This is a genomic window from Bradyrhizobium sp. A11 (assembly GCF_042077125.1).
In the GTDB taxonomy this organism is placed as follows: domain Bacteria; phylum Pseudomonadota; class Alphaproteobacteria; order Rhizobiales; family Xanthobacteraceae; genus Bradyrhizobium; species Bradyrhizobium japonicum_B.
This window is the reverse complement of the sequence record NZ_CP149509.1, coordinates 402,239-627,379: the sequence shown is the minus strand read 5'-3', so window position 1 is coordinate 627,379 and position 225,141 is coordinate 402,239. Positions and strand designations below refer to the sequence as shown.

The 225,141-nt window shown below is 65.7% G+C and carries 217 protein-coding genes, 2 tRNA genes, 1 other RNA gene, 5 pseudogenes and 1 riboswitch (1 of these 226 running past the window's edge); of the genes and pseudogenes, 98 read left to right on the top strand and 127 right to left on the bottom strand.

Annotated features, from left to right (window positions below):
- Positions 1-88: 88 nt before the first annotated feature.
- Positions 89-817, top strand: a complete 729-nt coding sequence (gene phnF / locus WI560_RS02890; RefSeq protein WP_375306823.1) for a phosphonate metabolism transcriptional regulator PhnF — start codon at positions 89-91, stop codon at positions 815-817.
- 131 nt (positions 818-948) lie between these two features.
- Here phnF and phnE (WI560_RS02885) read toward each other — a convergent pair whose 3' ends face one another.
- From phnE (WI560_RS02885) to phnC, 4 genes are all read right to left on the bottom strand, one after another.
- Entirely contained in the window at positions 949-1,794 is an 846-nt protein-coding gene (gene phnE / locus WI560_RS02885; RefSeq protein WP_375306822.1) for a phosphonate ABC transporter, permease protein PhnE, read from the bottom strand.
- Positions 1,791-2,675, bottom strand: coding sequence for a phosphonate ABC transporter, permease protein PhnE (phnE, locus tag WI560_RS02880; RefSeq protein ID WP_375306821.1), 885 nt, complete (start codon positions 2,673-2,675; stop codon positions 1,791-1,793). The genes phnE (WI560_RS02885) and phnE (WI560_RS02880) overlap by 4 nt, the downstream gene beginning before the upstream one ends.
- A gap of 73 nt (positions 2,676-2,748) precedes the next feature.
- On the bottom strand, positions 2,749-3,684 hold the full coding sequence (gene phnD, locus WI560_RS02875) for a phosphonate ABC transporter substrate-binding protein (protein ID WP_375306820.1): 936 nt from the start codon (positions 3,682-3,684) through the stop codon (positions 2,749-2,751).
- A 73-nt stretch (positions 3,685-3,757) separates the two neighbouring features.
- The gene (gene phnC, locus WI560_RS02870; RefSeq protein ID WP_375306819.1) at positions 3,758-4,567 is read right to left on the bottom strand and encodes a phosphonate ABC transporter ATP-binding protein; all 810 of its coding nucleotides are present in this window, start codon (positions 4,565-4,567) and stop codon (positions 3,758-3,760) included.
- Between the two features lie 173 nt (positions 4,568-4,740).
- On the opposite strand from phnC, the pseudogene WI560_RS02865 reads away from it, so the two are divergent.
- The 3 genes and pseudogenes from WI560_RS02865 (at position 4,741) to WI560_RS02855 (ending at position 7,333) form a co-directional block, all read left to right on the top strand.
- A pseudogene (locus WI560_RS02865) lies at positions 4,741-5,399 on the top strand (chloramphenicol acetyltransferase).
- On the top strand, positions 5,396-6,589 hold the full coding sequence (locus tag WI560_RS02860) for an alpha-D-ribose 1-methylphosphonate 5-triphosphate diphosphatase (RefSeq protein WP_375306818.1): 1,194 nt from the start codon (positions 5,396-5,398) through the stop codon (positions 6,587-6,589). Before WI560_RS02865 ends, WI560_RS02860 begins: the two are co-directional and overlap by 4 nt.
- Positions 6,590-6,607: 18 nt before the next feature.
- On the top strand, positions 6,608-7,333 hold the full coding sequence (locus WI560_RS02855) for a DUF1045 domain-containing protein (protein WP_375306817.1): 726 nt from the start codon (positions 6,608-6,610) through the stop codon (positions 7,331-7,333).
- Here WI560_RS02855 and WI560_RS02850 read toward each other — a convergent pair.
- From WI560_RS02850 to WI560_RS02795, 12 genes and pseudogenes are all read right to left on the bottom strand, one after another.
- Positions 7,311-7,904, bottom strand: coding sequence for a hypothetical protein (locus tag WI560_RS02850; RefSeq protein WP_375306816.1), 594 nt, complete (start codon positions 7,902-7,904; stop codon positions 7,311-7,313). The genes WI560_RS02855 and WI560_RS02850 overlap by 23 nt on opposite strands.
- 83 nt (positions 7,905-7,987) lie before the next feature.
- Entirely contained in the window at positions 7,988-9,388 is a 1,401-nt protein-coding gene (locus WI560_RS02845; protein ID WP_375306815.1) for a selenium-binding protein SBP56-related protein, read from the bottom strand.
- A 300-nt stretch (positions 9,389-9,688) separates the two neighbouring features.
- Positions 9,689-10,627: a dihydrodipicolinate synthase family protein gene (locus WI560_RS02840; RefSeq protein ID WP_375306814.1), complete on the bottom strand. Its 939-nt coding sequence runs from the start codon at positions 10,625-10,627 to the stop codon at positions 9,689-9,691.
- Between the two features lie 131 nt (positions 10,628-10,758).
- On the bottom strand, positions 10,759-12,840 hold the full coding sequence (locus tag WI560_RS02835; RefSeq protein WP_375306813.1) for a methyl-accepting chemotaxis protein: 2,082 nt from the start codon (positions 12,838-12,840) through the stop codon (positions 10,759-10,761).
- Between the two features lie 124 nt (positions 12,841-12,964).
- Positions 12,965-13,735 carry an enoyl-CoA hydratase gene (locus WI560_RS02830; RefSeq protein WP_375306812.1) on the bottom strand — a complete coding sequence of 257 codons (771 nt, stop codon included), beginning with the start codon at positions 13,733-13,735 and terminating at the stop codon, positions 12,965-12,967.
- A complete protein-coding gene (locus WI560_RS02825; protein ID WP_375306811.1) occupies positions 13,732-14,214 on the bottom strand; it encodes a MarR family winged helix-turn-helix transcriptional regulator in 483 nt (160 codons plus the stop codon). The genes WI560_RS02830 and WI560_RS02825 overlap by 4 nt, the downstream gene beginning before the upstream one ends.
- Positions 14,215-14,262: 48 nt before the next feature.
- The gene (locus WI560_RS02820; protein WP_375306810.1) at positions 14,263-15,924 is read right to left on the bottom strand and encodes a tannase/feruloyl esterase family alpha/beta hydrolase; all 1,662 of its coding nucleotides are present in this window, start codon (positions 15,922-15,924) and stop codon (positions 14,263-14,265) included.
- 82 nt (positions 15,925-16,006) lie between these two features.
- Positions 16,007-17,251: a phosphoglycerate dehydrogenase gene (gene serA / locus WI560_RS02815; RefSeq protein ID WP_375306809.1), complete on the bottom strand. Its 1,245-nt coding sequence runs from the start codon at positions 17,249-17,251 to the stop codon at positions 16,007-16,009.
- A 148-nt stretch (positions 17,252-17,399) separates the two neighbouring features.
- Entirely contained in the window at positions 17,400-18,632 is a 1,233-nt protein-coding gene (locus WI560_RS02810; RefSeq protein WP_375306808.1) for a rhodanese-like domain-containing protein, read from the bottom strand.
- 71 nt (positions 18,633-18,703) lie between these two features.
- On the bottom strand, positions 18,704-19,879 hold the full coding sequence (locus WI560_RS02805; RefSeq protein ID WP_375306807.1) for a PepSY-associated TM helix domain-containing protein: 1,176 nt from the start codon (positions 19,877-19,879) through the stop codon (positions 18,704-18,706).
- Positions 19,880-19,881: 2 nt separating this feature from the next.
- A pseudogene (locus WI560_RS02800) lies at positions 19,882-22,205 on the bottom strand (TonB-dependent siderophore receptor).
- 212 nt (positions 22,206-22,417) lie between these two features.
- On the bottom strand, positions 22,418-23,302 hold the full coding sequence (locus WI560_RS02795) for a dihydrodipicolinate synthase family protein (protein ID WP_375306806.1): 885 nt from the start codon (positions 23,300-23,302) through the stop codon (positions 22,418-22,420).
- Between the two features lie 177 nt (positions 23,303-23,479).
- Between WI560_RS02795 and WI560_RS02790 the strand changes: the two are divergent.
- The 3 genes and pseudogenes from WI560_RS02790 (at position 23,480) to WI560_RS02780 (ending at position 27,940) form a co-directional block, all read left to right on the top strand.
- A pseudogene (locus tag WI560_RS02790) lies at positions 23,480-24,891 on the top strand (FAD-binding oxidoreductase).
- 4 nt (positions 24,892-24,895) lie between these two features.
- The gene (locus WI560_RS02785; protein ID WP_375306805.1) at positions 24,896-25,576 is read left to right on the top strand and encodes a GntR family transcriptional regulator; all 681 of its coding nucleotides are present in this window, start codon (positions 24,896-24,898) and stop codon (positions 25,574-25,576) included.
- A gap of 342 nt (positions 25,577-25,918) precedes the next feature.
- Complete coding sequence (locus tag WI560_RS02780) at positions 25,919-27,940, top strand: YgiQ family radical SAM protein (RefSeq protein WP_375306804.1); 2,022 nt, start codon at positions 25,919-25,921, stop codon at positions 27,938-27,940.
- A 113-nt stretch (positions 27,941-28,053) separates the two neighbouring features.
- On the opposite strand, the gene WI560_RS02775 is transcribed toward WI560_RS02780, so the two are convergent.
- On the bottom strand, positions 28,054-28,347 hold the full coding sequence (locus WI560_RS02775) for a DUF718 domain-containing protein (RefSeq protein WP_375306803.1): 294 nt from the start codon (positions 28,345-28,347) through the stop codon (positions 28,054-28,056).
- A 350-nt stretch (positions 28,348-28,697) separates the two neighbouring features.
- On the opposite strand from WI560_RS02775, the gene WI560_RS02770 reads away from it, so the two are divergent.
- From WI560_RS02770 to WI560_RS02755, 4 genes are all read left to right on the top strand, one after another.
- A complete protein-coding gene (locus WI560_RS02770) occupies positions 28,698-29,156 on the top strand; it encodes an Rrf2 family transcriptional regulator (RefSeq protein ID WP_375306802.1) in 459 nt (152 codons plus the stop codon).
- A 25-nt stretch (positions 29,157-29,181) separates the two neighbouring features.
- Positions 29,182-29,865: a class I SAM-dependent methyltransferase gene (locus WI560_RS02765; RefSeq protein ID WP_375306801.1), complete on the top strand. Its 684-nt coding sequence runs from the start codon at positions 29,182-29,184 to the stop codon at positions 29,863-29,865.
- Between the two features lie 204 nt (positions 29,866-30,069).
- Complete coding sequence (locus WI560_RS02760; protein WP_375306800.1) at positions 30,070-30,708, top strand: cation transporter; 639 nt, start codon at positions 30,070-30,072, stop codon at positions 30,706-30,708.
- A 908-nt stretch (positions 30,709-31,616) separates the two neighbouring features.
- Positions 31,617-31,928: a hypothetical protein gene (locus WI560_RS02755; protein ID WP_375306799.1), complete on the top strand. Its 312-nt coding sequence runs from the start codon at positions 31,617-31,619 to the stop codon at positions 31,926-31,928.
- A 698-nt stretch (positions 31,929-32,626) separates the two neighbouring features.
- Here the strand turns inward: WI560_RS02755 and WI560_RS02750 are convergent.
- Positions 32,627-33,811 (bottom strand): HWE histidine kinase domain-containing protein, encoded by a 1,185-nt coding sequence (locus WI560_RS02750; RefSeq protein ID WP_375306798.1) that lies wholly within the window; start codon positions 33,809-33,811, stop codon positions 32,627-32,629.
- A 230-nt stretch (positions 33,812-34,041) separates the two neighbouring features.
- Positions 34,042-34,293, bottom strand: coding sequence for a hypothetical protein (locus WI560_RS02745; RefSeq protein WP_375306797.1), 252 nt, complete (start codon positions 34,291-34,293; stop codon positions 34,042-34,044).
- Positions 34,294-34,472: 179 nt separating this feature from the next.
- Here WI560_RS02745 and WI560_RS02740 point away from each other — a divergent pair, with 179 nt between their 5' ends.
- The 7 genes from WI560_RS02740 to WI560_RS02710 all read left to right on the top strand — a co-directional run bounded on the left by WI560_RS02740 (position 34,473) and on the right by WI560_RS02710 (position 39,126).
- On the top strand, positions 34,473-34,670 hold the full coding sequence (locus tag WI560_RS02740; RefSeq protein WP_375306796.1) for a hypothetical protein: 198 nt from the start codon (positions 34,473-34,475) through the stop codon (positions 34,668-34,670).
- 577 nt (positions 34,671-35,247) lie between these two features.
- Positions 35,248-35,373, top strand: a complete 126-nt coding sequence (locus WI560_RS02735; RefSeq protein ID WP_375306795.1) for a hypothetical protein — start codon at positions 35,248-35,250, stop codon at positions 35,371-35,373.
- A 184-nt stretch (positions 35,374-35,557) separates the two neighbouring features.
- Positions 35,558-36,580 carry an LLM class flavin-dependent oxidoreductase gene (locus WI560_RS02730; protein ID WP_375306794.1) on the top strand — a complete coding sequence of 341 codons (1,023 nt, stop codon included), beginning with the start codon at positions 35,558-35,560 and terminating at the stop codon, positions 36,578-36,580.
- A gap of 100 nt (positions 36,581-36,680) precedes the next feature.
- Positions 36,681-37,142, top strand: coding sequence for a DUF2846 domain-containing protein (locus tag WI560_RS02725; RefSeq protein ID WP_028138805.1), 462 nt, complete (start codon positions 36,681-36,683; stop codon positions 37,140-37,142).
- 28 nt (positions 37,143-37,170) lie between these two features.
- Positions 37,171-38,238 carry a M48 family metalloprotease gene (locus WI560_RS02720; protein ID WP_375306793.1) on the top strand — a complete coding sequence of 356 codons (1,068 nt, stop codon included), beginning with the start codon at positions 37,171-37,173 and terminating at the stop codon, positions 38,236-38,238.
- Positions 38,239-38,428: 190 nt separating this feature from the next.
- Positions 38,429-38,719, top strand: coding sequence for a type II toxin-antitoxin system RelE/ParE family toxin (locus tag WI560_RS02715; RefSeq protein WP_375306792.1), 291 nt, complete (start codon positions 38,429-38,431; stop codon positions 38,717-38,719).
- 65 nt (positions 38,720-38,784) lie between these two features.
- The gene (locus WI560_RS02710) at positions 38,785-39,126 is read left to right on the top strand and encodes a helix-turn-helix domain-containing protein (RefSeq protein ID WP_375306791.1); all 342 of its coding nucleotides are present in this window, start codon (positions 38,785-38,787) and stop codon (positions 39,124-39,126) included.
- Here the strand turns inward: WI560_RS02710 and WI560_RS02705 are convergent.
- Entirely contained in the window at positions 39,102-39,329 is a 228-nt protein-coding gene (locus tag WI560_RS02705; protein ID WP_375306790.1) for a hypothetical protein, read from the bottom strand. The two genes, WI560_RS02710 and WI560_RS02705, sit on opposite strands and share 25 nt — an antisense overlap.
- Here WI560_RS02705 and WI560_RS02700 point away from each other — a divergent pair.
- From WI560_RS02700 to WI560_RS02680, 5 genes are all read left to right on the top strand, one after another.
- Positions 39,316-39,660 carry a DUF1236 domain-containing protein gene (locus WI560_RS02700; RefSeq protein ID WP_375158462.1) on the top strand — a complete coding sequence of 115 codons (345 nt, stop codon included), beginning with the start codon at positions 39,316-39,318 and terminating at the stop codon, positions 39,658-39,660. The two genes, WI560_RS02705 and WI560_RS02700, sit on opposite strands and share 14 nt — an antisense overlap.
- 72 nt (positions 39,661-39,732) lie before the next feature.
- Complete coding sequence (locus WI560_RS02695; RefSeq protein ID WP_375306789.1) at positions 39,733-40,119, top strand: hypothetical protein; 387 nt, start codon at positions 39,733-39,735, stop codon at positions 40,117-40,119.
- Between the two features lie 217 nt (positions 40,120-40,336).
- Positions 40,337-40,840 (top strand): hypothetical protein, encoded by a 504-nt coding sequence (locus tag WI560_RS02690; RefSeq protein ID WP_375306788.1) that lies wholly within the window; start codon positions 40,337-40,339, stop codon positions 40,838-40,840.
- Positions 40,841-40,898: 58 nt separating this feature from the next.
- Positions 40,899-41,252, top strand: a complete 354-nt coding sequence (locus tag WI560_RS02685) for a hypothetical protein (RefSeq protein ID WP_375306787.1) — start codon at positions 40,899-40,901, stop codon at positions 41,250-41,252.
- Positions 41,253-41,274: 22 nt separating this feature from the next.
- Positions 41,275-41,703: a hypothetical protein gene (locus WI560_RS02680; protein WP_375306786.1), complete on the top strand. Its 429-nt coding sequence runs from the start codon at positions 41,275-41,277 to the stop codon at positions 41,701-41,703.
- Between the two features lie 53 nt (positions 41,704-41,756).
- On the opposite strand, the gene WI560_RS02675 is transcribed toward WI560_RS02680, so the two are convergent.
- From WI560_RS02675 to WI560_RS02640, 8 genes are all read right to left on the bottom strand, one after another.
- Complete coding sequence (locus WI560_RS02675) at positions 41,757-42,215, bottom strand: hypothetical protein (RefSeq protein ID WP_375306785.1); 459 nt, start codon at positions 42,213-42,215, stop codon at positions 41,757-41,759.
- Between the two features lie 10 nt (positions 42,216-42,225).
- Positions 42,226-42,444 carry a hypothetical protein gene (locus WI560_RS02670; RefSeq protein ID WP_375308753.1) on the bottom strand — a complete coding sequence of 73 codons (219 nt, stop codon included), beginning with the start codon at positions 42,442-42,444 and terminating at the stop codon, positions 42,226-42,228.
- A 107-nt stretch (positions 42,445-42,551) separates the two neighbouring features.
- Entirely contained in the window at positions 42,552-44,111 is a 1,560-nt protein-coding gene (locus tag WI560_RS02665) for a hypothetical protein (RefSeq protein ID WP_375306784.1), read from the bottom strand.
- Between the two features lie 81 nt (positions 44,112-44,192).
- Complete coding sequence (locus WI560_RS02660; RefSeq protein WP_375306783.1) at positions 44,193-45,338, bottom strand: glycoside hydrolase family 5 protein; 1,146 nt, start codon at positions 45,336-45,338, stop codon at positions 44,193-44,195.
- A gap of 2 nt (positions 45,339-45,340) precedes the next feature.
- Positions 45,341-47,500 carry a GumC family protein gene (locus WI560_RS02655; RefSeq protein WP_375306782.1) on the bottom strand — a complete coding sequence of 720 codons (2,160 nt, stop codon included), beginning with the start codon at positions 47,498-47,500 and terminating at the stop codon, positions 45,341-45,343.
- A gap of 215 nt (positions 47,501-47,715) precedes the next feature.
- Positions 47,716-48,495, bottom strand: coding sequence for a sulfite exporter TauE/SafE family protein (locus WI560_RS02650; protein WP_375306781.1), 780 nt, complete (start codon positions 48,493-48,495; stop codon positions 47,716-47,718).
- 149 nt (positions 48,496-48,644) lie between these two features.
- Complete coding sequence (locus tag WI560_RS02645; RefSeq protein WP_257196740.1) at positions 48,645-48,971, bottom strand: rhodanese-like domain-containing protein; 327 nt, start codon at positions 48,969-48,971, stop codon at positions 48,645-48,647.
- A gap of 20 nt (positions 48,972-48,991) precedes the next feature.
- Complete coding sequence (locus WI560_RS02640) at positions 48,992-49,324, bottom strand: ArsR/SmtB family transcription factor (RefSeq protein ID WP_375306780.1); 333 nt, start codon at positions 49,322-49,324, stop codon at positions 48,992-48,994.
- 94 nt (positions 49,325-49,418) lie between these two features.
- On the opposite strand from WI560_RS02640, the gene WI560_RS02635 reads away from it, so the two are divergent.
- Positions 49,419-50,303, top strand: a complete 885-nt coding sequence (locus WI560_RS02635) for an MBL fold metallo-hydrolase (protein ID WP_375306779.1) — start codon at positions 49,419-49,421, stop codon at positions 50,301-50,303.
- A gap of 107 nt (positions 50,304-50,410) precedes the next feature.
- Here WI560_RS02635 and WI560_RS02630 read toward each other — a convergent pair whose 3' ends face one another.
- Together WI560_RS02630 and WI560_RS02625 are read right to left on the bottom strand one after the other, a co-directional pair.
- On the bottom strand, positions 50,411-51,454 hold the full coding sequence (locus WI560_RS02630; protein ID WP_028138821.1) for a zinc-binding dehydrogenase: 1,044 nt from the start codon (positions 51,452-51,454) through the stop codon (positions 50,411-50,413).
- A gap of 13 nt (positions 51,455-51,467) precedes the next feature.
- Positions 51,468-52,133, bottom strand: a complete 666-nt coding sequence (locus WI560_RS02625) for a class I SAM-dependent methyltransferase (protein ID WP_028138822.1) — start codon at positions 52,131-52,133, stop codon at positions 51,468-51,470.
- Between the two features lie 233 nt (positions 52,134-52,366).
- Between WI560_RS02625 and WI560_RS02620 the strand changes: the two genes are divergently transcribed.
- The 3 genes from WI560_RS02620 (at position 52,367) to WI560_RS02610 (ending at position 53,675) form a co-directional block, all read left to right on the top strand.
- Entirely contained in the window at positions 52,367-52,693 is a 327-nt protein-coding gene (locus tag WI560_RS02620) for a hypothetical protein (protein WP_257178487.1), read from the top strand.
- Positions 52,694-52,921: 228 nt separating this feature from the next.
- Complete coding sequence (locus WI560_RS02615; RefSeq protein ID WP_375306778.1) at positions 52,922-53,185, top strand: hypothetical protein; 264 nt, start codon at positions 52,922-52,924, stop codon at positions 53,183-53,185.
- Positions 53,186-53,309: 124 nt separating this feature from the next.
- Positions 53,310-53,675 carry a BA14K family protein gene (locus tag WI560_RS02610; RefSeq protein ID WP_375306777.1) on the top strand — a complete coding sequence of 122 codons (366 nt, stop codon included), beginning with the start codon at positions 53,310-53,312 and terminating at the stop codon, positions 53,673-53,675.
- Between the two features lie 104 nt (positions 53,676-53,779).
- Here WI560_RS02610 and WI560_RS02605 read toward each other — a convergent pair whose 3' ends face one another.
- From WI560_RS02605 to WI560_RS02595, 3 genes are read right to left on the bottom strand one after another with little or no spacing between them, the layout of a single operon-like run.
- Positions 53,780-54,805 carry a tripartite tricarboxylate transporter substrate binding protein gene (locus WI560_RS02605; protein ID WP_375306776.1) on the bottom strand — a complete coding sequence of 342 codons (1,026 nt, stop codon included), beginning with the start codon at positions 54,803-54,805 and terminating at the stop codon, positions 53,780-53,782.
- A 22-nt stretch (positions 54,806-54,827) separates the two neighbouring features.
- On the bottom strand, positions 54,828-56,915 hold the full coding sequence (locus WI560_RS02600; RefSeq protein WP_375306775.1) for an acetate--CoA ligase family protein: 2,088 nt from the start codon (positions 56,913-56,915) through the stop codon (positions 54,828-54,830).
- Positions 56,916-56,918: 3 nt separating this feature from the next.
- The gene (locus WI560_RS02595) at positions 56,919-57,710 is read right to left on the bottom strand and encodes an enoyl-CoA hydratase/isomerase family protein (protein ID WP_375306774.1); all 792 of its coding nucleotides are present in this window, start codon (positions 57,708-57,710) and stop codon (positions 56,919-56,921) included.
- A gap of 118 nt (positions 57,711-57,828) precedes the next feature.
- On the opposite strand from WI560_RS02595, the gene WI560_RS02590 reads away from it, so the two are divergent.
- Complete coding sequence (locus tag WI560_RS02590; protein ID WP_375308752.1) at positions 57,829-58,602, top strand: IclR family transcriptional regulator; 774 nt, start codon at positions 57,829-57,831, stop codon at positions 58,600-58,602.
- Between the two features lie 11 nt (positions 58,603-58,613).
- Here the strand turns inward: WI560_RS02590 and WI560_RS02585 are convergent, their stop codons facing one another.
- From WI560_RS02585 to WI560_RS02565, 5 genes are all read right to left on the bottom strand, one after another.
- Positions 58,614-59,516: a hypothetical protein gene (locus WI560_RS02585; protein ID WP_375306773.1), complete on the bottom strand. Its 903-nt coding sequence runs from the start codon at positions 59,514-59,516 to the stop codon at positions 58,614-58,616.
- A gap of 66 nt (positions 59,517-59,582) precedes the next feature.
- Positions 59,583-61,448, bottom strand: coding sequence for an adenylate/guanylate cyclase domain-containing protein (locus WI560_RS02580; protein ID WP_375306772.1), 1,866 nt, complete (start codon positions 61,446-61,448; stop codon positions 59,583-59,585).
- A gap of 362 nt (positions 61,449-61,810) precedes the next feature.
- Positions 61,811-62,167: a 6-carboxytetrahydropterin synthase QueD gene (queD, locus tag WI560_RS02575; protein WP_375306771.1), complete on the bottom strand. Its 357-nt coding sequence runs from the start codon at positions 62,165-62,167 to the stop codon at positions 61,811-61,813.
- A gap of 82 nt (positions 62,168-62,249) precedes the next feature.
- Positions 62,250-62,326: transfer RNA gene (locus WI560_RS02570), tRNA-Arg, on the bottom strand.
- Between the two features lie 286 nt (positions 62,327-62,612).
- Positions 62,613-64,106, bottom strand: a complete 1,494-nt coding sequence (locus WI560_RS02565; protein ID WP_375306770.1) for a sensor histidine kinase — start codon at positions 64,104-64,106, stop codon at positions 62,613-62,615.
- A gap of 363 nt (positions 64,107-64,469) precedes the next feature.
- Here WI560_RS02565 and rpmH point away from each other — a divergent pair, with 363 nt between their 5' ends.
- From rpmH to dapE, 10 genes are all read left to right on the top strand, one after another.
- Complete coding sequence (rpmH, locus tag WI560_RS02560) at positions 64,470-64,604, top strand: 50S ribosomal protein L34 (RefSeq protein ID WP_008542748.1); 135 nt, start codon at positions 64,470-64,472, stop codon at positions 64,602-64,604.
- 27 nt (positions 64,605-64,631) lie between these two features.
- On the top strand, positions 64,632-65,033 hold the full coding sequence (rnpA, locus tag WI560_RS02555; RefSeq protein ID WP_375306769.1) for a ribonuclease P protein component: 402 nt from the start codon (positions 64,632-64,634) through the stop codon (positions 65,031-65,033).
- 16 nt (positions 65,034-65,049) lie between these two features.
- Positions 65,050-66,924, top strand: a complete 1,875-nt coding sequence (gene yidC, locus WI560_RS02550; protein WP_375306768.1) for a membrane protein insertase YidC — start codon at positions 65,050-65,052, stop codon at positions 66,922-66,924.
- A gap of 160 nt (positions 66,925-67,084) precedes the next feature.
- Positions 67,085-67,738 carry a ribosome biogenesis GTP-binding protein YihA/YsxC gene (gene yihA, locus WI560_RS02545; protein ID WP_257178503.1) on the top strand — a complete coding sequence of 218 codons (654 nt, stop codon included), beginning with the start codon at positions 67,085-67,087 and terminating at the stop codon, positions 67,736-67,738.
- Positions 67,738-68,103, top strand: coding sequence for a DUF423 domain-containing protein (locus tag WI560_RS02540; RefSeq protein ID WP_375306767.1), 366 nt, complete (start codon positions 67,738-67,740; stop codon positions 68,101-68,103). The genes yihA and WI560_RS02540 overlap by 1 nt, the downstream gene beginning before the upstream one ends.
- 204 nt (positions 68,104-68,307) lie before the next feature.
- Entirely contained in the window at positions 68,308-69,195 is an 888-nt protein-coding gene (gene argB, locus WI560_RS02535) for an acetylglutamate kinase (protein ID WP_028138885.1), read from the top strand.
- Between the two features lie 158 nt (positions 69,196-69,353).
- Positions 69,354-70,340, top strand: coding sequence for a DUF1036 domain-containing protein (locus WI560_RS02530; protein ID WP_375308751.1), 987 nt, complete (start codon positions 69,354-69,356; stop codon positions 70,338-70,340).
- Between the two features lie 214 nt (positions 70,341-70,554).
- Positions 70,555-71,250, top strand: a complete 696-nt coding sequence (locus WI560_RS02525; protein ID WP_375306766.1) for a pyrimidine 5'-nucleotidase — start codon at positions 70,555-70,557, stop codon at positions 71,248-71,250.
- Between the two features lie 186 nt (positions 71,251-71,436).
- The gene (dapD, locus tag WI560_RS02520; RefSeq protein ID WP_257178507.1) at positions 71,437-72,282 is read left to right on the top strand and encodes a 2,3,4,5-tetrahydropyridine-2,6-dicarboxylate N-succinyltransferase; all 846 of its coding nucleotides are present in this window, start codon (positions 71,437-71,439) and stop codon (positions 72,280-72,282) included.
- 10 nt (positions 72,283-72,292) lie between these two features.
- The gene (dapE, locus tag WI560_RS02515) at positions 72,293-73,459 is read left to right on the top strand and encodes a succinyl-diaminopimelate desuccinylase (protein ID WP_375306765.1); all 1,167 of its coding nucleotides are present in this window, start codon (positions 72,293-72,295) and stop codon (positions 73,457-73,459) included.
- A gap of 160 nt (positions 73,460-73,619) precedes the next feature.
- Here dapE and truA read toward each other — a convergent pair whose 3' ends face one another.
- The 3 genes from truA to def form a co-directional block, all read right to left on the bottom strand.
- Positions 73,620-74,357: a tRNA pseudouridine(38-40) synthase TruA gene (gene truA, locus WI560_RS02510; protein ID WP_375308750.1), complete on the bottom strand. Its 738-nt coding sequence runs from the start codon at positions 74,355-74,357 to the stop codon at positions 73,620-73,622.
- A 119-nt stretch (positions 74,358-74,476) separates the two neighbouring features.
- Positions 74,477-75,400 (bottom strand): methionyl-tRNA formyltransferase, encoded by a 924-nt coding sequence (fmt, locus tag WI560_RS02505; protein ID WP_375306764.1) that lies wholly within the window; start codon positions 75,398-75,400, stop codon positions 74,477-74,479.
- Between the two features lie 140 nt (positions 75,401-75,540).
- Complete coding sequence (gene def, locus WI560_RS02500) at positions 75,541-76,068, bottom strand: peptide deformylase (protein ID WP_375306763.1); 528 nt, start codon at positions 76,066-76,068, stop codon at positions 75,541-75,543.
- 171 nt (positions 76,069-76,239) lie between these two features.
- Between def and WI560_RS02495 the strand changes: the two genes are divergently transcribed.
- Complete coding sequence (locus tag WI560_RS02495) at positions 76,240-77,439, top strand: DNA recombination protein RmuC (protein ID WP_375306762.1); 1,200 nt, start codon at positions 76,240-76,242, stop codon at positions 77,437-77,439.
- A 139-nt stretch (positions 77,440-77,578) separates the two neighbouring features.
- On the top strand, positions 77,579-78,934 hold the full coding sequence (locus tag WI560_RS02490) for an MFS transporter (protein ID WP_375306761.1): 1,356 nt from the start codon (positions 77,579-77,581) through the stop codon (positions 78,932-78,934).
- Between the two features lie 133 nt (positions 78,935-79,067).
- Here the strand turns inward: WI560_RS02490 and WI560_RS02485 are convergent, their stop codons facing one another.
- From WI560_RS02485 to ffs, 5 genes are all read right to left on the bottom strand, one after another.
- Positions 79,068-79,502: a hypothetical protein gene (locus WI560_RS02485; RefSeq protein WP_028138897.1), complete on the bottom strand. Its 435-nt coding sequence runs from the start codon at positions 79,500-79,502 to the stop codon at positions 79,068-79,070.
- Between the two features lie 27 nt (positions 79,503-79,529).
- Complete coding sequence (gene recR / locus WI560_RS02480) at positions 79,530-80,132, bottom strand: recombination mediator RecR (RefSeq protein ID WP_028138898.1); 603 nt, start codon at positions 80,130-80,132, stop codon at positions 79,530-79,532.
- Between the two features lies 1 nt (position 80,133).
- On the bottom strand, positions 80,134-80,454 hold the full coding sequence (locus WI560_RS02475) for a YbaB/EbfC family nucleoid-associated protein (RefSeq protein ID WP_375306760.1): 321 nt from the start codon (positions 80,452-80,454) through the stop codon (positions 80,134-80,136).
- A 26-nt stretch (positions 80,455-80,480) separates the two neighbouring features.
- Positions 80,481-82,304, bottom strand: coding sequence for a DNA polymerase III subunit gamma/tau (locus WI560_RS02470; protein ID WP_375306759.1), 1,824 nt, complete (start codon positions 82,302-82,304; stop codon positions 80,481-80,483).
- A gap of 96 nt (positions 82,305-82,400) precedes the next feature.
- Positions 82,401-82,497: signal recognition particle sRNA small type (gene ffs / locus WI560_RS02465), an RNA gene on the bottom strand.
- Positions 82,498-82,707: 210 nt separating this feature from the next.
- Between ffs and WI560_RS02460 the strand changes: the two genes are divergently transcribed.
- From WI560_RS02460 to WI560_RS02445, 4 genes are all read left to right on the top strand, one after another.
- A complete protein-coding gene (locus tag WI560_RS02460; protein WP_375306758.1) occupies positions 82,708-83,127 on the top strand; it encodes an HIT domain-containing protein in 420 nt (139 codons plus the stop codon).
- A 10-nt stretch (positions 83,128-83,137) separates the two neighbouring features.
- On the top strand, positions 83,138-84,076 hold the full coding sequence (gene nudC, locus WI560_RS02455) for an NAD(+) diphosphatase (protein WP_375306757.1): 939 nt from the start codon (positions 83,138-83,140) through the stop codon (positions 84,074-84,076).
- A 6-nt stretch (positions 84,077-84,082) separates the two neighbouring features.
- Positions 84,083-85,033, top strand: coding sequence for a sugar kinase (locus WI560_RS02450; RefSeq protein ID WP_375306756.1), 951 nt, complete (start codon positions 84,083-84,085; stop codon positions 85,031-85,033).
- Positions 85,034-85,103: 70 nt separating this feature from the next.
- Entirely contained in the window at positions 85,104-85,613 is a 510-nt protein-coding gene (locus tag WI560_RS02445; RefSeq protein ID WP_375306755.1) for an Lrp/AsnC family transcriptional regulator, read from the top strand.
- A 64-nt stretch (positions 85,614-85,677) separates the two neighbouring features.
- Here the strand turns inward: WI560_RS02445 and WI560_RS02440 are convergent, their stop codons facing one another.
- Both WI560_RS02440 and WI560_RS02435 read right to left on the bottom strand, forming a co-directional pair.
- Positions 85,678-87,027, bottom strand: coding sequence for a sensor histidine kinase (locus tag WI560_RS02440; RefSeq protein ID WP_375306754.1), 1,350 nt, complete (start codon positions 87,025-87,027; stop codon positions 85,678-85,680).
- On the bottom strand, positions 87,027-87,749 hold the full coding sequence (locus tag WI560_RS02435; RefSeq protein ID WP_375306753.1) for a response regulator: 723 nt from the start codon (positions 87,747-87,749) through the stop codon (positions 87,027-87,029). The genes WI560_RS02440 and WI560_RS02435 overlap by 1 nt, the downstream gene beginning before the upstream one ends.
- Positions 87,750-87,932: 183 nt before the next feature.
- On the opposite strand from WI560_RS02435, the gene WI560_RS02430 reads away from it, so the two are divergent.
- The 3 genes from WI560_RS02430 (at position 87,933) to WI560_RS02420 (ending at position 89,399) form a co-directional block, all read left to right on the top strand.
- The gene (locus WI560_RS02430; RefSeq protein WP_028138907.1) at positions 87,933-88,154 is read left to right on the top strand and encodes a hypothetical protein; all 222 of its coding nucleotides are present in this window, start codon (positions 87,933-87,935) and stop codon (positions 88,152-88,154) included.
- A 74-nt stretch (positions 88,155-88,228) separates the two neighbouring features.
- Positions 88,229-88,549 (top strand): cysteine rich repeat-containing protein, encoded by a 321-nt coding sequence (locus WI560_RS02425; protein WP_375306752.1) that lies wholly within the window; start codon positions 88,229-88,231, stop codon positions 88,547-88,549.
- A gap of 10 nt (positions 88,550-88,559) precedes the next feature.
- Positions 88,560-89,399 carry a sterol desaturase family protein gene (locus WI560_RS02420; RefSeq protein WP_375306751.1) on the top strand — a complete coding sequence of 280 codons (840 nt, stop codon included), beginning with the start codon at positions 88,560-88,562 and terminating at the stop codon, positions 89,397-89,399.
- A gap of 14 nt (positions 89,400-89,413) precedes the next feature.
- Here WI560_RS02420 and WI560_RS02415 read toward each other — a convergent pair whose 3' ends face one another.
- The 6 genes from WI560_RS02415 to WI560_RS02390 form a co-directional block, all read right to left on the bottom strand.
- Positions 89,414-90,913, bottom strand: a complete 1,500-nt coding sequence (locus tag WI560_RS02415; protein ID WP_375306750.1) for a phosphomannomutase/phosphoglucomutase — start codon at positions 90,911-90,913, stop codon at positions 89,414-89,416.
- Positions 90,914-91,071: 158 nt separating this feature from the next.
- Positions 91,072-91,419, bottom strand: a complete 348-nt coding sequence (locus WI560_RS02410) for a DUF86 domain-containing protein (protein WP_375306749.1) — start codon at positions 91,417-91,419, stop codon at positions 91,072-91,074.
- The gene (locus WI560_RS02405) at positions 91,409-91,705 is read right to left on the bottom strand and encodes a nucleotidyltransferase family protein (protein ID WP_375306748.1); all 297 of its coding nucleotides are present in this window, start codon (positions 91,703-91,705) and stop codon (positions 91,409-91,411) included. The genes WI560_RS02410 and WI560_RS02405 overlap by 11 nt, the downstream gene beginning before the upstream one ends.
- Positions 91,706-91,766: 61 nt before the next feature.
- A complete protein-coding gene (locus WI560_RS02400; protein ID WP_257178522.1) occupies positions 91,767-92,279 on the bottom strand; it encodes a TIGR02281 family clan AA aspartic protease in 513 nt (170 codons plus the stop codon).
- 252 nt (positions 92,280-92,531) lie between these two features.
- The gene (gene hrpB / locus WI560_RS02395; protein ID WP_375306747.1) at positions 92,532-95,006 is read right to left on the bottom strand and encodes an ATP-dependent helicase HrpB; all 2,475 of its coding nucleotides are present in this window, start codon (positions 95,004-95,006) and stop codon (positions 92,532-92,534) included.
- A gap of 156 nt (positions 95,007-95,162) precedes the next feature.
- Complete coding sequence (locus WI560_RS02390; RefSeq protein ID WP_375306746.1) at positions 95,163-96,479, bottom strand: UDP-glucose dehydrogenase family protein; 1,317 nt, start codon at positions 96,477-96,479, stop codon at positions 95,163-95,165.
- 202 nt (positions 96,480-96,681) lie between these two features.
- Between WI560_RS02390 and WI560_RS02385 the strand changes: the two genes are divergently transcribed.
- From WI560_RS02385 to WI560_RS02375, 3 genes are all read left to right on the top strand, one after another.
- On the top strand, positions 96,682-97,749 hold the full coding sequence (locus WI560_RS02385) for an acyltransferase family protein (RefSeq protein WP_375306745.1): 1,068 nt from the start codon (positions 96,682-96,684) through the stop codon (positions 97,747-97,749).
- A gap of 223 nt (positions 97,750-97,972) precedes the next feature.
- Positions 97,973-101,062, top strand: a complete 3,090-nt coding sequence (gene polA, locus WI560_RS02380) for a DNA polymerase I (protein ID WP_375306744.1) — start codon at positions 97,973-97,975, stop codon at positions 101,060-101,062.
- 203 nt (positions 101,063-101,265) lie between these two features.
- Positions 101,266-101,901 carry a LysE family translocator gene (locus WI560_RS02375; protein ID WP_375306743.1) on the top strand — a complete coding sequence of 212 codons (636 nt, stop codon included), beginning with the start codon at positions 101,266-101,268 and terminating at the stop codon, positions 101,899-101,901.
- Between the two features lie 180 nt (positions 101,902-102,081).
- Here the strand turns inward: WI560_RS02375 and WI560_RS02370 are convergent, their stop codons facing one another.
- Complete coding sequence (locus tag WI560_RS02370) at positions 102,082-102,708, bottom strand: glutathione S-transferase family protein (protein ID WP_375306742.1); 627 nt, start codon at positions 102,706-102,708, stop codon at positions 102,082-102,084.
- Positions 102,709-102,892: 184 nt separating this feature from the next.
- Between WI560_RS02370 and pyrE the strand changes: the two genes are divergently transcribed.
- Positions 102,893-103,456 (top strand): orotate phosphoribosyltransferase, encoded by a 564-nt coding sequence (gene pyrE, locus WI560_RS02365; RefSeq protein WP_028138917.1) that lies wholly within the window; start codon positions 102,893-102,895, stop codon positions 103,454-103,456.
- Positions 103,457-103,702: 246 nt separating this feature from the next.
- Complete coding sequence (locus tag WI560_RS02360) at positions 103,703-104,458, top strand: DUF2865 domain-containing protein (protein ID WP_375306741.1); 756 nt, start codon at positions 103,703-103,705, stop codon at positions 104,456-104,458.
- 117 nt (positions 104,459-104,575) lie between these two features.
- Here WI560_RS02360 and WI560_RS02355 read toward each other — a convergent pair whose 3' ends face one another.
- From WI560_RS02355 to WI560_RS02330, 6 genes are all read right to left on the bottom strand, one after another.
- On the bottom strand, positions 104,576-105,007 hold the full coding sequence (locus WI560_RS02355) for a hypothetical protein (protein ID WP_028138919.1): 432 nt from the start codon (positions 105,005-105,007) through the stop codon (positions 104,576-104,578).
- 118 nt (positions 105,008-105,125) lie between these two features.
- Positions 105,126-105,797 (bottom strand): ligase-associated DNA damage response endonuclease PdeM, encoded by a 672-nt coding sequence (gene pdeM, locus WI560_RS02350; protein ID WP_375306740.1) that lies wholly within the window; start codon positions 105,795-105,797, stop codon positions 105,126-105,128.
- A gap of 52 nt (positions 105,798-105,849) precedes the next feature.
- Positions 105,850-108,426, bottom strand: a complete 2,577-nt coding sequence (locus tag WI560_RS02345) for a ligase-associated DNA damage response DEXH box helicase (RefSeq protein WP_375306739.1) — start codon at positions 108,424-108,426, stop codon at positions 105,850-105,852.
- A gap of 207 nt (positions 108,427-108,633) precedes the next feature.
- Positions 108,634-108,999 carry a nuclear transport factor 2 family protein gene (locus tag WI560_RS02340; protein ID WP_375306738.1) on the bottom strand — a complete coding sequence of 122 codons (366 nt, stop codon included), beginning with the start codon at positions 108,997-108,999 and terminating at the stop codon, positions 108,634-108,636.
- A gap of 110 nt (positions 109,000-109,109) precedes the next feature.
- On the bottom strand, positions 109,110-109,460 hold the full coding sequence (locus WI560_RS02335) for a RidA family protein (RefSeq protein WP_027575148.1): 351 nt from the start codon (positions 109,458-109,460) through the stop codon (positions 109,110-109,112).
- 168 nt (positions 109,461-109,628) lie between these two features.
- Positions 109,629-111,287: an FAD-binding dehydrogenase gene (locus tag WI560_RS02330; RefSeq protein ID WP_375306737.1), complete on the bottom strand. Its 1,659-nt coding sequence runs from the start codon at positions 111,285-111,287 to the stop codon at positions 109,629-109,631.
- A 264-nt stretch (positions 111,288-111,551) separates the two neighbouring features.
- On the opposite strand from WI560_RS02330, the gene WI560_RS02325 reads away from it, so the two are divergent.
- From WI560_RS02325 to WI560_RS02305, 5 genes are all read left to right on the top strand, one after another.
- On the top strand, positions 111,552-112,070 hold the full coding sequence (locus tag WI560_RS02325; protein ID WP_375306736.1) for a hypothetical protein: 519 nt from the start codon (positions 111,552-111,554) through the stop codon (positions 112,068-112,070).
- Positions 112,071-112,180: 110 nt separating this feature from the next.
- Entirely contained in the window at positions 112,181-112,375 is a 195-nt protein-coding gene (locus WI560_RS02320; RefSeq protein ID WP_375158403.1) for a hypothetical protein, read from the top strand.
- A 24-nt stretch (positions 112,376-112,399) separates the two neighbouring features.
- Positions 112,400-112,990, top strand: a complete 591-nt coding sequence (locus WI560_RS02315; RefSeq protein WP_375306735.1) for an SCO family protein — start codon at positions 112,400-112,402, stop codon at positions 112,988-112,990.
- A 218-nt stretch (positions 112,991-113,208) separates the two neighbouring features.
- The gene (locus WI560_RS02310) at positions 113,209-114,144 is read left to right on the top strand and encodes a transporter substrate-binding domain-containing protein (RefSeq protein ID WP_375306734.1); all 936 of its coding nucleotides are present in this window, start codon (positions 113,209-113,211) and stop codon (positions 114,142-114,144) included.
- Between the two features lie 202 nt (positions 114,145-114,346).
- Entirely contained in the window at positions 114,347-115,990 is a 1,644-nt protein-coding gene (locus WI560_RS02305; RefSeq protein WP_375308974.1) for a lysine--tRNA ligase, read from the top strand.
- A gap of 241 nt (positions 115,991-116,231) precedes the next feature.
- Here the strand turns inward: WI560_RS02305 and WI560_RS02300 are convergent.
- Positions 116,232-116,306 (bottom strand): annotated as a pseudogene (locus WI560_RS02300) (carbonate dehydratase); the annotation flags it as partial.
- A 30-nt stretch (positions 116,307-116,336) separates the two neighbouring features.
- Complete coding sequence (locus WI560_RS02295) at positions 116,337-116,948, bottom strand: TetR/AcrR family transcriptional regulator (RefSeq protein WP_375306733.1); 612 nt, start codon at positions 116,946-116,948, stop codon at positions 116,337-116,339.
- A gap of 93 nt (positions 116,949-117,041) precedes the next feature.
- Between WI560_RS02295 and WI560_RS02290 the strand changes: the two genes are divergently transcribed.
- Genes WI560_RS02290 through WI560_RS02280 form a run of 3 tightly spaced genes read left to right on the top strand, consistent with a single transcriptional unit; the run spans position 117,042 to position 118,746 of the window.
- Positions 117,042-117,500: an ester cyclase gene (locus WI560_RS02290; RefSeq protein WP_375306732.1), complete on the top strand. Its 459-nt coding sequence runs from the start codon at positions 117,042-117,044 to the stop codon at positions 117,498-117,500.
- Positions 117,501-117,541: 41 nt separating this feature from the next.
- Complete coding sequence (locus WI560_RS02285) at positions 117,542-118,033, top strand: DUF3237 domain-containing protein (protein ID WP_375306731.1); 492 nt, start codon at positions 117,542-117,544, stop codon at positions 118,031-118,033.
- A gap of 8 nt (positions 118,034-118,041) precedes the next feature.
- Positions 118,042-118,746 carry an aquaporin gene (locus WI560_RS02280; protein WP_375306730.1) on the top strand — a complete coding sequence of 235 codons (705 nt, stop codon included), beginning with the start codon at positions 118,042-118,044 and terminating at the stop codon, positions 118,744-118,746.
- A 12-nt stretch (positions 118,747-118,758) separates the two neighbouring features.
- On the opposite strand, the gene WI560_RS02275 is transcribed toward WI560_RS02280, so the two are convergent.
- Positions 118,759-119,412, bottom strand: coding sequence for a helix-turn-helix transcriptional regulator (locus WI560_RS02275; RefSeq protein WP_375306729.1), 654 nt, complete (start codon positions 119,410-119,412; stop codon positions 118,759-118,761).
- 213 nt (positions 119,413-119,625) lie between these two features.
- Here WI560_RS02275 and WI560_RS02270 point away from each other — a divergent pair, with 213 nt between their 5' ends.
- Both WI560_RS02270 and WI560_RS02265 read left to right on the top strand, forming a co-directional pair.
- Positions 119,626-119,970, top strand: a complete 345-nt coding sequence (locus tag WI560_RS02270; RefSeq protein WP_375306728.1) for a DUF952 domain-containing protein — start codon at positions 119,626-119,628, stop codon at positions 119,968-119,970.
- A complete protein-coding gene (locus tag WI560_RS02265; RefSeq protein ID WP_375306727.1) occupies positions 119,967-121,064 on the top strand; it encodes a quinone-dependent dihydroorotate dehydrogenase in 1,098 nt (365 codons plus the stop codon). The genes WI560_RS02270 and WI560_RS02265 overlap by 4 nt, the downstream gene beginning before the upstream one ends.
- Before the next feature lie 91 nt (positions 121,065-121,155).
- Here WI560_RS02265 and WI560_RS02260 read toward each other — a convergent pair whose 3' ends face one another.
- From WI560_RS02260 to WI560_RS02240, 5 genes are all read right to left on the bottom strand, one after another.
- Positions 121,156-122,535 carry an MATE family efflux transporter gene (locus tag WI560_RS02260; protein ID WP_375306726.1) on the bottom strand — a complete coding sequence of 460 codons (1,380 nt, stop codon included), beginning with the start codon at positions 122,533-122,535 and terminating at the stop codon, positions 121,156-121,158.
- Positions 122,536-122,537: 2 nt separating this feature from the next.
- Positions 122,538-123,272, bottom strand: coding sequence for an MBL fold metallo-hydrolase (locus WI560_RS02255; RefSeq protein ID WP_375306725.1), 735 nt, complete (start codon positions 123,270-123,272; stop codon positions 122,538-122,540).
- 18 nt (positions 123,273-123,290) lie between these two features.
- Positions 123,291-123,596: a DUF6460 domain-containing protein gene (locus WI560_RS02250; protein ID WP_018644944.1), complete on the bottom strand. Its 306-nt coding sequence runs from the start codon at positions 123,594-123,596 to the stop codon at positions 123,291-123,293.
- Positions 123,597-123,919: 323 nt separating this feature from the next.
- Positions 123,920-125,581 (bottom strand): ATP-dependent DNA ligase, encoded by a 1,662-nt coding sequence (locus tag WI560_RS02245; protein WP_375306724.1) that lies wholly within the window; start codon positions 125,579-125,581, stop codon positions 123,920-123,922.
- A complete protein-coding gene (locus WI560_RS02240; protein ID WP_375308973.1) occupies positions 125,578-126,615 on the bottom strand; it encodes a ligase-associated DNA damage response exonuclease in 1,038 nt (345 codons plus the stop codon). Before WI560_RS02240 ends, WI560_RS02245 begins: the two co-directional genes overlap by 4 nt.
- A gap of 63 nt (positions 126,616-126,678) precedes the next feature.
- Between WI560_RS02240 and WI560_RS02235 the strand changes: the two genes are divergently transcribed.
- On the top strand, positions 126,679-127,605 hold the full coding sequence (locus tag WI560_RS02235; protein WP_375306723.1) for a methyltransferase domain-containing protein: 927 nt from the start codon (positions 126,679-126,681) through the stop codon (positions 127,603-127,605).
- A 116-nt stretch (positions 127,606-127,721) separates the two neighbouring features.
- Positions 127,722-128,951, top strand: coding sequence for an ABC transporter substrate-binding protein (locus WI560_RS02230; RefSeq protein WP_257197618.1), 1,230 nt, complete (start codon positions 127,722-127,724; stop codon positions 128,949-128,951).
- A 226-nt stretch (positions 128,952-129,177) separates the two neighbouring features.
- Here the strand turns inward: WI560_RS02230 and WI560_RS02225 are convergent, their stop codons facing one another.
- From WI560_RS02225 to WI560_RS02180, 10 genes are all read right to left on the bottom strand, one after another.
- Positions 129,178-130,029, bottom strand: coding sequence for an amidohydrolase family protein (locus tag WI560_RS02225; protein WP_375306722.1), 852 nt, complete (start codon positions 130,027-130,029; stop codon positions 129,178-129,180).
- Between the two features lie 3 nt (positions 130,030-130,032).
- Positions 130,033-131,010: an aldo/keto reductase gene (locus WI560_RS02220; protein WP_375308972.1), complete on the bottom strand. Its 978-nt coding sequence runs from the start codon at positions 131,008-131,010 to the stop codon at positions 130,033-130,035.
- A 102-nt stretch (positions 131,011-131,112) separates the two neighbouring features.
- On the bottom strand, positions 131,113-132,045 hold the full coding sequence (locus WI560_RS02215; RefSeq protein WP_257178546.1) for a sugar-binding protein: 933 nt from the start codon (positions 132,043-132,045) through the stop codon (positions 131,113-131,115).
- Positions 132,046-132,141: 96 nt separating this feature from the next.
- Positions 132,142-133,224, bottom strand: a complete 1,083-nt coding sequence (locus WI560_RS02210; RefSeq protein ID WP_375306721.1) for an ABC transporter permease — start codon at positions 133,222-133,224, stop codon at positions 132,142-132,144.
- Entirely contained in the window at positions 133,224-133,982 is a 759-nt protein-coding gene (locus tag WI560_RS02205; RefSeq protein WP_375306720.1) for an ATP-binding cassette domain-containing protein, read from the bottom strand. Before WI560_RS02205 ends, WI560_RS02210 begins: the two co-directional genes overlap by 1 nt.
- Positions 133,983-133,995: 13 nt before the next feature.
- Positions 133,996-135,318 carry a xylose isomerase gene (gene xylA, locus WI560_RS02200; RefSeq protein ID WP_257178549.1) on the bottom strand — a complete coding sequence of 441 codons (1,323 nt, stop codon included), beginning with the start codon at positions 135,316-135,318 and terminating at the stop codon, positions 133,996-133,998.
- Positions 135,315-136,772, bottom strand: coding sequence for a xylulokinase (xylB, locus tag WI560_RS02195; protein ID WP_375306719.1), 1,458 nt, complete (start codon positions 136,770-136,772; stop codon positions 135,315-135,317). Before xylB ends, xylA begins: the two co-directional genes overlap by 4 nt.
- Before the next feature lie 71 nt (positions 136,773-136,843).
- A complete protein-coding gene (locus WI560_RS02190; RefSeq protein WP_375306718.1) occupies positions 136,844-137,899 on the bottom strand; it encodes a LacI family DNA-binding transcriptional regulator in 1,056 nt (351 codons plus the stop codon).
- 97 nt (positions 137,900-137,996) lie between these two features.
- Positions 137,997-138,461 (bottom strand): GNAT family N-acetyltransferase, encoded by a 465-nt coding sequence (locus WI560_RS02185; RefSeq protein WP_375306717.1) that lies wholly within the window; start codon positions 138,459-138,461, stop codon positions 137,997-137,999.
- Positions 138,462-138,485: 24 nt separating this feature from the next.
- Positions 138,486-139,067, bottom strand: a complete 582-nt coding sequence (locus tag WI560_RS02180; RefSeq protein WP_375306716.1) for a helix-turn-helix domain-containing protein — start codon at positions 139,065-139,067, stop codon at positions 138,486-138,488.
- 170 nt (positions 139,068-139,237) lie between these two features.
- Between WI560_RS02180 and WI560_RS02175 the strand changes: the two genes are divergently transcribed.
- A complete protein-coding gene (locus WI560_RS02175; RefSeq protein ID WP_375306715.1) occupies positions 139,238-140,227 on the top strand; it encodes an alpha/beta fold hydrolase in 990 nt (329 codons plus the stop codon).
- A gap of 4 nt (positions 140,228-140,231) precedes the next feature.
- Here the strand turns inward: WI560_RS02175 and WI560_RS02170 are convergent.
- Positions 140,232-140,305 (bottom strand) — tRNA-Gly (locus WI560_RS02170).
- A 174-nt stretch (positions 140,306-140,479) separates the two neighbouring features.
- On the opposite strand from WI560_RS02170, the gene WI560_RS02165 reads away from it, so the two are divergent.
- From WI560_RS02165 to WI560_RS02145, 5 genes are all read left to right on the top strand, one after another.
- Positions 140,480-141,058 (top strand): methylated-DNA--[protein]-cysteine S-methyltransferase, encoded by a 579-nt coding sequence (locus WI560_RS02165; protein ID WP_257178556.1) that lies wholly within the window; start codon positions 140,480-140,482, stop codon positions 141,056-141,058.
- 10 nt (positions 141,059-141,068) lie between these two features.
- Positions 141,069-141,908, top strand: a complete 840-nt coding sequence (locus tag WI560_RS02160) for a helix-turn-helix transcriptional regulator (RefSeq protein WP_375306714.1) — start codon at positions 141,069-141,071, stop codon at positions 141,906-141,908.
- Positions 141,909-141,964: 56 nt separating this feature from the next.
- On the top strand, positions 141,965-142,324 hold the full coding sequence (locus WI560_RS02155) for a VOC family protein (RefSeq protein ID WP_028138955.1): 360 nt from the start codon (positions 141,965-141,967) through the stop codon (positions 142,322-142,324).
- A gap of 147 nt (positions 142,325-142,471) precedes the next feature.
- The gene (locus WI560_RS02150) at positions 142,472-142,873 is read left to right on the top strand and encodes an SRPBCC family protein (RefSeq protein ID WP_375306713.1); all 402 of its coding nucleotides are present in this window, start codon (positions 142,472-142,474) and stop codon (positions 142,871-142,873) included.
- A 113-nt stretch (positions 142,874-142,986) separates the two neighbouring features.
- Positions 142,987-143,454, top strand: coding sequence for a hypothetical protein (locus WI560_RS02145; RefSeq protein ID WP_375306712.1), 468 nt, complete (start codon positions 142,987-142,989; stop codon positions 143,452-143,454).
- Here the strand turns inward: WI560_RS02145 and WI560_RS02140 are convergent.
- The 4 genes from WI560_RS02140 to WI560_RS02125 all read right to left on the bottom strand — a co-directional run bounded on the left by WI560_RS02140 (position 143,451) and on the right by WI560_RS02125 (position 147,891).
- The gene (locus WI560_RS02140) at positions 143,451-144,890 is read right to left on the bottom strand and encodes an MATE family efflux transporter (protein WP_375306711.1); all 1,440 of its coding nucleotides are present in this window, start codon (positions 144,888-144,890) and stop codon (positions 143,451-143,453) included. The two genes, WI560_RS02145 and WI560_RS02140, sit on opposite strands and share 4 nt — an antisense overlap.
- A 215-nt stretch (positions 144,891-145,105) precedes the next feature.
- A complete protein-coding gene (locus tag WI560_RS02135; protein ID WP_375306710.1) occupies positions 145,106-146,158 on the bottom strand; it encodes a hypothetical protein in 1,053 nt (350 codons plus the stop codon).
- A 104-nt stretch (positions 146,159-146,262) separates the two neighbouring features.
- Positions 146,263-146,679, bottom strand: coding sequence for a PAS domain S-box protein (locus WI560_RS02130; protein WP_257197594.1), 417 nt, complete (start codon positions 146,677-146,679; stop codon positions 146,263-146,265).
- A gap of 105 nt (positions 146,680-146,784) precedes the next feature.
- The gene (locus WI560_RS02125; protein ID WP_028138961.1) at positions 146,785-147,891 is read right to left on the bottom strand and encodes a 2'-deoxycytidine 5'-triphosphate deaminase; all 1,107 of its coding nucleotides are present in this window, start codon (positions 147,889-147,891) and stop codon (positions 146,785-146,787) included.
- Between the two features lie 109 nt (positions 147,892-148,000).
- A riboswitch (SAM riboswitch) is annotated at positions 148,001-148,080 on the top strand.
- 75 nt (positions 148,081-148,155) lie between these two features.
- On the opposite strand from WI560_RS02125, the gene WI560_RS02120 reads away from it, so the two are divergent.
- Positions 148,156-149,343: an O-succinylhomoserine sulfhydrylase gene (locus WI560_RS02120; protein ID WP_375306709.1), complete on the top strand. Its 1,188-nt coding sequence runs from the start codon at positions 148,156-148,158 to the stop codon at positions 149,341-149,343.
- 176 nt (positions 149,344-149,519) lie between these two features.
- On the opposite strand, the gene WI560_RS02115 is transcribed toward WI560_RS02120, so the two are convergent.
- Genes WI560_RS02115 through WI560_RS02105 form a run of 3 tightly spaced genes read right to left on the bottom strand, consistent with a single transcriptional unit; the run spans position 149,520 to position 152,557 of the window.
- Complete coding sequence (locus WI560_RS02115) at positions 149,520-150,512, bottom strand: SGNH/GDSL hydrolase family protein (RefSeq protein ID WP_375306708.1); 993 nt, start codon at positions 150,510-150,512, stop codon at positions 149,520-149,522.
- A 12-nt stretch (positions 150,513-150,524) separates the two neighbouring features.
- The gene (locus tag WI560_RS02110) at positions 150,525-151,307 is read right to left on the bottom strand and encodes an SGNH/GDSL hydrolase family protein (RefSeq protein ID WP_375306707.1); all 783 of its coding nucleotides are present in this window, start codon (positions 151,305-151,307) and stop codon (positions 150,525-150,527) included.
- Entirely contained in the window at positions 151,307-152,557 is a 1,251-nt protein-coding gene (locus WI560_RS02105) for an OpgC domain-containing protein (protein ID WP_257178566.1), read from the bottom strand. Before WI560_RS02105 ends, WI560_RS02110 begins: the two co-directional genes overlap by 1 nt.
- Before the next feature lie 202 nt (positions 152,558-152,759).
- Here WI560_RS02105 and apaG point away from each other — a divergent pair, with 202 nt between their 5' ends.
- A complete protein-coding gene (apaG, locus tag WI560_RS02100; protein WP_028138966.1) occupies positions 152,760-153,152 on the top strand; it encodes a Co2+/Mg2+ efflux protein ApaG in 393 nt (130 codons plus the stop codon).
- 1,027 nt (positions 153,153-154,179) lie between these two features.
- Here the strand turns inward: apaG and WI560_RS02095 are convergent.
- The 3 genes from WI560_RS02095 to WI560_RS02085 form a co-directional block, all read right to left on the bottom strand.
- The gene (locus tag WI560_RS02095) at positions 154,180-155,199 is read right to left on the bottom strand and encodes an Hsp33 family molecular chaperone (protein WP_375306706.1); all 1,020 of its coding nucleotides are present in this window, start codon (positions 155,197-155,199) and stop codon (positions 154,180-154,182) included.
- Positions 155,200-155,488: 289 nt separating this feature from the next.
- A complete protein-coding gene (argF, locus tag WI560_RS02090; protein WP_375306705.1) occupies positions 155,489-156,424 on the bottom strand; it encodes an ornithine carbamoyltransferase in 936 nt (311 codons plus the stop codon).
- Positions 156,424-157,632 carry an aspartate aminotransferase family protein gene (locus WI560_RS02085; protein WP_257197580.1) on the bottom strand — a complete coding sequence of 403 codons (1,209 nt, stop codon included), beginning with the start codon at positions 157,630-157,632 and terminating at the stop codon, positions 156,424-156,426. The genes argF and WI560_RS02085 overlap by 1 nt, the downstream gene beginning before the upstream one ends.
- A gap of 469 nt (positions 157,633-158,101) precedes the next feature.
- Between WI560_RS02085 and WI560_RS02080 the strand changes: the two genes are divergently transcribed.
- Positions 158,102-158,611 (top strand): GcrA family cell cycle regulator, encoded by a 510-nt coding sequence (locus WI560_RS02080; RefSeq protein WP_257179407.1) that lies wholly within the window; start codon positions 158,102-158,104, stop codon positions 158,609-158,611.
- A 261-nt stretch (positions 158,612-158,872) separates the two neighbouring features.
- Here WI560_RS02080 and phoB read toward each other — a convergent pair whose 3' ends face one another.
- From phoB to WI560_RS02030, 10 genes are all read right to left on the bottom strand, one after another.
- Positions 158,873-159,580: a phosphate regulon transcriptional regulator PhoB gene (phoB, locus tag WI560_RS02075; RefSeq protein ID WP_008143479.1), complete on the bottom strand. Its 708-nt coding sequence runs from the start codon at positions 159,578-159,580 to the stop codon at positions 158,873-158,875.
- A gap of 23 nt (positions 159,581-159,603) precedes the next feature.
- Positions 159,604-160,320: a phosphate signaling complex protein PhoU gene (gene phoU, locus WI560_RS02070; RefSeq protein ID WP_094892504.1), complete on the bottom strand. Its 717-nt coding sequence runs from the start codon at positions 160,318-160,320 to the stop codon at positions 159,604-159,606.
- Between the two features lie 11 nt (positions 160,321-160,331).
- The gene (pstB, locus tag WI560_RS02065; protein ID WP_375306704.1) at positions 160,332-161,153 is read right to left on the bottom strand and encodes a phosphate ABC transporter ATP-binding protein PstB; all 822 of its coding nucleotides are present in this window, start codon (positions 161,151-161,153) and stop codon (positions 160,332-160,334) included.
- On the bottom strand, positions 161,150-161,995 hold the full coding sequence (pstA, locus tag WI560_RS02060) for a phosphate ABC transporter permease PstA (protein WP_375306703.1): 846 nt from the start codon (positions 161,993-161,995) through the stop codon (positions 161,150-161,152). Before pstA ends, pstB begins: the two co-directional genes overlap by 4 nt.
- A gap of 4 nt (positions 161,996-161,999) precedes the next feature.
- The gene (pstC, locus tag WI560_RS02055; protein WP_375161988.1) at positions 162,000-162,989 is read right to left on the bottom strand and encodes a phosphate ABC transporter permease subunit PstC; all 990 of its coding nucleotides are present in this window, start codon (positions 162,987-162,989) and stop codon (positions 162,000-162,002) included.
- A gap of 197 nt (positions 162,990-163,186) precedes the next feature.
- Positions 163,187-164,200, bottom strand: coding sequence for a phosphate ABC transporter substrate-binding protein PstS (pstS, locus tag WI560_RS02050; RefSeq protein WP_257179405.1), 1,014 nt, complete (start codon positions 164,198-164,200; stop codon positions 163,187-163,189).
- Between the two features lie 143 nt (positions 164,201-164,343).
- On the bottom strand, positions 164,344-165,642 hold the full coding sequence (locus tag WI560_RS02045) for an ATP-binding protein (RefSeq protein ID WP_375306702.1): 1,299 nt from the start codon (positions 165,640-165,642) through the stop codon (positions 164,344-164,346).
- 44 nt (positions 165,643-165,686) lie between these two features.
- Positions 165,687-166,742 carry a lysylphosphatidylglycerol synthase domain-containing protein gene (locus tag WI560_RS02040; protein ID WP_257179403.1) on the bottom strand — a complete coding sequence of 352 codons (1,056 nt, stop codon included), beginning with the start codon at positions 166,740-166,742 and terminating at the stop codon, positions 165,687-165,689.
- 484 nt (positions 166,743-167,226) lie between these two features.
- Positions 167,227-167,523, bottom strand: a complete 297-nt coding sequence (locus WI560_RS02035) for a hypothetical protein (protein WP_375306701.1) — start codon at positions 167,521-167,523, stop codon at positions 167,227-167,229.
- Between the two features lie 2 nt (positions 167,524-167,525).
- Positions 167,526-168,920: an OmpA family protein gene (locus tag WI560_RS02030; RefSeq protein ID WP_375306700.1), complete on the bottom strand. Its 1,395-nt coding sequence runs from the start codon at positions 168,918-168,920 to the stop codon at positions 167,526-167,528.
- Positions 168,921-169,084: 164 nt separating this feature from the next.
- Between WI560_RS02030 and WI560_RS02025 the strand changes: the two genes are divergently transcribed.
- Both WI560_RS02025 and WI560_RS02020 read left to right on the top strand, forming a co-directional pair.
- Complete coding sequence (locus tag WI560_RS02025) at positions 169,085-170,143, top strand: polysaccharide deacetylase family protein (protein WP_375306699.1); 1,059 nt, start codon at positions 169,085-169,087, stop codon at positions 170,141-170,143.
- A 273-nt stretch (positions 170,144-170,416) separates the two neighbouring features.
- Entirely contained in the window at positions 170,417-171,217 is an 801-nt protein-coding gene (locus WI560_RS02020) for an SDR family oxidoreductase (protein ID WP_028138980.1), read from the top strand.
- A gap of 194 nt (positions 171,218-171,411) precedes the next feature.
- Here WI560_RS02020 and boxB read toward each other — a convergent pair whose 3' ends face one another.
- The 4 genes from boxB to WI560_RS02000 form a co-directional block, all read right to left on the bottom strand.
- Complete coding sequence (gene boxB / locus WI560_RS02015) at positions 171,412-172,863, bottom strand: benzoyl-CoA 2,3-epoxidase subunit BoxB (protein ID WP_375306698.1); 1,452 nt, start codon at positions 172,861-172,863, stop codon at positions 171,412-171,414.
- Positions 172,864-173,011: 148 nt separating this feature from the next.
- Positions 173,012-174,700, bottom strand: coding sequence for a 2,3-epoxybenzoyl-CoA dihydrolase (boxC, locus tag WI560_RS02010; RefSeq protein WP_375306697.1), 1,689 nt, complete (start codon positions 174,698-174,700; stop codon positions 173,012-173,014).
- 133 nt (positions 174,701-174,833) lie between these two features.
- Positions 174,834-175,652: an alpha/beta fold hydrolase gene (locus tag WI560_RS02005; protein ID WP_375306696.1), complete on the bottom strand. Its 819-nt coding sequence runs from the start codon at positions 175,650-175,652 to the stop codon at positions 174,834-174,836.
- A gap of 89 nt (positions 175,653-175,741) precedes the next feature.
- Positions 175,742-177,283 (bottom strand): benzoate-CoA ligase family protein, encoded by a 1,542-nt coding sequence (locus tag WI560_RS02000; protein WP_375306695.1) that lies wholly within the window; start codon positions 177,281-177,283, stop codon positions 175,742-175,744.
- A 121-nt stretch (positions 177,284-177,404) separates the two neighbouring features.
- On the opposite strand from WI560_RS02000, the gene WI560_RS01995 reads away from it, so the two are divergent.
- The 5 genes from WI560_RS01995 (at position 177,405) to WI560_RS01975 (ending at position 181,148) form a co-directional block, all read left to right on the top strand.
- Positions 177,405-178,313: a helix-turn-helix transcriptional regulator gene (locus tag WI560_RS01995; RefSeq protein WP_257197552.1), complete on the top strand. Its 909-nt coding sequence runs from the start codon at positions 177,405-177,407 to the stop codon at positions 178,311-178,313.
- 278 nt (positions 178,314-178,591) lie between these two features.
- On the top strand, positions 178,592-178,987 hold the full coding sequence (locus WI560_RS01990; RefSeq protein WP_375306694.1) for a group II truncated hemoglobin: 396 nt from the start codon (positions 178,592-178,594) through the stop codon (positions 178,985-178,987).
- Positions 178,988-179,081: 94 nt separating this feature from the next.
- On the top strand, positions 179,082-179,762 hold the full coding sequence (locus tag WI560_RS01985) for a transglutaminase family protein (RefSeq protein ID WP_375306693.1): 681 nt from the start codon (positions 179,082-179,084) through the stop codon (positions 179,760-179,762).
- A gap of 6 nt (positions 179,763-179,768) precedes the next feature.
- Positions 179,769-180,596 (top strand): helix-turn-helix domain-containing protein, encoded by an 828-nt coding sequence (locus tag WI560_RS01980; protein ID WP_375306692.1) that lies wholly within the window; start codon positions 179,769-179,771, stop codon positions 180,594-180,596.
- Between the two features lie 117 nt (positions 180,597-180,713).
- Entirely contained in the window at positions 180,714-181,148 is a 435-nt protein-coding gene (locus WI560_RS01975) for a VOC family protein (RefSeq protein WP_375306691.1), read from the top strand.
- Positions 181,149-181,186: 38 nt separating this feature from the next.
- Here the strand turns inward: WI560_RS01975 and WI560_RS01970 are convergent, their stop codons facing one another.
- Positions 181,187-181,972: an IclR family transcriptional regulator C-terminal domain-containing protein gene (locus WI560_RS01970; RefSeq protein WP_375306690.1), complete on the bottom strand. Its 786-nt coding sequence runs from the start codon at positions 181,970-181,972 to the stop codon at positions 181,187-181,189.
- A 112-nt stretch (positions 181,973-182,084) separates the two neighbouring features.
- Here WI560_RS01970 and WI560_RS01965 point away from each other — a divergent pair, with 112 nt between their 5' ends.
- Positions 182,085-183,443, top strand: coding sequence for a Rieske 2Fe-2S domain-containing protein (locus tag WI560_RS01965; protein ID WP_375306689.1), 1,359 nt, complete (start codon positions 182,085-182,087; stop codon positions 183,441-183,443).
- A 127-nt stretch (positions 183,444-183,570) separates the two neighbouring features.
- Entirely contained in the window at positions 183,571-185,007 is a 1,437-nt protein-coding gene (locus tag WI560_RS01960) for a glutamine synthetase family protein (protein WP_375306688.1), read from the top strand.
- A gap of 114 nt (positions 185,008-185,121) precedes the next feature.
- Here WI560_RS01960 and WI560_RS01955 read toward each other — a convergent pair whose 3' ends face one another.
- From WI560_RS01955 to WI560_RS01925, 7 genes are all read right to left on the bottom strand, one after another.
- Positions 185,122-185,835 (bottom strand): ABC transporter ATP-binding protein, encoded by a 714-nt coding sequence (locus WI560_RS01955; RefSeq protein WP_375306687.1) that lies wholly within the window; start codon positions 185,833-185,835, stop codon positions 185,122-185,124.
- Positions 185,828-186,595, bottom strand: a complete 768-nt coding sequence (locus tag WI560_RS01950; RefSeq protein ID WP_375306686.1) for an ABC transporter ATP-binding protein — start codon at positions 186,593-186,595, stop codon at positions 185,828-185,830. Before WI560_RS01950 ends, WI560_RS01955 begins: the two co-directional genes overlap by 8 nt.
- Positions 186,588-187,532, bottom strand: coding sequence for a branched-chain amino acid ABC transporter permease (locus WI560_RS01945; protein ID WP_375306685.1), 945 nt, complete (start codon positions 187,530-187,532; stop codon positions 186,588-186,590). The genes WI560_RS01950 and WI560_RS01945 overlap by 8 nt, the downstream gene beginning before the upstream one ends.
- Positions 187,533-187,545: 13 nt before the next feature.
- Positions 187,546-188,463 (bottom strand): branched-chain amino acid ABC transporter permease, encoded by a 918-nt coding sequence (locus WI560_RS01940; RefSeq protein ID WP_126257231.1) that lies wholly within the window; start codon positions 188,461-188,463, stop codon positions 187,546-187,548.
- Between the two features lie 522 nt (positions 188,464-188,985).
- Entirely contained in the window at positions 188,986-189,204 is a 219-nt protein-coding gene (locus WI560_RS01935) for a hypothetical protein (RefSeq protein WP_375306684.1), read from the bottom strand.
- A 1-nt stretch (position 189,205) separates the two neighbouring features.
- A complete protein-coding gene (locus WI560_RS01930; RefSeq protein WP_375306683.1) occupies positions 189,206-189,865 on the bottom strand; it encodes an acyl-homoserine-lactone synthase in 660 nt (219 codons plus the stop codon).
- A gap of 85 nt (positions 189,866-189,950) precedes the next feature.
- Positions 189,951-190,688 carry an autoinducer binding domain-containing protein gene (locus WI560_RS01925; protein WP_375306682.1) on the bottom strand — a complete coding sequence of 246 codons (738 nt, stop codon included), beginning with the start codon at positions 190,686-190,688 and terminating at the stop codon, positions 189,951-189,953.
- Positions 190,689-190,856: 168 nt separating this feature from the next.
- On the opposite strand from WI560_RS01925, the gene WI560_RS01920 reads away from it, so the two are divergent.
- From WI560_RS01920 to WI560_RS01875, 10 genes are all read left to right on the top strand, one after another.
- Positions 190,857-191,033 carry a hypothetical protein gene (locus WI560_RS01920; RefSeq protein WP_375306681.1) on the top strand — a complete coding sequence of 59 codons (177 nt, stop codon included), beginning with the start codon at positions 190,857-190,859 and terminating at the stop codon, positions 191,031-191,033.
- A gap of 367 nt (positions 191,034-191,400) precedes the next feature.
- Positions 191,401-192,339 (top strand): LysR family transcriptional regulator, encoded by a 939-nt coding sequence (locus tag WI560_RS01915; protein WP_375306680.1) that lies wholly within the window; start codon positions 191,401-191,403, stop codon positions 192,337-192,339.
- Between the two features lie 145 nt (positions 192,340-192,484).
- Positions 192,485-193,384, top strand: a complete 900-nt coding sequence (locus WI560_RS01910) for a shikimate dehydrogenase (protein WP_375306679.1) — start codon at positions 192,485-192,487, stop codon at positions 193,382-193,384.
- Positions 193,385-193,441: 57 nt separating this feature from the next.
- On the top strand, positions 193,442-194,572 hold the full coding sequence (locus WI560_RS01905) for an ABC transporter substrate-binding protein (protein WP_375306678.1): 1,131 nt from the start codon (positions 193,442-193,444) through the stop codon (positions 194,570-194,572).
- Between the two features lie 135 nt (positions 194,573-194,707).
- Complete coding sequence (locus tag WI560_RS01900; RefSeq protein ID WP_375306677.1) at positions 194,708-195,583, top strand: branched-chain amino acid ABC transporter permease; 876 nt, start codon at positions 194,708-194,710, stop codon at positions 195,581-195,583.
- Positions 195,580-196,578 carry a branched-chain amino acid ABC transporter permease gene (locus tag WI560_RS01895; protein ID WP_375306676.1) on the top strand — a complete coding sequence of 333 codons (999 nt, stop codon included), beginning with the start codon at positions 195,580-195,582 and terminating at the stop codon, positions 196,576-196,578. Before WI560_RS01900 ends, WI560_RS01895 begins: the two co-directional genes overlap by 4 nt.
- On the top strand, positions 196,575-197,318 hold the full coding sequence (locus tag WI560_RS01890) for an ABC transporter ATP-binding protein (protein ID WP_375306675.1): 744 nt from the start codon (positions 196,575-196,577) through the stop codon (positions 197,316-197,318). Before WI560_RS01895 ends, WI560_RS01890 begins: the two co-directional genes overlap by 4 nt.
- 12 nt (positions 197,319-197,330) lie before the next feature.
- Positions 197,331-198,068: an ABC transporter ATP-binding protein gene (locus WI560_RS01885; RefSeq protein ID WP_375306674.1), complete on the top strand. Its 738-nt coding sequence runs from the start codon at positions 197,331-197,333 to the stop codon at positions 198,066-198,068.
- Positions 198,065-199,123: a Gfo/Idh/MocA family protein gene (locus tag WI560_RS01880; protein WP_375306673.1), complete on the top strand. Its 1,059-nt coding sequence runs from the start codon at positions 198,065-198,067 to the stop codon at positions 199,121-199,123. The genes WI560_RS01885 and WI560_RS01880 overlap by 4 nt, the downstream gene beginning before the upstream one ends.
- Positions 199,120-200,991: a bifunctional sugar phosphate isomerase/epimerase/4-hydroxyphenylpyruvate dioxygenase family protein gene (locus WI560_RS01875; protein WP_375306672.1), complete on the top strand. Its 1,872-nt coding sequence runs from the start codon at positions 199,120-199,122 to the stop codon at positions 200,989-200,991. The genes WI560_RS01880 and WI560_RS01875 overlap by 4 nt, the downstream gene beginning before the upstream one ends.
- Positions 200,992-201,184: 193 nt before the next feature.
- On the opposite strand, the gene WI560_RS01870 is transcribed toward WI560_RS01875, so the two are convergent.
- A complete protein-coding gene (locus WI560_RS01870) occupies positions 201,185-202,357 on the bottom strand; it encodes an ABC transporter substrate-binding protein (RefSeq protein ID WP_375306671.1) in 1,173 nt (390 codons plus the stop codon).
- 307 nt (positions 202,358-202,664) lie between these two features.
- Between WI560_RS01870 and WI560_RS01865 the strand changes: the two genes are divergently transcribed.
- A complete protein-coding gene (locus WI560_RS01865) occupies positions 202,665-203,927 on the top strand; it encodes an NAD(P)/FAD-dependent oxidoreductase (protein WP_375306670.1) in 1,263 nt (420 codons plus the stop codon).
- Between the two features lie 215 nt (positions 203,928-204,142).
- On the opposite strand, the gene WI560_RS01860 is transcribed toward WI560_RS01865, so the two are convergent.
- From WI560_RS01860 to WI560_RS01850, 3 genes are all read right to left on the bottom strand, one after another.
- Positions 204,143-205,354, bottom strand: coding sequence for an ABC transporter substrate-binding protein (locus WI560_RS01860; RefSeq protein ID WP_375306669.1), 1,212 nt, complete (start codon positions 205,352-205,354; stop codon positions 204,143-204,145).
- A gap of 75 nt (positions 205,355-205,429) precedes the next feature.
- Positions 205,430-205,753 carry a 2Fe-2S iron-sulfur cluster-binding protein gene (locus WI560_RS01855; protein WP_375306668.1) on the bottom strand — a complete coding sequence of 108 codons (324 nt, stop codon included), beginning with the start codon at positions 205,751-205,753 and terminating at the stop codon, positions 205,430-205,432.
- An 11-nt stretch (positions 205,754-205,764) separates the two neighbouring features.
- Positions 205,765-206,985 carry a cytochrome P450 gene (locus WI560_RS01850; RefSeq protein ID WP_375306667.1) on the bottom strand — a complete coding sequence of 407 codons (1,221 nt, stop codon included), beginning with the start codon at positions 206,983-206,985 and terminating at the stop codon, positions 205,765-205,767.
- Between the two features lie 83 nt (positions 206,986-207,068).
- On the opposite strand from WI560_RS01850, the gene WI560_RS01845 reads away from it, so the two are divergent.
- On the top strand, positions 207,069-207,575 hold the full coding sequence (locus tag WI560_RS01845; RefSeq protein ID WP_375306666.1) for a MarR family winged helix-turn-helix transcriptional regulator: 507 nt from the start codon (positions 207,069-207,071) through the stop codon (positions 207,573-207,575).
- 398 nt (positions 207,576-207,973) lie between these two features.
- Here the strand turns inward: WI560_RS01845 and WI560_RS01840 are convergent, their stop codons facing one another.
- Complete coding sequence (locus tag WI560_RS01840; RefSeq protein ID WP_375306665.1) at positions 207,974-209,830, bottom strand: feruloyl-CoA synthase; 1,857 nt, start codon at positions 209,828-209,830, stop codon at positions 207,974-207,976.
- Positions 209,831-209,979: 149 nt separating this feature from the next.
- Between WI560_RS01840 and WI560_RS01835 the strand changes: the two genes are divergently transcribed.
- Entirely contained in the window at positions 209,980-210,474 is a 495-nt protein-coding gene (locus WI560_RS01835; RefSeq protein WP_375306664.1) for a MarR family winged helix-turn-helix transcriptional regulator, read from the top strand.
- A gap of 195 nt (positions 210,475-210,669) precedes the next feature.
- Entirely contained in the window at positions 210,670-212,487 is a 1,818-nt protein-coding gene (atzF, locus tag WI560_RS01830; RefSeq protein ID WP_375306663.1) for an allophanate hydrolase, read from the top strand.
- 100 nt (positions 212,488-212,587) lie between these two features.
- Here the strand turns inward: atzF and WI560_RS01825 are convergent, their stop codons facing one another.
- From WI560_RS01825 to ugpB, 10 genes and pseudogenes are all read right to left on the bottom strand, one after another.
- Positions 212,588-213,310: a GntR family transcriptional regulator gene (locus WI560_RS01825; RefSeq protein WP_375306662.1), complete on the bottom strand. Its 723-nt coding sequence runs from the start codon at positions 213,308-213,310 to the stop codon at positions 212,588-212,590.
- A complete protein-coding gene (hpxZ, locus tag WI560_RS01820) occupies positions 213,307-213,702 on the bottom strand; it encodes an oxalurate catabolism protein HpxZ (protein ID WP_257179351.1) in 396 nt (131 codons plus the stop codon). The genes WI560_RS01825 and hpxZ overlap by 4 nt, the downstream gene beginning before the upstream one ends.
- A 1-nt stretch (position 213,703) precedes the next feature.
- Positions 213,704-215,098 carry an AtzE family amidohydrolase gene (locus tag WI560_RS01815; protein ID WP_375306661.1) on the bottom strand — a complete coding sequence of 465 codons (1,395 nt, stop codon included), beginning with the start codon at positions 215,096-215,098 and terminating at the stop codon, positions 213,704-213,706.
- A gap of 7 nt (positions 215,099-215,105) precedes the next feature.
- Positions 215,106-215,285 (bottom strand): DUF4089 domain-containing protein, encoded by a 180-nt coding sequence (locus WI560_RS01810; protein ID WP_194404923.1) that lies wholly within the window; start codon positions 215,283-215,285, stop codon positions 215,106-215,108.
- Between the two features lie 19 nt (positions 215,286-215,304).
- On the bottom strand, positions 215,305-217,113 hold the full coding sequence (locus WI560_RS01805) for a dipeptide ABC transporter ATP-binding protein (protein ID WP_375306660.1): 1,809 nt from the start codon (positions 217,111-217,113) through the stop codon (positions 215,305-215,307).
- Positions 217,114-217,207: 94 nt separating this feature from the next.
- The gene (locus tag WI560_RS01800; protein WP_257197518.1) at positions 217,208-218,107 is read right to left on the bottom strand and encodes an ABC transporter permease; all 900 of its coding nucleotides are present in this window, start codon (positions 218,105-218,107) and stop codon (positions 217,208-217,210) included.
- Between the two features lie 3 nt (positions 218,108-218,110).
- Positions 218,111-219,124, bottom strand: coding sequence for an ABC transporter permease (locus WI560_RS01795; RefSeq protein ID WP_375306659.1), 1,014 nt, complete (start codon positions 219,122-219,124; stop codon positions 218,111-218,113).
- Between the two features lie 218 nt (positions 219,125-219,342).
- Positions 219,343-220,965, bottom strand: a complete 1,623-nt coding sequence (locus WI560_RS01790) for an ABC transporter substrate-binding protein (RefSeq protein ID WP_375306658.1) — start codon at positions 220,963-220,965, stop codon at positions 219,343-219,345.
- A gap of 404 nt (positions 220,966-221,369) precedes the next feature.
- Positions 221,370-222,312: pseudogene (locus tag WI560_RS01785) on the bottom strand (aminoglycoside phosphotransferase family protein).
- 136 nt (positions 222,313-222,448) lie between these two features.
- The gene (gene ugpB / locus WI560_RS01780) at positions 222,449-223,771 is read right to left on the bottom strand and encodes a sn-glycerol-3-phosphate ABC transporter substrate-binding protein UgpB (RefSeq protein WP_375306657.1); all 1,323 of its coding nucleotides are present in this window, start codon (positions 223,769-223,771) and stop codon (positions 222,449-222,451) included.
- Positions 223,772-223,975: 204 nt separating this feature from the next.
- Between ugpB and WI560_RS01775 the strand changes: the two genes are divergently transcribed.
- Both WI560_RS01775 and WI560_RS01770 read left to right on the top strand, forming a co-directional pair.
- Positions 223,976-224,971 carry a TRAP transporter substrate-binding protein gene (locus WI560_RS01775; RefSeq protein ID WP_375306656.1) on the top strand — a complete coding sequence of 332 codons (996 nt, stop codon included), beginning with the start codon at positions 223,976-223,978 and terminating at the stop codon, positions 224,969-224,971.
- 63 nt (positions 224,972-225,034) lie between these two features.
- Positions 225,035-225,141, top strand: partial view of an ATP-binding protein gene (locus WI560_RS01770; RefSeq protein WP_375308971.1) — the 5' end (the start) only. 1,915 nt of this gene lie beyond the right edge of the window; the window shows 107 of its 2,022 coding nt (coding positions 1-107); the start codon lies at positions 225,035-225,037; its stop codon lies off the right edge, out of view.

Genomic DNA, 225,141 nt, shown 5'->3' with positions numbered 1-225,141 from the left:
TTGTCTATGATAATAGACAACTTCATACGGACGCGCCATGACTGTTTCGTGACAAGTGCGTGATTTCTGGGCTAGGCTGACCGGCGATATGAGCATGCAAGACACTGCATCGTCCGGCGTCGCGCTGTGGCGCCTCGTTGCCGACGGCATCGAGCGCGGCATCGCCGACGGCCGCTTCGCGGCCGGCGACAAATTGCCGGGCGAGATGGAGATCGCCGAAACCTATCGCGTCAACCGCCACACCGTGCGGCGCGCGCTGGCAGCCCTCGCCGAGCGCGGCCTGGTGCGCGCCGAACGCGGCAGCGGCACTTATGTCGAGGCGCAAAAGCTCGCTTATCCCCTGCGCTCGCGCACGCGGTTCTCCGAGATCGTCGGTGCGGGCGGCCGCGAGCCGCGCGGCCAGCTGATCGAGGCCTCCGACGACGTCGCCACCCGCGAGTTGGCGCGCGAGCTGAGCCTGAAAGCCGGCGCGCCCCTGGTGCGGATCGAGGCGATCCGCCTCGCCGACCGCACCCCGATCTGCGTCTCCACCACCTGGCTGTCGGCCGAGCTGTTCCCGAATGCGGGGGCCGTGTTCGCGGCGACGCGCTCGATGACGAAACTGCTCGCGCATTACGGCGTGCGCGACTATCGCCGCGGCGCGACCCGGATCACCGCCGGCATCGTGGACGCCACCGACGCGGCCCGGCTGGATCTCGCACTGGGACGCCCGATCCTGGTGGTCGACGCCACCGACCACGATCTCCAGGGCAAGCCGCTGATGACCAAGCATTCGCGTTTCGCGGCGGAGCGGGTGGAGTTTTTGGTGGAGTCGTAGCTCCTCTGCCAATTGAAGTGAGAGGCGCCGTAGGGTGGGCAAAGCGGAGCGTGCCCACGACCTTGATCATGTCGGAGAAAATTCGTGGGCACGGCGCAAGTGCGCCTTTGCCCACCCTACGGCACCTGTGCTCACGCCACCGCCGGTCGCCCAATAATCGCAAAGCGCAGCTTGCCCGAGATGAAATCGATCGCGGCGACCGCGACCAGGATCATCAGGATCAGGAATGACACTTTCTGCCATTCCAGCACGCGGATCTGCTCGGCGAGTTGCAGGCCAATGCCGCCGGCGCCGACGATGCCGATGATGGTCGCCGAGCGGGTGTTGGATTCGATGTAGTAGAGCACCTGGCCGGCGATGACGGGCAGCACCTGCGGCATCAGGCCGAAGCGGATCTCGTGCAGAGCACTGCCGCCGGAGGCGCGGATGCCCTCGACCTGCTTCTGGTCGGCACCCTCGATCGCCTCCGAGAACAACTTGCCGAACGCACCGAAATCCGACACGGCGATCGCCAGCACCCCGGCAAACGGCCCGAGGCCCACGACATTGATCCACACCAGCGCCCAGATCAGGGTGTCGACGCCGCGGATCGAATCCAGCACGCGGCGAACCGGAAAGCGGAGAATGCTCGACGGCACCACGTTGCGTGCTGCAAGCAGGCTGACGGGGAGCGCGAACACGGCGGCCAGCGTGGTGCCGAGCAGCGCAATCGACAGCGTCTCGCCGAGCGCCTTGAGATAGACCGGCAGCGAGGAGCCGGGATCCGGCGGGATCATCATCAAAGTGATCCAGCCGAGCTGGCTGAGGCCGGCGAAGAACCGCGACGGCGAGAAGTCGAGATCGACCAGGCCGTAGATCAGGATCGCGAACGCCGCGACGATCATGGCCGGCATCGCGAGCCGCGCCGAAGCGGGACGGTCGAACACGTCGGGGTAGCGGGCGCGAAGCTCTCGCGGATCGACCTCGTGCGGCGTCACGTCCGCGCCTCCTTGCCGAACAGGCGGCCGCGCAGCCACCCGGTGCTGATGTCGATGAGGAAGACGGTGACGATGATGGTGAGCAGGATGGCGCTGACGTCGGAGTAGTAGAACTTGCGAATGGCGACGACGAGCTCCTGACCGATGCCGCCGGCGCCGACGAACCCCATGACGGAAGCCTCGCGGACGTTGATCTCGAAACGCAGCAGCGCGTAGCTGGCATAGCCCGCGGTCACCTGCGGCACCACGGCGAAGCGCATGCAGGACAGCCAGCTCGCGCCGGTCGAGCGGATGCCCTCGACCGGCTTCATGTCGGCGTTCTCGACGATCTCCGAGAACAGCTTGCCGAGCGCACCGGTGGAGTGGATCGCGATCGCGAGCACGCCGGCCATCGGCCCGAGTCCGAAGGCGATCACGAACACCAGCGCGAACACGATGCCTGGAACGGTGCGCGCGAATTCCAGCAGGCGCCGGACGACGAAGCGAAGCCAGGGTGCGGGCGAGGTGTTATCGGCGGCGAGGAAGTTCAGGCCGAATGCGAGGGTCGCGCCAATCAGCGTGCCGACGTAGGAGATCAGCAGGGTCTCGCCCAGCATCTTCAGCCATTTGCGCCAGCCCCACAGCCATTCGCCGACATCGGTCCAGACCCGCTGGCCGCTGTCGAGCGTGAAAATGCGGTCGAAATAGCTGACGAAGTTGCCGAAATAGCTGAACAGCGTGCGCAGATTCACTTCGGCGCCGACCGCGGCGAGCACCAGCGCCGCGGCGAAGATCGCGGCCCCGAACAGGAGGCGGAGCCGCCTGCGTGCCACCGCCTCGCGATAGGCGGCGTTGAGCACGGCGAGCTGCTGCTCGGGAAGGATCGAAACCGCTGTTGTCATGGGCTTGAGATGACGTCCCGTCAAAGAAAGAGCCGGGTCGATGGACCCGGCTCCAGTGGCATCGTCCCGATACTCAGGACGCCTTCTTCTTACGCAGGGCGTCGACGAACTTGATCAGCTCGATCGTGCCATCCCAATCCTTGGTGGTGGCGGGATGGAAGCCTTTCTTCTGGCCGTCGGAAAGGCGATCGAACGCGGCCTTGTCCTTGGTCGGCGCGTCGAAGAACGCCTTCGCAATGGCGGCCTTGGCGTCTTCCGGCAGCTCGGAATTGTAGGCATAGGGGCCGTTGATGATCGGCGCCGACTTATGGACGATGCGGAAGTCGCCCTTCTTCATCGCCGAGCCGTCGGCATTCTTCAGCATGCCCTTGGTCAGCATTTGCGCCAGCGTAGAATCGTCATCGCTGGTCCACTGGTTGGCGGCAACCTCGACCGTGCCTTGCGCCAGCGCCAGCATCGCGTTCTCGTGGCTGCCGGTGAAGACGACCTTGCCGAAATAGCTGTCGGCGTCATGGATACCCAACTTGTCGAGCTCGAAGCGGGGCACGTTGTTGCCGGAGGTCGAGTTCGGGTCGACCAGGCCGAGATTCTTGCCCTTGAGCTGATCGAGGGTCTTGTAGGCGCTGTTCGCCTTGACGAAGAACACCGAATAATAGCCGGTCGAGCCGTCGGCGTTGACGTCATTGGCGAAGGCGTCGGTCTTGACGCCGGTCAGGCGGGCGCGGGCGAACGAAGCCGAGCCGTAGCTCGCGATGTGGATGTTGCCTGCGCGCTGGCCTTCGATCACGGCGGCGTAGTCGTTGGCGATGCGCAGCGTGACCTTCACGCCCAGCTCCTTGGAGAGATAGCTCACGAACGGCGCCCAGCGCTCGGTGACGCCGGAGGCGTTCTCGGCCGGGACGACCGCGAAGGTCAGCTCGGGATATTTGGCCTTCCAGTCGGCGGCGAGGGCCGAAGTCGTGAATGCGAGCGCGGCGGCGCCGGCAAGGACCAGTCTGCGAGTGATCATGATACCCTCTTCATCGGTTGGGGTCGGTTGACGCAAAAACTTGCAAGGAAGACTTGCAACGAAACAGATCTGCTCAGGCGGCGGCCGCCGTTCCGAGTGCGGGGACGCCCGCGGGCGCCGGCGCAGGCATGGCGCCCATGACATCGGCGGCTTCGAGATCGTAGAGCTCGCGTGCGACGTGATCGGTCAGCGCGGCCGGCGCGCCGTCAAACACCACGCGGCCCTGCGCCATGCCGATCAAGCGATCGCAATAGCTGCGGGCGAGATCGAGCGAATGCAGGTTGCAGAGCACGGTGATGCCGAAATGCTTGTTGATGCGCAGAAGCGCATCCATCACGATCTTGGTGTTGCGCGGGTCGAGCGAAGCGATCGGCTCGTCGGCGAGGATGATGTCGGGCTGCTGCACCAGGGCGCGCGCGATCGCGACGCGCTGCTGCTGACCGCCGGAGAGCTGGTCGGCGCGCTGGGCGGCGAGCGAGGCGATGTCGAACTGCTCGAGCGCGGACATCGCCAGCGCCTTGTCCTGCTCCGGCCACATTTGCGACAGCGAGCGCCAGGCCGGCATCGTCGCAAGCCGTCCCATCAGCACGTTGGTGAGGACATCGAGCCGGCCGACCAGGTTGAACTGCTGGAAGATCATGGCCGAGCGCGCCCGCCATTGCCGCAGTTCCTTGCCGCGCAGCGCGGTGACGTCGACCCCGTCGAACAGGATGCGTCCCTCGGTTGGGTTCACCAGGCGGTTGATACTCCGCAGCAGGGTGGATTTGCCGGCGCCGGACCGTCCGATCACACCGACGAAGCCGCCGGGAGAAATTTGAAACGAGGCACCGTCCACCGCGGCTTTCGCGCCGAAGCGACACGTCAGACCATCCACCACCAGCATGCAGGGCTCCAGATTAGCTGGGGCCAATCGCTAACGCCAGCGCTTGACACTTGTGTGACAGCGACGTTGCGGTGCGGCGATCCTGCACAGCTCATTCCCTGTCATCGCCGTGTCATGACATCGTCATCAAGCCGTTTGAAGAGGTACGCCCGCCTTCGCACTCCGGATTCGACATGGCCGCCAAAGCTCTTTCAGTTCAGCCGACCATCGATCCCTCGGCCAAGCTGCACGAGGCCCGGCTCGGCGCCTATACCGAGGTCGGCGCCCGCACCATCCTGCACGAAGTGGCGATGGGCGATTACTCCTATGTCGTGAACGATTCGCAGATCACCTACAGCACGATCGGAAAGTTTTGCTCGATCGCGGCGATGACGCGCATCAACCCCGGCAACCATCCGATGCATCGCGCGACGCAGGCGCATTTCACCTATCGTTCGAGCGCCTATTTCGACGGCGAGAGCGACGATGCCGATTTCTTCGACTGGCGGCGCCAGCATCACGTCCAGATCGGCCACGACGTCTGGATCGGCCACGGCGCGATCGTGCTGCCGGGCCGCAACATCGGCACCGGCGCGGTGATCGCGGCCGGCGCCATCGTCACCAAGGACGTGCCGGACTACACCATCGTCGCCGGCAATCCGGCCCGAATCGTGCGGCGACGGTTCTCCGAGGAGATCGCCGGGCGTCTCGCGCGGCTTGCCTGGTGGGACTGGGATCACGACAAATTGCGCGAGGCCCTGCCCGATTTCCGCAAGCTCGGGATTGAAGATTTTCTGGCGGCATACGAAGCACGGGCAACTCTCCTGCCAGCAAACGAAGCGCGGTCGCGTGACAGACATCTTGCTTGAAGGCGGCCGGACCCTGATCGGCGCCGAACTCGTCGAAACGTCATTGGCGGTGTCCGGGCAGGACATCACTGCGATAGACGCCTCCCGCGGCCGGGGGCGGCTGGCGATCGACGCACGGGGCCTGCTGGTTCTGCCCGGCATCGTCGATCTTCACGGCGATGCCTTCGAGCGGCAGATGATGCCGCGCGCCGGTGTCGACTTCCCGATCGACGTCGCGCTCGCCGACAGCGACCGCCAGGCCATCAGCAACGGCATCACCACGGTGTTCCACGCCACCACCTGCTCCTGGGAGCCGGGCCTGCGCAGCGCGGACAATGCGCGCGGACTGATGGAGGCGATCGAGCGGCAGCGTCCGCAGTTCGCCGCCGACACGCGCTTCCATCTGCGGCATGAAACCTACAATCTCGACGCCGAGGCCGAGATCGCGCAGTGGCTCATGGAAGGCCGCGTCGACCTGTTCGCTTTCAACGACCACATGGACGGCACGGTCGCCGACATGGCCAAGCCGCGCAAGCGCAACCGCATGGTGGAGCGCACCGGCTTGTCGGGCGAGGAATTCGACCGCCTGGTCGAGCGTGTGGTCTCGCGCGCCGACGAGGTACCGGCTTCCGTTGCGCGTCTGGCCGCCGCGGCCCGAGCGGCCGAGGTGCGAATGCTCTCGCACGATGACGCGACGCCGGCGATGCGCCGCGAGTTTCGCGAGCTCGGCGCTTTGATCGCCGAGTTTCCGATCAACGAGGAGACCGCGCAGGCGGCGGCAAGCCACGGCGATGCCATCGTCTACGGTGCGCCGAACGTCGTGCGCGGCGGCAGCCACACCGGCTGGACCAAGGCCTCCGACATGATCGCCAAGGGGCTCTGCTCGGTGCTGGCGTCGGATTACTATTATCCCGCCCAGCTGCTCGCCGCGTTCCGCCTCGCCGCCGACGGCGTGCTGCCGCTGACGGAGGCCTGGAATCTGGTCTCTGCCGGCCCTGCGCGCGCGACCGGCCTGACCGATCGCGGCGTGCTCGCGGAAGGCCGCCGCGCCGACATTCTGCTGGTCGACGACGACGTGCCGCTGCGGCCGCGGCTGATCGCGGTGATATCGGGCGGCAAGCTGGTCCATCTCACCGACGCGACGCGGCTCCTGAGTACGGCGGCGATGCCGCGCGAAGCTGTCGCCGCGGCCTAAACCGGCTATGCTCGTGCGATGACAGGCTTTCCCCGCTACGCGATCTATTTTGCCGCAGGCAACGACAGCCCCCTCTCCCGCTTCGGCGCCGAGCTGCTCGGCTACGATGCCTATACCAGCAGCGAACCGCCGTTTCCGCGCGAGGCGCTGGAGGTCGCGCCCGATTGGCACGACATCAGCGCCGATCCGCGCAAATACGGCTTTCATGCCACGCTGAAAGCGCCGCTGGCGCTGGCATCTGGCAGGACCGAAGCCGGGCTGATGACCGCCTGCGCGACCTTCGCCGGCAAGACGCGGCCGCGTCCCGTGATCCGGCCAGTCGTCGATGCCATCAGCGGCTTCATCGCCGTCATTCCAGCCGAGCCGGTGGAGGCGCTACAGCAGCTCGCCGCCGATTGCGTCCGCGAATTCGACGCTTTCCGTGCGGCGCTGACCGCGGAGGATCGCGCGCGGCGCAAGCCGGAGAAGCTGAGCGAACGGCAGCGCGACTATCTCGACCGCTGGGGCTATCCCTACGTGATGGAGGAATTCCGCTTCCACATGACGCTGACCGGACGGCTCGATGCGGAGCGGCGCGGGCCGATCCTGGAGATGCTGCGCGCGCGGTTTGCGACGCTGAGGATCGAAACGCTCGAGATCGACCGCATCGCGCTGTTCAGGCAGGATGACGCAAGGGCCCGGTTTCGCATCATCGGCGAGTGGGGATTGGCGCCGGCGAACCTCAGCGCCAGCTCACGAGATTGAAGGCGAGCGCCACCGCGCCAACCAGGACGAGGCTGGTCGCCCAGACTGCGTCAAGATTGAACCAGCTTCGCGAGACGAACTTCAACCCCAGATAACGGTAGACCAGCCACGCCAGACACCCGCCGGCGCTGACCATGGCGGCAACGTGCACCACGGACACCAGCACCGCCATCCCGAGACTTGCCTTCATCAACTCGCCCGCCGCCTCGTGGCCGGCATCGAGCTCGAAGGCCCGGCAGAGCCCGAGATAGATCGGCACGAGCATCAGGGCGGCGCCGTGGGCAATGGCGACGGCAAATGACCAGAGCGCCAATTGCGTCGGCGGAATTCGTGCCAGCGCGCGCGGATGGCGCCGGTCGATCAGCCGATAGACCCCGAAGCCGATGACGAGAAGGCTCGCACCGATCTGGATCGGACGCTGCCACTCGGCCAGCACGAGCAGGAACGCGAATGGCAGCAGCACGAGAAATGTTGCCAGGAGATGCCCGGCCGCCAAGGCCCACAATGCGCGGAAGAGCGCGCGCGGGCTCTTGTCCATGAGCCCGGCAGACACGGCGAGCGGCCATCCCATTCCCGGATTGATCCCATGGTAGAGTCCGCTCGCCGCAAGCGCGAGCCACAGCCAGCCGAGCGCCGGGTTCGCATGGGTCCCATCTAGACCGACGGGTAGCAAAAGGAGTCGGTCGAACAGTCGCCGCCCTCGAGCCTGATCTGGTGCGCACGATATCCGTCGGGGAAGCTCACGAAGTAATCCTTGTCGAGCTCGAGGCCGCCGTTGCGACCGACATTGGCCATGACTTCCACGCCCGGAACCCCATCGGGATAGAACTGGTCGTCCCAGGTGGAATAGAGCGAATTGGTCCAATAGACGCGCCTGCCGTCACGGCTGATCTCGACCATTTGGGGGCCCGCCGCAAAGGCCTTGCCATTCGGATGGGGGGTGCGGCGCGCGATACCGCCGATATGGACGGAGCCCGCAAGCTTCGGTTTGCGCGGATCACTGACGTCGTACTGGCGCATTTCGCCCGTACCCCAGCACGAGACATAGAGAAACCGGTCGTCCATCGACAGATCGATGTCGGTCACCAGCGGCGGCACGGCGCCAAACCCCTGAAGCAACGGCGGGAGCTGCTCCTTTGGCGCGGGCTCGGGTGGGATCGTCGCCGTCTTCTCCGCATGGAATTGCCCGCCTTCTCGCCACCAGGTCCAGATCGATGCTTCGAGATTCGTGGTGTCGACCACGACGCCGACGAAGCCGTATTCGCGAACCGGATCGTGCGCCGGCCGCACCTCCAGGGCCATCTGATGATTGGCACCGAGGTCGATGGTCTGGACGTTGCGACGGGCGCGAAGATCCCAGAAGTGCAGACGATGGCCATATTTGTTCGCAAGCAGATCTTCCGGGACGATCCCGTTCTCGAACTGCGGCGGCAAGGCCCATTCGCTCGTCACCATGTAGTCGCGCGGCAGATTCCACCAGAAATCATAGTGCAGCGTCTGCGGACCGCGGTCGATCTCCCATCGTCCGAGGACCTCGAAGGTCTCGCAATCCATGATGAAGACACCGGGAGGACCGTTGGTGCCGTCCTTGCCGCCGCCGCCCAGCGTGCTGACGTAAATGCCGTCCGGTCCGCAATGGATCGTGTGTGGCCGCGAGTAGCCGGTCTTCTTGAAGACTTCCTCTGGCTCGATGATCTTGTGGATCTTGGCTTGGGTCGGATCTGGCTTGGTATCGATGATGTAGATGCGCGACGAGCGTAGCCCGGGAATGATGAGATAGCGCCGCTCGATGAAGGCGTGTCCGGCGAGCGGCGACAGAGCGGAGGAGCACGCATTCCAGCCGAAATGATGAAACTCATCGCCCTTGTTGGGCATCGTCACGGTGTGGACGATCCGGCTATAGGTCGGCGATCCCGGCTTGACGTCGATGACCGCGAGAGCATCCGGTTTCGAGAAGTCCGGACTGAGCAGCAACGTGTAGGCAAAGTTCTCCGCAGGTGCTTCCATCGCAAGCTTGGGCGATGCGTGAAAGGTGGGATCGGGCCTCATCGTCATGGCACTGCCTCCCTGTTCTGTCGGTTTGCGCCAACCTGACTCGGGATAACGGCATAATGAAGAGGTGTTACGCTATGTCTTGAGATGCTCCAGGCCGGTTGGCGAACGTACAATATGTCATCGCCGTGCCGGGGGAAACTGGTCGAACCGCGCTAATTCGACGCCCTCGGCCGAAATGCGGATCAGCGCTCCGCTTCGCGGAGCTTGTCCGGGACGACGGTTGAGCATATCCGCGCAACTTCCCCCACCCGCGGTGGGCACGCTTCGCTTTGCCCACCTACGGCAGTGGAGCCTTGGGCGCTACTTCCCCCACCGCAGCGCCAACGCATCGCGCTCTTTTGCCAGCTCCAGCAGCCCCGCCCGGGTCGCCGGATGCAGCGGCTGTAGCGGATGGCGCACCGCGCCCGACTTGATGACGCCGCCGGCCTGCATCATCACCTTGCAGGCGATCAGGCCGCATTGGCGGTTCTCGTAATTGATCAGCGGCAGCCAGCGTTCGTAAGCGGCCTTTGCCTTCTCGCGGTCGCCGGCGAAATAGGGATCGATGATCTGGCGGATGCCGTCGGGATAGCCGCCGCCGGTCATCGCGCCGGTGGCACCGGCGTCGAGATCGGCGAGCAGCGTGATCGCCTCCTCGCCGTCCCACGGGCCTTCGATGTCCTTGCCGCCCGCCTCGATCAGCCCGCGCAGCTTTGAGGCCGCGCCCGCCACCTCGATCTTGAAATAGCGGATGTTGGAGAAATCACGCGCCAGCCGTGCGAGCAACTCGACCGAGAGCGGCGTGCCGGCCACCGGCGCATCCTGGATCATGATCGGAATGTCGATCGCGCCCGAGAGCACCCTGAAGAATTCGACGATGCCCTTCTCGGGAACCCGGAAGGTCGCGCCGTGATAGGGCGGCATCACCATCACCATGGCCGCGCCGGCAGCTTCCGCCTGCTTGCTGCGCGCCGCGCACACGGCCGAGCTGAAATGGGTGGTGGTGACGATCACGGGAACCCGTCCCGCGACATGCTCCAGCACCGCATGCATCACGCTCTCGCGCTCGGCATCGGTGAGCACGAACTGCTCGGAGAAATTGGCGAGGATACAGATGCCGTGCGAGCCGGCATCGATCATGAAATCGATGCAGCGGCGCTGGCCCTCGAGGTCGAGCTCACCGCGCTCGTCGAAAATGGTGGGCGCGACCGGGAACACGCCGCGATAGGGGCGCTGGGCCTTGTGGGGGGTGACCGGCATCGAACTCTCCATCCCTGATGCGTCTTGCGTCCGGCGCTGCGCTCTGGGCGCGAGGCGGCACAGATGTAGCCGCCGCGCGGACCGGCGGCAATGCCGAACGCACGATCTCAGAATGGAAGAATGAGGCGAAACTAGGCGGTCTTCACCGCGCCCAGGAAGCCCTCGACCGCGACGCGGAGACGATCGGCGTCGGCCGACATCTTCTTGACGGATTCCGACAGAACCGTGCCGGCATTGCCGGTCTCCTGGTTGAGCCTGGCGACGCTGCCGATGGTGTCGGTGACCTCGCGAGTGCCTTGCGCGGCCTGCTGGAAGTTGCGCGAGATCTCGGTGGTGGCGGCGCGCTGCTGCTCGACGGCGGCGGCAATCGCCGTCATCTTCTCGTCGATGCCGCTGATGGCGCCGCCGATCGAACGGATGGCGGCAACCGCCTGGCCGGTCGCGGCCTGGATCTCCTCGACCTGGCGCGAGATCTCTTCCGTCGCGGTCGCGGTCTGGGAGGCGAGACTCTTGACCTCGCCGGCGACCACGGCGAAACCGCGGCCGGCCTCGCCCGCACGCGCGGCTTCGATGGTGGCGTTCAAGGCCAGAAGGTTGGTCTGGCCGGCGATAGCGTTGATCATCTTGACGACTTCGCCGATGCGGCTGGCGGTCTGGTCGAGGATCTCGACCGTCGCATTGGTCTGCTCGGCCTGCGCAACGGCCTCGCGGGCCTCGCGGGCGCTGGACTGCACCTGCGCCGAGATCTCGCCGACGGATGCAGAGAGCTCCTCGGTCGCGGCGGCGATGGTCTCGAGATTGTTGGTGGCCTGCTCGGCGGCGGAGGAGACCGCCGCGGTCTGGCTGCTCGACTGCGACACCAGCGAGCGCACGCCGGTGGCGGTGGCATCGAGCTCCCGCGTCGAGGCCGCAACGCTCTGGATGACCGCCTGCACCGTGTCGTCGAAGCTACGGCAGGCGGAATCGACGGTGCCGGAGCGCGCGAGCTGCAGCGCCTGCTGCGATTCACGTTCCCGGCCCAGCCGTTCCGCGGTGGCCGCGCTCTCGCGCAGGCTTTCGAGCGCGGCGGCCATGGTGCCGAACTCGTCGGGATGCCGGGATTGCGGCACCGGCGTCGCATAATCGCGCGCACTGATGCGGGCGATGGCATCGAGGATGGCGCGCACCGGCCGCATCAGGCGATTGCGCACCACGAACACGCCGGCCAGAGTCACGGCCAGCGCGAGCAGGAACGCGAACGACTGCACGATGAGATTGGTGAGGGCTTTGGCCTGGACGGCTTCCGCACGCGCGATCGACTGGTCGAGCGCCGTGTTGGCGACCGCGACGATCGGCGCGAAGGGCGACTGGCACAGCGCGTTCCATTCCGAGGCCGGCATTGCCGGCTTGCCGCTGCCGTCGAGATTTTTGGTGAGATCGCCGATCTGCTTGAGCACGCCGTCGGTCTTGGCCCTGGCCTGCTTCGCGGTATTGACGAGGTCTGACGTCACGTCGGGCGCGGCCAGCAATTCCTCCAGGCCGGTCCAGCCGGCGGTGACGATGCCGTTCCAGCCGGCCACGGTCTGCTTCTGGGTCTCGTCGAGCGGCTTCGAGGTGTTGACGTTGGGACGCAGGGTCGAGCACTGGATGCCGTAACGGTCGCGCACCTGCCAGGCCAGGCGTCGGGCCTGGATCATGCGGGCGATGAAGGGATCGTTGGTCCAGGCGCGGTTCGACACCGCGGTGGACGCCAGATTCGCGGTCTCGATCACCTTGGTGATGCCATCATACCACGGCGCGGTGCGCTCGACCTTGCGCTCGGCACGCGGCAGCTTGGCCTCGTCGTAGAAAAGCTGGAACTTCGGCGCGGCCTCGCTCCAGCGCTGCTTCAGCGTGCTGGCGAGCTCGTCGCGGCGGGCGAACTCGACGGTGGAGAGCGCCGCGACGATGGCATCATAGCCGGCCAGTTCGGCCTTCTCGGCGGCGCCGAGCTTGGCACGCGGATCGTCCTCGCCGAGCAGCGCGCTCTGCGCATCGCCGCGATTGTTGCGCAATGCAAGCACGCCCTGGAAGATCGCCTTGTCGGCAGCCGCAAGCCGCTCGGTCTCCAGGCTGTCGCTGTAGCGGCCGAACGCCCCGAGCATCTGGAACGCAGTGCTGGCCAGCGCGCCGGCGGCCAAAAGCGCCATCAGGACAAGAAGTAGCTTGCTTACCGATTTCTTAGAAAATGACATGGCGAAAGGGACCTGCTCTCCACGAGCGGGGCACCTTGCACCGTGACATGCCAAGGTTTGGTTAAGACTTTAATCAAAGGCCTTCAGTTGTACCCCGCCGTCCCTCCCGGCAGGCTGTGTCGGCTCACGCGACCTTGGTGAAATCAGGCGGGCGGCGCTCGGCAAAAGCCGTGAATGCTTCGCGCGCCTCGGCGGTGCGCAGGCGCTGGGCGAACTGCTCGCCTTCGGCCTGCATCTGCGCGACCAGCGCCTCGCCGTTGCGCATCAGGCGCTTGGTGGCGGTGAGGGCGCCGGCCGGTTGCCGAGCAAGGCGCTGCGCGAGTGCGAGCGCCTCGGCATCCAGCTTGTCGAGCGGCACCACGCGGTTGGCGATGCCCCATTGCAGCGCCGTCTGCGCCGGCACCGCCTCACCCAGCGCGAACATCTCGTAGGCGCGGGCATGGCCGATGCGCGCCGGCATCAGCAGGCTGGAGGCCGCTTCAGGCACCAGCGCGAGGCTGACGAAAGGCGTCGACAATTGCGCGTTGTCGGCGAGCACCACGAGGTCGCAATGCAGCAGCATCGTGGTGCCGACGCCGACGGCGCGGCCCTGCACCGCCGCGACCAGCGGCCGGGTGCAGCGCGCCAGCGACTGGATGAAGCGGATGACGTTGCGGCTGCCTTCGGACTTGCCGGTTGCGACCGCGGCGAATTCGCCGACGTCGTTGCCGGCGGTGAACATGTCGCCCTCGCCGCGGATCAGGATCACGCGAGCCGAGGCATCGCGCTCGGCGGCTTCGATCGCGTCGGCGAGCTTGCCGTACATCGCATCGGTCAACGCGTTCTTCTTGTCGGGACGCGCCAGCGTGAGAGTGAGAATGCCGCCATTGGTCTCGATGCGGACGTGCTCGGTCATGGGTTCGCTCCTTCTATTCGTCTGAAGGCCTTGTCGTCCGAAGGCCTTGGAAACTTGTCCTGAATGCTGGTCAGCCAGCGCGCGACGATGTCGATCTCGGCGGCCGTGAACCCGTCCGTCAGTGCCGCGTTGATCTCGGCCGCGCCAGCTTTCGCCTGCGCCAGCGCGCTGCGTCCCTTCGGCGTCAGAAAGATGCGCCAGGCGCGTCCGTCCTCGCGGTCGGCCCGCCGCTCGATCAACCTCGCAGCCTCGGTGCGGTCGACGAGGCCGGAAATTCCGGCCGGCCCCATGTCGAGCGCCGCGCCCGCCTCGCCCATCAGGACGCCGTCCTGCTTGCCGAGGATGAACAACAATCCCGCCTGCGCCGGCGTCACCTCGCTCGAAGGCCGCGCCGCCATCCAGCGCTGCAAGCGGCGCTGCGCGACGCTGAGCAGGTAGATCAGCCGATGATGCCGCGCGTCGGCGCCATTACTTCGCATGCGAAATATCTAGCGGAGCGCGCGGTCGTTGTCAAACGAGCCGTTTGGCTACGGCGCGCAGGCGAAGCTCGCCGCTTCCGTCACCGGTCCCGATTTGTAGTGCGGCCAGGCGGGCCAGCGGCACAGCGGCAGCGCACGCAGCGTCGGGAACGAGGGCGCCTCGACCTTCTGCTCGGCCACTTCGAGATCGCCCGGCGCCTTGCCCTTCTCGACCCAGTCGACCAGCACGCTGAGCATGTCGACATTGGCCGGTGCGCCGGAGCCGACATGGTCGACGCCGGGTGCGGTGTAGAGCCGCGCGAACTCGGCCGTTTCGGCCTTGCCGAGCTTGCGCTCGACGCTCTCGAAATAGCGGATGCCGGCATAGGGGCTCTGGGCGTAGTCGGCCATGTGCTCGAGCATGATCAGACGGCCGCCGCGCGCGCGGAAACGGCTGAGATCGGGATCGGTCGAATCCATCAGCTTCGACACTTCGAGCAGCCGCGCCTTGTGCTCATCCACCTTGTAGGTGGTGACGTCGAGCTTGGGATCGCGCGCGAACACATATTGGATGCCGCCGGCGCCGTAGATCCAGGCGATGCCGTTGTTGGGCGCGGGCGGTTGCGCCGGCGGCGCGGTGCCGAGCCACCACGCGGTCCAGCCGCCGGTCGGGCCGATCGCCGGAATATCCTCGCCCGAGACACCCCAGCCCGGATAATCGTCGAGGCCGTTTTCGAGCGGGAACGGGAATTTGTAGGTCGCATGCAGCGTCTCGACCGCCTTGATCTGCGCATCGGTGAGACACTGATCGCCGCTTTGCCCGGTCGCGCAGCGCAGCGTCTCGACCTTGAAGGCGGCCTTGCAGGCAACGGGGTTCTGCACCAGCGCATCGTCGGAACCATCGGCCTTGTCGCAGGCCGCCCGCACCGCCTCGCCGACGAGCTTCACCTGCGCCGGATTGATCCAACCCGGCCCCATGGTGACGAGACCCGACCGCGTGCCGGCGTGCTGCAGGCCGACCCAGTTGATGACGGGAACGCGGGCGAAGATGCCATCGAAGTCATCGGGATAGCGCTGCGCCATGGTGAGGCCTTCGCGGCCGCCCTCGGACGAGCCCATGAAGTACATCTTGTCGGGCTTCCTGCCGTAGGCGCGCTCCATCAGCGCCACCGCAACGTCGCGCACTCTCTTGTAGGCGCGGTGGGCGAAATTCTCGAAGGCCTCATCGTTCAGCGCAAAGACCTGCGGCGGCTCGCCTGGCTTGGTCTCGTGGCCGGAGTCAGTGCCGTAGGTGACGAAGCCGCGTGCCAGCGGCGACGGCTTGTCGAAGGGATGGGCCGGCGGCAGCGCAAGCCCGGTGATCAGCACGCCGTTGAACCCGCCGCCGCCATATTGCAGCGAGCGTCCGTTCCATTCGACGGGAAGGTTGACCTGGAATCTGATCGGTGGCGCCTTGGGATCCGTGGGGTCGATATGGCCGAGCACCTTGCAGAAGGCCGGGTTGGCCGGCGTGATACGCGCCGACGGCGTCGGCCCGCGTTCGGCGACAATGAGCTGTGAGGGCGCCTGCAGCGTTGCGGAATCGATCTTCACGGCATCGGCGCCGCCAACGAGGCCCTTGCAGACCGTCTCTGCATCCGCTGTCAGGGTCGCGGCCGATGCGACGTTCGCGCTCAGGGCCGCCGCCGTACCCACCAGCCATGCGCACAGCTTCGCTCTTGTCAGCGTCATCGTTTCCACCCGGTTTGTAGTTGTTATTCAATCCACCAGAGGCCGCATTCAATGCGACCTCCGGCTCACCGTCAATGACGCTTTAGTGCTCGAACACCAGCCGCGCGCCGATCGTGCCGTCGAGGCTGCGGATCTGCTGCAGCAGCGCCGCGGAATCCTGCCCCGCGAGATCGGCGTCGAGCACGACGTAGCCGAGATCGCCCGATGTCTCCAGATATTGCGCGGCGATGTTGATGTCGCGCTGCAGGAAGACCTCGTTGAGCCGCCGCAGCATGCCGGGCACGTTGCGATGGACATGGCTGAAGCGCGCCCCGGAAGGACGCAAATGCAGCTGCACTTCCGGAAAATTCACCGCGCCCATGGTCGAGCCCGTGATGAAATAGTCGACCAGCTTGCGCGCGACCTCGCCGCCGATGCGCTCCTGCGCCTCCTCGGTGGAGCCGCCGATATGCGGGGTGAGGATGACGTTCTCGAGGCCCTGCACCGGGCTCTCGAAGCGGTCCGCGTTCGACGACGGCTCCACCGGAAACACGTCGATGGCGGCGCCGGCGAGGTGGCCGTCGCGCAAAGAGCGCGCGAGCGCATCGAGATCGACCACGGTGCCGCGGCTGTTGTTGATCAGGAACGAGCCCGGCTTCATCGCCCGCAGCTCTTTCTCGCCGATCATGCCCGCAGTCTCCGGCGTCTCCGGCACGTGGAGGCTGACGACGTCGCTCTGCGCCAGCAGCTCGTCCAGCCGCTCGACCGGCTCGGTGTTGCCGTGGCGCAGCTTGTCGGTGCGGTCGAAATAGATCACGCGCATGCCCATGGCTTCGGCGAGCGTCGAGAGCTGCGAGCCGATATTGCCGTAGCCGACGATGCCGAGCGTGCGGCCGCGCACCTCGCGGCTGCCGGTCGCCGACTTGTCCCAGCCGCCGGCATGGGCCGACACCGAGCGCGGGAAGATCCGCCGCAGCAGCATCACGATCTCGCCGATCACGAGCTCGGCGACGCTGCGCGTGTTGGAGAACGGCGCGTTGAACACGGGAATGCCGCGCTTGCGCGCCGCCGCGAGATCGACCTGGTTGGTGCCGACGCTGAAGCAGCCGACCGCGAGCAGCTGGTCGGCGGCGGCGAGCACCTCATCGGTGATCTGCGTGCGCGAACGGATCCCGAGCAACGACACGCCGTCGAGCGCCCGGCGCAGATCCGCGCCGTCGAGCGCCTTGGTCAGCCGCTCCACATTGGTGAAGCCCGCGCTCGTGAAAAGGTCGACAGCGCTATCATTGACGCCTTCGAGCAGCAGCGCCTTGGCGTTCCGCTCGGGGCCTTGGCCTGGGGCTGACATGGTGTCTCCGTAGATGATGAGCTTTGCCTGAGCACATAGACCGCTGAGGATGCGCAGCACAATAGGGCGCGGATACGGGAGAAGATGGCGGTGCTTGAGATACCTGGCATCCCACCAACTCCGTCATCTGCACGCGACGGCAGCAGAATCAAATCACGTAGAACCCGTGCGTGCCGTCGCGGCGGAGCTGCTCTACGAGGCCATATTCCCAATCGAGATAGGCCTGCATCGCGGCTTGCGCGACATCGGTGCCTTCATAGGGACGGCGGTAGCGATGGGCCGGATCGGGCCTGGGTAGCACCCGCGGCGGGCCGATCTCGAGCGCACCGTCATAGCCGCCTTCCAGCACATAGACCTCCCAGCCCATCTGCGCCAGCCACGACGCCGTCATGTCGGCGCGGACGCTCCTGTCGTCGGTGAGCAGAATGCGCGCCCCGCGCACCGGAGCAGCCATGTCGGTTTCCTGCACGAGCTGGCCGCCCGGATAATGCCGGAAGCCCGGGAGATGGCCGTCCGCGTATTCCTCGGCCTCGCGTACGTCGAAACGATAGAGCGTGCGATCCGTCTGCGCGACCAGCGCCGCCATCTCGCGCGCCCCGATGTGGCGAACGCCGGCACGATAGGCGACATCGCGCGCATTGGCAGGGCCGCCCGCGAACGGCCCGATCTCGCCGCGCCTGTCGGCACCGTGGTCGAGCCTGTGCCGCGCCAGCGTCCAGCCGATGGTGCCGTTGCGCAGCGCGCGCACCTTGTTGGGCACGCCGGCATTGATCAGCGACTGAGTGCCGATGATGGAGCGCGTTCGGCCGGCACAATTGACGATGATGGTGGTGTCAGGATCCGGCGCGGCCTGCCCTGCCCGCAGCACCAGCTCGGCACCGGGCACGCTGACCGAGCCCGGAATGTTCATGGTCGCATATTCGTCGAAGCGGCGAACGTCGAGGATGGCGATGTTGGCCTCGTCGGCGATCAGCTTGGCGACCTCGTCGGCGCTAAGCGAGGGCGTGTGCCTGCGCGATTCGACCAGCTCGCCGAACGCTTTCGAATAGGAATTGACGTCCGCAAAGACCTCGTAGCCCGCCGCGCGCCACGCCTTCAGCCCGCCGTCGAGCGCGCTGATATGGGTATAGCCGAGCGCGGCAAGACGCTCGGCCCCGCTCGCGACCAGCCCCTCTCCGTCATCATAGAGCACGATCGGCACGTCCTTGCGCGGCAGCCTGGTCTCGGCCTCGATCGCGATCCGGTCGACGGCCATGTTGGCCGCGAACAGCGGATGCCCGGTCGCGAAGCCTGCCTCGTATCTGAGATCGAGCAGCGCGATCTCCTCGCGCAGCAGCAGCGCGCGGCGGATGTCGGCGGGAGTGACGGTCGGGAGCTTCATGGCACGGACCCTAGCGAAGACAGGCCATGGGCTTTTGACCGATTGCAAGCGCGTTGGCTAGCCTTGTCGGCTCACTCGCCGGGAACGAGCCGCCCGAGCGGTGGCGGCGCCGAACGGCGCAGCCTGCGGCGCGACAGGTAGAGCAGGATTCCGGTGACCGAGAACAACGGCATCAGGATCGCGGCGATCATGAACGCGAGCTTGCCCGGCCAGCCCAGGATTTCGCCGCGATGGATGTCGTAGATGGCCGCGATGATCTTCTCGCCGAACGTCTTGTCGGTAAAGCGCTCCGCGGAGACCAGCTGGCCGGTGACGGCGTCGATGCGGAATTCGTCGCGCGTGGTCTCGAGCAACGAGGCCTTCCCCCAAGAGCGGATGCGTATCGTGGTGCCCGCCCCCGCCGGCAGCGTCAGCAAGGCCCGGGAGAACCGGGGCCCCTCTTCGCGCTGGAATGTCGTCCAGGCCCGATCAAATCCGATCGCGACAGGCCCGGCGCGACCGTCCGGCCGCGGCGGCTTTGTCGCCATCTTCGCCGCGGCGGCGTGCGGACGCGCCAGCAGCCAGGTCACGCCGTCCTTGTACCATTCGAAGGAGAAGTACAGCCCGGTGAGCGCCATCGTCAGATAAACCGGCAGGACCCAGGTCCCGATCACGGTGTGCAGCGAGCGATGCAATCCGCGGCCGCTGAGTCCAAGGTTCGGCTTCAACCACATCTTCACGCTGCCTGCCCGGCGCGGCCAGCGTAGCACCAGGCCCGACACCAGCATGACGATCAGGCCGAGCGCGATGGTGCCGGTGATCGGCCGCCCCCAGCCCTTGCCGTCGCCGGGGATGAGGAGCCAGCGATGCAGCCGGCGCACCGTCGCGAAGAACGCCTCGCCGCGGGGTGAGCCCAGCACGCGCGCGTCATAGGGATCGACATAGAGCGAGGTCGGCCGGTCGCCCCGTTCGTCACGCGCAAAGCGGACATGGAGCGCCGTCGACGGATCGCTCGACAGCGTGACCGCCGAGACCTTGCCGAGATCCTGTCCTGCCGTCAGCCGCGCCACCAGCTCGTCCGGCATCAGCGCCGGACGCGGCGCGACCTGCATGATGCCGGAATTGAGATGATCGACGATCTCGTCCTCGAAGCTCATGATCGCGCCGGTCAGCGCAATCACGGACAGCAGCAACGCGAGGATCAGGCCCGCAATGGAATGGACCTGGAACAGGACCGCCTTGATGCTGTGTCCAGTCCGTGCCGCCATGGCTAGAACTTCACCGTCGCCACAGCGACACGCGCCGCGCGTCGCCGATGGCGACGTTCAAGGCATTTCCGGTGCTGGACGTATAGTAGAGCTTGTCGAACAGGTTCTTGACGTTGAACTGATAGGTCACGGGCAGATTATCGATCTTCGTGTCGTACGTCGCAAAAATGTCCGCCACGGTATAGGCCGGCATGAAGAAGGTGTTGGCCGAGTCGCCCGCCCGATCGCCGACATAATGCGCACCGCCGCCCAGCCGCAGGCGCCCGGGGAGCCTGTCGCCGAAATCGTAGACGAGATAGAGCGAGGCCGTGTTCGTCGGAACATTGAACAGCCTGGCATTGCCGACAACGGGATCATCGATCAGCCGTGCGTCGGTATAGCCGTAGCTTCCGATCATGCTCCATTCGTCGGTCAGTCTGCCCGTCACGTCCAGCTCCACGCCGCGCGACCTGGCCGCACCGGTTGTGCGCGCCGCAGACTTGCCGCCGCCGATATCGTCCAGCACCAGCACGTTCTTCTTCTGGATGTCGTAGACCGCCAGAGTGCCCGACAGCCGCTTGTTGACATCGAATTTCAGGCCGGTCTCCCACTGCGTTCCTTCTTCAGGCGCGATGGTGGAATCGACAACGAAGCCGGCCGTGAACGGCGGAATGACCGATGTCGGCTTCAGCGACTGCGTATAGCTCACGTAATAGGAGAGCTGGTCGTTCAGCTTGAAGATGACGCCGCCGAGCGGCAGAACCTTGTCGCCAGAAAGATCGGTAGCGGTGACGAAACGGGGTCGCCCTTTTCCCGCGAGTTGCTCATATTCCATCCAGCGCACACCGCCGATCACGGACAGCCAATTCGTCAGGTGAAACGTGTCCTGGGCAAAGAAGCTGCGGGTACCGAGTTTGTCGGTCTGCTCGCTGTCGGTCGCCGAGACGGTCGTGCCCGGCACGACCAGTCCATAAACCGGGTTGTAGAAATTGAAGCTCGGTGTCGCCTGGCGGATCAAATCGTGGCGATCGATCGTGCGGTACAGCGCCTCGCCGCCGAACAGGATCTCGTGGCGGAAACCGCCGAGCCAGACGTCGCCTTGCAGATAGGAGGTGCCGTAGCTGGCGTTGCTCAGCGAGTTGCGCGTCCCGTCGTTGCTGCGGGTTTCAACACCGGTCGTGGCGTTGACGCCGGTGATGCGAAGCTGGTTCGCGCTGAAAGTCTCGGTGTTGTAGCTGTAGGCCGCCGTGACCTTCCAATTGTCGTCGAGCTTCTGCTCGACGGAAGCCTGCACTAGGTCGGACCTGCCCCACATGTTGTTGAAGGGTTCGTCGAGCCGGCGCGTCTTCGGGATCGCCAGTGGAGCGCCCTTGACGAAGGCCGTGCCGCGGTCGAACGGAGTGATGAACTCGCGGTGCTCATAGGTGAGCTGCACCGTCGTGGTCTCGCCGTACCAGGCCAGCGACGGGTTCACCAGCATTTCGCGGTGGCGGCCGAAATTGCGCCAATAGTCCTCGCTGACGCCATAGCCGATGAAGCGATAGGCAAGACCGCCGTCGCCGATAGGACCGGTGATGTCGAGCGTGCCGTCGGCGCCGCTGCGGTTGTTCGCATAGGTCGAACCGAGCAGCGTGACCGAACCGTGCTGATAGAGCTCCGGACGCTTGCTGATCGTGTTGACGATGCCGCCGGGATCCATGATGCCGTAGAGCAGCGAGGCCGGCCCTTTCAGCACCTCGACGCTTTCGACCGCGGCATTGAGGCTGCGGCCCTGCACCAGCGGCATGCCGTTGCGCATGATCGAGCCGTCGCGATTGTCGCCGAAGCCGCGGCGGATCACCGCGTCCTGCGTGCCTGCAAGCGTGTTGGTCTGCGTGATCCCGCTGATGTTGACCAGCGCATCGTCGATGTTGCGCGGCAGCTGGTCCTTCAGCACCTGCGCGGGCACGACGTTGACGGTCTGCGAGGTATCGAGCGGCGATGCGCCGCTGCGCAGCGTCGTCGCGCTCGGCATTGCGCGGTAACCGAGCTTGGCAGCCTGCTGTGCGACGGCGTCCGCTGCGGCGCGCTCGGATAGCGTCGGCGCGGCGGGTGCCGGGCTGCGATCGCGCCGGCGGGCGGCGCTCTGGGTGCGGCGTGAGGATTGCTCTGCGGCGCGCGCCGGTTTCGACCGCGGTGTCGGAGCCTCCACCGTCACGGGCGGCAGGGCCGATTGCGCCTGTGCGGTCGTCGTGCTGGAGTGGCATTCGGCGAGCAGCACGGCTGCTCCAATGAGAAGACCTGCACGGCGCTTGCCGGCACGGTAACGATGGCTGCTGACGCGTTGGCCATCCGGATGAGCACGCACGTTCGATTCACTTCCAGGTCAGACACGGCATTGAAGCTCGCGCGTCTAACAGCCACCGTGCGCGAAGAGAACCGCAGGCGGAATTGAATCGCTCTAGTATTGAATCGTTCTAAGAAACGAGCGCCAGTGAACGGCAATCTCCAATTGGCGTCGGGCGGCCCGCGACACGTCGCACGCGAACTCGCGGCGACGTATCAGGATTTCGTGCGGTCTCACGCGATAGCAGGCGCCATCAGCTCGTCGAGCTTGCGCTTCAACGCAGCGCCGTCGGATGATGCGCGCAGCGGCGGCCGCACCCGCAGCCAGGCTGCATCGCCGGTCTGTGCCGCAAGGATTGCTTTCAGCGCGGCGGTGGACGACGGCGTCTTCAGCACGACATCGATCGCGGCCTGCATGCGCGCTTCGACGTCCTTGCCGTCGACCATGGCCTTGACCAGCTCGGGCACGACATTGGCCATGCCGCAGATGGTGCCGGCCCCGCCGGCGGCGATCGCGCGGGCGATATCGGCCTCGTTGCCGACGGTGATGGCGAGCTCAGGGGCTGCGGCACGGAAGGCCTGGAATTGCTTGAAGTCGCCGCTGGAATCTTTCAGGCCGGCGATCACCTTGCCGTAGCGCATGCGCAAGCTGGCAGCGACGCCGGTCGGAATCGCGACGCCCGACACCTGCGGAATGTGGTAGAGATAGGCGCGCAGCCTTTCGTCGGCGACGCCGTCGATGATCGCGGCGAAGGCATCCTCGATGCCGTCAGGCGTGACGTTGCGATCGAAGTAAGGCGGCAGCACCAGCACATGACGCAGGCCAAGCTTGAGCGCCGCGCGTGAGAGAGCGATGCTGTCCGAGAAGGCGGGAAAGCCGCCGCCGATCCCGATACGGTCGGCGGCAACGCCGGCCTTGAGCATCGCCTCCACGGTCGCGATGCGCTCGGCGACGCTGAAGGTGGTGCCCTCTCCGGTGGTGCCGAACAACACGACGCCATCGACGCCTTTGCTGAAGAGCTGTTTGGCGTGAGCTGCAAGCTTTGCCGAATCCACGCTGCCGTCGGCCGCCAGCGGCGTCGCCGATGCCACCCAGAATCCGCGAATTGCCTCGGTCATCACACTGCCCTTTGCTTCGATCCCGACTAAGCCGCTGATCTTCAACGATCTTCCGAGGCTTTATCGGGCCTTGTTTTTACTTTACTTTTCGTCTTGTACCTTACATACAAGACATACGCAAACCCTTTCACCGCGAAGGCGCGCCTGTGGCGCGGCCGACTTCCGAGGAGGTCTCGCATGAACATGGTGAGTCCCGTCGGGCGACCTGAGCAGTTGCTCGGCGCGCTGCGCGACAAGCTCGGCGCGGCTGCGGTGTTGACCGGCACCGACGTGCCGGCGCGCAATTGCAACGACTGGAGCGCGAGCCTGCCGCAGACGCCGCTCGCGGTGATCCGCCCCGTCGATGCGCAAGGCGTGGCCGACGCGATTGCCACCTGCCGTCAGGCCCATCTGCCGTTCGTGCCGCAGGGCGGACTGACCGGACTGTGCCGGGGCGCCTCGCCCGAAGCCGGCTGGGTTGCGATCTCGCTGGAGCGCATGACCGGCATCGAGGAGATCGATGCGGCCTCCGCGACGATGACGGTGAAAGCGGGCACGCCGCTGGAGACGATCCAGAAGGCCGCGGATGAAGCCGGCTTCTTCTTTCCGCTCGACCTCGGCTCGCGCGGCTCCTGCGCGATCGGCGGCAATCTCTCCACCAACGCCGGCGGCAACCGCGTGATCCGCTACGGCATGACGCGCGAGCTGGTGCTCGGGCTCGAGGTCGTGCTGCCCGACGGCACCATCATCACCGGTCTCAACAAGCTGATGAAGAACAACGCCGGCTACGACCTCAAGCACCTCTTCGTCGGCTCCGAAGGCACGCTCGGCATCATCACCCGCGTGGTGCTAAGACTGTTCCCGAAGCCGCGCTCGACCATGGCGGCGCTCTGCGCGCTGAAGGACTATGCCGCGGTGGTCGCGCTGCTCGGCGCGGCGCGCAGCGGGCTCGGCCCGCTGCTGTCGGCCTTCGAGGTGATGTGGCCGGACTATTGGGACGTGATCACGAATCGCGCCGGCGTGAAGCCGCCGGTCGCCGCCGGCCACGGCCTCTACGTGCTGGTCGAGGCGCAGGGCACCGACGAGAGCGTCGACGCGCCGCGCTTCCAGGCCTGGCTCGAGGAGCTGATGGAGCGCGGGCTGCTGGCCGATGCCGCCGTGGCGCAATCGCTGGCGCAGACGCAGGCGTTCTGGCGCGTGCGCGACATCTGCGCCGAGTTCGGCCAGGTGCTGGGGCCGCACATCTCCTACGATATCGGCCTTGCGGTGGCGCGGATGGACGAGTTCGTCACGCGCTGCAAGGCGGCGCTCGCTGATGGCATCACGGGCTGCGAGAGCGTCTATTACGGCCATATCGGCGATGGCAATCTGCATCTGTCTCGTGGGTTACCGGCCTGTCGGTCGCGCAGCAGCCGAAGGACGAGATGGACGCGATCATCTATGGCCTCGTCCGCGAGATGGGCGGCAGCGTCTCCGCCGAGCACGGCATCGGCACGCTGAAGAAGCAATGGTTGGGCCATGCCCGGAGCGAGGCCGAGATCGCGCTGATGCGGACGCTGAAAGCGGCACTCGATCCCGATCAGCTGCTCAATCCCGGCAAGGTGGTCTGAACAGATGCGCTCGCTCAAGCTCGATGCGCCGAAATCGCTGTCGCAGCGGGTGATGCAGCGGCTGCGCCAGGCGATCATCGACGGCGAGTTCGCGTTGGGCGCCGCCATCTCCGAGGAGATGGTGGCCAATTCCTTCGGCGTCAGCCGCACGCCGGTGCGTGAGGCGATGGGCCAGCTGCAGGCGCAAGGCCTCGTCATGATCCGGCCGCAGGTCGGCAGTTTCGTGTTCACCCCGAGCGCGGACGACATCAACGCGCTCTGCACCTTCCGTATCGCGCTCGAGCCCAAGGCCGCCGAGCTGGCCTATCGTCACGACCGCGACGGTGCAATCGCGGCGATGAGCCAGGCGATCGCGGCGATGGAGCCGGCGGTCGCGGCGAAGGACAACATCGCCTATGGGCGCGCGGATACCGCCTTTCACGAGGCGCTGTTCGCCCATTGCGGCAACCGCTATCTCGCCGAATCCTATCAGCTGGTCTCCGGCCGCGTCGCCGCGCTCCGCACCAACCTGACCTCGCCGATCGACGTGCGGACCCGCACCTCGTTCGACGAGCATCGCAAGCTGCTCGATCTGTTCGCGCGCGGCGAGCTCGCCGCCTTCGAGGACTTGATGACGACGCACATCACCAATTCGGGCGTGGTCTATGCCAGGGCCTTGAAGGTGGAGACGCCGAAAGCGGATTGATCGCGATTATTTCGCGTCCCTCGAGCCCGACCTGTCCAGGAAATCCAGCGCGGTGTTGATCTGCTCGAGCTGGTGCTCGATCTTGTCGCGATCCTCGACCGACGGCGCCTTTTCGAGCTGTTCCACGAGCTTCTGCTTCCGCAACAGCAAGTTCTCTATGACCGTGCTCACAGCTCCCCCATCGCCACAGGCGGACCTTCGCGGGCGCGCGCGAGCCGGGCTGCCGCAACCCTCCATCAGAATGTCCATCAGGACCGATGGTTCCTGGCGACCCCGGAACCTGCGATCTTTCGCGCGTCCGTCGGTTGTATTCGGGAGCCCGGGGTCCTATGCGTATCCGCCATGGACACCCAGATCGCCACCGCCGCAAAGCCGCTGATGGCCCAGGCCCAGCCGCGCAAGCCGGCGCCGTTCCTCCCTATGAGCCGCGCCGAGATGGATGCGCTCGGCTGGGACGCCTGCGACATCGTGCTGGTGACGGGGGACGCCTATGTCGACCATCCGAGCTTCGGCATGGCGATCATCGGCCGCCTGCTGGAGGCGCAAGGCTTTCGCGTCGGCATCATCTCGCAGCCCGACTGGCACTCGGCCGAGCCGTTCAAGGTGCTGGGCAAGCCAAAGGTGTTCTTCGGCGTCACCGGCGGCAACATGGATTCCATGGTCAACCGCTACACCGCCGACCGCCGCATCCGTAGCGACGACGCCTATACGGCGGGCGGTGAGGGCGGCAAGCGGCCGGACCGCTGCACCGTTGTCTACGCCCAGCGCTGCCGCGAGGCGTTCAAGGACGTCCCGATCGTGCTCGGCGGCATCGAGGCCTCGCTGCGCCGGATCGCGCATTACGATTATTGGTCCGACAAGGTGCGCCGTTCGGTGCTGGCCGACGCCAAGGCAGATCTGCTGCTCTACGGCAATGCCGAGCGCGCCGTCGTCGAGGTGGCGCATCGGCTCGCCGCCGGCGAAGCGCCGCGTTCGCTCGACGACATCAGGGGTGTCGCGCTGTTCCGAAAAGTCCCGGAGGACTACACCGAGCTGCACGCTGACGATCTCGATTCCGCCGACGAAGGCGCGACGCGCCAGAAGGGCGCGACCGTCATTCGGCTGCCGGCGCTGGAGCAGGTCGAGCAGGACAAGGAAGCCTATGCGCGTGCCTCGCGCGTGCTGCACCGGGAGAGTAACCCCGGCAATGCGCGACCGCTGGTGCAGCGTCATGGCGACCGCGACCTCTGGCTCAACCCGCCGCCGATCCCGCTCACCAGCGAGGAGATGGACGCGGTGTACGACCTGCCCTACGCGCGCGCGCCGCATCCGTCCTATGGCGAGGCCAGGATCCCGGCCTGGGACATGATCAAGTTCTCGGTCACGATCATGCGCGGCTGCTTCGGCGGCTGCACTTTCTGCTCGATCACCGAGCACGAGGGCCGCATCATCCAGAACCGCTCCGAAGGTTCTATTCTCCGCGAGATCGAGAAGATCCGCGACAAGACGCCGGGCTTCACCGGCGTGATCTCCGACATCGGCGGCCCCACCGCCAACATGTACCGGATGGCGTGCAAGGACCCCAAGGTCGAGGCGGCGTGCCGGCGGCCGTCCTGCGTCTTCCCGGAGATCTGCCCGAACCTCAACACCTCGCATGACGACCTCATCCGCCTCTATCGCAAGGTGCGCGAGACCCGTGGCATCAAGAAGGTGATGGTTGCCTCCGGCGTGCGCTACGACCTCGCCGTCGAAAGCCCCGAATACATCAAGGAGCTCGTCACCCATCACGTCGGCGGCTATCTCAAGATCGCACCTGAGCACACCGAGCGCGGTCCGCTCGACAAGATGATGAAGCCGGGCATCGGCGCCTACGACAAGTTCAAGCGCATGTTCGACGAAGCGGCCGAGCGCGCCGGCAAGAAATATTACCTGATTCCCTATTTCATCGCGGCGCATCCGGGCACGACCGACGAGGACATGATGAACCTCGCGCTCTGGCTGAAGAAGAACCGCTACCGCGCCGACCAGGTGCAGACCTTCCTGCCCTCGCCGATGGCGACGGCGACCGCGATGTACCACACCGGCGTCAATCCCCTGCGCGGCGTGCGCCACGGCGGCAGCGACAAGGTCGAGGCCATCAAGGGCCTGCGCCAGCGCCGCCTGCACAAGGCCTTCCTGCGCTACCACGATCCCGACAATTGGCCGGTGCTGCGCGAGGCCCTGATCGAGATGGGCCGCCGCGACCTGATCGGCTCACAGCCGCACCAGCTCGTGCCGGCACACCAACCGCCCGGCACCGGCAAGGCCGCGGGCACGCGGCGACCGGTGCGCCCCGGCGGCAGGACGCAGAAGTTCACGACCAAGGGCCTGCGGGTGATGAAGTAGCGGCTGGCTCGCGTACTAAAGCGCGATGCGATGAGGATGAATCGTCATCGCGCTTTAGGTTGTGTAAGCATGATCTTCTCGGAAAACCGCTGCGCACCTTTCCGGATCATGCTTTATAGAGCCAGCACGACCTCGCCCGACACGGCGTCGGTCACGCCGCGTCCGTTGCCCTGGTCTTCGAGCACCGACCTGAAGCTGTCGAGGGTCTTGATCATCGCAGGACGCGCCGCGGCCATCGCATCCTGGCTGGCCCAGGTGCCGATCAGACAGAAGGTCTGCTCGCCGGTCTTGACGATGACGCCTTGCTCGAGGCCGGGCCATTTGGCCTTGCCGTTGCGATGCGCGTCGAGGAAGGCGGCCTCCTCGCCCTGCTTCACCTTGAACTTCACCACGTTGTAAACCTGCATGACGCGCCTCCGAAAAATGGATGGATGAAAACGGGCGCCGTGTGAGGGACAGGACGAAAAGTCCATGACGTCGCCCCGATCGAATGTTGCCTCTCGCGCATGGGGGCCGTCACCGTGACAAATCAGCATGCCGGGCCGCCTGCGATGGTTCAGGCCAGCCAAGACAAAAAATGTCGAAAACAACCCCATGCACAGTAGGCCGGGCCAGCAGGATCAATGGCTTACGGCTCGTCCAAACGCGGCCGATGTGCCGAGCAAGATCCTGTTGCGTCGTCGGGCAAAACAGGGGGCGCCGCGCCCACCTCCGCATCTGGTTGACTTCCTCCCCGTCATGTAACATATAAAGTTACATGAAGCGAGACAGCCGATTATCCGGCGTGCTGCACGTCCTCTTGCACATGGCCCAGCAGCCGGGGCCGTTCACGTCCGAGACGCTGGCGAAAGCCATGGACACCAACCCCGTGGTGATCCGACGCATCATGGCGGGCCTGCGGGAGATTGGTTACGTGCGCTCGGAGAAAGGGCACGGCGGCGGCTGGACGCTCGCCTGCGATCTGTCGAAGGTCACGCTGCGCGATATCTATGCCGCGCTCGGCAGTCCCTCGCTGCTGGCGATGGGCAACCGCACCGAAGCACCCGGCTGCCTGGTCGAGCAGGCCGTCAATGCCGCGCTCGATCAGGCCTTTGGTGATGCGGAGGCGCTGCTGCTGGCGCGCCTCGGCGAGGTGACGCTGGCGATGCTGAGCGAGGACCTGCGCAAGCGGCTCGGCTCTCGAAAGATTCACGACATCGGCGCGCATCGCGCGTGAACGGCTCCAATCACGGGACCACATCATGACCGACATTCAAGCCGCATTCTCGGATCCGCAATTCGTGGCCCGATACACCGAAGGGCCGCGGCGGTTCGTGCCGGGCTATGACGCCATGCAGTCCATGGCGTCCATTCTGCTGGCCGAGAGCGTCCCCAACGACGGGCAGGTGCTGGTCCTCGGCGCCGGCGGCGGCCTGGAACTCAAGGCCTTTGCACAGGCGCATCCCGGTTGGCGCTTCGACGGCGTCGACCCGTCGGGACCGATGCTCGCGCTGGCCGGGCAGACTCTGGGAGAGCTCGCATCACGCGCGCGCTTTCACCAGGGCTATATCGATGATGCCCCGGAGGGACCGTTCGACGGCGCCACCTGCCTGCTCACTCTGCACTTCGTCGATATCGCGGAGCGGCGCCGCATTGCTTCGGAGGTCCGCCGCAGGCTCAAACCACGCGCGCCCTTCGTGGTTGCGCATCTGAGCGCGCCCGACGGCTTCGAGGAACGCCCGCGATGGCTGTCGCGATACTCCGCGTTCCTGGCCTTCTCCGGCGTCGAGCCCGACAAGGCGGCAGCCGCGCGAGACGCCGTCACCAACCATCTGGAGATCCTCACGCCGGCCCAGGACGAGGCGATCCTGCGCGAGGCCGGCTTCTCCGATCCGGCCCTGTTCTATACCGGCTTCGCCTTCCGCGGCTGGGTGGCCTACGCGTGAGGCGGCACGGCTTCGCCAACCGGGCCGGGCATCCTGCAATGCCGGGTAACAGGCCCGCATCACGATTCATTCGCCGGCGCCACGGGCCGCGTCCGTTCCGCGTTCCGAACCGAACACCGCTTCAACGGCAGGGCCAGTAGCAGCCCTTGGCCGATTGCACGTTGCGGCAAATCCTCCCATATTCCCCCAAAGCGGAGGCGCCAGATGTCTGGTTGCGGCGGTTGCTGCGGCAGTGAAGCAAGGTTCGAGGGTCTTTCCGCAGATTACCGGCGACGGCGCTGGCTGGTCATCGGAATCAATGCTGGGATGTTCATCGTTGAAACCGGCGGTGGCCATCTGGCCGGCTCGAAGGCGCTGCAAGCGGACGCGCTGGATTTCCTGGGCGACGCGCTGACCTACGGCATCACCCTTGCCGCTATCGGCACCTCGGCGACAACCCGTGCCAAGGCAGCCTTGTTCAAGGGGCTATCCCTGTTCCTGATGGGCTTGTGGGTGTTTGGATCGACGGCCTATCACGTGCTGATCCTTGGCATTCCGCAAGCGGAGATCATGGGCGCCGTCGGCTTCCTGGCCTTGGCGGCAAACGTCACGAGTGTCCTCCTGCTCATGAAGTACAAGGATGGTGACGCCAACGTCAGGTCGGTCTGGCTGTGCTCGCGGAACGATGCCATCGGCAACGTCGCCGTTATGATCGCGGCGGGAGCCGTTTGGCTCACGGCCTCGAAATGGCCCGACCTGATTGTCGCGGCCCTGATGGCGGGCCTGTTCCTTTCCTCTGCGATGCAGATTCTCCGTCAGTCGCTGGAAGAGATGCGCCGACCGTCGGCTGCGCCCGCCGAGTAGCCTCCTGCCGGAGGTGCGTAAGCCAGCCATGGGCCTTCACATCTGGCGACTTCATCTGACGAGACTTCTGGGGAAGCTGCTGAGATCAACCCCGCAGCTTCCCCTTCTTCAATCATAAGGCGACGATCTTGTTACCGCCGGGTCGGATCGTTGGACCCGCCGGGACGGGTGGTCTGGGGGCCGCCCATGCCGGCGTTACCCGCGCCATTTCCGCCGGTCGCAGCGCTGGATCCGCCGCCCCCGGCACCAATACCGCCCGGCCCTGGTCCGGCTGCACCGGTCGTTCCGCTCGCCGAGCCGGCGCCGGTTCCTCCAGCTCCCGCGCTGGCACCAGCGCCGCCCGCTCCACCAGCGCCCCCACCCGCGCCGCCTCCACCGCCTGCCTGCGCATGGGCGAAACCGATCGAAGCGCCGGCAAGCAACGCACACATGGCGACTGAGAAGATTGTCTTTCGCATTGTTCAAACTCCGGTTGACAATGACATGCCAATCAAGGCCGCATGCAAACGTTCCTATGAGATTCGTCGCAGGATTCCGCGGTCGTAGAAGCGATCATGCGCTGCGTCGAACATGATCCAATTCCTGCGGTCACGACGTCCCCTTGCCGCCACTCCCGCGGCAAGCGCAGCCAGGCCTGAGCACCTTTCTCGCGGAGTAACCAGGCCGGGGAAGAACACGTAGGCCATGAAATGCAAATCAGAATGCATTGCTCGATCTGATGCAGCTGGTGAAGTGACGCGGCGAGAGCTCAGGTCGGGCATGAACCGATTGCGCGCCTGCTGCGGCGGGAGGCAGCCGGGCGTGGCGAACAGATTCATTCCGCGGAAGAGTTTCTTCCTGCACTCCTGGAACCATCGTTCCCCGAGTCTATTGGCTCACTGACACAAACTTCTTTCGGGAGATACTTCATGAGAATTCTCACAGTCTTAGCAGCCGCGGCCAGTACACTTATCGTGACCGCCGCTTCGGCAGCCCCGCTTTCCCTCGGCGCATCGCCGACGCCGGAGAGCAACCTTCAAAACGTTCGCATGGTCTGCAACGAGGATGGACGGTGCTGGCGCCAACGTAGCGAAAAGCGCGTCATCATCCGCGAAGGGCGCGATGCCTACGGATATGCACCACGTGAGCGCTACATCGAGCGGCGCGGCTATGGCTATGAAGACCGCGGCGGCGTCGGCATCCGCGCTCCCGGCGTGAGCGTCGGGATCGGCACCTACTGAGCGACAAGCGAGCCAATGCAAGAGGTCGCGGAGCAATCCGCGGCCTTTTTTGTGTCTCTCAGGCGACCGCGCAGCGTGTGGCTACGCGGAGGAAAGCTGATGCGCAAACAAGCATCGATCACCTAAATTGTCACGCTGCTCTGGCTATTCCGGGCGTGGAACGCCATATCACTGATATCACCGCACGCCCCTCGGCTATCATCGGTGACTGAGAGCATCACGCTCCCGCCGCGACCAAGAGGCGGTCACATGTCACGAATCTCCCCGTCCATCATTTGCGAGTGGCTTGTTCCGCCCGTGCTGCTACCGATCTTTTTCGTGCTGCCGATCGCTTTTGCGATGCTGCTTCAATGGTAGATCACTTCACGGGACCCGCACCATCTGCTCAGGCCTGCATACGGCTCCGCCAGGCGGCGCCGGCGCAGCCATCCCTCGTTTGCAAGCTGGACGTCAAGGCATCGGACGCTCGCGACAGAGCCCGGAATATGCCGCTGGGCGAGGAGCGCGCAGCGGCGATGCAAGAGGCTATGATCCTCCAGAACGCCGTTGAAATGCTCAGACATTTCGGCACGCGCGCCAGCTGACGCCCGTCCACGGCCGGCAAGACCCGGCAGACCGCGTCTTGCACCGCTGGCACGATTTGCCGTCCATCCCGGGCTACCGGGACGTCGATCTCTCACGGCTTAAGCAAAACCGGCTCAAGCGACCGCGGCGACCGAGCCGAGTGGCACGTCCAGTGCGTAAACGAATCCGCCCCGTTCATATGCAAGGCTCACCTGCCCGGTCAATTGCTGGCCCAGAGATCCCATCATCCGGGTGCCGAAACTCCGCCGCGTTGGCGGCTCGACCGGCGGCCCGCCCCTTTCGGTCCAGACCAGGCGAAGCCGCTGCTTCACCTCGTCGATCGCCCAGGAAATCTCAACGCGGCCTGTCGGGACGGACAGGGCGCCGAACTTGGTCGTGTTGGTGCACAGCTCGTTGAACGTCATCGCAAGCGCAATGACGGCGACGGAGCTAATCCTGATATCCGGTCCATTGAAGTGGAAACGTCTGTCGCCCTGACTGTCGTAGGGCTCCGTTGCGCTGCTCAGCGTGTGGGTAAGGCTCGCATCGGCCCAACTCACCTGCATCAGCAGATCATGGGCACGCCCCAATGCAAGCAGCCTGCCCTCCATCGCCTTCTGTCCGTGCTCGATGCTCGGCGCTCCGCGGAAGCTCTGGGACGCGATCGCACTCACCATGGCAAGCGTATTCTTGACGCGATGATGAAGCTCGCCGAGGATCAGCTTCTGCAATTTGTCGGCGGCACTTCGCTGCTCGGCGTCGATGCCGGCCTGAATGATCAGCGCCCGCGCGTCGATCTCGGCCTGTTCCAGCAGCAAGCGAAGACTGTCGTTCTCGGCGGACAGGGAAGCCTCCTGCTCCGACCGGGAGGGGGAGGCGCGCGCGTCGTCAAATGCGCCACCGAGCGTCCAGTCGCCTGCCGTCGGAACGATCTGCAAAGCACCGGCGCCCACCATCGCCTTGAGCTCGGTGATCATTTGCTCGACACCGAGCGGTTTACCGAAAAACCTGCTGTTCGCCGGCCGTTCCGCCTCGGACGGCTTGACCTGGCCGGACACCAGAATGATCTTGATCGAGGGCCAGCGCTCGTGCACCGCATGGGCGAGCTTGAGGCCATCGATACTTCCCGGCATTTGAATGTCGGTCAGCAGCAGCGAGATGTCCGATCGGGACTCCAGAACCGAGATTGCCTCGTCGGCATTGATCGCCTCGATGGGACAGAACCCGGCATCCTCCACAATGTCGACCGCACGCATCCGCAGGATCATCTCGTCCTCCACGATGAGAACGTTCGGCACCTGAACTGGATCTGTCGACATGGTGATCTCGCTCTCTCTCGGCGGGCCGAGGTAGTCTCGGCGCCCGCGAATGCTCGTAAGCCGATGGCGTGGACCGAGTCCGCGCCCATTGCTGCGCTTTTCGAGAGGAGAAGGCCAGCCAATTCGCCGCGCCCGGCTGTCTCGTCTCAGCGCGCCGGTCTGATCGGCTGGTTCAGACAGGAAGAACTGGAGCCTGATCCCTCAGGAGAACTGCTCGAACGAGGACCGAACTATCGGCGGGCAGTCACGAGGCGAGCTTCCTGGATCTTCGTTCCAGAGCCGGCATGCCGCAAACAGGACGTGGTAAAGTCCGGCCAGATCTGTGCCGAGCAATCTGGGAAGGCGGCCCGGATTTCGAGCCGGTCGCCTTTGGCCAGCGCCACGAGCTCATCCGCCTGCACTTTTGGAGCAAAAGGCGGCAAAGCGATCACTGCCGCTCCGAGGAGCATGAAAATCGCGAGGGACGACAGGGATTTCACCATTTAGTTCTGCTGACTTCTGGTCTTCGATCCCGCCACGTTCGAGGATCCGTCAGGACAACAACCATCACGAGCTATCGTTCCCCCTCCTCAACTCGCTTGCTTGGCTGGTTCGTTCCGATGCCAGATGGCCTTGTGCAGTCGAGCGGAGCGCCGCGCCTTGGCACGATGGATCTGAACCATTGGCCCTGCCAATCGTCTTCCTCACTGGAGAAAAACAAATGATGGAAGACCAACTCGCCCGCCAAGAGCAGGTCGCTTTTCGTTTAGAGCAATCCAAGCGCCTGCTGCGAGGCGCGAAAGATCCCAAGACCACGCAGCGCATCGGGAAGCTGATCGGCGACCTGGAGCGAGAGCAAGCGGAAGCAAGCGAAAAGTAAGTCGCCGCTGGCGCGATCGCGCCCCCAGGTCGCGCCAGCGGCGGCATGGAGCGGGCACCGCGCCGATGGCAGCGACAGGTCGTAGCCGCCATTCGACGACGTGAAAGAGGCCCGCCGCCTGACATCAGATCGCCAGCGTTAACCCTGTCGGCAAATGATTCGCCGCAGGTCGGCCCGCCGCCGGCAAAGTTGCCTTATTGGCGCGGAGAATTCTCAGCTGCACTAACCGAGGTTAGAGGCGCGTATGCTGAGAATGGCGTTGTTGGGCCTCCTAATCCTGCTGAGCGTGGGAATGCTGTCAGCAATGGAGCTCAGGGCTCCATCGCGGCGCGCGATCGTTCCGCCGCCTGCCGAGCAGAGCGCCGGCATCTCTGCGTCGCAAGAAACGTTGGCAAAGGCCGATCGCCTCGAAACTGCCGCCGCGGGAAGCGTGACGCCGGCAGAGGCAGCGTCAGGCGAAAACCCCGTTGCTCCCCGGGACGTCCATGTCGGCGCGTCCGCGCCGGCACCGACTGTCCGGCCTCGGCACGATGCGAAAACGAGGGCGACCGCCGAACGTCCCAAGGCCAAGCCAAAGGTGACCGTCGTCAAGCGAGCTGCCAATGCTCAACGTGCAAAATCCGCCGGCGAGACCGAGCCCTGCCGGCTCAAGGCGTTCGGCGGCTTGCTCAAGGCGTTGAATTTGACCGGTTGCGAGATCTGAGGACACCACAAGCAGTCCAAGCCTGTGCCTGCTTTCACGAGGCGACTAGCATGATCCGGAGAAGTGCGCAGCGGTTCTCCGAAAAGATCATGCTCAAACAATAACCTGGAGCATGCACCTGATCGCCGATCTTTCCCTCAACCGGCGTCTCGCAAATTCTGCCGATCATCCCTAGATTGCCCGCATGAAAAAGATCGGATTCCTCTCCTTCGGGCACTGGACGCCCTCGCCGCAATCGCAGACGCGCTCCGCCGGCGACACGCTGCTGCAATCGATCGAGCTGGCGGTCGCGGCCGAGCAGTTGGGCGCCGACGGCGCCTATTTCCGCGTGCACCACTTTGCGCGGCAGCTCGCCTCGCCCTTCCCGCTGCTCGCCGCCGTCGGCGCCAAGACGAGCCGCATCGAGATCGGCACGGCTGTCATCGACATGCGCTACGAGAACCCGCTCTACATGGTGGAGGACGCCGGAAGCGCCGACCTCATCGCCGGCGGCCGGCTGCAGCTCGGCATCAGCCGCGGCTCGCCCGAGCAGGTGATCGACGGCTGGCGTTATTTCGGCTATCGCCCGGCCGAAGGCCAGAGCGATGCCGACATGGGACGGCGCCATGCCGAGGTCTTCCTCGACCTCTTGCGCGGCGAAGGATTTGCCGAGCCCAATCCGCACCCGATGTTTCCGAACCCGCCGGGCCTGTTGCGCCTGGAGCCGCATGCGCAGGGCCTGCGCGAGCGGATCTGGTGGGGTGCCGGCTCGAACGCCACCGCGGTGTGGGCGGCCAAGCTCGGCATGAACCTGCAGAGCTCGACGCTGAAGAACGACGAGACCGGCGAAGCCTTCCACGTGCAGCAGGCGGCGCAAATCCGCAGCTTCCGCGCGGCTTGGAAGGAAGCCGGCCATGCCCGCGAGCCGCGCGTGTCCGTCAGCCGCAGCATCTTCGCGCTGATGAACGATCGCGACCGCGCCTATTTCGGCGGAGAGCGCGGCGGCGAGGACCAGATCGGCTTCATCGATCCGCAGACCCGCGCGATCTTCGGCCGGAGCTATGCGGCGGAGCCGGACGCGCTGGTCGAGCAGCTCAAGCAGGACGAGGCGATCGCCGAGGCGGACACCTTGCTGCTGACGATTCCGAACCAGCTCGGCGTCGATTATTGCGCGCACGCGATCGAGGCGATCCTGAAGCACGTCGCGCCGGCGTTGGGGTGGCGCTGACATGAGCTGGCGCGGCACGACCAGAAGTCGCGATTGACTTCGCGCACCACCCCCGCCAATGATCCCCCCGGGGACTGTTGGACTGAATCAGGGGGTTGGAATGGGCTTGCGTCCGGGGATCTTCGTTGCGGCTTTCTTGCTTGCGGGGTGTGCGTCAGGGCCGATGGGCAGCACGGCTCTGACAGATAACGTGAAGGCAAATACTGCAAGGCTGGTGGTCTATCGCTCATCCGCCCTGGGTTTCGCGATCCAGCCAAGCTATTCGGTCGACGGACGCTCCGTTGGAGGCAGTCAGGCTGCGGGTTTCCTGGCCTGCGACCTGCCTCCGGGCCGGCACGAGGTTGCCGTCAATAATCTTCCGCTGAGCAGCAATCTGTTCGGGCAGGGAAGCGAGAAGGTGAGCGTCGATCTGCGCGCCGGCAGCACCACCTATCTCTCCGCCCAGCCGCAGATGGGAATCATCACGCCCGGTGCAATCACGTTGATTCAGGTCACGGAAAGCCAGGGCCGCGCAGACGTCGCCAGCTTGCATCAGAGCAACAGCTCATGTGGCAAGGCATGATCTGAGGCGCTCCGCTGCCGACACGCGGATGAAACGCCTCGTCCTGCAAATCATCCTGCGCCTTGGGCGCTATGCGGTCCTTCCCGTCGTCGCGCTGGCCTGCACGATCCTCGCCAGCTGGCTGATGATCATGGACCGGTACACGATTGCGGCGCTGGCCACGGCACCGATCGTGTTCACAACCTTCATGGCCGCGATGGCTCTCGCCATCGGGCTCCTGTTCCTGCCTTCGCGCAAGCATCGCAGCTTCGAGGCCGACGAGGAGACTGCCCCGGGGCTCTGGGCCGTATGGAAGGAGCTCGATCGCAGCTTCGTCCGATCGAACCGCACTCTGTTGATCGACACCGATTTCAACGCTTCGATCTCGGAAGCGAGCCGGTATGCCGGATTGTTCGGGCAGTACGTCACGATGACCGTTGGTCTGCCATTGTTGATGATCCTGGACCAGCGGGCGGTTCGTGCCGTTATCGCTCATGAAGTGGCGCACGCCCGGCTTCGGCACACCTCGGGCGGGACCAACCTTGCGGATTTCATGGCAGCCGCGGAGAACGTTTTCTTCTACGCCGATCCCGACCACACCGTTACCGGACATATTGTCCACATCCTCCTCCGTTCCCTGCTCGAAAGGCTCGAGAAGGAATACCGCGCATTGTCACGGGAGAACGAGCTTGCCGCCGATCTCGAAGCAGCCGAGCAGGTTGGACGGGAGGAGATGGCACGCGCGCTGGTGATGATGGAGGTTTGTGGAGCACGTCTGACCGATCTCGTATTCGCTCCGCTGCAGAAGGAGGTGCTCGGCGCAATCAAGGCGCCATCACCGCCGTTCGCGCGTATCTTAGATCAGATCGCAGCCATAAGAGCGCCCGGACCGATGACCGCCGCCAGTCTGAGCCGCGAGCACGATCCCGATTCGACACATCCGCCTTTTGGCCAGCGGCTGGCGAGCCTCGGGTACACCGACATACCTGACGTCGGCGAGGTCCAAGCGTCCGCAGTTGACCAGCTTCTCTCACCGGATGCAGCCAAAGAACTTACCTTACGATTCGATGATGAATGGCGAAAGAAGATCCAGGAGTGGGTCAGCGTCGGCAGATGAACGTGCGGGCCGCGGATGAGCGGCCCGTCGTGCATTTCCAGTTGCTTCTGGGATGGCGTCGCGGCACTGCTGTGCGCGTCCAACCCGTTCGCGCGAGCCGCAACCCAACTCACGCTTGGCGCCTCTTGCCATCTCAAAATTGAGATAACGTCAGGCCGTGCCCTGACAAGTCACGATCCTCAACGAAACCGTGGTCGCGGAGATCGCTGCGCTTCCGGCCGACATGCAGGCGCGCTTTCTGCGGCTTGCCGAGCGCATTGCCTCGGTTGGCCTGGAAAGCCTCGGCGAGCCTCACGTCAAGCACCTCGAAGGGAAGCTTTGGGAGTTGCGGTTGACGGGACGTGACGGAATTGCCCGCGCCCTCTACGTCACCGCGATCGGTCGAAGAGTCGTCGTCGTGCGGGCATTCATAAAGAAGACGCAAAAGACCTCACGTACCGAGATTGAACTGGCGTTACGGAGAGCCAATGAGATCACATGAAAATCTCGCTCGAATAGAAGGTTAGTTTTGTCATAGGCAATCGTGCCAAATGGAAAGAAGGTCACATGACAATCCCGTTCGACAAGCTCAAGGCTCGCCTTCTGGCCAACCCAAAGGTCAAGGCCGAGTATGACGCGCTCGCTCCGGAATTCGAGATTGCCGCTGAACTGCTCCGGGCTCGCCTGCGAGCTGGCTTCTCACAGGCCGAATTAGCCACCCGCATGGGCACCAGCCAGTCGACGATTGCCCGACTTGAGAGCGGGCAAACGCTGCCGAGCACGAAGACACTCTTGCGGATGCCGAGGCTACCGGCAGCAAGTTCCGGGTACGTCTATCAGCAGCCTGATCTGCCACCCGGCCACTCACCTCGGCGCCTTCGCGTTCACTGCATGGTGCTTATGAGATAGATGCCGCCGCCGACGACCAGGATGGCGGGCACGGCCCAGAGAATCAGTACGGGCATTTTCCCCTCTCTTCCGATCAGCTGCTCTCGAGGAGGAAACGGGAAAAAATGGCAAACGTTCCGCCGCGAACGGAACAGGCAGGTGGATGGCGAGTTCATCGCAGCGCCGCATGCAGCGGCGAGGGAGAATGCGATGAAGAGATTCATGCTGATATCGGCCGCCGCCCTGCTCGTGTCGACCAGCGCGATGGCGCAGACCACCGTGACGACGACGACCGGCGCCGGGCACGGCGCAACCGTGCAGATCGAGCCGGAATATCGCACCAAGATCCGGTCCTACGTCACCGAGCGCAAGATCCGCCCGGTCGAAACGCGCGAGAAGATCGTGGTCGGCTCGCCCGTGCCGCGCGACGTCGAGCTCGCGACCGTTCCGAGCGACTGGGGCCCGTCGCTCACCAAATATCGCTACGTCTATTCGGGCAGCCACGTGATGCTGGTCGATCCCGAGACGCGCATGGTCGTCCAGCAGGTCGACTAACGCCACCGCGGCGGGTCGTGGAGGAGCGGCCCGCCGCGCATTTTCCATTTTATCATTGCCCGGTGGCGCCTGATGCCGATCGTCCGATATTTCTTGTTTGCAAGCTGCTTCAGCCTCGCGTTGCTGTTCGCACTCGATCGCTCCCTGCCACCGCTCGCCGAGCTTTCTGCAGGGCCGGAGGTCGAACGAACCAATATTCGTATCAGGTCCGCGCGGCCCTGGCCTGAGAAGATCATCTTCGACACGTCCACTCAGATCGCCACCACGGCCTCCTCGCCTCTGCTTGCGGCGGAGCCGCCGGCCCATGCTGCCGGCAACGCGCTGGCGATGGTCGAACCGCGAACGCCGGCGACAAACACCAACCCGACGGCTCGGAACAGCGGGGCGCAAGCAGCCGCTTTCGATGCAGATCCTGCGGGCCGCGCGACCTCCCCGCATCTTCTGTCCATCGTCAGGTGACGATCGGAAAAGTCCAAGCTGCAGGAACCCACGATGGCGCTGCGCGCCAGGTGCGGATGAACGATGGATGAATGAGAGCGATGGCTTGCGCATCGCCGAGTCCGCCAATCAGCATCAACGCGTCAAGGTGTCCGACAGAAGGAACGTTTGCCCGATTGCCAGTTTATCCCGAGCCTGATTTGGCGATTTGTTTTTGAAAACCCTGGAGGAGACTGACATGAGAATCCTGAAGCTTTCCGCGGCCGCGGCCGCGCTGCTCGCCGGCACGGCGCTCGCCGTGGCACAATCGAGCTCGACGGTCGGCACCGGCGGTTCGTCGGCGGGCGGCGGCACCAGCAGCTCGACGGTCGGTACCGGCGGCTCTTCCGCCGGCGGCAGCGGGTCGGGCTCTGCCTCGACGCTCGGCACCGGCGGCTCGTCGGCCGGCGGCGGCACCAGCAGCTCGACCGTGGGCACGGGCGGTTCGGCCGCGGGTAGCGGCACGGGCAGCGGCTCGGCCTCGACGCTCGGCACCGGAGGCTCATCGGCCGGCGGCGGCAAGAGCTCGTCCAGCGTCGGCACCGGCGGCTCGGCCGCAGGCAGTGGCTCGACCGTTGGTCAGTCGGGCGCGTCGAAGTCGCCCGGCATGGGCGACGGCAAGTCCGGCAGCCATGCCAGCGACATGGGCATGGAAAAGGGCAAGGGCCACAACAAGGACGAGTGGAAGAAGGACAAGAACTAGTCCGATCCCGGGAGCGGCCACGTGCCGCTCCCTTTGTCCATGTTGAGGAGGAGCCGCAATGAACAAGTCAATCGTTGCGATCATGGCGCTGGCCCTGATGGGTAGCGCTGCATCGGCGGAAACTATGGAAAAAACCGGCAAGACGGCATCGGGCGAGACCTGCAAGGTCACGGTGGTGAAGCACGCAGACGGCAGCATCAGCGCGGCCGGCTCGTCGGGTTCGAGCACCACGGGATCAACGGCGTCGAGCAGCTCGCTGTCGAGCTCGAGCTCGGCCGGCGGATCGTCCGTGAATGTGCAGGCGGGCGGTGGCCATGTCTCGAGCTCCTCGTCGACGTCGGGCGGTCCTGGCACCACCAGCGCCAGCACCATCACCGTCAACGGCTGCACGATCTCGACCTCGTCACCTTGAGATTCATCGAAAGGATTGAAACATGAGGACTTTGCTTACGACCTCGGCGGTTGCACTGCTGCTCGCCGCCGCTTCACCGGCGCTCGCCCAGAAAAGCATCACCGGCGGAAGCGCCGGATCGGCCGCCGCGGGCGGCACCTCGGCCTCGACGGTCGGCACCGGTGGTACGTCCACCTCGGCAACGGGCAGCACCGGCTCGTCGATCGCGGCCGGTGGCAGCGCTGCGGCGGTGAACGGCAAGTCGCAGACCGGCGTCAGCATGAACAAGGGCAACGGCCCGGTGATGAATTCCAACGCCCGCGCGCAAGCCCATGAGGGCGGCACGTTCAGCCGCTCGCATACGCGGACCAAGGTCAAGGCCGGACAGGAGGTGGGCTCGACCACAAAGACCATGTCGCACGTGCCGGGCTCGAAGCCGACCATGTCGACGACGTCGACGACCTCGCGCTAAACCTCACCACCTGCCGCCCGAGCCTGCTCGGGCGGCTGTTTGCTGGATCCTGTTCAGTTGGCGCTCAGGCTGTGGCTGATCCGCGTGACGATGCGGTCCCATTGCCGCTTCTCGGCCGCGGGATAATTGATCAGCACGCAGTGCACGTAGCCGCGCGAGAAATTGCAGCGGTTGTACCAGATCTTGTCGCGCTTGATACTGGAGACCACGAAGAATCTCGGCGTGATCCGTTGATAGATGATGCCGGACGGCGGATCCTTGCTGGCCAGGAACTTTGTCGGCGAAAGGCCCTGCCGGTTGGAAACGGCCTGGATAGTGAGATCGGCTCTGCCGTCTGAGCTGCGAAATTGCTGGCCGTAACCATCGGGCTTGCCGGCCAATTCCGTGAAGACCGAGACGGGAACGTCGACCGAGGTCCCCGACTCGGCAATCCGGTAGCTTGTCCAGCTCTCTGCTTTCGCGCCGGAGAGCGTGACAGATAGCGCCATGGCGGCAGCAAGCATCGTCTTCATGTCGGCCTCATCATTTGCGCGGCGCCAGTTGCAGCTCCAGCAGAGCGATGCGCTGCAAATTCCCGACGTTGCGCTCGCCCGCCCCCGCCGTGCGCAGGATGGATTCCGCGAGCGCGTTGACGTGCGAGGCGTGCACGGGCTCCGGCAATGTGGCAACCGCGGCTTCCAGGGCGGCCGTCATCACCTCGATCATCTCCGGAGAAAATTCGGCGTTGGAAAAGTTCTTCATCGCGCATCGGCCCTTGGTGCGGGCCTCGGTCAACGCCGGGAAAAAACGGAAGTTCCTGAGATCTGCGCGCGCCCGAGAAGGCAGGTCCGGCCGGCGTGCCGCCGCCGCTACGTCGCGGGCTGGTAGCGCGTGAGGCGCTCGAATTCCACGTCTTCGCGCGCGACGTTCTGCATTCTCACATGGCTGCCGATGACGAGCCCGGCGAGCGAGAGCATGAGTCCGAGCGCGAGCGGCGCGAACAAGGCCTCTTCCTGGAACAATCCGTTGATCAGCACGACCATGACGCCGAAGCCGGCGAGACCCTGCGTCAGATAGCCCGACGAGGCGTAGAGCCGCCAGGCCTTGAGCGCCACCGCGACATAGAAGCCTAGCGGCACGAAGGCGGCGATACCCATCTGGTACAGCAGCACGCCGATCGCGCTTTCGACCGCGCCGTCGATCGTTCCGGCCGCCTGCGCGGCACTCCAGTCGATGGAGAAATAGCTGTCCGACAAATTGCCGCCGATGCCGAGACCGCGGCCGAAGGGTCTCTGCACGAATCCATCCAATCCACCCATCAGCCCGATGACGTGATAATCGCCGATCTGCAGGCCGACGCGGATCGCCAGAACCGCAAAGGCGATCAGGCCAAGGAAGCCGAGCAGCAACGTCACCACGGCGCCGAGCAGCCGGGTCGCGATCCACGCCGCGACCACGAAGATCACCACGATGAGCGCGCCCTTCACGCTGCAAAAGACCAGCAGCGGCAACGCCGCGAGCGCCAGCAATGGACGCCCGACCGAGAACAGGAACAGGGCGCAAAAGCCGACTCCATAGGCGAAGCTGATCGGGTGCATGTTCGGACCGTTGATGCGCAGCATCTTCGACAGGCCGAACCCTTCGAGCAGGGGCGTGTTCAGGAAGTCGAAACTGAAGCGATCCTGGAGAGTGACCGGCACGTTTCCGGTCTGGCGCATCTGGGCTTCCCAGACGCCCGAATGGGTCGCCTTGAGCTCGTCGAAACCCCAGAACGTGTAACCGTTGGTGATGGCCAGCCAGACATCGCGGAAGACGAGCTCGACATAGCCGCACAACATGAGGATGACCGCGAGCGTCACCAGGAACGGCGTGATGCGCACCTCATAGGTCGCCGCCGTCAGCAGCGACAGCTGGAACAGGAACAGCGGCAGCACGATGTTGCGCAGATAGACCGCCGCCGGCTGTCCGTCCTGGATGAAGCCGATCGCGAAATACAGTGACACCACGGCGAGGGTGACGACACCCCAGCGCATGATCCGGTTCACCTCGGCCGATTGATCCCTCTGGCCCAACACGTAGAGGCCGAACGTCGCCAGCCACATCACGGAGCAGATGAGGAAATTGTAGCCCTTGATGAAGTCGAGATCGGACGGTAGCGGCACCAGCGGCGACAGGATCGAGACGAACAGGTTCTGGAAGAACAGGACGAAGATCGCGATGGCCGGCGCATAGCTCGGGACCACCACGACGATGGCGATGCCGACGAGCACCTCGACGGCAATGGCGAGGATCGGATTGGCGAGGTGCAGGATCGGCGCGGAGCCGATCGTTGCCGCGGCCAGGCCGAAGATCAGGGCCAGCTCGCGCCAGGCCGGCGGCGATGGGCCGGCCTGCGCCGTCTCGACCTGCGGTGAATCCCCGGCGCTCATCGATCGTTCCTTGGCATCGCGCGGCCGGCACGATAGCGGGGCGATGTGTAAGGATGCGTTAACGATAGCGGAGCCGCGCCGTCAGCGGCGGCCGGCCCGGGTCGCGCCGAGCAAGGCCCGCATCACGTCGGGATCGGGCCTGCCGGTGTTGCGATCGACGAGGCCGAAGCCCTGCGCCAGCTCCCAATGCGCCCAGCCCCAGCAATGATCGCGGGCGTAGGCGGTGACCTCCGCCAGCCAGCGCAACCGGCTCTCTCTGGGCGCGCCGGCCTTCAGCACGCCGAATTCGTTGACGATGATCGGCCGTGCGAATTGCCGCTGCCATTGCAGCGCGGGCGCAAGCCAGCGATGGGCCGTCGGCTTGTCCCTGGCGGCGGCGATCGCGACGTCGAGCATGCCCAGCGCCTTGGTCGCGCCCCTCAGCTCAAGATCCTTGCGCAGGGCCTGAACCTTGGGATCGCCGGGATTGATCGGATAAGGCAGATCGATGATGTCGTGCAGCGGATCCTGTGCGTCCCAATGGGCCTGATGGGTGAACACCATCGGATCATAGAAGTGGATGGCATAGACGACATCAGGGTCGGGCAGCGGGCGGAATCGCGGCAGCGAGTCCGCGCGCTGCCAGTTGACCGGACCGACGACGAGGGTATTGGCTGGAAGCAATTTGCGCACGAAGGCGGCGAGCGCCTCGACCTCGGTCTGCCATCTGTCGGCGTCGATATCGGGCTCGTTGAGCAGCTCGGCGAAGACGCGATCGGCCGGATAGGATCGGATGACCCCGGCAAGGCCGCTCCAGGCTTGCTGCATTTGCTGCAACGCCGCGTCCGGATCTTCCTTGTGCAGGCGGTTGAAGCGCTCGCCGGGGTGAAGATCGACGGAGATGGCGTAGCCGAGCGCGGTGAGCTGCTTCAGCGCCTTGTCGAGCACGCGCAGCGTCGCCTCGCGCTCGTCCTTCGCGGCGAAACGAGGCATCACGCGCTCTGCCGGCACCGGCAGCCGGACATGGCTCATTCCCGCCCTGCGCAGCTGCTGCAGCAATTCAGCGCTCGGGGCTGCACCGTTGATCCAGCCGTCGGCATTGAAGCCGCGAGACAATGCGGCGAGCCTGCCAGGTGCGACTGTCTGCGGCACGGGCACGCAATCGCCGGCGAAGACCGGCGGGCCTGACGAGATCGACAGCAGCAGCAGCATCGCTCTGGCCAGCAGGCGACCACGCCAGCCTGCCATCGTCACACCGCAAGTCCCAATGCGCCGCCCTCGGGGTGCGGCGCCTGCGAGCCGGCAGGCGCATGATTGACGACGAGCCCCGTCGGCACGGCCTCGTACCGCGACAGCGCCGCGGTCACGCGGCGCATCGCCGCCGAACCGAGCTCGCCGGCGCGCGCCACCAGGATGATCAGGTCCGCATGCGCCGCCAGCGCGATGGCATCGGGCTGCAAGGCGAGATTGCCGGCATGGACGATGATCAGATCGAACTCCGAACGAATATCGTCCTCAGGCCGTGCATCGGCCTTGCGGCCGGCGCTCAGGAGTTCGTCGATCGACTGCAGTCCCGCCGTGGTCGACCCATCATTCCATTCCGTCACCGGAGGCTGGTGACCTGCGAATTCCCCCTGCAACCGGATCAGGACACTCATCATGCCGCGTGTCACGGCGGCGCGATTCAGCGAGCGCGCAACGGTGTTGCCGCCGGCGCTCTTGCCGACCGACAACACCAGGGCGACTTTGCAGCCGCGCACCGGCACGCGATCGATTCGCTCGAGCAGCGGCCGCAGATGGGCACCGAGATCGAGCTCGCCGGGGGAAGCAATCGGCTTTTGCCAGACGGTACTGGTCGCGGTCGTGGACGACAGATCGGGGATGCGGGCCCAGACGGGAAGCCGCGGCATCGCGTCCGGCCGGGCCGCAGCCGCAGGCTGGGCTTGCGGCTGGAGCTGCGGCTGAATCTGCCGCGCCTGCGTCTCCGCGACGGCCGCCTGCATGGGAGCCTCGGTCGGCGCAGACTGATCGGACATGCTCGTCGTCACCGCGACGGCAGCGGTCGACGTCAGCAGCGAGCCGATCGCCAGCGCCGCCAGCAGCAGCGCGAGCGGCGGGCGCGTCGAGCGCAGCGGCGGAATGGCCGCCGAGGCGATCTTGGTCTGCGAGGCCTGCAGCTGACGCTGCTCGTCGGTGGTCTTGAACCGCGACAGGAACTGCTCGTAGATGTTCCGGTTGGCATCGGCGTCGCGCTGCAGCTCCTGCAGCTTCACCAGCGCCTGCCCGTCGACCAGCATCTTGGTCTCGACCTCTTTCAGCTGTTTTTCCAGCGCCTTCTGCTGCTCCAGCTGCGCTTCATATTCGGACTTCGCCGTCTCGATGTTCTTCTTCCGCTCAACCTCGATCTGCCGGTTGATATCGGCGAGCTGGCTGTAGGAGATCGCGAGATCGGGATGGCGGTCGCCAAACACCGCCTTTTTCTGCGCGATCTGGTCATTCAGGGCCGAGCGCTGCGCCCGCAGCATGCTCAGCAGGTCCTGTTTCACCGGCCCTTCGACATTGGCCTTGAGATCGCGTTGCACCTGATCGTAGCGCGCCTTGGCTTCCTCGGTGCGCAGACGCGCGGCGGAGACCTGCTGATTGAGATCGGTCACCCGCAGTTGCTGCGTGGTGGAATCCTTGCCGGCATTGAGGATCTTGTGCTCGAGCCGGAAGGCGGCGACGGCGTCTTCCGACGCGCGCAGGCGCTCGTTCAGCGTCTTCAGCCGGTCCTTGAGCCAGTCGGCGGCCTCGTCCGTGGCCGCGGTGCGGACGCGGCCCTGGCCGGCGACGAACGCCTCGGCGATGGCGTTGGCGTAGGAGGCAGCGCGTTCCGGGCGGTTCGAGGTGAAGGAAATCGCAATGACGTAGGTGAGCCCGCGGCGCGTGATCTCGAGGCGGCTGCGGAATTTTTCGAGCAGGCGCGTCATGTCGGTATGGCCGCCCGCGATGTCATCGTCGTCGGCGATCTTGAGCTGCTCGATCAGGGGACGGAGAAAGCCGTCCGATTTGGCGATCTCGATCTGGCTCTGAAGCGCCGCGGCGTCCTGGCCGATGCCCGGCAGGACGTCCTGCTCCGTGGTGATGCGCAGCTCCCGGGGATCGAGCACGACCAGGGCCGTCGCGGCATAGCGGACCGGCAGGATCATGAGAACGATGACGCCGAGGGCGAACAGTGCCAACGCCAGCGTCAGAATGCGCCGGCCGTTCTCGCGCAGGAAAGAGAGTGCTCCGGAGACGGTCAGCGATCCCTTGATCAGCGCCGGCGCGGCGCCGTCAGTCCTCGTCCGCGCAGCCTGCGGCGCTTCCCACGAAGCCGCTGGCTCCGTCGGGGCGATGCTTCGCGGAGATGGGCGGCTACCGAACGCCATGGGGTTGGACTCGAAATCAACTGACTGTCATAGCTCAGAGGCTTGCGACACCGTAAATATCCATGGTTAACCGCCGGTTACGGCCGGCGGCGAGAAGCCGTCAGGAGGCGCGGCTCGGCCATGCCGGCGGCGACGGCGCCGGAACCCCCGGCGGTGCAGGTCCGATTTTGGCGCGCCCCGCGCCGAGGCGGCCCTGAAGAATCACCAACGATGGATCAAATCCAGCGCAGGCTACGGAGCAGCATGTAGACAGCGACTGCGAATATGAGCGCCGCAAATACGGTGTTCAACGCACCCTTGCGGCCAGCAAGGGAGGTTGCGGAGCGGGCGCCGAGAAGCCCTCCAACAACGCCGCCGACGATGAACAGCCCCGCGAGAGACCAATCCACAAGGCCGGACAGGGCGTAATTCGCCGCAGTTGTCAGCCCGAACGCGGTGACCGCCAGGAGCGAGGAGCCAACCGCGTACAAGATCGGCATGCCGGTGGCGGCGATCAGCGCGGGCACGATCAGGAAGCCACCGCCGATCCCGAAGAAGCCGGACAAGGCGCCTGTGGCGAGGCCCAGGCCCACGAGCTTCGGAAGATTTTCTCGATTGAGTCTCACCGACGGCTCCCCCTCGCCGGAACGGCCCCTCAACATCAGCGCGGCGACGATCATCATGACGATGGCGAACAAGGCGAGAAGATTCTGACCATCGATGATCTTGCCGAGAGTGGAGCCAAGAAAGGCACCGGCTATACCAGCGAGCGCGAACACCGAGGCGCAGCGCCACTTCACGTTGCCGGCGCGGACGTGGCTCGCCAGACTGGCGGCGGCGTTCGCCGCCACCGCGATGGCGCTGGTCCCGATCGCGACATGAGGATCCGCCACCCCGACCAGATAGATCAGGAGGGGGACGGCCAAAACCGAGCCGCCGCCTCCGACCAGCCCGAGCGAGAAGCCGACCAGCGAGCCGGAGGCGACGCCAAGCGCGCCTTGGGTCAGGGATAGCATCGTGCGTTCCTCAATTGCCATCAGGCAGCGATGGCACGTGGTAGTCCGGCAATGCCGGGGCGCTCACAGCAAGACGGCCATGCAGCGGGGAGGCGACCGCCGCGACGATCGGTCCGGCACCGGCCTGCATTTGGCGTTGAGCCCGCGGCTCAACGGCGCCCGCCTTCAACCGGGAGCCCCGCCTTGCGCCATGCGTCGAGCCCGCCTGCCACGATGAAAGCTTCGCAGCTTCGGTCCAGCTTCGACGCGAGCCGCGACGCGTTGATCTGTGTACGGGCGCCGCTCTTGCAGTGGAAAATGACCTGCTTGCCCTGATGCGCCGCAAGGTCGGCCTGATCGAGCTTCGACAGAGGCAAGTTTCGAGCGCCCACGATCCGTTCGCGGGCATGTTCATCGGCTTCACGGATGTCAATGAGGATCGCGCCTTTCTCGACGAGATTGCGCGCTTGTGCGGGATTGATCGAGGGTAGCGACATTCCTGGCTCCTTTTGTTGATTTATCGGCGTTTCGCTCTGACAGGCGCGCAAAACAGCCTGTAGAACGTGGCGAAGAGTTGCTCGATGCGCGGATCGGCAATGCGATACCAGAGCGTTTGGCTCTCCCTTCGGAACGCGACGAGCCCCTCCTCGCGCATTTTCGCAAGGTGCTGGGACAGGGCCGATTGCGACAGGCCGACGGCTTCAGCGAGGGAACTGACGTTGTCCTCGCCGAATTCAACCAGTCTGCACAGAATCATCAACCGGCGCTCATTGGCGAGCGCCCGCAAGATGCCGGCAACCTCGACGGCCTGTTTCTCGAAAGTTTCCGGATCAAACGTTGGGGACGCCATCGGACCTTCTCTCTTGCTTTAGATATTGCTTATTTAGGATCTGCTAATATATCCGTCAAGACCAACCGGCCGCCGACATCAGGAGGTTCCAGACATGCCACGACCCATCATCCAATCATTCTTCGACGAACCGACCAACACGGTGAGCTACCTGGTCGCCGATCCCGCAACAAAGAAGGCCGCCATCATCGACCCGGTGCTCGACTATGACCACAGTTCGGGCGAGGCGGATACGCGATCCGTCGAGGCGATGCTGAAGGCCGCCGAAAATGCCGGCAACACCATCGAATGGGTGCTGGAGACGCACGCGCACGCCGACCATCTCTCAGGCGCGCCGTTCATCAAGGCGAAGACCGGCGCGAAGATCGGCATCGGGGAGCACATCAAGGACGTCCAACGCATCTTCCGGCCGATCTTCAACGCCACCGACCTAAAGACCGACGGCAGCGACTTCGATCATCTGTTCCGCGACGGCGAGCGCTTCAGGATCGGCGAACTCGAGGTCGAGGTTCTCTATACGCCGGGGCACACCCCGGCGGACATCTCCTACAAGATCGAGGACGCCGTTTTCGTCGGCGACACTCTGTTCATGCCGGACTACGGCACCGCGCGCGCCGACTTCCCCGGCGGCGACGCTCACAAGCTTTACCGTTCGATCAAGCGGCTGCTGGCGCTGTCGCCGGAAACACGGCTGTTCATGTGTCACGATTACAAGGCCCCCGGCCGTGATGCGTTCGCGTGGGAGACCACGGTACGCGAGCAGCGCGAGAACAACGTCCACGTCAAAGACGGTGTATCCGAAGACGAATTCGTAGCGATGCGGCAGGCGCGCGACACCAAACTGTCGGCACCGAAGCTGCTGCTGCCTTCCATTCAGGTCAACATCCGCGCCGGCAAATTCCCGCCTGCCGAAGCCAATGGGGTGCGCTATCTCACGATCCCCGTGAAGCTGAAGGGCGGCGCGCAGACCTGCGTGTAGGTCCAACGCGATCGCACATGACGCCGCCTCTCGACAAGCGAGAGGCGAAGGCCGGACGCGCAACAATTCGGACGCCTACGTGAAAGCGTGCGTCCCCGCGGCCGCGCTCAGCTGATGTTCAGCAGGATTCGCCCCGACGTGCCGCTGCGCATCAGGTCCAGCGCGTCGTTGACGTCGTCGAGCGCGAACTGGTGGGTCACGATGCCGCGGTAGTTCACCTTGCCGGCGTCGCTGAGGCGGACGAGGCGCGGGATATCGCGCGCCGGCTGGCATTGCCCGCCTTCCGAGCCCTTCAGCACTTTCTCGAAGTGGAGCGGCAGCGTGTAGATCTCGGCCTTCTCGCGCGGCACGCCGACCAGGATGCAGCGGCCCTTCTTCGCGGTGATCTCGTAGGCGAGTTCGATCAGATTCTTGACGCCTGTGGTCTCGACCACCTTGTCGGGTCCCTCAGTGCCGGTGATCGACCGGATTTCGGCGGCGACATCCTTGACCGCCTCGGAGTTGATGGTGTGGGTGGCGCCGAACTGCTTCGCCATTTCGAGCTTGTTGTCGAGGCGGTCGATCGCGATGACGGGATAGGCGCCGACCATCGCGGCAAACTGCACGATGTTCAATCCGACCCCGCCGACGCCGAACACCACCACGGCTTCGCCGATGGCGATCTGCGCATCGTTGTTGACGACGCCGAGCGCGGTCGTCACGGCGCAGCCGAGCAGCGGCGCGCTGGTGCGGTCGATCGTATCAGGAACCGGCGTGACGCGATTCTCCGACACCACGGCATATTCGTTGAAGGTGGTGACCCAGCCGGCGTTGAGGCGCTTGCCGCGCCAGGAATAGACCGGCGTGTTGGACTGGACGCCCTTGCCCGGCCGCCAATGCATGACGACGGTGTCGCCCTGCTTGCAGGAAACCACGCCCGGTCCGGTCTCGACGATCGTCGCCAGCGCCTCGTGTCCCAACAAGTGCGGCAGGAACTTGTCGACGCCCTTGACCGCGTCGATCTCGTTGATCTGCGCGCCGCAGATGCTCGACGTATGCACGTGCGCGAGCACCTGGCCGTGTTCGAGCCTGTCCGGCAAGCTGAACTCGTCGACGATCAGCGGCTTGCCCGACTCGACGAGGATGGCCGCCTTGGCGGTCTTGATGTCCATGAGGAGCGCCCGATCACTCGAAATAGATGAATTCGTAGTCGCCGGTGTAACCGAGCTTGCCGTACAGCCAGATCCATTCCGAGGTGTGCAGAATGGACTCCGCCGTCAGCGCCCAGCATTCGAGGTTGTGCAGTTCGGCGACGGTCCGATAGCCCTCGACCATGACGTACTTGTTCTTGCCGACCCGCTCGATCTCCTTGAGCGCCGCCTCGAGCTCGTACAGCCGCAGATTGTGCAGGGTACCGAGCGAGATGACGAGGTCGAAACTGTCGTCGCCGTACGGATAGATGTCCTGGGCGCGATAGTTGAAAAGGTAGGGCTTCACCTGCTCATGCGCATTGGCAAGACCGTGCTTGGAGATATCGAAGCCGACGACCTTCAAGCCCGGCAGGATCTTCTGCATCTCGTAGAGCAGGAAGCCCTTGCCGCAGCCGACGTCGAGCACGCTGGATCCGTCCTTCAGACCATAGGTCTCGATCAGCGCCTTGGCGACCGGCGCCCAGCGCCCCTCGATGAAGCGGTATCCGCCGTAGCCGAAGCGGCGGTCGCCGTCCCAATAATCGGCCTCGTATTCCCGCGCCTTCAGCGAGCAGCCGATCTTGTCGTCGTTCATGCGGGCCATGTAGTCGCGCTTGGTCGCCGTATGCAGTGGCGTCACGATATTCAGGAGTCGTCCCATTGAGTCCTCTGATTCCAGGCGCGTTGCGATTGTCGCGATTGGCCGGAAAGGCTCGGATCGCAACTTGCGAATCGCTGTAGCATCTAGGGACGCGATCATCATTGCTTCAGATCAATGACGTGGACTCCGGCGCCCGCGGCGCCGGCAGCCGGCCGCGGTTTCTGCCGCTGCGGCGATACGAAGGCGGATGGAACAGAATGCGGGGCGCGGCGTTCGCCGCAAGGGAGCCTGTCATGCCGACCAAACCGACCATCGCCCGCATCTGGCGCGGCCGTACCCGCCGCGAGCTCGCCGACGCCTACCAGGCCTATCTTCAGGCCGAGGGCATTCCGCCGCTTCGCAAGACCGCGCTCGGCGTGCAGCAATTGCGCGAGGACCGCGACGAGGAGACGTGGTTCACGACCATTTCCTATTGGGCGGACATCGCAGCCATGACGGCTTTCACCAAGGGCGAGCCCACCAAGGTCCATCATCTCGCGCGCGATGCGGAGTTCCTGATCGAGCTGCCGCAGCGCATCGAGATCCACCGCATTCTGATCGACGAACAGGGCCTACGATAAGGACTGAGCCAGGGAAGCCGAAGCGCGCACCGCCGCCAAAATTGCAGCTGGTCGCAAAAAGCCAATCGCTCGCGGCTGTTTGTTGCAGGACAACAAGTTCCCTTTCAGGGCCGGCTAGCGTGTCCCGGCAGGGGAGCTCACAACGACAGCCTGGAGATCGGTGCCGTTACGGGAACGCCTCGTCGCCCGCCGCAATTGACCCTCGTCAGGCACGACAAGGAAACAGCCATGAAGAACATCAGTGCCGGTCAGATCGCCCTGCTGGTTGCCCTCGGAGCCATGTTGATCCTCACGGGCGTCTGGGGATTTTCGGTCTGGGAATCCAGCAGCGGCGTCGAGATGGGAAAGCACGGCTGGATCGCGCTTGGCCTCGGAGCCTTCTTCTCACTGCTGATCGGATGCGGGCTGATGGCGCTGATGTTCTTCAGCAGCCGCAGCGGTCACGATGATGTCGCCGATCCCTTCCGCCGGCGGAACGGCGAGGACAGCTAGCCGCATCGCATGCATTCTTACCAACAGTTCATTTTCCGCGACGCTCTGACGCTCGCCCGGCATGAGAGGAACGGAGCAGGCATGCGGCCGTTGCTCCGGCATCCTCGACAACATGGAGTCCGACATGACAATGCGTAAGACTTTCGTCGTCCTTGCGGCCGCTGGAGCGATGCTCTCGACGGCGGCATCACCGGGGCTCGCGGCGCCTTTGCCGATCGCAAATCCCGGCGCTGATTCAGGCGTGCAGCAGGTGCAGTACCGGCATTGGCACGGACATGGGCATCGGCATGGCTATCACGGGCATCATCACGGTGGGAACGGCGCGGCCGTGCTTGGCGGCCTCGCGGCCGGTGCAATCATCGGCGGCGCAATCGCCAGCAGCCAGGCTCAAGCCAACGCCACGTCCTACTGTGCGCAGCGCTATCGCTCCTACGATCCCGGCTCAGGGACCTATCTGGGCCGTGACGGCCTGCGTCACCCCTGCCCGTGACGCGGGCATGAGTTTTCGGCAGCCTCCTCGCTCTGAGAGAGGCTGCCGACATTCGGCAAGGGCTTGCAATTCATTACAAGGCGAAACAAGCGCAGCCCGCACGTCTATTGCACCTCGATGTTCGCGTCCTTGATCAGCCTGCGCCAGCGTTCCTCCTCCTGGGCGACATAGCGATCGAGCTGTTCCGGGGCGCTGCCGACCATGATGAGGCCTTCGTTCGCCTCCAGCTTCTTGAAGGCACCGGACTGAACTGCCTTTGCGATGGCTTGATTGAGACGCGCTATCACCGGAGCGGGCGTCCTGGCCGGAGCATACAATCCGTACCAGGATTCGGCGGCGTAGCCGGGCACCCCGGCCTCGGCGACGGTGGGCAATTGCGGAAACGCCGCTGAACGCTCGGCGGATGTGACGGCCAGCGCCCGGAGCTGACCTGCAGCCACCAGCGAGGCCGCGCTTGCCACCGTGGTGAACATCACGTCGATCTGCCCGCCCAGGAGATCGCTGATCGCCGGCGCCGCGCCCTTGTAGGGCACCGCCGTCATCTTGACCTTCGCCATCGCATTGAACAGCTCGCCGGCGAGATGCGCCGAGGTGCCGGTGCCGAAGGTTCCGAAATTGAGCTTGCCGGGATTGGCCTTGGCCTCCGCGATCAAATCCGAGATCGAGTTGATCTTCGATGCCGGGTTGACCACGACGATGTTGAAGGAGCGCGCGATCAGCGAGATCGCCGCGAAATCCTTGTGCGGATCGAACGGCAGCTTGTTGTAGAGGCTCGGATTGACCGCGTGGGCGAAAGTCGCCATCAGCAGCGAATAGCCGTCAGGCTCGCTGCTCGCCACCGTCTGGGTTCCGATAATGGTCCCGGCGCCCGGCTTGTTCTCGATGATGACAGACTTGCCGAGATCCGCCTGGATCTCCTGCGCAGTGGTTCGCGCCATGATGTCGGTGCCGCCGCCGGCTGCGAAGGGCACCACGATCTTGACGATCTTGTCGGGATATTCCGCGCGCGCCGGCGTCAGTCCGAGCCCTGCGAGGAACGCACAGGCAAGAATGGCGAGACCTCGCCAGTGCCGCACGGCGGGAGCCTTCCCGCCAGCTTCGTCGTGCTTGATGATATCGCCAATGGCCATCTGGAGATCCCTCCGGTTTTGCTCAGACATTGAGAACAACCAATCCGTCCGCGGCCTTCACGCCCTGGCCCGCCGGCAGCACGAACACCGGATTGATCTCCGCTTCGGAAAGCCGATCACCGAGCTGCGCAACCATGCGCGAGAACGCAACGACCGCTGCCGCGAGCGCTTCGACATCGCATGCCGGCCGGCCGCGGAAGCCGTCCAGCAAGGGCCATGTGACGAGATCGCGCGCCATCGCCCGCGCCTCGGACAGATCGAGGCCTCCGTTCGGCGGAAGCAGACGCATCGTGGTGTCCTTGAACAATTCGGCAGCGACGCCGCCCATGCCGAGCAGGATCGCGGTTCCCAGCGAATCGCGATGCATTCCGAGAATGATTTCGACGCCACCTGAAATCATCTCCTGAACCAGGAATTGATCGGCCCGCTTCCCGGTCCTGGCCTCGACCTCATCGGCCATCGCCGCCAGGCGGCCGCCGATCGCGTCAGTGGTCAGATTGACCGCGACGCCGCCGACATCGCTCTTGTGCGCGATCTCGCGCGAGAGGATCTTGAGCACGACCCGGTCGCCGAGGCAGCGCGCCGCCTGTTCCGCTTCGCGCGCGGTTGCGACCACTTTCTCCGCTACGACGGGAATCCCAAAGCGGGCGAACAGCGCCTTGGCCTGTGCTTCATCCAGCGATCCAGCCGGGAAATCGCCGACATCAACCGTCGTCAGGGACGAGGCGGGTGTCTGGACCTGCTCCGGCCTTGCGGCCCGCAACAGCCCATCGAGCGCGGCGGTGCAACTCTCCGCGGAGGTATAGGCTGGGACACCGCGCCGCGTGAGGACGGATACGACCTCGGGCGCATAGGGACTGACATAGGCAATGACCGGCTTGTTGCTGAGCGGCAGGCAGTCGTGGATGGCGTCGGCCAGCAGGGCCGGCGATCCCACGGCCGACGAGCCGGCAATGACCACCAGCGCGTCATAGGATGGACTTGCGAGCAGGATGCGGATGGCGCCGCGCAGCAGCTCCGGCTGCAGGCCGGCCAGGGTCACGTCGATCGGGTTGCGATCGAGATTGGCGTGCGAGCCCGACTGCAAGGCTCGCAATTGCGCCGCCGTCTCCGCATCGGGTGCGGGTGTCGTAAAGCCGGCGACGCCGAGACTGTCGGACACGATCGTGCCGGCACCGCCGGTCGAGGTGAGGATCGCAACGCGCCGGCCGGAAAGCTTGCGTCCCGCGCCAAGGGCTGCGGGAATGTCGAGCAGGTCTTCGAACGTCCTGACGCGGATCACGCCGAGTTGCCGGAACAAGGCGTCGTACATGCGGTCGGAGCCGGCCAGCGCGCCGGTGTGCGAGACGGCCGCCTGTGCGCCGGCCTCCGACCGACCGATCTTGAAGGCGACAACGGGCTTGCCGGCGCGGCGCGCCCTGAGGACCGCTTCCCGAAAGCGAAGCGGATTGCGGATCGCCTCGATGTAAAGCGCAATGACTCTGGTCGCATCGTCTTCAGCGAGGACGTCGATGAAGTCGGCAAGTTCGAGATCGGCCTCGTTGCTGGTCGACACCAGCTTGGACAACCCAATTCCGCGTGCGGCGGCGCGCGACAACACCGCACCGAGAATCCCCCCGCTTTGCGAGATCAGCCCGATGGCCCCCGCCGGGAAGTGATCCATCGCCAGCGCGCCCGACGCCGACAGCACGATATTGTCGGTGAGATTGACGAGGCCGATCGTGTTCGGCCCGAGGATCCGCATGGACCCCGCGGCCTGCATGAGCTGCTGCTGGCGCGCGGCCCCTTCCGGTCCGGTCTCGGTAAAGCCGCTGGCAAGAACGATTGCCGCGGCAGCCCCCCGCTCGGACAATTCGCGCACCGCGATATGCGCGCGCTCGGCGCCGAGCAGGACAAGGCCGACGTCAGGCACATCAGGCAGCGAGGCGACGTCCGCATAGCATTTGAGGCCGCCGATCTCTCCAACCTTCGGATTGACGGGATAGATCTCACCCGAAAAGCCGTGCTTCTGGAGATAGGACACCGGTCGGCCCGACGTCTTCGTCGGATCCGCGGATGCACCGATGATTGCGATGCTGCGCGGCCGGATCAGGCGTTCGATTGCGCTCATCGCTCACTCCTTCGCGGAGGATTGCGCGAGGAACGCTATCACGGCGTCGCGGTGTTCCGCGCTGCTGTAGCAGATGGCCTGCGCCTGACTGCCGAGATTGAAGATATCGTGCGCGGAATGCTCGAAGGTCTCGTTCAAGATCTTCTTGCTCAGCGCCAGCGCGGTGGGAGACCCCTGAGCCAGCTCGGTCGCCCAGGCCTGCGCGGCCGGCAGCAGCTCGGCCGAGGCCACCTTGCGATCGACGATGCCGAGCGCGAGCGCCTCGTCGGCCTCGACGATTCGGCCGGTGAAGATCAACTCCTTGGCCTTCGCGAGCCCGACCCGGCGCGGCAGGAAATACAGCCCGCCGCCATCGGGGATCAAACCGCGCTTGATGTAGGACCAGGTGAATTTCGAGCGTTCCGTGGCCATGACGAAGTCGCAGGCCAGCGCGGTATCCGCACCTAAGCCCGCAGCGGCGCCGTTGACGGCGGCAATGGTCGGCTTCGGCAGGCCGAGCAGCAACGACTGCACGTGGTGCACGCCCTGCTGGCGGCTCCAGCCGTTGAAGGCGACCTCGCCCTGCGGCGCCTCGAGCCGGCGTTTCATGCCGCTGATGTCGCCGCCGGCACAGAAGGCGTTGCCGCGTCCGGTCAGCACCAGAGCTTTGACCGACCTGTCGCGCGCCACGGTGTCGAGCGCGCTGAGAAACTCGGCGCGCATCTCGTCGCTCATGGCGTTGCGCCGTTCCGGGCGGTTGAAGGCGATGGTCGCGACGGCGGCTTCGACGGAAAATTCGATGAGCTGATAGGACATGGCGTTTCCTCGTCAAGCCCGCGCGGCCGGGCATTCTTCTTCCCCCAGCTGATAGCGGCTTGCCCCCGCCGGAGCATCCGCTTAATTCCACTGAGTGGAAATGTTGGCGGAGCTGGGCATGATGCAGGCGCGCAGATATGCGGGCGGGGTTGACGGCAACCGGTCGCTCGAACGAGGGATCGAGATCCTCCGGGCGTTCCGGCCGGGGGTCGACACGCTGGGCAACGGCGAGATTGCGGAGCGATGCGGCTTGCCGCGATCGACGGTCAGCCGGCTGACACGAACGCTCGTCAATTCCGGCATGCTCGACGAAGTCCGTAGCGAGCGGGCCTACCGCCTGGCCGCGTCGGTCGTCAGCATCGGCCACGCGATGCGGACGGGATCACCGGTGCTCAACGCGATCGGACCGATGATGCGGGCCGAATCGGCGAGGCGCCGGCTCAACGTCGGGCTAGCGACCGCGGATCGCATCATGATGGTCTATCTGGAATCGATCCGCTACAGCCCGCGCGCGGCGCTGCGCAACGTGGTCGCCGGCCAGCAGGTCCCGATGGAGCTGACGTCGCTGGGCCGCGCTTACCTCGCCGGCATTGCAGAGGCCGAGCGCGAGCGGTTGCTGAAGCAGTTCAGGCGGCGCAGCACGGCCGCCACGAGGGCGCTGCTCGCGGACGTCAGGAAATCAATCGGCTCCGTCGAACGCGACGGCTATTGCGCCGTGTCCTGGCAGCCCGCCGTGCTCGCCGTCGCAACGCCCATCGTGCTGCCGGGGCTTCCGGTCTACGCCCTCAACATGAGTCTGCAGAATGTCGACCGGTCCGATGCGCTGGCGAGCGAACTCGGCGCGTACCTCAACGCCTTTGCAGCGAAGTGCAAGGAGGTGCTGGCGGACTGAAGCGACGCCCCCTACAGCTTTCCATAGACTCGCGCCGCGACCGCCTTGAGGCGCTCGACCGAGCCGGACTCCGGATGCGGCTTGACCGGCGCGAACAGGATCGAAGCCTGCCTGCCGTTCTTCCAGACGTAGATATTGACGGCGTTGCCGTTGCCCTTGGTGCAGGAATGCTCGCCGAACGCTTCAGCGCCGAGCTCGGGTATCGCCACGTGCTTGCAGGGACCCGCGCGCTTCATCATGCCGATGGCGGTGTCGCGCGAGGTCGCGATCACCGCGACGGTCATGGTGTTGGCCTCGCGATCGAACATCATGCAGCTGCCCACGCCGGTGCGCTGCACCGTCAGCGTGCTCGCGTCGAGAAAGCCGTCGGCATCGGCGGCCTTGAGCCACTCGCAATTGCCGAAGCGCTCGCTGCTCCTGCTCACGCTGCCGACGGCAATGCGCGCGGCTTCGCTGAGCGGTCCGAGCAGCGCATCGTCGGCACGCCGGCCGATCGGATGGACGGTCAGCTGGAGAATGTAGTCGCCGGACAAGGCGACGACCGAAGCCTCCTGGCGCTCCGCGCCGGCGGCGCTCGTTCCGCGCTGGCCTTCATCGCCGATCCCCGTCACTGCGCTCAGCTTCATGCGCTCGGCCAGCGTCTTGACGAAGGTGGCGTACAATTCCCTGGCGCGGTCCTTGTCGGGATTGCGGAACACGGAGAGCATCATCGTGTCGCCGCGCCCGGCCTGGTAGATGCAACCGCGGCCATCCTGATTGGAGATCAGCGACCATTTGAGCGCCGGCATCGCGCGCGCGAGCTCCTGGGCGCTGATGAACGGGCAGGTTTCCGCCGCGCGCGCGGGGAGCAGCGAGGCGGCTGCGATTCCAAGGAACAAGACGAGGCGGGAGAATAGATGATGGATAGTGCGCATCGGACGAACTTACTATCGAAACGGCGCGCCCGACGAGATGAAACTGAGAAGCTACACAAAATCCTATTACGCAGCCCCCGGTGCCTTCGCCACCGTCAGGTCCATTAGGAACTGCTCCATGAGCGGCTTGTTGCCAAAACGGCGATAAGAACGCTCTGTCTCCAACGAGAATGTCGGTTGGGCCGCTACCAGGTTTGCCATCGTCAGCTGCGCCGCTTCGATGTCGCCGCGCCGCCCTAGTAGCGCAGCCTGGATTAGCAGGCAGTTGGCATCGCGCGGCGCCCTTACAAGGCATTCGGAGATCACGGCGGCCGACTCGTCGCGACGATCAGCGGCGTAAAGGGCCTGGCCATGCACATAGGCGTAATATTCAGGCGCCATGGGATGAAGGCGACGTGCCCGCTCGGCATTGGCAACGGCGTCCGCGTAGTCCCCGAAACGGACTTGCGCTTTTGCCAATGCCATCATGCTATCCGGGTCATTGGGATTCAGTTCGACGGCGCGCTTGGCGGCCTGCAAGCCGCCCGCATAGTCGCCCTGCACCGCCAGCCCGAAGCTGATCACCTGATAGCCGAGCGAGAGATTGGGATCGAGGCGCACAGCCTGGCGCGCTTCGCTGAGACCTAGTTCCAGCTCATGCGCTGTCGCCCGGCCGTTCGACCTCCTGGCCACATCCGCGATGTAAGTGAGAGCCAAGCCCGCACGGGCGGTGGCATAGGCCGGGTCCATTTCCAGCGCACGCTGATACATGCCGCGTGCCTCCATAAGTGCTTCCGCATCCTGGACGCCATGCCGGTATCGATGACGCGCCCGCAGGAGAAGATCGTAAGCCTGAAGGTTGTCGGTCGGACGTTGCGCGGCAGCAATGGCTTCACTTCGGCCGATATACGGCGCGAGCTGGGCGACGATTTCCGTGGTCAGCTCGCTTTGTACCGTGAAGACGTCGGCAACCTGCCTGTCGAAGCTGCGCGACCAAAGGTGCGCGCCCGATTTCACGTCGATCAGCTGCGCCGAGACGCGAAGCCGGTCCCCCTCGCGGCGCGCGCTGCCTTCTACCACGTAGGAAACGCCCAGCTTTGCTCCGAGCTTGCGCATATCGCTTTCTTGCCCGCGCACGGCATATGTGGAGTCGCGCGCGATGATCTGAAGCTCGGAATTCCTTGCAAGCGCCGTGGTCACATCCTCGGTCAGCCCGTCTGCAAAGTACGACTGGTCGCCGCCCATGGCCGCAAAGGGCATGACCGCAACTGACGGCCGCGGGTCGGCGCGGGTCTGGTCGAACAACAGCGCGGCCGGGAGCCGGCTGACCATCGCAGCCAGGGAAAGCGGTTGGATTTGGGTGCCGATGAGGACAAGGGCTATTGCGGCGACGCCATACGACCAGCGCGCAGCGGTACCATGTAGAACGCGCGGGATTTTTCGCCAGCGAGACCACGAGGATTGCGCGCGCCGTACCCGGTAGACATTAAGACGCTCGGGAATGTTTTTGGCGCGCCTGCGGCCCACACGCGCGAACACCTCGCCGCGATTGCGGTCTGCGGCCATGACGACAGCGCCGCTGACAAAGATGCTACCGGGATCGGCCATTGCCTCAAGCCGTGTGGCGACATTAACGCCGTCGCCGTACATATCGCCATTATCCTCGATGACATCACCGAGGTTGATGCCTATGCGCAGCTCAAACGGGGCGTTGTCGAACCCTTGCTGGATAGCAGTGCCCGCATCAACGGCTTCGTTGACGCTGGGAAACATCGCCAGAAAGCCGTCCCCGGTCATCTTGAAGATGCGTCCGCCATGCTGCGCGACCGTGGGCTCGATCAGATTGTCGAAGACGGTGCGCAGCTCTTTATAGGTGGAGGCCTCGTTTTCGGCCATCATCAGGCTGTAGCTGACGATGTCGGCGGCCATGATCGCGGCGAGCTTGCGTTCCATCAACGGTTTCCCTGTGCAGGGCCAAGCACGAACTGGCATTGCGGACATTCGACGCCAGCTTGAAACTAAACCGTCCGACCCGCATGCGGGTATCAACACAGCTCATATGTGCGTGAGTGACGAGCCCCCTCCCGACGGCGTGCAGGCAGCGGCACTCCGCGCATACGGCTGATCCTGAGTTTCCCTGCGGGTTCCCAGGGAGGAGAAACGGCGGCTGCTAACTTCGCAGCTCCATACCGACGCGGCGCGCAGGGAACGCTTCGAACGTCCCCCGCCGATTCGCAGGCTGATGCTCCATCCACACGATGAGCGGCTGCACCTCAAGGTGGTGAGGCCGGCGCCGGGTCAGCGCCGGGCCGACGTCACCGCCCCTGATATTCGGCCCAGCAATCCGCCGTTTCATAGACGCGGACCGCCGAAAGCTGCGAGTGGCTCGGCTGCAACCGGTCCCAGATCCAGATCGCGATATTCTCGGCGGTCGGGTTCTCCAGCCCTTTGACCTCGTTCAGGCAGTGGTGGTCCAGCGCGTCCAGGATGCCGGCGAAGCTTTTTTCGATATCGAAGAAATCGGCGACGAAGCCGGTGTGCGGGTCGACCGGCCCGTCCAGCTGGACCTCGACCCGGTAGGAATGTCCATGCAGCCGGCGGCATCGGTGAGTCTCGGGCACGTTCGGCAGCCGATGCGCCGCCTCGAACTTGAACGCCTGCGATATCTTCATTCCGCTCCTCACACGGCGAAGCCATCCGGTCTCGGCCCGTCTGGCGACCAGATGCTGCTTTGTCCTGACCTTCGTCGAAGAATGGCGCGCCCGGAACGATTCGAACGTCCGACCCTCAGATTCGTAGTCTGATGCTCTATCCAGCTGAGCTACGGGCGCGTGTTTCGCAAACAGCGCGGGCATAGCCCGCGACGCAGCCCCCGGCGGAGCCGGAGGGGGTGCGAAAGAGCGCTCTGACTAACCGCTCTTGTCCCGATTGGCAAGGTCCGGGATGGGGAGATTTTTGCAGATCTTCACTCATCTCTCCGTCATTCCGGGGCGACGCGAAGCGGCGAGCCCGGAATCCATAACCACCAGCCGGGGTTATGGATTCCGGGCCTGGCCCTTCGGGCCATCCCGGAATGACGGAAGCAGTGAAATTGCCGCCCACTCGGCCGCTGGCCGACTAGGCCCTCTGCCGCTCGTTGCGGATGGAGAGCAGCTCCACGGGGCGGTCGGGGATGACGATGCGGAAGGTGGCGCCGATGGTGCCTTCGACCAGGTGGATCTCGCCGCCATGGGCGCGAACCAGCTCGGCGGCGATGGCAAGGCCAAGGCCGCTGCCGCCGGGACGGCCCGAGGTCTGGAAGGCCTCGAACAGGCGCTCCCGCGTCTTCGGGGGCACGCCGGGACCGGTGTCGGAGACCTCGAGAATCGCCACCGCGCCTTCGCGCTTTCCGGTGATCCGGATCTGCTGCGGACCGCCGTCGCCGGAGGAATGACTCTCCAGCGCCTGGGCGGCGTTGCGGACGAGGTTGAGCAGCACCCGGAACAGCTGGTCGGGATCGGCATCGACCGCCAGCCCGCGCTCGATTGCGGCAACCCAGGCGATCGAGGCGTCGGAGGCAAGGCCTGCGGTCTCGCGCACCTCCAGCACGACCGGCTCGATCAGGATCATGCGGCGGTCAGGCGCGGCCTCCTGGGCACGGCCGTAGGACAGCGTGGACTGGCAGAAGGCGATGGCACGCTCGAGCGAGCGCACCAGCTTGGGCGCAAAGCGCTGCACCCGCGGATCCGGCACGCTGGCGAGCTGGTCCGACAGCAGTTGGGCCGAAGCCAGCAGATTGCGCAGATCGTGGTTGATCTTGGACACGGCAAGACCGAGGGCGGCGAGCCGGCTCTTCTGATGCAGCATCGACATCAGATCGCGCTGCATGTCCGACAATTCACGCTCGGCGACCCCGATCTCGTCGCTGCGTTGGCTCGGCACGATGATTCCCGCCGAGCTTTCGGGATTCTCGTGGAAGCCGACCAGGCTCGCGGTCAGCCGCCGCATCGGACGCACGAAGAGATAATGAAGCGCGAGGTAGACGAGGCCGGCGGTCAGCGCCGCGATGATCAGCGCGACCACCACGAGGTTGCGGGAGAAACGGTACATCTGCTGCCGCAGCGGCAGCTCGTCGGTGACGACCTCCATGAACTGGGCCGTGCCGACGCCGGGACCGACGATCCGGATGGCCTGGTTGCCGGTCTCCAGCATCATCCGGAACGAGCCGGTGATCGCCTCCCATGCCGTCATGTCGCGCAGGTCGATGTCATGCTCGATGGTGGCGGGAAGGTTGTCGCTGGCGAGCAGCCGGCGCTGCTGGCCCATCTTGATGGCAACCGCGCGGGCATTGATGCTCTTGAGGATCTGGCGCGACAGCGAATCGGGAACCATGCCGAGCGGCGCGGCATCCAGCACCAGCGCCGCCGTGTTCGCCGCCGCGACGCGGTCGTTCAGCCGGTTGACCCAGAAATTGGCAATGGCGGGCACATAGAGCAGGACCGCCGCGATCATCACCAGGGGAACGGTCAGCAGCAGCAGCTTGCCCGACAGCCCGAGGCCGCCGCGGGAGCGCATCACCGGCTGCTCCGGCTGATCCTGATCCTGGATCGGCTGGCGGTCTGTCGCTGCCACGAAATTCGCCCTCGCTGCCTGGCGGGTGAAGGATTGGCGGTAGAAGGATGCGACCCGGGCCCGGTTCGGTCAAATTACAGATCGCTAATCTGCCTAGGTGGGATGTAGGCGCTGATATCGCTACTCGCCACCTCAAGGGTTAAAAACCCCGCACAAACAGCGATATTCACGAAAATCGCGCGCTTGTGCGGCGTTGACGAAAACAAGGCGCTCGCTTATAAGCCGCGCAAATTGTCCGCGATGACCCGGTGCGACGCCGGGAGCGGCTCTCTTGGGGCCGGAAAAGGGCCCGTTTTGGGCCGCATCTTCCGGACTTTACCATCAATTCTACAGGCAAATTGCCCGGTCAGCGGAGAAAAACCCGTGAAGCGGACTTATCAACCCAGCAAACTGGTGCGCAAGCGCCGTCACGGTTTCCGTGCCCGTCTCGCCACTGCCGGCGGCCGCAAGGTTCTCGCCGCCCGCCGCGCGCGCGGTCGCAAGCGTCTGAGCGCCTGAGCCAGACCCCCCTTTTGGGATTTCATCATGGATCGGCTGAGGCAGCGGGCGGATTTCCTCGCCGTTGCCAATGGCGCGCGGGTGAACAGTCCTGCGTTCGTCCTGCAAAGCCTTGACCGTCGAAGTCTTGCCCGCGATGACGACGGCCCGGTCCGGATCGGCTTCACCGTCACCAAAAAGAACGGCAACGCCCCCGAGCGCAATCGCATCCGGCGCCGGCTTCGCGAATTGGTGAAGCGGCTCGATCCGGTGTCGATGCAACCCCATCATGATTATGTGCTGGTCGGCCGAAGGGACGCGCTCTCGCGCCCCTTCGCCACCATGCTCGACGATCTGCGCATAGCGTTCACGAAGCCCGCGCGGCATACGGCCAAAGCGCGCGGCCACAGGCCGGGTCCCGCCGCAGCGACCAGCCGCAAACCAGATTGATGACGAGACAATCGAGATGACCGACAATCGTAACACCATCCTCGCCGTCATTCTGTCCGGCCTGGTGCTGATCGCGTGGCAGTATTTCTACAACGTGCCGCAGATGGAGAAGCAGCGCGCCCAGCAGCAGACGCAGGCGGAGCTGCAGAAGGGCAGCACGCCCCAGCCGAGCGCGTCCGCGACGCCAGGCGGCGCGCCGGCGACGCCCGGCAGCGCGCCGCAGCCCGGCGCGGCCCAGCCGTCGACGCCGGCGGTGAACCAGGTCCAGCCGGTCGTCGCCCGCGAGACCGCCATTGCAGCCAGCCCGCGCGTGAAGATCGAGACGCCGCGGATCGTCGGCAGCATCTCGCTGAAGGGCGGCCGCATCGACGACATCGCGCTGGTGCAATATCGCGAGACGGTCGATCCGAAATCGCCGCCGATCGTCCTCTATTCGCCCTCGGGCACGGCGGAGCCCTATTACGCCGAATTCGGCTGGGTTGCGGCGACGGGCGTGACGGCAAAGATGCCGGATGCGCAGACCGTCTGGCAGCAGGAGGGCAGCGGCAGCCTGACGCCGTCGACGCCCGTGGTGCTGAAATGGGACAATGGCGACGGCCTGACCTTCCGCCGCACCATCGCCGTCGACGACCATTATCTTTTCACGGTCAAGGACGAGGTGAACAACGTCGGCAATGCGCCTGTCACGCTCTATCCGTTCGCGCTGATCTCGCGCCACGGCGCGCCGCAAGTTTCCGGCTATTACATCCTGCATGAAGGCCTGATCGGCTATCTCGGCGACGAGAAGCTGAAGGAATATGCCTACAAGCAGGTCGACGAAGCCAAGCAGGTGAATTTCAACAACGTCACCAATGGCTGGCTCGGCATCACCGACAAGTACTGGGCCTCGGCGCTGCTGCCCGACACCAATGCGCGGCTGCAGGCGCGGTTCTCGTCGAACCCCGTCGGCAAGGTTCACACCTATCAGACCGACTATCTGCTCGACCCCGTCACGGTCGCGATCGGCGGCACCGCGACGGCGAACGCGCGGCTGTTCGCCGGCGCCAAGGAAGCCGGCGTGGTCGGCATCAACTTCCCGCTCGCCGGCCATGGCGGCTACAACAAGGAGCTCGGCCTCAACCATTTCGATCTGCTGATCGACTGGGGCTGGTTTCACTTCCTGACCAAGCCGATGTTCCTCGGTCTCGACTTCTTCTTCCGCTTCTTCGGCAATTTCGGCATCTCGATCCTGCTCGTCACCGTGATCGTGAAGCTGTTGTTCTTCCCGCTGGCGAACAAGTCCTACGCCTCGATGGCGAAGATGAAGTCGGTCCAGCCGCAGCTGCTGGCGCTGAAGGAGCGCTACCCCGACGACAAGGTGAAGCAGCAGCAGGAGATGATGGAGATCTACCGCAAGGAGAAGATCAATCCGGTCGCCGGCTGTCTGCCCGTGCTGATCCAGATCCCGGTGTTCTTCGCGCTCTACAAGGTGCTGTTCGTCACCATCGAGATGCGGCACGCGCCGTTCTACGGCTGGATCAAGGACCTCTCGGCGCCGGATCCGACCAACCTGTTCAACCTGTTCGGACTGATCCCGTTCGATCCGACCACGATTCCGGTGTTCGGCCATTACCTCGCGCTCGGCATCTGGCCGATCATCATGGGCATCACGATGTGGTTCCAGATGAAGCTGAACCCGACGCCGCCGGATCCGACGCAGCAGATCATCTTCAACTGGATGCCGCTGATCTTCACCTTCATGCTGGCGGGCTTCCCCGCGGGCCTCGTGATCTACTGGGCCTGGAACAATCTGCTCTCGGTGGTCCAGCAGAGCTACATCATGCGCCGCAACGGCGTGAAGGTGGAGCTGTTCGACAATCTCAAGGCGACGTTCGCGCGGAAGGCGACGTAGGTCTCCGTCAGCAGGTGTCCGCTCACGTCATGCGGGCACCATGCCTCCACATCGTCATGCCCGGGCTCGTCCCGGGCATCCACGTTTTGGAAGCGCGCCCAGTCACAAGACGTGGATGGCCGGGACGAGCCCGGCCATGACGAAAGGATAGAGTCTTCGCATGACCGATGACAAAGATGCGAAGCTGATCGAGGCCGGGCGCAAGCTGTTCGCGCGCGACTGGCAGTTCATCTGGGCCTCGCCCTCGATCCAGACGCTGCCGCCGATGGCGGGGCTGGAGGTCGCCTTTGCCGGCCGCTCCAATGTCGGCAAGTCGAGCCTGATCAACGCGCTCACGGGGCGCAACGCGCTGGCGCGCACCTCGCACACGCCGGGCCGCACCCAGGAGCTGATCTTCTTCGAGGTCCCCGGCAAGACCGACCTGCGTCTCGTCGACATGCCCGGCTACGGCTATGCCAAGGCGCCGAAGAGCCAGGTCGCGTCCTGGACCGAGCTGATCCACAAATTCCTGCTCGGACGCGCCAGCCTCGCCCGCGTTTACGTGCTGATCGACGCGCGCCATGGACTGAAGGACGTCGATCTCGAAGTGCTGGACACGCTCGATCGCTCCGCCGTCAGCTACCAGATCGTTCTGACCAAGGCCGATCAGGTGAAGGCGTCCGAGCTGCAGGCGCGCATCGCCGAGACCGAGGCCGCGCTGGCCAAGCATCCGGCCGCGTTCCCGAACGTGCTCGCGACATCGTCGCGCAGCTCGACCGGCATGGAGAGCCTGCGCGCCGCGATGGCGAAGCTCTTGGAAGAGCGGAGCAAGTAATGCCGGCCCATCGCCTCCTGATCGGGCTTGCCGGATTGATGGGCGGCGCCGGCGTCGCGCTGGCCGCGGCCTCCTCGCACGGCGCGGATGCGAGCCGGCTTGCCACGGCGAGCGCCATGCTGCTGTTTCACGCAACGGCCATCCTTGCGACCACAGCCCTGCTCGCGCGCGGCCTTCTGCATGACGGAATTGGCCTCGTCGCCGCGTTCGGCCTCGCGAGCGGCGCCGCGTTGTTCGCCGGCGACCTCACCTTGCGGCAATATGCCGGACACGCGCTGTTTCCCTATGCGGCGCCGACCGGCGGAACGGTGATGATCGCGGGCTGGCTGGCGCTGACGCTGGCGGCGGTGGCGACGAGGAAGTAGCGCTCGTGCCCCGGACGCAGCGCAGCGCGTGAGCGGTGCGCTGCTGAGCCGGGGCTCATGCGGCTTTTTGGGTCCCGGCTCTGCGGCGCGTCACTGCGTGCCGCACCGCGTCCGGGACACGCGATCGCATGCCAGCCACACTTTGCGCCGCGCCCGCCAATCGGATAGAACGCGCACCGACCGTCCCGCCAGCGAGACCGCGACATGACCGACATCTCCCCGCTCGACCAGGCCCGCATCCTGTCCGAAGCGCTGCCGCACATGCAGCAATATGACGAGGAAACCATCGTCATCAAATATGGCGGCCATGCCATGGGCGACGAGGAGACCGCGAAGAACTTCGCCCGCGACATCGTGCTGCTGGAGCAGACCGCGATCAATCCCGTCGTGGTGCATGGCGGCGGACCGCAGATCGCGACCATGCTGAAGCGCCTCGGCATTCAGTCGGAATTCGCGGCCGGCCTGCGCATCACCGATGCCGCGACCATCGAGATCGTCGAGATGGTGCTCGCCGGCTCCGTCAACAAGCAGATCGTCGGCTACATCAACGAGGCCGGCGGCAAGGCCGTCGGGCTGTCGGGCAAGGACGGCAACATGGTGAAGGCGTCGAAGACGACGCGCACCATCGTCGACCCGGGCTCGAACATCGAGAAGGCGATCGACCTCGGCTTCGTCGGCGACCCCGAGAAGGTCGATCTCACGCTGCTCAACCAGCTGATCGGCTACGAGCTGATCCCGGTGCTGGCACCGCTCGCGACCTCCAAGGACGGCCAGACGCTGAACGTCAACGCCGACACCTTTGCCGGTGCGGTCGCCGGCGCGCTGAAGGCCAAGCGCCTGTTGCTGCTCACCGACGTGCCGGGCGTGCTCGACAAGTCGAAGAAGCTGATCCCGCAATTGTCCGTCAAGGATGCGCGCAAGCTGATCGCCGACGGCACCATTTCCGGCGGCATGATCCCGAAGGTGGAGACCTGCATCTACGCGCTGGAGCAGGGCGTCGAAGGCGTCGTCATCATCGACGGCAAGATGCAGCACGCGGTGCTGCTCGAGCTGTTCACCAACCAGGGCACGGGAACGCTGATCCACAAGTGATGCGGGAGACGCCACGCACGAGCGCCGTCATGCCCGGGCTTGTCCCGGGCATCCACGACCTTTCTTCTCGTGGCAAAGACGTGGATGGCCGGGTCAAGCCCGGCCATGACGACGCGAGAGAGCGTCATCCACATCGCTCCCGCCTCACCCGCTTCCTGATGACGCTGCCGGCCGCGGCCGTCTCGTTCTTCTTCTCCTCCGCCCCCGCCTTCGCCGATCTCAAGATCTGCAACCGCATGTCCTATGTGGTCGAGGCCGCGATCGGCATCGACGACAAGGCGGCGACCGCGACGCGCGGCTGGTTCAGGATCGATCCCGCTACCTGCCGCGTCGTTGTGCAGGGCACGCTGACCGCCGACCGCATCCTGCTCAACGCCCGCGCGCTCGGCGTCTATGGCGCCTCCCCGATCCCGCAGAGCGGCCGCGACATGCTCTGCGTCGCCCAGGACAATTTCGTCATCGCGGCGGCCCGGCAATGCCGCACCGGCCAGGCCCAGGCCGCGTTCACGCAAGTGACGCCGACGCAAGGCGCGGACGGCCACCTCGTCGCCTACCTCGCCGAGGATTCCGAATATGACGACGAGCAGGCGCGGCTTGCCGGCATCCAACGGCTGCTGGTGATCGCAGGCTATGACGCCGCGCCGATCGACGGCGTCGACGGGCCGAAGACCCAAGCGGCGCTGGCCGCGTTCCTGAAGAGCCGCGGCCTGTCGTCGGACATCGTGGGCTCGCCGAGCTTCTTCAAGACCATGGTCGATGCGGTGCAGACGCCGTCTGCGGCCGGCCTCACTTGGTGCAACGACACGCCGCACAAGGTGATGGCGGCGATCGCGACCGACGACGGCAAGTCCGTGACCAGCCGCGGCTGGTATCGCATCGATCCCAAGACCTGCCTGCACCCCGACGTATCAGGCCAGCCGAAACAGATCTTCAGCTTCGCGGAAGCCGTCGACGCCGACAACCGCACCGTCAAGCTGAAGGACAGGCCGCTGAACTGGGGCGGCGACCGGCAGCTGTGCACGCGCGAGACCAAGTTCGAGACCAATGAGCAGACCGATTGCGGCGCGCGCGGATTTTCGGCAACGGGCTTTGGTGCGGTCGACATGTCCAGCGGCGGCAAGACGCTGCGCTTCGCGGTGCCGTGATGGTGATGATGATGAGGGTAGCGCGACAAACTCCGCTGTCGTCCCCGCGAACGCGGGGACCCATAACCACATGGAGAAGTCGTGGCCCGAAGTGGCAACTCCGGGTCTTCGCCAAACCACTCCCTGGGGTTATGGGTCCCGGATCTGCGCTTCGCTTGTCCGGGGTGACAGCGGAGAGCGGGACAGCGCGCGCGTCAACGGATACAGACCTGCAATGACCTCCCCCCGCACCTTCGACCACGTCGACACCTGGGTGTTCGACCTCGACAACACGCTCTATCCGCATCACGTCAATCTGTGGCAGCAGGTCGATGCGCGGATCGGGGAGTTCGTGTGCAACTGGCTGAATGTCGGCCCGGAGGAAGCACGCAACATCCAGAAAGACTATTACCGGCGCTTCGGCACCACCATGCGCGGCATGATGACCCTGCATGGCGTTTCCGCCGACGACTATCTCGCCTACGTCCACAAGATCGACCACTCGCCGCTGGAGCCGAACCCCGCGCTCGGCGAAGCCATCGCAAGATTGTCCGGGCGCAAGCTGATCCTGACCAACGGCTCGGTCGACCATGTCGATGCGGTGCTGGCGCGACTCGGCTTCGCCGGCCATTTCGACGGCGTGTTCGACATCATCGCCGCCGAGTTCGAGCCGAAGCCGGCGGCGCAGACATATCGGAAATTCCTCTCCGACCATTCGGTCGATCCGACCCGCGCCGCCATGTTCGAGGACCTCGCCCGCAACCTCACCGTCCCGCACGCACTCGGCATGACCACGGTGCTGGTGGTGCCGGACGGCACGAAAGAGGTGGTGCGCGAGGACTGGGAACTGGAGGGGCGGGACGCCGTCCATGTCGACTACGTCACGGATGATCTGGCGGAGTTCTTGGGCGGACTGTCCCACCCCAAGTAGCCGTCATACCCCGCGAAGGCGGGGTATCCAGTAGTCACCGCCATCTCGATTCATCACGACGGCCACGGCGTACTGGATCACCCGCTTTCGCGGGTGATGACACCGAACCAAGCTTGACTCCGCCCCGCCAAATCCCGAAAAAGCGCCTCAATCCATCAAAATTCCCGTTTCCCAGAGGAAATCCCGATGTCCCTGTCCGCCCTCGAATCCACCATCAACAGCGCCTTCGACGCGCGTGACGGCATTTCGACCTCGACCAAGGGCGAGGTGCGCGAGGCCGTGGATCAGGCGCTGGAGACCTTGGACAAGGGTGAGGCGCGCGTTGCCGAGCGCGGCGCCGACGGCAAGTGGAAGGTCAATCAATGGCTGAAGAAGGCGGTGCTGCTCTCGTTCCGCCTCAACGACATGGGCGTCATCAATGGCGGCCCGGGCAAGGCGACCTGGTGGGACAAGGTGCCCTCGAAGTTCGAGGGCTGGGGCGAGAACCGTTTTCGCGATGCCGGCTTCCGCGCGGTGCCGGGCGCCGTGGTGCGCCGCTCGGCCTTCATCGCCAAGAACGTCGTCCTGATGCCGTCCTTCGTCAATCTCGGCGCCTATGTCGATGAGAGCACCATGGTCGACACTTGGGCCACCGTCGGCTCCTGCGCGCAGATCGGCAAGCGCGTGCACATCTCCGGCGGCGCCGGCATCGGCGGCGTGCTCGAGCCGCTGCAGGCCGAGCCCGTGATCATCGAGGACGATTGCTTCATCGGCGCGCGTAGCGAGGTCGCCGAGGGCGTGATCGTGCGCAAGGGCGCGGTGCTGTCGATGGGCGTGTTCCTGGGCGCCTCGACCAAGATCGTCGACCGCGAGACCGGCGAGGTCTTCATGGGCGAAGTCCCCGAATATTCGGTGGTGGTGCCCGGCGCCCTGCCCGGCAAGCCGATGAAGAACGGCCAGATCGGCCCCAGCACCGCCTGCGCCGTGATCGTCAAGCGCGTCGACGAGCGCACGCGCTCCAAGACCAGCATCAACGAGCTGCTGCGGGATTGATCCGACGCGCATGACCGATGCTCTCTCCATCGCCCGCGATCTCATCCGCTGCCCCTCGGTAACGCCGGCCGACGCCGGTGCACTCGGAGTGCTCGAAAGAGCCCTCGGCGCCGCCGGCTTCACCTGCCATCGGGTGACCTTCAGCGAGGAAGGCACCGCCGACGTCGACAATCTCTATGCACGGATCGGCACCGAAGCTCCGCACATCACCTTTGCCGGCCACACCGACGTGGTGCCGCCGGGCGACGAGAGCGCCTGGAGTGTCGGTGCGTTCTCCGGCGAGGTGAAGGACGGCGTCCTGCACGGCCGCGGTGCGGTCGACATGAAGGGCGGCATCGCCTGCTCGGTCGCGGCGGTGCTGGAGCATCTCGCCGCCAACGGCGGCAAGCCGCGTGCCGACGGCAAGGGCTCGATCTCGTTCCTGATCACCGGCGACGAGGAAGACGTCTCCATCAACGGCACCATCAAGCTGCTCAAATGGGCCGCCGAACGCGGCGAGACGTTCGACCATTGCGTGCTCGGCGAGCCCTCCAATGTCGAGACGCTCGGCGACACCATCAAGGTCGGCCGCCGCGGCTCGCAATCCGGCACGCTCGTCGTCGACGGCGTGCAGGGCCACGTCGCCTACCCGCATCGCGCCTCCAATCCGGTGCCGGACATTTCGCGGCTGATCGTGGCGATCTCCGACGAGCCGCTCGACCATGGCAGTGCACAGTTCCAGGCCTCCAATCTCGAATTCGTCTCGGTCGACGTCGGCAACAAGGCCTTCAACGTCATCCCCGGCGAGGCCCGCGCCAGGTTCAACATCCGCTATAACGACAACCACACCCAGGCGAGCTTGCGCGAGCTGGTGGAGACGCGCCTCGCCAAGGCCTGCGGCAACCGCATCAAGGCCCGCATCGTCTGGGAGCCCTCGAACTCCAACGTGTTCGTGACCAAGCCAGGGCCGTTCACCGATCTCGCCGTCGCCGCGATCGCGGAGGTGACCGGGCGCAAGCCGGAGCTGTCGACGTCGGGCGGCACGTCGGACGCGCGCTTCATCTCGAGCTATTGCCCGGTGATCGAGTTCGGGCTGGTGGGGCAGACCATGCACCAGATCGACGAGCGCGTGCCGGTTGCCGATCTGGAGAAGCTGACGAAGGTGTATCGCGGAATCCTGACAAGGTATTTTGGGTAGGGCTCTTCTCCCTCGCCCCGTTCTTACGGGGAGAGGGTTGGGGTGAGGGGCCGCCTCCGCAAGGACGGTGATAGTTGGACTCGCGGAGAGTCCCCCTCACCCGGAATTTGCTTCGCAAATTCCGGCCTCTCCCCGCAGGCGGGGAGAGGCGAAGAAGAGATCAATAATCCACCTTCATCAAATACAGCCCCTCCGGCGGCGCGACGATGCCGCAGGCGGCGCGGTTGCGGGCGGCGAGGGCGGCAGACAGATCGTCCGCGCTCCAGCGGCCCTCGCCGACCCAGACCAAAGACCCCACCATCGAGCGGACCTGGCTGTGCAGGAACGAGCGCGCCGAGGTGACGATGGTGATCTCGCGGCCACAGCGCGTGACGTCGAGCTGGTCGAGTGTCTTCTCCGGCGATTTGGCCTGGCACTCGGTATCGCGGAAGGTGGTGAAATCGTGCTTGCCGAGCAGGCGCTGGGCTGCCGCGTGCATCGCCTCGGCATCGAGCTTGCGCGGCACGCGCCAGGCGTGGCCGGCGTCGAGCGCGAGATTGGCGCGGGTGTTGATGACGCGATAGCGGTAGTGCCGCTTCACCGCCGAGAAGCGCGCCTCGAAGCTGTCGGGCACGATCTCGGCCTCCAACACCGCAATCGGATGCGGGCGCAGATGCGCGTTGAGCCCGTCGCGAAAACGGCCCGGCGGAAACTGCTTGTCGACGTCGACATGCGCGACCTGGCCGCGCGCGTGCACGCCGGCATCGGTGCGGCCGGCGCCATGCACCCGCAGATCCGACCCCGTCATCGCCTTCACGGCCGCTTCCAGCGCACCCTGCACCGAGGGCAGCGTGTCCTGCACCTGCCAGCCGAAGAACGGCGCGCCGTCATATTCGATGGTGAGCTTGTAGCGGGGCATCTTATCCAGTTTCACTGTCATTGCCCGCGAAGGCAGGCAATCCAGTACTCCGCAGCCTATCCGTTCAGCCGAGAAGCCTCGGCGTACTGGATACCCCGCCTTAGCGGGGTATGACAGTGTCAGGTGAATTTGGCTCCCGCCTTCAACGGCGCGCCGCGCAGGAAGTCCGCGGCCTGCATCCGGCCCTTGCCCTCGCGCTGGAGCTCGACGATGCGGATCGCGCCCTCGCCGCAGGCGATGGTGAGTTGATCGTCGAGCACCGCGCCCGGCTCGCCCGCGCCTTGCGCCAGCTGACAGCGCAGGATCTTGATCCGTGCGTTCTCCAGCTCGGCCCAGGCGCCGGGAAACGGCGACAGGCCGTGAATGTGGCGCAGCACCTCGCGCGCCGGCTTGCGCCAGTCGATCCGCGCCTCGGCCTTGTCGATCTTGGCGGCATAGGTGACGCCGTCCTCGCTCTGCTTCCTGAGCTGGAGCCCGCCGCGATCGAGCGCGGCCATCGCCCGCACCATCAGATCGGCACCGAGACGCGAGAGCCGATCGTGCAGCTCCGCCGCCGTCATGTTGTCCGTGATCGCGAGCCGCTCGGCCATGGCGACGTCGCCGGTATCGAGACCGACATCCATCTTCATCACCATCACGCCGCTCTCGGCATCGCCGGCCATGATCGCGCGGTTGATCGGCGCCGCGCCGCGCCAGCGCGGCAGCAGCGAGGCATGCAGATTGTAGCAGCCGAGCTTCGGCGCATCGAGGATCGCCTGCGGCAGGATCATGCCGTAGGCGACAACGACGGCGGCATCCGCCTCGAACGCACTGAACTCATCGAGCGCCTCCTGGGTCTTCAGCGTCTTCGGCGTCAGCACGGGCACGCCGAGCTTTCGCGCGGCCTCCTCGACCGGGGTCGGCTGCAATTGCAGCCCGCGCCGCCCGCCCGGCTTCGGCGCACGGGTGTAGACCGCCACGATCTCGTGGCCATGCGCGACCAGCTCGAGCAGCGTCGGCACGGAGAAATCGGGCGTGCCCATGAAGATCAGGCGGAGGGGCATGTGACGAGACAATCCTCGAACAACGAGCAAGGTACTCGTCATGGCCGGGCTTGTCCCGGCCATCCACGTTCTTCCTGCTCGGAGCGGCAAAGAACGTGGATGCCCGGCACAAAGCCGGGCATGACGGCGGAGGACGTGGCCTACTCGCCGGCCCGCTTGGCGGCCTTCTCGAACTTCTTCATGACGCGGTCGCGCTTGAGCTTGGAGAGATAATCGACGAACAGCACGCCGTTGAGATGGTCGATCTCGTGCTGGATGCAGGTGGCGTAGAGGCCCTCGGCGTCCTCCTCGTGCACCTTGCCGTCGAGATCGGTGAAGCGCACGCGCACCTTCGCCGGGCGCTCGACCTCCTCGTAATATTCGGGGATCGAGAGGCAGCCTTCCTCGTAAGTCGACAGCTCCTCGGAGGCGGCGATGATCTCGGGGTTGATGAAGACGCGGGGCAGCGGCTTGGTCTCGCCGTTCTCGTCGCGCTTGGCGAGGTCCATGGTGATCAGCCGGAGCGGCTGCGCGACCTGGATCGCGGCGAGGCCGATGCCGGGCGCGTCGTACATGGTCTCGAACATGTCGTCGGCAAGCTTGCGGATCTCGGCCGTGACCTTTTCGATCGGCTTGGAGACCAGGCGCAGCTGCTTGTCGGGCAGGATGATGATTTCTCTGAGGGCCATGGCCGCGATTTAAGCCCCATGCCCGATGCGGTCAATGCAGCCAGGAACCGTGTTAACCCCTCGCTAACCATAAAACTTCAGGTTTCGTTAACCATAAAAATTAACGGAGCATTCACCATAGATGTTCGCTATTCGTTCGTATGCCCGGGCGAATCGGCTAGAAGGGTCGGCATGAACGACATCATTTTCATGCTCGGCGACTGGCCGGTGCGCGTCGTGGACGCGCTGATCGGCTTCGGCGCCCTGGTTCTCATCCTGCTGGTGGTGATTGCGGTCGTGATCGCGCGGTCCGGGCGGCGCGGCGCGGAACTCGCCATGGCGCACGCGATCCGGGCCGACGAGCTCGAGGAGCGTCTGAGCGAGGTGCTGCGGGCCCAGAGCGAATCCTCCGGCCGGGTCGACGCCATGACCCAGGCGCTGGCCGGCCGCCAGGCCGAGATGGCACGCGCGGTCAACGAGCGGCTGGATTCGGTGACGCATCGTGTCGGCCAGTCCATGGAACATTCGACCCGCAACACCATGGAGAGCCTGCGCGCGCTGCACGAGCGGCTCGGCATCATCGACAGCGCGCACAAGAATCTCACCGACCTCACCACCCAAGTGACCACCTTGCGCGACGTGCTCTCCAACAAGCAGTCGCGCGGCGCCTTCGGTCAGGCGCGGATGGAGGCGATCGTCCAGGACGGTCTCCCCAAAGGCTCCTACGAGTTCCAGTTCACGCTCTCGACCGGCAAGAGGCCGGACTGCGTCGTGTTCCTGCCCGACCAGCGCCCGCTCTGCATCGACGCCAAATTTCCGCTGGAGGCGATGACGGCACTGCACGATGCCCGCACCGACGAGGAGAAGCGCCTCGCCACGCAGCGGCTGCGCGGCGACGTGATGAAGCATGTCAGCGACATCGCCGAAAAATATCTCGTCGCCGGCGAGACCCAGGAGATGGCGCTGATGTTCGTGCCGTCGGAATCGGTCTACGCCGAAATCCATGACGGTTTCGACGACGTGATTCAGAAGGCCTATCGCGCCCGCGTCGTGCTGGTCTCGCCCTCGCTTCTGATGCTTGCGATCCAGGTGATGCAGCAGATCATGAAGGATGCGCGCATGCGCGATGCCGCCGACCAGATCCGCACCGAGGTGATCAAGCTCGGCGACGATCTCGGCCGGCTGCGCGACCGCGTGCTGAAGCTGCAGAAGCATTTCGCCGACGTGAACGAGGACGTCCGCCAGGTGCTGATCTCCGCCGACAAGATCGAGAAGCGCGCGGGACGCATCGAGGAGCTCGATTTCAGCAAGAGCGACGCCCCGGAGGGACCGCGGCTGGTGGCGACGGCCGCAGGCGAGCTGTTTCCGCGCAAGCTCCAGGCGGGGGAGTGAGATTATGTCGTCATGGCCGGGTTTGTCCCGGCCATCCACGGCTTTCCGGCGACACTAGAACGTGGATGCCCGGGACAAGCCCGGGCATGACGAGCTTTGTGGCAGAGGCAGCGCCCCCAGAATCTGCTAACACCACCCCATGACTGCACCCGACGCGACTTCGCCCGCTGCCGCTCCTGCAACCTCCTGGCGCGACAGCCTTGCCGTTTACCTGCAGCCGCGGGTGCTGATCGTGCTGTTTCTCGGCTTCTCCTCAGGGCTGCCGCTGGCGCTGTCGGGCTCGACGCTGCTGGTGTGGATGGCCGAGGCGGGGGTCGATCTCGGAACGATCGGGCTGTTTGCACTGGTTGGAACGCCGTACACGCTCAAGTTCCTCTGGGCGCCTCTGGTCGATGCCCTGCATGTCCCGTTCTTCACGCGCAGCTTCGGCCGCCGGCGTGGATGGCTGGTGTTCTCGCAATTGCTGCTGATCGGCGCGATCCTGCTGCTGGCACTGACCGATCCGGCGCGCTCGCCGCTGTTCGTCGCGCTTGGTGCGCTCTTGGTTGCGACGATGTCCGCGACGCAGGACATCGTGGTCGACGCCTTCCGCGTCGAGAGCCTGCCCGAAAGCGAGCAGGCCGCCGGCATGGCGGCCTATGTCGCCGCCTATCGCATCGGCATGCTGATATCGACCGCGGGCGCCTTGTTCATCGTCACCGGCTTCGAAGCGATCGTCCCCCGTGGCGCCGCCTGGATGTGGGGCTATGTGGTGATGGCGGCGCTGGTGCTGATCGGCACGGCGACGGCCCTGGCCGCCACCGAGCCCGCACAATCCGGACGCGCCGAAGCCGCCACGCGGGACGAGGACGCGCTCACGCGGGTGTTCCATGCGGCGCTGGGCGCGTTCTCGGAATTCCTGCGACGCAAGGAAGCATGGGTCGTGCTCGCCTTCGTCGTGCTGTTCAAGTTCACCGACGCGTTTTCCGGCAACATGACCGTGCCGTTCGTGATCGACATCGGCTTCACGCGGAACGACTATGCCGTGATCGTCAAGGGCGTCGGCATCGTGGCGACCTTGGCCGGCGGCTTTGCCGGCGGCTTCGTGGCCCGGCGCTATTCGCTGGCCACGAGCCTGTGGATCGGCGGCATCGTCCAGGCGATGTCCAACCTGTCATTCTCATGGCTGGCGCTGGTCGGCGTCAATGAATGGGCGCTGACCCTCGCCATCACCTCGGATAATTTCTGCAACGCCATCGGCACCGTGATCTTCGTCGCCTATCTGTCGGCGCTGTGCCAGAACCCGCTGCATACCGCGACCCAGTATGCGCTGCTGACGGCGCTCGCCGCCGTGGGACGCACCTATTTATCGTCGGGTGCGGGCTATCTGGCGAAGGCGACGGGCTGGCCGATGTTCTTCGCGATCTCCGTCCTCGTCGCCATTCCGAGCCTGATGCTGCTGGCGTGGCTGCAGAAGCGTGGGCATTTCGAAACGTTGGAGCAGGTGCGGGTGTAACCCTCACGTCTCTCTTTCGTCATTGCGAGCGAAGCGAAGCAATCCAGACTGTCACCGCAGAGGCAGTCTGGATTGCTTCGTCACAAGAGTTCCTCGCAATGACGGCAGAGAGAGCGCGGTGCGCATCGCCGCCCTACTGCTTCTTGATGATGCTCCACTTCGTGATCACGGCTTCGCTCATCTGGCCGGCATCGCTGGCGCAGGCGATCTCGTCGACCTTGACCGAGATTTCCTTGCCGACGAACGATTTCAGCTGCGTGGCCTGCGCGTCGCTGGAGGTGACGAGCTGGAAGGTCTCGGGGCCGGTCTCGAGATTGCACAGCCCGTTCGGCGCCGGCAGGCGACGCGGCTCGGAGGTGATCTGATACATCGGGACCCGCTTGCCGTTCTTGCCGTCGCGCACCTTCATGGCGTTCAGCTCGCCCGACAGCACGTCGCCATTGTTGATCGGCTTGCCGGGCTTCGACGGCGGCGGGGCCTCGTCACCCGGCTGCGCGGAGATGGCCGGGGTCACCAGCATCGCCATCGTCGCAACCAAAGCCAATCGTGTGGCGAAAAGTTTCGTCATGTCGTCCGTTCCGTGATCTGTGAATGACTAGAACAGGGTGCGCTGCCGCATCGCTGCCGATAGCGTACCTTCGTCGAGATAATCAAGCTCGCCGCCGACGGGAACTCCATGGGCGAGCCGCGTCACCTTCACATTGGCGTCCTGAAGCAGGTCGGTGATGTAGTGCGCCGTGGTCTGACCGTCGACCGTCGCATTCAGCGCCAGGATGATCTCGTGCACCTGCGAATCATGGGCGCGCGCGACCAGCGCGTCGATGGTCAGATCCTGCGGGCCGACGCCGTCGAGCGGCGACAATGTCGCGCCCAGCACATGATAGCGCCCTTGAGTCGCATTGGCCCGCTCCAGCGCCCAGAGATCGGCGACGTCGGCGACGACGACGATGATGGCGGGATCGCGCTTCGGATCGGTGCAGACGGTGCAGGGATTTTGCGTGTCGATGTTGCCGCAGGTCTTGCAGACCTGGACCTTGTCCAGCGCCACCTGCATGGCCGAGGCCAGCGGCATCATCAACGCTTCGCGCTTCTTGATCAGATGCAGCGCCGCGCGCCGCGCCGAGCGCGGACCGAGGCCCGGCAGCCGTGCGAGCAGCTGGACCAGCCGCTCGATCTCGGGACCTGCAACAGCGCCCATATTACTGGCCGAACAACCCCGGCGGCAGGCCGAGCCCGCCGGTGAGAGCCTGCATCTTCTCCTGCATGGCGGCCTCCGCCTTGCGGCGCGCATCGCCCATGGCGGTGACGAGCAGGTCTTCCAGCACTTCGCGCTCTTCCGGCTTCATCAGCGAGGGATCGATCCTGACGCCCTTCACGTCCATCTTCGCGGTCATGCGCACGGCGACGAGACCGCCGCCGGAGATGCCCTCGACTTCCACGTTGGCGAGCTGCTCCTGCATCTCCTGCATCTTGGATTGCAGCTGCGCCGCCTGCTTCATCATGCCGAGAAAATCAGCCATCGGTGTCTGTCCTTGAAAAGCTCGGCTCAGAGATCGTCGCCGTCGGAACCGTCGGGCGGATCGTCACTGCCGTAGTCGGTGTTTATATCGGATTCCGGCGTCTCGGGGGCAAGTCTGCGGACCTCGACGACCTTGGCGCCGGGGAAACGCGACAGCACCTCCTGCACGCGCGGATCGGCCTCGGCGGTCCGCGCATGCTGCTGCTTGGCGGCCTGGTTCACCGAGCGCAGCGTCGGCTGGCCGGGCTCGTTGGAGACGACGATGGTCCAGCGCCGGCCGGTCCACAGCTCGAATTTCTTCGCAAGCTCCGAGATCATGGTCTTGGAGGCGTTCGGCTCGAGCGCGACTTCGAGCCGGCCCTCCTCGAAACGGACGAGGCGCATATCGCCTTCGAGCGCGCCCTTGGTGATGAGATCGCGCTTCTGCCCGGCCAGCGCAACGAGCTGGGTAAAGCTCGTGATGCGCAGTTGCGGTGCCGCCGCTTGCGGATCCGGTGCCGGCGCCGCCATCTGCGGCCGCGCTCCACCGCCCCCGAACGAAGGCGGCGACGAGGTCGGCATGCGAACCGGCGCCGCGGACGCCACCGGCGCGGCCGGCGCGCTGCTGCGCGCAGCACTGCCACCGCTCACGACCGGCGAGCCGCCGCCGTTCTGCTCCAGCATCCTGATGGCTTCATCGGGCGTCGGCAGGTCGGCGACATAGGCGATACGCACCAGCACCATCTCCGCGGCCGCCGCCGGCCGGGTCGCGGCCTGCACCTCGGTGATGCCCTTGAGCAGCATCTGCCACATCCGCGACAGCACGCGCATCGAGATCTTGGAGGCGAAATCCTTGGCGCGCACGCGCTCGGTCTCGCCGTAAGCGACGTTGTCGGCGGTCGCCGGCACGATCTTCACGCGGGTGACGAAATTGACGAATTCGGCGAGATCCGACAACACGACGATCGGATCGGCGCCGACGTCGTACTGGTCGCGGAACTCCTTGAAGGCAGCCGCGATGTCGCCGCGCGCCAGCGACTCGAACAGGTCGATGACGCGGGTGCGGTCGGCGAGCCCCAGCATTTGCCTGACCGCATCGGCCTTCACGGTGCCCGCCGCATGCGCGATCGCCTGGTCGAGCAGAGACAGCGAATCGCGCACGGAGCCCTCGGCAGCGCGGGCGATGATGCCGAGCGCCTCCGGCTCGATCTCGACGTTTTCCTTCGCGGCGATGTTGGCGAGGTGCTTCATCAGCACGTCGGCGTCGACGCGGCGCAGGTCGAAGCGCTGGCAGCGCGACAGCACGGTGACCGGAACCTTGCGGATCTCCGTCGTCGCAAACACGAATTTGGCGTGCTCCGGCGGCTCTTCCAGCGTCTTCAGGAAGGCGTTGAACGCCGCCGTCGACAGCATGTGGACTTCGTCGATGATGTAGACCTTGTAGCGGGCGCTGGCCGGGGCGTAGCGCACGCTGTCGTTGATCTGGCGGACGTCGTCGACGCCGGTGTGCGAGGCCGCGTCCATCTCCAGCACGTCCATGTGCCGGCTTTCCATGATCGCCTGGCAATGCACGCCCAGCGTCGGCATGTGGATGGTCGGGCCCTTCACCGAGCCATCCGGCATCTCGTAGTTGAGTGCGCGGGCCAAGATGCGCGCGGTGGTGGTCTTGCCGACACCGCGGACGCCGGTGAGGATCCAGGCCTGCGGAATCCGTCCGGTCTCGAACGCGTTGGAGACGGTGCGGACTACCGCCTCCTGGCCGATCAGATCGTCGAATGAGGACGGACGGTATTTGCGCGCCAGCACCCGGTAAGGCGCGTTGCCGGCCGGTCCGGCGCTATCGGGATTGGAAGGGGCGCCAGCGTCGGTCATCGGTCGATCCGCAATGATATGTCTCTTGGCCGGCTTTTGCGGAAAGGAGCGCGCTGGCGGCTGCTGCCGCCGGCGCTGGTTCGCTCGGAAAAACAGGTAGGAGACTGACGAGCGACCCGATCCGGACCTCGTTAGGGCTGCTTCCTTCCGGACCTGACCCGGTTGGCGAGTGGCTCGTCCACCGCCAATCTCCCGATCCCTATTTGGGGCCAAAGGGAGCGGAAAGCAAGCGGGGTCTACGGATGTTCCGGCGACCGTTCGGGGACTTTCAGGCCCGAACCGCGCCGTTCCGCCCTCGAACGACCCGCCCCTCCCGGTCCGGCGCATAAGGACCACGGCGCATACGCATGTTGTCTGGGGACCTGGTCTCTGCGACGGTAAGAATCAATCCCGAGAAGCCTTCATGCCCGAACCCGCCTGGTCGCTGCACTCCCGCCTGAAAGAAGACACCATCGACATCGGCGATTTGCCCCTGTCGAAAGTGCTGGTCATCAAGGACGCGCATTATCCCTGGCTGCTGCTGGTGCCGCGGCGGCCCGATGCGGTCGAGATCATCGATCTCGACGAGGTGCAGCAGGCGCAGTTGATGACGGAGATCTCCCGCGTCTCGCGCGCGCTGAAGGAGGTCACCAAATGCGACAAGCTCAATGTCGCGGCGCTCGGCAATCTGGTGCCGCAGCTTCATGTCCACATCATCGCGCGTCGCACCAGTGACGCGGCCTGGCCGCGGCCGGTCTGGGGCGTGATGCCGCCCTTGGCGCACGACGCCGCGGAGGTTCAGAATTTCATCAGTGTGCTTCGCCGCAAGATCTGGTTGGGTTGAAAGATCGATAATGTCAGCATTCGACGCATTTCCGCTGGGGCAGCCGGCCTTCGTCACCAACATCCTCGACCGCGCCGCGCATCTGCGCCGCGACGAGGAGAAGCTGTTCGCGATGGAGCAGAAGCCGAGCTCGCGCGCCTATATCGTCTACCGCGACTCGCTGCTGGTGAGGCGCGAGGGCGACAAGGTCCGCGCGCTGCTTACGATCGACGAGGCGCTGAAATGCGGCGCCAATCCCGGCACGATCTTCCTTGGGCTTCGCGACGGCGCCGCGATGTTCGGCATGGGCCTGTCGCAGGCCGCCGCCGAGAAGCTGGTGGGACGCGAGGACTACACGTTGACCGAGCTGCGCGGCATGGCGATGCAGGGCGCGATCCCGCCCGGCGAGCTCTCGGCGATCGCGATGGCGAAGTCGATGGTAAGCTGGCACCAGCGACACGGCTATTGCGCCAATTGCGGCGCGCGCAGCGCGATGAAGGAAGGCGGCTGGAAGCGCGACTGTCCGGCTTGCAAGGCCGAGCATTTTCCGCGCACCGACCCGGTCGTGATCATGCTGGTGGCGTCCGGCGACAAGTGCCTGCTCGGCCGCCAGAAGCAGTTTCCGCCCGGCATGTATTCATGCCTCGCCGGCTTCGTCGAGGCCGCCGAGACCATCGAAGATGCGGTGCGCCGCGAGATCCTGGAGGAATCCGGCATTCGCTGCACCGACGTGCAATATTACATGACCCAGCCCTGGCCCTATCCGTCGTCGCTGATGATCGGCTGCAGCGCGCGGGCCGTGAGCGAGGATATCGTGGTCGATCGCATGGAGCTGGAGGACGCGCGCTGGTTCACGCGCGAGGAGGCCGCCCTGATGCTGACGCGGACGCATCCGGACGGGCTCGCCGGCCCGCATCCCTTCGCCATCGCCCACCACCTGCTCGGCCGCTGGGTCCACGACAAGAGCTGACCGCCGATGGCGCAACTTAAGGCCGCGCCGCGCATCCTCTGCATCGGCATTCCCGTGCGCGACCTCACCTTTCGGGTCGAGGCCGTGCCCGCGCGCGGCAGCAAGGCCAATGCCACGCATCTCGCCGAGATCTGCGGCGGCAATGCGCTCAACGCCGCCATCGCGATCACGCGACTTGGCGGCCGCGTCGCATTCGCAGGACCGATGGGTGACGTTCGCGAGACGTCGAGCGGCTTCATCCTCGCGCAGATGGCGCAGGAGGGCATCGACACCACGCACGTCGTACGCATGCCCGATGTGACCACGCCTGTCTCCGCGATCATGATCGAGCCTTCGGGCGAGCGGACGCTCACGATCTATCGGGATCCCCGTCTATGGACCGTGAAGCTGCCCGACGCCGAGAAATTGCTCGCCGATTGCCGGGCCCTGCTGGTCGAAAGCCGCTGCGCCGCGTTCGCGATCTCCCTCTGCACCGAGGCACGCCGGCGCGGCATTCCCGTCATCGTCGGCGTCGACCGCGCGATATCGTTGCAGGACGGCCTGCTCACGGCGGCCTCGCATCTGCTGTTCGCCAGCGAGCAGGTGCAGGAGACCGCCGGCATCGCCGACGACGGCGGGGCCTTGAGGCTCCTGGCCGGGCTGACGCCCGCTTTCCTCGCCGCGACCCGCGGTCCGGATGGCACGATCTGGCTGAACGAGACAGGCGCGCTCGAGGAGACGCCGGCCTTCGCGGTCCAGGCGGTCGATACGCTTGGCGCCGGCGACGTCTTCCATGGCGCCTTCACGCTCCGCTTGGCCGAGGGTGAGGGCGTGCGGGAGGCGCTGCGATTCGCCGCGGCCGCCGCAGCGCTGAAATGCACCCGCCACGGCGGCGGCCTGGCTGCCCCGCAACGTATTGAAGTTGAAGAGCTTTTGCACCGCGCCCGAATGCTGGGGGCCGATGGGGCGTCGCGATAATGGGCTTGCTCTAGAATTATTTTCTCTGTATCAGGGAAATGTACCCCTGAAATGGAACAAAGTTCTTCAAATGACCGATGTTGCCGTCCATATCCCCGAGACCAGCCGCCGCCTCGACGCCATCGACCGCAAGATCCTGATGGTCCTCCAGGAGGATGCCTCGCTGTCCGTCGCCGAGATCGGCGACCGCGTCGGCCTGTCCTCGACCCCCTGCTGGAAGCGCATCCAGCGGCTGGAGGCCGACGGCGTGATCATCAAGCGCGTCGCCCTCGTCGACCAGAACAAGATCGGCCTCGGCATCTCCGTGTTCGTGTCGGTCGAAAGCTCCGACCATTCCGACGCCTGGCTGAAAAAATTCGCCGAAGCCGTCAGCGCCATGCCCGAGGTGATGGAGTTCTATCGCATGGCCGGCGACGTCGATTACATGCTGCGCGTCGTGGTCGCGGACATGCAGGCCTATGACGTGTTTTACAAGAAGCTGATCAGCGCCGTGCCGCTGAAGAACGTCACCTCGCGCTTCGCGATGGAAAAGATCAAGTCCGTCACCGCATTGCCGATTCCCGCGGTGGTGGCGGCCTGACGCCGATTCTCATTCTGACGCGTTTTCTTCCCGCGAACCGGTATCCACTTCGCTCGAAAACGCTTCAAGCCGGCTGAAATACCGGCAGGGTGACGCTGACGCGCGTGCCTCCGCCCGGCGACGCGCCGATCTCGATCGTTCCGCCATGGGCCTCGACCAAATTGCGGACGACCGCGAGGCCGAGGCCGGCACCGCCGGTCGCGCGATTGCGCGACTTCTCCATCCGGTGGAACGGCTCCAGCACGGTCTGGCGTTGATCGGCGGGAATGCCCGGCCCCTCGTCGTCGATCGAGACGACGACGGCACCGTCCTTCAGGGCCGCGCGCACATGCGCGGCATGGCCGTAGGCGAGGGCGTTGTCGATGATGTTGGCGAAGACCCGCCGCAAGGCGAGCCGGTCGCCGAGCACGACGACGTTGCGCGCACGCTCGTCCGCGACCAGATCGACGACTGCGCCCTGGACGCGGCGGTCGTGAACGTCGCCCGCCACCAGCGCGGCGAGCTCGATCATTTCCTGCGACAATCCGCCGGCGCCCGCCCGCGTCGACAGCAGCGCGTCGTCGAGCAGCCGGATCATGTCGTCGATATCAGCCACCGCCCGCTGCCGCTCGGCATCATCAGGGATATTCTCGACGCGCAGCCGCAGCCGTGTCGCAAACGTCCTGACGTCGTGGGCGATGCCGCCAACCAGCGTCATGCGTGCACGCAGCATCTCGGCGAGCCGGCCCTGCAGGCGGTTGAATGCGGCGATGACGGCGCGGATCTCCGGCGCGCTGCGTCGCGCATCCGGCAATGGCGGCGGATCGGCCGACAGGTTGACGCGATCGACCGCGGCGGCGAGTTGCGCCAGCGGCCGCGTCTCGCGTTGCATGACGAGCAGGGCCAGCAGCGCCACGACCGACCCGAACAGGCCTGCCCCGAAGCCGACGGGCAGGCCGAACGGGGTGACCGGCAGGCGGGTATAGGCATCGATGATCAGCAACTCGCCGCTGCGCAGACCAATGCGGAATTCGACCGCATTTGCCATCAACCGTGCGAGGCGGGGAAACCATCGACTGCCGCGATGGTTCGGCGGCGACACGATCTCGACCGGACGGCCCGCAAGGCCGGCCGCATAGGTGTCGCGCAGTTCCTGCTGCTGCGGCGGGGTCTCGCCGCCGACCGGCGCACCCGACGGTACGATGCGCACCGTGAACTGCGGCGAAGTCACCGCATCGAGCACCTCCTGCCGTGAGCCGGCCGCCGTCCGCTCCAGGAGCGTGGCCAGTGCGTCGAGACGCGCCGGCGAGGGCCGCGTCAGCTCGTTCTCGCGCAGGGTGGTCCGGTAGAAGATCGCGACGACCACGGTACTCACCAGGATGAATCCCACCAGCCCGATCAGGGCGAGCCGCGCCGCGAGTGTCACGCGCAGCATCACGACACCTGCTTGACGGACGCGGTGAACAGATAGCCGCCATTGCGCACCGTCGTGATCAGGTTGGAGCCGGGGCTGGCGCCATCGAGCTTGCGGCGCAGCCGCGAGATCAGCATGTCGACGGTGCGATCAAACGGCTCGGCCGAACGTCCCCGCGTCCAGTCGAGGATCTGGTCGCGCGTGAGCACCCGGCGCGGCCGCTGCACGAAGCAACCGAGCAGGTCGAACTCGGCGCTGGTCAATTGCAGCTCCGGCGATTCGGCCTCGACCGTCTCGACACTGCGCGCATCGAGATCGATCACGAAGCGGTCGAAGGCAAAACGCCTGACCAGCGGCTTTGCCGGAGCCCCGTTGGCACGGCGCAGGATGGCGCGAACCCGCGCCAGCAGCTCGCGCGGGCCGAACGGCTTGGTGAGATAGTCGTCCGCGCCCATTTCGAGGCCGACCACGCGATCGATCTCGTCGCTCTTGGCGGTGAGCATCAGGATCGGGAGGGAATCGTCGGCGCGCAAGCGGCGGCAGATCGAAAGCCCGTCCTCGCCCGGCAGCATCAAGTCGAGGATGACGAGGTCGGGCCGCAGGCGCTGGAGCATCTGGTCCATCGCCTTGCCGTCGGCGACGCAGGCGACCTCGAACCCCTCGCGCCGCATGAAGTCGGCGACGAGGCGACTGATCTCGGGATCGTCCTCCACCATGAGGATCGTGGCCGAATGCGCGTTCATCAGCCGCATTTTGGACGATCACGCGTTCCGCGCAAGGGCAGCGGCGCCGTTGTTACATAGTGTTACACGGTGTCGACAAAGCCCTAACAATCGTTTCGTCCGAGCAATGCGGCGCAGACGCCGCGGCTCCAGTCTCCGCTCTACGGCTCCCGTTCACGGCAGCCCCCAGAAGGAGACGACGACATGACCAAGCTTTTCCTCACCTCCCTCGTCATCGGCACCCTGTCGGTCGCCGCGGCGGCCGACGCCAACGCCTGGACGAGGTCGGCGACAGCAACCGGACCGCGCGGCACCTCCCACGTCACCGCGACGGGAAGCTGCGCCTACGGCAGCTGCACGCGCAGCGTGACGCGCACCGGTCCTGCCGGCAACACCTACACCCGCACCGGCACGATCTCGCGCTGACGCAGCGCCGCCGTCGCCGCGCCAGCCCCGCGCGGCGACGGCGAGCCTTGTCCCGATCAGAAAGGACCATCACCGTGTCATCGATCTTCCATCCCATCGCACTGTCGCGACTTGCAGTCATCGTTGCCCTCGGCGTCGCGACCGCGACCGCGACCTTCGCGCTTGCCCAGACCCAGCTGCAAACCCAGATGACCCCGCAGATGCGCAGCGAAGCGAGGAGCCTGATGCAGGCCTGCCGCACCGACTTCGACAAGCTTTGCAGCAACGTCACGCCGGGCGGCGGACGCGTCCTCGCCTGCCTGCAATCCCATGCCGGCCAGCTCTCCTCGTCCTGCGCCCAAACGTTGCCCCGTGCCCAGGCGCTGCGCAACAGTGCCGGCGCGGCGCCGAAGTAGGAGGGATGCCGTGGGCTACGCTTCACTCCTGCTCGATCCGGGGCTCAGGCGCATGATCCTCGCAACCGCGCTCGGTCTGATGCTGCTCGAGTACGGCATCGGCCGCCTCGCGCATCGCGATACCCACGACTGGCGCGAGAGTGTCGCCTCGTTCGGCGTGGCCCTCGGACAGAATCTGCTGCGCGCGGTCGAGGCAGGCATTCTCGCGATGCCGTTCGCGTTCCTGTACGAGCACCGCCTGTTCGACTTCGCGCAGTCCGCTCCGCTTGCACTCGCAGGGTTATTCCTGGGCAGCGAGTTCCTGTATTATTGGCAGCATCGCGCCTCGCATCGCATTCGCTGGATGTGGGCGACGCATTCGGTGCATCATTCGACGACGCGGCTGAATTTGACCGCGGCGATCCGGCTCGGCTGGACCGGAAACGTCTCGGGCAATTTCCTGTTCTTCCTGCCACTGGCGCTGATCGGATTTCATCCGCTCGCGATCGTGGCCATGCTCGGCATCAACCTGCTGTATCAATTCTTCATCCACAGCCAGTTCGGACCGAAGCTCGGGGTCCTGGAATGGGTGCTCAACACGCCGAGCCACCATCGCGTGCATCATGCCTGCAACGAGCCGTGCCTCGACAAGAATTATGGCGGCATCCTGATCGTGTTCGACCGCCTGTTCGGGACCTTTGCCGAACGGCCCTCCGACCAGCCGCTCCGCTTCGGTCTCGTCGGCGGCATACCATCCTTCAACCCGATCCGGATCGCGCTCGGCGAATGGATTGCAATGCTGGGCGACGCCCGGAAGGCGCAGGGCGCGGCCGCGAAGCTCCGCACCCTGTTCGGCCCGCCCGGAGGCTGAGCGCGCGCAGGCGCTCAAATCTTCTGATTGTACTCGCCGACTTCGGGATGCGTGCGCAGCACGCTGTTCACCATCTCGAACATGTCGTGCATGCGCTGCTCGGAGACCGGGCTTTCGACCACCACGACGAGCTCGGGCTTGTTGGAGGAGGCGCGCACCAGGCCCCAGCTGCCGTCCTCCACCGTGACGCGCACGCCGTTGACGGTGACGAGATCGCGGATCGCCTGGCCGCCGATCTTCGCGCCCTTGGCCTGCAGGCCTTCGAAATGCTTCACGACCTTGTCGATCACGCCGTATTTGGTCTCGTCGGCGCAGTGCGGCGACATGGTCGGCGACGACCAGGTCTTCGGCAGCGCGTCCTTCAGATCCGCCATCGACTTACCCGGCGCGCGGTCGAGCATGTCGCAGATCGCGATCGCCGAGACCAGGCCATCGTCATAGCCGCGGCCGAACGGCTTGTTGAAGAAGAAGTGGCCCGACTTCTCGAAGCCCGCGAGCGCTCCCATCTCGTTGGTGCGGCGCTTCATGTAGGAATGGCCGGTCTTCCAATAGGCGACCTTTGCGCCCTGCTTCTGCAGCACCGGATCGGTGACGAACAGGCCGGTCGACTTCACGTCGACGACGAACTGCGCGTCCTTGTGGATCGCCGACATGTCGCGCGCCAGCATCACGCCGACCTTGTCGGCGAAGATCTCCTCGCCGGTATTGTCGACGACGCCGCAGCGGTCGCCGTCGCCATCAAAGCCGAGGCCGACATCGGCCTTGTGGTGCAGCACCGCATCGCGGATCGCGTGCAGCATCTCCATGTCTTCCGGATTCGGATTGTATTTCGGGAAGGTGTGATCGAGCTCGGTATCGAGCGGGATCACCTCGCAGCCGATTGCCTCCAGCACCTGCGGCGCGAAGGCACCGGCGGTGCCGTTGCCGCAGGCCGCGACCACCTTCAGCTTGCGCGTCAGCTTCGGACGAGAGGTGAGATCGGCGATGTAGCGCGCCGGGTAATTCTCGTGGAATTGGTAGGAGCCGCCCGCCTTGTTCTTGAATTCGGCATTGAGCACGATCTCCTTCAGCCGCGTCATCTCGTCGGGACCGAAAGTGAGCGGGCGGTCGGCGCCCATCTTCACGCCGGTCCAGCCATTGTCGTTGTGCGAGGCCGTGACCATGGCGACAGCGGGCACGTCGAGATCGAATTGCGCGAAATAGGCCATCGGCGTCACCGCAAGACCGATGTCGTGCACCTTGCAGCCCGCGGCCATCAGGCCGGAGATCAGCGCATATTTGATCGAGGCCGAATAGCCGCGGAAATCATGACCGGTCACGATCTCCTGCTTGACGCCGAGCTCGGCGATCAGCGCGCCCAACCCCATGCCGAGCGCCTGCACACCCATCAGGTTGATTTCCTTCTGAAACAACCAGCGCGCATCGTATTCGCGAAACCCCGTCGGCTTCACCATCGGCTCGGATTCGAAGGCGTAGGTGTTGGGCAACAATACGGATTTCGGCTTCGGGAACATTGAGACGGTCTCGTGAATGGGCAGGGAATGAGGCAGCCTTAGCGAATGCCAGGCCACAGCGGAAGGCGGGAATGCAGGCTTATGGCCGATAATTGCGGCAGTTTGGTAACGAAGAAACGTTACCGCCGGGGCGATGCCGATTGTATGACCGGAATGGCCTAACCCTGCAGCCGTGCAATCTCCTCTTTGACGACTGCCTTGAGGGCTGGCAGAGCCTGCTGAACAGTCTCCCACACAAGACGTGCGGCAACATCTTCATAGTTGTGGCGATAGACATTGCCCGCCGCCGCCATCTGCCTCCAAGCGATCGCCGGGTGCCTGGCCTTCATATCTTCCGGCAGGCGACGGGAGGCCTCTGAAATGATCTCCAGGCAGCGCGTTACAGCATAGACTGCCCGCAGGTCCGCCGCGAACGCCTCGCGATCCAGAGCTCCCGCGAACTCAGTCGCCAAATCGATGTGATGCAAGATGTCTTGCAGTGTCCCATCGATGCGATCAGAAGGCATAGACAGCATCGGCCGTCGCGGCTGGAGCGACGTATGATTTCAAACCGTCGCGATTGACGACGTCGACCGGACTGTCAAAAAGGTTGGAAATGTATTCCTTGAGCTCGACGTAGTCGAAGACTGTGATCCGCGCGTCCGGATCGATCTCGATCATGATGTCGATATCGCTGCCGGAATGTTGGTCGCCCCGTGCGACCGAACCGAACAACGCGGCATGCAAAACGCCCCGTTCGCGAAGAGCGCGCTCGGACTGTCGGAGAATGGCTATCGCATCGGGGCGGTCCATGCGTGGAGATATAGCACCCAAACTGGCCTCAAGGGAGGCCCCACCGAGCCAATTCGAACGCCTATTGCTCCAGCACCATCTGGCCGTTGGCATATTCGAACCGCTTCAGGCGGGACAGGAAGGAGAGGCCGAGCAGGTTCTCCGACAGCGCCGCGTCGGGCAGCACCATGGCGTCGACGTCGCGCACGATGAGACCCCCGACGTCGAGCATGGCGATACGGGCGCGGGCGGCCTTGATGGTGCCGTTGGCGGTGGAGACGGTGGCGTTGTACTCGCTGCGCGAGGGACGCAGGCCAAAGCGAGCCGCCGAGGTCTCATTGAGCGCGACCACGGAGGCGCCGGTATCGATCATGAAGCCGATGCGCTGGCCGTCGATCCGGCCCTCGGTCTGGAAATGACCACGGCCGTCGCGGGAAATGGCGAGGCTGCGGCCGCCGGTCGGCGCGGTCGACGCAACCGCCACCGTCGTGCGCGGCGCTGAGGTGGCGGAAGCCGAGCTCATCTTGTCCGCCATCTGCGCCATGAAGGTGCCGAGGCCGATCATGACGGCCGCGATGATCATAATATTACGCATCACACCACTTCCGAGCCGAAAGCCCGATTTCACCACGCGGCACGCCCGACCGCGAGCGAAGCCGCCGTTGGAGCGCCGCAATTTTGACGAAAAGGATGAGCGGACGGTTAATGCGATGGTGTCACAGCGACCCCAGGTCCTCATCCTGAGGAGCCGCGAAGCGGCGTCTCGAAGGATGGCCGCACGCGAGATCCGGGCCTGCATGGTTCGAGACGCGCGTTCCGCGCTCCTCACCATGAGGGTCTACCTCTGTCACGTCCCGCGCGGCTTCGCCCGCCGGGTCGGCAGTGCATTGGCCGGATCGTCGGGCCAGGGGTGGCGCGGGTAGCGGCCGCGCAGGTCGGAGCGCACCGCGCTATAGCTGCCGCGCCAGAAGCCTGGGAGATCACGCGTCACCTGCACCGGGCGCTGTGCCGGCGACAGCAGCTCCAGCACCAGCGGCACCTTGCCGGCCGCGATCGAGGGATGGGTGTTGAGGCCGAACAATTCCTGCAGCCGCACCGCGATGGTCGGCCCCTGCTCGGCTTCGTAGTCGATCGCGAGCACGCTCCCCGTAGGCGCCTCGAAATGCGTCGGCGCCTCGCGGTCGAGCCGCGCGCGCATCTCCCAGGGCAGCAGCGCCATCAGCGCGTCCGAGAGGTCGCCCGGCGAAATGTCCTTGAGCGCGATCTTGTCGTAGAGCGCCGGCACCAGCCAATCGTCGCGCCGCGCGATCAGCCCGTCATCGGACAAATCCGGCCAGCTGTCGCCCTCGGCCTTGCGCAGGAACATGACACGGTCGCGCCACTGCTTGGCGGCCTTCGACCACGGCAGCCGGTCGAGACCGGCGGCGATCAACCCATCTGCAAGAATGCGCGCGGTGTCCTCGGATGGCGACACGGCAAGGGTCGCTTCCGACAGCGTGATCGCATGCAGCAGGCGCCTGCGCCGCGCCCGCAGCGCCATTGCGCCGCGGTCGAACGAGATCTCGTCGGCGGTCTCGATATGCTCGGCGAAATGCCGTTCGATCTCGCCCTCGGTGATTTGCGCGGCCAGCAGGATCCGCCCGCTCGCCGCCGTGCCCGTCATCTCGCCGATCGCGATATAGGGCGCGCGGGCGAGCGAGGAGGTCTGCTCGACAGACGCGCCGCGGCCATTCGCCAGCACGAAGCTGCCATTGCCCCGGTTGCGCGCGACGCGGTCGGGAAAGGCATAAGCCAGCATCAGGCCGGTCGAGAGTTCCTCCGGCGGCCCGGCCTTCTCGGACGCCGCCACCTGCGAGGCCCAGCGCCGCGCGAGGTCGCGCGCGCTGGCGGCACGCGGCGAGCGGTCGCGGCGGAACTGGTCGCGCCGCTGCTCCAGATCGACGCTGTCACCGCCAAGGCCACGCTCGGTGATGATGGCCGCGATCTCGGCGGCGGCCTCGCCTTCGCCCGCACGGTGCGAATCCACGATCATCCGCGCCAGCCGCGGCGGCAGCGCCAGCGCGCGCAGGCTTTTTCCCTCCGCAGTGATGCGGCCGTCGGCATCGAGCGCGTTGAGCTCGGTTAGCAGGCTCTTCGCCTCTTTCCACGCCGGCCCCGGCGGCGGATCGAGGAACGACAACGCGGCAGGGTCGCTGACGCCCCATTGCGCGAGATCGAGCACCAGCGAGGATAGATCCGCGCTGAGGATTTCCGGCTGGGTGTAGGGCGCTAGCGAAGCCGTCTGCGGCTCGTCCCAGAGCCGGTAGCAGACACCGGGCTCGGTACGGCCGGCGCGACCGCGGCGCTGGTCTACCGCCGCGCGCGAGGCGCGCACGGTCTCGAGCCGGGTCAGGCCGATATCGGGCTCGTAGCGTGGCACGCGGGCCAGGCCGGAATCGACCACGATGCGCACGCCCTCAATGGTGAGCGAGGTCTCCGCGATCGAGGTGGCCAACACTACCTTGCGCGTGCCCCTGGGCGCGGGGGAGATCGCGCGGTCCTGCACGGCGGCATCGAGCGCGCCGAACAGCGGCACGATCTCGATCGAGGCGTCCTGCACCCGCTCGCCGAGGAAATTCTGGGTGCGGCGGATTTCGGCGGCGCCCGGCAGGAAAGCCAGCACCGAGCCGCTGTCAGCGCGCAGCGCGGATGCGATCGCATCCGCCATCTGCCGCTCAATCGGCGCATCCGCCTTGCGGCCGAGATAGCGCGTCTCGACGGGGAAGGCGCGACCCTCGCTTTCGACGACGGGCGCATCGCCGAGCAGCTTGGCCACACGCGCACCGTCGAGCGTTGCCGACATCACGAGGATGCGCAGATCCTCGCGCAGACCGGTTTGCGCATCGCGCGCCAGCGCGAGGCCCATGTCGGCATCGAGCGAGCGCTCGTGGAATTCATCGAACAGGATGGCGGCGACGCCGGACAATTCAGGGTCGTCGAGGATCTGGCGGGTGAAGATGCCTTCGGTCACCACCTCGATGCGCGTGGCGCGCGAGATCTTCGAGCCGAAGCGGACGCGGTAGCCGACCGTCTCCCCGGTGCGTTCGCCGAGCGACTTGGCCATGCGGTCGGCGCTGGCGCGCGCCGCGATACGGCGCGGCTCCAGCACGATGATCTTCTTGCCCCTGGCCCAGGGCGCATCGAGCAAGGCGAGCGGCACACGCGTGGTCTTGCCGGCCCCGGGCGGCGCCACCAGCACGGCGGCATTGTTAGCCTCCAGCGTGCGCGAGAGCTCGTCGAGCACGGCATCGATCGGCAGGGGCGTGTCGAAACTGCGGGGCAAGGCATCATCCCGTCGTCATGCCCGGGCAAAAGCGCGAAGCGCGTCTTCGCACAAAAGTGCCGGGCATCCACGTTCTTTCATCTGGCAGTGAACAAGACGTGGATGGCCGGGACAAGCCCGGCCATGACGCCTTCGTTCAAGGAGAATGTATTGTGATCAGCCCTGCACCGGCGGGCGGCCGACGCTCTCATAGACGAAGCCCGCGGCTTCCATGTCCTCGGGGCGGTAGATGTTGCGCAGGTCGACGACGACGGGCTGCGCCATGACGCTCTTCAGCCGGTCGAGATCGAGCGCGCGGAACTGGACCCATTCGGTGACGATGACAAGGGCATCGGCCCCTTGCGCGCAGGAATAGGCGTCCTCGCAATAGGTGATGTCGGGCAGCTCGCCCTTGGCCTGCTCCATGCCGACCGGATCGAACGCCTTGACCTTCGCGCCCATGTCGATCAGGCCCGTGACCAGCGGGATCGACGGCGCATCGCGCATGTCGTCGGTGTCGGGCTTGAAGGTGAGGCCGAGCACGGCGACGGTCTTGCCGCGCAGATTGCCGCCGAGCGCCTGGCTCACCTTGCGTGCCATCGCGCGCTTGCGGTTCTCGTTGACCGCCAGCACGGATTCGACGATGCGCAAGGACACGTCGTAATCCTGCGCGATCTTGATCAGCGCCTTGGTGTCCTTGGGGAAGCAGGAACCGCCGAAGCCGGGACCGGCATGCAGGAACTTGGTGCCGATGCGGTTGTCGAGACCGATGCCGCGCGCGACCTCCTGCACGTTGGCGCCGGCCTTTTCGGAGAGATCGGCGATCTCGTTGATGAAGGTGATCTTGGTCGCCAGGAACGCGTTGGCGGCGTACTTGATCATCTCGGCGGTGCGCCGCGCGGTGAACATCAGCGGCGCCTGGTTCAGCGACAGCGGGCGGTAGATATCGCCCATCACCTTGCGGCCGCGCTCGTCGGCGGTGCCGACCACGATGCGATCAGGAAACTTGAAGTCGCGGATCGCGGCGCCCTCGCGCAGGAACTCGGGGTTGGAGGCGACCACGACGTCGGCGCTGGGATTGGTCTCGCGAATGATGCGCTCGACCTCGTCGCCGGTGCCGACCGGAACGGTCGACTTCGTCACCACGACGGTGAAGCCGGAAAGCGACTGCGCGATCTCTTTCGCGGCGGCGTAGACGTAGGAAAGATCGGCGTGGCCGTCGCCACGGCGCGAGGGCGTGCCGACCGCGATGAACACCGCATCGGCGTCCGCGACCGGTTGCTTCAGATCGGTAGTGAAGTCGAGCCGCTTGGCCTTGACGTTGGTCGCGACCAGCTCGTCGAGGCCGGGCTCGTAGATCGGGATCTCGCCGCGGTGGAGCGCCGCGATCTTCTTCTCGTCCTTGTCGACGCAGGTGACGTCGTGACCGAAATCGGCAAAGCAGGCGCCGGACACCAGTCCCACATAGCCCGTGCCGATCATCGCGATACGCATGGAAATCCCTGTTTTTAGATTGGTTAACGAAAATGAAACCCCGGCGCGGGGCGGTTTAGCATTTTCTCGCAGGGAAGGAACAGTCCGCAGCGAAAAAAGCGGCACGGGAAGTGAATCGGTAAAGAAGTGGGAAACCGTAGCGGCCCCACACTGACCCACCTCCGAACAGGACGGGGCGGAAAACGCCTCGAAAAGAGACACCATGGCACCATCAGGCACAATCGCAGGCAGTGGAGGCGTTGCGGCCACGGCTGCCGCACGTGTCGACTGGGTCGACTACGCCAAGGGCATCTGCATCATCATGGTCGTGATGATGCATTCGGTGCTGGGGGTCGAGCTCGCCGCCGGCGAGACCGGCTTCATGCACGTGCTCGTAGCGTTCGCAAAGCCGTTCCGGATGCCGGATTTCTTCCTGATCTCGGGCCTGTTCCTGGCGCTCGTGATCGACCGGGACTGGCGGACCTATCTCGACCGCAAGGTGGTGCATTTCGCCTATTTCTATGTCGTCTGGGTGACGATCCAGTTCGGCTTCAAGGCGCCCGGTTTCGCGGCGGAGTCGGGCTGGCACCACGTTGGCCTCTTGTATCTTGAATCCTTCGTCGAGCCGTTCGGCACGCTGTGGTTCATCTATCTGCTGCCGATCTTCTTCGTCGTCACAAAACTGACACGCAAGCTCCCGCCGCTCGCGATCTGGCTCGTCGCCGCCGCGCTCGAGACGGCCCGCATCACGACAGGCTGGACCGTCATCGACGAGTTCTGCGCCCGCTTCGTCTATTTCTATTCGGGTTATCTGTTCGCACCTTACGTGTTCGCGCTCTCGGATCGCGCGCGGAAGCATCCGGCGCTCGCGCTCCTGGCGCTCGCGACCTGGGCGCTTGCCAATGCCGGCCTCGTCGTGTCGGGGGCCAGCGAATGGAAGCTGGTCTCGCTGGTGCTCGGCTTTGCCGGCGCCTGCGCCATCATCACGACGGGCACGCTGCTCGCACGCGCCCAATGGATGAATTTCCTGCGCTTCTGCGGCGAGCATTCGATCGTGATCTATCTCGCCTTCTTCCTGCCGATGGCGGCGACCCGGACGCTGCTGCTGCGCACCGGGATCATCCCCGACATCGGCACGGTGTCGCTGATCGTCACCGTCGCCGGCGTGCTCGGTGCGCTCGCGATCTGGCAGGTTGCGCTGCGCTTCAATGCGCGCTTCCTGTTCGAGCGGCCGGACGCGTTCTGGATCGCGCCGAAGAAATCGTCGCCGGTGTTGCAGGCGGCGGAGTAGCACCATTCTCGGTGTCGTCCCCGCGAACGCGGGGGACCCATACCGCGTGATCTATCGATGGACTCCGGTCGTCGTACCACGGCCAAATCACCACCGATCTTCGCCAAATTTCTCCCTATGGTTATGGGTCCCTGCGTCGCAGGGACGACGAGACGTGTGGGAATCGCCTCAAAAATCCCTCATCCAAGGCTGTCAAAGTCCGCAAAAATTCATACATTGCGGCATGCCCAAAACATCGCCGAAGACCACCGCCAAAGCCGACACCAAGGCCGCCTCCAAGGTCACCTCCAAGGCCGCCGCCGAGACCAAGCCCGCTGCGCCAGCTGCTGCCAAGCCGGTTGCGGCCAAGGCCGCGGGCAAGCGCGACCACGTGTTCCTGGTCGACGGTTCCTCCTACATCTTCCGCGCCTACCACGCGCTGCCACCGCTGAACCGCAAGTCCGACGGGCTGCAGGTCAACGCCGTGCTCGGCTTCTGCAACATGCTGTGGAAGCTGCTCCGCGAGATGCCCGAGGACAACCGGCCGACGCATCTGGCGATCATCTTCGACAAGTCGGAGATCACGTTCCGCAACAAGATCTATCCCGAATACAAGGCGCACCGGCCGCCGGCGCCCGACGACCTGATCCCGCAATTCGCGCTGATCCGCGAGGCGGTGCGCGCCTTCGACCTGCCCTGCCTGGAACAGACCGGCTTCGAGGCCGATGATCTCATCGCGACCTATGTGCGGCAGGCCTGCGAGCGCGGCGCCAGCGCGACCATCGTGTCCTCCGACAAGGACCTGATGCAGCTGGTGACCGATTGCGTCACCATGTACGACACCATGAAGGATCGCCGTATCGGCATCCCCGAGGTGATCGAGAAATTCGGCGTGCCCCCGAACAAGGTGGTGGAGGTGCAGGCGCTGGCCGGCGATTCCACCGACAACGTGCCCGGCGTGCCCGGCATCGGCGTCAAGACCGCGGCGCAGCTGATCACCGAATATGGCGACCTCGACCAATTGCTGTTCCGTGCCGGCGAGATCAAGCAGCCCAAGCGCCGCGAGGCGCTGCTCGAGAATGCGGAGAAGGCCCGCATCTCGCGGCAGCTCGTGCTGCTCGACGACAAGGTCGAGCTCGAGGTGCCGCTCGACGATCTCGCCGTCCACGAGCCGGACGCGCGCAAGCTGATCGCCTTCCTCAAGGCGATGGAATTCACCACGCTGACGCGGCGCGTCGCCGAATATGCGCAGATCGATCCTGCCAATGTCGATGCCGACCCCGGCTATTCGAGCGGCGCCAGCGTGTTCACGCCGCTGCCGTCCTCGGACGTCGTGCCCGCACCGGGGACCGGCACACCGGCGCAAGCCGCTCCGAGCCGTCCCAACAAGTCGGCAAGCAAGGAGGACAAGGCTGCGAGCCCGAAGGGTGCGCCGATCTCGCTCGCCGCGGCGCGCGAGGAGGCGCTGCGCAAGCTTCCGGTCGATCGCAGCAAATACCAGGTGATCAAGACGTTCAAAGAGCTGGACGCCTTCATCGCCCGCGTCCACGATGCCGGTCATGTCGCGATCGAGATCAAGGCCAATTCCATCGATCCGATGCAGGCCGATCTCTGCGGCATCGCGCTGGCGCTGGCGCCGAACGATGCCTGCTACGTGCCGCTGGCGCACAAGCAGTCCGGCGGCGGCGCCGGCCTGTTCGACGCGGGCCTCGCGCCCGACCAGGTCAAGCATGCGGATGCGATCGAGGCGCTGCGGCCGGTGCTGGAATCGGCAGGCATCCTCAAGATCGGCTTCGACGTCAAATTCAGTGCCGTGATGCTGGCGCAGCACGGCATCACCCTGCGCAACATCGACGATGCGCTCCTGATCTCCTACGTGCTCGATGCCGGCCGCGGCTCGCAAGCGCTGGAATCGCTGTCCGAGCGCTGGTTCGGTCATGCCATGATGAAGGAGAGCGAGCTGCTCGGCAGCGGCAAGGGCAAGATCACCTTCGACCAGGTGCCGATCGACAAGGCCGCCGCGCTGTCGGCCGAAGGCGCCGACGTCGCCTTGCGGCTCTGGCGCGTGCTGAAGCCGCGCCTCGTCGCCGAGCACATGACCACCGTCTACGAGACGCTGGAGCGGCCGCTGGTGTCGGTGCTGGCGCGCATGGAGCGGCGCGGCATCTCGATCGATCGCCAGGTGCTGTCGCGGCTGTCCGGCGACTTTGCCCAGACCGCCGCGCGCGTCGAGGCCGAGATCCAGGAGATCGCAGGCGAGCCGGTCAATGTCGGCAGCCCCAAGCAGATCGGTGACATCCTGTTCGGCAAGATGGGACTATCCGGCGGTACCAAGACCAAGACCGGCGCGTGGTCGACCACCGCGCAGGTGCTGGACGAGCTCGCCGAGCAGGGCCACGACTTCCCGAAGAAGATTCTGGAATGGCGCCAGGTCTCGAAACTGAAATCGACCTATACCGACGCGCTGCCGACCTATGTCAATCCGCAGACGCATCGCGTGCACACGACCTACGCGCTGGCGGCGACCACGACGGGCCGGCTGTCCTCGAACGAGCCGAACCTGCAGAACATCCCTGTTCGTACCGAGGACGGCCGCAAGATCCGCCGCGCCTTCATCGCGACGCCCGGACACAAGCTGGTGTCCGCCGACTATTCGCAGATCGAGCTGCGACTGCTCGCCGAGATCGCCGACATTCCCGTGCTGAAACAGGCGTTCCGCGACGGGCTCGACATCCACGCCATGACCGCCTCGGAGATGTTCGGCGTGCCGATCAAGGGCATGCCGAGCGAGATCCGCCGCCGCGCCAAGGCGATCAATTTCGGCATCATCTACGGCATCTCGGCGTTCGGCCTCGCCAACCAGCTCGGCATCGCGCGCGAGGAAGCCTCGGCCTATATCAAGAAGTATTTCGAGCGCTTCCCCGGCATCCGCGCCTACATGGACGAGACGCGGGACTTCTGCCGCAGCCACGGCTACGTCACCACGCTGTTCGGCCGCAAATGCCACTACCCCGACATCAAGGCCTCCAACGCCTCGGTGCGCGCCTTCAACGAGCGCGCCGCGATCAACGCGCGGCTCCAGGGCACCGCCGCCGACATCATCCGCCGCGCCATGACGCGGGTCGAGGACGCACTTGCCGCGAAGAAGCTGTCGGCGCAGATGCTCTTGCAGGTGCATGACGAGTTGATCTTCGAGGTGCCGGACGCCGAGGTCGAGGCGACGCTGCCGGTCGTGCAGCACGTGATGCAGGACGCGCCGTTCCCGGCGGTGCTGCTCTCGGTGCCGCTGCACGTGGATGCGCGCGCGGCGAGCAATTGGGACGAGGCGCATTGAGGCTGCGCTGCTCTTTACCTCGTAACATGCGCTGGCTGCCGCCACACACTCGGTGTCGTCCCCGCCTAGTGCGCAATTGCGCACGGGCGCGGGGACGACGCTGGGGTGACATGCGGGCATCGAATTGTCCTCCGTGCAATTGCGCGATGGCCGGGCACGCCCTCGCATATTAGAACCAGTGCGTCTCCCGCACCGGTCCCGCCATGCCCCACACCTCCGCCCTGCTCGGCTTCGCCCTCGTCTCTCTCGGTCTCGTGCTGACGCCCGGGCCGAACATGATCTACCTGATCTCGCGCTCGATCACGCAGGGGCCCGCGGCCGGCATCGTCTCGCTCGGCGGCGTGGCACTCGGCTTCGTGTTCTACATGCTGTGCGCGGCGTTCGGCATCACCGCGCTGCTGCTCGCCATTCCCTTTGCCTATGACGCGCTACGCTTTGCCGGCGCGGGCTATCTGCTCTGGCTCGCCTGGCAGGCGGTGAGACCGGGCGGGCGATCGCCGTTCCAGGTCAGGAAGCTCGCGATCGACAGCCCGCGCAGATTGTTCGCGATGGGCTTCGTCACCAACCTGCTCAATCCGAAGATCGCGATGCTGTATCTGGCGCTGCTGCCGCAATTCATCGATCCCGCCGCCGGCAGCGTGCTGACGCAGTCAATGGCGTTGGGGACGATCCAGATCGCGATCAGCGTCAGCGTCAATGCGATGATCGCGCTTGCCGCCGGCTCGATCGCGCTGTTCCTGGCGAACCGGCCGAGCTGGGTGCTGGTGCAGCGCTGGCTGATGGGCACCGTGCTGGCCGGGCTCGCGGTGCGGATGGCGGTGGAAGCGAAGAAGGTGTGAGCTTTTCCTACCCTCCCCTGGAGGGGGAGGGTCGGCTCACATGGAGCGGTAGCGAAATGTGCGACGGGGTGGGGTGACAGTCTCTCCGCCTCGAACAGTGTCCGTGTGGAGAGATCACCCCACCCCGCTCGCGCTGCGCGCGATCGACCCTCCCCCTCCAGGGGAGGGTGAGAGCGAGGCTCAATCCAGCTTCGTCTCCATGCCCCGCTTCACCGCCGGGCGGGCCATCAGGGCCTCGTACCAGCGCTTGACGTTGGGGAAGTCGGCCAAATCAACCTTGTGGCGAGGGTGGCGCCAGGCCCAGCCCAGGATGGCAAAATCGGCAATCGAGAGCTCATCGGCGACGAAGTCGCGCCCCTCCAGGCGGCGGTCGAGCACGCCGTAGAGCCGGCGCGTCTCCGCCATGAAGCGCTTCAGGCCGTAGGCGCGGTCCTGCTCGTTCTCGAGCGCGATGAAATGGTGCACCTGGCCCGGCATCGGACCGAAGCCGCCCATCTGCCACATCAGCCATTCGTAGACGGGGATCCGCTGCCCGAGCGATTTCGGCAGGAATTTGCCGGTCTTTTCACCGAGATAGAGCAGGATCGCGCCGGATTCGAAGATGCTGACCGGCTTGCCGTCGGGGCCCTCGGGATCGACGATCGCGGGGATCTTGTTGTTCGGGGACAGCTTGAGGAATTCCGGCGCCATCTGCTCGCCCTTGGTGATGTTCACCGGGATCACCTTGTAGGGCAGCCCCATCTCCTCCAGCGCGACCGAGATCTTGCGGCCGTTCGGCGTGTTCCAGGTGTGCAGCTCGATGGTCATTCCCGTTTCCTTACCCAAGAGGCGTCGCGCCCGATCCGGGCTCTCAACTACTCCAGAAGGTCGCAGCCCCACAACCGGCGGCCGGGGATGGCCGATCCCTGTTGACGAGGGACGCCCCCTCTGGAATGTCGCTCCCGTCGCGGATAAATTGCGCCTCCTCCAAAAAGCTGTTCGAGGGACCGCCGTGTCGAAATCTGCCTCTCGCGCCCGCCTGTTCGAAATCATCCGCCGGCGCTCGTTCGGCCGCGGCGAGGTGACGCTCGCGTCGGGCCGCAAGAGCGATTTCTACTTCAACCTCAAGCCGACCATGCTCGACCCGGAGGGGGCGACCCTGCTCGCTGAGCTGACCTACGAGGCGCTGAAGGACGACAATCTCGACTTCATCGGCGGCCTCGAGATGGGCGCGGTGCCGCTCGCCGGTGCGCTGGCGCAGATCTCCTGGATCAAGGGCCATCCGATCGCGGCGTTCTTCGTGCGCAAGAAGCCGAAGGAGCACGGCGCCAAGCTCGCGATCGAGGGCCTGCCGAAGGGCGAGACGCTTGCCGGCAAGCGCGTCGTGATCGTCGAGGACGTCACCACGACCGGCGGCTCGGCGATGAAGGCGGTGGAATCCGTGCGCGAGACCGGCGCCAATGTGGTGCTGGTGCTGACCATGGTCGACCGCGAGGAAGGCGCCACCGACACCTTCGCCGCGGCCGGCCTGCCGTTCCGCTCGCTGTACAAGGCGTCGGAGTTCTTGAAGGCGTAAGAGAGGACCATTGATTCCCCGTCGGCATGCCCGAGCGTGCCCCGGGAGCAACGCCGTCCGTGAAGCCGCGCGCGGCCATAAAGAGATCACCGCCTCGTCTTGAAACCGCCTCCACGCAACCGCTCATTTACCATCGCGCATTACGGTGAATCGTGTGCTGAAGACCTCGAACGGTCCTGACCGGTTCCGTAGCGTCGGGTGGAGTGAGCTGTGCGTACAGAGTTGTCCCATACGCGGCGTCGCGCGATGCTCGCAGCCGTCATGGTTGCGGTTCCCATGCTTGCGGCCCCGGCCCCGGTTTCGGCCGAAGGCCTGTTCGACTTCCTGTTCGGCGGAATGCAGCGGCCGCAACTACAGCAGCCGAACTCCTACTCCGATCCCTTCACAGGCCAGCAGAATCCGCAATATGTGCCGCCGACCCGCGCGGCAGCCGCCGGCGGCTCCGGCCCGGCCTTCTGCGTGCGCAGTTGCGACGGCAAATATTTCCCGCTGATGCGAGGCATGGTCTCACCAGCGCAGATGTGTCAGGCCTTCTGCCCCGCCACCGCCACAAAGGTCTATTTTGGATCCAGCATCGACGGTGCCTATTCGCAGACCGGCGAGCGCTACGCCGACAGCGAGAACGCGTTCGCCTACCGCAAGGCGCTGCGCGCCGACTGCACCTGCAACGGCCGCGAGCCGGTCGGCCTCGCCCCGGTCGATCTGGCGCTGGATTCCTCGCTGAAGGCCGGCGACGTGATCGCCACCACCGACGGCCTCGTCGCCTATACCGGCATCCGCGTCGGCAACGACCAGGCGGCGGACTTCACCCCGGTTGCGTCCTATCCCGGCCTCACCGCCCAGGTCCGCGCCCGCCTCGGCGAAATGAAGGTGGCCCCGGTGCGGGCAGAAACGGTGTCGGCAGATGCCCCTGCCGCAGAGATCGTGCGTGAGGCGCTGCCCGATGTGACCGTGCCGAAGACGACGGCGCAGAAGCCGGCGAAGCGGGCGGGGCTGGATTGATCCAAGCTCTCACCACGCCGTCATTGCGAGCGCAGCGAAGCAATCCAGAATCCCTCGGCGGAGGCATTCTGGATTGCTTCGTCGCAAGCGCTCCTCGCAATGACGGAGGTTGCGGCACTATCTCCCGATGATCACCCCGATCACGTTCGGCGCCGCCAGATATTTCTCCTCGATCGCCGCGCGCGCGGCGGCGCGGTTGTCCGGCGTGAGCAGGCCGCGCTTCTCGGCCAGGATCATCCAGCAGAAACCCCACCAATCCGTCAGCATGCCCTGATCGCCGACGAGGTCATAGCCCTGCTCGGCCGCGAAGATGCGCGCCTGCGCTTCGTCCAGCGTGTCCAGAAACAGATGATCCTCGGCCGAGAACAGGTCGTCGCTGACGTCGTCGATGGTGTAGCCCCAGATCGACTGGCACACCGCGTTGAACTCGCGGTCGAACTGGTCGTCGTCGATGCGCTGGCGCCGCGCCGCCTGATGCAGCCGCGACAGCGAGCGCGCGAAATCGGCGATCCGGGTGAGGGCGAATTGATCGAAGGCGATGGTGGACATCTAGTCCTCGCAAAGTCTGACAGACGCTAGATATTGTGCCGGCGATGCGCCGAATCACAATGATATATCAAAGACTTGCTAAAGTGTTCTTAATTTGTTCCGGGATTGCGCGAAAGTCTCAGGAACAGCGCGGCGCCGCAATGGCATGGACGCGGCGGTCGCCGAGCAGATGGGCGACGAAGCCATTGGCGGGGAAAATCTTCGCAAATGCGGCGTCGCGGATGCTGAGACCCCCGGCATAGGCGCCGAACGCCGGCATCACCGCGCGCATCCCGTCGGAGGCGAAGCAGCGCCGCTCCATGGAGCGGCCGCGCGCGGAGACGCGCGCCTTGGGATGAAGATGGCCGGCGATCTCGCCATGCGCGCCGGTCGGCTCGTGGCGGAAGGTGATCGGGCCGACCGCGACCTCCTCGGCGACGGTGCCGCCGAGATCAGGCGGCAGCATCGGATCGTGGTTGCCGGAGATCCAGATCCAGTCGCGGCCGGTCTGCAGCGCGGCGACGGCGTCGCGATCGTCCGGCGACAACCGTTCATGCGCCGTGCGGTCGTGAAAGCTGTCGCCGAGCGCGATCACCGTTCGAGGATCATGGCGGGCGATGACGGCAGCGAGGCGGCTCAGCGTCGCCAGCGTATCATAGGGCGGCAGCAGCACGCCGCGGGTGGCGAAGCTGGAGCCCTTTTCCAGATGCAGGTCGGAGACGACGAGCAGGCGCTGCTCTTCCCAGAACAGCGCGCCGGAGAGATCGGCGGCGAAGGTCACATCGCTGATCGTGACTGTGGACACGCGCATGTCGTCGACATCTCCTGAAACCTGCGCGCCTATCGTCACGACAAACCTGCTGTTATCCCATCGCCTCTTTGACGAGCTCATCGGCGGCTTCGGCCAGGAGCTCGTCTGCAGCTTCGCCATAAACTGACTCGCGGCCGATTTCCAGCATCACGGGAACGGCGAGCGGCGAGACATGGTCGAGTTCCCGGAGCGTGATGCGCCCCTGGATGCGCATCAGCATGTCGCTGAGGCGGCGCAGATCGAGCAGGCCGGTGGCCGCATCGGCGCGCGCGGCGCGCAGCAGGACGTGATCGGCCTGGTGCTTGCGCAGCACGTCATAGACGAGATCGGTCGAGAACAGCACCTGGCGGCGGCTCTTCTCCTCGCCGGTGTGCCGCCGCGCGATCAGGCCGGAGATGATCGCGCAATTGCGGAAGGTGCGCTTCATCAAGGCTGACTCGGCGAGCCAGGCTTCGAGATCGTCGCCGAGCATATCGGGGTCGAACAGCGCATCGAGGTCGATGCGGCCATCGCGAATCATGAAGGACATGTCGCCGAGCGCCCAGACCGCGATGGCGTATTCATTGGCGACGAAGCCGAGCGGCCGCGCGCGGGCGCGCTCCAGCCGCCGCGTCAGCAGCATGCCGAGGGTCTGGTGCGCGAGCCGGCCTTCGAAGGGGTAGCAGACCAGATAATGCTTGTTGGCGCGCGGAAAGCATTCGACCAGCAGCTCGCGCACCCCGGGCACTTTGCTGGCGTCCTTCTGCAGCGACAGCCAGTCGCGCACCTGCTCCGGCAAGCCGGCCCACGCGCGGCTGTCATCGAGCAGGCGGCGCACGCGTTCGGCGAGATAGGTCGAGAGCGGAAACTTGCCGCCCATATAGGACGGCACCTTCGGGTCCTTGTCGTGCGCGCGCGAGACGTAGACCTGGTCCTCGACCAGGGTCTCATAGCGCACCACCTCGCCCGAGAACACGAAGGTGTCGCCGGGGCTGAGGCCCTCGATGAAGGCCTCCTCGATCTCGCCGAGCAGCCGGCCGCCGCGGGCGATCACGCCGGTCGATCCGCTCCCGCCGCCGCGCGAGCGCACCAGCCGCACCTTCAGCATGTCGTCCTCGACGATGGTGCCGACATTCATGCGGTAGCTCTGCCGCACCTTGGGATTGGCGACGCGCCAGCGCCCCTCCTTGTCCTGCTTGATGCGGGCGAAGCGTTCGTAGGTCTTGAGCGCGTAGCCGCCGGAGGCGACGAAATCGACGACGTCGTCGAAATCCTGCCGCGACAGCTCGGCGTAGGGCGCGGCGGTGCGAACCTCGGCATAAAGCTCGTCGGAGAGGAACGGCTCGCCGCAGGCACAGCCGAGCACGTGCTGCGCCAGCACGTCCAGCGCGCCGGTGCGCAGGGGCGGCGTGTCCTGCGCGTTCTCGGCAATGGCATCGATCGCGACGCGGCATTCCAGCACTTCGAACCGGTTGGCCGGCACCAGCACCGCGCGCGAGGCTTCGTCGAGGCGATGGTTGGCGCGGCCGATCCGCTGCATCAGGCGCGAGGAGCCCTTGGGCGCACCGATATTGACGACGAGGTCGACGTCGCCCCAGTCGACGCCGAGGTCGAGCGAGGAGGTGCAGACCACGCCGCGCAGCTTTCCTGCCGACATCGCGTCCTCGACCTTGCGGCGCTGGGCGACGTCGAGCGAGCCGTGATGCAGCGCGATCGCAAGGCCGTCGTCGTTCATGCTCCAGAGATTCTGGAACAGCATCTCGGCCTGGCTGCGGGTGTTGACGAAGACCAGCGTGGTCTTGTTCGCCTTGATCAGCTCGTAGATCTCAGGGAGCGCATGGCGCGCGCTGTGGCCGGCCCAGGGCAAGCGCTCGCGCGTGTCGAGCATCTCCACCTCGGGCGGCGCGGCACCGCCGGCGACGACGATGTCGGCGGCTCGCTCCTCGCCGCCCGGCTGCGGCACCAGGAAGCGCGCGAGCTGCTCCGGCTCGGCCACGGTCGCCGACAGGCCGATCGCACGCAGCTGCGGGGCCAGCCGCCACAGCCGCGCGAGGCCGAGCGAGAGCAGATCGCCGCGCTTGGACGTCACCAGCGCATGCAATTCGTCGAGCACGATGCGCTTCAGGGACGAGAACAGGAACGGCGCGTCGTCGGAGGACAGCAGCAGCGCAAGCTGCTCCGGCGTCGTCAGCAGCACATCAGGCGGATAGCGCCGCTGCCGCTGCCGCCGCGACACCGGCGTGTCGCCGGTGCGGGTCTCGACCTTGATCGGCAGCGCCATCTCGGCGATCGGCCGCTCCAAATTGCGCGCGATGTCGACGGCGAGTGCTTTCAGCGGCGAGATGTAGAGCGTGTGCAGGCCGCCGGAACGTTGCACGCTGCGGCCGGTGGATACGAGGCTTTTCTTCGGACTTGCCTCGCGATCGATGGGCTGAATCGACAGTTCCACCAGCGTCGGCAAGAATCCCGCCAGCGTCTTGCCCGCGCCGGTCGGCGCGATCAGCAGGGCCGAGCGGTCCTCGCGCGCCTTCTCTAGCAGCGCCAATTGATGCGCACGCGGCGACCAGCCGCGGCCTGCGAACCATTGCTGGAAGCGGCTTGGCAGCAGCGCGGCGGGCTCGGCCGATGCTTGGAGGATACGGGGCGGCACGGCATGACAGGTAAGCCGTAGGGATGGCTTCGTCGAGGGGTGCCGCTCCCGCCTGCGGCAGCGCTATCGCATTCGCGCTGCCCATTCGAGGCGCGCTGGTCGCCACATCGTCATGGCCGGGCTTGTCCCGGCCATCCACGCCTTGCATGCGGCACGAAGAACGTGGATGCCCGGGACAAGCCCGGGCATGACGATCAGCTAGCGCTCTCACGCCCCGGCCGGCACCTGGTCGAGAAACCCGGTCACGCTTTTGATGCGGCCGTCTTGCAGCACGGCGAAATCAGTGCCCTTGATCGGGCTGTCGGCGCCGTCGGGACCGAGGCCCCAGGAAAAACGAATGTGGTCGCCAAAGCCGTTGGGCTCGCCGATCAGCTGGAATTTGAAATCGGGAAAGCGCTGCTGCACGCCGGCGATCAGGGCCTCGATGCCGTCGCGGCCGTCGCCCTTCATCAAGGGATCGACGTAGCTCGCATCATTCGTCCAGTGTTCGCCGAGCAGGTCGCGGCGCCGGCCGGCCGTGCGCTCGTTCCAGAGCTCGATGTAGCGGCGGGCGATGGTGGTGGGATCGGTCATGGTGCTCTCCTTCGATGAAGCCGTGTTCGGCTGACCGTCATCATCGAAGATTCACGCGCGCTGATCGATTACCTCGGAAGTCATCAACGCGCGTGAAGTTTTCGCGAGAATTACTTCGCGGCCGTCACCATGATCTCGACGGTGTATTGCGGCGCCGCCAGCTTGGCTTCGACCGTGGCGCGGGCGGGGGTGTTGCCGGGCGATACCCAGGCGTCCCACACCGCATTCATCTCGCCGAAGGTCTTCATGTCAGTGATGTAGATCGTGGCCGACAGCAGCTTCGACTTGTCGGTGCCGGCCTTGGCAAGATGACCGTCGATGGTCGCCAGGATGTCCTGGGTCTGCTTCGTCACGCTTTCGCCGGCGGCCTTGTTGGCGACGACGCCGGCGAGATAGACGGTGTTGCCGTGCACGACGACCTGGCTCATGCGTGGGCCGGTTTCGAAACGCTGGATGCTCATTGGGGATCTCCTCACTGGAATGGCGGCCCTGTCTAGCCCAGCACCCCGCGCTCTGCCACCCCCGGCACGCATGCGTTGCCCGGCACGCATGCGTGGCCGAACGCTCATGCATGTCCGGACAGATTTGCATCCGAACCGGACGATGCGTGGCGCAACGCAAGGGGCGGTTCAGCCCACCGCCTTTGCTGCCGACCGGCCCGCATTGCGGCCCGAGAACAGGCAGCCGCCGAGGAAGGTGCCTTCGAGCGAGCGATAGCCGTGCACGCCGCCGCCGCCGAAGCCGGCGGCTTCGCCGACCGCATAGAGGCCGGGAATGACGCTGCCCTCGCCGCCGAACACGCGGGACTCGAGGTCGGTCTCGAAGCCGCCCAGCGTCTTGCGGGTGAGGATGTTGAGCTTGACCGCGATCAGCGGTCCCTGCGCGGGATCCAGGATCCGGTGCGGGGAGGCGGTGCGGATCAGCCTGTCGCCGAGATAGCGGCGCGCATTGTGGATATTCATCACCTGCGCATCCTTGACGTAGGGATTGGCGATCTCGCGGTCGCGCGCCTCGATCTGCGTCCTGATATGGTCGAGCTTGAGGAGGTCGCTGCCGGCGAGCTTGTTCATCTCCGCTACGAGATCCTCGAGCGTGTCGCGCACGATGAAGTCGACACCATGGCGCTTGAACGCCTCCACCGGCGCCGGCGCGCCCTTGTTGGTGGCGCGCTTGATCGTCATGCGCCAGCTCTTGCCGGTCAGATCCGGGTTCTGCTCCGAGCCCGACAGCGCAAACTCCTTCTTGATGATGCTCTGGGTCAGGATGAACCAGGAATATTCATAGCCAGTCGACATGATGTATTTGAGCTGGCCGAGCGTGTCGGAGCCGGGGAAGAGCGGCGCCGGCAGCCGCGTGCCGGTGGCGTCGAACCACATCGAGGAGGGGCCGGGCAGGATGCGGATGCCGTGGCGCGGCCAGATCGGCGACCAGTTCTGGATGCCCTCGACATAATGCCACATGCGGTCGCGGTTGATCAGCCGCGCGCCGGTCTTTTCTGTGATGCCGATCATACGGCCGTCGACATGTTCGGGCACGCCGGAGATCATGAATTTCGGGGGATCGCCGAGGCGCTTCGGCCAGTTCTGCCGGACCAGCTCGTGATTGCCGCCGATGCCGCCGGAGGCCACGATCACGGCCTGCGCCTTCAGCGCGAACTCGCCGACCACGTTGCGCGATGAGCTCTTGCCGCGCTCGACAGCGTCGGGAGCGAGGACGGCGCCGCTGACGCCGTCCACCGTGCCGTTGCTGATCGAGAGCGCATCGACGCGGTGGCGGAACCTGAAGCTCAGCCGGCCGCTCTTCATCGCCTCGCGCGCGCGGCGCTCGAACGGCTCGACGATGCCGGGCCCGGTGCCCCAGGTGACGTGAAAGCGCGGTACCGAATTGCCGTGCCCCATCGCGTCGTAACCGCCGCGCTCGGCCCAGCCGACCACGGGAAAGAAGCGGTGGCCCATCGCCCGCAGCCAGGCGCGCTTCTCGCCGGCCGCGAAGCCGACATAGGCCTCGGCCCATTGCCGCGGCCAGAAATCGTCGTCGCGGTCGAAGCCGGCGGCGCCGATCCAGTCCTGCATGGCGAGGTCGAAGCTATCCTTGATGCCGAGCCGGCGCTGCTCCGGCGAATCGACCAGGAACAGGCCGCCGAACGACCAGAACGCCTGGCCGCCGATCGACTGCTCACCTTCCTGGTCGATCACGATGACGCGCTTGCCCGCGTCGGCAATCTCGGTGGCGGCCACGAGGCCCGACAGTCCCGCCCCGACGACGATGACGTCCGTTTCCTCAGCCATGCATGTCCCCCTCCATAGTTCCCCCCTGTAATTGCCCGGATTGAAGCCGGCGGTTGTACCTGAGATCAAGGGTGCGGCGCGTAAGACCTCGTTAACTTGTTCCACTTTGGGATAGAGAGCTTCCGAGTGCAGCGCGGACGCAACACTGGATTTGAATTTGTTTTGAGTCAGCCGGCCTGCCTAGACAAAACCTCGGTTACGACGGACGCTAGCCGTGCATCACCACCTGACACGCAGATTCGAATTCGACTGGGGCGGGGGCCAATGAAGTTTCTGACGGGGTTGCTTGCGGCGGTTCTGCTGATCGCTGGCATGGGGGCTTCTTACGCGGTGGTTCGGATCGCGGATGACCGCGGTGGCCGGATTGGAACCTACGTCGACAAGTACCAGGATCTGCGTCAATCAGGCGAGACCGTCATCATCGATGGCCTTTGCGCATCCGCCTGTACCATCGTCCTTGGGGCCATCCCGCATGACCGGATCTGCGTGACCTCGAGCGCGACGCTCGGCTTCCACGCCGCCTGGGATTTTGGCCGCAACGGGCGCGCCGTCACCAATCCCGAGGCGACCCAGATGCTCTATGCGATGTACCCCTCGCAGGTGAAGCGCTGGATCAGCCAGCGCGGCGGCCTCACCCCGCAGATGCTGTTCCTGAGGGGCAAGCAGCTCCAGGCCATGTACAAGCCCTGCTACATGGACGCGCAGGCCTCGACCATCAAGCCGTCGCGCCGGTCCCTTCCGCAAGCGGACCAGATCGAATCCGCCCGGGGCCAGCTGCGCTGACGTTCTCGACCTGACCGGATCGTTCTGGCCCGCCGGCGGCGCCTTGCCCGCGGGCGGGCCAAAGCCTATCTGAAGGCCTGGAAACCGGGCCTTCGCCCTCGATCATTGTCATGGCTCAACCCCTGCACCCGACGCATCCGTTACAGGACAATTCGTCCACTGCCGGCCGGACGCCGTCCGTGCTGCTGTGGGCGGGCGCGGCGACCTCTGGATTGCTCGTGCTCGGCGCGCTGGCGCTGTGGTTCCACTACGGCACGCAGATGTTCTTCGAAATGATCAGGACCGGCTTCGCCGCCTGCTTCTGATCCGCGACAGGAAGTTTCCCGCTCATGAGCTCCGCCACCCGTCCGCTGGTGATCGCGACCGCCTTCGCCGCAAGCCTCATTGTCGGGCTCCTGATCATGTTCTGGGCCATGGGCGGCATCAGCAAGGTGGCGCAGCCGGCTGCGATCGGCGGCCCGTTCCAGCTCACCGACCAGAACGGCAAGGCCGTCACCGACAAGAGCCTCAAGGGCAAGCCGACCCTGATCTTCTTCGGCTACACCCATTGCCCCGACGTCTGCCCGACCTCGCTGTTCGATATCTCGGAAGTGCTGCGCGTGATGGGCAAGGATGCCGACAAGCTCAATGCCGTCTTCATCTCGGTCGATCCCGAGCGCGATACGCAGGCGACGATGAAGGACTATCTGTCGAGCTTCGATCCGCATCTGCAGGGCCTGTCCGGCGATCCCGCCGAGACCGCGAAGGTCATCACCTCCTACCGGGTCTACGCCAAGAAGATCCCGACCAAGGACGGCGACTACACCATGGACCATACCGCGCTGATCTACCTGATGGACCGCGACGGCCGCTTCGTCTCGCCGTTCAATCTGAAGCGGACGCCGGAAGAGGCGGCGGCGGAGTTGAAGAAGTATCTTTGAAGGCTGCGTTCGCGCCCAACTGCTTCCACATCGTCTTGGCCGGGCTTATCCCGGCCATCCACGTTCTTCGGCCGGCGGGAAAGGTCGTGGATGCCCGGGACAAGCCCGGGCATGACGGCGGAGCGCACCTTCACCCAGCCCGCATTCCGCGCTCGCGTTCCCGGCGGGATGGTCTATAACGCCCTCCGATCTCAACGAAATTCGTTCATTTCCGGCCGATGGCTCCATCGCAACAGGCGAAATCGACCAAATCTGCCCGTCGCTTGCTAACCGGGCTGGCCGCTGTCGCGTGCCTGCTCGCGAGCCTGCCCGCCGCCGAGGCCCAGGCTCCGGCCAAGCAGCCTCCGGCGGCACCCCAGGCTACGCCGCAGGTCGCGCCCCAGGCCGCCCCGCAGGCCGTGCCCGGGTTCTGGGACCCGCGGCGGCGACCGGAACGGCCGGACCTGTCGCGCCTGACCGTGATCCGCTTCCTGACCGAGACCGATTATCCGCCGTTCAACTACACCGGCGCCGACGGCAACCCGGCCGGCTTCAACGTCGATCTCGCCCGCAGCCTGTGCGAGGAGATCAAGGTCACCTGCACGGTGCAGATGCGCCGCTTCGAGACGCTGGTCGACGCGCTCACCTCCAACCGCGGCGATGCCATCATCGCCTCGATGGCGGTGAGCCCGCAGCTGCGCGCCCGGGTCGACTTCACCGATCCCTATTACCGCGTGCCGGCGCGCTTCGTCTCCCGCAAGGACGCGGTGATGCCGGAAATCCGGCCCGAATATCTCGAGGGCAAGAAGGTCGGCGTCATCGCCGGCTCCGCGCACGAGGCCTATCTCAAGGCCATGTTCACCGACGCGGAGCTGCACGCTTTTCCCAGCGACGAGGCGATGCGCGCCGCTTTGCGCAAGGGCGAGGTCGATTTCATATTCGGCGACGCCATCTCGCTGGCGTTCTGGATCAACGGCACTGATTCCGGCGATTGCTGCGCCTTCTCCGGCGGCCCCTTCGTCGAGAGCCGTTTCTTCGGCGAAGGCATCGGCATTGCCGTGCGCAAGGGCAACGACGTGCTGCGCCAGGCCCTGAACTGGGCGCTGTTCCGGGTCTGGGAAAAGGGCCGCTACACCGATCTGTGGCTGCGCTATTTCTCGGTGAGCCCGTTTTAGCGTCGCAGCTCTTGCGGCGAGCGAGCTGTCGTAGGATGGGCAAGGGCGCGCAAGCGCCGTGCCCACGTCTTATGAACGGTGGGCACGCTTCGCTTTGTCCACCCTACGATTCTCGCAATGACGGCGGAGGTGGCTGTTCGCCCCGCAACTTTTGCATTCTGGCGGGAAATCGCTATTTTCCGCGGCCCGGAGGCCCTTCTTGATGTCCGTTATCGATCCCAGCATGAGCCCGAGCGATCTGCGTGCGCTCGCCGAACAATCCAACGCCTGGCCGTTCGAGCAGGCCAAGGCCATCGTCGCGCGGCTGAAGAAGAGCCCGAAGGACGAGGTGCTGTTCGAGACCGGCTACGGGCCGTCCGGCCTGCCGCATATCGGCACGTTCGGCGAGGTCGCGCGCACCTCGATGGTGCGGCACGCCTTCCGCGTGCTGACCGAGGACAAGGTCAAGACGCGCCTGCTCGCCTTTTCCGACGACATGGACGGCTTCCGCAAGGTGCCCGACAACGTCCCCAACAAGGAGATGCTGGCCGCGCATCTCGGCAAGCCGCTGACGCGGGTGCCGGATCCGTTCTCCAACGAGTACCCCTCGTTCGGGCACCACAACAACGCGCGGCTGCGCGCCTTCCTCGATCATTTCGGCTTCGACTACGAGTTCGCGAGCTCGACCGATTATTACACGTCTGGCCGCTTCGACGTGACGCTGCTCAAGATGCTCGCCGCCTACGACAAGGTGATGGAGATCATCCTGCCGACGCTGGGCCCCGACCGCCGCGCCACCTATTCGCCGTTCCTCCCCATCAGCAAGACCACCGGCATCGTGCTGCAGGTGCCGATGATCCGCCGCGACGTCGCGGCCGGCACCGTGACCTATCTCGACCCCGATACCAACCAGGAGGTCGAGACGCCGGTCACCGGCGGCAACGTCAAGTGCCAGTGGAAGGCCGACTGGGCGATGCGCTGGGTCGCGCTCGGCGTCGACTACGAGATGGCCGGCAAGGACCTGATCGATTCCGTGAAGCTCTCAGGCGCGATCGCCAGAGCGCTCGGCGCCACGCCGCCCGAAGGCTTCAACTACGAGCTCTTCCTCGACGAGAAGGGCCAGAAGATCTCAAAGTCGAAGGGCAATGGCCTGACCATCGACGAATGGCTGCGCTACGCCTCGCCGGAATCGCTGTCGCTGTTCATGTATCGCGAGCCGAAGGCGGCCAAGCGGCTGTATTTCGACGTCATTCCGCGCAACGTCGACGACTATCAGCAGTTCATCGACGGCTTTGCCAGGCAGGACGGCAAGCAGCAGCTCGGCAATCCGGTCTGGCACATCCACAACGGCAAGCCGCCGAAGGGCGACATGCCCGTGACCTTCCAGCTGCTGCTGACGCTGGTGTCGTCGTCGAACGCGGAGAATGCCGAGACGCTGTGGGGCTTCATCGGCCGCTATCGTCCCGGCGTGAGCCCGCAGACGCATCCCAAGCTGGACGCGATGGTCGGCTACGCCATCAACTATTACCGCGACTTCGTCGCGCCGACGAAGCAGTTCCGCGTGCCGACCGACACCGAGCGTGCGGCGCTGCAGGACCTGCGCGATGCGCTGTCGCAGCTTCCGGCGGACGCCTCGGCCGAGGACATCCAGAACGTCGTCTATGAGATCGGCCGCCGCGAGCCGTTCCTCGACCAGGTCAAGAAGGGCAAGGACGGCCGTCCCGGCGTCACGCTGGACTGGTTCAACATGCTCTACCAGGTGCTGCTCGGCCAGGAGAAGGGCCCACGCTTCGGCTCCTTCGTCGCGGTCTACGGCGTGCAGAACGCGGTCAACATGATCGACGGGGCGCTGGCGCGAAGCGCGTGAGGCCACTCCACTGTCATCGCCCGCCTTGTGCGCAATTGCGCACTGGGGCAGGCGATCCAGTATTCCAGCGGCCGCGGTAATGGAGCTGAACGGCCGCAACGTACTGGATTCCCCGCCTTCGCGGGGCGATGACGATGAACCTGACAGCGCAGCTGCGGAGTGAGGCTCCCGCTCAAATCGACTTCAACACGTAGCGCGGTTATCCTTCTGCACCGGGCGCGCATTCATCGGATTTGCGAACCTCGATCTCGATCGGCGATTGCTGCAGGCCGACCGCGCAAGCCTTGTTGGCCGCGTCGAGATCGCCCCATTGGGCCATCGAGGGCGATCGCGGGATCGAGGGGGTTCACGCCTTGTGGCGAAAGGTCTCCAGCACCGCCGCGACGATCGTCTGTCCGTCTCTGCGCAGCTTTCTGGAATCGTCCGCGTAGGGGAGCAGCAGCCCGATCTTGCAGATCATCGCGTCGATCATCCGGCTGAGCAGATCGACATCGTCCGCGTTCAATTCGCCATCGCGCTTCAGCGCCCGCAGCGTCGCGATCAGGAGCGCGGTCGGGTAAGTCTCCTCGATCTCGCGATAGCGCGGCTCGCCGAGCACGGCCTGCGCTTCCTGGATGACGATGCGCGCATAGGCCGGCTCTTCGCAGGCGTCGAGATAGGCGTCGATGCCGGCACTGAGACGATCCCAGATCTTGCGCTCGTTCCGCGCCGCGGCCTCGATCCGGGCGGCCGCCTCGCGCTGCATGGCAACCACCACGGCGTCGAACAGCGCCTTCTTGTCCTCGAAGTGATGGTAGAACGCGCCGCGCGTGACCCGCGCCGCCCGCGATATCGCCTCCATGCCCGCCGCCTGAAATCCATTGGCGGCAAACGCTTCGCGTCCGGCATCGATCAGCGCCTGCCTGGTGGCTTCGCTGTACTCTTCCCGACGACTTCTCGGAGGATCCTTCGCCCGCATCGCGCGCAACTTAAAGCTTGACGCGTTTGTATCAAACCGCATATAACATACACAATGTATGTATTATTCATGTAGAATGTTATGAGGCGCACCATGGATGGCAAGCGGATGTTCGAGCTGGCGGAAAGGCTGGCAATCGCGAAGAGCCGGCAGGATGTCCCTGCGGCGCTGGAAGTCCTGCATCCGGACATGGTGCTGGAGACGCCGGCCTTCGGCACCAGGGCGCAGGGTCTCGCCGAAAACGAGCGCGTCCTGACGCGCTTCTTCAAGTCCTTCCCGGACTATCACGTCACGCTGGACGGCCACGCCAATTCCGCCGACACGCTGATCTGCTGGGGCACCGCCCGGATGACGATAACGGGTGATCGCTTCGGGGGCGAGCCCAATGGGCGCCGTGCCGAATTGCCCGTGTTCATCGCCTTCACCTTCCGCGACGACAAGATCGCGCATGAACGCTTCGTCTTCGATCTCTCCGAGCTGTGCGCCCAATCCGGCCTCTCGACCGATGCGGTGAGGCGCAAGCTGTTTGGCGATGCGACACAGGCGGCTTAGCCGCCGGCAAATTCCATCCAGGCATCAAGGAGTGCCAGACCATGACCGATTCCCGCGTCAAATCCGTCGGCGATCTTGTGACCCGACATCTCTTCGACATCGTCGTCGATCTCGATCCGCGCCTCAATTTCGGTGCCGGGCCGGTCGGGCAGCGCGTGCTGTTCGGCGCCGCCAAGGGCTCGTTCGAAGGCCCACGCCTGCGCGGCGAGGTGCTGCGGGGCGGCGGCGACTGGGCGTTGTTTCGCGCCGATGGCGCCATGACGCTCGATGTCCGCCTGTCGCTGCGGACGCATGATGGCGAGCTGATCTATATGACCTATGGCGGCCGCTGGGTGACGCCGCAGGCTCTGCGCGCCGAGATGGCGGACCCGGCGCGACGCACCAGGGTCGATCCCGCCGGATATTACTTCCGCACCAATCCGCTGTTCGAAACCGGCTCGCAGACCTATGCCTGGCTCAATGACATCGTCTGTGTCGGCAAGGGTTATCTCGTCGAGGGCGCCGTCGCCTACAAGATCTTCGAAGTGCTGTGAGGCTCGCCGTGGATGCGTTGAGCGAGTTGCGTCGGGCCGGCGATCGCACTGACAGGCCCTCGCTCGCGCGCTCCCTGGTGGCCGAGGGACTTGGCACCGCCTACCTGCTGATCGCGATCGTGGGCTCCGGTATTCTCGGCGAGAGGCTGGCAGCAGGCAATGTCGCTCTGGCGTTGCTCGCCAACGCGCTCTCGACGGGTGCCGCACTCTACGCCCTGATCGTCTGGCTCGCGCCATTGTCGGGCGCCCATTTCAATCCGCTCGTCTCGCTGGTGCTGGCATTTCGCGGCGACATCGCGCCGCGCATTGCCGGATTCTACGTGCCAGCGCAATTGGTCGGCGCCATCGCCGGCGTTGCCATCGCCGACGCGATGTTCGACATGCCGCCCTACGCGCTGTCATCCCATCTTCGCAGCGGCCCCTCGCAATGGCTGAGCGAATTCCTGGTCACGTTCGGCCTGATCGGAATGGTCTGGACCTGCTCGCGCATGCGGCCGGTCGCTCTTGCGGGCGCGGTCGCCGCCTACATTGGAGCCGGCTTCTGGTTCACCGCCACGGATTTTGCCAATCCCGCGGTCGCCCTGGCGCGCGCATTCACCGATACGTTCTCCGGAATTCGTCCGATCGACGTACCCGGCTTCCTCGTCGCGGAAATGCTGGGCGCTGTGGCCGCCGTGGCGTTGTTTCGCTGGCTCGTACCGGACTTGCGCTGACCAAGAGCGGGGTCACTGGCTCGTCCACACGATCCGCGCGATCCACGCCACCTCGCCCGCCGCCATCGTGCGCACGGCTTGCGATGCGTTGAGCAATTGCAGCTCCAGGGCCTTCGCGGTACGGCGCCTCAGCATTGCGATCGTCACCTCGCCCGTCCTGCTTCGCACCACCACGCGATCGCCCTTGCGGATCGGCGCGCCCGGCGAGACCAGGACGATGTCGCCGTGGCGGTAAACGGGGGCAAACTCATCGCCGGAGATCTCCAGCGCAAAGCCGTGGCTGTCCTCGGTGGCCGGAAGCGCGGTTTCGGTCCAGCCCTTGCCAGCGGGAAGGCCGGACTCGTCGAAGGCGCCGCTCGTGCCGGCCAGCGCGAAACGAAGCAGCGGTACCGAGCGGCCGTCGCCCGCGTCATCGTCGACCAGCCGCGCAAAGCTGTCGAACGAGGCATCTGCCGCCGCCAGCGCCTTGGCGATCGATTCGGTCGAGGGCCAGCGCTCGCGGCCGTCCGAAGTGACGCGCTTGGACCTGTTGAAGGTGGTGGGATCGAGCCCGGCGCGCTTGGCGAGGCCGGACGGCGACAGACCGGCGCGCGCCGCCAGCCGATCCAGCGCGATCCAGATCTGGTCGTGAGTGAGTATCCTCTGCGCTTTGGCCTGCCTGACCATGCAAGGTCCAGCCCGTCGCAACTCAGGAAAACTGTCCTCAAATCAACCGGTTTTCCGCTTTTCGCGCAAGTGGCGGCGATTTCACCGGACCGGAAAGGCTTGAGGTCTTGAGTTCGGCAGGGGCGGCCTTTACGGTCGCGCCGGGGTTCTTGCAGACCCGCGCGAGACGAAAAAACCCAAAAGACTCAAAGAGCAAACAGGACTGCGCAAGCGGTGGTCAAGATCTACAAAATCTGTCTGGCCTCGGCCTGGCGTGAGGCGGAACGGCAGGGTGTCTACCGGGGCAGCGCCGACGATGCGCGCGACGGATTCATCCATTTCTCGACCGCCGATCAGGTTCCCGAGACCCTGCGCAAGCACTATTTCGGGCAGCGCGCGCTGTTCCTGGTGGAGGTCGACGGCGACGCGCTCGGCGGCGAGCTGCGCTGGGAGCGCTCGCGCAATGACGAGCTGTTTCCGCATCTCTATGGCGAGCTCGATCTCGGCGCCGTGATCACGGTGATGAACCTCAACATCCGCTCCGACGGCGGCCACGACGTTCCGGAGCTTGCCCCGTGATCCGCGCTTTCGACGCCTTTTCCCTGCCGGTGCTGCGCTGGCTCGATCCGGAAGACGCGCATCGCCTGGCGATCCAGGGGCTGCGCTTCCTGCCGCCGGTCAAGCCGCGCGCCGACGATCCCAAGCTCGCGATGCGCGCCTTCGGGCTCAACTTTCCCAACCCGATCGGCATGGCCGCGGGCTTCGACAAGAGCGCGGAGGTGCCGGACGCGCTGCTGCGGCTCGGCTTCGGCTTTGTCGAGATCGGCTCGGTGACGCCGAAGCCGCAAGCCGGCAACCCGCGGCCGCGGCTGTTCCGCCTCGAGCGCGACGAGGCCATCATCAACCGCATGGGCTTCAACAATGACGGCGCGGGCGTCGCCTTGCGCCGGCTCGCCGCGCGGGCGCAGCACGGCGGCATCGTCGGCGTCAATGTCGGCGCCAACAAGGATTCAGTCGATCGCGTCGCCGATTACGTCAAGCTGATCGAGACCTTTGCGCCGGTCGCAAGCTACTTCACCGTCAACGTCTCCTCGCCGAACACGCCGGGCCTGCGCAATCTGCAGGAAGGCGCGCTGCTCGACGATCTCCTTGCCCGCGTGATCGACGCGCGCGAGCGCGTCCGGCAGAAGGCCGGCGACACGCCGGTGCTGCTCAAGATCGCGCCGGACCTCAGCCTCGCCCAGCTCGACGACGTCGTGCAGGTCGCGCGCTCGCGCCGGGTCGACGGCATGGTCGTGTCGAACACGACGATCTCCCGGCCGAGCACGCTGCGGGAGCAGACGCGGGCCAAGGAGCAAGGCGGCCTGTCGGGCCGGCCGCTGTTCCGCCTGTCGACGCGGATGGTTGCGGAGACCTATGTGCGCGTCGAGGGCGCGTTCCCCCTGATCGGCGTCGGCGGCGTGGATTCCGGCGGCGCCGCCTTGACCAAGATCCGCGCCGGCGCCAGCCTGATCCAGCTCTATTCGTCGCTGGTCTACAAGGGCCTCGGCCTCGTCGACGAGATCAAGCGCGACCTCACCTCGACGCTGCTCCGCACCGGGCGGGATTCCTTGTCCGAGATCGTCGGAGCGGATGCCGCGACGCTCACGGCGGAAGACTGGCCGGGGATGTAAGGCGATGTTCTCGCCTCTTCCCGCTTGCGGGGAGAGGCCGGAATTTGCGAGAGCAAATCCGGGTGAGGGGGACTCTCCACGAGTCCAACTCTTACTTCCCTTGCCGAGACTCCCCCTCACCCCGACCCTCTCCCCGCAAGGTGGGCGAGGGAGAAGAGAACGTCGCCCTGAACTGCGCCGGATAGCGCGCCGCCTGCAAGCCGCCGCGCGAGAGGTAGGAGGCCAGGAGCGCCCACCACAATCCGGCATTGCCGAACGATTGCAGCGCCCACCAGGTGCCGAGGAAGATCGCGAGCGAAGCCAGCATCAGGTTGCGCATCTCCCGCGCCCAGGTGGCGCCGATATAGATGCCGTCGAACCCGAAGGCAAACACGCCGGGAATCGGCGCGAACGCGACGAAGGGCAGGAATTCGCGCGCGGCGCGGCGAACCTCCTCGCTTGCCGTCATGAAATCGATCAAAGCCGGCCCGAACAGCGCGAACAGCGATGCGACGACGATGGCGAAGCCGAGCCCCCAGAGCAGCACCAGCCGGGTCGAGGCGGCAAAGCCTTTTGCGTCGCGTGCGCCGAGGGTGCGGCCGCACAGCTGCTGGGCGGCGTTGGCGAGACCGTCGAGGAAAAAGGCGCTGATGAACAGGAAGTTGTTGAGCACGGAATTGGCCGCCAGCGTGACGTCGCCGGCCTGCGCGCCTTTCGCGGTGAAGAACAGAAACACCGTGATCAGCGCCGCGGTGCGGATCATGATGTCGGAATTCACCGCCAGCATCCGCACCAGCTTGTCGCGGTCGAGCAGCGTCCTGTACGGCACCGCGAAGCCGCCCTCGGCATAATGGCGGCAGACGATCACGCCGAGGCCGAACCCGACCGCTTCCGAGACCAGCGCGGCGATCGCGGCACCGGCGATGCCGGCGTCGTGGACCAGCACCAGCAGGATCGTCGCCGCCATGTTGACGAGGTTGATGACGACCTGAAGCAGCAAGGCTGAATTGGCGCGGGCCTGGCCGATCAGCCAGCCGAGGATGACGTAATTGGCGAGCGTGAACGGCGACGACCAGATCCGGATCCCGAAATAGGTCTGCGCTGCCCGCGTCACACCCTCGCTGCCGCCGATGAGGTCGAACAGCACCGCGGCCAGCGGCACTTGCAGCACGATCAGAGCGGCGCCGATCAGGCCGGCGACGATGAAGCCGCGCGCCAGGATCGCGGTCGGCTCACGCACCTCGCCCGCGCCCAGCGATTGCGCGGTGAAGGCGAGCGTGCTCATGCGCAGGAAGCCGAACAGCCAGAACAGGCAGTCGAAGACGATCGACGCGATCGCGACGCCGCCGAGCAGCGCGGCATCGTCGAGGCGGCCGATCGCCGTGGTCGAGACAACGCCGATCAGCGGCGTGGTCAGGTTGGCAACCATCGCTGGACCTGCGATGGCGAACACGTCTCGTGTGCCGACCCTGGGATGGACGGGGGCGTGCATGGTCAGAATACGACGACCATGCCGTCCTCGGCCGCCATGTGGGGCAACGCGTCGAGGCGCGACAGCATGTCGTCGCTCATATGGGTGAGCACGAGCCGTTTGGCGCCGATCGCGGGCAGATGTTGTTCCAAGGTCTTCAGGCTGAGATGGTTCTTGACCACCTTCTCGTACATGTAGGCCTCGGCAATGAAAAGATCGGCGCCATGCGCCAGCGGAATGAGCGTCTCCGTCCATTCGGTGTCGGCGCTGTAGGCGAGCGTGCGGCCTTCGGCCTCGACACGGTAGGCGAGGAAAGGACCACCGGATTCGCCGTGCACGACAGGATAGGGCGTCACCGTCACGGCGCCGAACGTCCGGCTTTGCCCGGCCGCAAGCTCGACGACATCGAGCTCGAAGCGCTGTTTCGTCTTCGAGGAGTGCTCGAACAGCGCCTCCATCACCTCACGCAGCCGCCTCTCGATGCCTTGCGGGCCCGCGATCGTCAGCGGCCGCGCCCGCCGCGAGAACTGCGCGTCGAGCAGCAGGAACGGCAGTCCGGCAAAATGGTCGCCATGGAAGTGCGTGATCAGGATCAGATCGATCTCGTCGCACGCGATCTCGAGCCGCTTCAGCGCCGGCAAGGCCGACGCGCCGCAATCGATCAGGAAGTTGGCTTCGCGCCCCGAGACGTGGAAGCAGGTGCTGAGCCTGCCGCCGGAGCCGAAGGCGTCGCCGCAGCCGACGAAACGCAGTTGCATCGGCTGCGGACTCCCAGCTTACCGGCCGCGCGGCGCGCCGAACACGCGCGACAGCAGCCAGATCGGGATCACGATCACCGCGCCGAGCAGGAAATAGCGCCACAGCCAGTTGATGGTATCGAAGCCGAGATCCCACAGACGCTGGAACAGGAGGCGGATGCTGTAGATGATGTTCCAGGGATCGAATCCGATCGCAGCCAGCACGACGCCGACCAGGATCGAGAGCAGGACCAGTCGGAACGCGACCGCCAGCGGCGAGCCGCCGAGAAAGCGGTTCAGCCCATCGCTGCGGCCGGCCGGCAAATCTCTGACGTCTTGGACCATCGCAAACTCCTCGAGAAGGATTCGACCCCATTATAGGGCACGGCGAGGCACATGGGGAACCCGGATCGGCGCGTCAATCGGGTTACCGGAGTTTAATTCGGGCGGCCGGTTCGCCTCTTCCGCGACCCGATGAGAGTGTCCCGGCCGCCATCCTTCGAGACGCCCGCTTTAGGCGGGCTCCTCAGGATGAGGACGAAGTACGCAGCAGCAGTTTCAACGTGCACCGATGCGGATTAGCCTCATCCTGAGGAGACCGCGAAGCGGTCGTCTCGAAGGACGAGGCGTGCGCTCAGGCGCCGGCAGAGTCCAGCCCATCACGCGCCTCACACCTCAATCTCCGCCGCCTCCGCCTTCAGCATCCGCTCCAATGTCTCCAGCCGGTCGGCCTCGCGCGGCGGCTTGTCCCAGCGCAGGCGACTGATGCGGGGAAAGCGCATGGCGACGCCGGATTTGTGCCGCGGCGAGCGCTGCAAGCCCTCGAACGCCACCTCCAGCACCAGCCCCTTGTCGCCCTCGTGCACGACATGGCGCACGGGACCGAATTTTTCCGTGGTGTTGCGGCGGACGAAGCGGTCGATCTGCAAGAGCTCCTCGTCGGTGAAGCCGAAATAGGCTTTGCCGACCGGCACCAGCTCGTCGCCGCCCTCGCCCGCGGTCCAGACGCCGAAGGTGTAGTCGGAATAATAGGACGAGCGCTTGCCGTGACCGCGCTGCGCATACATCAGCACGGCGTCGATGATGTGCGGATCGCGCTTCCACTTCCACCATTGGCCCTTCGGCCGTCCCGGCAGATAGGGCGCATCGCGCCGCTTCAGCATCACGCCTTCGACGGCATCCGCATCCTCGCTTGCGCCGGCGCTCGCGGGATCGGCGCGCGCGGCGGTCAATGCGTCCCAACTTGCGAAAGGCACGGTGGGCGACAGGTCGATGCGGGGATCGCCGAGCTTCGTGATGAAGCTCTCCAGCCGTTCGCGCCGCTCCGCGAACGGCAGCTCGCGCAGATCGTTCTCGTCGTCGCCGAGCAGGTCGTAGGCGCGAAGGTGGATCGGAAACTCCTTGATCAGCTTGGGCGAGACGACCTTGCGGTTGAGGCGCTGCTGCAGGACGTTGAAGCTCTGCACGCGCCCCTGGCGCAGGATCAGCAGCTCGCCGTCGATCGCGCCCGGCAAATGCAGCGATGGCACGAGGTCCGGAAAGCTGCCCGTGATGTCCTCGCCGGTGCGCGAATAGAGCCGCGCCGTGATGTGGCCACGCTCGTCGCGGCCGGCGACGGCCTGAACGCGGATGCCGTCCCATTTCCATTCGGCGATGTAGTCGTCGGGATCGAGCCCGGCGAAATCGCTGTCCTCGATCGCATGCGCCAGCATCACGGGCCGGAACGGCGCGGGATCACGGTTGACCGGCTTGTCGCCGCGGCCTTCCAGCCAGGCGAACAGGTCGAGATAAGGCGGTGCGAGGCCCGGCCAGATCAGCTCGACCTCATGCGGATCCTTGTCGCCGAGCGCGGCCACCGCAGTCTTGGCAAGGCGCGCCGAGATGCCGATCCGCAAGCTGCCGGTGACGAGCTTCAACAGCGCCCAGCGTCCGGTCTCGTCCAGCTCGTCGAGCCAACGCTCGAGCTGCTTGGGCAGCTCGGTCTTGCCGAGCGTGCGCAGCGTGGTGACCACTTCGGTGAGGCTCGGTGGCGGCGGGTTGTTGTGGGCGGCGAGCGCGGCCTTCGGCCACATCAGTGCCACCGTCTCGGAGAGATCGCCAACATAGTCGTAGCTCAGCCCGAACAGCACCTCATCGGTGCGCGAGGCAATCAGATTCCGGATCAGCGCGGGCTTGGCGTGCTTGAAACTGAGCGCGCCGGTGAGCGCGGCCAGCGCGTAGCCGCGGTCGGGATCGCCGACCTCGCGGAAATAGCCGGTGATCAGCCGCAGCTTGTTGTTGCGGCCAGGCTCGTAGGCGAGACGGTCCAGGAGCTCGGCGAAGCGGTTCATGCCTCAGCCTCATCCGTGATCGGCGTCTCGCTTTCCTCCTCGTCGCCATAGCCGACGAGATCGAGCGGCTGCGCTTTCAGGCCCTTGCTTCGGCACCAATGCACCAGCGCATCTTCCTGGCCGTGGGTGACCCAGATCTCGCCGGCACCGGTGGCGCCGATCGTGGCGGTGAGGCCGTCCCAGTCGGCGTGGTCGGAGATCACCAGCGGCAGCTCGACGCCGCGCTGCCGCGCCCGGGCGCGTACGCGCATCCAGCCCGAGGCGAATGCGGTGACCGGATCGGGAAAGCGCCGCGTCCACAGGTCTGACGTCGCCGAGGGCGGAGCCAGCGTGATGGTGCCGGCCAGCGCTGCCTTCTTGACGCCTTTCACCGGCCGGAGCTCGCCGAGCTCGATGCCGCGGCTCTGGTAGTAATGCGTGATCGTCTCCATGGCGCCATGCAGGTAGATCGGGGCATCGTAGCCGGCCTGCCGCAGCAGCTTGATCACGCGCTGCGCCTTGCCGAGCGAATAGGCGCCGACGAGATGCGCGCGCTCGGGAAACAGCGCGACGGAAGCCAGCAGCTTCTTCACCTCGTCGCCCGCATCGCCATGCCGGAACACCGGGAGCCCGAACGTCGCCTCGGTGATGAAGACATCGCAGGGCACCAGCTCGAACGGCGTGCAGGTCGGGTCGGGCGCGTCCTTGTAGTCGCCGGATGCCACGATGCAGGTGTCCTTGCACGTCACCGCGATCTGCGCGGAGCCCAGCACGTGGCCGGCCGGGTGGAATTTCACGCGGACATCGCCGAGCCGGATCTCCTCGCCATAGCGGATCGCCTGCGTCGATCCGGCGAAGTTCTCGCCATAGCGCAGCCGCATCATGTCGAGCGTTTCCTGGGTCGCCAGCACCGCGCCATGGCCGGCGCGGGCATGATCGGAATGGCCGTGGGTGATCACGGCCCGCTCGACCGGGCGGACGGGGTCGATATGGAAACCGCCGGGCTTGCAGCACAGGCCGGCAACAGCTGGCAACAGGATGTCTTGAGGTCGCATGCCTGATATATAGGCCGCGTTACCGTCGCTTCGAGTCATTCCGCCCTACACTTCCTGGTTCCCATGCCCCTCCGCCTGTTCCTGACCTCCGGCGATCTCATGGCCGACCGCCGCTTCGAGTTCGCGCGCGACCTCCAGCTCAAGGGCGATCTGCCCGCGGCCGCCGACCTGCTGGAGCAGGCGATCGAGCTGGCGCCCGACTTCACATCGGCCTGGTTCACGCTGGGCGAAATCCGGCAGCAGCTCGGCGAGCGCGACAAGGCGATCGCGGCGTTTCGAGAAGCGCGGAGGTGCGACCCCGGCGACCAGCACGGCGCCGGTCTGCATCTGATGCGGCTCGGCGTCGCCGAGATGGCGGAGATGCCTAAGGCCTATGTGCAGGCGCTGTTCGACCAGTACGCCCCGCGCTTCGAGCACGCGCTGATCAACGATCTCGGCTACCGCGCGCCGAGCCTGATCTTCAAGGCGGTGCTGGCCGCGCGCGTTGCCGCGAAGAAGCCGGCCTACTTCAAGCGCACCATCGATCTCGGCTGCGGCACCGGCCTTGCGGCCGCCGCCTTCGCCAAGCAGGTCGATCATTTCATCGGCATCGATCTGTCGCCCGGCATGATCAAGCAGGCCCGCGCTACCAACCTCTACGCCGAGCTCGAAGTCGCCGACATGATCGAGGGCCTGCGCACGAAGCATGACGCGAGCGCGAACCTCATCGTCGCGGCGGATGCGTTCGTCTATCTCGCCGATCTCGCGCCGGTGCTCGACGAAGCGAGCCGCGTGCTCGCATCAGGCGGCGTGCTCGCCTTCACGCTGGAGACGCATGACGGCAGCGGCATCGTTCTCGGCGAGGGTCTGCGTTATGCCCATCCAGCGGAATATGTCCGCGGCGCCATTGCCAAGGCGGGCCTGAAGCTGCTGACGCTGGAGCCGGCCTCGCCGCGCAACGAGAACAACGAGCCGGTGCGTGGCCTCGTCGTCGTCGCCGAGAAAACTTGAGTCTAGGCGCTGGGCGCCGCGCGATTTAAGCGTCATTGCGTCGCAAAGAAGCGACTTCCCACTTGCGAGCCGTGCTGCGTTGCCAGCACAATGCGCGCACCAGGGAGAAACAAGCAATGAAGAAGAATCCATCGCGGCGCGAATTCAACGCCGCCGCGCTTGCCACCATCGCCGCATCCACCTTGCCCGCGCCCTACGTCTGGGCCGCGGAGAAGAAATACGATGCGGGCGCCAGCGACACCGAGATCAAGATCGGACAGACCGTGCCGCATTCCGGCCCCGGCTCGCTCTACGGCGTGCTCGGACGAATCGGCGAAGCCTATTTCCAGATGCTGAACGAGAAGGGCGGCATCAACGGGCGCAAGATCAAGTTTCTTACCATGGACGATGCCTACAGCGCGCCGAAATGCGTCGAGGCGACGCGGCGCCTGGTCGAGCAGGAGGAAGTTCTCGCGCTCTACGGCTCGCTCGGGACCGCGCCGCAGACCGCCGTGCACAAATACCTGAACTCCAAGGGCGTGCCGCAGCTGCTGCTCAACACCGGCGCGTCGAAGTGGAACAATCCGAAAGAGTTCAAATGGACGATGGCGGGCCTGCCGCTGTATCCGACCGAGGCGCGCATCCTGGCCCGCCACGTCGTCAGCGTGAAGCCGAACGCGAAGATCGGCATCCTCTACCAGAATGACGATTTCGGCCGCGACTTCCTCGGTCCCTTCAAGAAGGTGCTGGCGGATGCCGGCGGCACCGCGCAGGTGATCATGGAGCAGACCTACGATCTCACCGAGCCGACCGTCGATTCGCAGCTCATCAACCTGTCGAAGTCGGGCGCCGACGTCTTCTACAACATCTCCACCGGCAAGGCCTCGTCGCAGTCGATCCGCAAGGTCGCCGAGCTCGGCTGGAAGCCGCTGCAGCTGTTGTCGGCCGGCTCGACCGGCCGCTCGATCCTCAGCGCGGCGGGCCTCGAGAACGCCACCGGCATCGTCGCCATCCGCTACAACAAGGAGGTCGGCCTGCCGAAATGGGAGAAGGATCCCGACGTGATGGCGTTCGAGGAATTGCGCAAGAAATACACGCCGGCGATCGACCCCGACAACACCATCGCCTTCGCCGGCTACGGCCAGGCCGTGACCATGGGCGAGATCCTGCGCCGCTGCGGCGACGAGCTCACCCGCGCCAACGTGCTGAAGCAGGCCTCGAACCTCAAGGGCTTCCACTCGCCCTACTTCCTCGACGGCGTCACCTACAGCTACACGCCGGAGGATTACACGCCGATGAAGACGCTGTTCATCTCCACCTTCACCGGCAAGGACTGGGACATCTCCGACAAGCCGATGTCGGAGTAGGCGAGGGCGCGGATCTACTGCTCCTCCCGTCCGCTCGCTGCAGGGCGATCGCATTTGAGCCAGGTTACCCTGCGGCCATCCTTCGAGACGCCCGCTTTAGGCGGGCTCCTCAAGATGAGGAACGGAGTGCGCGTCGGTCGCTTCAACAGGCGGCAATGCCGCTTAGCCTCATCCTGAGGAGCGCGCCCGAGTGCGCGTCTCGAAGGACGAGGCGCGCACTCGGGCGCTAAGCTGCGATCCTCAGTCGGTATGCCCGCGCCGCATTGACACCAAAAGCCTTGTCCCGCACCTGCGGGCCAAGCTTCGCCAGGCAGGCTTCCAGCGCGTTCTTGATCTCGCCGTAGCTTCCCGCAAGCAGGCACACCGGCCAGTCGGAGCCGAAGATCAGCCTGTCCTCGCCGAAACAGCTTGCGGCGTGTGCGACGAACGGAAACAGGCGCTCCGCATCCCAGTCGTTCCAAACTGCCTCGGTCGCAAGGCCCGAGATCTTGCACCAGACATTGCCGCAGGTCCCGAGCGCCTCGATGTGGCCCGACCATTCGGCGCTGCCGCCGTCCGCTATCGGCGGCTTGGCCGCGTGGTCGAGCACGAAGCGCGCTTGCGGAAAGGCCTGCGCGGTTGCGGTCGCGGCGGGCAGCTCGCGGGTGCGGACGAGGAAATCATAGGTGAGATCATGCGCGAACACAGCCGTGAGCCCGCGCTGGACGTCCTCGCGCAGCAGCCAATCGGGATCGGCTTCATCGTGCACCTGGTGGCGGATGCCGACCAGCTTGTCTCCGCCCGGCAAGCCGCGCAGCCGGGCGAGCGTATCGCTGAGCGCCCCGTCGGTCAGGTCGGCCCAGCCGACGACGCCGATCACCGACGGCGTCGCATGCGCGATCGCTAAGAATTCCTTGGTCTCCTCGATCGAGGAGCGGCATTGCACCACGATGCTGGCATCGATGCCGTTCGCCTTCAGCAATGGCGCCAGATCAGCCGGGCCGAACGCGCGGCGGATCGGCGCGAGCTCGTCCGCCGCCATCCAGGGATAGTCGGCGCGCGCCGGATCCCAGAAATGCTGGTGGGCATCGATGATCATGCCTTACGCTCCCGTCGGCAGCGGCACGCGCGCATCGACGAGGTTTCGCGCACGCAGCTCCTGCCAGAACGCGGCGGGCACCGTCTTCTCCGACATCGCGATGTTGTCGGCAACTTCCGCGGCATTGCGCGCCCCCATCACCGCGACCGTCACGGCCGGATGCGCCATGCAGAACTGGAGCGCGGCGGCCTTCAGCTCGGTGCCGTGCTTGCGGCAGAGCGCCTCGAGCTCCAGCGCCCGCGCCACCAGTGAGGCATCGGCATCCTGATAGTTGAACTTCGCGCCCGTGTGCGGATCGGCCAGAATGCCGCTGTTGTAGATGCCGCCGAGCAGGATGCCGATGTTCTGGGCCGTGCAGACCGGAAACAGCGCATCCAGCGCGCCCTGGTCGAGCAGCGTGTAGCGCCCGGCGAGCAGGAAGCAATCGACCGGCGCGGCTTCCGCGAATCGAACCAACATCTCCGACTGGTTCATGCCGGCGCCGATCGCCTTGACCGTGCCGTCCTCGCGCAGCCGCTGCAGCGCGCGGAAGGCACCTGTGACGGCCTCGTCAAAATGATCGTCGGGATCGTGCACCAGCATAACGTCGACGCGGTCGAGCCCGAGCCGGCGAAGGCTTTCCTCGACCGAGCGCATCACGCCGTCATAGCTGAAGTCGAACACCGGCCGCTCGCGCGACGTGCCCTTGTAGTGCTCGTCCTCAGTGGCCGCGCCTTCGGGCACGCGCAGCAGGCGGCCGACCTTGGTCGAGATGGCGTAGGACTCGCGCGGCTGTTGCCGCAGGAAGGCCCCGAGCCGCCGCTCGGCGAGGCCAAAGCCGTAGAGCGGCGCGGTATCGAAGAATCGCACCCCGAGCGACCAGGCGCGCGCGATCGTCGCCTCCGCATCGGCATCGCTCACAGGACTGAACAGACCGCCGAGCGGCGCGGAGCCGAGGCCGATTGAGGTGACGTCGAGCGAGCCGAGCCGCGATCGTTTCATTCCCATGGCCTTGTCTTCATTCCAACAGTCCAAATCATCTCTCCCGCTTGCGGAAACCGCAAGCGGGAGAGGCATGCAGGAACGCGGGGCTGGCGGGCGCTCCTACTTCAACATCTGCGCGACGTTGTCCTTGGTGACGAGATCGAGGCCGGTGTAGACGATCTCCGGCACCTTCTCGCCCTTCTTGATGGCGAGCAGCGTATCCATCGCTTTCTCGCCCATCTCGAACGGACGCTGGCCGACCAGCGCATTGGCATAGCCGTCGCGCAGCAGCTCGAGCTGCATCTTCAGCGTATCGGCGACGACCAGGGTGAACTTGCCGGAATCGATGTCCTTCTTGTTCCTGGACGCGAAGGCCTTGAAGCCTTCGGGAGCGAACATCGGCCAGCCGCCGATGGGCACGATCGCGGCGAGATCGGGCGTCGCGGTGCGCATATCAGTCATCTGCTGCACCGCCAGCGCGGGATCGTCGTTGCAGAACGTCGGGGAGCCCGCGACCTCGGCCCATTTCGAGCCCTTCAGCGCCTCGCGCACGCCATCGACGCGCTCGGCGAGGTTCTTGGCACCTGGTCCGCCGGAGACCATGGCGTATTTGCCGCCGTCGGGCCGCATCTTCAAGAGTTGCTTGCCGAGCGCGACGCCGAACTCCTTGTTGTTGGTGCCGATATAGGCGAGACGCTTGGAGCCGGGTGCGTCGGCATCGAAGGTGATGACGGGGATGCCGGCGGCGGTCGCCGCCTCGATCGACTTGGTCATGGCCGCGACGTCGGCGACCGAGATGGCGAGACCGTCGACCTTCTGGGTGACGAAGTCCTGGATGATCTGCGCCTGCGTCGCCGGCTCGTGCTCGACCGGTCCCTTGTAGATGCACTCGATGTTGCCGAGCTCCTTGGCACGCTTCAGGCAGCCGTCGCGCGCGAAGTCGAAGAACGGATTGTTCATCGCCTTCGGCACGATGACGAAGCGGTAGTTCGCGGCGAATGCCGGCGTCGCCATCATCGCAACCGCGATGCCGGCCAGAAGAAGTTTCCTCATTGTCTCCTCCACTCTTGTTTGGTGCCCGTCCTTTTCAAGATCGTCCGGGAAGCGGACGGGCGGCGTTTTCGTTGCCTTCCCGAGAACCACGTCAATTCAAGTCATCCGCGAGCGGATGCGGTCGACCAGCACGGCCAGGATGATGATCACCCCGACCAGCGTCTGCTGCCAGTAGGAGGAGACCTGCGCCAGCACGAGGCCGTTGCGGATCACCTCCAGCAGCACGCAGCCGACGATGGCGCCGAGCGGACCACCGATGCCGCCGGCAAGGTTGGCGCCGCCGATGACGGCGGCCGCGATCACGTTGAGCTCGTAGGAGGTCGCCATGTTGGCCGGCGCCGATCCGAGCCAGCCCGAGATGATGATGCCTTGCAGGCCGGCGGCGAGCGCGCAGATCACGTAGACCTCGATCTTCACCCGCACCACCGGAATGCCGGTCAGCTCGGCCGCCTTCTCGTTGCCGCCGAGCGCGAAGACGTGGCGGCCGAACGCGGTGTGGTGCAGCACCACGGCCATCGTGAGCGCGAGGACAACCAGATAGATGAACGGCACGGGCACGCCGAGCACGTCACCCGAGGTCGCGGCGTAGAAATAATCGGCGTCGGGCCCGCCCGGAAAGCTGCCGCGGCCGTTGGAGACGACATAGCCGAGCCCGCGCACGATCGAGAGCATGCCGAGCGTGGTGACGAAGGGCGATAGGCCGAGCACGGCGATGCAGAAGCCGTTGACGAGCCCGGCGATCAGCGCCACGCCGAGCCCGGCCAGGACCGAGACCAGCAGGATCAGCCCGGGCACGTTGGCCAGCACGGTCTTGCCGTCAGCCGCCATGTGCACGAACAAGGCGCCGGCGGGCGAGCCGGGCGACGACAGCTCGGTCATGACCATCGAGGTGATCATGGCGGAGAAGCACATCATCGAGCCGACCGAGAGGTCGATACCGCCGGTGATGATCACGAAGGTGACGCCGAGCGTGGCGATGGCGATGAAGGAGAAGTTCTTCGCCACGTTCTGCATGTTGCCTTCGGTGAAGAAATACGGGCTGGCGAAATGCATGATCACCAGCAGCACCGCCAGCGCGAGCAGCACGTAGCCGGTCTGCGAGGCGAAGATGCCGCGCTGCCACCATTTGATCCGGCCCACATTGGTGAAGCTGATCGGAGATTCCATGGGCATGGCCATTATGCCGCCTCCTTCGCGCCGGTGATGAGGGCGGTGACTTCCTCCGGCGAGGTCTGGTGGATCGGCTTGTCGGCGCGTTTCTCGCCACGGCGCATGACGATGACGCGGTCGCATACCGCGAACACGTCGGGCATGCGGTGCGAGATCAGCATCACGGCAACCCCCTGCTCCTTCAGCCGGTGAATCAGGCCGAGCACCTGCTCGACCTGACGCACCGAGATCGCGGCGGTCGGCTCGTCCATCATCACCAGCCGCGCGTTGGAGAGCCGCGTGCGCGCGATCGCAACCGCCTGGCGCTGGCCGCCGGACATCTGCTTGACGAGATCGTCGGGGCGCGTTTCCGAGCGCAGCTCGCCGAACAGCTCCAGCGCCCGCGCCGCCATTGCCTTGTGGTCGAGCAACGCGACCGGTCCGAACTTGCGCTTCAGCTCGCGGCCGAGGAACACGTTGGCCGCCGCCGTCAGATTGTCGGCCAGCGCGAGGTCCTGATACACGACCTCGATGCCGACCGCGCGGGCATCGACGGGCCGGCTGAAATGGACCGCGCTGCCGGCGAAACGGATCTCGCCATGGCTGGGACGGAAATTGCCGGCGATGATCTTGACCAGCGTCGACTTGCCCGCGCCGTTGTCGCCCATCAGGCCGACCACCTCCCCCGGCATGACCTGCAGGTCGACCTCGTGCAGCGCGCGGATGGCGCCGAATTCCTTGCCGATGCCGGTGAGCTCGAGCACCGGTGTGGTGTCAGTCTTCGTCATCAGCGGCGTTTCCTCAGACATAGCGGTTGACCAGGGATTCCAGATATTCCTGACGGCCCGAGCGCGGCTGCGGATCGAAGTCGGGAGACATGGCACGGTCGGCGAGATCGGCCAGCGAACGCTGACCGCCGAGAATGGCGCGGCCCTCTGGGCCCGCCCACCCCTCGTAGCGCTTTGCAAGCGGCGCACTCAGCGTGCCGGCGTCGACCATATCGGCGGCGGCGAGGAAGGCCCGCGCACAAGCATCCATCGAGCCGACATGGGCATGGATCAGATCGTCGGGATCAATCGACTGGCGGCGGATCTTGGCATCGAAATTGAGCCCGCCCGTGGTGAAGCCGCCGCGGTTCAGGATCTCGTGAAACACCAGCGCCAGCTCCGGCACGTTCATCGCGAACTGGTCGGTATCCCAGCCGAGCAGATCGTCGCCACGGTTGATGTCGAGCGAGCCGAACACGCCGAGCGCCTCGGCCAGCGCGACCTCGTGGTGGAAGGAATGGCCGGCGAGGATGGCGTGGTTCTGCTCGATGTTGAGCTTGACGTCTTTCAGCAGATCGTAACGTTCGAGGAAGCCGTAGCAGGTGGCGACGTCGAAATCATACTGGTGCTTGGTCGGCTCCTTCGGCTTCGGCTCGATCAGGACCGGACCCTTGAAGCCGATCTTGTGCTTGTGCTCGACGACGAGCGAGACGAAGCGGCCGAGCTGATCAAGCTCGCGCTTGAGATCGGTGTTGAGCAGCGTCTCATAGCCCTCGCGCCCGCCCCACAGCACATAGTTCTGGCCGCCGAGCCGGTGCGTCACCTCCAGCGCGGCGCGGACCTGGCCGGCCGCGTAGGTGAATATCTCGGGGTCGGGATTGGTCGCCGCACCCGCCATGTAGCGGCGATGCGTGAACAGGTTCGCAGTGCCCCAGAGCAGACGGACCTTAGCTGATGCCATCTTCGCTTCGAACAGGTCGGCGATCGCGTTGAGATTGGCGACGGACTCGGCGAGCGAAGCGCCCTCCGGCGCCGCGTCGACGTCGTGGAAGGTGAAGTAGGGCACGTCGAGGAGGCGGAACAGCTCGAAGGCGACATCGGCCTTGGCCCGCGCCTGCGCCATCGCATCGCTGCCGTGATGCCAGGGCCGCAGGAACGTCTCGCCGCCGAAGGGATCGCCGCCGGGCCAGCAGAACGAATGCCAATAGCAGACCGCAAAGCGCAAGTGATCCTCGAGCCTGCGGCCGTGGACCATGCGGTCCTTGTCGTACCAGCGGAACGCGGGCGCCGGTCCCGCGTCCTGGCCGGCAAAGGCGACAGGTGCGCTCGCATCGAAGAATTTGGCTGACGCGTTCACTTCAGAGGCTCCTTCAATGCGGGATAAAGCTCGCGCCATCGCCGATAGGCTTCGTCATAGGCGGCAGCGAGGGAAGCGCGGGGCGTGAAGCTCGCGAGCCGCCGCGGCCGGGTGCAGACCGTCTCGGGGCTCTCGCCGGTGGCCGCGAGCCGGCCGAGCCGCGCGGCGCCGAGGGCCGCTCCCACCTCGCCCTCCTCGACGCGGTGAACGGGAATGCCGAGCACGTCGGCACAGATCTGTGCCCATAGCGGCGAGCGCGAGCCGCCGCCGACGAGATCGACCTCGGCAATGGGCCCGCTCGCCGCGCTCAGCGCCGCCAGATTGTCGCGCGCGGCAAAGGCGACGCCTTCGAGCACGGCCTGGACGATCTGGCTGCGGCCGGTGGCACCGCGCAGGCCGACAAAGGCGCCGCTCGCGGCGGCATCGTTGTGCGGCGTGCGTTCGCCGTCGAGATAGGGCAGAAATCTGATCGGGCTCGGCGCATCGACGCGCTCGCCGAGCGGCGCCAGCAGCGTTGCAGCCGGCACCTCCATCACGCCGGAGAGCCAGGCCAGCGAAGCCGCAGCCGACAGCATCACGCCCATCTGATGCCAGAGGCCGGGCAGTGCGTGGCAGAAGGCGTGCACGGCCGCGGCCGGTGCCGGTGCGAAGCGATCGGTGACGCGGAACAGAACGCCTGATGTTCCCAGCGACAGGAAGGCATCGCCGGGCGCGATTGCGCCGAGCCCGATCGCGCTCGCGGCATTGTCGCCGGCGCCGCCCGCGACCACGACGTCCTTCCTCATGTCCCAGCGCTGCGCATAATCCGGCGCGAGCAGCGCGCTCGCCGCGCTGCCCTCGACGAGGCGCGGCATGTGATGGAGGTCGAGCCCGGTGGCGTGCAGCAGCAGGGCCGACCAACGCCGCTCGCCGACATCAAGCCACAGCGTGCCGGCGGCATCGGACATGTCCTCGACCATCTCGCCGGTGAGGCGATAACGCACATAGGCCTTGGGCAGCAGCACCTTTGCGACGCGCTCGAAAATTTTCGGCTCGTGCCGCGCGATCCACAGCAGCTTCGGCGCCGTGAAGCCGGGCATGGCCAGGTTGCCGGCGATCGCGTGCAGCGATGGACAGCGCCGCTCCAGCACCGCGCATTCGGCCTGCGAGCGGCCGTCATTCCAGAGGATCGCCGGGCGCAGCGGCTTGCCGTCCTCATCGAGCAGCGTCGCGCCATGCATCTGGCCGGACAGGCCGATGCCGCGAACTCTCGCTACTTCGCGCGGATGGCGGCTTGCGAGATCGTCGACCGCGCCGATCGCCGCATCGACCCAGGCATCGGGGTCCTGCTCGGACCACAGCGGCGCCGGATGCGACAGCGCGAGCTCGCGCGCGACGGTCGCGACGATCGCGCCGGCTTCGCTCACGAGCACCGCTTTCACGCCGGACGTGCCGATGTCCAGTCCGAGATACAAATCGTCCTCCTCTTTCCTCATTGCGCTGCACGATCTTGATGTCGCGCTTTTCGCTACGGCCCATTCGATAGCTAGGGCAGATTGTCCCGCATCACGATGTCGATCCTGATCTTCTCCTGTTCGCGCAAGATCGGCTCGCCGCGGGCGAGCGCGAGCAGCACGCGCACGGCGGCGCGCGCTTCATGCCCGGGGTTCTGCGAGATCGCGGCATCCATCACGCCCTGCAGCAGCAGGCGGCGCGTCAGCACGGTGACGTCGTGACCGACGAACACCACCTTGTCGCGGCCGGCATCGCTCAACGCCTTGTCGTTCAGCGCCTTGGCGACACCTTGGGTGCCGGCGCCGACATTATAGAGGCCGACGATGTCGGCATGCTTGGCGAGCAGCCGCGCCAGCACCTGCTCGGAGCGATCGTCCTGGTCGCGCCCTTCCAGCACCGGCAGCACGCTGAGACCGGGGAATTCCGAGGTCATCACCTGGTTGAAGCCGAAGATGCGTTCGGCATGGTCGCGCAGGCCCTGCGAGCCCGCGACGATCGCGACCTTGCCGGACTTCTGGCCGACCAGTCGTCCGACCAGCGCGCCGGCGGTGCGGCCCGCCGCGATGTTGTCGATGCCGACATAATGGTGGCGGCGCGACGACGGCACGTCCGACACCAGCGTCACCACCTGGGTGCCGGCATCGACGAGGTCGTTGATCGCGGCACGAACGCTGGGGTGATCCAGCGCCACCACGGCGACGCCGTCGCAATCGCCGGAGAGCGCCTCGAGCGAGGCCGCAAGCACGGAGGGATCGAACACGTCGGTTGCGACCATCTCGACGCTGAGGCGGCGGGCCGAGAGCCAGCCCGACATCTCGCCGAGATAGGCCTCGATCTGCTGCATGAACGGGTTCGGCCCCGACGGCATCACGAAGGCAAAGCGGCGGGCGCGGCCGCGGGCAAGCTCGGCGGCGGCGACATGGGGCTGGAACGAATTGCGCTCGATCGCCGCCTTGACGCGTCGCACCGTTTCGGGCCGCACGCCCGGCCGGTTGTGCAGGACGCGGTCCACCGTCGCGAGACTGACGCCCGCCTCGCGGGCGATGTCCTTCAGCGTCAGCGCACTCGCGGTCAGGGTCTCGGCCATGGCTGAAGGCTAGCAGAGGTGTTTTGAGGTACGCAACTCATTTTGTCGGACGGGAATGCGCTGCCGCGCGCAAACTGGCCGAAGCCCCGGCCGGCAGTCAGCCTTGGGTCAGATCGAGCGTCAGGAAAAAGCTATTGGGATCATCGCGATAACCCTCGAACGGGCCGCAGAGGACGAAGCCGTGGGCTTGGTAGAGCGCATGCGCCGGCTTGAAATAATCCCATGAACCGGTCTCGAGGCTGAGTCGCCTCAAGCCGCGCGCGCGGGCCTCCGCGATGATGTGGCGGAGCATCTGGCCGCCGAAGCCGCGCCGCCGCGTGGTCTGAAGCGTGTGCATCGACTTCACCTCGCCATGGACGGCCGAAAGCGTCTTCAACGCCCCGGTGGCGACGAGCAGCTCGCCGTCCCACCCGGTCCAGAACGCGACATCGTCGGCGCGAAGGCCCGCGAGGTCGAGCGCATGCGCGCTGCCCGGCGCGGTCTGCGCCCGCGCCGACGTGACGTGATGATCGAGCAGCGCGACGACGCGCGGATCGAAGGTGTCGCCGGTGCGGATCTGCATCGTCAGGGTCTCCACTCCATGATCTCACATCTTCCCGTAGGAGGAGCCGCGCCGTGTGATGATGACGTAGCGCGCGTCCTGCCTGGTTTCGTTCTCGAAGGTCACCGCACGCATCACGTCGAAATCCAGGCAGTCGCCCTCGCGCAGGCGCACCGTCTTGGCGTCGATATGCACGCAGACCGCGCCCTCCAGCATCAAGAGCTGCTGGGTGAAGGCGTTGCGACCCCAGGGGCTGTACGACACGCGCGCGCCGGCCGGCAGGTCGACGACGATGATCTCGATGCCGCTCGCCGCATCCGGCGGCGAGGCGTGCCGCCGGCGGTAGCCACTGTCGGGGTCGCGCCAATGCGGCTGGTCGGCGAGCCGCACCAGCCGCTCCGGCGGCTTCTCGGCGAGCGCGACGACGTCGCTGAGCGTGACATCGAGCGCTGCACAGAGCTTGTTGAGCAGCGAAGCCGTCGCACTGCTCTGCGCCCGTTCGACTCGCCCGATCATGGCCCGGCTGACCCCGGAGCGGCCGGCGAGCTCGTTCAACGTCATGCCCGCCTGCGTCCGCAGCGTCTTCAAGCGGCGACCGATCGCGCGGTCGAGTTTCTGCTGGTCCATCGCCTCTCATCCAGACATCACCCGGCGCAGGGACCGCATCCGCCGGGCGAGAGAAGCTTAAGGCGGGCGAGGCGGGCGTGCCGGGAGCGGCAGGCTAACATATTAGAATCTTTGCGAAGCCTGCAGCGCGGATTAGGATCCGCCGACCGCGATGACCGGGAGGCGATGACATGGGCGAGCCGACGCAGCGGACGATTAAAGCCAATGGCATCAGCCTCAACGTCGCCGAGCAGGGCAAGGGGCCAATGGTGCTACTCTGCCACGGCTTTCCGGAAGGCTGGTACTCCTGGCGGCACCAGCTCGAGGCGCTGGCAGCGGCCGGCTATCACGCGGTCGCGCCCGACATGCGCGGCTATGGCAAGAGCGATCGGCCTGAAGCGATCGATCAGTATACGATCCTCCACATGGTCGGCGATCTCGTCGGCGTGCTCGACGCCTTCGAGGCGAAGGATGCCGTCATCGTCGGGCACGACTGGGGCGCGACGATCGCCTGGCACACGGCGCGCCTGCGGCCTGATCGCTTTCGCGCCGCCGCCATCCTCAGCGTACCCTATCGGCCACGAAGCCCAGTGCGGCCGACGAGCGTCATGCCGCAGACGGCGGATACGCAGTTCTATCAGCTTTACTTCCAGGAGCCGGGCGTCGCCGAAGCGGAATTCGAGCGCGATCCGCGCGCAACGCTCGGCGCCATGCTCTATGGCGGCTCCGGCGAGGGAGCGGCGGCGATCCGCGCCAATGCCGAGCGTCAGGGCCGGACCGTCGGCGTCGGCATGGTCTCTCGCAAGGACGGGATGCTGCCGAAGGTGCAGGTGCCGCTTCCGTCGTGGCTGAGCGCCGCCGACCTCGACTATTACGGCGCCGAATTCGCCCGCAGCGGATTTCGCGGGCCGCTCAACTACTACCGCAACATCGATCGCAACTGGGAGCTGATGGGTGCCTTCGAGGGCGTGAAGGTGACCGTGCCTTCGCTCTTCATCGCCGGCGATCATGACATGGTCGTCGCCTTCCCCGGCGCGGCCGAGCAGCTCGCCAACATGAAGCAATGGGTGCCGCAGCTGCGCGAGGTCAAGATGCTGCCCGGCTGCGGACACTGGACGCAGCAGGAGCGGCCGGCGGAGGTGAACGCGGCGATTGTGGAGTTTCTGCGAAGTCTGAAGTAAGCGTTGGAGCGGGCGAAGGGAATCGAACCCTCGTATGCAGCTTGGGAAGCTGCCGTTCTACCATTGAACTACGCCCGCGGATGCGCGAAGCCGCGCGCCTCCTGATTAGCCGAGACGGCGCCTGCCGCCAAGCGGTTTGGCGTGCCCGGCAGAACGCTTCTTAACGGTTTGGCAAGATTCCTGGTGCGCCGGATTGTGGCGGTGTTATGATCGGATGTCTGGGGAGAAACGTGCACTGAGTGGGGCGTGTGCATGGTGGGGCGCGGCTATTCGATATTCGACACGGCCATAGGCCGCTGCGGCATCATCTGGAGCGGCACCGGCGTCGTCGCGGTGCAATTGCCGGAAGCGCGGGAGATCGACACCCGCCGCCGGATCTTCCAGGTCCATCCCGAGGCGCGCGAGCAGCGGCCGTGCGAAAATGCCGAGCTTGCGATCGAGGGCATCACGGCCCTGCTGCAGGGCCGCGATCCCGATTTTTCCGAGGTCAGCCTGGATGCCGGCGGCGTGCCCGGCTTCAACCGGCGCGTCTATGAGTTCGCCTGCTCGATTCCGCGCGGCGAGACGCGCACCTATCACGAGGTCGCCAAGGCGCTGGGTGCCTCAGGCGCGGCGCATTCGGTGGCGCAGGCGATCGCCAAAAATCCCTACATGTTGATCGTGCCCTGCCACCGGGTGCTGGAGGCCGGCAATTACACCGACCGGCTCTCGCCCTATGGCGGGGTGATCTCCAAGCGGCGGCTGCTGGCGCTGGAGGGCGCCCACCCCGTCGCCAGCAAGACGCTGTTCGAGGTGCTGCTGCCCGTTGCTCCGCCGAGGCCGTCCACCTAGATAAGGCGGCATGGACGCGACCACATTGCTGACGTCACAATCGATCACGGTCTGCGAGTTTCGCTGCGATGCGGGACCGGACGATACACCGTTTGCCGAATGCCGCACCGGGCATTCCATTGCCTATGTCCGCTCGGGCAGCTTCGGCTGCAATTGCCGCGCCGGGTTCTTCGAGCTGGTGGCGGGCTCGATGCTGGTCGGCGCGCCCGGCGAGGAATACACCTGCACCCATGAGCATGTCAGCGGCGACGTCTGCCTGTCGTTCTTCCTCAGCGACGACATGGTCGATGGCCTCAATGGGCGGCGCGAGGTCTGGCAGATCGGCGCCACGCCGCCGCTGCCCGAATTGATGGTGCTGGGCGAGCTTGCCCAGACGGCGGCAGACGGCAACAGCGACATCGGCCTCGACGAGGTCGGCCAGATCCTGGCCGGCCGGTTCGTCGAAATCGTCTCGGGCAGGCCGCGCAAGCCGGCCACGCCCAATGCGCGCGACCGCCGCCGCGCAGTGGAGGCCGCGCTGTGGATCGACGACAATTCGCATCAAGAGGTCGATCTCGAACAGGCCGCCAGGCAGGCGGGCCTCAGCCCGTTCCACTTCCTGCGGCTGTTCTCCAGCGTGCTCGGCGTCACCCCGCATCAATATCTGGTGCGCTCGCGGCTGCGGCACGCGGCACGGCTGCTCGCCGACGACGACATCGCGGTCACTGACGTCGCCTATGACGTCGGTTTCGGCGATCTCTCCAACTTCGTCCGCACCTTCCACCGCGCGGCGGGCGTATCGCCGACCAGGTTTCGCCAGGCCTCGAAGGGGATGCGCAAGATTCTCCAAGAGCAGCTTGCCCTCCATTGACTAGCTTCGTCTCCGGCGCGCGCCACTTTCGGCGCGCTTTGCACATGGAGACGAACATGTACGATCACATCGGACTTCGCGTTGCCGACCTCGACGCCGCGACGCGCTTCTACACCGCGGTGCTGGCGCCGCTCGGCTACGTGCTGTGCTCCAGCGGCGACGGCTATGCCGGCTTCGGGCCGAAGGACGCGCCGGCGCTGTGGCTGCACCTCAACAAGGGCCGCAAGGCCGATGGCGCGCACATCGCGTTTCGCGCCGGCAGCCATGACGCGGTCAAGGCGTTCCACAGCGAAGGGCTGAAGAGCGGCGGCCGCGACAATGGCGGCGCCGGACCGCGCAAGGATTACAGCCCGACCTATTACGCGGCCTTCCTGATCGATCCTGATGGAAACAATGTCGAGGCGGTTTGTAGCTAAGCGCTCCAACCGCCGGCTCCGTCATTGCGAGGAGCTCTTGCGACGAAGCAATCCAGACTGTCTCCGCGGAAACATCGCTGGATTGCTTCGCTGCGCTCGCAATGACGGCGTGTGTGGCAACCTCCTGACAACATCAAGGGCAGCTTCATGGCCTCCATCCACAACGACATCCCCCTACCCGCCGCGGCGAACGACGTCTGGGACGCGGTTCGCGATTTCGGCGCGCTGCATGAACGGCTGGTGCCCGGCTTCGTCACCGCCTGCACGCGCGACGGCGATGCGCGCATCGTCACCTTCGCCAACGGTTCGGTGGCACGCGAGGTGCTGGTCGATTGCGACGACGCGCGCCGGCGTCTCGTCTACGCCATCAGCAACGAACGGCTGAAGCACTACAGCGCCGCGGTGCAGGTGATCGCCGACGGCGAGCGGAGATGCCGCCTGGTCTGGACCATCGACATGCTGCCGAACGAGCTTGCAGCTTACGTCCAGGAACAGACCAAGGACGCTGTCACTGCCCTGCACGAGGCGTTTCCGGCTGCCGCGGCCTGACCGCACTCTGTGAGTTTTCGCACAGAGCTCCGCCCTCGCCGGCCGCAATGATGGTCGCGTGCGTCCGGTTGGCCCCGCTGTCCCGGCGGGGCTGCGCACGCGAGGAGCATGCCATGAGAGGTGCGGACAAGGTGATCTGCCAGGCGGCCGCCGTGCTGCTGCTGTTTTCCGCCGCAAGCACGCCGGCGAAGGCGCAGTTCGCCGGATTCGGCGGAGGCGGCGAGGACATGATGACCCAGATGGCGCCGATGCTGGAGATGATGAAGGCGAAGATGGGCAAGCGCCGCTTCGCCATGATGATGCAGACCATGGGCCCGATGATGAGCCGCATGATGGAGAACGGCGGCGGCGGACTTGGTGGCATGATGGGCGGCGGCTTCGGCGCGCCGAATTACGGCGGCTACGCGCCGATGGGCGGAAGCGGCTATATGCCGACCGGGCTCGGCGGCATGGGCGGCGGCGACATCATGGGCATGCTCGGCGGCGCCGGTGGCGGCGACATGATGGCGATGATCCCGCAATTGATGCGGCTCGCCAATACCGGCGGCGGCAGCAGCCATCGCCGCCATAAGCATCGCTAGTCGGAGGCACCCGACAGCGCTGGCCTGATCGCAGGCGTGCTCGCGCGCGGTCCCCAGCGCGTCAGCACGACGCTGGAGGATGAGAGCAGGCCGAGCACGACCATCGAGCTCGCGGCCAGCCAGAAAAAGCTCTGCGCGGTGGCCTCGTGGGTCGACAGCCACCAGCCGACGGCCGAGATGTAGACCAGCCGCGCCGTCTGCGCCAGCACCGGCCCGATCACCTTGGCCGCACCTTGCGAGGAGAAGTACATCACCGTGGCGATGCCGAAAAAGGCGTAGAACGGTCCGACCGTCGAGAGATATTGATGGCTCGCCGCGCGCACTTCCGCGCTGTCGGTGAAGATGTCGATCCAGAGGTCGGGGAACATCGCAACGAGGCAGGCCGGTGCGCCGACGGCGACGAAGGCAGCCGCACTGGCGATCCAGGCGATGCGCCGGGCGCGTGCGATGTTGCCGGCGCCGATCGCCATCCCGACCATCGGCACGCAGGCGATGCCGAACGAGAACGCGATCGAGGTCAGCAGGAATTCGAGCCGCGCACCGATGCCGTAGCCGGCGAGGATCGTGGTGCCGAACTGCGCCAGCATGTGGGTGAAGATCGAGATCGTCAGCACCGATTGCAGCGGCGAGAAGCAGGCGATGGCGCCGACCTTGAGGATGTCGAAAAACATCGCCCATTGGATGCGCAGGCCGCGCAGCTTCGGTGTGACACGCGCGCGCCCGGAGAACAGGTACCAGCCCATGATGCAGATGTTCATGGAATAGGCGATCAGCGCACCGGCCGCGACGCCGTGCATGCCGAACTGCGGCACCGGCCCGAGCCCGAGGCCGAGCGTGCCGCCGAGCACGATCTGCCAGGCCGCGGAGTTGATGATCAGGAACGAGGGCAGCTTCATGTTGCCGGTGCCGCGCAGCACGCCGGCCATGGTGTTGAGCAGCCAGGGCAGCACGGCGCCGCCGAAAAACACCTGCGTGTAGGCAACCGCATGGGTCAGCACATCGCCGCGGCCGCCGAGCATCTCCAACACCTTGGGCCCGAAGATCAGCATGCTCAGCATGAAGACGAGGCCGAAGCTGATGCCGATCAGCATCGCGTGCGCGGCGAGCGTGCCGGCGCGCTCGCGATCGCCGGCACCGAGCGCGCGTGCAATGGCGGACGCCACCGCGCCGCCCATGGCGCCGCCCGACATCGTCATGGTCAGGATGATGGTCGGGAACACCAGCGCCATCGCCGCCAGCGCCTCGACACCGAGCCGGCCGATATAGGAGGTTTCCGCGATCACCGTGCAGGTGCCGGCCGACAGCGCGATCGCGTTGGGCCAGGCAAGGCCGAGCAGCGTGCGCAGGATCGGCCCGTCTACAAGCGCGCTTCGCACCGGCGGCGGCGGCAGCGGACGCTCTTGCTCATCGACCGGGATTTCGGCGATGTCGGACATGTCCTCTCCGGGGCACGGGCGCCCCTTGCGGCGCGGCAATGCTTGGGTGTGCCAATCAATTCATTCGCGCGAGGGCGCCGGGAGGCTTGTTAGCACGGCCATGGCCGATTCCTCCTGCGCCCGATGCAGGCGTGCCCTGCGGCAGCGCATTTCGATGGATCGTTTGCTCCCTCTCCCCGCAAGCGGGGCGAGGTGCCCCCCGGCGGCAGCGTGGCCTACCCGATCGTCCAGACCAGCGGCGGACGGCCGCCGGCTGCCGCGCGCAGATTCACGACGATATGCCGCCCGCATCCCGCAGCCAGGCCTTCGAACAATCCCTCCAGCACTCTGGCGCAAGCGGGATGATAGTCGGCAATGTCGTCCATCAACTTCCAGCTCTGCTGGCGGATTTCGGAGCTGCCTTCAGACGTCGTACTCTCAGCCGCATCATCCTGCGCGGCAAGCAGCGCGTTCAGGAACGCGGCGAATTCGCTTGCCCCGCCGCGGCTCATCGCCAGCGCGGCTGCGACGTCGTCGAAATATTGCATCCCGATCAGCTTGCCGGTGAGGTGCAGCAGGTAGCCGGCGTCTTCAGGACCGAACAGCTGCACCATGACCGGCGCCGCCGTGCGCACATATTCCATCGCGTAATTGCGATAGGCTTTTTCCAGACGCGGTTTCGGCCAGCTCGCCACGGGAAGCGCCGGCGCGGTCTTCGCATCGAACAGCGGCGCTTCGAGGTGGCGCGCGAACACCAGCCGCTGGTCCGGCTCGAGCGGATGATCGTATTGGTGATAGTAGCCCTCCAGCCCGTCCTGGCCGTCGACGCTCTGCTTGGTGCAGACGAAGCCGAGCCTGAGATCGCCGAGGGCTGCGCCATTATTGGCGTGCCAGCCGCGCAGCATCGCGCGCGAGACCTCGCCCGGCACGCCGCAGATCGCGGTGCCCTTCCAGATCCAGCGCGGCGGCGGATAGCGGATCCAGGCCTTGGCGTCGCTCTCGTACATGTACTCGACATGCACGCCGCCGATCCAGTTGGAGAGATAGTGATATTGCGCGGCCGCCACCGCCGGCGGCAGATGATCGATCCCGAGCTTCGCAAGCCCCGGCAGAAAGCGCTCCTGCTGCTGGCGGCGAAACACGCGGAAAACGAACTCGGCGGCGTCAGCGGTGCCACGCCGCGTCACGACGGTGAGGATGAGCCCGGTGAAATATGCGTGATAGAGGTCGGCGACCGCGCGCCAGCGCTTCCATTGGGCTTCCTGCGCGGCGTCTACAGCGGCGGCCATGTTCGCTCCCGATCGTTGTTTCGATCGAGTGTGTCACTGCACCCCGCGGCAGGCAACATCACGCCCATGCAGAGCGCCCTGCGCGATTGCCCGTCAATTCCGCATCACGAAGTTTGCGGCGGCGCCTTGGCCGCGCGCTCACGCTCGACCCGCTCGGTGACATCGCGCGCCATCGCCACGGATCCGAGGACGTTGCCCGCGGAATCCCGCACCAGGGCGAACGTCATCTCGATGTAGAGCTTGCGTCCGCTCTTGTGCAGCGCGCGGGTCAGCGTCGGCTTGCCCGCAAGCTTCATGCTGCCGCTCGCGAGCGCGGCCTCGAAGCCCTTCCAGTGCGCGGCGCGCAGATGCTCGGGAATGATCAGGTCCAGGTTCTGGCCGAGCGCTTCCGCAGCGGAGAAGCCGAACAGGGCCGCCGCGGCACCGTTCCAGCGCATGATCGTGCCCGAGCGATCCGAATAGATCAGCGCATCCGCGACGCCTTCGGCGATCCTTGCATCGAGTTCGGATGGATTGGTCATGTGGTCACCTCGTAGCCCGGATGAAGCGCAGCGTAGTCCGGGATCGTGCCACAAGTGCAACCGCCCCGGATTTCGCTTCCGCTCCATCCGGGCTACAGGATCGGGCTACACCCGAAAATGCTTCGATAGTTTGAGGCCCTGGGCCTGGTAGTTGGAACCGATACGCTGGCCGTACATCGCATCAGGACGGGCCAGCATCTTCTCGTAGACGAGACGGCCGACGATCTGGCCGTGCTCGAGGATGAACGGCACTTCGCGCGAGCGCACCTCCAGCACGGCGCGCGCGCCCTGTCCGCCGGCGCCGGCATAGCCGAAGCCGGGATCGAAGAATCCGGCGTAATGCACCCGGAACTCGCCGACCAGGGGATCGAACGGCACCATCTCCGCGGCGTAGTCGGGCGGCACCTGCACGGCTTCCTTGGAGGCGAGGATGTAGAACTCGCCGGGATCGAGGATCAGGCTGCCGTCGGGACGGGCCGACATCGGCTCCCAGAAATCCTCCACCGCATAGCCGGAGCGGCGATCGACGTCGACGACGCCGGTGTGGCGCTTGGCGCGATAACCGACGAAGCCGCCCGCTTTCTCGCCGGACAGGTCGACGGAGACGGCAACGCCGCCGGAGAGATCGGCATCGTCGACATCGACCAGACGCTCGGCGGCGTGCAAGCCGTCGAGCTCGTCGGCGTTGAGGATGGCATCACCGGTGCGGAAGCGCACCTGGGACAGGCGCGAGCCCTCGCGCACCAGCACCGGGAACGTCTTCGGGCTGATCTCGGCATAGAGCGGACCGTGATAGCCGGCGCCGATCATGTCGAAGCGGCGGGTGCCGTCGGCGATCACGCGGGTGAAGACGTCGAGCCGGCCGGTGGAGCTCTTGGGGTTCGCGGCTGCGACGATCTCCGGCGGCAGCGCGAGGCTTTCCAGCAGCGGCACGATGTAGACGCAGTTGGTCTCCAGCACCGCGCCGTCGGCGAGGCTGAACTCGTGCAGCTTCAATTCGTCGATGCGCTCGGCGACGGTGGCGCCGGGGCCGGGCAGGAAGCTGGCGCGGACGCGATAGGCGATGTCGCCGAGACGCAGATCGAGGCTGGCCGGCTGGATCTGGCTCTCGACGAAGTCGTAGGCGGGCCGGATGAGCCCTGCCTCCGCCATCGCCGCGATCATGCGGTCGGGCAGGATACCATTGGCGTCGGGCGCGACCGTGAACGTCAACCGGGGTCCTCATCAGGGGTCAGATGCATCCGGACATGCCGGAAATACAGGTCTTTTACGGCTATCCGATGGACGCCTTGACGGAAAGGGCATTGCCGAATATGAGCATCACTTATCCCGTGGTGATTTGAGCCGGCCGGCTTGCAGCCACGTTAAATAAGTCGCTAAACAGGCCGGGGACCTCTGTGATCCCGGCCCGTGGAGATATCCAGGCCGGTTTTTTTGTGACCGCTTTCGACGAGGCGGTCATGTCGGAGGTACCCTATGTCGAAGTCGACCGCCAACTACCGCCCCGAAACCCGCCTGGTTCATTCCGGCACCCTGCGCTCGCAATATGGCGAGACCTCGGAGGCGCTATTCCTGACCCAGGGCTATGTCTACGACAGCGCCGAGCAATGCGAGGCGCGGTTCAAGGGCGAGGACCCCGGCTTCATCTATTCGCGCTACTCCAATCCCACCATCGCGATGTTCGAGCGCCGCATGATCGAGCTCGAAGGCGCCGAGGCCGCCCGCTCGGCGGCAACAGGCATGGCCGCGGTGACGACCGCGATCCTGGCACCGCTCAAGGCCGGCGATCACGTCGTAGCCTCGCGCGCGCTGTTCGGCTCGTGCCTCTACGTCGTGCAGGACCTGTTGCCACGCTACGGCATCGAGACCACGCTGGTCGATGGGCTCGATCTCGACCAATGGCAGCGGGCGCTGCGGCCCAACACCAAGACGTTCTTCCTGGAGAGCCCGACCAACCCGACGCTCGACGTGCTCGACATTCCCGCCATCGCCGAGATCGCGCACAAGGGCGGGGCGCGGCTCGTCGTCGACAACGTGTTCGCAACCCCGATCTGGCAGAGCCCGCTCGCGCTCGGGGCCGACGTCGTGGTCTATTCCGCGACCAAGCACATCGACGGCCAGGGCCGCTGCCTCGGCGGCATCATCCTGTCCTCGGAAGCCTTCATCGCCGAGCACATCCACAATTTCATGCGCCAGACCGGACCGTCGATCTCGCCGTTCAACGCCTGGGTCCTGCTCAAGGGCCTGGAGACGCTGGGCGTGCGGGTGCGCGCGCAGACCGAGACCGCTTCGCGTATCGCCGAGGTGCTGGCGAGCCACCCGAAGATTTCGCGGCTGGTCTATCCCGGCCGCGCCGATCATCCGCAGGCGGCATTGGTGAAAAAGCAGATGCGCGGCGGCTCGACCCTGGTCGGCTTCGAGGTCAAGGGCGGCAAGGCAGCCGCGTTCCGCGTGCTCAACGCGCTGAAGCTTGCGAGGATCTCGAACAATCTCGGCGATGCCAAGAGCCTCGTCACGCATCCGGCGACCACGACGCATCAGCGCCTGAAGCCGGAAGACCGCGCCGCGCTCGGCATCGGCGAAGGCTTCATTCGCTTCTCGGCGGGGCTCGAGCATGCCGACGATCTGATCGAGGACCTGACCGCGGCGCTGGAGCAGGCGTGATCTTGCTGACCCTCCCCTGGAGGGGGAGGGTCGATCGCGCGAAGCGCGAGCGGGGTGGGGTGATCTCTCCACTCGGGCACTGTTGGATGTGGATGGACCGTCACCCCACCCCGCTACGCATTCCGCTTCGCTGCATGCGTAGCGACCCTCCCCCTCCAGGGGAGGGTTAAAGCAAGCTACATCGGCCGGTACGTCCGCACGTCCGCGGGCACGTTGACGCCGAGCTTGATCTGGCCGACCGAGCGGATGATGTCGTCGCCGAGCAGCTGGGCGAAGCAGGCATAGCCCCAATCGTTCATGTGCAGGCCGTCGGCGATCACGAAGCCCTCGACCGGAATGGCCTGCTTCTCGTGCCAGTCACGCATCACCTCGAAGCGCGGGAAGATTCCGACGTGACGGAGCTCGGCGACCTTGCTGAGCAGCTTCACCATCTTGCCGGCGCTCTCGGCGCGCTGGTTGACCGCCGGCGAATATTGCGGATCGACCAGCACGATGTCGGCGCCGCCCGCGGCCTGGATGCGGCTGATGCCGTCCTCCACCATCTTGGCGGTTTCGCCGGGATCGAGATTGCGCAGCACGGCGTTGGTGCCGACCTGCCAGATCACGAGATCTGGATGCATGTCGATCACCTGCGTCTGAAGGCGCTTCATCATCTCGGGCGCGTCCTCGCCGCCGACACCGGCATTGATGACGCTGATGTCGGCGGTCGGATAGTGCCGGCGCAGCTGCGCGGCGAGACGATTGGGGTAATTGAACTCCGGCGAGCTCGCGCCGAACCCTTGAGTCGAGGACGAGCCGAACGCGACGATGACGACGGGCAGCCCGGCGACGAGCTTGCCCGCGACGTGCGGCAGCGAGCCCATCGCCTTCGAACCGCCCTTCGGCGGCTGGCAGGGCACGCGGTTGAAGATGTCGCTGGCGGACTTGGCGGCCTGCTTCACCTTGTCGATGGCACGCGCCGTGATGCCGCGCTGCTCGGGCGAGGTCGCAGCGACGGCGGTCTGGGAGGGCGAGGCGGGCGCGGGTTCAGCCGACTGCGCGGGGGCGGGTGTCGCCTGGACGGCCGGCGTCTGGGCATGCGATTGCGCGGCCGGCAGCAGCGACAGCAGCACTGCGGCTGCAGGCGCGGCCAGCCATGCCGTCAGGCAAAAAGGGCGGAGAGAACTCATTAACGCTAGACCTCAATTTTGCTGCTGGGCCGGCTCCCCACGGGCTGCGTCGATCACGAACTGTGCCAACGCCCGGCCAAGGCAATCATGGACCTGTTTCGCCAGCTCGGGCCCGCGGGACGGGCTGAACAGGTCGAACTGACCCTGGTCATTCCACTGCCGCATGATCGCGAAGCGATCGAACAGCGGAATGTCGTGCTCCTGCGCCACCACCCGCATGTTGTCGAGGTAAGGCGGCGCCGAGATCATGGTCTCCGTACGCGGGCTGTATTGCAAGTTCATCAAGACGACGTCAGCCCCTGCATTTTGCAGCGCAACAACCCCCTCGGTCACCGCGCTACGAAATTCGTCGGGATCGATGGATCGGATAGCATCCACGGTCCCGGTCTGCCAGATCACCAAAGTAGGCGCTTTTGCTTCCATCAGCTTAACGAAGGTGGACGCGGTCTCCTCTGCCGTCTTCTTGCTCTGTATTTCTACGGAGACGTGCACCACCTCGGACGCCGGCAGCTTCTCCTTGAGGATCGCCTCCATTCGCGCCGGATAGGAGCTGCTCTCCGAGGATGGAATCGTGGTCGAGCGGCTGCCGATGACCAGGATGTCGAGCGGCTTGCCGGCCTTGAGCGCATCGGCGACCTTTGTCAGTCGGCTTTCGCTGGTGAGCAGATAGGACGGCAGCTCACAGGCTGCGGGCGCATTATTGGTGGCGGCAGGCGCAGCATCGCCCGCACGCGCCAGGGACGCGGCGAGGCTACCGCATAGCAGGATCAGGCTCAGGAGAACCTTCGCCTTCATCAGCCCCCTCCCGCCAGATCGGCGTTGCCGACGGCGTTCTTGGTCTTCGTACCGCTTTTGTCAGCCACGCGCTTGTACCACGAAATCACCCAGGCTACGCCCCACATGATCAGCACCCCGGAGAGACTAATTAGCGCATGCATGGCCGCGCCGCCGGAGACTTCGGCGAGGATGAAATGGCCGGCAAAGGCCAGGAAGACGCCGAGGCAGAAGATCTCGAGGGAATGCTGCCCGCATAGAATCAATGGTCGCAGCCAGCGCGATTTCAAGCCCGGCCAGTCCCGGGGCAGGAAGCGCACGGTGAGCGCCGCCAGCGCTAGGAAATGCGTGAAGCGCAGCACGTCCAGATCGGTCTTGTTGATCGGATACATCCATTGCTCGACCAGCTTCGGCATGAACTGGGAGAGCTGCGGCACGTACCAGGTCAGCGTCACGTAGAACGACGCGATGAGATAGGCGATCGCCAGCCACATCGTGACCCGTGACGACAGAATGCGCGACATACGGCGCGCACCTCCGAGCGCGCACCATGCACCGAACACGAACAGCAATTGCCAGGCGAAGGGGTTGAAGGCCCAGAAGCCGTTCGGATACGCCGACAGGTAGAGATCATACTCCCAGGTCACCGCGTAGAGCACGACCGAGAGGGCGAGCGTGACGTCGGGCCGCCATTTCATCGACCACAGGATCAAGGGCAGCGCCAGCATCAGCACGATATAGAGCGGCAGCACGTCCATGTTGACGGGGCGGAAGCGGAGCAGCAGCGCCTGCACGATCGTGACGTCGGGCTGCTTGAGGAAATCCATGATGCCCATCTCTTCGGTGTAGAGCGGGTTCTCGAAGCTGGTCGCGACGTAGGAGATCTCGGCGAGGAAGATCGTGAACAGGAAGACGTGGGCGACGTAGATCTGCCAGACCCGGCGCAGGATGCGCGCGGTGGCGATGACGACGCCGCTCTCCAGCATCGCCCGGCCGTAGACGAAGGCGGCGGTATAGCCGGAGATGAAGATGAAGATCTCGGTGGCGTCGCTGAAGCCGTAATTGCGGATCGTGAACCAGGTCAGCACACTGGGCGGCAGATGATCGATGAAGATCAGCCACAGCGCGAGCCCGCGGAACAGGTCGAGCCGGAGCTCGCGCTCGCCGATGGCGGGCAGCGTGATGGCCGGCGCCCTCGCGCGCGGCTTCGCCCCCTCGGATGCGGCAGTTCCCGTGATCGTCGATCCCGTCACTTGGTCGGCAATGGTCATCGGGGCGCAAAAACCTTCCGCAAATCGCGGCGTGTCAAGGAGTGTACCGGTCCGGTCGTTACCCCGCAAAGCGGCCGGGTGCCATGGGGGTTTGCCGGTGCCTTCCCTGGGGTGTCATTCCCTTCGAATTCTGGCGGGACGATGTCGCCAAAGCCGTCCGCGGCGTTTGGTTCCGGAGCCGGATTTCGCTATGGTAGCAGCCATGTACCGCGCCGTGACCCGCCACATCGAAGTGACCGTCGAGCCGAACTTTGTTCCGGAGCAGTCGTCGGCCGATCGCTCCCGCTACTTCTGGTCCTACACCATCGTCATCACCAATTCGGGTGAGGAGACCGTGCAGCTCAAGACGCGGCACTGGATCATCACCGATGCCTCCGGCCGCCAGCAGGAGGTGAAGGGCGAGGGCGTGGTCGGCGAGCAGCCGATCCTGGCCCCCGGCGAGCGCTTCGAATACACCTCCGGCGTCCCGCTCTCGACCGCCTCCGGCTTCATGACCGGCCGCTACCAGATGGTCAGCGAAAGCGGCGAGCGCTTCGAGATCGACGTGCCGGCGTTCTCGCTGGACAGCCCGGACAGCAAGCGCGTGTTGAATTAGGGGCCTCGCTGCCGTGTCCCGGCTCTGCAGCGCACCGTGCCGGACGATGCTTCGCTTCGCCGGGGACGCTGCGCTGCGTCCGGGGCACAAGAGCGGAATATTAGACGCTCTCTCCACGTCATTGCGAGGAGCTCTTGCGACGAAGCAATCCAGAATCCCTCCGCGGATGGATTTCTGGATTGCTCCGCTGCGCTCGCAATGACGGAGGATGACGTAGCCGCATCGCTCTTCCCGCACCATCGCTTGCAGACACGCCTTCTTGTTCTCGCGGCCGATTTCGCCCGAGCTTTGCTTGCGTCTCCGCCCTCAAATCCAGGAGGGCGCAGGGAAGGCCGGGTGCCGACAGGCACCCGCGGTCCGCTGCGCAAAATGCACACGCAGAAGAACCGCACAGCAGCATATAGGTGGTGCCGATCACTCGGCCTTCCCTGCGCGGTGGTCGGACGGCTTATGCCGCGCTCTCCCGGGAGCCGAACTTTCCTTCTGGCCTCCCTCGCCGGTCGAATTGGCGATGCCGTCCGCCCGGTTGGGCTCGCGCGCATCTTCGATCCGGCTTGACCGTAGCAACGACGGCCAGGACCACACGGTTTTGCCGTACGCACGGCCCGTCCTTTCGCCGCAGTCTTTCCAGCCCTGTCGACGGAGCCGGAAACTTACGAGCGAGACGAAGCCTAGCAGCGCCGTTCGTCCGCACGCGGTTACGGACTCACAGGGACTACCCGCCCTGCCCGCACCTCTCGTGCCGACGCTGCCGCGTCCACCGCAAGCCCGGCTCGCGATCAAGCCGACCTCGAGATCGCCCCTCCTGGATGAGCCGGGATGGGCGACACATACGCCATTTCCGAATTTCGGTAAAGTGGAATATTTTCGCGCAGGTGGATTGACAGCGGGGGACACACCAGGTGCCGTAGCGCCGGAGGGTGGGCAAAGGCGCGCTCTTGCGCGACGTGCCCACGAATTCTCACCAGCCACACGCAGATCGTGGGCACGGCGCAAGTGCGCCTTTGCCCACCCTACGAGAGCTCGCTCACGCGTCTTCCACGCCGGCCTCGTGCGGGGTGAACTGGTAGACCGACGAGCAGAACTCGCAGGTCACGACCACCTTGTCGTCCTTGACCATCGCGGCGCGGTCGTCGGGCGAGAAGCTCTTGAGCATCGCGGCGACCGCATCGCGCGAGCAGGAGCACTGCGCCTTAAGAACCAGCGGATTGAACACCCGCACGCCGCGCTCATGGAACAGGCGGAACAGCAGCCGCTCGCCGGAGAGCTCGGGATCGATCAGCTCGACATCCTCGACCGTCTCGATCAGCGAACGCGCCTCGACCCAGGCATCGTCCTCGGTGACGGCATGCACCTCGACGCCGTCAGGCGCATCGCCCGGATGCAAGTCCGCCTGCCGCGCGCGCTCCGGCGCCTTCGGCAGAAACTGCATGAGCATGCCGCCGGCGCGCCAGCGATGCTTGCCGCCGTCGCTGGAGCGCCATTCCTCGCCGACCGCGAGACGCACCTTGGTCGGGATCTGCTCGGAGCGCAGGAAATATTCGTGGGCGGCGTCTTCCAGGCTGCCGCCATCGAGCGCGACCAGGCCCTGGTAGCGGCTCATGTCGGGGCCCTGGTCGATGGTCATGGCGAGATGACCGCGGCCGAGCAGCGCGCCGGAACGCATGCCGGATTCTTGGGCCTCGCCGAGACGCGCGGCATCGAAGCGGGCATAGGCGCGCAGGCGATCCGGCGCCTGGTAGTCCACCACCAGGAACGACACTGGACCGTCGGTCTGGGCCTGGAGAATGAAGCGCCCCTCGAATTTCAGCGCCGAGCCGAGCAGCGTCGTCAGCACGATGGCCTCGCCGAGCAGCTTGCCGACGGGCGCGGGATAATCGTGCTTGGTCAGGATGTCGTCGAGCGCCGGGCCAAGCCGCACCAGACGCCCGCGCACGTCGAGCGCATCGACCTCGTAGGGCAGCACGGCGTCATCGATCGGAATTGCGGATGGTGCGCGAACCGGGCCTTCGGACCCGGTCTTCATGTCAGGAGATTGGGAAACCATGGCGCTCTATCTGGGGTCGGAGGTGGGAAATGGAAGGGGCGCGGAGGTGGTGTGTTCCAGGTGCGGATTAAGCGGTGGCAAGCCGCTCAAATTCGATGTCGTCCCGGGGCGCGCGAAGCGCGAGCCCGGGATCCATAACCACAGGCTGCGATTTGGCGAAGACTGTTGGCGTCGCTCAGCCTGCCACAAGAGAGATTCCGCGGTATGGGTCCCGGATCGGCGCGCGCTTGTGGCGCGCTTGTCCGGGACGACAATTGTGTATGAGGCGGCAGCAGGGCCGCCAGCGCGGCTACTTCACCGCGTCGAAGCACCAGGCCAAGATGCCCTTCTGCGCGTGCAGGCGGTTTTCGGCCTCGTCGAACACGACCGATTGCGGGCCGTCGATCACTTCATCAGTGACCTCCTCGCCGCGGTGGGCGGGCAGGCAATGCATGAACAGGGCATCGGGCTTGGCGAGCGACATCAGCTTGCCGTTGACCTGGTAGGGCTTGAGCACGTTGTGGCGATGCTCGCCTTCCTTGTCGCCCATCGACACCCAGGTGTCGGTGACGACGCAATCGGCGCCGCGCACCGCGGCTTCCGGATCGGTGCCGAGCACGATCGGCGCGCCGGTCGCCTTGATCCAGTCGCGCATCGCCTTTTTCGGCGCGAGCTCCGGAGGGGTGGCGACGTTGAGCTGGAATTTGAAGCGCTCGGCGGCGTGGGCCCAGGACGCCAGCACGTTGTTGTCGTCACCGGTCCAGGCCACTATCTTGCCCTCGATCGGGCCGCGATGCTCCTCGTAGGTCATGAGGTCGGCCATCACCTGGCAGGGATGCGAGCGCCGCGTCAGGCCGTTGATGACGGGCACGGTGGCGTTGGCCGCAAGCTCGAGCAGCGCATCGTGATTGAGGATGCGGATCATGATGGCGTCGACATAGCGCGACAGCACGCGGGCGGTGTCGGCGATGGTCTCGCCGCGGCCGAGCTGCATCTCGGCGCCGGTGAGCATGATCGCCTCGCCGCCGAGCTGGCGCATGCCGACGTCGAACGACACCCGGGTCCGCGTCGAGGGACGCTCGAAGATCATCGCCAGCGTCTTGCCTTCGAGCGGCCGCACCGGCTGATGCGCCTTCTGCTTCGCCTTCATCGCGCTCGACGCGGCGAGCATGCGCTTGAGCTCCGACAAGGGCAGCTCGTTGATGTCGAGGAAGTGCTTCGGCGTCTTGGTCGGGGACTTGCTCATCAGCTTGCCGCCCGCTTGCTCTGGCCGGCCGACAATGCGGTGCAGGCCCGCTCCAGCCGCCCGACGCTGTCCTCGATCTCGGCTTCGGTGACGATCAAGGGCGGCAGGAAGCGCACGACATTGTCGCCGGCCCCGACGGTCAGGAGCTTTTCGTCGCGCAAGGCGGCGACCAGGTCGCCCGAGGGCACGACGGCCTTGATGCCGATCAGGAGGCCCTCGCCGCGCACCTCGCTGACGATGTCGGGGTGACGGTCGATCACCGAGGCGAGCTTCTGCTTGAGCAGCAGCGACATCTTCTGCACGTGGTCGAAGAAGCCGGGCTTAAGCATGACGTCGAGCACGGCGTTGGCCGCCGAGATCGCCAGCGGATTGCCGCCGAAGGTCGAGCCGTGCGAGCCGGGCCCCATGCCGGCCGCCGCGTCCGCGGTCGCCAGCACGGCGCCGATCGGGAAGCCGCCGCCGAGCGCCTTCGCCAGCGACATCACGTCAGGCGTGACGCCGGTGCGCCGATACGCGAACAGATCGCCGGCACGGCCCATGCCGGTCTGCACCTCGTCGAAGGCGAGCAGCAGGCCCTTCTCGTCGCAAAGCTGGCGGAGCGCCTTGAGGAACGCCGGCGGTGCCGAACGCACGCCGCCCTCGCCCTGGATCGGCTCGATCAGGATACCGGCGGTGTCGGGCCCGATCGCCTTCTTGACGGCTTCGAGGTCGCCATGCGGCACCTGGTCGAAGCCGTCCATCGGCGGACCGAACCCTTCGAGATATTTTGCCGATCCGGTCGCAGCGAGCGTCGCCAGCGTGCGGCCGTGGAAGGCGCCCTCGAAGGTGATGATGCGGTAACGCTCCGGATGCCCCTTGGAGAAGTGATGATGGCGCACCAGCTTGATCACGCCCTCCAGCGCCTCGGCGCCGGAATTGCAGAAGAACACCAGGTCGGCAAAACTCTCGTGGCACAGGCGCGCGGCGAGCTTCTCGCCGTCCGGGCTCTGGAACAGGTTCGACATGTGCCACAGCTTCGTCGCCTGCTCCTGCAACGCCTTGATCAGATGCGGGTGGCAATGGCCGAGCGCATTGACGGCGACGCCCGAGGTGAAATCGAGATAGCGATCGCCATTGGTTGCGATCAGCCAGCAGCCTTCGCCGCGTTCAAAACCGAGGTTGGCCCTGGCGAAAACGGGGAGCAAATGCGGGGCTGCGCTGTTAGTCATGACGGCCACTTGATGTTGCGGACGGTGTGAGGCGTGCATTGCGCAACGCACCATCCACCGGCCCGGAAAACGAAACGTGCCGCCTTTTAAGGGCGGCACGCACGACTATCTTAGGCCTGGTGAAACGGGTGTCAATGCCGCCCGAAAGCCCCAGAAAACGGTGGTGAAACGGTGATTCCGTAGTCTTGCGGTCGCGATTTTGCGGGTTTTTCACCACGGAACATGTGGAAGCGAGTCGGCGGACTCTTGCGCGTGAGTCACGCCATATTGTAGCGTTTGGATTGTCAGATACGACATCTCGTGCGGCAGTTCTGATCCCAAGAGTCCTCATGTACCGGCGTAAACGTTCGGGCGTCAGTTGCGCGCCCGGCGAGCCCTAAGGGATTCGAGCGGCACGGGTTTTTCGAGGCTTAGGCATTCGCCGCACGGACCGCCAGGATGGCAGCCGCGCGGCGAGGGAAAGGGTGCAATGACGGTTTTGACCTGGTCCGACGATCGCGTCGAGCAGCTGAAAAAGCTCTGGGAGGCCGGATTGTCGGCCAGCCAGATCGCAGCAGAGCTCGGCAATGTGACCCGCAATGCCGTGATCGGCAAAGTGCACAGGCTCGGCCTGTCCGGCCGCGCCAAGAGCCCTTCGTCGGCCGCGCCCCGGCCGCGCAAGGCGCGTCCCGCCCAGCACATGATGCGGGTGACGCGCCCCATCGCGCGCGGCAACACCGCGCTGGCGCAGGCCTTCGAGGTCGAGGTCGAGGCCGAACCCGTCACCTACGACAACGTGGTGCCGATGAGCCAGCGGCTGTCGCTGCTCGAATTGAACGAGGCGACCTGCCACTGGCCGGTGGGCGATCCCTCGAGCCCGGATTTCTTCTTCTGCGGCGGCAAGGCCCTGTCCGGCCTGCCCTATTGCGCCCAGCACTCGCGCGTGGCGTATCAGCCGGCGGCGGATCGGCGCCGCGCGGCACCGAAGCCCACGCGCTGAGCGAGATTTAGCTGATCGCAAACGCGGCAGTCGTCACACGACGGCGCCTCAAGACATCCGATGTCGTCCCGGACAAGCGCGCCACAAGCGCGCGCAGATCCGGGACCCATAGCCACCGCAGGATGTGGTTAGGGGGACTCGGAGTTACCTATTTCGTGTAACAATCACTTGCTGTGGTTATGGATCCCGGATCTGCGCTGACGCTTGTCCGGGACGACACCGATACTGTGGCGGCAACTCGCTAGACCACCTCACCCGCCCTTACGTCTGCTCCGCCTTCGCGAAGCGATCGTCCAGTGCGTAGCCGGCGCCGCGGACGGTGCGGATCGGGTCCTGCTCGCGGCCGAGATTGAGCAGCTTGCGCAGGCGGCCGATATGGACGTCAACGGTGCGCTCGTCGATGTAGATGTCGCGGCCCCAGACGCTGTCGAGCAGCTGCTCGCGCGAGAACACGCGGCCGGGATGCTCCAGGAAGAACTCCAGCAGGCGATATTCGGTCGGGCCGAGATCGATCGGGCGGCCGGAGCGCGCGACGCGGCGCTTGTCGCGATCGAGCTCGATGTCGCCATAGGCCAGCACGGTCGCGAGCCGCTCGGGGCTGGCGCGCCTGAGCAGGCCCTTCACGCGCGCCAGCAGCTCCGGCACCGAGAACGGCTTGACGATGTAGTCGTCGGCGCCGGTCGCAAGGCCGCGCACCCGCTCGCTCTCCTCGCCGCGCGCGGTGAGCATGATGATCGGCAGCTGCTTGGTCTCGGGCCGGGTGCGCAGGCGCCGGCACAGCTCGATGCCGGAGAGGCCCGGCAGCATCCAGTCGAGCACGATCAGATCGGGAATGTGTTCCTTGAGGCGGGTGTCGGCGTCGTCGCCGCGCATCACCGTCTCGACGTCATAGCCGTCGCCTTCGAGGTTGTAACGCAGAAGCTCGGTGAGAGCTTCCTCGTCCTCAACCACCATAATGCGTGCGCCCATGTTGTCGTCGCTCCTTGAGGTCTTCAGGTATTCGGGATCGTCGTGGCGAACGTGGTCATGTCGCCCTTCGGCCGCTTGTCGGTGATCGCCTGGCCCTCGATCATGTAGAACACGGTCTCGGCGATGTTGGTGGCGTGGTCGCCGATGCGCTCGATGTTCTTGGCGCAGAACATCAGATGGATGCAGAACGAGATGTTGCGCGGATCCTCCATCATGTAGGTGAGGAGCTCGCGGAACAGCGAGGTGCAGATCGCGTCGACCTCCTCGTCGCCCTTCCACACCGCCATCGCCGCCGGCAGATCGTGCGCGGCATAGGCGTCGAGCACGCTCTTGACCTGCTGCTGCACCAGGTCGGTCATGTGCTCCAGGCCGCGGAACAGCTTGAGCGGATGGAAGTCGGTCTCCAGCGCGGCGACGCGCTTGCCCATGTTCTTGGCGAGGTCGCCGATGCGCTCGAGGTCGGTCGCAACGCGCATGGCGCCGACGATCTCGCGCAGGTCCACCGCCATCGGCTGGCGGCGGGCGATGGTGAGCACGGCGCGCTCCTCGATGCGCTTCTGCAGCGCGTCGAGATCGGCGTCGATGGCGACGACGCGCTGGCCGAGCGCGACGTCGCGGCGGATCAGCGCATCGACGGAATCGACGATCATGCGCTCGGCGATGCCGCCCATCTCGGCGACCAGGCGCGTGAGCTCCTGGAGGTCGGTGTCGAAGGCCTTTGCGGTATGTTCGGTACCCATGTTGCGTCTCCTCAGCCGAACCGGCCGGTGATGTAGTCCTGCGTCCGCCGGTCGGTCGGCGACGTGAAGATCTTGCTGGTGTCGTCGAACTCGATCAGCTCGCCGAGATACATGAAGGCGGTCTTGTCGGAGACGCGCGCCGCCTGCTGCATGTTGTGGGTGACGATCGCGATCGTGTAGTTCTCGGACAATTCCTGGATCAGCTCCTCGACCTTGGCGGTCGAGATCGGGTCGAGCGCCGAGCAGGGCTCGTCGAACAGGATCACCTCGGGCCGCACCGCGACGGTGCGGGCGATGCAGAGGCGCTGCTGCTGGCCGCCGGAGAGCGACAGACCGGAGGCGTTGAGCTTGTCCTTGACCTCGTTCCACAGCGCGCCGCCGCGCAGCGCCTTCTCGACGCGGTCGTCCATCTCGGACTTGGAGATCTTCTCGTAGAGGCGGATGCCGAAGGCGATGTTCTCGTAGATCGTCATCGGGAACGGGGTCGGCTTCTGGAACACCATGCCGACCCGGGCGCGCATCAGGTTGAGGTCGAGCTTGGGGTCGAGGATGTTGGTGTGGTCAAGCAGCAGCTGGCCGGTGGCGCGCTGGCCCGGATAGAGGTCGTACATCCGGTTGAAGATGCGCAGCAGGGTCGACTTGCCGCAGCCGGACGGGCCGATGAAGGCGGTGACGCGGTTGGTGCCGAGCGCCAGGTTGATGTTCTTCAGCGCATGGTGCTCACCGTAGTAGAAGTTGAGGTTGCGCGCGGTGACCTTGGCCGGCGCCTCGGGCAGCGGCTGCGAGCCGGGGTGAACGGTCGGCGCGCTGACGGAAACAGACATTTCACTCATTTTGCAGTCCTCTCGGCACCAAGGATGCGGGCGCCAATGTTCAGGGCAAGCACGGTCAGGGTGATCAGCAGCGCGCCGCTCCAGGCGAGCTGCTTCCAATAGGCGTAGGGGCTCTGCACGAAGTTGTTGATGGTAACCGGCAGGTTCGCCATCGTCTTGTCCAGGCCGAGGCTGAAGAACTGGTTGGACAGCGCGGTGAACAGCAGCGGCGCGGTCTCGCCGGCGACGCGCGCCGTGGCGAGCAGCACGCCGGTGATGAGGCCGGAGCGCGCGGCGCGGTAAGCGATGCGCTTGATCACCAGCGAGCGCGGCAGGCCCAGCGCGCTGGCGGCTTCGCGCAGCGGGTTCGGCACCAGCAGCAGCATGTCCTCCGTGGTGCGCACCACGACCGGGATCACGATCACGGCGAGCGCCAGCGCGCCGGCGATCGCCGAGAAGCCCCGCATCGGCACCACCACCGCGCCGTAGATGAACAGGCCGATGATGATCGAGGGCGCCGAGAGCAGGATGTCGTTGATGAAGCGGATCACCGAGGTCAGCCTGTCGTTGCGGCCGTACTCGGCGAGATAGGTGCCGGCGAACAGGCCGAGCGGGGCGCCGATGCCGACGCCGATCACGGTCATGATGATCGAGCCGACGATGGCGTTGCGCAGGCCACCATCGGTCGAGCCCGGAGGCGGCGTGTCCGCGGTGAAGATCTGCACGTTGAGGCCGCTGACGCCGTTGTAGAGCAGCGTGACCAGGATGAGCGCGAGCCAGGTGACGCCGAACGCTGCGGCGGCGATGCAGAGGCCGCGGATGACGACGTCCCAGCGGCGGCGGCGTGCATAGATCGGGTTCATGGCTTCACTTTCCGGCCTTGGTTTCCAGCCGCATCAGCATCAGCCGCGCGGCCGCGAGCACGAAGAACGTCAGCACGAACAGCAGCAGGCCGAGCAGGATCAGGCCGGACTGGTGCAGGCCGTCGCTCTCGGCGAACTCGGATGCGATCGCCGCCGAGATCGTCGTGCCCGGGGCGAAGATCGAGGAGGAGATGCGGAACGAATTGCCGATGATGAAGGTCACCGCCATGGTCTCGCCGAGCGCGCGGCCCAGCGCCAGCATGACGCCGCCGATGATGCCGACGCGGGTGTAGGGGATCACCACGCTGCGGACGACCTCCCAGGTGGTGCAGCCGACGCCGTAGGCGGCTTCCTTCAGCACCGGCGGCACCGTCTTGAACACGTCGACCGAGATCGAGGTGATGAAGGGCAGCACCATGATGGCGAGGATCAGGGCGGCGTTGAACAGGCTGAGATAGGACGGGGGACCTGCGAAGATCGCGCCCAGCACCGGGACGCCGTCGAACACCCTGATCATGAACGGCTGGAAGGTGTTGGCCAGGAACGGGCCCAGCACGAAGAAGCCCCACATGCCGTAGATGATCGACGGGATTCCGGCGAGCAGCTCGATCGCCATGCCGATCGGGCGGCGCAACCATTGCGGACAGAGCTCGGTGAGGAAGATCGCAATACCGAGACCGACCGGAATGGCGATCAGCATCGCGATGAAGGAGGTGACGAGCGTGCCGTACATCGGCCCGAGCGCGCCGAGCACGGGCGGATCGGCCGACGGCGCCCAGCGCTGCGTCCACAGGAAGGAGAGGCCGTATTCCTTGATCGCCGGGAACGCGCCGACGACCAGCGACATGATGATGCCGCCGAGAATGAGCAGCACCGAGATCGCGGAGAGCCGCGTGATCCAGTAGAAGGTGACGTCGCCGAGCTTGAACGCGCCCAAGGCCTTGGCACGGTCATACGGTCCGGCGTCGTCGATTACATCGCTCTGAACGGCCATCTCTGCCACGCCGATCCCCTGTACCCGTTTTATACACTTGTTTTTGGTGCCGTGCCCCGGATGCGGTGCAGCGCGAAGCGGTGCGCCGCTGATCCGGGGCCTGGCGTTTTTTAGGGTCCCGGCTCTGCGGAGCGGCACACTGGACGATGCTTCGCATCGCCAGGGCCGCACCGCGTCCGGGACAGGAGCTGAGGGCCTCAGCTCTTGATCTCGGCAGCCCAGGTCTTCTCGATCTGCTTGACGACGGTGTCGGGCATCGGGATGTAGTCGAGCTCCTCCGCCATCTTGTCGCCCTTCTCGAACGCCCACTTGAAGAACTTGATGGCTTCCTGGGACGCCGCCTTGTCGGTCGCATCCTTGTGCATCAGGATGAAGGTCGCGCCGGTAATCGGCCAAGATGCTTCACCGGGCTGGTCGGTCAGGATCACATAATAGTTCTTGGAGCCGGCCCAGTCGGCGTTGGCGGCAGCAGCCTGGAAGGCCGCAACGGTCGGCTGCACGGCCTTGCCGGCCTTGTTGATCAGGGCGCCGTAGGTCAGCTTGTTCTGCTTGGCGTAGGCATACTCGACATAGCCGATCGAGTTCTTGGTCTGGCTGACATTGCCCGCGACGCCTTCATTGCCCTTGGCGCCAACACCCGTCGGCCACTCGACCGCGGTACCGGCACCGACCTTGCTCTTCCACTCGGCATTGGTCTTCGTCAGGAAATCGGTCCAGATGAACGTGGTGCCGGAGCCGTCCGACCGACGCACGACGGTGATGGCGTCCGAGGGCAGCTTCACGTTGGGATTGAGCTTGGCGATCGCCGGGTCGTTCCAGGTCTTGACCTTGCCGAGATAGATGTCGCCCAGCAACTCGCCGGAAAACACCAGCTCGCCCGACTTGATCCCTTCGAGATTGACGACCGGCACCAAGGCACCCATCGCCTGCGGCCACTGGATCATTCCGTCCTTTTCGAGCTGCTCAGCCTTGAGGGGCATGTCGCTCGCGCCGAAGGTGACGGTCTTGGCCTGGATCTGCTTGATGCCGCCGCCCGAACCGATCGACTGGTAGTTCAGACCGTTGCCGGTCTCCTTCTTGTAGGCGTCGGCCCACTTGGAATAGAGCGGGAACGGGAACGTCGCGCCGGCGCCGGTGATGTCGGCCGCAAAGGCTGCGGTCGCCGATGCGGCGACCAAGCCGGCAGCGACCATCGTCTTGAGGAAATTCATGCTGGTCTCCATTGGGGGGAGCGAAGCGCCATCCGCGCCCGATCGCGCTCCCCACGCCGCCCATGTAGGAGCGGTCCGCTGTGCTTTTACGAAGGTTTCGTGACAGCTGGATGACACCGACAAGCGATTGATATTGCTTGTATTCAGGCGGCGGCGGGAGTCTTGATCTGGGGAAAACAGGCGGTGAAAGTGGCGCCCTGCCTGGGCACGCTTTCGATCAGGAGCCGGCCGCGATGGCGGTTAAGAATATGTTTCACCAGCGATAATCCGAGGCCGGTGCCGCCCTGCGAACGGCTGTCGCCGACGTCCACGCGGTAGAACCGCTCGGTCAGCCGCGGCAGGTGCTCGGGCGCGATGCCGGGGCCGAAATCGCGGACCATGATCCGGATTTCCTGAGTTCCGTCAGTGGCCGCGCCCGAGGTCAGCGACACGATGACACGTCCGCCGGAGGCGCCGTATTTGAGGGCGTTCTCGATCAGATTCTCGAACAGGCGGAGCAGCTCCTCGCGGTCGCCGGCGATCATCACCGGGCTATCCGGCAAATGGATCTCGACCTCGACCTGGCGCTCGCGCGCCAGCGGCTCGAGCCCGTCGGCGACCTGGCGGATGATCGGCAGGAGATCGACCAGGGTGTCGGGCCGGACATGGGCCGACAGCTCGACCCGCGACAGCGACAGCAGATCGTCGATCAGGCGCGCCATGCGGGTGGCCTGGTTGTGCATGATGCCGAGGAAGCGCTCGCGCGCCTTGGGATCGTCCTTGGCCTGCCCCTGCAGCGTGTCGATGAAGCCCGAGAGCGCGGCCAGCGGCGTGCGCAGCTCGTGGCTGGCATTGGCGACGAAATCGGCTCGCATCTCCTCGACCCGGCGCAGCGGCGTCTGGTCGTGGAAGGTCATCAGCATGCATTTGTCGGCGCCACCGAAGCTGGTCGGCACCGGCACCGGCGTGATCATGAGCTCCATCCAGCGATCGACCGGGACATGATCGAGATAGGTCGCGCGCCGCGGCTCGGTGGTCGCGATCGCCTCGCGCAGCGCCGTGATGATCTCGGGCGAGCGCAACGCGAACTGGGCGAGCTCGTTCCTGCGCAGCGCCGGCGCGAGCTGGGCGGCGGCGGCATTGAGGTGGATGACGCGGCCGGCGCGGTCGAGCAGCACCGCCGGATCCGGCATGCCGGAGACCACCGCGGCCACCGCCGCGCTCTCGACCGGGTTGATGCGCCCGACGTCGTCGCGCGAAGCGGCGGGATCATGCAGGCGCCACGGGATCAGCGCCGCGGCGGCGATGCAGAGGAACACCGCAATGGCGTGCAGCGCCGACAATTCGCCGAGCGAGACCACGACGGACAGCGCCAGCGCCGCAGCGATCAGGATGATCGTCGAGTGCCGCAGCCGGTCGGACCAGGGCTGAGCGGAGGGAGAAGATGGGGCGTCGATCGCCATCGGGGCGGACTTCTCCTGCGGGCTTGTCTCAAGGCCTGGCGCCGTCAGGCGCCGCTGTCGCTACGCTCTCTCACATAAGCGGCTTCGCGCGCCGGGCCGGGGTCAAGCTTGAGCGCGGCCTGCTGCAGGCGCTTCGATCGTGCGCCGATGATAACTTCACGAAACGTCAGCAAGATTACAGAGATGACGAACGGGGACAGATAATAGAGCACCCGGAACAGCAGCATGCCGCCGAGCAGCTCTTCGCGGTCCATCTGCCAGAGGCCGACCAGCATGGCGGCGTCGAACACACCGAGCCCGCCGGGCGAATGGCTGGCGAAGCCGAGCAGCGTCGCCGACACGAAAATCACCGCGACCACCACGAAGCCGACATTGGGCTCGTCAGGGACCAGCACGTACATCGCCAGCGCACAGAAGCCGAGATCGATGATGCCGATCGCGATCTGGAGCAGCGTCAGCGGGCCGCCCGGCAGCACCACGGTCCAGGGCCCGCGGCCGACCACGCGCGGCTGGGTCCAGACCCAGACCACGTAACCGACCAGGCCTGCGATGAGCATCAGCGCCAGCGTCCGGTTCAGCCACGGCGGCAGCTGGTCGATCGAGGCGGCGGCCTCGGGGTGATAGGCGATGCCCAGGCCAAGCACGGCGGCATTGCCCAGCCAGAAGGTCAGGCCGGCGAGAAAGCAGATCTTGGCGACGTCGATCGCATTCAGCCCATAGGCCGAATAGATGCGATAGCGCACCGCGCCGCCGGTGAAGACGGAGGCGCCGACATTGTGGCCGATCGAATAGGAGGTGAAGGCGGCGAGCGCGTTGATGCGGTAGGGCACATGGTCGCGGCCGATCGCGCGCACGGCGAACAGGTCGTAGAAAGTCAGGGTGAAATAGCCCGCGGCGACGAACAGAGCCGCCATCGCAATCTGGGTCGGCTCGGTGCTCTTGATCGCCTCGAGGACCTCGTTGAAGTCGATGCCGCGCAGCATGTGGTAGAGCACATAGCAAGCGATGCCGATGACCGCGACGCTGATCACAACGCCAAGCTTATGCAGGACTTGCTTCTCGCGCAGAAACGACGTCGCCCTGCGTATGGCTTCCAGCATCTAGACCTCGAACAACGCTTCAGCGGCCAGAACGGCCGGCGGACAGGCGGACGGCACACAGGCACGCGACGACCCCTCGCCGCCGGCTCCGGCATCGCGCATGCCCCCTGCCCCTCCACTAGCGCGTTTTGGGGCGGAGTGGAATTCGCCAATTCGAACAAAAACACGTGCCTTCAATATTTTAGGCAGGGTCCTGGCTCCTGATGCGGGGTTTGGCGCCTCTAGCGGCAAGGCTTGACGCGAATCTCCCTGGCGATCCTGCGCAGAGGCCATGAAGTTTTGATGATTTCGGCCGCACAATGTTCCGTCACGCCTTAGGCTGACGTCAATCTATGGACGGCGCGCGGCTGTTGAAAGAGGGCGGCTCCGGACCGCATTGAGGACTCCCGATGCGCCGGAAGGTCGCGGCACCGAAAGGCAGGCCGGGGAGCGGCCGGATCGCCGCGCCGACAGGCGCCCGGTCCGATCCTCGCGGGCCGCAGGCTCAGGCCGCAGGCTGGCTGCGCGCGACCACGCGGTCGCGCAGCCAGGCGCCGATGGTGCAGCCGACGAGGTAGCAGGCGAACATGATCAGGCCGAGGTCGAGCCAGTAGCCGAAGCGGCCGGGGACCACATGGGCGAACGAGGCCGCGACCAAGGCGGCGACGAGCGCGGCGAGCCAGCGCGCGGTCACCTTCGAGGTGCCGTTGCCGCGCTGGACCACCGAGATCCAGCCCATGCAGAAGCCCAGCAGCACCGAGCCGATCAGCCAACCCAGATGGAACGAGACGAGATAGGGCATCGTCACCTCACCAGAAATTCGATGCGGCGGTTCTGCGCCTTGCCGTCGTCGGTGTCGTTGCCGGCGACCGGCTGCGTGCTGCCATGGCCGACCGCGGTGAAGCGGCTGGCGTTAAGGCCGGCCTTGACCAGATAGTCGATCACCGCCTGCGCGCGCTTCTCGGAGAGGGCCCGGTTGAAGCCGTCCTCGCCGTCGGCATCGGTATGCCCGGCAACCTCGATATTGACGGCCGGGCAACGCAGCGCCGTCTCGATCAGGTGATCGAGGATGGCGACGGAATCCGGATCGATGTCGGCACGCTTGGGCGTGAAGCGGATCTTGCCCTTGGCCAGCAGGTCGGTGAACAATTGCTGGCACACGGTGCCGTCGACCGGCCCTGCCGCGGGCTTCACGGTGATCTCCGGCTTGTACTGCCAGTGCTTGGGGAAGTCCTTGCCAAGGCCTGCGCGGATGTCGTTGGCGGCCCCCTCGTAGAGCGCGTCGCCCGACAGCTTCACCTCGCGGTCCGACACGACGAGCGTGCCGGTCGACAGCCGCGACAGGGCGCCGAGCGCGGCGACCACGGCCGTGTTGAAGGAGCCGGGGGCGCCGATGCTGGCCTTGAGATTGTCGACCACCTTCTCGGTGAAGAACTTTCGCGCGGCGCTGGTGGCGATCGCCGCATGCACGTTGTTGTCGGGGACGTAGCCGGTCAGCGTCACGGTCGCCGCGACCGGATCCTTGTAGGCCTGGAAGATGTAGGGCGGCGCCTTGACGTCGTTGGCGGCGACGGAGAAGCCCTCGGGCAGGTTCTTCAGCGCAGCCGCGATCGCCTCGCGGCCGCCGAGCTCGCGCGCCATGCCCGACAGATTGACCTTGGTATCCGTGATCGTGATCTTGCCGTCCTTCAGCTTGCCGATCTGGTCGAGCAGCAGCATCGCGGCGGCTTCGAACCGGGGCGGCGCACCGCGCGCCAGCCCCATCTGGTCGGCCACCTCAGCGCCGCCGACCTCCTTGCGGGCCGCCTCGGTCAGCCGGCCCTTGATCGACGGCAGCGGCGCGGAGCCCGACAGCGTCACCCGCACCACGTCGCGCTCGGCGTTCCAGACGAACGGCTGGGCCTCCGGAACGAGCCGGGTCCGGTCGTCGACCAGACGCACGCCCGGGACGGTCTCGACCGCCGTCACGGCGTCGCGGCGCCCCTCCTCGGAGAAGGCGTCCGCGACCAGGCTGACGTCGCGGCCGTCGACCGCGATCCGGGTCTTGTCCAGAACGGTCCCCTTCAGCGCGGCCGAGCTGCGGGCCGACAGGTCGGCCTCCACCGGTAAGGTGTTATTCCAGGCCGCAAATCCCCACATGACGGCCAGGGGAATCAGCCCCAGCCACCATTTGCTGGCCCACCTGAAAAGCTTCTGCATTCGACGACCCGAACTCTGGAACCGGAGACAAAACAAACCCTTGGCAGGCTGTCAAACCGGAAATGGCGCCCTTCCGAAGGCACGGATCAGACAATCGGAATAACTTTTTCTTCAAGGGTTCTTCCGTAAGTTGAGGACGGAATGCCAGAGTCCGCCGACGGGTCATGAAACAACTGCGTAACAACGTCATCCGCGCCGGGCTGGGAGCACTTTATTTCAGCGGGGCGCACCATCTCCTGCGCCCGCTTTTGTCGGGCGTCGGCGCCATTTTCATGCTGCACCACGTGCGGCCGGCCCGCGAGGCCGCGTTCCAGCCGAACCGGCATCTCGAGGTCACCCCCGAATTCCTGCGCGCCACGCTGTGCCATTTGCGCTCGATCGACGTCGACATCGTCACCATGGACGAGCTGCATGAGCGGCTGGTGCAGGGCCGTTTCGAGCGCCGCTTCGCCGCCTTCACCTTCGACGACGGCTATCGCGACAATCTGGACCACGCACTGCCGGTGCTGCGCGAATTTGACGCGCCGCTGACGGTCTATGTCGCGAGCGATTTTGCCGAAGGCACGGGACGGCTGTGGTGGACGGCGCTGGAGGCCGTGATCGCCAAGGCCGAGCAGATCGACATCAAGATCGGCCATTCCGCGCTGCGGCTCGATGCGACGACGCCCGCGGCCAAGCAGGCCGCGTTCGACCGCCTGCACGACTGGCTGCGCGCACTGCCGGGCGAGCATGATCTGGCGCGGGAGATCGAGGCGCTCTGCGCGGCGTACGACGTCGACATGGCCGCGCTGTGCCGCAGCCTCTGCCTGTCCTGGCCCGAGCTGAAGAGATTTGCCGCCGATCCGCTGGTCACGATCGGCGCGCATAGCGTCAGCCATTGCAACCTCGCCAAGCTGGCTGAAGACATCGCCGCGCAGGAGCTGGCCGTGAGCCGCGCGCGGATCGAGCAGGCGCTGGAGCGTCCCGTGCTGCATCTCGCCTATCCCTATGGCGACCGCGGGGCCGCAGGCGTGCGCGAGTTCGGCATGGCGGCGACGGCCGGCTTCAAGACCGCGGTGACGACGCGGCCCGGCATGCTGTTTGCCGAAAATGCCGGCCAGATGACGGCGCTGCCGCGCGTCTCGCTTAACGGCAATTACCAGGACGCGCGGATCCTGCCGGTGCTGACCTCGGGCGCCGCGACCGCGATGTGGAACGGTTTCCGCCGGATCGCCGCGGCGTAAGCGCCATTCCAATCTCCGCTGTCGTCCCGGACAAGCGCGCCACAAGCGCGCGCAGATCCGGGACCCATACCCACAGGCAGTGGTTCTGGCGCGAGATGGTCACCGCGAATCTTCGTCAAATTCCGCCCTGTGGTTATGGGTCCCGGTTCTGCGCTGGCGCTTGTCCGGGACGACACCGAGTAACTGGGACTGGCGTCGCGTCACACTCGCATCCAGCCTTCCTTGACTCCCCTTGCCGCCCCGCCCAAAACAGCGCCAACCAAGGGAGGCACCATGTTCAACGACCTGTTCTCGCTCAAAGGCCGCGTCGCGCTGGTGACCGGCGGCTCGCGCGGCATCGGCAAGATGATCGCAGCGGGATTTCTCGACGCCGGCGCCGCCAAGGTCTACATCACCGCGCGCAAGGCCGGACCGTGCGAGGCGACCGCCAAGGAACTCACCGCGCAATATGACGGCGAGTGCATCGCGCTGCCGATCGACATCTCCACCGTCGAAGGCTGCGACCGGCTGGCCTCCGAGATCATCAAGCTGGAGCCGAAGCTCGACATCCTCGTCAACAATGCCGGCGCGGCCTGGGGCGCAGAGTTCGACGAATTTCCCGAAAGCGGCTGGGACAAGGTGATGGACCTCAACGTCAAGTCGCTGTTCTTCCTGACCAAGGCGCTGGCGAAACCGTTGCGCGCGGCCGCAAGCGCGGAACGTCCGGCCAAGGTGATCAACATCGCCTCGGTCGACGGCATCTTCGTCAATCCGGGCGAGACCTATTCCTATGCCGCCAGCAAGGCCGCGGTGATCCACCTGACGCGGCGCATGGCGACCAAGCTGATCAAGGACAACATCAACGTCACCGCGATCGCGCCGGGCGCCTTCAAGTCCGACATGAACCGGGCCGCGCGCGACCACGGCGACGAGGTCGCCCAGCGCATTCCGGCGCGGCGGATCGGAAGCGACGAGGACATGGCGGGGGTGGCGATCTATCTCGCCTCGCGCGCGGGCGATTACGTCGTCGGCAACACCATCGCGGTCGACGGCGGCGTGGTGTACGCGAATGCGGGGCTGGAGATCGCGGGGTAGAGGGCGCGCTGCTGCAAGGTCGCGCGATTTGCGACGCGTGAGGTCTGCTCCCTCGCCCCGCTCTTGCGGGGAGAGGGTTGGGGTGAGGGGCCTCTCTCCCCACGGGAGATAGTCGCCGCACCTGTACCCCCTCACCCGGATCACATCTGCGATGTGATCCGACCTCTCCCCGCAAGCGGGGAGAGGTAAGAAAGCTACGACTCGATCTTCACGTATTCGAAATCGCCGGGCTTGTTGTCGATGCCGACCTTCGGCGGCGAGATCCAGGAGGCGTACTTGCCGGTCTCGGTGACGGGCTGCATCAGCGAGGTGATGAAGTCGCCGTCGCTCGCCGATGGCAACCACTCGTCCTTGCGCCGGGCCCAGGTGGCATCGTCGATCAGGATGCCGTCGGGCGTGGCGTGCACGTCCTTGAACTCGCCGATGTGGCGGTGGAAGGCGACGTTGGGAAGCGTCAGCTTGAAGTCGTAGCCGGCGGTCGAGATCACCTTGTTCCAGCGCAGCATGCCCTTGACGCAGTCCTGGCTGTAATCGTCGCGCAGGCGCATGTTGAGCGCGGTCAGCGCCGGCTCGTCGACCAGCTTGATCTCGCCGTTGATCAGCTTGAGCACCGGATAGGTGGAGTTCTTGAGCTGGTGGTCGTCTTCGATCTGGGTCTCGTGATAGCGGCCCTTGATGCCGGCGTTGAAGGCGTTGGCCGCGTTGGTCGAGACCTCCGAGCCGAACAGGTCGAGCGACAGCGTGTAGTGCAGGTTCAGCTTCTTCTGGATGGTCGGAAGATCAATGACGCCGAGCGCGCGCACCTTGGCGATGTCGGTGGGATCGGTGATGCCAGCCTCGCGCATCGCATCGCAGGTGCGCTGCACGACGCGGGTGATGCCGGTCTCGCCGACGAACATGTGGTGCGCTTCCTCGGTCAGCATGAAGCGGCAGGTGCGCGACAGCGGATCGAAGCCGGATTGCGCGAGGCTGTGCAGCTGCATCTTGCCGTCGCGATCGGTGAAATAGGTGAACATGAAGAAGGACAGCCAGTCCGGCGTCGCTTCGTTGAAGGCACCCAGCATGCGCGGCGCATCGGCATCGCCGGAGCGGCGGCGCAAGAGGTCGTCGGCCTCCTCGCGGCCGTCGCGGCCGAAATATTTCTGCAGCAGGTAGACCATCGCCCAGAGATGGCGGCCCTCCTCGACATTGACCTGGAACAGGTTGCGCATGTCGTAGAGCGAGGGCGCGGTCTTGCCGAGATGGCGCTGCTGCTCGACCGAGGCCGGCTCGGTGTCGCCCTGGATCACGATCAGGCGACGCAGCATGGCGCGGTGCTCGCCGGGGACTTCCTGCCAGGCCGGCTCGCCATAGTGCTCACCGAACGGCACGACGCGGTTCTCTTCCTGCGGCGCGAGCAGGATGCCCCAGCGATATTCGGGCATGCGGACGTAATCGAACTTGGCCCAGCCGCGCGGATCAACGGAGTACGCGGTGCGCAAATACACCAGCGATTCCTGGAAACCTTCCGGCCCCATGTCGCTCCACCAGTCCATGTAGCCGGGATGCCAGCCTTCCAGGGCTTTGAGCACCTGGCGGTCTTCGGCAAGATTGACGTTGTTCGGAATCTTGGTCGAGTAGTCGACGTTCATGATGTTCATGTTCATGGCCGTGCTCCTTGAGATCTCGCTCCGTCATGCCCGGCCTTGTGCCGGGCATCCACGTTCTTGCTTCCTTGAGCGAAGGACGTGGATGGCCGGGACATTTGTGCGAAGACGCGCTTCGCGCTTCTGCCCGGCCATGACGCGGTGAATGTCAGACTCGCGTCATATCGAACTTCGGCTTCTGGCCGCTGCCGTAGCGGCGCAGCGCGCCTTCCTCGCCGACGGCGTTGGGGCGCTGGAAGATCCAGTTCTGCCACGCCGTGAGGCGCGAGAAGATCTTCGATTCCATGGTCTCGGGGCCGACGAAGCGCAGGCTCGCCTCCATGCCGGTGAGGCTGTCGGGCGAGAAGCTGGCGCGCTCCTCGAGGAACACGCGAACCTCGTCGTCCCAGTCGATATCGTCGAGCGCGAAGGTGACGAGGCCAAGCTCTTCCGCCTGTTCGGCGTCGAGCGCGGTGCCGAGCGTCGCTTCCGCGCGCTCCACATCGGACGGATCGGCCTGGAAGCGCGATTGCAGCCGGGTCAGGCCATGGCTCATCGGATACGGCCCGAAATTCATGGCGGACAGCTCGATCGACGGCGGCGGGCGGTTGTCGCCCTGGCGCGTGCCGATCAGCATGTAGGAGCGGTCGGCGGCGAACACGAGCTCGGCCAGCGTGCCGGCAAAGCAGGAGCCGGGCTCGACCAGCGTCACCAGCGTGCGCGAGGTGACGTCGATGCGCTTGAGCACGCGCTTCCAGTAATGCCTGATCTCGTTGACCAGCCAGTGCGCCTTGTTGGCTTCGAGGAAGGCGTCGTGGGCGAGCACATGGGCGCGGTCGCCATGGCTCTTGAACACCAGCATGGCGATCTCGAGCTCGTTGATGCGCAAATGCAGGATGGCGTCGTCGAGCTCGCGCGCGACTTGCAACGGCCAGAACGCGGCGCCTAGCGCCATCATGCCGTCGATGTCGGCGGGCGGCGAGGCCTCCGGCGCCTTGATCGAGATGGTGGCGATGCGCGCCGCACGGTCGATGTCGACGGTGACGAAGCCGTAGCGGATGCTGTTTTGGTCGATCACGCGCTGGAGCGGCGTCAGCGCGATGCCCTTGCCGCTGCCCTGCCGCTTCGAGCTTGCTGCGAATTCCCTGGCACGCTCGGCGATCTTGGCTTCCAGCTTGGAGTTCGGCGCGATTTCGTCGACGAGGCGCCATTGCACGGCGCGCTTGCCCTTGACGCCTTCCTCGATGGTGCAGAAGAAGTCGGCGTGGTCGCGGCGCACCTTGCGCTTGTCGACGACGCGGGTGAGGCCGCCAGTGCCCGGCAGCACCGCGAGCAGCGGCACTTCGGGCAGCGCCACGGCGGAGGAGCCGTCGTCGGCCAGGATGATGTGATCGGTGGCAAGCGCGAGCTCATAGCCGCCGCCGGCGGCCGAGCCGTTCACCACGGTGATGAAGCGCTGGCCGGAATTCTCCGAGGAATCTTCCATGCCGTTGCGGGTCTCGTTGGTGAACTTGCAGAAATTGACTTTGTGAGCGTGGGTCGAGCCCGCCAGCATGCGGATGTTGGCGCCGGCGCAGAACACGCGGTTCTTGGCCGAGCGCATCACCACCACCTTGACTTCGGGATGCTCGAAGCGCAGCCGCTGGAGCGCGTCGGCAAGCTCGATATCGACGCCAAGGTCATAGGAATTGAGCTTGAGCAGGTAGCCCTCGAACAGGCCGCCGTTCTCGTCGACGTCCATGGTCAGCGTCGCGACGTCGCCCTCGACCGCGAGCTTCCAGTGCTTGTAGCGGGACGGTTCGGTCTGGAAATCGATGAATGTCGCGCCGCCTGCGAGGCGCCGATCTTCCCCGGCCATGGGTCATCCCTGAGCTTGATTATGCATTTTCGCCGCAGCGTTAGATGCACAATAGTGCATATTCTTGAACGCGTCTAGCCCTTAACGGGGCTTACATGCATTTTGTTTCATGCGCAGTCGTTCTTTGCTGCCGTCACGCGGCGCGCCCTTGCAGGCCCTGGTCATCGCGCAGCGCCGCTCGCGCGAATTGCTCGACCGCTTCGAGCGTCGCCGCCGGGGCTTCGCGATGCGGGGAATGTCCTGCGTTTGGGATGACGTTCAGATCGACCGGGCAGTAGCACTCTTCCCGTGCGATCTCGGCCTGACGCAGGGTGCCATATTGGTCGGCCGCGCCCTGCACGACCATGATGGGGACGCGGATATAGGCCAGGTATTCCGAGATGTCCCAGTCGCGGAACTTCGGATCGAGCCAGGCGCCGTTCCAGCCGTAGAAGGCGTTGTCGACGTCCTTGTGCCAGCGCGCCAGTTTCGCCTTGAGGTCCGTGGTCTCGAACGTCGTCTTGATCGCCGCGATGGATTCGATCGAGATGTCCTCGACGATGAAATGCGGCGCGATCAGCACGAGACCGTTCAGGCGATGATCCTGATGCGCCCCGGCATAGATCGTCGCGATCGAGGCGCCGTCGGAATGGCCGAGCAAGAGGCCACGCTTGAAGCCGATCGCATCGAGCAGCTTCGGCAGCACGTCCAGCGCCTCGCGCTGCATGTAGTCGAGCGGCCGCGGCAACGCGACCGGGCTCGACTGGCCGTAGCCCGCACGCGAATAGGCGAAGATGCCGGCGCCGGTGGCCTGCTGCAGCTTTTCCGGGAAGTCGCCCCAGAGCCCGACCGAGCCAAGGCCTTCATGCAGCATGACGATGGTCGGCGCAGCGGCGGCCTTAGGCGCGAGCCATTTGTATTCGAGGCTGGCGCTGCCGATGTCGAGGAAGCCGGTGGGGGGGAGGTTGGTCATGGTCGAATTCCCATTCCTGGCCAAAATGCCGAGATGCCCACCCTCCCCTGGAGGGGGAGGGTGGGCAAGCGAGCCCGCCGCCTGCACCATCAATTCGCTCCCTCCCGCAGCTTGAAGCGCTGGATCTTTCCGGTCGCGGTCTTCGGCAGCGAGTCCACCACGTCGATCCAACGCGGATATTTCCACGGGCCGATCTTGTGCTTGACGTGCTCCTTGAGCGTCTCCTGCAAATCCGTGGTCTTGGCGCCCGGCCGCAGCACGACGAACGCCTTCGGCTTCAGCAGACCCTCCGGATCGGCTTCCGGTATCACGGCGGCCTCCAGCACGGCGGGGTGCGTGATCAGCGCGCTCTCGACCTCGAACGGCGAGACCCAGATGCCGGAGACCTTGAACATGTCGTCGGCGCGGCCGCAGAAGGTGTAGCGGCCATCCGAGTCGCGGACGTATTTGTCGCCGGTGCGGGTCCACGGGCCCTCGAAGGTGCGGCGGCTCTTGTGGCGCTGATTCCAGTAGCCCTCGCCGGCCGAGGGCGCATCGACCAGGAGTTCGCCGACCTCGCCGTCGGCGACGTCCTGCCCGGCTTCGTTGACGAGCCGCACCGCATAGCCCGGCACCGGCTTGCCCGAGGAGCCGTATTTGATGTCGCCGGGCGCGTTCGACAGGAAGATGTGCAACAGCTCGGTCGAGCCGACGCCGTCGAGGATGTCGACGCCGAACCGCGCCTTCCAGTTGTTGCCGACCGATTCCGGCAGCGCCTCGCCGGCCGAGGTGCAGATGCGCAGGGCCTTGCCGCCGCGCTCGGCCTTCATGGTCTCGTCGTTGAGCATGGCCGCGAACAAGGTCGGCACGCCGTAGAAGATCGAGGGGTTGTAGCGGTTCATCAGGTCGAACATGCGCGCCGGCGTCGGCCGCTCGCTGTTGAGGATGACGCTGGCGCCGACCGACATCGGGAAGGTCAGCGCATTGCCGAGGCCATAGGCGAAGAACAGCTTCGCGGCGGACAGGCACACGTCGCTCTCGCGGATGCCGAGCACCTGCCGGGCGTAGGTGTCGGCGGTGGCCTGCAAATTGGAATGAATATGGCGCACGCCCTTGGGCATGCCGGTCGAGCCAGACGAGTAGAGCCAGAACGCCGGCTCGTCCGGATGCGTCGCGGCGGTGGTAAACTGGTCGCTCTCGCCGGCGATTTCTTCCGCGAGTTGCTTGTGGCCGTTCTGCTTGGCGCCGGAGACCACGACATGCTCGAGATCCGGCATGCGGCCGACGACGTCCCTGATGACGGGATAGAGCGCCTCGGACACGAACAGCACGCGCGCGCGGCAGTCGGCGAGGATGTAGGCGTATTGGTCGGCGGTCAGCAGCGTGTTGAGCGGCACCGGCACGATGCCGGCGCGGATCGCGCCCAGGAACACGACCGGAAAATCGACCGTATCCAACATGATCATCGCGACGCGCTCCTCACGGCGGACGCCGAGCCGGCGCAGCATGTTGGCGGCACGCCGGGTCTGTTGCTGGAGCTCGCCGTAGGTGAGCCGCGAGACGGTGTCGTCGAAGGCCAGCTTGTTGCCGCGGCCTTCGGCGACGTTACGGTCGAGCAGCCAGGTCACCGCGTTATAGGATCCCTCGCTCACGGACATCTCCCCCGAATTTAGAATTATAATTCATAGAAAGACACCGCGTCGGCTTGCTGTCAATGCCAGCAGGCACTATGTTTCATTAAAACGCGCCGCAGGACCCCTGTAAAGAAGGCTCATGAGCGACAGTCCCGACGCCGAATCCCGCTTCCTCGAACAGCTCGGCCAGCGCGTGCGCACCATGCGCGCGCTGCGCGGCATGTCGCGCAAGGTGCTCGCCAAGGTATCAGGGATCTCGGAGCGCTACATCGCGCAGCTCGAAAGCGGCAAGGGCAACGTCTCGATCGTGCTGCTGCGCCGCGTCTCCGACGCGATGGGCGCGCATCTCGAGGACCTGCTTCCCTCGGCCGAGCCGACACCGGACTGGCAGATGTTTCGCGATCTCCTGCGCAAGGCAACGCCGGCGCAGATTGCGCAAGCCAAGGATCTGCTCGCCGGGGGCAGTGCAACCGCGCCGCGCCGCGCGCCGTTCTGCGGCATCGCGCTGATCGGCCTGCGCGGTGCCGGCAAGTCGACGCTCGGGCGGATGCTGGCGAAGAAGATCGGCTGGAGCTTCGTCGAGCTCAACAAGGAGGTCGAGCAGCAGAACGGGCTCTCGGTCGCCGAGATCATCGCGCTGTACGGCCAGGAGGGCTTTCGCCGCATGGAGCAGGCGGCGCTGCAGCAGCTGCTGGCGCGCAACGAGCTGATGGTGCTGGCGACCGGCGGCGGCATCGTCTCGGAGCCCCTGACCTTCGACCAGATCCTGACCTCGTTCTACACGATCTGGCTCAAGGCCGAGCCCGAGGAGCACATGGCCCGCGTCCGCCGCCAGGGCGATCTGCGCCCGATGGCCGACGACCGCTCCGCCATGGCGGAGCTGCGCAACATCCTGCTCAGCCGCGAGCCGCTGTATTCGCGCGCGACCGCGGTGGTCGATACCGCCGGCCTGTCGGTCGATGCCGCCGCGGCACGGCTGATCGATGCGGTGCGCCCGGTGCTGCAAAACGAAGCCCGCAGCTTCGGCCTGCGCAGCGTCGCGCTGTAGGGCGATTGGATCTCGCTAGAGCTACACTCTCCGCTGTCGTCCCGGACAAGCGCGCGCCGATCCGGGATCGATACTCCCAGGGGGGAGTCGTTGCGCGAGGTGGCAACCACGAGTCTTCGCCAAACATCTGCCTATGGCTATGGGTCCCGGATCGGTGCTCCGCTCTCGACAACGCTTTGCGTTGTCCAGAGCTGCGCTTGTCCGGGACGACGGTCGGATTTTGCGCGATCTGCAGCAACACGATATCAACGACCATCAATGAGCTCTTGGGATCACTCATGACCTCCACCGACGTCACCACTTCCATGTTCGAGCGGATCGGCGGCAGCGCTGCGATCGAGGCCCTGGTCGACCGCTTCTACGATCGCATGGACACGCTGCCGGAGGCGAAGGTGATCCGCGCCATGCATGCCGACGACCTCGGCCTGATCAGGGACGTCTTGAAGCGCTATCTCACCGAATGGACCGGCGGACCGCGCCTCTATACCCCCGAGAAGGGCCATCCGCGGCTGCGCCAGCGCCATTTCGGCTTCGCCATTGGAGACGCCGAGCGCGACGCCTGGATGCTCTGCATGCGCGGCGCGATGGAGGAGACGATCACCGATGCCGCCGCGCGGCAGGATCTCGACAAGGCGCTGTCTGGTCTTGCCGACTGGATGCGCAACCGGCAGTGAAGGGGCGGCAGCGCCTCGGCGCAAGTCGAACGCGCACCATGCACCCGTATCGTGTGAATTGAGTTCCGCGGCGATCGCCTGCTAAGCTCCAGGCATGACCGACATCCTCCCTGATACGATCCGCCGCCTCTACACCGATCCCGGCGAGTACATCGACAGCGATCATCCCACCGTGCGGCAATTCGCGACCGACGCCGTGCGCGCCGATGCCGATACCCGCGAGAAGGCGAGCGTGCTCTACAAGGCGGTGCGCGACGGCATCCGCTACAATCCCTATGTCAGCATGCGCGTCGCCGAGACCTTTCGCGCATCGAGCGTGCTCGCCGCGGGGCAAGGCTATTGCGTCGGCAAGGCCGCGCTCTATGCCGCCGCCTGCCGCGTCCACGGCATCCCCGCACGGGTCGGCTTTGCCGACGTGAAGAACCATCTCACCACCGAGAAGCTGCGCGCGAGCATGGGCACGGATATCTTCACCTGGCACGGCTTCACCGAGGTGCATGTCGACGGCGCCTGGCGCAAGGCGACGCCGACCTTCAACGACACGCTCTGCGCCAAGGTCGGCGTGGCGCCGCTCGATTTCGACGGCCACACCGACGCGCTGCTGCATCCGTTCGACGGCGAGGGCCGCGCCTACATGCAATACGTCAACGACCGCGGCAGCTATCACGACGTGCCGGCGAAATTCCTGATGCGCGAGATGGCGCGGGATTACGCCAACATGCAGGGCGAGGACCTCAGGGGCCGCGACATGGAGCGCGAGGCAGAGGGGCGATAACGTGTGATGGAAGCACCTCCGGATGTCATCCGTCGAGCTGCCTCGCCACGCCTCGCGCGACTGGTCTCCAGCATCTCATTCTACCGCGAACACGGCCTCGGCCTGGCCGCCTTCCGCCATGCCGCGCCGCTTGCGCTGCCTCTGCTGGTGAATTTGGGAACGCCCTTCCGTATTGCGCTCGGTCACCAGCCGGAGACTGCCGACGCGCGACCGAGTTTCGCGGCGGGACTCTTTCCCGGGCCGGTCCTGATCGAATCCGACGGCCATGCCGAATGCGTCCAGGTCGATTTCACGCCGCTCGGGGCGTATCGCTTCTTCGGCGGAGCCGTGCCCGATCTGACCGCGCGCATGGTCGGCCTGGACGACATATTGGGACGGGATGCCGAGCACCTCCGAGAAAGAGTGGCCGAGGCGGCCGGCTGGCAGCGGCGGTTCGAGATCGTGGAGCACTTCGTGCTTCGCCGGGCCGTGCACGAGCCCTCGCCGGCGGTGGCCTTCGCGCTGGAGACGCTCTGGCAGCGCGCAGGGGCGGTCAGGATCGCCGACATCGCTTCCGACATCGGCTGGAGCCGCAAGCATCTCACGCGCCGCTTCCACAACGAGATCGGCGTTCCGCCAAAGACGCTGGCCCAGATGCTGCGCTTTCATCGGGCCTGCGCGCTGGCCCGGATGGACGGCACAGGCGGCTGGGCCGCAATTGCGGCGGACGCAGGCTATGCGGACCAGGCGCATCTTGCCCGGGATTTCCGGATCTTCAGCGGCGAGACGCCGACAGCATGGGCCACGCGGCTCGATGTCGTCGATCCGCGCCTGATGCGGGACGGCGGGGGATAGCACCTCGACAGCGCCGGACACGGGCAGGTCCCATTTATTCAAGCCGGCCGCTTTGATCCGGACTAGCGTCGGCGTCGCAACACGCTTGCCGGAACCTGCACGAACTTGGAGAATGTCATGAACCAGCCGAACGGCCACGAAGCACCGCGCCTCTACCACACCATGCGCTGCAAGGATGCGGAGGCGATGATCGCCTGGCTGAAGAACGTTCTCGGCTTCACTGAACGCGTGGTGTACCGCAAGGAGGGCACGGTCGTTCACGCCGAGCTGGCGTTCGGATCGTCGATCCTCATGCTGGGCGCGCATCGCGACGACGCCTACGCCAAGCAGGTCGGTGACATCGGCGGCCGGCGGACGGACGCCATCTACCTGGCCGTTGATGATCCCGACGCGCTCTATGAGAAGGTGAAGGCCGCAGGCGCGCCAATCGAGATGGAGCCCTGCACGACCGATTATGGCAGCCGCGATTTCGCCGCGCGCGATCCGGAGGGCGGGCTCTGGAGCTTTGGCACCTATTGGCCCAAGGTCGGTGAACAGCCGCTACCGGGATAGCCTGACGCTCGACCGCAGCCGCATGCGCCGAGACACAGCTACAAGAGTTGCGAGCGGACGGAGTCCGCCCCCTCCCGCAACAGCGGCAAGAATCTTTCGATCAATTCCTGTGCCGGCACGCGGTCGACGTGAGCGCCCATGTTGATGGCGGCGACGATGACGCCGTCGTAACGGCGGACGGGGACGGAGATCGAGCGGAAATGCGGCTCGGCCTCGCGATCGACCAGGGAATAACCTTGGGCGCGGTCGGCGGCGATGCGCGCAAGCAACGCCTTGGGATCTGTCACCGTCTGCGGCGTCAGCGCCTCGCGCGCCATCGCCTTCAGGCGCTCAGCGAGATGCGCGTCGTCGAGCTGGCCCAGCATGGCGCGGCCGACCGAGGTGCAAAAGGAAGGCAGACGATAGCCGATCTCCAATCCGCCCGAGAACACCCGCGCCGGGCTGCCCCTCGCAATGAACACGACCTCGTCGCCGTCGAGCACCGCGAGCGAGGAGATCTCGTTGGCCGCGGTCGCGACACGATCGAGCACGGGCTGCAGCACGGCGACGAGCTGGTTGGAGCGCAGGTAGGACGCCGCCAGCGTCAGCACATGCGGGGTCAGCGAGAACAGCTTGCCATCGCCCGAGACATAGCCGCCGCGCTGGAGCGTGAACAGCATGCGCCGTGCAGTGGCGCGCGGCAGATCAGCGGCCCGGGCGAGATCGCTCAGCGTCATCGGACCTGCATTCGTGCCGAAACATTGCAGCAGGCGCAGGCCGCGATCGAGCGCCTCGACGAAATCCGTCGCGCGCTCCTCGCTCTCGCTCCGCTTCAGCTTGGGCATGGTGATGGGACAATCCTGCAAAATAGTGCTTGCTGCCTTTGCAAGGCATGTCATAATTCGCCCATTCGTTCAATAGGCGAACAATCGCCACTCCACTGAGGACGCGACTGCCATGATGAGCCAGGAGCAGAACGACCTGATCACCCGCACCGGGCCGAAGGATCCCTGCGGCAGACTGATGCGGAGCTATTGGCAGCCGGCGGCGCTGGTGGACGAGCTCGAGGGGCCGCGCCCGATCCGCCCGGTCAAGCTGCTCGGCGAGAACCTGGTGCTGTTCCGTGACGAGACCGGACGCTACGGCCTGATGGATCGGCACTGCGCCCATCGCGGCGCCGATCTCGCCTTCGGTCGGCTCGAGCATGGCGGCCTGCGCTGCGCCTTCCACGGCTGGCTGTTCGACGCCACCGGCCAGTGCATCGAGACCCCGGCAGAGCCGAAGGATTCGAAGCTCTGCCAGAACATCCGGCAGCGCTCCTATCCCGTGGTGGAGAGGAGCGGCATTCTCTGGGCGTATCTCGGCGAAGGTGAGCCGCCGGCATTTCCGGAGATCGACTGCTTCGTTGCGCCCGGCAGCCATACTTTCGCGTTCAAGGGCCACATGGCCTGCAACTGGCTGCAGGCGCTGGAGGTCGGCATCGATCCCGCGCACGCCTCCTATCTGCACCGCTTCTTCGAGGACGAGGACACCTCCACCGCCTACGGCAAGCAATTCCGCGGCGCCTCCGCCGGGTCCGACCTGCCGATGACGAAGATCCTGCGCGAGTACGACCGCCCGATCATCAATGTCGAGCATACCGAATATGGCCTGCGCCTGATCGCGCTGCGCGAGATCGACGAGGAGCGCACCCATGTGCGCGTCACCAACCAGCTGTTCCCGCACGGCTTCGTCATCCCCATGAGCACGGAGATGACGATCACGCAGTGGCATGTGCCGGTCGACGACGAGAATTGCTACTGGTACGCGATCTTCACCAGCTATTCGAGCCCGGTCGACAAGCAGAAGATGCGCGACCAGCGGCTCGAGCTCTATGAATTGCCGGATTACAAATCGCGCAAGAACCGCAGCAACGATTACGGCTTCGATCCGCACGAGCAGCAGACCGCGACCTACACCGGCATGGGCACCGACATCAACGTCCACGACCAATGGGCGGTGGAATCGATGGGCGCGATCCAGGACCGCACCAAGGAGCATCTCGGTTCGAGCGACAAGGCGATCGTGCAGTACCGCCGCCTGCTGCGGCAGGAGATCGAGAAGGTCCAGGGCGGCGAGAAGCCGATGCTGTTTCTGGACGAGGCCAATGCGCGCAGCATCCAGGGACCGGCGACCATGGACGGCATCGGCCCGACCCGGGGCTGGGAGACCTATTGGATGGAAGTCGACGTCAAGCGCCGCCGCGGCGCGCCCTGGACCGCGCCGGTGCCGAAGGAGATTGCGGATAACGTGCACAAGCTGACGGCGGCGGAGTGACGTTCGTGTCCCGCTGCCGTAGGGTGGGTAAAGGCGCAAAGCGCCGTGCCCACCATTTCTCCGTTAATGATACAGATCGTGGGCATGCTTCGCTTTGCCCACCCTACGCAGTTGAGGGGGTGGTGAAGTGACTTTCGTCGCGCGTCATGCGTTGTGGTCGGATGAGCAGAGGGACGCCGCGGCGCGCATGCGCCGCATCGTCGAGGAGAGGAATCTCGAGGTCATCCGCCTCGCCTTCCCCGACCAGCACGGCATCCTGCGCGGCAAGACCATCATTGCCTCGGAGGCGATCGCCTCGCTGGAGAGCGGCTGCTCCATCACCACCACCATGCTCGCCAAGGACACGTCGCACCGCACAGTGTTTCCGGTGTTCACCGCGGGCGGCGGCTTCGGCATGAAGGAGATGGAGGGCGCGGCCGACGTGCTGATGGTCGCCGATCCCACGACGTTCCGCGTCTTGCCGTGGGCGCCGGCGACCGGCTGGGTGCTGTGCGACCTCCACTTCAATGACGGCCGCCCGGTGCCGTTCGCGACGCGCGGGCTCTACAGGCGCGTGCTCGATGAACTCGGCACGCGGGGCCACGATTTCGTCGCCGGCCTCGAGGTCGAATTCCACATCTTCAGGCTCGACGATGCGCATATGCGGCCCGAGGATGCCGGCCAGCCCGGCACGCCGCCCTCGGTGAGCCTGCTCAGCCACGGTTACCAATACCTGACCGAGCAGCGCTTCGATCAGATGGAGCCGGTGCTGGAGATTCTCCGGCGCGACATCGTGGCGCTCGGGCTGCCCTTGCGCTCGGTCGAGGTCGAGTTCGGACCGAGCCAGTGCGAATTCACCTTCGCGCCGCGCAAGGGCCTGGAGCCTGCCGACAACATGGTGCTGTTCCGCAGCGCCGTGAAGCAGATCGCGCGCCGCCACGGCTACCACGCCACCTTCATGTGCCGGCCGAAGCTGCCAAACGTGTTCGCCAGCGGCTGGCACCTGCACCAGTCGATCGTCTCGCGCGCGAGCGGCGACAACCTGTTCATGACGAAAGACGGCAGCGAGCCGCTCAGCGCGTTTGGCAAGGCCTACCTCGCCGGCCTGCTCGATCATGCCCGCGCCTCGACATTGTTCACCACGCCGACCATCAACGGTTACAAGCGCTACCGCTCCTATTCGCTGGCACCCGACCGCGCGATCTGGGGCCGCGACAATCGCGGCGTGATGATCCGCGTGCTCGGCGGCGCCGGCGATGCCGCAACGCGCCTGGAGAACCGCATCGGCGAGCCGGCAGCGAACCCCTATCTCTACATGGCCTCGCAGATTCTCTCCGGCCTCGACGGCGTCGACCGCAAGCTCGATCCCGGCCCGTCCGCCGACACGCCCTACGAGACCAAGGCGCCGCTGCTGCCGAAGAGCTTGCGCGATGCGGTCTCGGCGCTGAAGGACGATCCGTTCTTCCGCGAGAAGCTCGGGGCGGAGTTCGTCGACTATTACACCCACATCAAGAACGCCGAGATCGACCGCTTCCTGTCCGAGGTGACGGATTGGGAGCACCGCGAATATTTCGAGGTGTTCTGAGGGCGCACTCTCTCCGCCGTCATTGCGAGCGCAGCGAAGCACTCCAGAATCCCTCCGCGGCAAGACTCTGGATTGCTTCGCTGCGCTCGCAATGACGGGGAGAGAGCGCGGGCCTCAAATCCCCAAATACTTATGCTGCAGGTCCGGCGCGGCCAGCAACTCGTCGGAGGTGCCGCTCCATACAGTCTTGCCGCGCTCGATGATGTAATGGCGGTCGCAGATGCGGGCGAGATGGTCGACGTTCTTGTCGACGACCAGGATCGACTGCCCCCGGCTCTTGAGCAGCGACAGGCAGTGCCAGATCTCTTCGCGGATCAGGGGTGCGAGGCCCTCGGTCGCTTCGTCCAGGATGAGAAGCTTCGGATTGGTCATCAGCGCACGACCGATCGCGAGCATCTGCTGCTCGCCGCCGGAAAGCTGATTGCCCATGTTGCCCGCACGTTCGGCGAGGCGGGGGAACAGCACGTAGATCGCCGCCAGCGTCCAGGGATTGGGGCTATCGAAGCGATCGGCCGCAGCCGCCACCAGGTTCTCGCGCACGGTGAGGTTCGGAAAGATCTGGCGGCCCTCGGGCACGAGCCCGACGCCGAGTTTCGCGATCCGGTACGACGGCAGCAGCCTGACCTCGGCGCCCGCAAAACGAATGCTGCCGGCACGCGCCGGCGTCAGGCCCATGATGGAGCGGATGGTGGTGGTCTTGCCCATGCCGTTGCGGCCCATCAGCGAGACCATCTCGCCCGGCCTGATCGACAGCGACAGGCCGAACAGCACCTGCGACAGGCCGTAGCAGGTCTCGATGCCGTCGACGTCGAGCAGCGTGTCAGCCATGATGCGTCACCACATGCTGATCGCCGAGATAGGCGCGCTTGACGTCTTCGTTGGCCCGGATCGCGGCCGGATCGCCGGAGGCGATGACGCGGCCATAGACCAGCACCGAGATGCGGTCGGCGAGCGCGAACACCGCCGGCATGTCGTGCTCGACCAGCACGATCGAGACTTCCTTGCGCAGCTCCTGGAGCAGCTTCACCATGTTCTGGGATTCGGTGGCGCCGAGACCGGCCATCGGCTCGTCGAGCAGCAGCAATTTCGGCTTGCTGGCGAGCGCGACCGCAAGCTCGATCTGGCGTCGCTCGCCATGGCTGAGCTTCGAGACCAGAACATCGGCGCGATGGACGAGGCCGACGCGATCGAGCGCGGCATGTGCGGCATCGCGCAGGCCTTTCTCCTTGCGCGCATCGGCGAAGAAGCGGAACGAGGTGCCGGCATGCGCCTGCGCCGCCAGCGCGACGTTGTCCGCGGCGGTGAAATCGAGCAGCAGCGAGGTGATCTGGAACGAACGCGCCAGGCCCAGCGCACAGCGCCGATAGGCCGGCAAGTATGTGATGTCGCGCCCCGCCAGCGAGACGCTGCCGGAATGCGGCGCGAGATGTCCGGTGAGCTGGCTGATCAGCGTGGTCTTGCCGGCGCCGTTCGGGCCGATGATGGCGTGCAGCTCGCCGCTGGCGACGTCGAGCGAGACGTTGTCCGTCGCGATGATGCCGCCGAAGCGGCGCACCAGCTTTTCGACGCGAAGCAGGGGCTCAGCCACGGCCAGCCCTCCCGAGCGCGCCCATGATGCCGCCGCGGCCGAACAGCACGATCAGCAGCAGCAGCGGGCCCATGATCAGCGCCCAATATTCGGTGATCTGCGACAGCAGCTCCTCGAGCAGCAGAAACACCACCGCGCCCATGACCGGGCCGAACAGCGTGCCCATGCCGCCGAGAATCACCATCACCATGAGGTCGCCGGAGCGGGTCCAGTACATCACGGCCGGGCTGACGAAGTCGGTGTTGTTGGCGAGCAGCGCGCCGGCAAGGCCGCACATGGTGCCCGAGATGACGAAGCAGACGAGCTGGTAGCGCTTGGCGGGAAAGCCGATCGCCTGCATGCGCTGCTCGTTGGAGCGCAGGCCCTGCACGACGAGGCCGAAGCGCGAATTGACGATGCGCCAGATCAGGAAGACGACGCCGAGCAGGCAGGCGAGGCAGAGATAATAGAACTGCGTGCGGTTGCTCAGGTTGATCAGCCCGGAGAAGTCGCTGCGGTTGTAGACGGTGAGGCCGTCATCGCCGCCGTAGCGCGCAAGGCCCGAGGCGACGTAATAGGCCATCTGCGCGAAGGCGAGCGTGATCATGATGAAATAGACGCCGCGGGTGCGCAAGCTGAGCGCGCCGATCACCAGCGCATAGATCGCGGAAGCCACCAGCGCGACCGGGAACTGGATGAAGCCGGACCCGACGCCTTCCTGCGCCAGCATGCCCACCGCATAGCCGCCGATGCCGAGATAGGCGGCATGACCAAAACTCATCATGCCGCCGAAGCCCATGATGAGGTTGAGGCTCGCAGCCGCCAGCGCCAGGATGATGATGCGGGTGAACAGCGTCAGGATGAAGATGTTGCCGGACAGATGCGAGTAGAGCGGCAGCAGCACGAGGCCCGCCAGCATCAGGGCCGTGACGGCCTTGCTCACAGTCAAACCCTTCATCGACGCAAGCTCTTCATCGGCGATTGGCCGGAAACAGCCCCTCCGGCCGCACCACCAGCACGATCGCCATCAACAGGTAGATCAGCATGGAGGACAGCGCGGGCGCGGCGGTGGAGGCGGCGGCGCCGCTCAGCACCTGCCGGAGCAGGTTTGGCAGGAAGGCGCGGCCGAGCGTGTCGATCATGCCGACGAAGATCGCGGCGAGGAACGCGCCGCGGATCGAGCCGATGCCGCCGATCACGATGATGACGAAGGCCAGGATCAGGATGTTCTCGCCCATGCCGATCTGCACGGTGAGGATCGGTGCCTGCATCAGCCCGGCGAGGCCCGCGAGCGCGGCCCCGAGCCCGAACACCAGCGTGTAGAGCAGCTTGATGTTGATGCCGAGCGCGCCGATCATCTCGCGGTTTGAGGCGCCGGCACGGATCAGCATGCCGATGCGGGTCCGCATCACGCCGAGATAGAGCAGGAGCGCCACCAGCAGCGCCACGATGATGATGGCGAGGCGATAGGCGGGATAATGGATGCCGGGCAGGATCGGCACCGGCACGGTGAGCCAAGCCGGCAGCGGCAGCGCGAGGCCCGCCGGGCCCCAGATCAGCCGCACCGCTTCGTTGAAGAACAGGATCAGGCCGAAGGTCGCGAGCACGTGGTCGAGATGGTCGCGGCCATAGAGATGCCGCAGCGCGCTCACCTCCAGCACGATGCCGAGCACCAGCGTGGCGCCCAGCGCCATCAGCGCGCCGAGCAGGAAGCTGCCGGTCCAGGCGGCGAAGGTCGCGGCGAAATAGGCCCCCATCATGTAGAGCGAGCCGTGCGCGAGGTTGACGAGATCCATGATCCCGAACACCAGCGTCAGGCCGGCGGCGAGCAGGAACAGCAGCAGGCCGAACTGCAATCCGTTCAAGAACTGTTCGACGACGAGCAGCATCAAGTCTCTTTCAGGCGCACGCAGCTTCGCGCCGATGTTCGAACAATGTCGCCATCAGTGAAAGAGCTCCCCCTGCCTCTTCAAGGCCGAAAAATGGGTAATGGCAGTATCGTTCCGAGGCAAGAGCGATTCGACACCTGACATGCACTTTGTTGCATGCGGCTGCATGCGGGCAAATTGACCTTGCAAGAAGGCTGCCGCGCCAGGCTGGGGCAACCTGCCGCACCCAGACGATCAACCCCCGCCATAGCGCGTTGCCGCTGGGCAATTGCCTGCGGCAAGGATCTCGCTCTTGGCCATCCTTCAAGACGCCCGCCGTTGGCGGGCCCTCAGGATGAGGACCGGGGTGCGCGGCGCTGATTTCAACGAGCACCGTTGCTGCCTAGCCTCATCCTGAGGAGACCGCGAAGCGGTCGTCTCGAAGGACGAGGCGCGCGCTCAGGTCGCGCAAGAGACCAAATGCGATCACCCTCCCCCGTCGCCGGAGGAAGGTGTTGCAATCTTTCGGATCCCTGGATGCGTCTAGTGCGACGTCATCTGCTGGGGCAGGTCGTCCGGTTCGGCGAGCACGCTGTTGGCCGTGGAGGCCTCCAACGCCGCCATCCGGAACAGATAGGCGAGCGTCGCCAATCCGGTGTCTTCCGCCATTTGCGCCAGCTCGAGCGCCATGTCGGACATGTAGCCGAGAGTCTCGTCTCTGCTCAGCGCCATGATCTGGCTGTCCCGCATCATGTTCGACATCTCAGGCGCTCTTTCGTTGCGCGGCAGCGGCGCCGCAGAAGTTGGCTGTGGCGATACAGTCGATCCGCGGACCGTCCTGCCGGACCACGCTCGTCATCCCGATGCGGTCACGCACGACGTCGAGCGACTCCTGACGAATCTCGATCGTTGCCGCCATGGTCCAGGAATTCTCCACCAGGGCCGGCAACCCCAGCGGCGTGACGACGAAACCGATGTCGTGGAACCGCGGCAGCCACCAGGTTTCCATGACCAGGCAAAGCCGCTCGATGCCCTGCTCGAGACAGAACTCCTGCGCCGCCGCCATCAATTGCAGATTGAACGCGCCGTCGCGGCGCTCGCGCGAGACGAAGAAGCGCGACCATTCCCAGACCAACGGGTCCGACGGACAACCGCGGACCGAGGCGAGATGCGGGAACACCTCGCTCATCATCGTCGGCCTGGTGGTCGGATACAGCCGGGAGCCGCCGAGCACCCGGCGATGTTCCAGTGCCAGCAGGTAGATCGCGTCGTCATTGTCGTAGCTGTCGATCTCGCGGCCGTCAGGCTTGCGCAGCGCCTCCCATTTCCGCTCCTCGACGAATATCTCGTGGCGGACCCGGAAATGCTGTTCGAGGACGTCTTCGTAGAGGTGCCGATTGACGGCAGAAATCACATGAATCATGAACTCCCCCATGGCTCGCAATACGGGGAGCCTCAGCGAAAACCGCGGAGCCGACTATTGGGAAATTTCCCAGTAGGCGAATGTTTCAGAGATTGATGATTCTGTGACGGATCGCGATCGCGACCGCATGCGTCCGGTTGACGGCACCGAGCTTGCGCGCGGCAGTTGCAAGATGCTCTTCGGCGGTGCGCTGCGTGATGTGCAGGATCTCGCCGATCTCCCAGGCGGACTTGCCTTGCGAAGCCCAGGCGAGCACCTCGCGCTCGCGCGGCGTGAGGCGCATCGACGGATGCGGCGTCGGATCGAGCAGACGGCGGATGTGGTCGAAGCCGTACATCCCGATCAAGTGCAGCGCCGGCTTGCTGCGCGCATTGAGATCGAGGTGGACGCCGGCGAGCGAGACGCCGGCCTCGTAGCCGGTCAGGCCGTGGATCGGCACGACGAAGCCGCGCGACATGCGGAAGTCGGCGGCGCGCCGCATCACCTCCACCGCGCCGGGCTCCAGCTCCGGATCGTACGGCGCTTCGGACCACTCGAACGGGTTCACGGTCTGCCGGCACTTGCGGATCACGGGATCGACGCGGTCGTAGCTCTTTTGGGTATAGAGGCTGAACCACTCCGCCGGCCATTTCTTGGCGAGCACCATCTGGGAAAAGCGCTGCTCGGGATTCGGCAGGCCCGTCACGATGATATGTTCGAAACCGTAGCGGCCGAACGCGGCTGCAAGCGCGTCCATGGCGTCGGGAACCTTGGTACAGGTTCCGAGCCCTTCGATGAAGTCGAGCGCCTCGCGGCCATAATCAACGCCATCAACGGCGGACATCGGTGCGTTTCCTGACCTTCGCCCTCGCCTATAGCACGTATTCGGGGGGCGCCTCAAATTCGCTGCGACCGTAGTTTCCCGGTCCTCATCCAACCTGAAGATTTAAACTACTTGTGGCAGAATAGACGACATCATACACCTCAACGTATCCGAAGCGGGAAAGCCACGATGGAAGACGAGGACATCGCCCTCAACAGCGTGCTCGGCCTGGAGTTGAATCGGGTGTTTTTCGCCGTCCGCGACACGGCAAACAAGCAGAAGATCATCGAGTTCGCGCGCGCAGTGCTGGAGAGCGAGCGCGCGGAGCCGGTCGACAGCGTCTCGCCCGAGGGCCCGGCAAGCTGAAGCGCAAATGCAGCAGGCGCCGCCGATGCAGCGGATCGCGCGACGATGCCCTTCCATTCGAACGAACTGATTTTAATCGAAACATTCTGACAATTGCCGTCCCTCTTCTTCCCGACCACGCTCTCGTGTCCCGGACGCAGCGCGGCGTCTCTTCGACGGTGCGCTGCAGAGCCGGGGCCCATATGACCAAGAACGGCCGCTGTGACAGGGGTCCCGGCTCTGCGCAGCAGCGTTGCACGCTGCAGCGCGTCCGGGACACGAGGGCGGTTTGCCGCCTCCGTCCAAATCCTCAGACACTTACCGCTGGATGACGGCGAGGCTCTCGTGAGATGATCGCCGCCCCGATCCTCCTTCGGACGCCAAGAGCATGATGACACTGCGCCAGGTCGAAGTGATCCGCGCCGTGATGGTGACGGGCACCATCGGCGGCGCGGCGAAGCTGCTCAACGTCTCGGCGCCGGGGATCAGCCGCCTCGTCAAATACACCGAGCGCTCGCTCGGCATCCGCTTCTTCCAGCGCCAGAACGGGCGCTACTTCCCGACGCCGGAAGCCGAGAACATCTTCGAGCAGATCAACGGCGTCTACAAGAAGGTCGACGATCTCTCCGAGATCATCTCCAAGATCGGTCGCGGCGGGTTGTCCGAGCTGCGGATCGGCTCGGTGCCCAGCATCTCCCAGGTGATGGTGCCCCGCGCGATCGAGCGCGTCCGGCGCCGCTATCCCGATCTCGGCATCGACATCAACATCCTCAAGCTCGAGGAGGCCATCGACTATCTGATGCTGGGCCGCGGCGAGTGCGTCGCGATGAGCTACCGGCTGGAGCATTCCGCGCTCGACTTCATGCCGCTCGCCTCGGGCGAATTGTATTGCATCGTGCCGCCCGGTCACGAGCTCGCCGGCCGCAAGCAGGTCTCAGCCGCCGAGATCACCCGCTATCCGCTGATCGGCATCGACCCCAACGATCCCTACGGCCGGATCATGGCCGAGATCTTCGCGCGCAACCGGCTCGACTACAACATCACCATCCGCGCGCGCTTCGGCACCACGGTCTGCGCGCTGGTGAAGGCGGGGCTCGGTATCGCCATCATCGACCAATTCACCGTGGCTCATGGCGGCTATCCCGGGATCGAGCTCTTGAAGATCGCCGAGCCGACGCGGTTCGACACCTATATCGCGGTCAAGCGCGGCGCGCCGCTGTCGCTCCATGCCGAGGCCTTCATCGCGGCGCTGCGCGCCGAGATGCGGGCGGTCGAGCCGTCCCGCGGCAGCAACAAGGCCGCTTCGGCGCGGGCGCGGAAGAAATAACATGATGTTAGGTTTGCCGGATAAAAGGGTAATTGTGTTAGCCTAAGGACAGGCTATCGTCGGCGACCGGGAAGCCCCTTGGAATTGCGCGGGTTTCCCCGCTAATGACCGGGACCGAACCTTCCTTTGAGACGATAGCGAACACATGTCCACGCGCGGATACGCCAGCAAGAAGCTCCTCACCGGCCTGATCGGCGCGCCGATCGCGCATTCCGCGTCCCCTGCCATGCATGAACGTGCCGCCGAGGCGCTCGGCCTGCGCGGCCATTATCAGCTCATCGAGATTGCCGGCGCCGATGCGGCCGGCCTTGTGACCTTGCTGGAGGGCGTGCGGCGGCTCGGCTTTGCCGGCGTCAACGTCACCTACCCCTACAAGGAAGCGGTGGTCCCGTTGCTCGACGCGCTGGCGCCCGGCGCGGCCGCGATGGGCGCGGTCAACACGGTGGTGGTCGGAAACGGCCGCCTGACCGGCCACAACACCGACACCACGGGCTTTGCGCGCGCGGTGGCGCCGCTGCTGGCGCCGGCGGGGAACGCCGTCGCGGTGATCGGCGCCGGCGGCGTCGGCAAGGCGATCGCATTTGCGCTGGCGGGCCTGAACGTTCCCGACATCCGCATCTTCGACAGCGAGCCGGCGCGCGCCGCGACGCTCGTCTCCCTGCTCGCCCGGCAAGGCGGCGCAAGGGGCGCTGCAAGGGTCGCGGCAAGGGTCGCTGCAAGCGTCGAGGATGCGCTTGATGGCGCAACCGGTCTCGTCAACGGCACCCCGGTCGGCATGCTGCCGAACCGGGCCATGCCGGTTCCGGCCGCGCTGCTGCACGAAAAGCTGTGGGTGGCGGATGCGGTCTACTCGCCGCTGATCACGCCGCTGCTGGTGGCGGCCGAAGCCAAGGGCGCGAAGATCATGACCGGGCGGGAGCTCGCGATCTATCAGGCGGCCGACGCTTTCGAACTGTTCACGGGCCTTGCCCCATCGACCGAGGTCATGGGAAAGGCATTCGACGAGGTGATGGCGGCACGAAGCTCAGCCTATCACGCAGCGTAACCGAAGCGGCCGGACACAAGGCCGCGGACCCAATCTGACGAAACGGGAGGAGACATCATGAAATCGACCCTGCTGGCAGGCGCCCTGCTTGCCTTCGCGACCGCAACCGGTGCCCACGCCCAGGCGATCAAGCTCGCCGACGTCGCCGAGCTCTCCGGCGGCGGCGCCACCGTCGGCACCAACTGGAAGAACGGCATCGACCTCGCGATCGAGGAGATCAACGCCAAGGGCGGCGTGCTCGGCCGCAAGCTGGAGGTGACCCACGCCGACTCGCAGTCCAACCCGGGCGTGGCGCGCGCCCAGGTCCAGAAGGCGCTCGATGCCGAGCCCTATGTGCTGCTCGGGCCCGGCTATTCCGGCTCGGTGAAGGTCACGGCCCCCCTCGCCGCCGAAGCCGGCATCGCGCAGATCATGGGCGGCGAGGCCGCCGAGCTGACGCAGGGAGGCAACAAATTCCTGTTCCGCACCTCGTTCGGCCAGCAATCCTCGATGCCGAAGGTGGCCAAATACATCCACGACGAGATGAAGGCGAAGACGGTCGCGGTGGTCTGGGTCAACAACGATTTCGGCCGCGGCGGACGCGACGTCGTGATCAAGGAGCTCGACCGGCTCGGCTCCAAGGTCGTTGCCGACCTCTCGACCGAGGCGGGCCAGGCCGATTTCGCCGCCGACGTCGGCAAGATCAAGGCTGCCAATCCCGATGCCGTGTTCGTCTACCTCAACGAGGAAGAGAGCGCGCGCATCCTGAAGGAGCTGAAGCGCCAGGGCGTCACCGCGCCGCTGATGGGCGAGACCACCCTGATCGGCCAGAAGGTGATCGAGCTCGCCGGCGATGCCGCCAACGGCGCCCGCGGCCATGTCGGCCTCACCACGGATGCGCCGGTCGACCTGGTCAAGCAATTCCGCGAGAAGTTCTCCAAGAAGTACAATTATGTCCCCGACCACAACGGCCTGAAGGGCTATCTCGCCGTCTACATGGTGAAAGCCACCACCGAGAAGATGGGCAAGGTCGACCCCAAGAAGTTCGCCGACACGCTGCACGGCCTCACCATCAAGGCCGCGGACGAGCCGGGCATACTGATGGACGTCACCTTCAGCGACACCGGCGACATCGACCGCCAGAGCTTTCTGGTCGAGGTCGTGGAAGGCAAGCAGGTCGTGAAGCAGGTGCTGCCGAAGGTGAAGTGATCTTCACCTCTCCCCGCTCGTGTATCGCCGAAGCTTTAGCGGAGGCGGATGCGGAGAGAGACCTCTCCCTCCCTCTCCCCGCAAGTGCGGGGGAGGGAGACGAGAGAGCGGCGCGAGGGACACGAGAGAGAACCCATGTCCAACCTATTCGATCTTCTGGTCGCGGGGCTCGCCACCGGCGCGATCTACGCGCTGGTCGCGGTCGGCTTTACGCTGCTTTGGCAGACCTCGCAGACCATCAATTTCGCACAAGGCGAGTTCGTGATGCTGCCGGCGTTCCTGATGCTGGCGGCGATGCATGCCGGCGCGCCGTTCTGGCTCGCGATCATGCTCGGCATCCTGCTGTCGATGATCCTGCTCGGGCTCGGTTTCAAGCTGCTGCTGGTCGACCCGATGATGCGCCATGGCGTCTTGCCGCTGGCGATTGCGACCATGGCGCTCGCGATCGGCATCAAGGAAGCCGTGAAGCAATTCTACAGCGCCGAGGCCTCGCCGCTCCCCTCGGTCGTGCCGACCGGTGACATCTCCATCCTCGGACACGCGGTGTCGCTGCAAAGCATCGGCGTGCTCGTCGTCGCCATCCTCGCGGTGGTCGGCCTGACCACGCTGCTCAACCGCACCTCGCTCGGTCACCAGATGCAGGCGGCGGCGCAGAATCCGACGGTGGCGCGCATCATCGGCGTGCCCGTCGAGCGGATGATCCTGCTGACCTTCCTGATCAACGCCTTCCTGGTCGCGCTGGCTTCGCTCCTGATCACGCCGATCTACCTCGCAAAATTCTCCTCCGGCGAGGTGCTGGGCCAGGCCGCCTTCATCGCCGCGATCGTCGGCGGCTTCAACCAGGTGCGCGGCGCCATCGCCGGCGGCCTCCTGATCGGCGTGCTCGACAATCTCGCCGCCGCTTATGTCTCGACGCAATATCGCGCCGCCGTGCCGATGCTCTTCCTGATCGCGGTCATCCTGTTCCGGCCGCAAGGATTGCTCGGCCGCGCCGAGGAGCGCACGGTATGAGCAGCTTCGGCAAACCCCTGAAGATCGCGCTCGGCCTCGCCGTCATCGCCGGCCTGATCGTCATCCCCATGAACTTCAACCGCTACGGCCTGTTCATCCTCAGCCAATGGGCGGTGATGAGCATCGCCGCGATGGGCCTCAACCTCACCCTCGGTTATGCCGGCCAGGTCTCGCTGGCGCAGGGCGCGTTCGTCGGCATCGGGGCCTATGCGTCGGCGATCATGACGACGCATGGCTGGCCGCTGCCGGCGGCGATCCTGGTCGCGATCCTGCTCAGCTTCGCGGTCGGCTGGGTGCTCGGCTATCCCGCGCTGCGCGTGCAGCACCATTATCTCGCCTTCGTCACGCTGGCCTTCTCCACCCTCGCCTTCCTGGTGTTCCGCAACGAGAGCTGGCTCACCGGCGGCATCTACGGCATCTCCAACATCCCGCGGCCGCATATTTTCGGCATCGCGACCAACAAGCCCCTCCCCTTCTACTACGTCTGTCTCGGCTCGCTCGCGATCGTGTCGCTCGCGGTGTGGTGGCTGATCCGCTCCCCCTGGGGCCGCGCCTTCATGGCGCTACGCGAGAATCCCTTGCGCGCGCAATCGCTCGGCATCGACACGCGGCGCTACACGCTGATGGCATTCGCGATCGGCTCGGCGCTCGGCGGCGTCGCCGGGGCGCTCTATGCGCCGCTGACGCAATATATCGATCCCGTGCCGTTCAACCTGTCGCTCTCGCTCGACCTCCTGATGATGGTGATCGTCGGCGGTGCCGGGTTCTATTTCGGCCCCTTCCTGGGCGCGATGATCGCGGTGCTGCTGCCGGAATGGCTGCGCTTCACCGAGGGCTATTACCTGATGCTGTACGCCGTCGCGGTGATGCTGCTGCTGATCTGGTCGCCGACCGGCATCCTTGGCATCCTCGATCGATATCTCGCCCAACGCCGCACCAAGGCGGCGTCCGCACTGCGCGCCGTCGCAAAGTCCCGCCTGGAGACGGCGCAATGAGCGCGGTATTGGAAGTCTCGGAGATCAAGAAGAATTTCGGCGGCATCAGCGCGGTCGACGGCGTCAGCTTCGACGTGCGCGAGGGCGAGATCCTCGGCCTGATCGGCCCGAACGGCTGCGGCAAGTCGACCCTGTTCAACTGCATTCTCGGCCAGCTCACGCCCTCGGGCGGCGAGGTCAAGCTCGACGGCAAGGTCGTCACCGGTCTGCGCCCCGCCGAGCTCAACAAGCTTGGCGTCAGCCGCACCTTTCAGCTGCTGCAGGTCTTCCCGAAGCTCTCTGTGCGCGAGAACCTGATCCTCGCCGGACAGGAGCACCAGGGCAGCATGGCCTCGCGCCTGGTCGGCCGCTCCGATGCCGGGCTGACCGAGACCGCCAACCAGATGATCGGCTTCTTCAAGCTCGATCATCTCGCCGACGAGCCCGCCGGCGGCCTCTCCTACGGCCAGCAGAAGCTGCTCGACGCCGCCATGGCCTTCATGGGTGGCCCGCGCCTCGTGCTGCTCGACGAGCCCGCCGGCGGCGTCAACCCGTCGATGCTGGCGGATCTCAAGGAGCGCCTGATCGCGATCAACCGCGAGAAGAACGCCACCTTCGTCGTGATCGAGCACAACATGGAGTTCGTGATGTCGCTGTGCTCGCGCGTGATGGTGATGGCGGAAGGCAAGGTGCTGGCGATGGGACGTCCCGACGAGGTCCGCAAGAACCCCGCCGTGATCGAAGCCTATCTCGGACATTAGGGAGCGCGAGCCATGAGCGACCCGATCCTCTCGGTTCACAATCTCGTCGGCGGCTACGGCAAGATGACGATCTTGAACGGCACCACGTTTTCGGTGCCGCCGGCGACCATCACCACCATCATCGGCCCCAATGGCGCCGGCAAATCCACCGTGTTCAAGGCGATCTTCGGCCTGCTCAAGCTGCGCGAGGGCAAGATCAGCTTTACCGGCCGCGACGTCACCAATTTGAGCCAGCGCGCGCTGCTCAATGCCGGCATCTGCTACGTGCCGCAGGGCCGCAACATCTTTCCCGAGCTGTCGGTGCGCCACAATATCGAGCTCGGCGGCGTCGCGGCCGGGAAGGGTCTCGACCTGCCGAAGCGGATCGAGGCGGCGCTCGACCTGTTTCCGGCACTGCGGCGGAAGTCGGCGCAGCAGGCCTCGACCCTGTCCGGGGGCGAGCAGAAGCAGCTCGAGATCGCCCGCTCGCTGCTGCTCGAACCCAGGCTGATGCTGATCGACGAGCCCTCGATCGGCCTTTCGCCGCTGATGGTGCAGCAGACCTTCGACATCCTCAAGTCCTTGCGCTCCCGCGGCGTCACCATCCTGATGATCGAGCAGAACGCGCGGTCGGCCCTGGAAATCTCGGACATCGGCATCGTGCTCGAGCTGGGCCAGACCCGCATGGTCGACGACGCCAAGCGCATCCTGAACGATCCGCGCATCGGCCAGCTCTTCCTCGGCGGCGCGATGGAGGAGAGCGCGGCATGAGCGCGGCAATGCGCATCGCCGTGGCCGGCGCCGGCCTGATCGGCCGCCGCCATATCGAGCTGATCGCGGCATTGGAGGACTGCGAGCTCGCCGGCATCGCCGATCCCTCGGCCGCCGCGAAGGATTATGCACTGGCGCACAACGTGCCCAGCTATCCTGATCATCGCGCGCTGCTGGCACAGGAGAAGCCGGACGGTCTCGTCATCGCCTCACCCAACACGCTGCATTTGCCGATGGCCCTTGATTGCGCAGCGGCGGGTGTTCCGGCCCTGATCGAGAAGCCGGTGACCGAGACGGTTGCCACCGCGCAGCGCCTGTGCGCCGCGGTGAAGCGCACCGGCGTGCCGATGCTGGTCGGTCACCACCGGCGGCACAATCCGATCATCAAGTCGGCCCGCGAGACGGTGGCAAGCGGCAAGCTCGGCCAGCTCGCCGCAGTGGCCGGACTGTGGCTGCTGAAGAAGCCGGACGATTACTTCGATGTCGCCTGGCGGCGTGAGGCGGGCGGCGGTCCGCTGCTGATCAACTTGATTCATGACATCGACAATCTCCGCTTCATCTGCGGCGAGATCGTCGAGGTGCAGGCGCTGACCTCGAACAAGGTGCGCGGCTTCGCCGTCGAGGACACCGCGGCGCTCCTGCTGCGTTTCGTCAACGGCGCCCTTGGCACGGTGACCGTGTCCGATGCGACGCCGGCACCATGGAGCTGGGAACTCACATCGGGCGAGAACGCTGTCTATCCCAGACAGGACCAGCCCTGTTACGTCTTCGCCGGAACCAAAGGCTCGCTCTCGGTGCCCACCATGGAGCTGTGGTCGTATCGACAAGATCCCGGCTGGCACGCGCACCTCCTCCGCGAACCGGTCGCATTCTCGGCTTACGATCCGCTCGCCGAGCAGCTTCGGCACTTCCTGGCCGTGATCGCCGGCCGCGTGCAGCCTCTGATCTCGGTCGAGGATGCAATGGGCACGCTCGCCGTCGTCGAGGCCGTCAGCGAAGCGGCGCGCACGGGACAAAAGATCTCGCCGGGGCAGATCATGGAGCAGGCCGCATGAACAAGCGCTCGATCGCCACCGTCTCGCTCTCGGGCAGCCTGGACGAAAAGCTCCGCGCCATCGCGGCCGCCGGCTTCGACGCGGTCGAGATCTTCGAGAACGATCTGTTGTCGTTCGGCGCAAGCCCGCGCGACATCGCAAAGCTCTGCCGCGATCTCAACCTGAACATCTGCGCGTTCCAGCCGTTCCGCGATTTCGAGGGCATGCCCGAACCGCAGCGCTCGCGCAATTTCGCCCGCGCCGAGCGGAAGTTCGATTTGATGCAGGAGCTCGGCACCGATCTCCTGCTGATCTGCTCCAACGTCTCGCCCGCCTCGCTCGGCGGCATCGACCGCGCCGCGGACGATCTTCGCGAACTCGGCGAGCGTGCAGCCAAGCGGGGCTTGCGCGTCGGCTACGAGGCGCTGGCCTGGGGCCGCCATGTCAGCGACTATCGCGACGCCTGGGAGATCGTGCGGCGCGCCGACCATGCGGCGATCGGCCTCGTCCTCGACAGTTTTCACGCGCTGGCACCGGGATTTCCCACCCGCGCGATCGCCTCGATCCCCGGCGACAAGATCTTCATGGTGCAGCTCGCGGACGCACCGAAGCTCGAGCTCGACATCCTGTCCTGGAGCCGGCACTTCCGCTCCTTCCCCGGCCAGGGCGATCTGCCGGTCGTTGAATTCATGACCGCGGTCGCCGCGACCGGCTATGCCGGGCCGCTGTCGCTGGAGATTTTCAACGACCAGTTCCGCGCCGGCTCGGCCGCGCAGACCGCGCTCGACGGCCTTCGCTCGCTGATCCTGCTGGAAGACCAGCTGGCGCCGGATTGGCCGAAATTCGCCGCCGAGCCGCTGGCGCCGAAGGCGAAGAGCCGCGGCACCGGGTTCATCGAATTTGCCGTCAACGAGACCAAGGCCGGCGATCTCGCCCGCCTGTTTTCGCAGCTCGGCTTCCGCAAGACAGGCCAGCATCGCAGCAAGGCGGTGGAGCGCTGGTCGCAGGGCACGGTCGAGCTCGTCATCAACAGCGAGACCGACGGCTTTGCGCATTCGCACTACGTCACGCACGGCCCCGGCGTCTGCGCCATCGCGCTCGACGTCGACAACGCCGGCCTCGCGATGCAGCGTGCCGAGATGCTGAAGGCGCGCACCTTCTATCAGCCGGTCGGGCCGGGTGAGCTGGAGATTCCGGCGATCCACGGCGTCGGCGGCAGCCTGCTCTATTTCCTGGATCAGGCCGGCAAGAACTGGGACACCGACTTCGAGGCGATCGCGGGCAACGCAGACCAGGACGCGCTGCTCGCCGTCGATCACATCGCGCAGACGATGCCCTACGACGAGATGCTGTCCTGGCTGTTGTTCTACACCGGCATCCTCGACCTGAAGCGGTTGCCGCAGATGGAGATCGCCGATCCCAGGGGCCTCGTGCAAAGCCAGGCCATCGTCAACGCCGACCAGAGCCTGCGCGTCGTGCTCAACGGCTCCTCCGCCAACCGCACGCTGCCGGCGCGATTCATCTCGGAATTCTTCGGCTCAGGCGTGCAGCACGTCGCATTCTCTTGCAGCGACATCTTCACGACGGTCGCGGAGATGCGCAGGCGCGGCGCGGATTTTCTCGATATCCCTGATAATTACTACGACGACATCGAAGCCAAATACGACCTCGCGCCCGAGCTGATGGCGCAGCTGCGCGCCAACCACATCCTTTACGACCGTGAGGGCGACGGCGAGTTCTTCCAGGTCTACACCCACATCTTCGACGAGCGCTTCTTCTTCGAGATCGTCGAGCGGCGGAGCTATCAGGGCTTTGGCGCGGCCAATGCTGGCATCAGGCTGGCGGCGCAGGGGCGCGAGGTGCGGCCGATGAGCATGCCGCGGGCGTGACGGTTTTTCCCGCTCCCCCTGTTGTGTTTCTCTCCGCGAGATCGGAATCGTAGGGTGGGCAAGGCGCGCTTGCGCCGTGCCCACCACCTCTCAATGGTTGATAAGAATGGTGGGCACGCTTCGCTTTGCCCACCCTACGATACTTACAATTGAGGGGGCAGAAGAGCCCCCTCATCCGGTAGCTACACCGCCCTCACTTCATCTTGCACTTGTCGTGGAAGCGATCCTGGTCGTTCTCCACGATGGTCGCGACCGTCTTCAGCGCGAGCTGGCCTTCGGAATCCTTGACCACGTCCTGCAGGTAGAAGTTCTGGATCGGGATGTGATTGTTGCCGAACTTGAACGCGCCGCGCACCGACTTGAAGTTGGCCTTCTCCATCTCGGCCTTCATCTCGTCCTTCTTCGAGGTGTCACCTTTCACGGTGTCGACAGCGCTGTTGATCAGGTTCGCGGCGTCATAGGACTGCGCACCGTAGAAGGTCGGGCGCAGGCCGGGATACTTCTTGCGGTAGTCGGCGACGAAGCGCTTGTTCTGCTCGTTGGGGAGGTCGTTGACCCATTGCTGCGCGCCGGGCACCCCGAGCGCGTTCTCTTTCTGGAGCGGCAGCGACAGCTCGTCGATGGTGAAGGCGGTGTAGAGCGGCATCGTGCTCTTCAGTCCGGCCTGCGCATATTGATTGAGGAACTGCACGCCGGCGGCACCGGGGTAGAACACGAAGATCGACTCGGCGCCAGAGGCGCGCGCCTTGGAGAGCTCGGCGGAGAAGTCGAGCTGGCTCGGCCACACCGTGTATTCCTCACCCACGACCTGGCCCTTGAAGGTGCTCTTGACGCCGGCCAGCATGTCCTTGCCGGCGGCGTAGTTCGGGCCGATCAGGAACACCGACTTGACGCCCTTCTGGTTCATGTAGGTGCCGACCGCCTGCGGGGTCTGGTCGTTCTGCCAGGAGGTCGAAAACACGTAAGGCGAGCACAGCTCGCCCGCGAGCTGCGACGGTCCGGCATTGGCCGAGATCAGGAAGGTCTTCGAATCGACCGCGGTCTTGAGCGAGGCGAGCAGCACGTTCGACCAGATATAGCCGACGATGAAGTCGACCTTGTCCGACTGCACCAGTTTCTCGGTCTTCTGCTTGCCGACGTCGGGCTTCTGGCCGTCGTCCTCGTAGATCACCTCCACCGGCTTGCCGCCCATCTTGCGGCCGAGGTGATCGAGCGCGAGCTCGAAGGAATTACGCATGTCGTTGCCGATCACGGCGGTCGGGCCGCTGAAGGTCGAGACGAAGCCGATCTTGATGGTGTCTCCAGCGAATGCCTGATTTGCCAGCACGAGCGCCGCTGCGCCCGCCAGCCAAAATGCCGTCCTCATAACCACTCCCTCCTTATTATCGGTCCCGGAAACGGGGTGATCGCCGCCCCGGGCCTGTCTCTATTGAACGCAAAATCTGTCGAGCCGCCAATGGCTCAGCGCCTGCCCCTGCACCATATTTCGCCCGGATTGGCGATGGCAAGAATTATAATTCTACTCGGTTGGGCCAAGGCTGGTCGGGGCTGCGGCGCTTTTTCGCGCCGGAACGATACATGCGGCCTATGCGGCGATTGATGACGGCTATTGGACGGCACCGCGCAATCGGCACTTAAATGAGGCAGAGCAGCAGCAAGATTCGAGGATCCACATGGCCGCACATCCCCATCGCGTCGTCATCGTCGGCGCCGGCTTCGGCGGGCTGGAGGCGACCTACCGGCTCGCGGGCGCGGGCGTCGAGATCACGCTGATCGATCGCCGCAACCATCATCTGTTTCAGCCACTGCTCTACCAGGTCGCGACCGCCTCGCTCGCGACCAGCGAGATCGCCTGGCCGATCCGCCATCTCATGCGCGACCGGCCCGAAGTGACGACGCTGTTCGCGACCGTGAGCGGCGTCGATGCGGCACGACGTTGCGTACTGATCGACGACGGCAGCGAGGTGCCCTACGACACGCTGGTGCTGGCGACCGGCGCGCGTCACGCCTATTTCGGCCACGACGAATGGGAGCAATGGGCGCCCGGGCTGAAGACGCTGGAGGATGCGACCACCTTGCGCCGTCACATCCTGGTGGCGTTCGAGCGCGCCGAGCGCGAGACCGATCCGGCGAAGCGCGCGGCGCGGCTGACCTTCGTCATCGTCGGCGCCGGCCCGACCGGCGTCGAGCTCGCCGGCACCATCGCCGAAATGGCGCGCCATACGCTGCCCCGCGATTTCCGCAACATCGACACGACGACAGCGCGGGTGGTGCTGATCGAGGCGGGGCCGCGTGTGCTCGCCGGCTTCGCCGACGACCTCTCGGCCTATGCGCAGGCGTCGCTGGAGAGGATCGGCGTCGAGGTCGTGCTGGGACAGGCCGTCACCGAGATCAACCGCGAGGGCGTCGTGTTTGGCGGCAAGCTGCTCGAAGCCAAGACCAGGATCTGGGCCGCCGGCGTGCGCGCCTCGCCTGCCGCCGAATGGCTGGGGGCACCGCACGATCGCGCCGGACGCGTGCTGGTCGAGGCCGACCTCACCATATCAGGCCATCCCGAGATCTTCGCGATCGGCGACACCGTCAGCGTCAACGCCTGGGACGGCAAGCCGGTGCCGGGCATCGCGCCGGCGGCCAAGCAGCAGGGCCGTCACGTCGCCGAGACCATCAAGGCCCGCCTGCGCGGCGCTGCGACCGGCCCGTTCCGCTACAAGCACGCCGGCAGCCTGGCTCAGATCGGCAAGCGGGTCGCCGTCATCGATTTCGGCCGCTTCAAGCTGCGCGGCGCGATCGCGTGGTGGATCTGGGGCATCGCCCACATCTACTTCCTGATCGGCCTCCGCCACCGGCTCAGCGTCGCCTTGAGCTGGCTCTGGATCTACGCGCGAGACCAGCGCGCGGCGCGGCTGATCACGCAGGGATCAAGCAAGGTGGTGTAGGGGGACGCTGACGCAGCGGCTACCTCTTACCCTCCCCTGGAGGGGGAGGGTCGGCTCACATGGAGCTCAGCTTAATGTGAGGCGGGGTGGGGTGACGGTCTCTCCACCTCCAACAGTGCCCAAGTGGATAGAATCACCCCACCCCGCTCGCGCTGTGCGCGATCGACCCTCCCCCTCCAGGGGAGGGTGAAGAAAGTTCGAGCTCACCGCTGCATTCACTTCACCAGCTCGCACCCGCCCTCCGCCAGCGGGCGGAAGGCCTGGTCGGCGGGAATTGTCGAGACCAGCTTGTAATAATCGTAGGGGTATTTCGACTCCTCCGGCTTCTTCACCTCGAACAAATACATCGGATGCACGACGCGGCCGTCCTGACGGATCGTGGTGTCGCCGAACAGTCTGTCCTTGCCCTTGAATTTCTTCATCTCGGGCACGGCATCCTTGGCGTTGTCGCTGCCGGTCGCCGCGACGGCATTGAGATAGGCGAGCGTCGAGGCATAGACGCCCGCCTGATTGCCGCTCGGCATCTTGCCGTTCATGCCGGGCCGCGCGGCGAAGCGCTTGGCGAAGGCGCGGGTGTCGTCGTTCATGTCCCAATAGAAGGCTTCCATGAGCTGCAAGCCCTGAGCGACCTTGATGCCCATGCCGTGAATGTCGTTGATGAAGAGCAGGAAGGCGACGAGCTTCTGTCCGTTCTGCTGGATGCCGAACTCGGCGGCCTGCTTCACGGCGTTGATGGTGTCGCCGCCGGCATTGGCAAGGCCGATCACCCGGGCCTTCGAACTCTGCGCCTGTAACAGGAAGGAGGCAAAGTCGGAGGTGCCGAGCGGATGCTTGGAGGAGCCCAGCACCTTGCCCCCATGGCCCTCGATGTATTTCTGCGCCTCGGCCTCGATGCCCTTGCCGAGGGCGTAGTCGACCGTGAGGAAGTACCAGTCCTTGCCGCCGCGCGACATCATCGCGGCCGCCGTGGTGTTGCCGGTGGCCCAGGTGTCGTTGACCCATTGGATGGTGTTGGGCGAGCAGGCCTTGCCGGTGAGATCGGAGCTTGCGGTCGACGACGCCAGGAACGTCATGCGGCTGTCGCGCAGCAGCGTGTTGATGGAAAGACCGACCGCCGAATTCGGCACGTCGACGATGGCATCGACGCCTTCGACATCGAGCCATTTGCGGGCGATGGCGTTGCCGACGTCGGCCTTGTTCTGGTGGTCGGCATAGACGATTTCGACCTTGATGTTCTTAGCCCCGCCGTTGAAATCCTCCGCCGCCATGCGTGCGGCTTCCACCGAGCCCATGCCGTTGGTGTCCTGGAAGATGCCGGAGATGTCGTTGAGCACGCCGATCCGGACGACATTGTCCGAGATCTCGGCGCTTGCCGCGCCGGCGACCAGGCTCGCGGCCAGCGCGAACGTCCACTTCAGATGTTTCATGGTTCCCTTCCCTGTTGATGCGTTGCCGCGCCGGTCGTTGCCGGGAGCGGTCGAAAGATCAGTTGGCTTTGCAGGTCAGACCTGCCGTTCCGGCAGCCTCACGATGAGCCCGTCGAGCTCCGGCGTGATCGTGATCTGGCAGGACAGCCGGCTGTTCGGCCGCCGCTCGCTCGCGGTGCCGTCGAGCAGCGCGTCCTCGTCGTCGGCCATATCGGGCAGGCGCGCGAGCCAGCTTTCCTCGACATAGACGTGACAGGTCGCGCACATGGCGTTGCCGCCGCATTCGGCCAGAATGCCGTCGAGGCCGTGACGGGTCGCCGCCTGCATGGCGCTCTCCTCACCGGAGGTCTCGACGCGCTCGGACTTGCCGTCGGCATGGATGAAAGTGATGGCGGGCATGAAGCTCCTCGTCAGGCCGGGGTGATGGTCACGGGCAGGCTATCGAGCCCGCGCAGCGTGTTGTTGAAGCGGCGTTTCGGCTCGCCCGTGATCTCGATTTTCGCGACGCGGCGCGCCAGCGCAGTCAGCATCACCTCGCCTTCGAGGCGGGCGACGAGCTGGCCGACGCACATGTGGATGCCCGAGCCGAAGCCGACATGGCCGGAGGTGCGGCGGGTGATGTCGTAGCTGTCGGGCCGGTCCCAGCGCCTGGGATCGCGATTGGCGGCGGCGAGGAACATTAGTACCTTCTCGCCCTCGCCGATCGTGGCGCCCGAGAGCTCGACCTCGCGCGTCGTGGTGCGGAAGAAGGTCTGCACCGGGCTTTCGAACCGCACCGCCTCCTCGAAGGCGTTGCGCGCCAGCGTCGGATCATCGCGCAGGCGCTGCCACTGGTCGGGAAAGCGCGCGAGGCAATAGACGGCGGCCCCGATGCCGTTGACCGTGGTGTCGAGGCCGGCCGACAGCAGCGAGCGTACCAGCAGCGGCGCCTCGGTGGCCGTGATCTCGCCATGGTCGACGCGGGCATGAATGCAGGCCCCGAAGCCGCCGGGCGCAAGGTTGTCGCGCTGGCATTGCTCGGCGACATAGGCCTGGTGCGGCGCCGAGCGCGCGATCGCCTGCTGGCGCAGCTCATTCGGCGGCCCGAACGCGTTGAACACGACGCTGGCGTAGGGAATCAGATGCTCGCGTCCCTCCGGCTTCAGGCCCAGCGCATCCGGAAAGATCGAGAGCGGATAGGCCTCGGCGAGATCGGCGATCGCGTCGAAGCTGCGCTTCTCCAGCAGCGCGTCCACCCGCTGCTCCGCCGCGGCGGCGAAGCGGTCGCGCACCTGCTTCATCGCGGTCGGCGACAGCACTTTCGACAGCACGGCCCGGGTGCGGGTGTGCGCGGGCGGGTCGGCCTCGAGGATCAGGCTCGGCGGCCGCCACGGCGTCTCCTTCTTGAAGTCGGACAGGCCGACACCGCGGCTGGAGCAGAAGGTCGCGGGATCGTTCAGCACCGCATGGACCTCGGCATAGCGCGCCACGCCATAGACGTTCCATTTGTCGAGATAGACCACCGGCCCCGCCTCCCGCAGCCGCTGATGTGCGGGATAAGGGTCGGCGAAGAACGTCATGTCGAACGGATCGACATCGAGGTGCGGGACGGAAGCAGGGCCCGTCGAGACCGGGGTGCCGGATGCGGTCATGGAAGACCTCCCTCATTTTGATCTTGTGAAAGGGCGGCGCATGCCATTAGGTCTTTGGGCCCACCGCGAGTCAGAACCCCGACATGCCCGCGCCTTCGACCAGATCCCGGCAAAAGCCTGCGCCCAATGATGCTGGGCCAACGCTCGATCTCGACCGCTACGTCCCCGCGTTCGTCACCTTCATCGCCAACAAGCTCTCCAACAGCGCGACCGCGTTCTATCAGCGCGAGTTCGGCGTCAACGTCACGGAATGGCGGATCATGTCGCTGCTGGCGATCGAGCCCGGCATTCCGGCCTCGCGCATCTGCCACGTCATCGGCTTCGACAAGGGGCCGGTGAGCCGGACGCTGGCCGGCCTCGAGAAGCGCGGCCTGGTCTCGATCCGCACCGACCCGAATGACGGCCGCACCCATTCGATCGCGCTGACGGCAAAGGGCCGCACCACGCATGACAAGGTGATCGTGGCGGCGCTCGAGCGCGAACGGCGGCTGTTGTCGTGCCTCAACAAGGACGAGCGCGAGGTGCTGATCAATCTGCTCCGCCGGCTGCACGACAATCTCGGTGCGGTCACCGGCGGCATCGAGCCCTGACGGGTCGCGCTTCAGGCGCCACCTTCCGTCACGTCCAGGCATGCGCCGGCGCTTGCCGACGGCACCGTTCGGGCCGAGCATTGTTTCCTCCAGGATCAGACGCGGCAGTTTCCCTGCCGTCATCGCTCCCCGGAATGGTTCGCACGAATTAGTTGCCTAGGCAACAAAATAATCAGAAATATATTGCGGCAGCGGCTGGCGTAGTTGCGAGCCCGGATCTCGTGTCCCGGACGCGCCGCAGCGTGAAACGCTGCGGCGCGTCCGGGACCCAGCCGCCGCAGTGCATTGGGATCGATGGGCCCCGGCTCAGCAGCGCATCACACCGGACGATGCTTCGCATCGCCGGGAGTGCTGCGCTGCGTCCGGGGCACGAGAGGAGTATGCGTCGCAACAGCGTGTCAGCCGGCGCAGCCGACCCACGCGTCCGACGCATCATCATTCAACCGCGCCACCGCATCCGCACGCCGCGCCAGCACGGCGCGCTGGTTGATGTAGCCCTTGTCGGTGATCTCGCCGCCGTCGACCGACGGTGGCTCGGCGAGCAGCAGCGCACGCGTGGCGTGACCAGAGGAGTTGGGGCCCTGCTGCTTCAGTCTTGCGAGGCCCTGCGCGATGGCGCTCCTGACCTTGTCATGGGCGAGCACCTCGCTCACATCGGCGGTCTCGCCCAGGCCGGCATGGGCGCGGCAGGCCACGATGTTGGGGAACACCAGGAAGCGAACTTCGTCGCCACCATGGCCTGCAACCACGATGTCCTGCGCCAGCGGTGCCAGGGCAGCGATGCCGGCGACGCGCAGCGTGCCGACATTGACCCAGGTGCCGGAGTTGAGCTTGAAATCCTCGGCGACGCGGCCGTCGAAGAACAGGCCGCGTTCCGGCCGCGCATCGTCGGCAAGCTTGACGGCATCGCCGATCAGGTAAAAGCCCTCGTCGTCGAAGGCCTGCCGGGTCAGCTCCGGCGCCTTCCAATAGCCCGGCGTGACGTTGGGGCCGCGCACGCGCACCTCCAGCTTGTCGCCGGAGGTGACGAGCTTCAATTCGGTGCCGGGAATGGGCACGCCGATGTTGCCGGAGCGCTCGGCGAGGAAATGGCAGTCGGTCGCGAGCGGCGACGTTTCCGTCGAGCCCCAGGCCGAAACCATCGGCAGCGCGCGGCCGACGGTCTTGATCGAAAGTTCCTCGAGCGCGTCCCAGAGATTCTGCGGCAGGGCAGCGCCGGCATAGAAGGCGAATTTCACCTCGCCGAAGAAGCGGCGGCGCAGCTCCTCGTCGCCGCGCAGCGCCGCGATCAGCATGTCGAAGCCGCGCGGCACGTTGAAATAGACCGTCGGCAGCACGCTTTTCAGATTGGCCAACGAGGTCGCGAACAGCCCAGGCGCGGGCTTGCCGCCGTCGATATAGAGTGAGCCGCCATTGCGCAGCACGAGATTGAAATTGTGGTTGGCGCCGAAGGTGTGGCTCCAGGGCAGCCAGTCCAGGATGACGAGATCGCCGCGCGTCTGCTCGAGAAACGTCCAGGTCTGGGCCTTGGCCTGCTGGCTCGAGGTCAGCATGCGCTGGGTGTTGATGACGGCTTTCGGCGTGCCGGTCGAGCCTGACGTGAACAGGAACTTTGCGATCGTGTCCGGCGTCACCGCGGCGAATGCCGTTGCGACGTCGGGGCTCTCCGGCGTTGCCGCGACGGCGCGGAAAGCGAGCGCGCCGGCGTCATCCTCATTGCCGCTGATGATCTGCGCATCGTGCAGCGGCGCGATGGCGGCCAGCGCGGCCGCGAAGGGCCTGGTCGCAGAGACGTAGATCGCGCCCGGCTCGAGCAGCACGATCATGCTCTTGAGCTTCTCGAAATCCCGGGACATCAGCGAATAGGCCGGCGAGATCGCGGCCGAGGGCACGCCGACATGCTGGGCGGCGAGCGCGAGCAGCGCGTGATCGATGCTGTTGTCGGAGAGGATCGCGAGCGGGCGTTCCGCGCTGAGGCCCTGCGCCAGGATCCAGGACGCGGCCGCGCGCACCTGGCGCAGCGCCTGCGCATAGGTGACGGTGGTCCACGGCGCTTCGACATTGCCGCGCTCGGCGAGGAAGATCGCATCCGGCGTCTGCCGCGACCATTGCTCCAGCCAGTCGCCGACGCAACGCGCGGCATCCCGCAACGGATCGGGCGATCGCAGCACGATGCTGCCGTCGGCGCGATGCTCTGCGACGGTGCGCGGGCTTGCGAACAGGCCCGCAACGTCACCACGTGGGGCGACTGTCATATGTGTCTCCTCCCTCCGTCCGGATACGACCGGCTGCGACCTCGTTCGGGCTGCTTGGCCATAATGTTGGGCATGACAATTGTTGTCGTCAACAACAATCTTTTACTTGCGGCCCTGCCGCGCTAAGGTTGGCGGGCGGGAGACATGATGTGACAGCCAGCGCCCCCCAGACTGCCCCACGCAAGCGCGCCGGCAATGGCGCGGCGCCTCGCGATGCCGCCGACGACATCGGGCTCGATGCGCTGGTCGGGCACGCCGGCTACGCGGTGCGGCGCTTCCAGATCTGGATTTTCCAGGACTTCATCAAGACGCTCGGCGACGTCGACATCAGGCCGACGCAATATTCGGTGCTGACGCTGATCGGCGCCAATCCGGGCCTGTCGCAGATGGCGGTGGCCAAGCGCCTCGGCATCGAGCGCGCCCGGCTGGTGCACCTGCTCGACAGCCTCGAGCAGCGCAAGTACCTCAAGCGGATCAAGTCGAAGGCGGACCGCCGATCCCACGCGCTGCACCTCACCGCGCAGGGCGAGACGGCGCTGGCGAAATTCAAGCGGCTCGCGGCCGAGCACGAGCGGCACGTCGAAGAGAAAATCGGCAGGGAAAACCGGGCGCAGCTGCTTCGGATCCTCGCTGGCTTTACCTAGACTCGACTGCCTATGATTTGGGCAGATGCCTGTCGGAGGGCGATGACGCCGGCGCCGATGAGCTTGCCGAAACACCTCATAAGCATCTGATAAATCGATTATTTTCCACGTCGATGGTGCTGTCCTGGCATTGTACACAATGGCACATCGCTTGCTTCCCTCGCGATGAGGACAGATTGCCGGAGTTTTGTCGCCATGAGGGCTGAGCAGCCTGAAACGATCGCCGCGATTGTGGCCGCGCATCGCGCCGGCACGCTGACGCCGACAGAGACGGTCGCGCGGACCTATCAGCGCATCCGCGATAACGGCGATCCCGCCATCTTCATCAGCCTGCGTGACGAGAAGGATGCGGTCGCGGAGGCCGAGAGGCTCGCCGCGCGTGCGGATGCCGCCAGCCTGCCGCTGTACGGCGTGCCGGTCGCGGTGAAGGACAATATCGACGCGCTGGGCTTTGCGACCACCGCCGCCTGCCCCGCCTTTTCCACCGCGCCGGCCCATGATGCGACCGCGGTGGCGAGGCTGCGCGCCGCCGGTGCCATCATCATCGGCAAGACCAATCTCGACCAGTTCGCGACCGGCCTCGTCGGAGTACGCTCGCCCTACGGCATTCCCAGGAATTCAGTTCGCGACGATCTCATTCCCGGCGGTTCGAGCTCCGGCTCCGCCGTGGCGGTCGGCGCCGGCCTCGTGCCGCTGGCGCTCGGCACCGATACTGCCGGCTCGGGGCGGGTGCCGGCGATGCTCAACAACATCGTCGGGCTGAAGCCGAGCCTCGGCATGATCTCGAATGCCGGCCTGGTGCCGGCCTGCCGTACCCTCGACTGCATCTCGGTGTTCGCGCTGACGGTCGACGACGCGGCGCTGGCGCTGTCCGTGATGGCGGGACCGGACCCGGCCGATCCGTTCTCACGCGACCGGCCGCTTGGCGCGATGACGCCGCTCCCGGCAGATCTGCGCCTTGGCGTGCCGCGCAGCGGACAGCTGATCTTCTTCGGCGACAAGGATGCCGAGACTGCCTACGCCGAGGCGCTGAAGCGCTGGACCGCGCTCGGCGCAACGCTGGTGGAGTTCGACCTCGAGCCGTTCTACGAGACGGCGCGGCTGCTCTATGAGGGGCCGTGGGTCGCCGAGCGCTATCTCGTGATCAAGGATCTGCTTGCCTCCGCCCCCGATGCGATCCATCCCGTGACGCGCGAGATCACCGCGGCCGGCGCGCGGCTGACGGCGGCCGAAACGTTCTCCGCGCTGTACCGCCTGCAAGGCCTGCGCAGGATCGCCGAGCGCACCTTTGCCAATATCGACGCGCTGGTGCTGCCGACGGCGCCGACGGCCTATACGACCGCGCAGGTGCTCGCCAATCCGATCGAGCTCAACAGCCGGCTCGGCACCTACACCAATTTCGTCAATCTGCTCGACCTCTGCGGCCTCGCGCTGCCGGCGTCGATGCGCAGCGACGGCATTCCGTTCGGCATCACGCTGCTCGCCCCCGCGGGGCATGACGCGCTGCTCGCGAGCATCGGCCGCGTCTTCCATGCGGATACCAAGCTCGGTCTCGGCGCCAAGGGTGCGGCGCAGGCACCGCTCGCGCCGCTGCCCGCAGGCCGCAGCGACGACATCCCGATCGCCGTGGTCGGCGCGCATCTGTCCGGCATGGTGCTGAATGGCGAGTTGAAGGCGCTGGACGGACGCCTGATCGAGGCAACCAGGACTGCGTCCGATTACAAGCTCTACGCGCTCAAGACCACGCCGCCAAAGCCCGGCATGCTGCGCGTCGCCGCCGGCATGGGCGCGGCGATCGAGCTGGAGATCTGGTCGCTGTCGCCAGCCGCCTTCGGCCAATTCGTCAACGCGATTCCGTCGCCGATGGCGATCGGCACGGTGCGGCTTGCCGATGGCCGCAGCGTGAAGGGGTTTCTGGTCGAGCCGGAGGTGCTGGGCGACGCGCGTGATATCACGGCTTATGGGGGATGGCGCGCGTATATGAAGGAAGCTGCCACAAAGTCAATTTCGTAGGGTGGGCAAAGCGTAGCGTGCCCACGTTCTCTGAATTATAAGAAGACCGTGGGCACGGCGCTTCGCGCCTTTGCCCACCCTACGGCACCGCGCCCGCGGCCTACACCGACACCGCGTAGATCTCGTACTCCCCGCGCACCAGCTCGATATGCGCGCGCATCGCGGCGGCCGCGCCCTGCTTGTCGCCGCGCATGATGGCGACGACGACGCGGTCGTGCTCGGCATGCGATTTTGCCAATCGGCCGAGATTGCGAAACTGGGCGCGACGGAACGGTTGCACGCGGACGCGGGTGGCGAGCGTAATCTCGGCGATGTAGCCGTTCTGTGAACCGGCATAGATCGCGTTGTGGAAGCGTTCGTTGACCTCGTGAAAGCGATCAGGGTTGCCGGTGTAGCTCAGCACGCGCAGCTCTTCGTGGATGGCCTCCAGGCCATGGCGCTCGCTAGCTGCCATGCGCTCGGCCGCAAGGCCGGCGCACAGCGCCTCGAGCTCCGCCATCGCCTCGAACATGCTCGTCAGCCGCTCGATCGAGGGCTGCGCCACCACCGCGCCGCGATGGGCGCGCGCCTCGACGAGGCCGCTTGCCACGAGCTGACGCAGCGCCTCGCGCACCGGCGTCCGCGAGACGTTGAAGCGGCGCGCGACGTCGGTCTCGTCCAGCGGCGCACCGGGCGCGAGGGCGCCGCGCACGATCTCGTCGGCGAGCTGCAGCCGCAGCTCCTCGGCGCGCGTGACCTTGTGCACGCTGGGCCGCGCCCGGTCGACGCGAGGCACCACCGGCTCGGCCGGCGCTGCCCCCTGCGGAAGATCGTCGAGCGTCATGCGGTCTCTTTCGGCTCGTCGATGACGCTGACATGGGCGGCGACGACACGCCATCCCTCGGGAAAGCGAATCCAGGTCTGCATCTGCCGGCCGACCTTGCCGGGCGCGGTGTCGCGATAGAACAGGGTGGAGGCGACCGCGGTGTCGCGGCCATAGCTGGTAATGACCGTCCTGGCCGTGCGGCGATTCAAGCCGACGGGCGAGCGTGCGGCACGGAAGCCGCTGATCGCCGCATGGCCATAGAGGTTCTCGCCGATGCCGTAGCGCAAGGTGCGGGGATCGTTGCGGAAGAGCTCGCCGAGCACGGCGACGTCGTTGCTGACGAGGGCCTGCTCATAGCGATCGAACGCGGCTTTGACTTCCGCGATGACCTCGGGGAGATCGATCTCCATCTCAGATTCCTCTCGGCGACGGCGCGGCGACCACGCCCATCTTTTCCAGGGCGTAGGCGACGCGGAGCGCAATGTCCTCACGCCAGGGCGCGGCGATGATCTGCACACCGATCGGCAACGGCTCAAGCGGCACCGGGACCGCCACCACCGGGAGGCCGATGAACGAGATCGGCTGGGTGTGGATGCCGATATTGGCGCGCACCGGCAGCTCGACGCCGTCGAGATTGAAGTTCACCTGGCCGAGCTTCGGGGCCGTGCAGGGCGTCGCCGGCGCCAGCAGCACGTCGACCGACTTAAAGATGTCTGCGAGCTGCGCGCGATACCAGCGGCGGAATTTCTGGGCGCGGTCGACCAGCGGCGCCGGCACCATGGCGCCCGCGATCAGCCGGTCGCGCACCGCCGGATCGAAATCGTTCGGTCGCTTGCGCAGGCGATCGAGATGCAGCGATGCGCCTTCGGTCGTGGTGATGACATAGGCCGCCGCGCGGGCACGGGCGGCCTCGGGCACGTCCACGACCTCAGTTGCGCCGAGCGCCTTGGCGACGCGGCTGACCGCTTCGACGGCTTCCGGGAACACGTTCTTCTGGAAGTAGCCGCCGGCAATCGCGATGCGCAGATCCGACACCGGATTGGCGATCAGCGGCAGCGTCGGCTCGAGGCCGCGCGTGGTGCAGGCGCTGTCCTCCGGGTCCGGCCCCTGCATGACGTCATAGGCGAGCGCGAGATCGGTGACGGAGCGTGCGAACGGGCCGAGATGGTCGAGACTCGCGACGAACGGGAACGAGCGCGCCCGCGACAGCCGGCCATAGGTCGGCTTCAGGCCGAAGATGCCGCAGAACGACGACGGCACCCGAATCGAGCCGTTGGTGTCCGATCCGAGCGCGATCGGCACCAGCGCGCCGCCGACGGCGCTGCCCGAGCCGCCGGAGGAGCCGCCGGTCATCCGCGTCGTGTCGTGCGGATTGCGCGAAGGGCCGTCATGGACGTTCTCGCCGGTGAAGTCGTAGGCGTATTCGCCCATGTTGAGCGCGCCGACGAGAACGGCGCCGGCGGCTTCCATGCGCTCGATCAGCGTGGCGTCGCGGCTGGCGGGTGCGAGATCGCGGTTGATCTTGGAGCCGGCGCGCGTCGGCAGACCCGCCACGTCGAACAGATTCTTCACGGCGAAGGGAACGCCGGCGAGCGGGCCGGCTTCCTTGCCTGCGGCGATGTCGGCATCGATCGCGCGTGCCTTGGCGCGGGCGCGATCGGCGGTGATATCGGTGAAGGAATTGAGGATGCCGTCATGCTGCTTGATGCGCGCGAGCGCGGCTTCGACGGCATCGAGTGCGGACATTTTGCGGGCCGCAACCGCGCCCGCGATCTGCGCGGCCGTCATCTCTGGCTTGCCGGTCATGGCAGCATCACGCGGTGAAGATCGGCGCCGGCTCGGTCTCGTCCGGCAGCGCGAATTCGTCGACCATGCGGCCGAGCCGCAGCGAGACTTCGAGGTTGGCGCGCACAGCGGGCCTCCAGGCTTCCTCGACCGGCAGCGCCAGCGCTTTCGATAATGCGTCGATATAATCGTCCAGCGGCTCGGCCATCACGCTCCCAAACAATCTCTCAATGCAACGGCGGATGCGGGATCGCCGTCAGCAGTTCCTTGGTGTAGTCGTCCTGCGGATCGCTCAAGACCTGCTCGGAAGAGCCCTCTTCGACGATCCGCCCCGTCCGCATCACAATGACACGATCGCACAACAGGCGCACCACATTCAAATCATGCGAGACGAACAGGTAGCTCATACCTAACCGCTGCTTCAGGTCCTGAAGCAGGTTCAGCACGACGGCCTGAACCGAAACGTCCAGCGCCGCGGTCGGCTCGTCCAGGATGACGAGCTTTGGATGCAGCGCGATGGCGCGGGCGATGCCGACGCGGGCCTTCTGGCCGCCGGACAATTGGTGCGGGAAGCGGTCGAGCAGATTGTGCGGCAGGCCGACCATGGTCGCCAGTTCCTCGCAGCGGACGCGCAGCGCGTCGCGTCCCCTGACGTCGCCGAGCTGCATGATCGGGTCGGCGATGGCGCGGGCGGCGGTGAAGCGCGGGTTGAGGCTGTCGGTGGGGTCCTGGAACACCATCTGGATGCGGCTGCGCTGCGGCAGGCGGGCGAAGGCGGATGGCGCGATGCCGGAAATGTCCTCGCCGTCGAACCGGATCAGGCCGGAGGTCTGGTCCAGGAGCCGCATCACCATCATCGACGTGGTCGATTTGCCGCAGCCGGATTCGCCGACCAGCCCGACGCTCTCGCCATGGCCGATCGCAAAGCTGATGCCGTCGACGGCACGGAACACGTCGGGTTCGATCGGAGGCTTGCGGCTGAACAGTCTTCCGAGCACGGCGGTGGCGCCCTGGCGGGGATATTCCTTGACGAGCTTGTCGACGAGAAGGAGGGGCGTCTGCTCCCTCGCCCCGCTTGCGGGGAGAGGGTCGGGGTGAGGGGGACTCTCCGCGAGCACGGTGCTGGGAGAGCCCCCCTCACCCGCCACGCTGCGCGTGTCGGCCTCTCCCCGCGCGCGGGGAGAGGCGAAGGACGCCGCTGCGCTCGTATCCTCCTCCGGCAACAGATCCCGCAAGCTCACCCCCAGCCGCGGCGTCGCGCGCATCAGCTTCTTGGTGTAGGGGTGCTGCGGGTTGGCGAAGATGTCGGCGGCCTTGGCGGTCTCGACCACGCGGCCCTTCTCCATGACGACGACGCGGTCGCAATAGGCAGCGGCGAGGCCGAGATCGTGAGTGATCAGGATGGTCGACATCGCGCGGCGCCTGGTCAGCTCGACGATCAGATCCATCACCGCCTTCTGCGTGGTGACGTCGAGGCCGGTGGTCGGCTCGTCCGCGATCAGGAGCTGCGGATTGCAGGCGAGCGCGAGCGCGATGACGACGCGCTGGCACATGCCGCCGGACAGCTCGAACGGATAGGCGTGATAGCGCTCGCGCGGGCGGGCGATCTTGACCTGCTCCAGCGCCTCGATCGCCTTCTCGCCGCGATCGCTAACCTGGGCCTGCTGCACATGGGTGCGCAGCACGTCCTCGATCTGGTCGCCCACTTTCCGGATCGGATTGAGCGCGGCGCGCGGATTCTGGAAGATCATCGAGACTTCGCGGCCGCGCAGGTCGCGCATCTGGTCTTCGCTCGCCGCCTTGACGTCGATGCCGGAGAACATCACCGAGCCCTCGGCGATCCGCCCGGCGCGGTCGAGGATGCGCATCACGGCATAGGAGGTCACTGACTTGCCGGAGCCGGACTCGCCGACGATGGCGAGCGTCTCGCCCTTGGCGACGGAAATGTTCACGTGCTGCACGGCTTTGACGATGCCGCGGCGGGTGGTGAATTCGACCGTGAGGTCCTGGACGTCGAGCAGCGGCTGGGCGGTCATGCAGGCCTGCCGTCACTCAAAAAGTGCGAAAACAACCCCATGCACAGTAGAACAGCGTTGGAATCGTTGGAGAATTTCTGGCGGAAATTTGCCATCATGTCCTCCGCTGGGGATCGACGATGTCGCGGAGGCCGTCGCCGAGGAGGTTGAAGCAGAACACGGCGATCATCAAAGCGAGGCCGGGGAACAGCGCGATCCACCATTCCCCTGACACCATGAAGCCGGCGCCCTCGGCGACCATGATGCCCCATTCGGCGGTCGGCGGGCGCACGCCGAGGCCGATGAAGGACAGGCCGGCGGCGTTGAGAATGGCGTAGCCCATGGTCAGCGACATCTGCACGATCATGATCGGCATGATGTTCGGCAGAATGTGCACCAGCAGGATGCGGAATTCGCCGTTGCCGGAGAGGCGCGCGGCCTGCACGAAGCCGGCGTTGCGGCGGACATTGGCCTCGGCGCGGGCGACGCGGGCATAGAGCGGGAAGTTGACGATGGCCGTGGCCAGGATGATGTTCTGCACGGTGTTGCCGAGCGCGGCGACGATGCCCATCGCCAGCACGAACAGCGGAAAGGCCATGATGGTGTCGGCGATGCGGCCGACGATGCGGTCGGTCCAGCCGCCGAAGTAACCGGCCGCGATGCCGGCGAGGCCGCCCATCAGGAACACCAGCGCGACCGAGGCGACCGCGATGAAGGTATCGAGCCGCGTCGCCACGATGACGCGGCTGAAGATGTCGCGCCCGAGCTGGTCGGTGCCGAACCAATGCGCCGCCGACGGCGGCTTCAGCGCCGCCGCGGTGTCCGAGGCGAGGGGATCGTACGGCACCACGTAGGGGCCGAAGATCGCGGCAAGGAGGATCAGGATCAGCAGCGCGAAGGCAAAGCCGGTGACCTTGTTCTCGCCGAGAACGTAGCGGGTCTGGTCGAGGATCGCCGACAGCCCGGACGTGCGGGCGGGACCGACGGGTTCGACAGCAGGCGCAACCGAGCTCATCACCTAGCCCTCCAACCTGACGCGCGGATCAATCACGCCGTACAAAATGTCGATCACGAGATTGAGCAGCACGTACATCACCGCCATGGTCAGCACGAAGCCCTGGACCGGCGCGAAGTCCGATGCGATCAGGGCTTCCACGGCGTAAGAGCCGATGCCGGGCCAGGCGAACACTTTTTCCACCAGCACGTTGGCGCCGAGCAGGAACGAGAACACCATGCTGAGCGTGGTGATGACGGGCAGCATCGCGTTGCGGAAGGCGTAGGTGACGATCACGGTCGCGGGCGACAGGCCGCTGGCGCGCGCGGTGCGGACGAATTCGGATGCCAGCACCGCCAGCATCGAGGCGCGCGTCATGCGCGCGATCGGGGCCAGCGAGAAGATCGCAAGCGTCGTCGCCGGCAGGATGAGCTGGCTCAGTGCCGAGCGGAAGGCCTCGAGGTCGCGCGCGATCAGCGTATCGATCAGGTAGAAGCCGGTCACCGTCGGCGGCGCGCTGTAGAACACGTCGAGACGCCCGAGCGGCGCCGGCGACCAGCCCAGGCGGAAATAGAAGACATAGACCAGCACGAGGCCGGTGAAGAACACCGGCAGCGAGACGCCTGCCGTCGTCGTGACCCGGCAGAGATGGTCGATCCACGACCCCGGGCGCGTCGCTGCCAACACGCCGAGCGGAATCGCGATCACGACCGAGACGATCAGGCCGAGCAGCGTCAGCTCGGCGGAGGCCGGCAGACGGTTGCGGATCTCGGCCGCGACCGGCTGTCCCGTGGTGAGCGAGCTGCCGAAGTCGCCATGGGCGAGATCATTGGTGTAGCGGAAGAACTGCTCGATCAGCGGCCTGTCGAGACCGAGCTTCTTGCGGATCTGCTCGACGGCCTCCTTGGTTGCGGCGGGGCCGGCGAAGTAGGCGGCGGGATCGCCAGGCAACGCGCGCGTCAGCAGGAAGGTGACGATGACGACCCCGATCAGCGAGGGAATCGCGAACATCAGGCGCTTGCCGATCATGGTCAGCATGGGGTGCTCCTGCGCGTGTTGCGCACGCCGCCGGCCGCACACGCCGCTGCGTTCCCTCCCCCCTTGCGGGGGAGGGCTAGGGAGAGGGGTGGCCCCGGGAGAGGTCTGAGTTCGTGGCTACCCCTCTCCCCAACCCTCCCCCGCAAGGGGGGAGGGAGCCTGAAGAGCGTGCCCGCGCTACTCGGGAGGACAGCCAGCACTGTTGGCCCCATGCCGCCTCACCCCTTCGCCATCGCGCGATAATCGAGCCTGCGGTGGAACCAGTATTGGTAGCCGCTGATGTTCTTCTGCATCGCGACGTTGACGAAGGGCTGATAGAGCGGAATGCGCGGGATGTCGGCGAAGGCGAGATCGACGAAGCCCTTCACGTCCTTGTCGTAGGCCGTCTTGTCTCCGGCCGCGGCCGCCGTGCGCGCGCCGTCGATCAGCTTGTCCATCTCCGCCGACTTGTAGCTCATGGTGTTGAAGACGGAATTGTTGCCGTGATAGCACCAGTAGAAGAAGTATTCGGGGTAATCGAGCCAGCCTGAGAACACGTTGGTGAAGAGCGGCATCTCCTTCTTGTTCAATTCGGTGCGCCAGTTGGCGCCGGGCACCTTGTTGATGGTGGTCTTGATGCCGATCTGGGCGAGGCTCTCCTGCACCAGCACGCAGAGCGGCTCGTTGACGCCGGCGAAGTTGAGATCGAACGAGATCGTGGTCTCGAACCCGTTGGCGTAGCCGGCCTCCGTCAGCAGCGCCTTCGCCTTCTCCATGTCGGTGTTGAACTTGTGCGGCTGCGGCCAGGCCACCTCGGTCGGCTTGTCCTTGGGCGCCCCGAACATCGGATTGGCGAGGCCGAACATCACCGCGTCCATGATCTTCTGATAGGGCAGCGCGTAGGCCACGGCCTGGCGCACCCTCGGATTGTCGAAGGGCGGCTTGGTGACGTTCATGCCGATATACTGGATGCCGTTGGAGAACGGCAGCGACACCACGTTGAGCTTGCCGTTGGCCTTCATCTCCTGAAAGTCCTTGTTGGGCAGCTCGTAGGAGATATCGGCATCGCCGCGCTCCAGCAGCGCGCGGCGGTTGCCGGCCTGCGGCACCATGCGCCAGATCACGCGCTTGATCTTCGGCAGCGGACCGCAGACCCAATCGTCGTTGCGCTCCATGATGACTTCGGTGCCGGCGGTCCACTTCGTCACCTTGTAGGCGCCGGAGCCCGCGGTCTGCTGCTTGGTGAATTCCAGACCCCACGGGTCCTTCTCGCTGGCATGCTTCTTCACCAGCTCGGAATTGACGATGCAGGGCACGATCACGGCGAGGTCGGGGATCGTCAGCTTGTCCTTCTTCAGGAAGTCGACCCGCACCGTGTGGTCGTCGATCACGACGAACTGCTCCGGCTTGGTCAGCGAGCCCGCGCTCATCTGGAAGGTCGGGAAGCCGCCGACGCTGACGGCGCGGTCGAGCGACCACTTCACGTCCTTGGCGGTGACGGGCGTGCCGTCGTGGAATTTGGCGTTCTTGCGCAGCTTGAAGGTGACCGACATGTCGTCGATCTTGAAGTCTTCGGCGAGCTCGCCCTTGAACTTGTCGCGGTCGTAATAGGGCACCCCGCCGGGGCCGCTCTTCATCTCGTGGCTGATCAGGCGGTCGTAGCAATTCCAGGACACCTCATAGCCGGGCACGTTGGTGCCGACGCCGTGGATGTCGAGATTGTTGGGGCCGCCTTCCGAGACGATCAGCAGCGTCTCCGAGCGGGCGTCGGCATAGGCGGTGGAGATCACCGACGGCATGGCCGGAAGCGCCGCCCCGGCGGCCAATCCGGAAACGGACTTGAGGAAATCGCGGCGCTTCATGAAATGCTCCAACACAAAGGTTTTGGTTGGAACCGGATTCGCAAGGTTCGTGCCAAGGCTTAACGAGACGTTACAAACCTGTAAGGCGCTGATATCGTTATATCTCTCCAATATTGCTGAAAGCCGCGAGGCTCGGCGGCGTAGTGAATTGCATACAAAGAACGTCATTTGCATATAAATTATGCAAGGAAACATCGCCGCTCGTTCGCGAGGCGGCAGAGGATGACCCTTTAGAGAACGTCCCGCTGCAGCTTCACCATCGCCGTCATTCCGGGGCGATGCGCAGCACCGAGCCCGGAATCCATCGGGCGGCAGCACGCGCCTGACAATGGATTCTCAGGTGCGCAATTGCGCACCATAGCTCGCGCTTCGCGGCGCCCCGGAATGACAGGGGAGGTTGGCGCTCAGCCCGGCCAGATCAGCTCCTGCAGCCCGACCAGATCGTCCGCTTGCTGCTGCCAGCCCTCGATGCAGATGTGGCTGTTGAGATCGCTGGCCCGGTGCAGCAGCATCAAGGCCATCAGCCGGCGCTTGAGCGCGAAATCGGGTTTTTGAATAGCCAAAGCCTTCGAGCAGGCTCCTCACCCGGCCCGGCCGGCCCGCCGCCATGAACGCGCTGGGACCGAGCAGGTCGTAGTCGCGCCACCCCGCCAGCACGTCGCCGAAGTCGAACAGGCCGGCAAGCGACCACTGGTCGTCATCGCAGGCGAGCGGGAAATTTTCCGGGATGTATTCGCCGATCAGGATCACCGGCGGCGCGTTCATCGGAATCAGCTCTGCTGCATCGCGCAGGAGATCGTCGAGCCCGGCGAGAAATTTTGGCGCAAGGCCGAGACGGGTGTGCCTGGCACGGCAGCCCTGCATCTGCCTCCGCATGAAGTCGTCCCAGCGCGGCTCAATCTGTGCGAGCGGTCCGAGCGGGACGCGCTGCACGGCCGCGATGGTCTCGCCGATCTGGCGCAGCACGCGCTCCTTCTGGACTTCCGCCAGCTGCGGCCAGACCTCCGAACCGAGCGTGCCTGATAGCCGCGTGATGATCAGGTAGGGCCAGCCGTCGCGCATCCCCTCCGCGACGATCTCGGGAATCGGCAGCGGGAGGCGGCCGGCGAGTTGCAACAGCGAGCCGCGCTCCGAGACGAACTGGGCACGAAGCAGCGGCGGGAAGATTTTCAGGATCAGCGTCTGGCCGAGACCGACGACGAGGTTGGTGCCGGTCGCGAACACATGCGGCGCGCTGGTATCGAGGCCGTGGCTGCGGGCGATGTCGAGCGTGATCGGCAACCAGCGCGATGCATCGGAGCGGAAGGCGCGGAAGCTTGCGGCGTCGGTGAGATATGGCAGCGTCATCGGGATCGCGCAGTGATGGGGGGGGCCCGTCATGCCCGGGCTTGCCCCGGGCATCCACGTTCTGCGGCTGCGGCAAGGCGTGGATGGCCGGGACAAGCCCGGCCATGACGCCGTGGAAGGATCATGCGCAAAGACGCTACCGCTCCGGACTGGCGCGCTCGAACTGGCGGAGCAGCTTGTTGCCGCGCTCGACGGCGGAATCCAGCGCTCCTTGCGCGCTCTTGTGGCCGGCAAAGGCCTGCTCCAGCTCGTCCTCGATCGCGCCGCGGATCAGGACGAAGGAGCCGAGCCGGATGCCCTTCGAATTCTCCGTCGGCGGATGCAGCGTGATCTCCTCGAACGAGATCGCCGAGCCCGGATTGCGCTCGTAGAAGCCTTGCGACCGCGTCAGCTCGAACGCGGCGCGGGTGATCGGCAGGTAGCCGGTGTTCTGGTGCCAGGCGGCCTGCACGCCGGGCTGCGCCAGATAGGCGAAGAAGCGCGCCACGCCCTTGTATTCCTCGCGCGGCCGGTCGCGCAGCACCCACAGCGTGGCACCGCCGATGATCGAGTTCTGCGGCGCGTCCTTCACGTCGGGCCAATACGGCATCATGCCGTAGCCGATCTCGAACTTGGAATTCGCCTTGATGTCGGCGCGCGTCGCCGAGGAGCCGATGAAGATGCCGCATTCGCCGCTCTGGAAGCGCGGCTCGGCCGCTTGTCCGCGGCCGCCATAGTCGAACACCTTGGTCTTCTGCCATTCGGCGAGCTGGGCGATGTGACGCACGAGGGTGGGATTGTTGATGGTCAATTCCGCATCCAGCCCGGCAAAGCCGTTGGCCCGGCTCGCCACCGGCAGATTGTGGAAGGCGGAGAAGTTCTCGACATGGATCCAGGACGGCCAGGACGTGGTGAAGCCGCATGCAGCGCCTTTGTCGCGCAGGCGCTTTGCAGCCAGCCCCAATGCCGGCCAGGTCTTCGGCGGCGCCTCGGGATCGAGGCCGGCGTCGCGGAACATGGTCTTGTTGTAGTAGAGGATCGGCGTCGAGGAATTGAACGGGAACGACAACAAATTGCCGGCCGCATCGGTGTAATAGCCGGAGACCGCGGGCAGGTAATCGGCGAGCGAGAAAGGCTCGCCTTGGTCCCGCATCAGGCTGAACACCGGGTAGATCGCGCCCTTGGCCGCGGTCATGGTGGCGGTGGCGACCTCGTTGACCTGGACGATCGCCGGCTGGCTGCGCGAGCGGAAGGCGAAGATCGCGGCTGTCACCGTCTCGGTGTAATTGCCCTTGTAGACGGGCACGATGCGGTAATCGGACTGCGAGGCGTTAAAGTCCGTGGCGAGCTTTTCGAGCTGCCGGCCAAGCTCGCCGGACATGGCGTGCCACCAGGCGATGTCGGTGGCGGCGCGCACGGGGGCGGCCAATGAAAGCGCCGCAACGACGGCAGCGAGCTGCAAGAGGCGTAAGGCTGACATCAGGATGGCTCTTCCCGGCCCGCGGTCAAGAAACGCGGCGGTCCTGCTTAAGGCGCGGCATCTCCGGTTTCAACCGGGAATGAACGGCGGCCGCGCCGCACAATCGGTCTGCAGGCTCACGCGGGATGGCCTTCCCTTGACCATCTGCTAGATTGCATTGAACCTTTTCCATCCGCCATAGACTCCACCACTGAGGGGTTGAGTGTGCCTGTGTTGAGCCGTGCCGAACTCTCGCGGACCGGGGTGATCTTCGTCGCGCTTCTGCTTACCGTCTGGACGACGGGCGCCGTTGCGCGCGAATTTCGCGCCGCCGACACCCAGACCGAGGATTACCCGACCGTCCAGGCGCTGCGTTACATGGGCGCCCTGATCGCCGAGCGCACCCAGGGCCGCCACGAGATCAAGGTGTTCCACTCCCGCCAGCTCGGCGAGGAAAAGGAGACCATCGAGCAGACCCGGGTCGGTGCGATCGACCTCAACCGGACCAACGTGGCGCTGATCGGCAACTTCGTTCCGGCGATGAACGTGCTCGCCATGCCGTTCCTGTTCCGGTCCATCGAGCACATGCAGAAGGTGCTGGACGGGCCCGTCGGCAGCGAGATCCTCGACAGTTTCGAGCCGTACGGCTTCGTCGGGCTCGCCTTCTACGATTCCGGCGCGCGGTCGATCTATAACGGAGTTCGCCCGGTTAAGACTCTTGCGGACCTCAGGGGATTGCGGATCCGGGTGCAGCAGTCGGAGTTGATGAGCCAGATGGTCCGCGCGCTCGGCGCCGAGCCGGTCGAGCTGCCCTATGGGCAGGTGCTGACCGGGCTCGCCAACCATCTGATCGACGGTGCGGAAAACAACTGGCCATCCTTCGTGACGACGGACCATTACAAGCATGCCGGCCACTACACCCTTACCGAGCACACGATGAGCCCCGAGGTCCTCGTGATCTCGCTGAAGGCTTGGCAGAGCCTGTCGCCGGACGACCGGAAAATCTTCCGGGAGGCCGCCCAGCGCTCCAGCCGGTTCATGCGCGAAAAATGGCGCGATCTCGAGGAGCAGTCGCAGCGCAAGGCGCAGCAAGCCGGCGTCACCATCATCAGGGATATCGACCGCAAGCCGTTCGAGGACGCGATGGCCCCGATTTACGCCAAGGCCGGCCGCGATGCCGCCGCGGCCGCGCTGATCGAACGCATTCGCAAGGTGGAGTGAGCCGCGTTGGCTGCGCTTGGACATCACGAGCACGCGGAACGGTCGCCCGGCCCGATCGGGCGGATGCGCGCGCGTCTGGTCGGGGTGCTGCGGGCAGTGCCGATCCGCTGGCGCATCCTGTCGATCGCCGCGCTGAACTCCGCCGTGGTGGTGGTGCTGGTCGCCATGAT

Bases quoted from the DNA above. Each gene is read 5' to 3' on its own strand.
- phnF (WP_375306823.1), top strand. From the start codon at position 89: ATGAGCATGCAAGACACTGCATCGTCCGGCGTCGCGCTGTGGCGCCTC.
- phnE (WP_375306821.1), bottom strand. From the start codon at position 2,675: ATGACAACAGCGGTTTCGATCCTTCCCGAGCAGCAGCTCGCCGTGCTC.
- phnD (WP_375306820.1), bottom strand. From the start codon at position 3,684: ATGATCACTCGCAGACTGGTCCTTGCCGGCGCCGCCGCGCTCGCATTC.
- phnC (WP_375306819.1), bottom strand. From the start codon at position 4,567: ATGCTGGTGGTGGATGGTCTGACGTGTCGCTTCGGCGCGAAAGCCGCG.
- WI560_RS02855 (WP_375306817.1), top strand. From the start codon at position 6,608: ATGACAGGCTTTCCCCGCTACGCGATCTATTTTGCCGCAGGCAACGAC.
- WI560_RS02850 (WP_375306816.1), bottom strand. From the start codon at position 7,904: ATGGGATGGCCGCTCGCCGTGTCTGCCGGGCTCATGGACAAGAGCCCG.
- WI560_RS02845 (WP_375306815.1), bottom strand. From the start codon at position 9,388: ATGACGATGAGGCCCGATCCCACCTTTCACGCATCGCCCAAGCTTGCG.
- WI560_RS02840 (WP_375306814.1), bottom strand. From the start codon at position 10,627: ATGCCGGTCACCCCCCACAAGGCCCAGCGCCCCTATCGCGGCGTGTTC.
- WI560_RS02835 (WP_375306813.1), bottom strand. From the start codon at position 12,840: ATGTCATTTTCTAAGAAATCGGTAAGCAAGCTACTTCTTGTCCTGATG.
- WI560_RS02830 (WP_375306812.1), bottom strand. From the start codon at position 13,735: ATGACCGAGCACGTCCGCATCGAGACCAATGGCGGCATTCTCACTCTC.
- WI560_RS02825 (WP_375306811.1), bottom strand. From the start codon at position 14,214: ATGCGAAGTAATGGCGCCGACGCGCGGCATCATCGGCTGATCTACCTG.
- WI560_RS02820 (WP_375306810.1), bottom strand. From the start codon at position 15,924: ATGACGCTGACAAGAGCGAAGCTGTGCGCATGGCTGGTGGGTACGGCG.
- serA (WP_375306809.1), bottom strand. From the start codon at position 17,251: ATGTCAGCCCCAGGCCAAGGCCCCGAGCGGAACGCCAAGGCGCTGCTG.
- WI560_RS02810 (WP_375306808.1), bottom strand. From the start codon at position 18,632: ATGAAGCTCCCGACCGTCACTCCCGCCGACATCCGCCGCGCGCTGCTG.
- WI560_RS02805 (WP_375306807.1), bottom strand. From the start codon at position 19,879: ATGGCGGCACGGACTGGACACAGCATCAAGGCGGTCCTGTTCCAGGTC.
- WI560_RS02795 (WP_375306806.1), bottom strand. From the start codon at position 23,302: ATGACCGAGGCAATTCGCGGATTCTGGGTGGCATCGGCGACGCCGCTG.
- WI560_RS02785 (WP_375306805.1), top strand. From the start codon at position 24,896: ATGCGCTCGCTCAAGCTCGATGCGCCGAAATCGCTGTCGCAGCGGGTG.
- WI560_RS02780 (WP_375306804.1), top strand. From the start codon at position 25,919: ATGGACACCCAGATCGCCACCGCCGCAAAGCCGCTGATGGCCCAGGCC.
- WI560_RS02775 (WP_375306803.1), bottom strand. From the start codon at position 28,347: ATGCAGGTTTACAACGTGGTGAAGTTCAAGGTGAAGCAGGGCGAGGAG.
- WI560_RS02770 (WP_375306802.1), top strand. From the start codon at position 28,698: ATGAAGCGAGACAGCCGATTATCCGGCGTGCTGCACGTCCTCTTGCAC.
- WI560_RS02765 (WP_375306801.1), top strand. From the start codon at position 29,182: ATGACCGACATTCAAGCCGCATTCTCGGATCCGCAATTCGTGGCCCGA.
- WI560_RS02760 (WP_375306800.1), top strand. From the start codon at position 30,070: ATGTCTGGTTGCGGCGGTTGCTGCGGCAGTGAAGCAAGGTTCGAGGGT.
- WI560_RS02755 (WP_375306799.1), top strand. From the start codon at position 31,617: ATGAGAATTCTCACAGTCTTAGCAGCCGCGGCCAGTACACTTATCGTG.
- WI560_RS02750 (WP_375306798.1), bottom strand. From the start codon at position 33,811: ATGTCGACAGATCCAGTTCAGGTGCCGAACGTTCTCATCGTGGAGGAC.
- WI560_RS02745 (WP_375306797.1), bottom strand. From the start codon at position 34,293: ATGGTGAAATCCCTGTCGTCCCTCGCGATTTTCATGCTCCTCGGAGCG.
- WI560_RS02730 (WP_375306794.1), top strand. From the start codon at position 35,558: ATGAAAAAGATCGGATTCCTCTCCTTCGGGCACTGGACGCCCTCGCCG.
- WI560_RS02725 (WP_028138805.1), top strand. From the start codon at position 36,681: ATGGGCTTGCGTCCGGGGATCTTCGTTGCGGCTTTCTTGCTTGCGGGG.
- WI560_RS02720 (WP_375306793.1), top strand. From the start codon at position 37,171: ATGAAACGCCTCGTCCTGCAAATCATCCTGCGCCTTGGGCGCTATGCG.
- WI560_RS02710 (WP_375306791.1), top strand. From the start codon at position 38,785: ATGACAATCCCGTTCGACAAGCTCAAGGCTCGCCTTCTGGCCAACCCA.
- WI560_RS02700 (WP_375158462.1), top strand. From the start codon at position 39,316: ATGAAGAGATTCATGCTGATATCGGCCGCCGCCCTGCTCGTGTCGACC.
- WI560_RS02705 (WP_375306790.1), bottom strand. From the start codon at position 39,329: ATGAATCTCTTCATCGCATTCTCCCTCGCCGCTGCATGCGGCGCTGCG.
- WI560_RS02695 (WP_375306789.1), top strand. From the start codon at position 39,733: ATGCCGATCGTCCGATATTTCTTGTTTGCAAGCTGCTTCAGCCTCGCG.
- WI560_RS02690 (WP_375306788.1), top strand. From the start codon at position 40,337: ATGAGAATCCTGAAGCTTTCCGCGGCCGCGGCCGCGCTGCTCGCCGGC.
- WI560_RS02685 (WP_375306787.1), top strand. From the start codon at position 40,899: ATGAACAAGTCAATCGTTGCGATCATGGCGCTGGCCCTGATGGGTAGC.
- WI560_RS02680 (WP_375306786.1), top strand. From the start codon at position 41,275: ATGAGGACTTTGCTTACGACCTCGGCGGTTGCACTGCTGCTCGCCGCC.
- WI560_RS02675 (WP_375306785.1), bottom strand. From the start codon at position 42,215: ATGAAGACGATGCTTGCTGCCGCCATGGCGCTATCTGTCACGCTCTCC.
- WI560_RS02670 (WP_375308753.1), bottom strand. From the start codon at position 42,444: ATGAAGAACTTTTCCAACGCCGAATTTTCTCCGGAGATGATCGAGGTG.
- WI560_RS02665 (WP_375306784.1), bottom strand. From the start codon at position 44,111: ATGAGCGCCGGGGATTCACCGCAGGTCGAGACGGCGCAGGCCGGCCCA.
- WI560_RS02660 (WP_375306783.1), bottom strand. From the start codon at position 45,338: ATGGCAGGCTGGCGTGGTCGCCTGCTGGCCAGAGCGATGCTGCTGCTG.
- WI560_RS02655 (WP_375306782.1), bottom strand. From the start codon at position 47,500: ATGGCGTTCGGTAGCCGCCCATCTCCGCGAAGCATCGCCCCGACGGAG.
- WI560_RS02650 (WP_375306781.1), bottom strand. From the start codon at position 48,495: ATGCTATCCCTGACCCAAGGCGCGCTTGGCGTCGCCTCCGGCTCGCTG.
- WI560_RS02645 (WP_257196740.1), bottom strand. From the start codon at position 48,971: ATGTCGCTACCCTCGATCAATCCCGCACAAGCGCGCAATCTCGTCGAG.
- WI560_RS02640 (WP_375306780.1), bottom strand. From the start codon at position 49,324: ATGGCGTCCCCAACGTTTGATCCGGAAACTTTCGAGAAACAGGCCGTC.
- WI560_RS02635 (WP_375306779.1), top strand. From the start codon at position 49,419: ATGCCACGACCCATCATCCAATCATTCTTCGACGAACCGACCAACACG.
- WI560_RS02630 (WP_028138821.1), bottom strand. From the start codon at position 51,454: ATGGACATCAAGACCGCCAAGGCGGCCATCCTCGTCGAGTCGGGCAAG.
- WI560_RS02625 (WP_028138822.1), bottom strand. From the start codon at position 52,133: ATGGGACGACTCCTGAATATCGTGACGCCACTGCATACGGCGACCAAG.
- WI560_RS02620 (WP_257178487.1), top strand. From the start codon at position 52,367: ATGCCGACCAAACCGACCATCGCCCGCATCTGGCGCGGCCGTACCCGC.
- WI560_RS02615 (WP_375306778.1), top strand. From the start codon at position 52,922: ATGAAGAACATCAGTGCCGGTCAGATCGCCCTGCTGGTTGCCCTCGGA.
- WI560_RS02610 (WP_375306777.1), top strand. From the start codon at position 53,310: ATGACAATGCGTAAGACTTTCGTCGTCCTTGCGGCCGCTGGAGCGATG.
- WI560_RS02605 (WP_375306776.1), bottom strand. From the start codon at position 54,805: ATGGCCATTGGCGATATCATCAAGCACGACGAAGCTGGCGGGAAGGCT.
- WI560_RS02600 (WP_375306775.1), bottom strand. From the start codon at position 56,915: ATGAGCGCAATCGAACGCCTGATCCGGCCGCGCAGCATCGCAATCATC.
- WI560_RS02595 (WP_375306774.1), bottom strand. From the start codon at position 57,710: ATGTCCTATCAGCTCATCGAATTTTCCGTCGAAGCCGCCGTCGCGACC.
- WI560_RS02590 (WP_375308752.1), top strand. From the start codon at position 57,829: ATGATGCAGGCGCGCAGATATGCGGGCGGGGTTGACGGCAACCGGTCG.
- WI560_RS02585 (WP_375306773.1), bottom strand. From the start codon at position 59,516: ATGCGCACTATCCATCATCTATTCTCCCGCCTCGTCTTGTTCCTTGGA.
- WI560_RS02580 (WP_375306772.1), bottom strand. From the start codon at position 61,448: ATGGAACGCAAGCTCGCCGCGATCATGGCCGCCGACATCGTCAGCTAC.
- queD (WP_375306771.1), bottom strand. From the start codon at position 62,167: ATGAAGATATCGCAGGCGTTCAAGTTCGAGGCGGCGCATCGGCTGCCG.
- rnpA (WP_375306769.1), top strand. From the start codon at position 64,632: ATGGATCGGCTGAGGCAGCGGGCGGATTTCCTCGCCGTTGCCAATGGC.
- yidC (WP_375306768.1), top strand. From the start codon at position 65,050: ATGACCGACAATCGTAACACCATCCTCGCCGTCATTCTGTCCGGCCTG.
- yihA (WP_257178503.1), top strand. From the start codon at position 67,085: ATGACCGATGACAAAGATGCGAAGCTGATCGAGGCCGGGCGCAAGCTG.
- WI560_RS02540 (WP_375306767.1), top strand. From the start codon at position 67,738: ATGCCGGCCCATCGCCTCCTGATCGGGCTTGCCGGATTGATGGGCGGC.
- argB (WP_028138885.1), top strand. From the start codon at position 68,308: ATGACCGACATCTCCCCGCTCGACCAGGCCCGCATCCTGTCCGAAGCG.
- WI560_RS02530 (WP_375308751.1), top strand. From the start codon at position 69,354: ATGACGCTGCCGGCCGCGGCCGTCTCGTTCTTCTTCTCCTCCGCCCCC.
- WI560_RS02525 (WP_375306766.1), top strand. From the start codon at position 70,555: ATGACCTCCCCCCGCACCTTCGACCACGTCGACACCTGGGTGTTCGAC.
- dapD (WP_257178507.1), top strand. From the start codon at position 71,437: ATGTCCCTGTCCGCCCTCGAATCCACCATCAACAGCGCCTTCGACGCG.
- dapE (WP_375306765.1), top strand. From the start codon at position 72,293: ATGACCGATGCTCTCTCCATCGCCCGCGATCTCATCCGCTGCCCCTCG.
- truA (WP_375308750.1), bottom strand. From the start codon at position 74,357: ATGCCCCGCTACAAGCTCACCATCGAATATGACGGCGCGCCGTTCTTC.
- fmt (WP_375306764.1), bottom strand. From the start codon at position 75,400: ATGCCCCTCCGCCTGATCTTCATGGGCACGCCCGATTTCTCCGTGCCG.
- def (WP_375306763.1), bottom strand. From the start codon at position 76,068: ATGGCCCTCAGAGAAATCATCATCCTGCCCGACAAGCAGCTGCGCCTG.
- WI560_RS02495 (WP_375306762.1), top strand. From the start codon at position 76,240: ATGAACGACATCATTTTCATGCTCGGCGACTGGCCGGTGCGCGTCGTG.
- WI560_RS02490 (WP_375306761.1), top strand. From the start codon at position 77,579: ATGACTGCACCCGACGCGACTTCGCCCGCTGCCGCTCCTGCAACCTCC.
- WI560_RS02485 (WP_028138897.1), bottom strand. From the start codon at position 79,502: ATGACGAAACTTTTCGCCACACGATTGGCTTTGGTTGCGACGATGGCG.
- recR (WP_028138898.1), bottom strand. From the start codon at position 80,132: ATGGGCGCTGTTGCAGGTCCCGAGATCGAGCGGCTGGTCCAGCTGCTC.
- WI560_RS02475 (WP_375306760.1), bottom strand. From the start codon at position 80,454: ATGGCTGATTTTCTCGGCATGATGAAGCAGGCGGCGCAGCTGCAATCC.
- WI560_RS02470 (WP_375306759.1), bottom strand. From the start codon at position 82,304: ATGACCGACGCTGGCGCCCCTTCCAATCCCGATAGCGCCGGACCGGCC.
- WI560_RS02460 (WP_375306758.1), top strand. From the start codon at position 82,708: ATGCCCGAACCCGCCTGGTCGCTGCACTCCCGCCTGAAAGAAGACACC.
- nudC (WP_375306757.1), top strand. From the start codon at position 83,138: ATGTCAGCATTCGACGCATTTCCGCTGGGGCAGCCGGCCTTCGTCACC.
- WI560_RS02450 (WP_375306756.1), top strand. From the start codon at position 84,083: ATGGCGCAACTTAAGGCCGCGCCGCGCATCCTCTGCATCGGCATTCCC.
- WI560_RS02445 (WP_375306755.1), top strand. From the start codon at position 85,104: ATGACCGATGTTGCCGTCCATATCCCCGAGACCAGCCGCCGCCTCGAC.
- WI560_RS02440 (WP_375306754.1), bottom strand. From the start codon at position 87,027: ATGCTGCGCGTGACACTCGCGGCGCGGCTCGCCCTGATCGGGCTGGTG.
- WI560_RS02435 (WP_375306753.1), bottom strand. From the start codon at position 87,749: ATGAACGCGCATTCGGCCACGATCCTCATGGTGGAGGACGATCCCGAG.
- WI560_RS02430 (WP_028138907.1), top strand. From the start codon at position 87,933: ATGACCAAGCTTTTCCTCACCTCCCTCGTCATCGGCACCCTGTCGGTC.
- WI560_RS02415 (WP_375306750.1), bottom strand. From the start codon at position 90,913: ATGTTCCCGAAGCCGAAATCCGTATTGTTGCCCAACACCTACGCCTTC.
- WI560_RS02410 (WP_375306749.1), bottom strand. From the start codon at position 91,419: ATGCCTTCTGATCGCATCGATGGGACACTGCAAGACATCTTGCATCAC.
- WI560_RS02405 (WP_375306748.1), bottom strand. From the start codon at position 91,705: ATGGACCGCCCCGATGCGATAGCCATTCTCCGACAGTCCGAGCGCGCT.
- WI560_RS02400 (WP_257178522.1), bottom strand. From the start codon at position 92,279: ATGCGTAATATTATGATCATCGCGGCCGTCATGATCGGCCTCGGCACC.
- WI560_RS02390 (WP_375306746.1), bottom strand. From the start codon at position 96,479: ATGCGTATCGCGATGATCGGCACGGGCTATGTGGGACTGGTGTCCGGC.
- WI560_RS02385 (WP_375306745.1), top strand. From the start codon at position 96,682: ATGGCACCATCAGGCACAATCGCAGGCAGTGGAGGCGTTGCGGCCACG.
- polA (WP_375306744.1), top strand. From the start codon at position 97,973: ATGCCCAAAACATCGCCGAAGACCACCGCCAAAGCCGACACCAAGGCC.
- WI560_RS02375 (WP_375306743.1), top strand. From the start codon at position 101,266: ATGCCCCACACCTCCGCCCTGCTCGGCTTCGCCCTCGTCTCTCTCGGT.
- WI560_RS02370 (WP_375306742.1), bottom strand. From the start codon at position 102,708: ATGACCATCGAGCTGCACACCTGGAACACGCCGAACGGCCGCAAGATC.
- WI560_RS02360 (WP_375306741.1), top strand. From the start codon at position 103,703: ATGCTCGCAGCCGTCATGGTTGCGGTTCCCATGCTTGCGGCCCCGGCC.
- WI560_RS02355 (WP_028138919.1), bottom strand. From the start codon at position 105,007: ATGTCCACCATCGCCTTCGATCAATTCGCCCTCACCCGGATCGCCGAT.
- pdeM (WP_375306740.1), bottom strand. From the start codon at position 105,797: ATGCGCGTGTCCACAGTCACGATCAGCGATGTGACCTTCGCCGCCGAT.
- WI560_RS02340 (WP_375306738.1), bottom strand. From the start codon at position 108,999: ATGACCGATCCCACCACCATCGCCCGCCGCTACATCGAGCTCTGGAAC.
- WI560_RS02335 (WP_027575148.1), bottom strand. From the start codon at position 109,460: ATGAGCATCCAGCGTTTCGAAACCGGCCCACGCATGAGCCAGGTCGTC.
- WI560_RS02330 (WP_375306737.1), bottom strand. From the start codon at position 111,287: ATGGCTGAGGAAACGGACGTCATCGTCGTCGGGGCGGGACTGTCGGGC.
- WI560_RS02325 (WP_375306736.1), top strand. From the start codon at position 111,552: ATGAAGTTTCTGACGGGGTTGCTTGCGGCGGTTCTGCTGATCGCTGGC.
- WI560_RS02320 (WP_375158403.1), top strand. From the start codon at position 112,181: ATGGCTCAACCCCTGCACCCGACGCATCCGTTACAGGACAATTCGTCC.
- WI560_RS02315 (WP_375306735.1), top strand. From the start codon at position 112,400: ATGAGCTCCGCCACCCGTCCGCTGGTGATCGCGACCGCCTTCGCCGCA.
- WI560_RS02310 (WP_375306734.1), top strand. From the start codon at position 113,209: ATGGCTCCATCGCAACAGGCGAAATCGACCAAATCTGCCCGTCGCTTG.
- WI560_RS02305 (WP_375308974.1), top strand. From the start codon at position 114,347: ATGTCCGTTATCGATCCCAGCATGAGCCCGAGCGATCTGCGTGCGCTC.
- WI560_RS02295 (WP_375306733.1), bottom strand. From the start codon at position 116,948: ATGCGGGCGAAGGATCCTCCGAGAAGTCGTCGGGAAGAGTACAGCGAA.
- WI560_RS02290 (WP_375306732.1), top strand. From the start codon at position 117,042: ATGGATGGCAAGCGGATGTTCGAGCTGGCGGAAAGGCTGGCAATCGCG.
- WI560_RS02285 (WP_375306731.1), top strand. From the start codon at position 117,542: ATGACCGATTCCCGCGTCAAATCCGTCGGCGATCTTGTGACCCGACAT.
- WI560_RS02275 (WP_375306729.1), bottom strand. From the start codon at position 119,412: ATGGTCAGGCAGGCCAAAGCGCAGAGGATACTCACTCACGACCAGATC.
- WI560_RS02260 (WP_375306726.1), bottom strand. From the start codon at position 122,535: ATGCACGCCCCCGTCCATCCCAGGGTCGGCACACGAGACGTGTTCGCC.
- WI560_RS02255 (WP_375306725.1), bottom strand. From the start codon at position 123,272: ATGCAACTGCGTTTCGTCGGCTGCGGCGACGCCTTCGGCTCCGGCGGC.
- WI560_RS02250 (WP_018644944.1), bottom strand. From the start codon at position 123,596: ATGGTCCAAGACGTCAGAGATTTGCCGGCCGGCCGCAGCGATGGGCTG.
- WI560_RS02245 (WP_375306724.1), bottom strand. From the start codon at position 125,581: ATGAACCGCTTCGCCGAGCTCCTGGACCGTCTCGCCTACGAGCCTGGC.
- WI560_RS02240 (WP_375308973.1), bottom strand. From the start codon at position 126,615: ATGCGACCTCAAGACATCCTGTTGCCAGCTGTTGCCGGCCTGTGCTGC.
- WI560_RS02235 (WP_375306723.1), top strand. From the start codon at position 126,679: ATGCCCCTCCGCCTGTTCCTGACCTCCGGCGATCTCATGGCCGACCGC.
- WI560_RS02230 (WP_257197618.1), top strand. From the start codon at position 127,722: ATGAAGAAGAATCCATCGCGGCGCGAATTCAACGCCGCCGCGCTTGCC.
- WI560_RS02225 (WP_375306722.1), bottom strand. From the start codon at position 130,029: ATGATCATCGATGCCCACCAGCATTTCTGGGATCCGGCGCGCGCCGAC.
- WI560_RS02220 (WP_375308972.1), bottom strand. From the start codon at position 131,010: ATGAAACGATCGCGGCTCGGCTCGCTCGACGTCACCTCAATCGGCCTC.
- WI560_RS02215 (WP_257178546.1), bottom strand. From the start codon at position 132,045: ATGAGGAAACTTCTTCTGGCCGGCATCGCGGTTGCGATGATGGCGACG.
- WI560_RS02210 (WP_375306721.1), bottom strand. From the start codon at position 133,224: ATGGCCATGCCCATGGAATCTCCGATCAGCTTCACCAATGTGGGCCGG.
- WI560_RS02205 (WP_375306720.1), bottom strand. From the start codon at position 133,982: ATGACGAAGACTGACACCACACCGGTGCTCGAGCTCACCGGCATCGGC.
- WI560_RS02190 (WP_375306718.1), bottom strand. From the start codon at position 137,899: ATGGCCGAGACCCTGACCGCGAGTGCGCTGACGCTGAAGGACATCGCC.
- WI560_RS02185 (WP_375306717.1), bottom strand. From the start codon at position 138,461: ATGCAGATCCGCACCGGCGACACCTTCGATCCGCGCGTCGTCGCGCTG.
- WI560_RS02180 (WP_375306716.1), bottom strand. From the start codon at position 139,067: ATGGACCAGCAGAAACTCGACCGCGCGATCGGTCGCCGCTTGAAGACG.
- WI560_RS02175 (WP_375306715.1), top strand. From the start codon at position 139,238: ATGGGCGAGCCGACGCAGCGGACGATTAAAGCCAATGGCATCAGCCTC.
- WI560_RS02165 (WP_257178556.1), top strand. From the start codon at position 140,480: ATGGTGGGGCGCGGCTATTCGATATTCGACACGGCCATAGGCCGCTGC.
- WI560_RS02160 (WP_375306714.1), top strand. From the start codon at position 141,069: ATGGACGCGACCACATTGCTGACGTCACAATCGATCACGGTCTGCGAG.
- WI560_RS02155 (WP_028138955.1), top strand. From the start codon at position 141,965: ATGTACGATCACATCGGACTTCGCGTTGCCGACCTCGACGCCGCGACG.
- WI560_RS02150 (WP_375306713.1), top strand. From the start codon at position 142,472: ATGGCCTCCATCCACAACGACATCCCCCTACCCGCCGCGGCGAACGAC.
- WI560_RS02145 (WP_375306712.1), top strand. From the start codon at position 142,987: ATGAGAGGTGCGGACAAGGTGATCTGCCAGGCGGCCGCCGTGCTGCTG.
- WI560_RS02140 (WP_375306711.1), bottom strand. From the start codon at position 144,890: ATGTCCGACATCGCCGAAATCCCGGTCGATGAGCAAGAGCGTCCGCTG.
- WI560_RS02135 (WP_375306710.1), bottom strand. From the start codon at position 146,158: ATGGCCGCCGCTGTAGACGCCGCGCAGGAAGCCCAATGGAAGCGCTGG.
- WI560_RS02130 (WP_257197594.1), bottom strand. From the start codon at position 146,679: ATGACCAATCCATCCGAACTCGATGCAAGGATCGCCGAAGGCGTCGCG.
- WI560_RS02120 (WP_375306709.1), top strand. From the start codon at position 148,156: ATGTCGAAGTCGACCGCCAACTACCGCCCCGAAACCCGCCTGGTTCAT.
- WI560_RS02115 (WP_375306708.1), bottom strand. From the start codon at position 150,512: ATGAGTTCTCTCCGCCCTTTTTGCCTGACGGCATGGCTGGCCGCGCCT.
- WI560_RS02110 (WP_375306707.1), bottom strand. From the start codon at position 151,307: ATGAAGGCGAAGGTTCTCCTGAGCCTGATCCTGCTATGCGGTAGCCTC.
- WI560_RS02105 (WP_257178566.1), bottom strand. From the start codon at position 152,557: ATGACCATTGCCGACCAAGTGACGGGATCGACGATCACGGGAACTGCC.
- apaG (WP_028138966.1), top strand. From the start codon at position 152,760: ATGTACCGCGCCGTGACCCGCCACATCGAAGTGACCGTCGAGCCGAAC.
- WI560_RS02095 (WP_375306706.1), bottom strand. From the start codon at position 155,199: ATGGTTTCCCAATCTCCTGACATGAAGACCGGGTCCGAAGGCCCGGTT.
- argF (WP_375306705.1), bottom strand. From the start codon at position 156,424: ATGAGCAAGTCCCCGACCAAGACGCCGAAGCACTTCCTCGACATCAAC.
- WI560_RS02085 (WP_257197580.1), bottom strand. From the start codon at position 157,632: ATGACTAACAGCGCAGCCCCGCATTTGCTCCCCGTTTTCGCCAGGGCC.
- WI560_RS02080 (WP_257179407.1), top strand. From the start codon at position 158,102: ATGACGGTTTTGACCTGGTCCGACGATCGCGTCGAGCAGCTGAAAAAG.
- phoB (WP_008143479.1), bottom strand. From the start codon at position 159,580: ATGGGCGCACGCATTATGGTGGTTGAGGACGAGGAAGCTCTCACCGAG.
- phoU (WP_094892504.1), bottom strand. From the start codon at position 160,320: ATGGGTACCGAACATACCGCAAAGGCCTTCGACACCGACCTCCAGGAG.
- pstB (WP_375306704.1), bottom strand. From the start codon at position 161,153: ATGAGTGAAATGTCTGTTTCCGTCAGCGCGCCGACCGTTCACCCCGGC.
- pstA (WP_375306703.1), bottom strand. From the start codon at position 161,995: ATGAACCCGATCTATGCACGCCGCCGCCGCTGGGACGTCGTCATCCGC.
- pstC (WP_375161988.1), bottom strand. From the start codon at position 162,989: ATGGCCGTTCAGAGCGATGTAATCGACGACGCCGGACCGTATGACCGT.
- pstS (WP_257179405.1), bottom strand. From the start codon at position 164,200: ATGAATTTCCTCAAGACGATGGTCGCTGCCGGCTTGGTCGCCGCATCG.
- WI560_RS02045 (WP_375306702.1), bottom strand. From the start codon at position 165,642: ATGGCGATCGACGCCCCATCTTCTCCCTCCGCTCAGCCCTGGTCCGAC.
- WI560_RS02040 (WP_257179403.1), bottom strand. From the start codon at position 166,742: ATGCTGGAAGCCATACGCAGGGCGACGTCGTTTCTGCGCGAGAAGCAA.
- WI560_RS02035 (WP_375306701.1), bottom strand. From the start codon at position 167,523: ATGCCCTATCTCGTCTCGTTCCATCTGGGTTGGCTGATCGGCTCGGTG.
- WI560_RS02030 (WP_375306700.1), bottom strand. From the start codon at position 168,920: ATGCAGAAGCTTTTCAGGTGGGCCAGCAAATGGTGGCTGGGGCTGATT.
- WI560_RS02025 (WP_375306699.1), top strand. From the start codon at position 169,085: ATGAAACAACTGCGTAACAACGTCATCCGCGCCGGGCTGGGAGCACTT.
- WI560_RS02020 (WP_028138980.1), top strand. From the start codon at position 170,417: ATGTTCAACGACCTGTTCTCGCTCAAAGGCCGCGTCGCGCTGGTGACC.
- boxB (WP_375306698.1), bottom strand. From the start codon at position 172,863: ATGAACATGAACATCATGAACGTCGACTACTCGACCAAGATTCCGAAC.
- boxC (WP_375306697.1), bottom strand. From the start codon at position 174,700: ATGGCCGGGGAAGATCGGCGCCTCGCAGGCGGCGCGACATTCATCGAT.
- WI560_RS02005 (WP_375306696.1), bottom strand. From the start codon at position 175,652: ATGACCAACCTCCCCCCCACCGGCTTCCTCGACATCGGCAGCGCCAGC.
- WI560_RS01995 (WP_257197552.1), top strand. From the start codon at position 177,405: ATGAGCGACAGTCCCGACGCCGAATCCCGCTTCCTCGAACAGCTCGGC.
- WI560_RS01990 (WP_375306694.1), top strand. From the start codon at position 178,592: ATGACCTCCACCGACGTCACCACTTCCATGTTCGAGCGGATCGGCGGC.
- WI560_RS01985 (WP_375306693.1), top strand. From the start codon at position 179,082: ATGACCGACATCCTCCCTGATACGATCCGCCGCCTCTACACCGATCCC.
- WI560_RS01980 (WP_375306692.1), top strand. From the start codon at position 179,769: ATGGAAGCACCTCCGGATGTCATCCGTCGAGCTGCCTCGCCACGCCTC.
- WI560_RS01975 (WP_375306691.1), top strand. From the start codon at position 180,714: ATGAACCAGCCGAACGGCCACGAAGCACCGCGCCTCTACCACACCATG.
- WI560_RS01970 (WP_375306690.1), bottom strand. From the start codon at position 181,972: ATGCCCAAGCTGAAGCGGAGCGAGAGCGAGGAGCGCGCGACGGATTTC.
- WI560_RS01965 (WP_375306689.1), top strand. From the start codon at position 182,085: ATGATGAGCCAGGAGCAGAACGACCTGATCACCCGCACCGGGCCGAAG.
- WI560_RS01955 (WP_375306687.1), bottom strand. From the start codon at position 185,835: ATGGCTGACACGCTGCTCGACGTCGACGGCATCGAGACCTGCTACGGC.
- WI560_RS01945 (WP_375306685.1), bottom strand. From the start codon at position 187,532: ATGAAGGGTTTGACTGTGAGCAAGGCCGTCACGGCCCTGATGCTGGCG.
- WI560_RS01940 (WP_126257231.1), bottom strand. From the start codon at position 188,463: ATGCTGCTCGTCGTCGAACAGTTCTTGAACGGATTGCAGTTCGGCCTG.
- WI560_RS01935 (WP_375306684.1), bottom strand. From the start codon at position 189,204: ATGTCGAACATGATGCGGGACAGCCAGATCATGGCGCTGAGCAGAGAC.
- WI560_RS01930 (WP_375306683.1), bottom strand. From the start codon at position 189,865: ATGATTCATGTGATTTCTGCCGTCAATCGGCACCTCTACGAAGACGTC.
- WI560_RS01925 (WP_375306682.1), bottom strand. From the start codon at position 190,688: ATGTCCGCCGTTGATGGCGTTGATTATGGCCGCGAGGCGCTCGACTTC.
- WI560_RS01920 (WP_375306681.1), top strand. From the start codon at position 190,857: ATGGAAGACGAGGACATCGCCCTCAACAGCGTGCTCGGCCTGGAGTTG.
- WI560_RS01915 (WP_375306680.1), top strand. From the start codon at position 191,401: ATGATGACACTGCGCCAGGTCGAAGTGATCCGCGCCGTGATGGTGACG.
- WI560_RS01910 (WP_375306679.1), top strand. From the start codon at position 192,485: ATGTCCACGCGCGGATACGCCAGCAAGAAGCTCCTCACCGGCCTGATC.
- WI560_RS01905 (WP_375306678.1), top strand. From the start codon at position 193,442: ATGAAATCGACCCTGCTGGCAGGCGCCCTGCTTGCCTTCGCGACCGCA.
- WI560_RS01900 (WP_375306677.1), top strand. From the start codon at position 194,708: ATGTCCAACCTATTCGATCTTCTGGTCGCGGGGCTCGCCACCGGCGCG.
- WI560_RS01895 (WP_375306676.1), top strand. From the start codon at position 195,580: ATGAGCAGCTTCGGCAAACCCCTGAAGATCGCGCTCGGCCTCGCCGTC.
- WI560_RS01890 (WP_375306675.1), top strand. From the start codon at position 196,575: ATGAGCGCGGTATTGGAAGTCTCGGAGATCAAGAAGAATTTCGGCGGC.
- WI560_RS01885 (WP_375306674.1), top strand. From the start codon at position 197,331: ATGAGCGACCCGATCCTCTCGGTTCACAATCTCGTCGGCGGCTACGGC.
- WI560_RS01880 (WP_375306673.1), top strand. From the start codon at position 198,065: ATGAGCGCGGCAATGCGCATCGCCGTGGCCGGCGCCGGCCTGATCGGC.
- WI560_RS01875 (WP_375306672.1), top strand. From the start codon at position 199,120: ATGAACAAGCGCTCGATCGCCACCGTCTCGCTCTCGGGCAGCCTGGAC.
- WI560_RS01870 (WP_375306671.1), bottom strand. From the start codon at position 202,357: ATGAGGACGGCATTTTGGCTGGCGGGCGCAGCGGCGCTCGTGCTGGCA.
- WI560_RS01865 (WP_375306670.1), top strand. From the start codon at position 202,665: ATGGCCGCACATCCCCATCGCGTCGTCATCGTCGGCGCCGGCTTCGGC.
- WI560_RS01860 (WP_375306669.1), bottom strand. From the start codon at position 205,354: ATGAAACATCTGAAGTGGACGTTCGCGCTGGCCGCGAGCCTGGTCGCC.
- WI560_RS01855 (WP_375306668.1), bottom strand. From the start codon at position 205,753: ATGCCCGCCATCACTTTCATCCATGCCGACGGCAAGTCCGAGCGCGTC.
- WI560_RS01850 (WP_375306667.1), bottom strand. From the start codon at position 206,985: ATGACCGCATCCGGCACCCCGGTCTCGACGGGCCCTGCTTCCGTCCCG.
- WI560_RS01845 (WP_375306666.1), top strand. From the start codon at position 207,069: ATGCCCGCGCCTTCGACCAGATCCCGGCAAAAGCCTGCGCCCAATGAT.
- WI560_RS01840 (WP_375306665.1), bottom strand. From the start codon at position 209,830: ATGACAGTCGCCCCACGTGGTGACGTTGCGGGCCTGTTCGCAAGCCCG.
- atzF (WP_375306663.1), top strand. From the start codon at position 210,670: ATGAGGGCTGAGCAGCCTGAAACGATCGCCGCGATTGTGGCCGCGCAT.
- WI560_RS01825 (WP_375306662.1), bottom strand. From the start codon at position 213,310: ATGACGCTCGACGATCTTCCGCAGGGGGCAGCGCCGGCCGAGCCGGTG.
- hpxZ (WP_257179351.1), bottom strand. From the start codon at position 213,702: ATGGAGATCGATCTCCCCGAGGTCATCGCGGAAGTCAAAGCCGCGTTC.
- WI560_RS01815 (WP_375306661.1), bottom strand. From the start codon at position 215,098: ATGACCGGCAAGCCAGAGATGACGGCCGCGCAGATCGCGGGCGCGGTT.
- WI560_RS01810 (WP_194404923.1), bottom strand. From the start codon at position 215,285: ATGGCCGAGCCGCTGGACGATTATATCGACGCATTATCGAAAGCGCTG.
- WI560_RS01805 (WP_375306660.1), bottom strand. From the start codon at position 217,113: ATGACCGCCCAGCCGCTGCTCGACGTCCAGGACCTCACGGTCGAATTC.
- WI560_RS01800 (WP_257197518.1), bottom strand. From the start codon at position 218,107: ATGAGCTCGGTTGCGCCTGCTGTCGAACCCGTCGGTCCCGCCCGCACG.
- WI560_RS01795 (WP_375306659.1), bottom strand. From the start codon at position 219,124: ATGCTGACCATGATCGGCAAGCGCCTGATGTTCGCGATTCCCTCGCTG.
- WI560_RS01790 (WP_375306658.1), bottom strand. From the start codon at position 220,965: ATGAAGCGCCGCGATTTCCTCAAGTCCGTTTCCGGATTGGCCGCCGGG.
- ugpB (WP_375306657.1), bottom strand. From the start codon at position 223,771: ATGTCAGCCTTACGCCTCTTGCAGCTCGCTGCCGTCGTTGCGGCGCTT.